223 protein-coding genes, 4 tRNA genes and 1 pseudogene (1 of these 228 cut by a window edge) are annotated in these 230,686 nt (G+C 31.5%); 134 read left to right on the top strand and 94 right to left on the bottom strand.

Annotated features, from left to right (window positions below; translation table 11 throughout):
• On the top strand, positions 1 to 122 hold the final stretch of the coding sequence (locus ACFQ1O_RS10620; protein ID WP_377715999.1) for a DUF6646 family protein. It extends 367 nt beyond the left edge of the window; only the last 122 of its 489 coding nucleotides appear in the window; the start codon falls outside the window, past its left edge; it ends in the stop codon at positions 120 to 122.
• A complete protein-coding gene (locus ACFQ1O_RS10615) occupies positions 119 to 994 on the top strand; it encodes a cupin-like domain-containing protein (RefSeq protein ID WP_377716247.1) in 876 nt (291 codons plus the stop codon). The genes ACFQ1O_RS10620 and ACFQ1O_RS10615 overlap by 4 nt, the downstream gene beginning before the upstream one ends.
• Here ACFQ1O_RS10615 and ACFQ1O_RS10610 read toward each other — a convergent pair.
• Positions 975 to 1,445 (bottom strand): regulatory protein RecX, encoded by a 471-nt coding sequence (locus ACFQ1O_RS10610; RefSeq protein ID WP_377715998.1) that lies wholly within the window; start codon positions 1,443 to 1,445, stop codon positions 975 to 977. The genes ACFQ1O_RS10615 and ACFQ1O_RS10610 overlap by 20 nt on opposite strands.
• A gap of 136 nt (positions 1,446 to 1,581) precedes the next feature.
• On the opposite strand from ACFQ1O_RS10610, the gene ACFQ1O_RS10605 reads away from it, so the two are divergent.
• Both ACFQ1O_RS10605 and ACFQ1O_RS10600 read left to right on the top strand, forming a co-directional pair.
• Positions 1,582 to 2,457, top strand: coding sequence for a hypothetical protein (locus tag ACFQ1O_RS10605; RefSeq protein WP_377715997.1), 876 nt, complete (start codon positions 1,582 to 1,584; stop codon positions 2,455 to 2,457).
• Between the two features lie 7 nt (positions 2,458 to 2,464).
• A complete protein-coding gene (locus ACFQ1O_RS10600; RefSeq protein WP_377715996.1) occupies positions 2,465 to 3,349 on the top strand; it encodes a hypothetical protein in 885 nt (294 codons plus the stop codon).
• A gap of 62 nt (positions 3,350 to 3,411) precedes the next feature.
• Here ACFQ1O_RS10600 and ACFQ1O_RS10595 read toward each other — a convergent pair whose 3' ends face one another.
• Positions 3,412 to 4,959, bottom strand: a complete 1,548-nt coding sequence (locus ACFQ1O_RS10595; RefSeq protein WP_377716246.1) for an Rne/Rng family ribonuclease — start codon at positions 4,957 to 4,959, stop codon at positions 3,412 to 3,414.
• Between the two features lie 272 nt (positions 4,960 to 5,231).
• Complete coding sequence (locus ACFQ1O_RS10590; RefSeq protein ID WP_377715995.1) at positions 5,232 to 5,522, bottom strand: HU family DNA-binding protein; 291 nt, start codon at positions 5,520 to 5,522, stop codon at positions 5,232 to 5,234.
• A 130-nt stretch (positions 5,523 to 5,652) separates the two neighbouring features.
• Here ACFQ1O_RS10590 and mutY point away from each other — a divergent pair, with 130 nt between their 5' ends.
• The 10 genes from mutY to ACFQ1O_RS10540 all read left to right on the top strand — a co-directional run bounded on the left by mutY (position 5,653) and on the right by ACFQ1O_RS10540 (position 14,159).
• Positions 5,653 to 6,699, top strand: a complete 1,047-nt coding sequence (gene mutY, locus ACFQ1O_RS10585) for an A/G-specific adenine glycosylase (RefSeq protein WP_377715994.1) — start codon at positions 5,653 to 5,655, stop codon at positions 6,697 to 6,699.
• 37 nt (positions 6,700 to 6,736) lie between these two features.
• Positions 6,737 to 7,210: a single-stranded DNA-binding protein gene (locus ACFQ1O_RS10580; protein WP_377715993.1), complete on the top strand. Its 474-nt coding sequence runs from the start codon at positions 6,737 to 6,739 to the stop codon at positions 7,208 to 7,210.
• A gap of 29 nt (positions 7,211 to 7,239) precedes the next feature.
• Positions 7,240 to 8,568 (top strand): gliding motility-associated protein GldE, encoded by a 1,329-nt coding sequence (gene gldE, locus ACFQ1O_RS10575; RefSeq protein WP_377715992.1) that lies wholly within the window; start codon positions 7,240 to 7,242, stop codon positions 8,566 to 8,568.
• Between the two features lie 79 nt (positions 8,569 to 8,647).
• Positions 8,648 to 9,004: a hypothetical protein gene (locus ACFQ1O_RS10570; protein ID WP_377715991.1), complete on the top strand. Its 357-nt coding sequence runs from the start codon at positions 8,648 to 8,650 to the stop codon at positions 9,002 to 9,004.
• A 39-nt stretch (positions 9,005 to 9,043) separates the two neighbouring features.
• Complete coding sequence (gene pheS / locus ACFQ1O_RS10565; RefSeq protein ID WP_377716245.1) at positions 9,044 to 10,063, top strand: phenylalanine--tRNA ligase subunit alpha; 1,020 nt, start codon at positions 9,044 to 9,046, stop codon at positions 10,061 to 10,063.
• Positions 10,064 to 10,092: 29 nt separating this feature from the next.
• Entirely contained in the window at positions 10,093 to 10,638 is a 546-nt protein-coding gene (gene gldD, locus ACFQ1O_RS10560) for a gliding motility lipoprotein GldD (RefSeq protein ID WP_449301292.1), read from the top strand.
• 92 nt (positions 10,639 to 10,730) lie between these two features.
• Positions 10,731 to 11,420: a zinc metallopeptidase gene (locus tag ACFQ1O_RS10555; RefSeq protein ID WP_377715989.1), complete on the top strand. Its 690-nt coding sequence runs from the start codon at positions 10,731 to 10,733 to the stop codon at positions 11,418 to 11,420.
• 63 nt (positions 11,421 to 11,483) lie between these two features.
• Positions 11,484 to 12,059: a HupE/UreJ family protein gene (locus tag ACFQ1O_RS10550; protein ID WP_377715988.1), complete on the top strand. Its 576-nt coding sequence runs from the start codon at positions 11,484 to 11,486 to the stop codon at positions 12,057 to 12,059.
• Positions 12,060 to 12,121: 62 nt separating this feature from the next.
• The gene (locus ACFQ1O_RS10545; protein WP_377715987.1) at positions 12,122 to 12,559 is read left to right on the top strand and encodes a deoxycytidylate deaminase; all 438 of its coding nucleotides are present in this window, start codon (positions 12,122 to 12,124) and stop codon (positions 12,557 to 12,559) included.
• Positions 12,560 to 12,569: 10 nt separating this feature from the next.
• Positions 12,570 to 14,159 carry a S41 family peptidase gene (locus ACFQ1O_RS10540; protein ID WP_377715986.1) on the top strand — a complete coding sequence of 530 codons (1,590 nt, stop codon included), beginning with the start codon at positions 12,570 to 12,572 and terminating at the stop codon, positions 14,157 to 14,159.
• An 8-nt stretch (positions 14,160 to 14,167) separates the two neighbouring features.
• Here the strand turns inward: ACFQ1O_RS10540 and ACFQ1O_RS10535 are convergent, their stop codons facing one another.
• The gene (locus ACFQ1O_RS10535) at positions 14,168 to 14,668 is read right to left on the bottom strand and encodes a DUF456 domain-containing protein (protein WP_377715985.1); all 501 of its coding nucleotides are present in this window, start codon (positions 14,666 to 14,668) and stop codon (positions 14,168 to 14,170) included.
• 145 nt (positions 14,669 to 14,813) lie between these two features.
• On the opposite strand from ACFQ1O_RS10535, the gene ACFQ1O_RS10530 reads away from it, so the two are divergent.
• The 4 genes from ACFQ1O_RS10530 to ACFQ1O_RS10515 all read left to right on the top strand — a co-directional run bounded on the left by ACFQ1O_RS10530 (position 14,814) and on the right by ACFQ1O_RS10515 (position 18,311).
• Positions 14,814 to 15,179: a BlaI/MecI/CopY family transcriptional regulator gene (locus tag ACFQ1O_RS10530; RefSeq protein WP_377715984.1), complete on the top strand. Its 366-nt coding sequence runs from the start codon at positions 14,814 to 14,816 to the stop codon at positions 15,177 to 15,179.
• Positions 15,180 to 15,187: 8 nt separating this feature from the next.
• Positions 15,188 to 16,960, top strand: a complete 1,773-nt coding sequence (locus tag ACFQ1O_RS10525) for a M56 family metallopeptidase (RefSeq protein ID WP_377715983.1) — start codon at positions 15,188 to 15,190, stop codon at positions 16,958 to 16,960.
• A 53-nt stretch (positions 16,961 to 17,013) separates the two neighbouring features.
• Positions 17,014 to 17,490, top strand: a complete 477-nt coding sequence (locus ACFQ1O_RS10520) for a hypothetical protein (RefSeq protein ID WP_377715982.1) — start codon at positions 17,014 to 17,016, stop codon at positions 17,488 to 17,490.
• Positions 17,491 to 17,780: 290 nt separating this feature from the next.
• Positions 17,781 to 18,311 carry a hypothetical protein gene (locus tag ACFQ1O_RS10515; RefSeq protein ID WP_377715981.1) on the top strand — a complete coding sequence of 177 codons (531 nt, stop codon included), beginning with the start codon at positions 17,781 to 17,783 and terminating at the stop codon, positions 18,309 to 18,311.
• Positions 18,312 to 18,328: 17 nt separating this feature from the next.
• Here the strand turns inward: ACFQ1O_RS10515 and ACFQ1O_RS10510 are convergent, their stop codons facing one another.
• From ACFQ1O_RS10510 to ACFQ1O_RS10470, 9 genes are all read right to left on the bottom strand, one after another.
• Positions 18,329 to 19,459 carry a murein hydrolase activator EnvC family protein gene (locus ACFQ1O_RS10510; protein ID WP_377715980.1) on the bottom strand — a complete coding sequence of 377 codons (1,131 nt, stop codon included), beginning with the start codon at positions 19,457 to 19,459 and terminating at the stop codon, positions 18,329 to 18,331.
• An 82-nt stretch (positions 19,460 to 19,541) separates the two neighbouring features.
• Complete coding sequence (locus tag ACFQ1O_RS10505) at positions 19,542 to 20,318, bottom strand: DUF4292 domain-containing protein (protein ID WP_377715979.1); 777 nt, start codon at positions 20,316 to 20,318, stop codon at positions 19,542 to 19,544.
• Complete coding sequence (locus ACFQ1O_RS10500) at positions 20,315 to 21,646, bottom strand: tetratricopeptide repeat protein (RefSeq protein WP_377715978.1); 1,332 nt, start codon at positions 21,644 to 21,646, stop codon at positions 20,315 to 20,317. Before ACFQ1O_RS10500 ends, ACFQ1O_RS10505 begins: the two co-directional genes overlap by 4 nt.
• Before the next feature lie 20 nt (positions 21,647 to 21,666).
• Positions 21,667 to 22,683, bottom strand: coding sequence for a sugar phosphate nucleotidyltransferase (locus ACFQ1O_RS10495; RefSeq protein WP_377715977.1), 1,017 nt, complete (start codon positions 22,681 to 22,683; stop codon positions 21,667 to 21,669).
• 44 nt (positions 22,684 to 22,727) lie between these two features.
• Positions 22,728 to 22,976, bottom strand: a complete 249-nt coding sequence (locus ACFQ1O_RS10490; RefSeq protein WP_377715976.1) for a hypothetical protein — start codon at positions 22,974 to 22,976, stop codon at positions 22,728 to 22,730.
• Positions 22,966 to 23,202, bottom strand: a complete 237-nt coding sequence (locus ACFQ1O_RS10485; RefSeq protein ID WP_377715975.1) for a hypothetical protein — start codon at positions 23,200 to 23,202, stop codon at positions 22,966 to 22,968. The genes ACFQ1O_RS10490 and ACFQ1O_RS10485 overlap by 11 nt, the downstream gene beginning before the upstream one ends.
• A gap of 7 nt (positions 23,203 to 23,209) precedes the next feature.
• Positions 23,210 to 23,644 carry a dUTP diphosphatase gene (dut, locus tag ACFQ1O_RS10480; protein ID WP_377715974.1) on the bottom strand — a complete coding sequence of 145 codons (435 nt, stop codon included), beginning with the start codon at positions 23,642 to 23,644 and terminating at the stop codon, positions 23,210 to 23,212.
• A 1-nt stretch (position 23,645) separates the two neighbouring features.
• Positions 23,646 to 25,073 carry an MATE family efflux transporter gene (locus ACFQ1O_RS10475; protein WP_377715973.1) on the bottom strand — a complete coding sequence of 476 codons (1,428 nt, stop codon included), beginning with the start codon at positions 25,071 to 25,073 and terminating at the stop codon, positions 23,646 to 23,648.
• Between the two features lie 68 nt (positions 25,074 to 25,141).
• The gene (locus ACFQ1O_RS10470; protein ID WP_377715972.1) at positions 25,142 to 25,930 is read right to left on the bottom strand and encodes a TerB family tellurite resistance protein; all 789 of its coding nucleotides are present in this window, start codon (positions 25,928 to 25,930) and stop codon (positions 25,142 to 25,144) included.
• A 150-nt stretch (positions 25,931 to 26,080) separates the two neighbouring features.
• Here ACFQ1O_RS10470 and ACFQ1O_RS10465 point away from each other — a divergent pair, with 150 nt between their 5' ends.
• Positions 26,081 to 26,491 (top strand): BrxA/BrxB family bacilliredoxin, encoded by a 411-nt coding sequence (locus tag ACFQ1O_RS10465; RefSeq protein ID WP_377715971.1) that lies wholly within the window; start codon positions 26,081 to 26,083, stop codon positions 26,489 to 26,491.
• A gap of 65 nt (positions 26,492 to 26,556) precedes the next feature.
• Positions 26,557 to 27,210, top strand: a complete 654-nt coding sequence (locus ACFQ1O_RS10460; RefSeq protein ID WP_377715970.1) for an HD domain-containing protein — start codon at positions 26,557 to 26,559, stop codon at positions 27,208 to 27,210.
• Positions 27,211 to 27,213: 3 nt separating this feature from the next.
• Here ACFQ1O_RS10460 and thiL read toward each other — a convergent pair whose 3' ends face one another.
• A complete protein-coding gene (gene thiL / locus ACFQ1O_RS10455; RefSeq protein ID WP_377715969.1) occupies positions 27,214 to 28,269 on the bottom strand; it encodes a thiamine-phosphate kinase in 1,056 nt (351 codons plus the stop codon).
• Between the two features lie 102 nt (positions 28,270 to 28,371).
• On the opposite strand from thiL, the gene ACFQ1O_RS10450 reads away from it, so the two are divergent.
• The 18 genes from ACFQ1O_RS10450 (at position 28,372) to ACFQ1O_RS10365 (ending at position 44,502) form a co-directional block, all read left to right on the top strand.
• Positions 28,372 to 29,811, top strand: a complete 1,440-nt coding sequence (locus tag ACFQ1O_RS10450) for a choice-of-anchor B family protein (RefSeq protein ID WP_377715968.1) — start codon at positions 28,372 to 28,374, stop codon at positions 29,809 to 29,811.
• Positions 29,812 to 29,817: 6 nt separating this feature from the next.
• On the top strand, positions 29,818 to 31,131 hold the full coding sequence (locus tag ACFQ1O_RS10445) for a hypothetical protein (protein ID WP_377715967.1): 1,314 nt from the start codon (positions 29,818 to 29,820) through the stop codon (positions 31,129 to 31,131).
• Positions 31,132 to 31,195: 64 nt separating this feature from the next.
• A complete protein-coding gene (locus tag ACFQ1O_RS10440) occupies positions 31,196 to 31,948 on the top strand; it encodes an MbnP family protein (RefSeq protein ID WP_377715966.1) in 753 nt (250 codons plus the stop codon).
• A 5-nt stretch (positions 31,949 to 31,953) separates the two neighbouring features.
• Positions 31,954 to 33,015, top strand: a complete 1,062-nt coding sequence (locus ACFQ1O_RS10435) for a cytochrome-c peroxidase (protein ID WP_377715965.1) — start codon at positions 31,954 to 31,956, stop codon at positions 33,013 to 33,015.
• Positions 33,016 to 33,120: 105 nt separating this feature from the next.
• Positions 33,121 to 33,450, top strand: coding sequence for a HesB/IscA family protein (locus ACFQ1O_RS10430; RefSeq protein ID WP_377715964.1), 330 nt, complete (start codon positions 33,121 to 33,123; stop codon positions 33,448 to 33,450).
• Between the two features lie 32 nt (positions 33,451 to 33,482).
• Complete coding sequence (locus ACFQ1O_RS10425; RefSeq protein ID WP_377715963.1) at positions 33,483 to 33,854, top strand: four helix bundle protein; 372 nt, start codon at positions 33,483 to 33,485, stop codon at positions 33,852 to 33,854.
• A gap of 27 nt (positions 33,855 to 33,881) precedes the next feature.
• Complete coding sequence (gene sufB / locus ACFQ1O_RS10420) at positions 33,882 to 35,330, top strand: Fe-S cluster assembly protein SufB (RefSeq protein ID WP_377715962.1); 1,449 nt, start codon at positions 33,882 to 33,884, stop codon at positions 35,328 to 35,330.
• A gap of 13 nt (positions 35,331 to 35,343) precedes the next feature.
• Positions 35,344 to 35,733, top strand: coding sequence for a hypothetical protein (locus tag ACFQ1O_RS10415; RefSeq protein WP_377715961.1), 390 nt, complete (start codon positions 35,344 to 35,346; stop codon positions 35,731 to 35,733).
• A 12-nt stretch (positions 35,734 to 35,745) separates the two neighbouring features.
• Positions 35,746 to 36,498 carry a Fe-S cluster assembly ATPase SufC gene (gene sufC, locus ACFQ1O_RS10410; protein ID WP_377715960.1) on the top strand — a complete coding sequence of 251 codons (753 nt, stop codon included), beginning with the start codon at positions 35,746 to 35,748 and terminating at the stop codon, positions 36,496 to 36,498.
• Positions 36,499 to 36,565: 67 nt separating this feature from the next.
• Entirely contained in the window at positions 36,566 to 37,879 is a 1,314-nt protein-coding gene (gene sufD, locus ACFQ1O_RS10405) for a Fe-S cluster assembly protein SufD (protein ID WP_377715959.1), read from the top strand.
• A 199-nt stretch (positions 37,880 to 38,078) separates the two neighbouring features.
• Complete coding sequence (locus ACFQ1O_RS10400; RefSeq protein ID WP_377715958.1) at positions 38,079 to 39,131, top strand: zinc metalloprotease; 1,053 nt, start codon at positions 38,079 to 38,081, stop codon at positions 39,129 to 39,131.
• Between the two features lie 102 nt (positions 39,132 to 39,233).
• Positions 39,234 to 40,457, top strand: a complete 1,224-nt coding sequence (locus tag ACFQ1O_RS10395; RefSeq protein ID WP_377715957.1) for an aminotransferase class V-fold PLP-dependent enzyme — start codon at positions 39,234 to 39,236, stop codon at positions 40,455 to 40,457.
• Positions 40,458 to 40,542: 85 nt separating this feature from the next.
• Positions 40,543 to 41,283 carry a DUF4377 domain-containing protein gene (locus ACFQ1O_RS10390; protein ID WP_377715956.1) on the top strand — a complete coding sequence of 247 codons (741 nt, stop codon included), beginning with the start codon at positions 40,543 to 40,545 and terminating at the stop codon, positions 41,281 to 41,283.
• Entirely contained in the window at positions 41,273 to 41,698 is a 426-nt protein-coding gene (locus tag ACFQ1O_RS10385; RefSeq protein WP_377715955.1) for a SufE family protein, read from the top strand. Before ACFQ1O_RS10390 ends, ACFQ1O_RS10385 begins: the two co-directional genes overlap by 11 nt.
• Positions 41,699 to 41,707: 9 nt before the next feature.
• Positions 41,708 to 42,040 carry an iron-sulfur cluster assembly protein gene (locus tag ACFQ1O_RS10380; protein ID WP_377715954.1) on the top strand — a complete coding sequence of 111 codons (333 nt, stop codon included), beginning with the start codon at positions 41,708 to 41,710 and terminating at the stop codon, positions 42,038 to 42,040.
• A 78-nt stretch (positions 42,041 to 42,118) separates the two neighbouring features.
• Positions 42,119 to 42,631 carry a DUF2480 family protein gene (locus tag ACFQ1O_RS10375; protein ID WP_377715953.1) on the top strand — a complete coding sequence of 171 codons (513 nt, stop codon included), beginning with the start codon at positions 42,119 to 42,121 and terminating at the stop codon, positions 42,629 to 42,631.
• Between the two features lie 92 nt (positions 42,632 to 42,723).
• Complete coding sequence (locus tag ACFQ1O_RS10370) at positions 42,724 to 43,629, top strand: DUF3078 domain-containing protein (RefSeq protein ID WP_377715952.1); 906 nt, start codon at positions 42,724 to 42,726, stop codon at positions 43,627 to 43,629.
• A gap of 90 nt (positions 43,630 to 43,719) precedes the next feature.
• Positions 43,720 to 44,502 carry an alpha/beta fold hydrolase gene (locus tag ACFQ1O_RS10365; protein WP_377715951.1) on the top strand — a complete coding sequence of 261 codons (783 nt, stop codon included), beginning with the start codon at positions 43,720 to 43,722 and terminating at the stop codon, positions 44,500 to 44,502.
• On the opposite strand, the gene ACFQ1O_RS10360 is transcribed toward ACFQ1O_RS10365, so the two are convergent.
• The 6 genes from ACFQ1O_RS10360 to ACFQ1O_RS10335 form a co-directional block, all read right to left on the bottom strand.
• Entirely contained in the window at positions 44,499 to 46,040 is a 1,542-nt protein-coding gene (locus ACFQ1O_RS10360) for a T9SS type A sorting domain-containing protein (RefSeq protein ID WP_377715950.1), read from the bottom strand. The genes ACFQ1O_RS10365 and ACFQ1O_RS10360 overlap by 4 nt on opposite strands.
• 197 nt (positions 46,041 to 46,237) lie before the next feature.
• On the bottom strand, positions 46,238 to 47,020 hold the full coding sequence (locus tag ACFQ1O_RS10355; protein WP_377715949.1) for an enoyl-CoA hydratase/isomerase family protein: 783 nt from the start codon (positions 47,018 to 47,020) through the stop codon (positions 46,238 to 46,240).
• 3 nt (positions 47,021 to 47,023) lie between these two features.
• Entirely contained in the window at positions 47,024 to 48,490 is a 1,467-nt protein-coding gene (locus tag ACFQ1O_RS10350) for a sensor histidine kinase (protein ID WP_377715948.1), read from the bottom strand.
• A 42-nt stretch (positions 48,491 to 48,532) separates the two neighbouring features.
• Complete coding sequence (locus ACFQ1O_RS10345; RefSeq protein ID WP_377715947.1) at positions 48,533 to 49,075, bottom strand: CopD family protein; 543 nt, start codon at positions 49,073 to 49,075, stop codon at positions 48,533 to 48,535.
• 5 nt (positions 49,076 to 49,080) lie between these two features.
• Positions 49,081 to 50,097 (bottom strand): ferrochelatase, encoded by a 1,017-nt coding sequence (gene hemH / locus ACFQ1O_RS10340; RefSeq protein ID WP_377715946.1) that lies wholly within the window; start codon positions 50,095 to 50,097, stop codon positions 49,081 to 49,083.
• Between the two features lies 1 nt (position 50,098).
• The gene (locus ACFQ1O_RS10335) at positions 50,099 to 51,004 is read right to left on the bottom strand and encodes a helix-turn-helix domain-containing protein (RefSeq protein ID WP_377715945.1); all 906 of its coding nucleotides are present in this window, start codon (positions 51,002 to 51,004) and stop codon (positions 50,099 to 50,101) included.
• Positions 51,005 to 51,196: 192 nt separating this feature from the next.
• Between ACFQ1O_RS10335 and hemA the strand changes: the two genes are divergently transcribed.
• The 3 genes from hemA to ACFQ1O_RS10320 all read left to right on the top strand — a co-directional run bounded on the left by hemA (position 51,197) and on the right by ACFQ1O_RS10320 (position 54,464).
• A complete protein-coding gene (hemA, locus tag ACFQ1O_RS10330; RefSeq protein WP_377715944.1) occupies positions 51,197 to 52,441 on the top strand; it encodes a glutamyl-tRNA reductase in 1,245 nt (414 codons plus the stop codon).
• 8 nt (positions 52,442 to 52,449) lie between these two features.
• The gene (gene hemC, locus ACFQ1O_RS10325; protein ID WP_377715943.1) at positions 52,450 to 53,367 is read left to right on the top strand and encodes a hydroxymethylbilane synthase; all 918 of its coding nucleotides are present in this window, start codon (positions 52,450 to 52,452) and stop codon (positions 53,365 to 53,367) included.
• A gap of 86 nt (positions 53,368 to 53,453) precedes the next feature.
• On the top strand, positions 53,454 to 54,464 hold the full coding sequence (locus ACFQ1O_RS10320) for a DUF559 domain-containing protein (RefSeq protein WP_377715942.1): 1,011 nt from the start codon (positions 53,454 to 53,456) through the stop codon (positions 54,462 to 54,464).
• On the opposite strand, the gene ACFQ1O_RS10315 is transcribed toward ACFQ1O_RS10320, so the two are convergent.
• Complete coding sequence (locus ACFQ1O_RS10315) at positions 54,461 to 55,753, bottom strand: aminopeptidase P family protein (protein WP_377715941.1); 1,293 nt, start codon at positions 55,751 to 55,753, stop codon at positions 54,461 to 54,463. The two genes, ACFQ1O_RS10320 and ACFQ1O_RS10315, sit on opposite strands and share 4 nt — an antisense overlap.
• A 227-nt stretch (positions 55,754 to 55,980) precedes the next feature.
• Between ACFQ1O_RS10315 and ACFQ1O_RS10310 the strand changes: the two genes are divergently transcribed.
• The 5 genes from ACFQ1O_RS10310 to ACFQ1O_RS10290 are packed head-to-tail and all read left to right on the top strand — an operon-like array spanning position 55,981 to position 61,439.
• Entirely contained in the window at positions 55,981 to 58,812 is a 2,832-nt protein-coding gene (locus ACFQ1O_RS10310; protein ID WP_377715940.1) for a glycosyl hydrolase, read from the top strand.
• A gap of 12 nt (positions 58,813 to 58,824) precedes the next feature.
• Positions 58,825 to 59,688 (top strand): hypothetical protein, encoded by an 864-nt coding sequence (locus tag ACFQ1O_RS10305; RefSeq protein WP_377715939.1) that lies wholly within the window; start codon positions 58,825 to 58,827, stop codon positions 59,686 to 59,688.
• Positions 59,689 to 59,743: 55 nt separating this feature from the next.
• A complete protein-coding gene (locus tag ACFQ1O_RS10300) occupies positions 59,744 to 60,250 on the top strand; it encodes a GNAT family N-acetyltransferase (protein WP_377715938.1) in 507 nt (168 codons plus the stop codon).
• Positions 60,250 to 60,909: a TIGR02117 family protein gene (locus tag ACFQ1O_RS10295; RefSeq protein ID WP_377715937.1), complete on the top strand. Its 660-nt coding sequence runs from the start codon at positions 60,250 to 60,252 to the stop codon at positions 60,907 to 60,909. Before ACFQ1O_RS10300 ends, ACFQ1O_RS10295 begins: the two co-directional genes overlap by 1 nt.
• Before the next feature lie 2 nt (positions 60,910 to 60,911).
• Positions 60,912 to 61,439 (top strand): hypothetical protein, encoded by a 528-nt coding sequence (locus tag ACFQ1O_RS10290; protein WP_377715936.1) that lies wholly within the window; start codon positions 60,912 to 60,914, stop codon positions 61,437 to 61,439.
• Between the two features lie 31 nt (positions 61,440 to 61,470).
• Here the strand turns inward: ACFQ1O_RS10290 and ACFQ1O_RS10285 are convergent, their stop codons facing one another.
• The 5 genes from ACFQ1O_RS10285 to ACFQ1O_RS10265 are packed head-to-tail and all read right to left on the bottom strand — an operon-like array spanning position 61,471 to position 64,531.
• Positions 61,471 to 61,881, bottom strand: a complete 411-nt coding sequence (locus tag ACFQ1O_RS10285; protein ID WP_377715935.1) for a VOC family protein — start codon at positions 61,879 to 61,881, stop codon at positions 61,471 to 61,473.
• A gap of 26 nt (positions 61,882 to 61,907) precedes the next feature.
• Positions 61,908 to 62,267: a SnoaL-like domain-containing protein gene (locus tag ACFQ1O_RS10280; protein WP_377715934.1), complete on the bottom strand. Its 360-nt coding sequence runs from the start codon at positions 62,265 to 62,267 to the stop codon at positions 61,908 to 61,910.
• Between the two features lie 34 nt (positions 62,268 to 62,301).
• Positions 62,302 to 62,682, bottom strand: a complete 381-nt coding sequence (locus tag ACFQ1O_RS10275) for a hypothetical protein (protein ID WP_377715933.1) — start codon at positions 62,680 to 62,682, stop codon at positions 62,302 to 62,304.
• 1 nt (position 62,683) lies between these two features.
• On the bottom strand, positions 62,684 to 63,640 hold the full coding sequence (locus ACFQ1O_RS10270; protein WP_377715932.1) for a succinylglutamate desuccinylase/aspartoacylase family protein: 957 nt from the start codon (positions 63,638 to 63,640) through the stop codon (positions 62,684 to 62,686).
• 9 nt (positions 63,641 to 63,649) lie between these two features.
• Positions 63,650 to 64,531 carry a RimK family alpha-L-glutamate ligase gene (locus ACFQ1O_RS10265; RefSeq protein WP_377715931.1) on the bottom strand — a complete coding sequence of 294 codons (882 nt, stop codon included), beginning with the start codon at positions 64,529 to 64,531 and terminating at the stop codon, positions 63,650 to 63,652.
• A 141-nt stretch (positions 64,532 to 64,672) separates the two neighbouring features.
• Here ACFQ1O_RS10265 and ACFQ1O_RS10260 point away from each other — a divergent pair, with 141 nt between their 5' ends.
• The 3 genes from ACFQ1O_RS10260 to ACFQ1O_RS10250 are packed head-to-tail and all read left to right on the top strand — an operon-like array spanning position 64,673 to position 68,144.
• Positions 64,673 to 65,350 carry a succinate dehydrogenase cytochrome b subunit gene (locus ACFQ1O_RS10260; protein ID WP_377715930.1) on the top strand — a complete coding sequence of 226 codons (678 nt, stop codon included), beginning with the start codon at positions 64,673 to 64,675 and terminating at the stop codon, positions 65,348 to 65,350.
• A 12-nt stretch (positions 65,351 to 65,362) separates the two neighbouring features.
• Positions 65,363 to 67,378 carry a fumarate reductase/succinate dehydrogenase flavoprotein subunit gene (locus ACFQ1O_RS10255; RefSeq protein ID WP_377715929.1) on the top strand — a complete coding sequence of 672 codons (2,016 nt, stop codon included), beginning with the start codon at positions 65,363 to 65,365 and terminating at the stop codon, positions 67,376 to 67,378.
• A 10-nt stretch (positions 67,379 to 67,388) separates the two neighbouring features.
• Positions 67,389 to 68,144 carry a succinate dehydrogenase/fumarate reductase iron-sulfur subunit gene (locus tag ACFQ1O_RS10250; protein ID WP_377715928.1) on the top strand — a complete coding sequence of 252 codons (756 nt, stop codon included), beginning with the start codon at positions 67,389 to 67,391 and terminating at the stop codon, positions 68,142 to 68,144.
• A gap of 51 nt (positions 68,145 to 68,195) precedes the next feature.
• On the opposite strand, the gene ACFQ1O_RS10245 is transcribed toward ACFQ1O_RS10250, so the two are convergent.
• From ACFQ1O_RS10245 to ACFQ1O_RS10230, 4 genes are all read right to left on the bottom strand, one after another.
• On the bottom strand, positions 68,196 to 68,567 hold the full coding sequence (locus ACFQ1O_RS10245) for a hypothetical protein (protein WP_377715927.1): 372 nt from the start codon (positions 68,565 to 68,567) through the stop codon (positions 68,196 to 68,198).
• Positions 68,568 to 68,666: 99 nt separating this feature from the next.
• Positions 68,667 to 69,506 carry a hypothetical protein gene (locus ACFQ1O_RS10240; protein WP_377715926.1) on the bottom strand — a complete coding sequence of 280 codons (840 nt, stop codon included), beginning with the start codon at positions 69,504 to 69,506 and terminating at the stop codon, positions 68,667 to 68,669.
• A gap of 10 nt (positions 69,507 to 69,516) precedes the next feature.
• A complete protein-coding gene (locus ACFQ1O_RS10235) occupies positions 69,517 to 70,278 on the bottom strand; it encodes a hypothetical protein (protein WP_377715925.1) in 762 nt (253 codons plus the stop codon).
• Between the two features lie 37 nt (positions 70,279 to 70,315).
• Positions 70,316 to 71,065: a hypothetical protein gene (locus ACFQ1O_RS10230; protein WP_377715924.1), complete on the bottom strand. Its 750-nt coding sequence runs from the start codon at positions 71,063 to 71,065 to the stop codon at positions 70,316 to 70,318.
• 553 nt (positions 71,066 to 71,618) lie between these two features.
• On the opposite strand from ACFQ1O_RS10230, the gene ACFQ1O_RS10225 reads away from it, so the two are divergent.
• The 3 genes from ACFQ1O_RS10225 (at position 71,619) to ACFQ1O_RS10215 (ending at position 74,438) form a co-directional block, all read left to right on the top strand.
• On the top strand, positions 71,619 to 72,746 hold the full coding sequence (locus ACFQ1O_RS10225) for an SPFH domain-containing protein (protein ID WP_377715923.1): 1,128 nt from the start codon (positions 71,619 to 71,621) through the stop codon (positions 72,744 to 72,746).
• Between the two features lie 75 nt (positions 72,747 to 72,821).
• Positions 72,822 to 73,925 (top strand): DNA helicase PriA, encoded by a 1,104-nt coding sequence (locus ACFQ1O_RS10220; protein WP_377715922.1) that lies wholly within the window; start codon positions 72,822 to 72,824, stop codon positions 73,923 to 73,925.
• A gap of 177 nt (positions 73,926 to 74,102) precedes the next feature.
• A complete protein-coding gene (locus tag ACFQ1O_RS10215; protein WP_377715921.1) occupies positions 74,103 to 74,438 on the top strand; it encodes a DUF5684 domain-containing protein in 336 nt (111 codons plus the stop codon).
• Positions 74,439 to 74,507: 69 nt separating this feature from the next.
• Here the strand turns inward: ACFQ1O_RS10215 and ACFQ1O_RS10210 are convergent, their stop codons facing one another.
• The 12 genes from ACFQ1O_RS10210 to ACFQ1O_RS10155 all read right to left on the bottom strand — a co-directional run bounded on the left by ACFQ1O_RS10210 (position 74,508) and on the right by ACFQ1O_RS10155 (position 84,523).
• The gene (locus tag ACFQ1O_RS10210; RefSeq protein ID WP_377716244.1) at positions 74,508 to 74,768 is read right to left on the bottom strand and encodes a TM2 domain-containing protein; all 261 of its coding nucleotides are present in this window, start codon (positions 74,766 to 74,768) and stop codon (positions 74,508 to 74,510) included.
• Positions 74,769 to 74,879: 111 nt separating this feature from the next.
• Positions 74,880 to 75,278: a VOC family protein gene (locus ACFQ1O_RS10205; protein WP_377715920.1), complete on the bottom strand. Its 399-nt coding sequence runs from the start codon at positions 75,276 to 75,278 to the stop codon at positions 74,880 to 74,882.
• A complete protein-coding gene (locus ACFQ1O_RS10200; protein WP_377715919.1) occupies positions 75,271 to 76,215 on the bottom strand; it encodes a 2-hydroxyacid dehydrogenase in 945 nt (314 codons plus the stop codon). Before ACFQ1O_RS10200 ends, ACFQ1O_RS10205 begins: the two co-directional genes overlap by 8 nt.
• Positions 76,216 to 76,243: 28 nt before the next feature.
• Entirely contained in the window at positions 76,244 to 78,784 is a 2,541-nt protein-coding gene (locus ACFQ1O_RS10195; RefSeq protein WP_377715918.1) for a FecR domain-containing protein, read from the bottom strand.
• Positions 78,785 to 78,795: 11 nt separating this feature from the next.
• Positions 78,796 to 79,704, bottom strand: coding sequence for a FecR family protein (locus ACFQ1O_RS10190; RefSeq protein WP_377715917.1), 909 nt, complete (start codon positions 79,702 to 79,704; stop codon positions 78,796 to 78,798).
• Between the two features lie 56 nt (positions 79,705 to 79,760).
• A complete protein-coding gene (locus ACFQ1O_RS10185) occupies positions 79,761 to 80,294 on the bottom strand; it encodes an RNA polymerase sigma factor (RefSeq protein WP_377715916.1) in 534 nt (177 codons plus the stop codon).
• 298 nt (positions 80,295 to 80,592) lie between these two features.
• Entirely contained in the window at positions 80,593 to 81,945 is a 1,353-nt protein-coding gene (mgtE, locus tag ACFQ1O_RS10180; protein ID WP_377715915.1) for a magnesium transporter, read from the bottom strand.
• A gap of 39 nt (positions 81,946 to 81,984) precedes the next feature.
• On the bottom strand, positions 81,985 to 82,764 hold the full coding sequence (rsmA, locus tag ACFQ1O_RS10175) for a 16S rRNA (adenine(1518)-N(6)/adenine(1519)-N(6))-dimethyltransferase RsmA (protein ID WP_377715914.1): 780 nt from the start codon (positions 82,762 to 82,764) through the stop codon (positions 81,985 to 81,987).
• Entirely contained in the window at positions 82,757 to 83,170 is a 414-nt protein-coding gene (locus ACFQ1O_RS10170; RefSeq protein WP_377715913.1) for a hypothetical protein, read from the bottom strand. The genes rsmA and ACFQ1O_RS10170 overlap by 8 nt, the downstream gene beginning before the upstream one ends.
• Positions 83,154 to 83,474 (bottom strand): DUF4286 family protein, encoded by a 321-nt coding sequence (locus ACFQ1O_RS10165; RefSeq protein WP_377715912.1) that lies wholly within the window; start codon positions 83,472 to 83,474, stop codon positions 83,154 to 83,156. The genes ACFQ1O_RS10170 and ACFQ1O_RS10165 overlap by 17 nt, the downstream gene beginning before the upstream one ends.
• Before the next feature lie 96 nt (positions 83,475 to 83,570).
• Positions 83,571 to 84,278 (bottom strand): type IX secretion system protein PorG, encoded by a 708-nt coding sequence (gene porG, locus ACFQ1O_RS10160; protein ID WP_377715911.1) that lies wholly within the window; start codon positions 84,276 to 84,278, stop codon positions 83,571 to 83,573.
• A gap of 165 nt (positions 84,279 to 84,443) precedes the next feature.
• Positions 84,444 to 84,523 (bottom strand) — tRNA-Leu (locus ACFQ1O_RS10155).
• 129 nt (positions 84,524 to 84,652) lie between these two features.
• Here ACFQ1O_RS10155 and ACFQ1O_RS10150 point away from each other — a divergent pair.
• The 6 genes from ACFQ1O_RS10150 to ACFQ1O_RS10125 all read left to right on the top strand — a co-directional run bounded on the left by ACFQ1O_RS10150 (position 84,653) and on the right by ACFQ1O_RS10125 (position 90,471).
• Positions 84,653 to 85,594 carry a ribose-phosphate pyrophosphokinase gene (locus tag ACFQ1O_RS10150; RefSeq protein WP_377715910.1) on the top strand — a complete coding sequence of 314 codons (942 nt, stop codon included), beginning with the start codon at positions 84,653 to 84,655 and terminating at the stop codon, positions 85,592 to 85,594.
• 72 nt (positions 85,595 to 85,666) lie between these two features.
• Positions 85,667 to 86,266, top strand: a complete 600-nt coding sequence (locus ACFQ1O_RS10145; protein ID WP_377715909.1) for a 50S ribosomal protein L25/general stress protein Ctc — start codon at positions 85,667 to 85,669, stop codon at positions 86,264 to 86,266.
• A gap of 87 nt (positions 86,267 to 86,353) precedes the next feature.
• The gene (pth, locus tag ACFQ1O_RS10140) at positions 86,354 to 86,986 is read left to right on the top strand and encodes an aminoacyl-tRNA hydrolase (protein ID WP_377715908.1); all 633 of its coding nucleotides are present in this window, start codon (positions 86,354 to 86,356) and stop codon (positions 86,984 to 86,986) included.
• Between the two features lie 54 nt (positions 86,987 to 87,040).
• Positions 87,041 to 87,973 (top strand): bifunctional riboflavin kinase/FAD synthetase, encoded by a 933-nt coding sequence (locus ACFQ1O_RS10135; RefSeq protein WP_377715907.1) that lies wholly within the window; start codon positions 87,041 to 87,043, stop codon positions 87,971 to 87,973.
• Complete coding sequence (locus ACFQ1O_RS10130) at positions 87,966 to 89,270, top strand: HTTM domain-containing protein (RefSeq protein WP_377715906.1); 1,305 nt, start codon at positions 87,966 to 87,968, stop codon at positions 89,268 to 89,270. Before ACFQ1O_RS10135 ends, ACFQ1O_RS10130 begins: the two co-directional genes overlap by 8 nt.
• A gap of 187 nt (positions 89,271 to 89,457) precedes the next feature.
• Positions 89,458 to 90,471, top strand: a complete 1,014-nt coding sequence (locus tag ACFQ1O_RS10125) for a DUF6588 family protein (RefSeq protein ID WP_377715905.1) — start codon at positions 89,458 to 89,460, stop codon at positions 90,469 to 90,471.
• Positions 90,472 to 90,718: 247 nt separating this feature from the next.
• Here the strand turns inward: ACFQ1O_RS10125 and ACFQ1O_RS10120 are convergent, their stop codons facing one another.
• The 4 genes from ACFQ1O_RS10120 to ACFQ1O_RS10105 form a co-directional block, all read right to left on the bottom strand.
• On the bottom strand, positions 90,719 to 91,312 hold the full coding sequence (locus ACFQ1O_RS10120; protein WP_377715904.1) for a hypothetical protein: 594 nt from the start codon (positions 91,310 to 91,312) through the stop codon (positions 90,719 to 90,721).
• 12 nt (positions 91,313 to 91,324) lie between these two features.
• Positions 91,325 to 91,630, bottom strand: a complete 306-nt coding sequence (locus tag ACFQ1O_RS10115) for a hypothetical protein (protein ID WP_377715903.1) — start codon at positions 91,628 to 91,630, stop codon at positions 91,325 to 91,327.
• Between the two features lie 329 nt (positions 91,631 to 91,959).
• The gene (locus tag ACFQ1O_RS10110) at positions 91,960 to 93,132 is read right to left on the bottom strand and encodes a hypothetical protein (protein ID WP_377715902.1); all 1,173 of its coding nucleotides are present in this window, start codon (positions 93,130 to 93,132) and stop codon (positions 91,960 to 91,962) included.
• A 266-nt stretch (positions 93,133 to 93,398) separates the two neighbouring features.
• Positions 93,399 to 93,480, bottom strand: a tRNA-Leu gene (locus tag ACFQ1O_RS10105).
• A gap of 265 nt (positions 93,481 to 93,745) precedes the next feature.
• On the opposite strand from ACFQ1O_RS10105, the gene ACFQ1O_RS10100 reads away from it, so the two are divergent.
• The 4 genes from ACFQ1O_RS10100 to ACFQ1O_RS10085 are packed head-to-tail and all read left to right on the top strand — an operon-like array spanning position 93,746 to position 99,361.
• Positions 93,746 to 95,134 carry a dipeptidase gene (locus tag ACFQ1O_RS10100; RefSeq protein ID WP_377715901.1) on the top strand — a complete coding sequence of 463 codons (1,389 nt, stop codon included), beginning with the start codon at positions 93,746 to 93,748 and terminating at the stop codon, positions 95,132 to 95,134.
• Position 95,135: 1 nt separating this feature from the next.
• Positions 95,136 to 96,479, top strand: a complete 1,344-nt coding sequence (locus ACFQ1O_RS10095) for a GNAT family N-acetyltransferase (RefSeq protein ID WP_377715900.1) — start codon at positions 95,136 to 95,138, stop codon at positions 96,477 to 96,479.
• Complete coding sequence (locus tag ACFQ1O_RS10090) at positions 96,479 to 97,798, top strand: MATE family efflux transporter (RefSeq protein ID WP_377715899.1); 1,320 nt, start codon at positions 96,479 to 96,481, stop codon at positions 97,796 to 97,798. Before ACFQ1O_RS10095 ends, ACFQ1O_RS10090 begins: the two co-directional genes overlap by 1 nt.
• A 21-nt stretch (positions 97,799 to 97,819) precedes the next feature.
• Positions 97,820 to 99,361 (top strand): glycine--tRNA ligase, encoded by a 1,542-nt coding sequence (locus tag ACFQ1O_RS10085; RefSeq protein WP_377715898.1) that lies wholly within the window; start codon positions 97,820 to 97,822, stop codon positions 99,359 to 99,361.
• Positions 99,362 to 99,440: 79 nt separating this feature from the next.
• On the opposite strand, the gene ACFQ1O_RS10080 is transcribed toward ACFQ1O_RS10085, so the two are convergent.
• The gene (locus tag ACFQ1O_RS10080) at positions 99,441 to 100,496 is read right to left on the bottom strand and encodes an endonuclease/exonuclease/phosphatase family protein (RefSeq protein ID WP_377715897.1); all 1,056 of its coding nucleotides are present in this window, start codon (positions 100,494 to 100,496) and stop codon (positions 99,441 to 99,443) included.
• A 183-nt stretch (positions 100,497 to 100,679) separates the two neighbouring features.
• Here ACFQ1O_RS10080 and ACFQ1O_RS10075 point away from each other — a divergent pair, with 183 nt between their 5' ends.
• A complete protein-coding gene (locus ACFQ1O_RS10075) occupies positions 100,680 to 103,424 on the top strand; it encodes a carboxypeptidase-like regulatory domain-containing protein (RefSeq protein WP_377715896.1) in 2,745 nt (914 codons plus the stop codon).
• Positions 103,425 to 103,484: 60 nt separating this feature from the next.
• On the top strand, positions 103,485 to 104,786 hold the full coding sequence (locus ACFQ1O_RS10070; protein WP_377715895.1) for a DUF5689 domain-containing protein: 1,302 nt from the start codon (positions 103,485 to 103,487) through the stop codon (positions 104,784 to 104,786).
• A 115-nt stretch (positions 104,787 to 104,901) separates the two neighbouring features.
• Here ACFQ1O_RS10070 and ACFQ1O_RS10065 read toward each other — a convergent pair.
• Positions 104,902 to 104,977 (bottom strand) — tRNA-Phe (locus ACFQ1O_RS10065).
• A 99-nt stretch (positions 104,978 to 105,076) separates the two neighbouring features.
• Here ACFQ1O_RS10065 and ACFQ1O_RS10060 point away from each other — a divergent pair.
• The 7 genes from ACFQ1O_RS10060 (at position 105,077) to ACFQ1O_RS10030 (ending at position 112,897) form a co-directional block, all read left to right on the top strand.
• Complete coding sequence (locus ACFQ1O_RS10060) at positions 105,077 to 105,805, top strand: type III pantothenate kinase (protein WP_377715894.1); 729 nt, start codon at positions 105,077 to 105,079, stop codon at positions 105,803 to 105,805.
• Positions 105,806 to 107,098 carry an outer membrane protein transport protein gene (locus ACFQ1O_RS10055; protein WP_377715893.1) on the top strand — a complete coding sequence of 431 codons (1,293 nt, stop codon included), beginning with the start codon at positions 105,806 to 105,808 and terminating at the stop codon, positions 107,096 to 107,098.
• Positions 107,099 to 107,119: 21 nt separating this feature from the next.
• Positions 107,120 to 108,496, top strand: a complete 1,377-nt coding sequence (locus ACFQ1O_RS10050; RefSeq protein WP_377715892.1) for a tetratricopeptide repeat protein — start codon at positions 107,120 to 107,122, stop codon at positions 108,494 to 108,496.
• Positions 108,496 to 109,053 (top strand): LPS export ABC transporter periplasmic protein LptC, encoded by a 558-nt coding sequence (lptC, locus tag ACFQ1O_RS10045; RefSeq protein ID WP_377715891.1) that lies wholly within the window; start codon positions 108,496 to 108,498, stop codon positions 109,051 to 109,053. Before ACFQ1O_RS10050 ends, lptC begins: the two co-directional genes overlap by 1 nt.
• An 81-nt stretch (positions 109,054 to 109,134) precedes the next feature.
• Positions 109,135 to 109,344, top strand: coding sequence for a hypothetical protein (locus ACFQ1O_RS10040; RefSeq protein WP_377715890.1), 210 nt, complete (start codon positions 109,135 to 109,137; stop codon positions 109,342 to 109,344).
• Positions 109,345 to 109,416: 72 nt separating this feature from the next.
• On the top strand, positions 109,417 to 110,703 hold the full coding sequence (locus ACFQ1O_RS10035) for a hemolysin family protein (RefSeq protein ID WP_377715889.1): 1,287 nt from the start codon (positions 109,417 to 109,419) through the stop codon (positions 110,701 to 110,703).
• Positions 110,704 to 110,857: 154 nt separating this feature from the next.
• On the top strand, positions 110,858 to 112,897 hold the full coding sequence (locus ACFQ1O_RS10030; RefSeq protein ID WP_377715888.1) for a peptidylprolyl isomerase: 2,040 nt from the start codon (positions 110,858 to 110,860) through the stop codon (positions 112,895 to 112,897).
• Positions 112,898 to 112,952: 55 nt separating this feature from the next.
• On the opposite strand, the gene ACFQ1O_RS10025 is transcribed toward ACFQ1O_RS10030, so the two are convergent.
• Positions 112,953 to 113,879, bottom strand: a complete 927-nt coding sequence (locus tag ACFQ1O_RS10025; protein WP_377715887.1) for a GYDIA family GHMP kinase — start codon at positions 113,877 to 113,879, stop codon at positions 112,953 to 112,955.
• 6 nt (positions 113,880 to 113,885) lie between these two features.
• Positions 113,886 to 115,208 (bottom strand): hydroxymethylglutaryl-CoA reductase, degradative, encoded by a 1,323-nt coding sequence (locus tag ACFQ1O_RS10020; protein WP_377715886.1) that lies wholly within the window; start codon positions 115,206 to 115,208, stop codon positions 113,886 to 113,888.
• A gap of 204 nt (positions 115,209 to 115,412) precedes the next feature.
• Between ACFQ1O_RS10020 and ACFQ1O_RS10015 the strand changes: the two genes are divergently transcribed.
• The 4 genes from ACFQ1O_RS10015 to ACFQ1O_RS10000 all read left to right on the top strand — a co-directional run bounded on the left by ACFQ1O_RS10015 (position 115,413) and on the right by ACFQ1O_RS10000 (position 121,875).
• Positions 115,413 to 117,581 carry a S9 family peptidase gene (locus tag ACFQ1O_RS10015; protein ID WP_377715885.1) on the top strand — a complete coding sequence of 723 codons (2,169 nt, stop codon included), beginning with the start codon at positions 115,413 to 115,415 and terminating at the stop codon, positions 117,579 to 117,581.
• 1 nt (position 117,582) lies between these two features.
• Complete coding sequence (locus ACFQ1O_RS10010) at positions 117,583 to 119,151, top strand: peptide MFS transporter (RefSeq protein WP_377715884.1); 1,569 nt, start codon at positions 117,583 to 117,585, stop codon at positions 119,149 to 119,151.
• A 78-nt stretch (positions 119,152 to 119,229) separates the two neighbouring features.
• Complete coding sequence (locus ACFQ1O_RS10005) at positions 119,230 to 121,347, top strand: peptide MFS transporter (protein WP_377715883.1); 2,118 nt, start codon at positions 119,230 to 119,232, stop codon at positions 121,345 to 121,347.
• 60 nt (positions 121,348 to 121,407) lie between these two features.
• Complete coding sequence (locus ACFQ1O_RS10000) at positions 121,408 to 121,875, top strand: thioredoxin family protein (RefSeq protein ID WP_377715882.1); 468 nt, start codon at positions 121,408 to 121,410, stop codon at positions 121,873 to 121,875.
• Positions 121,876 to 121,931: 56 nt separating this feature from the next.
• Here ACFQ1O_RS10000 and ACFQ1O_RS09995 read toward each other — a convergent pair whose 3' ends face one another.
• The 5 genes from ACFQ1O_RS09995 to surE form a co-directional block, all read right to left on the bottom strand.
• On the bottom strand, positions 121,932 to 123,935 hold the full coding sequence (locus tag ACFQ1O_RS09995; RefSeq protein ID WP_377715881.1) for a ComEC/Rec2 family competence protein: 2,004 nt from the start codon (positions 123,933 to 123,935) through the stop codon (positions 121,932 to 121,934).
• 43 nt (positions 123,936 to 123,978) lie between these two features.
• Entirely contained in the window at positions 123,979 to 124,755 is a 777-nt protein-coding gene (locus tag ACFQ1O_RS09990; RefSeq protein ID WP_377715880.1) for a C40 family peptidase, read from the bottom strand.
• The gene (gene lpxB, locus ACFQ1O_RS09985) at positions 124,748 to 125,869 is read right to left on the bottom strand and encodes a lipid-A-disaccharide synthase (RefSeq protein WP_377715879.1); all 1,122 of its coding nucleotides are present in this window, start codon (positions 125,867 to 125,869) and stop codon (positions 124,748 to 124,750) included. Before lpxB ends, ACFQ1O_RS09990 begins: the two co-directional genes overlap by 8 nt.
• A 77-nt stretch (positions 125,870 to 125,946) precedes the next feature.
• Positions 125,947 to 126,237: a hypothetical protein gene (locus ACFQ1O_RS09980; RefSeq protein ID WP_377715878.1), complete on the bottom strand. Its 291-nt coding sequence runs from the start codon at positions 126,235 to 126,237 to the stop codon at positions 125,947 to 125,949.
• A complete protein-coding gene (gene surE, locus ACFQ1O_RS09975) occupies positions 126,230 to 126,997 on the bottom strand; it encodes a 5'/3'-nucleotidase SurE (RefSeq protein ID WP_377715877.1) in 768 nt (255 codons plus the stop codon). Before surE ends, ACFQ1O_RS09980 begins: the two co-directional genes overlap by 8 nt.
• A 159-nt stretch (positions 126,998 to 127,156) precedes the next feature.
• Here surE and ACFQ1O_RS09970 point away from each other — a divergent pair, with 159 nt between their 5' ends.
• From ACFQ1O_RS09970 to ACFQ1O_RS09960, 3 genes are read left to right on the top strand one after another with little or no spacing between them, the layout of a single operon-like run.
• Entirely contained in the window at positions 127,157 to 129,295 is a 2,139-nt protein-coding gene (locus ACFQ1O_RS09970) for a carboxy terminal-processing peptidase (protein WP_377715876.1), read from the top strand.
• A 21-nt stretch (positions 129,296 to 129,316) separates the two neighbouring features.
• Positions 129,317 to 130,423 (top strand): ABC transporter permease, encoded by a 1,107-nt coding sequence (locus ACFQ1O_RS09965; RefSeq protein ID WP_377715875.1) that lies wholly within the window; start codon positions 129,317 to 129,319, stop codon positions 130,421 to 130,423.
• Between the two features lie 2 nt (positions 130,424 to 130,425).
• Positions 130,426 to 131,232: a DNA/RNA non-specific endonuclease gene (locus ACFQ1O_RS09960; protein WP_377715874.1), complete on the top strand. Its 807-nt coding sequence runs from the start codon at positions 130,426 to 130,428 to the stop codon at positions 131,230 to 131,232.
• 16 nt (positions 131,233 to 131,248) lie between these two features.
• On the opposite strand, the gene rodA is transcribed toward ACFQ1O_RS09960, so the two are convergent.
• From rodA to ACFQ1O_RS09925, 7 genes are all read right to left on the bottom strand, one after another.
• Complete coding sequence (rodA, locus tag ACFQ1O_RS09955) at positions 131,249 to 132,505, bottom strand: rod shape-determining protein RodA (protein WP_377715873.1); 1,257 nt, start codon at positions 132,503 to 132,505, stop codon at positions 131,249 to 131,251.
• On the bottom strand, positions 132,505 to 134,373 hold the full coding sequence (mrdA, locus tag ACFQ1O_RS09950) for a penicillin-binding protein 2 (protein WP_377715872.1): 1,869 nt from the start codon (positions 134,371 to 134,373) through the stop codon (positions 132,505 to 132,507). Before mrdA ends, rodA begins: the two co-directional genes overlap by 1 nt.
• Positions 134,370 to 134,885 carry a rod shape-determining protein MreD gene (locus tag ACFQ1O_RS09945; RefSeq protein ID WP_377715871.1) on the bottom strand — a complete coding sequence of 172 codons (516 nt, stop codon included), beginning with the start codon at positions 134,883 to 134,885 and terminating at the stop codon, positions 134,370 to 134,372. Before ACFQ1O_RS09945 ends, mrdA begins: the two co-directional genes overlap by 4 nt.
• Positions 134,878 to 135,687, bottom strand: a complete 810-nt coding sequence (gene mreC / locus ACFQ1O_RS09940; RefSeq protein WP_377715870.1) for a rod shape-determining protein MreC — start codon at positions 135,685 to 135,687, stop codon at positions 134,878 to 134,880. Before mreC ends, ACFQ1O_RS09945 begins: the two co-directional genes overlap by 8 nt.
• Positions 135,688 to 135,698: 11 nt before the next feature.
• The gene (locus ACFQ1O_RS09935) at positions 135,699 to 136,727 is read right to left on the bottom strand and encodes a rod shape-determining protein (protein ID WP_377715869.1); all 1,029 of its coding nucleotides are present in this window, start codon (positions 136,725 to 136,727) and stop codon (positions 135,699 to 135,701) included.
• Between the two features lie 144 nt (positions 136,728 to 136,871).
• The gene (gene purH, locus ACFQ1O_RS09930; protein WP_377715868.1) at positions 136,872 to 138,395 is read right to left on the bottom strand and encodes a bifunctional phosphoribosylaminoimidazolecarboxamide formyltransferase/IMP cyclohydrolase; all 1,524 of its coding nucleotides are present in this window, start codon (positions 138,393 to 138,395) and stop codon (positions 136,872 to 136,874) included.
• Between the two features lie 120 nt (positions 138,396 to 138,515).
• Positions 138,516 to 139,010, bottom strand: a complete 495-nt coding sequence (locus ACFQ1O_RS09925; protein ID WP_377715867.1) for a GAF domain-containing protein — start codon at positions 139,008 to 139,010, stop codon at positions 138,516 to 138,518.
• 86 nt (positions 139,011 to 139,096) lie between these two features.
• Between ACFQ1O_RS09925 and xrtF the strand changes: the two genes are divergently transcribed.
• The 6 genes from xrtF (at position 139,097) to ACFQ1O_RS09895 (ending at position 143,979) form a co-directional block, all read left to right on the top strand.
• Positions 139,097 to 139,633, top strand: coding sequence for an exosortase family protein XrtF (xrtF, locus tag ACFQ1O_RS09920; RefSeq protein ID WP_377715866.1), 537 nt, complete (start codon positions 139,097 to 139,099; stop codon positions 139,631 to 139,633).
• Entirely contained in the window at positions 139,623 to 140,057 is a 435-nt protein-coding gene (locus ACFQ1O_RS09915) for an exosortase F system-associated membrane protein (RefSeq protein WP_377715865.1), read from the top strand. The genes xrtF and ACFQ1O_RS09915 overlap by 11 nt, the downstream gene beginning before the upstream one ends.
• 34 nt (positions 140,058 to 140,091) lie before the next feature.
• Positions 140,092 to 140,505 (top strand): HYC_CC_PP family protein, encoded by a 414-nt coding sequence (locus tag ACFQ1O_RS09910; RefSeq protein ID WP_377715864.1) that lies wholly within the window; start codon positions 140,092 to 140,094, stop codon positions 140,503 to 140,505.
• Between the two features lie 89 nt (positions 140,506 to 140,594).
• Positions 140,595 to 142,838, top strand: a complete 2,244-nt coding sequence (locus ACFQ1O_RS09905) for a TonB-dependent receptor (protein ID WP_377715863.1) — start codon at positions 140,595 to 140,597, stop codon at positions 142,836 to 142,838.
• 27 nt (positions 142,839 to 142,865) lie between these two features.
• Entirely contained in the window at positions 142,866 to 143,309 is a 444-nt protein-coding gene (locus ACFQ1O_RS09900) for a heavy-metal-associated domain-containing protein (RefSeq protein WP_377715862.1), read from the top strand.
• A 133-nt stretch (positions 143,310 to 143,442) separates the two neighbouring features.
• Positions 143,443 to 143,979, top strand: coding sequence for a hypothetical protein (locus tag ACFQ1O_RS09895; RefSeq protein ID WP_377715861.1), 537 nt, complete (start codon positions 143,443 to 143,445; stop codon positions 143,977 to 143,979).
• A 36-nt stretch (positions 143,980 to 144,015) separates the two neighbouring features.
• On the opposite strand, the gene ACFQ1O_RS09890 is transcribed toward ACFQ1O_RS09895, so the two are convergent.
• From ACFQ1O_RS09890 to miaB, 10 genes are all read right to left on the bottom strand, one after another.
• A complete protein-coding gene (locus ACFQ1O_RS09890; protein ID WP_377715860.1) occupies positions 144,016 to 144,747 on the bottom strand; it encodes a LytR/AlgR family response regulator transcription factor in 732 nt (243 codons plus the stop codon).
• Positions 144,748 to 144,751: 4 nt separating this feature from the next.
• Positions 144,752 to 145,816, bottom strand: a complete 1,065-nt coding sequence (locus ACFQ1O_RS09885; RefSeq protein ID WP_377715859.1) for a sensor histidine kinase — start codon at positions 145,814 to 145,816, stop codon at positions 144,752 to 144,754.
• Between the two features lie 329 nt (positions 145,817 to 146,145).
• Positions 146,146 to 147,780 (bottom strand): chaperonin GroEL, encoded by a 1,635-nt coding sequence (gene groL, locus ACFQ1O_RS09880; protein WP_377715858.1) that lies wholly within the window; start codon positions 147,778 to 147,780, stop codon positions 146,146 to 146,148.
• A 15-nt stretch (positions 147,781 to 147,795) separates the two neighbouring features.
• Complete coding sequence (locus tag ACFQ1O_RS09875; RefSeq protein WP_377715857.1) at positions 147,796 to 148,071, bottom strand: co-chaperone GroES; 276 nt, start codon at positions 148,069 to 148,071, stop codon at positions 147,796 to 147,798.
• Between the two features lie 139 nt (positions 148,072 to 148,210).
• The gene (gene secG / locus ACFQ1O_RS09870) at positions 148,211 to 148,579 is read right to left on the bottom strand and encodes a preprotein translocase subunit SecG (protein WP_377715856.1); all 369 of its coding nucleotides are present in this window, start codon (positions 148,577 to 148,579) and stop codon (positions 148,211 to 148,213) included.
• Between the two features lie 18 nt (positions 148,580 to 148,597).
• Positions 148,598 to 149,431: a hypothetical protein gene (locus ACFQ1O_RS09865; protein ID WP_377715855.1), complete on the bottom strand. Its 834-nt coding sequence runs from the start codon at positions 149,429 to 149,431 to the stop codon at positions 148,598 to 148,600.
• 1 nt (position 149,432) lies between these two features.
• Positions 149,433 to 149,930, bottom strand: a complete 498-nt coding sequence (gene lptE, locus ACFQ1O_RS09860; RefSeq protein WP_377715854.1) for an LPS assembly lipoprotein LptE — start codon at positions 149,928 to 149,930, stop codon at positions 149,433 to 149,435.
• Positions 149,931 to 149,996: 66 nt separating this feature from the next.
• Complete coding sequence (locus ACFQ1O_RS09855) at positions 149,997 to 150,950, bottom strand: hypothetical protein (RefSeq protein ID WP_377715853.1); 954 nt, start codon at positions 150,948 to 150,950, stop codon at positions 149,997 to 149,999.
• A gap of 94 nt (positions 150,951 to 151,044) precedes the next feature.
• Positions 151,045 to 152,310 carry a sigma-54 interaction domain-containing protein gene (locus tag ACFQ1O_RS09850; protein ID WP_377715852.1) on the bottom strand — a complete coding sequence of 422 codons (1,266 nt, stop codon included), beginning with the start codon at positions 152,308 to 152,310 and terminating at the stop codon, positions 151,045 to 151,047.
• A 3-nt stretch (positions 152,311 to 152,313) separates the two neighbouring features.
• Positions 152,314 to 153,765, bottom strand: a complete 1,452-nt coding sequence (miaB, locus tag ACFQ1O_RS09845) for a tRNA (N6-isopentenyl adenosine(37)-C2)-methylthiotransferase MiaB (RefSeq protein ID WP_377715851.1) — start codon at positions 153,763 to 153,765, stop codon at positions 152,314 to 152,316.
• A gap of 122 nt (positions 153,766 to 153,887) precedes the next feature.
• Between miaB and ACFQ1O_RS09840 the strand changes: the two genes are divergently transcribed.
• From ACFQ1O_RS09840 to ACFQ1O_RS09805, 8 genes are all read left to right on the top strand, one after another.
• Entirely contained in the window at positions 153,888 to 154,670 is a 783-nt protein-coding gene (locus ACFQ1O_RS09840; RefSeq protein WP_377715850.1) for a hypothetical protein, read from the top strand.
• Positions 154,671 to 154,787: 117 nt separating this feature from the next.
• Positions 154,788 to 157,286, top strand: coding sequence for a type I DNA topoisomerase (topA, locus tag ACFQ1O_RS09835; RefSeq protein ID WP_377715849.1), 2,499 nt, complete (start codon positions 154,788 to 154,790; stop codon positions 157,284 to 157,286).
• Positions 157,283 to 158,449, top strand: coding sequence for a formimidoylglutamase (locus ACFQ1O_RS09830; RefSeq protein ID WP_377715848.1), 1,167 nt, complete (start codon positions 157,283 to 157,285; stop codon positions 158,447 to 158,449). Before topA ends, ACFQ1O_RS09830 begins: the two co-directional genes overlap by 4 nt.
• A gap of 167 nt (positions 158,450 to 158,616) precedes the next feature.
• Positions 158,617 to 159,990: a T9SS ring complex lipoprotein PorK/GldK gene (porK, locus tag ACFQ1O_RS09825; RefSeq protein ID WP_377715847.1), complete on the top strand. Its 1,374-nt coding sequence runs from the start codon at positions 158,617 to 158,619 to the stop codon at positions 159,988 to 159,990.
• Between the two features lie 80 nt (positions 159,991 to 160,070).
• Positions 160,071 to 160,706 carry a type IX secretion system motor protein PorL/GldL gene (porL, locus tag ACFQ1O_RS09820; RefSeq protein ID WP_377715846.1) on the top strand — a complete coding sequence of 212 codons (636 nt, stop codon included), beginning with the start codon at positions 160,071 to 160,073 and terminating at the stop codon, positions 160,704 to 160,706.
• Between the two features lie 64 nt (positions 160,707 to 160,770).
• Positions 160,771 to 162,327: a type IX secretion system motor protein PorM/GldM gene (porM, locus tag ACFQ1O_RS09815; protein WP_377715845.1), complete on the top strand. Its 1,557-nt coding sequence runs from the start codon at positions 160,771 to 160,773 to the stop codon at positions 162,325 to 162,327.
• Between the two features lie 90 nt (positions 162,328 to 162,417).
• On the top strand, positions 162,418 to 163,308 hold the full coding sequence (gene porN / locus ACFQ1O_RS09810) for a type IX secretion system ring subunit PorN/GldN (protein WP_377715844.1): 891 nt from the start codon (positions 162,418 to 162,420) through the stop codon (positions 163,306 to 163,308).
• 63 nt (positions 163,309 to 163,371) lie between these two features.
• On the top strand, positions 163,372 to 164,424 hold the full coding sequence (locus ACFQ1O_RS09805; protein ID WP_377715843.1) for an NAD(P)/FAD-dependent oxidoreductase: 1,053 nt from the start codon (positions 163,372 to 163,374) through the stop codon (positions 164,422 to 164,424).
• Here the strand turns inward: ACFQ1O_RS09805 and ACFQ1O_RS09800 are convergent.
• A complete protein-coding gene (locus ACFQ1O_RS09800) occupies positions 164,402 to 164,794 on the bottom strand; it encodes a DUF983 domain-containing protein (protein ID WP_377715842.1) in 393 nt (130 codons plus the stop codon). The genes ACFQ1O_RS09805 and ACFQ1O_RS09800 overlap by 23 nt on opposite strands.
• Positions 164,795 to 164,857: 63 nt before the next feature.
• Here ACFQ1O_RS09800 and ACFQ1O_RS09795 point away from each other — a divergent pair, with 63 nt between their 5' ends.
• From ACFQ1O_RS09795 to ACFQ1O_RS09785, 3 genes are all read left to right on the top strand, one after another.
• Positions 164,858 to 166,771 (top strand): ABC-F family ATP-binding cassette domain-containing protein, encoded by a 1,914-nt coding sequence (locus ACFQ1O_RS09795; RefSeq protein WP_377715841.1) that lies wholly within the window; start codon positions 164,858 to 164,860, stop codon positions 166,769 to 166,771.
• Positions 166,772 to 166,830: 59 nt separating this feature from the next.
• A tRNA-Met gene (locus ACFQ1O_RS09790) sits at positions 166,831 to 166,903 on the top strand.
• A gap of 159 nt (positions 166,904 to 167,062) precedes the next feature.
• Positions 167,063 to 168,256 carry a site-specific integrase gene (locus ACFQ1O_RS09785; RefSeq protein ID WP_377715840.1) on the top strand — a complete coding sequence of 398 codons (1,194 nt, stop codon included), beginning with the start codon at positions 167,063 to 167,065 and terminating at the stop codon, positions 168,254 to 168,256.
• Positions 168,257 to 168,480: 224 nt separating this feature from the next.
• On the opposite strand, the gene ACFQ1O_RS09780 is transcribed toward ACFQ1O_RS09785, so the two are convergent.
• Both ACFQ1O_RS09780 and ACFQ1O_RS09775 read right to left on the bottom strand, forming a co-directional pair.
• On the bottom strand, positions 168,481 to 168,705 hold the full coding sequence (locus ACFQ1O_RS09780; protein WP_377715839.1) for a hypothetical protein: 225 nt from the start codon (positions 168,703 to 168,705) through the stop codon (positions 168,481 to 168,483).
• 91 nt (positions 168,706 to 168,796) lie between these two features.
• Complete coding sequence (locus ACFQ1O_RS09775; protein ID WP_377715838.1) at positions 168,797 to 169,348, bottom strand: helix-turn-helix domain-containing protein; 552 nt, start codon at positions 169,346 to 169,348, stop codon at positions 168,797 to 168,799.
• Positions 169,349 to 169,485: 137 nt separating this feature from the next.
• On the opposite strand from ACFQ1O_RS09775, the gene ACFQ1O_RS09770 reads away from it, so the two are divergent.
• The 4 genes and pseudogenes from ACFQ1O_RS09770 (at position 169,486) to ACFQ1O_RS09755 (ending at position 175,659) form a co-directional block, all read left to right on the top strand.
• Positions 169,486 to 170,337, top strand: a complete 852-nt coding sequence (locus tag ACFQ1O_RS09770; protein ID WP_377715837.1) for an FRG domain-containing protein — start codon at positions 169,486 to 169,488, stop codon at positions 170,335 to 170,337.
• Positions 170,338 to 170,355: 18 nt separating this feature from the next.
• A pseudogene (locus ACFQ1O_RS09765) lies at positions 170,356 to 170,607 on the top strand (tyrosine-type recombinase/integrase); the annotation flags it as partial.
• Between the two features lie 99 nt (positions 170,608 to 170,706).
• Positions 170,707 to 173,100 carry a toxin-antitoxin system YwqK family antitoxin gene (locus ACFQ1O_RS09760; RefSeq protein ID WP_377715836.1) on the top strand — a complete coding sequence of 798 codons (2,394 nt, stop codon included), beginning with the start codon at positions 170,707 to 170,709 and terminating at the stop codon, positions 173,098 to 173,100.
• 15 nt (positions 173,101 to 173,115) lie between these two features.
• Complete coding sequence (locus tag ACFQ1O_RS09755) at positions 173,116 to 175,659, top strand: DEAD/DEAH box helicase family protein (RefSeq protein ID WP_377715835.1); 2,544 nt, start codon at positions 173,116 to 173,118, stop codon at positions 175,657 to 175,659.
• A gap of 462 nt (positions 175,660 to 176,121) precedes the next feature.
• Here the strand turns inward: ACFQ1O_RS09755 and ACFQ1O_RS09750 are convergent, their stop codons facing one another.
• A complete protein-coding gene (locus ACFQ1O_RS09750) occupies positions 176,122 to 177,000 on the bottom strand; it encodes a type II toxin-antitoxin system death-on-curing family toxin (protein WP_377715834.1) in 879 nt (292 codons plus the stop codon).
• Positions 177,001 to 177,186: 186 nt separating this feature from the next.
• Between ACFQ1O_RS09750 and ACFQ1O_RS09745 the strand changes: the two genes are divergently transcribed.
• Both ACFQ1O_RS09745 and ACFQ1O_RS09740 read left to right on the top strand, forming a co-directional pair.
• Positions 177,187 to 178,056 carry an AAA family ATPase gene (locus ACFQ1O_RS09745; RefSeq protein WP_377715833.1) on the top strand — a complete coding sequence of 290 codons (870 nt, stop codon included), beginning with the start codon at positions 177,187 to 177,189 and terminating at the stop codon, positions 178,054 to 178,056.
• Positions 178,031 to 179,050, top strand: a complete 1,020-nt coding sequence (locus ACFQ1O_RS09740) for a DUF3871 family protein (protein WP_377715832.1) — start codon at positions 178,031 to 178,033, stop codon at positions 179,048 to 179,050. The genes ACFQ1O_RS09745 and ACFQ1O_RS09740 overlap by 26 nt, the downstream gene beginning before the upstream one ends.
• A 31-nt stretch (positions 179,051 to 179,081) precedes the next feature.
• Here the strand turns inward: ACFQ1O_RS09740 and ACFQ1O_RS09735 are convergent, their stop codons facing one another.
• Together ACFQ1O_RS09735 and ACFQ1O_RS09730 are read right to left on the bottom strand one after the other, a co-directional pair.
• On the bottom strand, positions 179,082 to 180,467 hold the full coding sequence (locus tag ACFQ1O_RS09735) for a hypothetical protein (RefSeq protein ID WP_377715831.1): 1,386 nt from the start codon (positions 180,465 to 180,467) through the stop codon (positions 179,082 to 179,084).
• Complete coding sequence (locus ACFQ1O_RS09730) at positions 180,467 to 181,486, bottom strand: hypothetical protein (protein ID WP_377715830.1); 1,020 nt, start codon at positions 181,484 to 181,486, stop codon at positions 180,467 to 180,469. Before ACFQ1O_RS09730 ends, ACFQ1O_RS09735 begins: the two co-directional genes overlap by 1 nt.
• 252 nt (positions 181,487 to 181,738) lie before the next feature.
• Here ACFQ1O_RS09730 and ACFQ1O_RS09725 point away from each other — a divergent pair, with 252 nt between their 5' ends.
• Positions 181,739 to 182,107, top strand: a complete 369-nt coding sequence (locus tag ACFQ1O_RS09725) for a hypothetical protein (protein ID WP_377715829.1) — start codon at positions 181,739 to 181,741, stop codon at positions 182,105 to 182,107.
• Positions 182,108 to 182,386: 279 nt separating this feature from the next.
• Here ACFQ1O_RS09725 and ACFQ1O_RS09720 read toward each other — a convergent pair whose 3' ends face one another.
• Complete coding sequence (locus tag ACFQ1O_RS09720) at positions 182,387 to 182,623, bottom strand: helix-turn-helix domain-containing protein (RefSeq protein WP_377715828.1); 237 nt, start codon at positions 182,621 to 182,623, stop codon at positions 182,387 to 182,389.
• 80 nt (positions 182,624 to 182,703) lie between these two features.
• Between ACFQ1O_RS09720 and ACFQ1O_RS09715 the strand changes: the two genes are divergently transcribed.
• From ACFQ1O_RS09715 to ACFQ1O_RS09700, 4 genes are all read left to right on the top strand, one after another.
• Positions 182,704 to 183,012: a hypothetical protein gene (locus ACFQ1O_RS09715; RefSeq protein ID WP_377715827.1), complete on the top strand. Its 309-nt coding sequence runs from the start codon at positions 182,704 to 182,706 to the stop codon at positions 183,010 to 183,012.
• A gap of 7 nt (positions 183,013 to 183,019) precedes the next feature.
• Positions 183,020 to 183,451 carry a hypothetical protein gene (locus ACFQ1O_RS09710; RefSeq protein WP_377715826.1) on the top strand — a complete coding sequence of 144 codons (432 nt, stop codon included), beginning with the start codon at positions 183,020 to 183,022 and terminating at the stop codon, positions 183,449 to 183,451.
• Positions 183,452 to 183,934: 483 nt separating this feature from the next.
• Positions 183,935 to 184,381: a JAB domain-containing protein gene (locus ACFQ1O_RS09705; RefSeq protein WP_377715825.1), complete on the top strand. Its 447-nt coding sequence runs from the start codon at positions 183,935 to 183,937 to the stop codon at positions 184,379 to 184,381.
• Positions 184,382 to 184,418: 37 nt separating this feature from the next.
• Positions 184,419 to 184,985, top strand: coding sequence for an SHOCT domain-containing protein (locus ACFQ1O_RS09700; protein ID WP_377715824.1), 567 nt, complete (start codon positions 184,419 to 184,421; stop codon positions 184,983 to 184,985).
• Positions 184,986 to 185,057: 72 nt separating this feature from the next.
• Here the strand turns inward: ACFQ1O_RS09700 and ACFQ1O_RS09695 are convergent, their stop codons facing one another.
• On the bottom strand, positions 185,058 to 186,707 hold the full coding sequence (locus tag ACFQ1O_RS09695; protein WP_377715823.1) for a recombinase family protein: 1,650 nt from the start codon (positions 186,705 to 186,707) through the stop codon (positions 185,058 to 185,060).
• A 92-nt stretch (positions 186,708 to 186,799) separates the two neighbouring features.
• Between ACFQ1O_RS09695 and ACFQ1O_RS09690 the strand changes: the two genes are divergently transcribed.
• Positions 186,800 to 187,006, top strand: coding sequence for a hypothetical protein (locus ACFQ1O_RS09690; protein ID WP_377715822.1), 207 nt, complete (start codon positions 186,800 to 186,802; stop codon positions 187,004 to 187,006).
• Positions 187,007 to 187,136: 130 nt separating this feature from the next.
• On the opposite strand, the gene ACFQ1O_RS09685 is transcribed toward ACFQ1O_RS09690, so the two are convergent.
• Entirely contained in the window at positions 187,137 to 187,781 is a 645-nt protein-coding gene (locus ACFQ1O_RS09685) for a recombinase family protein (protein ID WP_377715821.1), read from the bottom strand.
• A 316-nt stretch (positions 187,782 to 188,097) separates the two neighbouring features.
• Here ACFQ1O_RS09685 and ACFQ1O_RS09680 point away from each other — a divergent pair, with 316 nt between their 5' ends.
• Positions 188,098 to 188,982, top strand: coding sequence for a DNA cytosine methyltransferase (locus ACFQ1O_RS09680; protein ID WP_377715820.1), 885 nt, complete (start codon positions 188,098 to 188,100; stop codon positions 188,980 to 188,982).
• A gap of 462 nt (positions 188,983 to 189,444) precedes the next feature.
• Entirely contained in the window at positions 189,445 to 192,090 is a 2,646-nt protein-coding gene (locus ACFQ1O_RS09675) for a hypothetical protein (RefSeq protein WP_377715819.1), read from the top strand.
• 577 nt (positions 192,091 to 192,667) lie between these two features.
• On the opposite strand, the gene ACFQ1O_RS09670 is transcribed toward ACFQ1O_RS09675, so the two are convergent.
• Positions 192,668 to 193,126 carry a hypothetical protein gene (locus ACFQ1O_RS09670; RefSeq protein ID WP_377715818.1) on the bottom strand — a complete coding sequence of 153 codons (459 nt, stop codon included), beginning with the start codon at positions 193,124 to 193,126 and terminating at the stop codon, positions 192,668 to 192,670.
• Between the two features lie 2 nt (positions 193,127 to 193,128).
• Positions 193,129 to 193,344, bottom strand: a complete 216-nt coding sequence (locus ACFQ1O_RS09665; RefSeq protein WP_377715817.1) for a hypothetical protein — start codon at positions 193,342 to 193,344, stop codon at positions 193,129 to 193,131.
• Between the two features lie 96 nt (positions 193,345 to 193,440).
• Between ACFQ1O_RS09665 and ACFQ1O_RS09660 the strand changes: the two genes are divergently transcribed.
• Positions 193,441 to 193,692, top strand: a complete 252-nt coding sequence (locus ACFQ1O_RS09660) for a helix-turn-helix domain-containing protein (protein WP_377715816.1) — start codon at positions 193,441 to 193,443, stop codon at positions 193,690 to 193,692.
• 117 nt (positions 193,693 to 193,809) lie between these two features.
• Here ACFQ1O_RS09660 and ACFQ1O_RS09655 read toward each other — a convergent pair whose 3' ends face one another.
• Positions 193,810 to 194,088 carry a hypothetical protein gene (locus ACFQ1O_RS09655; RefSeq protein ID WP_377715815.1) on the bottom strand — a complete coding sequence of 93 codons (279 nt, stop codon included), beginning with the start codon at positions 194,086 to 194,088 and terminating at the stop codon, positions 193,810 to 193,812.
• 217 nt (positions 194,089 to 194,305) lie between these two features.
• On the opposite strand from ACFQ1O_RS09655, the gene ACFQ1O_RS09650 reads away from it, so the two are divergent.
• The 16 genes from ACFQ1O_RS09650 (at position 194,306) to ACFQ1O_RS09575 (ending at position 214,157) form a co-directional block, all read left to right on the top strand.
• Positions 194,306 to 194,617: a DUF6660 family protein gene (locus ACFQ1O_RS09650; protein ID WP_377715814.1), complete on the top strand. Its 312-nt coding sequence runs from the start codon at positions 194,306 to 194,308 to the stop codon at positions 194,615 to 194,617.
• Positions 194,618 to 194,733: 116 nt separating this feature from the next.
• Entirely contained in the window at positions 194,734 to 199,068 is a 4,335-nt protein-coding gene (locus tag ACFQ1O_RS09645; protein ID WP_377715813.1) for a CusA/CzcA family heavy metal efflux RND transporter, read from the top strand.
• 4 nt (positions 199,069 to 199,072) lie between these two features.
• Positions 199,073 to 200,278, top strand: a complete 1,206-nt coding sequence (locus ACFQ1O_RS09640) for an efflux RND transporter periplasmic adaptor subunit (RefSeq protein ID WP_377715812.1) — start codon at positions 199,073 to 199,075, stop codon at positions 200,276 to 200,278.
• Positions 200,279 to 200,280: 2 nt separating this feature from the next.
• Complete coding sequence (locus tag ACFQ1O_RS09635) at positions 200,281 to 200,694, top strand: Fur family transcriptional regulator (RefSeq protein WP_377715811.1); 414 nt, start codon at positions 200,281 to 200,283, stop codon at positions 200,692 to 200,694.
• 270 nt (positions 200,695 to 200,964) lie between these two features.
• Positions 200,965 to 202,155 carry a di-heme oxidoredictase family protein gene (locus ACFQ1O_RS09630; RefSeq protein ID WP_377715810.1) on the top strand — a complete coding sequence of 397 codons (1,191 nt, stop codon included), beginning with the start codon at positions 200,965 to 200,967 and terminating at the stop codon, positions 202,153 to 202,155.
• 2 nt (positions 202,156 to 202,157) lie between these two features.
• Positions 202,158 to 202,592, top strand: coding sequence for a QcrA and Rieske domain-containing protein (locus ACFQ1O_RS09625; RefSeq protein ID WP_377715809.1), 435 nt, complete (start codon positions 202,158 to 202,160; stop codon positions 202,590 to 202,592).
• The gene (locus ACFQ1O_RS09620) at positions 202,589 to 203,812 is read left to right on the top strand and encodes a hypothetical protein (RefSeq protein ID WP_377715807.1); all 1,224 of its coding nucleotides are present in this window, start codon (positions 202,589 to 202,591) and stop codon (positions 203,810 to 203,812) included. The genes ACFQ1O_RS09625 and ACFQ1O_RS09620 overlap by 4 nt, the downstream gene beginning before the upstream one ends.
• A 120-nt stretch (positions 203,813 to 203,932) precedes the next feature.
• Positions 203,933 to 204,295: a DUF3703 domain-containing protein gene (locus ACFQ1O_RS09615; protein ID WP_377715806.1), complete on the top strand. Its 363-nt coding sequence runs from the start codon at positions 203,933 to 203,935 to the stop codon at positions 204,293 to 204,295.
• Positions 204,292 to 206,256, top strand: coding sequence for a heavy metal translocating P-type ATPase (locus ACFQ1O_RS09610; protein ID WP_377715805.1), 1,965 nt, complete (start codon positions 204,292 to 204,294; stop codon positions 206,254 to 206,256). The genes ACFQ1O_RS09615 and ACFQ1O_RS09610 overlap by 4 nt, the downstream gene beginning before the upstream one ends.
• Complete coding sequence (locus ACFQ1O_RS09605) at positions 206,210 to 206,479, top strand: hypothetical protein (RefSeq protein WP_377715804.1); 270 nt, start codon at positions 206,210 to 206,212, stop codon at positions 206,477 to 206,479. The genes ACFQ1O_RS09610 and ACFQ1O_RS09605 overlap by 47 nt, the downstream gene beginning before the upstream one ends.
• 332 nt (positions 206,480 to 206,811) lie before the next feature.
• Positions 206,812 to 209,595 carry a sensor histidine kinase gene (locus ACFQ1O_RS09600; RefSeq protein ID WP_377715803.1) on the top strand — a complete coding sequence of 928 codons (2,784 nt, stop codon included), beginning with the start codon at positions 206,812 to 206,814 and terminating at the stop codon, positions 209,593 to 209,595.
• Positions 209,596 to 209,603: 8 nt separating this feature from the next.
• Positions 209,604 to 210,341, top strand: a complete 738-nt coding sequence (locus ACFQ1O_RS09595; RefSeq protein WP_377715801.1) for a LytR/AlgR family response regulator transcription factor — start codon at positions 209,604 to 209,606, stop codon at positions 210,339 to 210,341.
• Positions 210,342 to 210,480: 139 nt separating this feature from the next.
• The gene (locus tag ACFQ1O_RS09590; RefSeq protein ID WP_377715799.1) at positions 210,481 to 211,536 is read left to right on the top strand and encodes a leucine-rich repeat domain-containing protein; all 1,056 of its coding nucleotides are present in this window, start codon (positions 210,481 to 210,483) and stop codon (positions 211,534 to 211,536) included.
• A gap of 71 nt (positions 211,537 to 211,607) precedes the next feature.
• Positions 211,608 to 212,003, top strand: a complete 396-nt coding sequence (locus ACFQ1O_RS09585) for a hypothetical protein (protein WP_377715797.1) — start codon at positions 211,608 to 211,610, stop codon at positions 212,001 to 212,003.
• 114 nt (positions 212,004 to 212,117) lie between these two features.
• Entirely contained in the window at positions 212,118 to 212,600 is a 483-nt protein-coding gene (locus tag ACFQ1O_RS09580) for a DinB family protein (RefSeq protein ID WP_377715795.1), read from the top strand.
• Positions 212,601 to 212,660: 60 nt separating this feature from the next.
• Positions 212,661 to 214,157: a T9SS type A sorting domain-containing protein gene (locus tag ACFQ1O_RS09575; RefSeq protein ID WP_377715793.1), complete on the top strand. Its 1,497-nt coding sequence runs from the start codon at positions 212,661 to 212,663 to the stop codon at positions 214,155 to 214,157.
• 185 nt (positions 214,158 to 214,342) lie between these two features.
• On the opposite strand, the gene ACFQ1O_RS09570 is transcribed toward ACFQ1O_RS09575, so the two are convergent.
• The 7 genes from ACFQ1O_RS09570 to ACFQ1O_RS09540 form a co-directional block, all read right to left on the bottom strand.
• A complete protein-coding gene (locus ACFQ1O_RS09570; RefSeq protein WP_377715791.1) occupies positions 214,343 to 214,534 on the bottom strand; it encodes a cold-shock protein in 192 nt (63 codons plus the stop codon).
• 92 nt (positions 214,535 to 214,626) lie between these two features.
• The gene (locus ACFQ1O_RS09565; protein ID WP_377715789.1) at positions 214,627 to 214,815 is read right to left on the bottom strand and encodes a hypothetical protein; all 189 of its coding nucleotides are present in this window, start codon (positions 214,813 to 214,815) and stop codon (positions 214,627 to 214,629) included.
• Between the two features lie 50 nt (positions 214,816 to 214,865).
• Complete coding sequence (locus ACFQ1O_RS09560; RefSeq protein WP_377715787.1) at positions 214,866 to 215,060, bottom strand: cold-shock protein; 195 nt, start codon at positions 215,058 to 215,060, stop codon at positions 214,866 to 214,868.
• Between the two features lie 358 nt (positions 215,061 to 215,418).
• Positions 215,419 to 216,132, bottom strand: a complete 714-nt coding sequence (locus ACFQ1O_RS09555) for a hypothetical protein (RefSeq protein WP_377715785.1) — start codon at positions 216,130 to 216,132, stop codon at positions 215,419 to 215,421.
• A gap of 238 nt (positions 216,133 to 216,370) precedes the next feature.
• On the bottom strand, positions 216,371 to 217,030 hold the full coding sequence (locus ACFQ1O_RS09550; RefSeq protein WP_377715783.1) for an aspartate kinase: 660 nt from the start codon (positions 217,028 to 217,030) through the stop codon (positions 216,371 to 216,373).
• Between the two features lie 43 nt (positions 217,031 to 217,073).
• The gene (locus tag ACFQ1O_RS09545; protein ID WP_377715781.1) at positions 217,074 to 217,433 is read right to left on the bottom strand and encodes a YraN family protein; all 360 of its coding nucleotides are present in this window, start codon (positions 217,431 to 217,433) and stop codon (positions 217,074 to 217,076) included.
• A 3-nt stretch (positions 217,434 to 217,436) separates the two neighbouring features.
• On the bottom strand, positions 217,437 to 218,336 hold the full coding sequence (locus ACFQ1O_RS09540) for a S66 peptidase family protein (RefSeq protein WP_377715779.1): 900 nt from the start codon (positions 218,334 to 218,336) through the stop codon (positions 217,437 to 217,439).
• An 83-nt stretch (positions 218,337 to 218,419) separates the two neighbouring features.
• Between ACFQ1O_RS09540 and metG the strand changes: the two genes are divergently transcribed.
• On the top strand, positions 218,420 to 220,477 hold the full coding sequence (gene metG / locus ACFQ1O_RS09535; protein WP_377715777.1) for a methionine--tRNA ligase: 2,058 nt from the start codon (positions 218,420 to 218,422) through the stop codon (positions 220,475 to 220,477).
• Between the two features lie 46 nt (positions 220,478 to 220,523).
• Here metG and ACFQ1O_RS09530 read toward each other — a convergent pair whose 3' ends face one another.
• Positions 220,524 to 222,299, bottom strand: coding sequence for a tetratricopeptide repeat protein (locus tag ACFQ1O_RS09530; protein WP_377715775.1), 1,776 nt, complete (start codon positions 222,297 to 222,299; stop codon positions 220,524 to 220,526).
• Positions 222,300 to 222,363: 64 nt separating this feature from the next.
• Positions 222,364 to 224,208 carry a T9SS type A sorting domain-containing protein gene (locus tag ACFQ1O_RS09525; RefSeq protein ID WP_377715773.1) on the bottom strand — a complete coding sequence of 615 codons (1,845 nt, stop codon included), beginning with the start codon at positions 224,206 to 224,208 and terminating at the stop codon, positions 222,364 to 222,366.
• 256 nt (positions 224,209 to 224,464) lie between these two features.
• Here ACFQ1O_RS09525 and ACFQ1O_RS09520 point away from each other — a divergent pair, with 256 nt between their 5' ends.
• On the top strand, positions 224,465 to 225,154 hold the full coding sequence (locus ACFQ1O_RS09520; protein WP_377715770.1) for a response regulator transcription factor: 690 nt from the start codon (positions 224,465 to 224,467) through the stop codon (positions 225,152 to 225,154).
• Positions 225,147 to 226,208, top strand: coding sequence for a sensor histidine kinase (locus ACFQ1O_RS09515; protein WP_377715768.1), 1,062 nt, complete (start codon positions 225,147 to 225,149; stop codon positions 226,206 to 226,208). The genes ACFQ1O_RS09520 and ACFQ1O_RS09515 overlap by 8 nt, the downstream gene beginning before the upstream one ends.
• Here the strand turns inward: ACFQ1O_RS09515 and ACFQ1O_RS09510 are convergent.
• Entirely contained in the window at positions 226,127 to 227,281 is a 1,155-nt protein-coding gene (locus ACFQ1O_RS09510; RefSeq protein ID WP_377715766.1) for a glycosyltransferase, read from the bottom strand. The two genes, ACFQ1O_RS09515 and ACFQ1O_RS09510, sit on opposite strands and share 82 nt — an antisense overlap.
• A gap of 116 nt (positions 227,282 to 227,397) precedes the next feature.
• On the opposite strand from ACFQ1O_RS09510, the gene trmB reads away from it, so the two are divergent.
• The 5 genes from trmB to ACFQ1O_RS09485 all read left to right on the top strand — a co-directional run bounded on the left by trmB (position 227,398) and on the right by ACFQ1O_RS09485 (position 230,544).
• Positions 227,398 to 228,072 (top strand): tRNA (guanosine(46)-N7)-methyltransferase TrmB, encoded by a 675-nt coding sequence (gene trmB / locus ACFQ1O_RS09505; protein WP_377715764.1) that lies wholly within the window; start codon positions 227,398 to 227,400, stop codon positions 228,070 to 228,072.
• Positions 228,072 to 228,695, top strand: a complete 624-nt coding sequence (locus ACFQ1O_RS09500) for a LysE family translocator (protein ID WP_377715762.1) — start codon at positions 228,072 to 228,074, stop codon at positions 228,693 to 228,695. Before trmB ends, ACFQ1O_RS09500 begins: the two co-directional genes overlap by 1 nt.
• Entirely contained in the window at positions 228,695 to 229,027 is a 333-nt protein-coding gene (locus ACFQ1O_RS09495) for an MGMT family protein (RefSeq protein WP_377715760.1), read from the top strand. The genes ACFQ1O_RS09500 and ACFQ1O_RS09495 overlap by 1 nt, the downstream gene beginning before the upstream one ends.
• A 144-nt stretch (positions 229,028 to 229,171) precedes the next feature.
• Positions 229,172 to 230,299 carry an Mrp/NBP35 family ATP-binding protein gene (locus ACFQ1O_RS09490; RefSeq protein WP_377715758.1) on the top strand — a complete coding sequence of 376 codons (1,128 nt, stop codon included), beginning with the start codon at positions 229,172 to 229,174 and terminating at the stop codon, positions 230,297 to 230,299.
• A gap of 5 nt (positions 230,300 to 230,304) precedes the next feature.
• Positions 230,305 to 230,544: a NifU family protein gene (locus ACFQ1O_RS09485; RefSeq protein WP_377715756.1), complete on the top strand. Its 240-nt coding sequence runs from the start codon at positions 230,305 to 230,307 to the stop codon at positions 230,542 to 230,544.
• The last annotated feature ends 142 nt before the right edge of the window (positions 230,545 to 230,686 follow it).

The raw sequence follows: 230,686 nt of genomic DNA, 5'->3' as shown, positions 1-230,686 counted from the left end.
GTGGTTTTGGAGTGTATTCAGAGCTTATGGTGCCATTAGCAACCTACGAATCTGATCCAGTAGGATTTGATAAATTAAACAATCAGCTAATGATTGCCTTGGGAGCATCATTTAACTTATAAAGTTATTGCAATTAGAGGAGGTACATAGAGTTTCGTCTATTTCAAAAAAGGTTTTTTTACAAGAATATGTAAAAAAACAGAGGCCTGTAGTAGTAGAGAAGTTTACTGAAGATTGGCCTGCATATTTAAAATGGAATTTTGATTACATTAAAAAAATTGCAGGAGATAAAATAGTTCCTTTATATGATAATAGACCAGTAAATTATAAAGAAGGTTTTAATGAACCTCACACACAGATGAAAATGTCTGATTATATAGATTTACTGCTTAGTAAGCCGACTAATTATAGAATTTTCCTCTACAATTTATTAAAAGAAGTACCTGTATTGCAGGCAGATTTTAAGTTTCCTAAGTTAGGAATGAACTTGTTTAAATCAATGCCAATGCTGTTTTTTGGAGGAACCAATTCATATACCTTTATGCATTTTGATATTGATTTAGCCAATATTTTACATTTTCATTTTCAGGGTAAAAAGAAGTGCATCATTTTTCCTCCAGACCAAACTAAATACCTATATAAAATACCTTATTCGTTAATATCTAGAGAAGATATAAATTTCGATGACCCAGATTATCAAAAGTGGCCAGCTTTAAAGAAAGCTAAAGGTTTTACAGCAGAATTAAATCATGGTGATATGCTGTATATGCCAGAAGGGTATTGGCATTATATGAAATATATCACGCCTGGTTTTTCTATGAGTTTACGTTCATTGGCTAGAAATCCTAAAAATGTATCGAAAGCTATTTATAATATTTTTTTTATGAGATATTACGATAATTTTATGCGCAAGTTAAAAGGAGAAGATTGGTTAAATACAAAGCTTGAAAAGGCAATTAGATATACTCATAAAATTAATCAAATAGATTATTAATAACTTCGTAAATTAAGTGGTTTTCCCAACCTCTGTATTGAAGATAATTGAATATTTTCTTTTGTTGTTCTTGTTTTGTTTTTTGCTGTAAAGCTTCAATTTTCTTTTCACTAATTAAGTATATTTTTTTTATATAATCTTCTTCAGATATTTCTTTAAGAGCAGTTCTTATATTGTATTCAGAAATTTTTCTAAACTTTAATTCTCTTTTTATTCGGATTTTACCCCAATGTTTATGATTGAACTTACCTCTAGCAAAGCTTTTAGCAAACCGCTCTTCGTTTAAATAATTATGTTTTATTAGGTGATAAATAATTTCGTCTATAGCTATAGCTATCATACCTAGGCTTTTAAGTTTGTCTGTCACTTCTTTGTGGCAACGTTCTTGGTAAGCACAGTAATATTCTAGTTTTTTTTTAGCTTCAGATACGGTGTAAGTTTTATTATTCAAAAAAGAAAAAAATGTTAAATTTTTTATATTAATGTTATGTTTTCATTAAGGGTCTAAAGTGTTGATAAGTACACGGTTAGATGTCTAAAAAAATTGTATATTTGAACCGGTTTTACTAATTAATTATCCCAAAAGTATGAAAAAAATAGCTTTGTTGCTACTGCTTTTCTGTGGTTTAATGTCAGCTCAAGTAGGTATTAACACCACTAATCCAAGTAACGCATCAGTCTTACATTTAGAATCTTTAAATGGTTCAGGAACTCATGGTGGTTTTATGCCCCCAAAAGTAACTTTAGCTCAGCGAGCAACAATTCCGGTAACAGCTGCAGATGATGGCATGATGATTTTCCTATCAGATGGCACAACTCGTTGTGTTCAAATTTACAGAGCTTCAAGTTCTGCGTGGGTAGACATGTATTGCATGCCTATTGTAGGAGCATCAATTATTTATTATCAAGATTTTGAAGCCACACCAGCAACTCCAACATTAACTTATACAGGTGGTTCAGGTTCTATGTCTTCAGGTAACGGAATTTTTCCTAGTGCACCAATGTATTCTGAAGGTGCACAGGGTTATCAAGTTAGTAATTCTAACTCTACGTTGTCTTTTGATCCAATAGATTCATCTACATATTCAAACATTGATTTATCATTTGATTTGGCTTCATTTGCTGGTACGTCTGGAAATGGTGCAGATGGTACAGATGTGGTTGAGGTACTGGTAAGTACAGATAATACTACTTGGTCATCAGAAGTAACGATTAATGGTAACAATAATGCTAAGTGGAGTTTTGCAGGATCTGCAGTAGCCTCAGGGGTATACGATGGTGACAATACACCTACAAATTATGCTCCAACAATGGGAGGTAATTTAACTGGGCCAAATGCCTATTCAAAAGTTACATTGTCAAATTTACCAGCGGTAGCTACGTTATATATACAAGTAAGGATGCATAATAATTCTACTAATGAAATTTGGGTTATAGATAATGTAGTTTTAAACTTAAACTAAAATAGGTATGATAAAATATGTATTCATTTTCATGATAGTTAATTTATCATTTTCTCAAGTTGGTATAGGAACAACTACACCTAGTTCGGCAGCAGTATTACATATTGAAACGGCTAATTATATAACTACTAAAGTAGGTGGTTTTATAATGCCCGTAGTAACAGAGGCAGAACAAACTAGTATTCCGGTAACAGCTGCAGATGATGGTTTAATGGTTTTTGTTAGCGATCCAAGTACCGGAAAATGGTGTTGGGATATTTACGATGGAGATCAAGCAGTTTGGAGGAGTATTAATTGTGCTCCTGTGCCAGTATGTAATACGCAAATTTATTTAGAAGATTTCTCAGGATATACTTTAAATACGGGAAGAGATAGAAGGACCAATTCTGGAGATTACCCAGGGGGAGTTACTTGGACTGTTGATGATTCTGCAGCAGATTTTTTAGGGCAAGATAATGACTATGCGTATACCAATGCTACAGGGCAGTTTGAATTAAATAATACAGACGGGCCAGTTTCATTTATTACTCAGGCGGTTACAATTTCTGGATATGCAACAGTGTGTTTTTCTGTAGATATAGATGCTTCTGGTAACTTAGAATACGATCATTCAGATCATTCTACAGACGATACAAATAATCAAAATGATTATGTGAATATAGAATATTCGATAGATGGAGGAGCTTGGCAACTTGTGGCTAATTATGGGGGTAACGGAACAGTAAATCATACATTGGTTGCACCAGCAGTTGCAGATGGTACTTTTCCTACTGGTCAAGTTTCGGTGTCTGGTTTAAGTGGTACAACTTTGGCAATTCGCATTACATCAAATACTTGGGCAAGCGATGAAAAGTTCTTTTATGATAATATATTAATAGAAGGGGGTAATTAATTACTCACAGATTTTTGTAAAAAAGAATAAAAAAAATCCTGTTCGATACGAACAGGATTTTTTTATTTTAATTTATTTCCTTTGTTATCATAAAAATGATACTCAAGATAAGTGTAAGCATCTCTAGGTAATATTTTGATCCATTTTTTATGTTCAAAAAACCATTTTGAACGTATAGATGGAATGCCTTTAGTTAAAAAGGCTGCAATAAAGGGATGTGCGTTTAATGTAACGCTTTTATGACCTTTATTTAATAATTTGTTTAGCTCAGCTGTCATTTTGTTTACTAGAACAATAGGAGCTTCTATTTTATCTCCATTATTTCCGTTAGGATTTGCCTCTAGTGTGTCAATATTTCTTTCTGGCCTCACACGTTGTCTAGTAATTTGTACTAAACCAAATTTACTTGGAGGTAATATTTTGTGTTTAGCTTTATCGTCTGCCATTTCATCTTTTAAGTGTTGAAATAGTGCCTTTCTGTTATCGGCATTAGACATATCAATAAAGTCAACTACAATAATACCGCCCATATCTCTCAAGCGTAGTTGTCTAGCTACCTCTGTAGCTGCAATTAGATTAACCTCAAGAGCTGTTCCTTCTTGACTTTTAGCTTTATTAGAACGGTTACCACTATTAACATCTATTACATGCATAGCTTCTGTGTGTTCTATAACTAAATAGGCTCCTTTGCTTGTAGAAACCGTCTCGCCAAAAGAAGTTTTAATTTGTCTTTCTATGCCAAATTTCTCAAAAATTGGAGTCTGAGATTTGTATAGTTTAACAATAGATTCTTTTTTAGGTGCAATACGTTGCACCGTTTCTTTAATTTGGCCATAAAGTAATTTATCATCAACATGTATAGCTGTAAATGAATCATTAAAAAGGTCTCTTAAAATAGAAGAGGCTCTATTCATTTCGCTTAAAACAGTAGATGGTAATTCTGCTTTATGTAATTTTTTACACATTGCTGTCCACTTGGACAACAAGTCTTGTAAGTCTTTGTCCAGTTCGGCTACTTTTTTGCCTTCTGCCACAGTACGAACGATAATACCAAACCCTTTAGGTTTGATGCTTTGAATCAATTTCTTTAGTCTGCCTTTCTCATTTCTATCGCTAATTTTTTGCGACACCGAAACACGGTCAGAAAAAGGAACTAGTACGATGTATCGTCCAGCTATAGATAGCTCAGAACTCAATCGAGGTCCTTTTGTAGAAATAGGTTCTTTTACAATTTGTACAAGAATAGATTGATTAGATTTTAGTGCATCATTAACAGCACCATCTTTGTCAATCGGTTCTTCAAATGGGAAGTTTTTTAGATCAAAATCTTTTAGTTTACCTGTGCTTACACGTTTAACGAATTTTAATAAAGAAGGAATATTTGGACCTAAGTCATGGTAATGCAAAAAAGCATCTTTTTCATAGCCAACGTTAACGAAAGCTGCGTTTAACCCAGGTACAGTTTTTCTAATTTTTGCTAGAAAAATATCACCAACCGTAAACTGATTGGCGCTGTTTTCTTCTTTATGTAATTCTATTAGTTTTCCATCTTTTAATAAGGCAAAATCAACTTTTGAGGAACTGGATCTAATTATTAATTCTTTGTTCACTCTGTTGTATTTTGTATCCACTACGTTTATAACGCAATAGATGGATTACACAATTTTTTTACAGGTATAATTATCTGTAGGGCAATTTGTTTTAGCCCAATTTCAAGGAACGTTTTAAATAGAAAAAGTAGTTTATGAAAACTACTTTTTCTTGTGACGGTTAGCTCTTCTACGCTTCTTACGCTTATGAGTAGCTACCTTATGTCTTTTTCTTTTTTTACCACTTGGCATAATAAAAGTTTTTTTAGTTAATAATTCGTTTTAGTGTTGTATTACTTTACTTGTACATTGGTTTTTACACCTTCTACAAATGTCTTAGCAGGTTTAAATGCTGGAATGTTGTGAGCAGGTATTTTAATAGTAGTGTTTTTTGAAATGTTTCTACCAGTTTTTTCAGCTCTCGTTTTAATGATAAAACTACCAAATCCTCTTAAATATACATTGTCTCCACTTTCTAGAGAAGTCTTAACTTCCTCCATAAAAGATTCAACAGTTGCTTGTACATCTCCTTTTTCAATCCCTAGCTTTTCTGATATTTTAGCTACGATATCTGCTTTTGTCATTATGTAATTATTTAAATAGTATGTTCAAATTTTTCGGGTTGCAAATATAATAATTAAAATTCCAAATAGAAATGCTAATTGATTAAATTTTAACTAGATAAAAAATTATATTCGCCAAATATACAAGAATATGAATGAAATAGCTAAAAAACTCATTTCGTGGTACTTAGTAAACAAACGCGATATGCCTTGGAGGAATACTACCGATCCGTATAAAATTTGGTTGTCAGAAATTATGTTACAACAGACAAGAGTTGCACAAGGTATGCCTTATTATTTGTCTTTTATTAATGCGTTTCCTACTGTACATGATTTAGCAAAAGCTAATGAAGATGAAGTGCTAAAATTATGGCAAGGCCTTGGGTATTATTCTAGAGCTAGAAACTTACATGCTACAGCAAAATTTGTTAGTAGAGAATTAAACGGATTGTTTCCAAATAATTATAATGGCTTACTCAGCTTAAAAGGTGTTGGAGATTATACAGCCAGTGCTATAGCTTCAATTTGTTTTGGAGAACCTAAAGCAGTTTTAGATGGAAATGTATTTAGAGTCTTGTCTAGAGTTTTTAATATAGATACACCAATAAATGAGTCAATTGGTAAAAAAGAGTTTGCGTTGTTAGCTTCAGAGCTTTTAGATAAAGATAATCCAGCAACTTATAATCAAGCTATCATGGAATTTGGAGCTATACATTGTAAGCCACAAAGCCCATTATGTAATAATTGCATATTAATAGATAGTTGTCAAGCTTATAAGAGTAATAGGGTAAAAGAATTGCCAGTTAAATTAAAAAAAATAAAAATTAAAAAAGTTTATTATAACTACATTGTACCTATAAGTCATAATAACGATACTGTTTTAGTAAAAAGACCCCCAAAAGGAATTTGGGCTAATTTATTTGAATTTCCATTAATAGAATCACCTAAAGAAATTACTCTAAGTCAATTGGTTTTATCAGATAAGTTAAAGCAGTTAGGATTAGAAAGTAATACTCCCGTTTTATATAACGAAAATTCTATTGTACATAAGTTATCTCATAGGCATATATATACCAAGTTTTGGATAATTGATGTTGATGAAATATCTAATAATAAAGTGTCTTTTACTGAAATAGAAAAGTACCCAGTACCAGTTTTAATTGCTAATTTTATTAAAGACTTCTGTAAGAACAATTAAAAAAGTCTTATTTTTGATAAGAGATAGAACTAATATTATGAGCGGAACATTAAATAAAGTAATGCTAATTGGGCATTTAGGTGATGATGTAAAAATGCATTATTTTGAAGGTGGAGGATGTTTAGGTAGGTTTCCCATTGCTACAAACGAAAGCTATACCAATAGGCAAACAGGAGAGAGAGTAACAAATACAGAGTGGCATAATGTAGTAGTTAGAAACAAAGGAGCTGAGGTTTGCGAGAAGTATTTAAAAAAAGGTGATAAAATATATGTAGAGGGACGTTTAAAGACTAGGCAGTGGCAAGCCGAAGATGGAAACACTCGTTATTCAACAGAAATTCATGTTCAGGATTTCACTTTTTTGACTCCTAAAAATGAACATCCAGGAGGTTATCAGGGACAGCAACAGTCTCAACCTGCACAGTCAGATCAACAGCATAGACAATCTAATCAAGCTATACCACAACAACCAATTGGGCAGCAACAAGACGGCGATGATTTACCTTTCTAAAAAGAACGTTTAACTAATTTGATATATAATTGGACCCCGATTCCCAATATTTTGTAATAGGATTTTTATTTATAGCTTCGAGTACCTTAATTGGTTTTGTAGGCTTATTGTTTTTATTGGTATGTTCGGCATTAATTTCGGGTGCAGAAGTAGCTTTTTTTTCGTTAACTCAAATACAATTAGAAGACGAGTCTAACCAATTTAGAAACAGGCAATCTGTAGTTAAACTACTAGCCAACCCTAAAAAGTTACTGGCGACAATTTTGGTTGCTAATAATTTTATCAATATAGCTATAGTACTTTTGTTTGCTAATTTGTTTAATCCTTTTTTTGAGAGCATAAATGTTAAGTTTGATATTTTAGGATGGTTTGTTATAAAACTCGCTACCGTATTAAAAGTAGGTGTAGCTACATTTTTAATTTTATTATTCGGAGAAATTCTTCCTAAAGTATACGCTAGTAGAAATAACGAAAAGTTTTCTGGTTTTATGGCTAAACCTTTGTTAGTTATGACTAGGTTTTTTAGGATTTTTAGTTATCCTATGCAAACAACATCAACATTCTTAGAAAAAAGATTAGCTAAAACAAAGTCTAATATTAGTGTAAATGAATTGTCACAAGCTTTAGAGCTTACTTGTGAAAAAGATACAACTGTAGAAGAACAGAAGATGTTAGAAGGTATAGTCTCTTTTGGTAATACAGACACAAGTCAAGTTATGTGTCCTCGAATTGATATTTTTGCATTAGACATACAAGATTCGTTTACAAATATCATTAAACAAATTACTAAAGCTGGTTTTTCGAGAATACCAGTATATACAGAATCTTTAGATAAAATAGAAGGGGTACTTTATGTTAAAGATTTGCTATCGCACATAGATAAAAACAACTTTAAGTGGCAAAATTTAATTCGCGAACCTTTTTTTGTTCCAGAAAACAAGAAACTAGACGACTTACTGAATGAGTTTCAAGAAAAAAAAGTGCATTTAGCTATTGTGGTAGACGAATATGGCGGAACTTCTGGTGTAGTTTCTTTAGAAGATATTATTGAAGAAATTGTTGGGGATATCAGTGATGAGTTTGACGATGATCATTTAGTTTATTCGCAAATAGATGATAATAATTACGTGTTTGAAGGAAAAACATCATTAAAAGATTTGTATAAAGTTACCAATGTAGATACTGATTTGTTTGAAGAGCACAAAGGCGAGGCCGAGACCATTGCTGGATTTGTATTAGAAATATCTGGAAGCTTTCCTAAAAAAAATGAAAAGATCACCTTTCATGATTATCAGTTTACTGTAGAGTTGTTAGATAAAAAACGAATTAAACAATTAAAGCTAACATTACCAGAGTAATATTAATACTTCATGTTAGTACATTGGCTGCAATTAAAAATCTCCGTACTTTTACACTTTTAAAATTTTGAAGAAGAAAATGGCTAGAGATGAGCAATTAAAAGAACGTTGGAATGAAGTAGTAAACATACTTTCTAATCGTTTTGCAGAAGGAGATGTGTTAGATTTAGATAGTATTATCTATTTAATTGGAGTACAAGAATTAGGACAATTACATAGAAAGTTTAAAAAAGACGAAAAAGTAAACCTAATGCATATAGCAATATGTAGGTTGTTAGAACCGTATGGTTATTATGAGTTCGATTTTATAGATGACGATGGGTGGCCACATTATAATACCTTAGAAGCTTTACCAAATTTAAAAGCTGGAGAGCAAACTATTTTAATGAAAGAGGCTATTGTAAGCTATTTTTTAGAAAAAGAATTGATAGCATAATTTTAAGTTGTAAATTTGCCCCTCGCAAACTAGAGCATGATGATAGATAAGATTAAAGAACTTATTGGAGAAGCAGAAAATTTTAAAGCCCAAACCAAAGAAGAGGTCGAGGCCTATAGAATTAAGTACTTAGGAAAAAAAGGTTTAGTAAAAGACTTTTTTGCTGAATTTAAAAATGTGGCCGATGATCAAAAGAAGGAATTCGGTAATATGGTTAATCAGTTAAAAAATACCGTTTCTGATAAAGTTACTGCCTTAAAAGAAGAGTTTGAGAGCCAAGAAGAAGCAAAAGGTGGTTATGGAGATTTATCTAGACCATCTGAGCCAATAGAACTAGGTTCTAGACATCCAATTTCTTTAGTAAAGAATCAAATCATAGATATTTTTTCTAATATAGGGTTTAATGTTTCAGAAGGACCAGAAATAGAAGATGATTGGCATAACTTTTCTGCATTAAACTTGCCAGAGTACCATCCAGCAAGAGATATGCAGGATACGTTTTTTATTCAAACCAATCCAGATGTATTGTTAAGAACACACACAAGCTCTGTTCAGGTGCGTTATATGGAAGATAATAAACCACCAATTAGAACTATTTCTCCTGGTAGAGTATTTAGAAATGAAGCAATATCATCACGTTCTCACTGTATATTTCATCAGGTAGAAGGTTTGTATATAGATAAAGATGTGTCGTTTGCAGATTTAAAACAAACGCTATTGTATTTCACAAAAGAGATGTTTGGTAAATCTAAAATAAGATTACGCCCGTCTTATTTCCCTTTTACAGAGCCAAGTGCAGAGGTAGATATTTATTGGGGATTAAAAACAGAGACAGATTATAGAATAACTAAAGGTACAGGTTGGTTAGAAATTATGGGTTGTGGAATGGTAGATCCTAATGTTTTAACTAATTGTGGTATCGATCCAAAAGAATATTCAGGTTTTGCTTTTGGTATGGGAATCGAGCGAATAGCAATGTTACTACATCAAATTAGTGATATTAGATTGTTTTACGAGAATGATGCTCGTTTCCTTGAGCAATTTAAATCGGCTTTTTAAGTTTATATACTATCAAAAATATATTTTACATATTGGTTTTATTGTTAGGTTTTGTGTCTTGTAATGAAGATGTATTACCTAAACCAAAAGGGTATTTAAGCTTAGAATACCCAAAACCCATGTACGCCGAAATGAAATCTACCTGCCCATATACTTTCGAGAAAAACATACATGCAGAGATTGAAGCTCCTAAATGGAAGAGTTATTGTGGCCTAAATCTTAATTACCCTAAGTTAAAGGGTAAAATACACATTACCTATTCTCCAATAAATAACAACCTTAAGATGTTGTTGAGAGATGCTCAAAATTTAACTCAAGAGCACACGGTAAAAGCAGATGGTATAGTTACTATTCCATATGAGAATAAAAAACAAAGAGCTTACGGAATGGTATATGATGTTGAAGGCGATGCTGCTTCTGCTTTGCAATTTTATGTAACAGATAGTGTAAATCATTTTCTTTCAGGTTCAATTCATTTTCATGCCAAACCAAATTACGATTCTATTTTGCCAGCTTCAGATTATTTAAAAAAGGATGTTAAAATATTGATGGAAAGTCTTAAATGGAAAGAGTAGTTACTGACATATTTACAGATATATTTTAACCTCGCTTATTTGGCGAGGTTTTTGTTTTTTAATATTGTAACTTTATAAAAAGATTTAAAATTATGATGGGATATTATATAATCGCTGGTGTTTTAGCTTTAGTTAGTATGCTAGTGAGTTCTAGATTAAAAAGTAAATTTAAAAAATATTCTCAGCTGCATTTACGCAACGGAATGAGTGGGGCCGAAATAGCCGAAAAAATGTTAGCAGATCATGGTATTTATGACGTAAAAGTTATATCTACTCCTGGAATGCTAACAGATCATTATAACCCAGCAAATAAAACTGTTAATTTAAGCGAGGGTGTATATAACCAACGCAATGCAGCTGCGGCAGCGGTTGCTGCTCATGAAGTAGGTCATGCTGTGCAACACGCCACTGCTTATTCTTGGTTAACAATGAGATCTAAAATTGTACCAATAGTACAAGTGGCCTCTGGTTTATCTCAATGGGTAATAATGGGAGGCTTTATGCTTTCTTTAAGTTCTCCAATGGGTAAAATGGTAATGTTAGCTGGTATTATTTTATTTGGTATTATGGCAGCATTTAGTGTTATCACTTTACCAGTAGAGTACGATGCTAGTAACAGAGCCTTAGCTTGGTTAGAAAACAAACACATGGTAACCCGAGAAGAGCATGCTGGAGCAAAAGACGCATTAAAATGGGCAGCTAGAACTTATTTAGTAGCTGCAATAGGAGCCTTAGCTACTTTAATGTACTTTATCATGCGATTTGCAGGTAGCGACGATTAAACTTTAATATGATATTAACTAATAGGCGACCAAGTTTGGTCGCTTTTTTTGTAGTTTTGAGTTATGGAACAATTTAAATTATTTTTAGAATTAGGTCTAACTCATGTATTAGATATAAATGGGTACGATCATGTATTGTTTTTAATGGTATTGGCAGCTCCTTATTTATTTTCAAATTGGAAAAAAATTTTACTGCTAGTAACAGTTTTTACAGTTGGACATACCTTATCATTAATTTTAGCGGCTTTTGAAGTAGTAAGCGTAAAAAGTAGTTTAGTTGAGTTTTTAATACCCGTTACTATTGGCGTTGCTGCTGTTTATAATATAATAACGGCCGGTAAAAATCAAACGAATGACAAAGTAGGAGTGTTGTTTTTTACTACTTTGTTTTTTGGTGTGATTCATGGTTTAGGGTTTTCTAATTATTTCAGGATGATAATTGGTAGATCAGAAGAAAAAATAGTACCCCTTTTAGAGTTTGCTCTAGGTATAGAAATTGCTCAAGTTTTAATTGTAGTTGCTATGTTAATATTAGCTACTTTATTCCAAACTTTTTTAAGAGTTACAAGAAAAGATTGGGTGCTGGTCGTTTCTTCTATAGTAATAGGTTTAATTATTCCGATGTTGTTAGAGCGCTAAACTTTAACAAATACTTGTTATACAATTTAGTCTGAATTTAGTAGTTTGGTAGCATATATATTATGATAGATAAAAAACAAGAACGTTACGATAAGGCATATTTGCGTATGGCTAAGGAATGGGGAAAGCTTTCCCATTGTAATCGAAAACAAGTTGGCGCAATTATTGTGAAAGATAGAATGATTATTTCTGACGGATACAATGGTACGCCAACCGGATTCGAAAATTATTGCGAAGATGAAGAAGGTTATACCAAGTGGTATGTGTTGCATGCAGAGGCAAATGCGATATTAAAAGTAGCATCGTCTACTCAATCTTGCGTAGGAGCAACCCTGTATATTACCTTATCACCTTGTAAAGAATGTAGTAAGTTGGTTCATCAGGCTGGAATTAAAAGAGTTGTATATCTAGAAGAGTATAAAGACGATTCTGGTATTCGTTTTTTAGAAAAAGCAGGGGTAGTTGTAGAACATTTAGCAGAGATTAAAGAATTGGTTTAAAATAGAAAGTATGGGTTATCAAAAGAAATATTTACCATTAATAATTGGAGTTACCTTAGCAATAGGCTTCTGGTTTGGTGGTTTGTTTCGTTTTGGTAACAACACTCCTTTGTTGGCTTCTGCTAAAAAGCAGAAGTTAAACAGGCTAATTGATTATATAGATTATGAGTACGTAGATGAGGTTGATACAGATAGCATTGTAGATGTAACAGTAAATAAAATTTTAGAGAATTTAGATCCACATTCAGTATACATTCCAGAAAAAAACTTAGCGGCTGTAACAGAGTCTATGAATGGTGAGTTTGTAGGTATTGGTGTTAGTTTTTATTTAAAAAAAGATACCATTTCTGTCATTAAGGCTATACAAGATGGACCAAGTGAAAAAGTAGGAATTAAAGGGGGTGATAAAATATTATTAGCCAATAATGATACCTTGTACGGGAAAAAGTTTTCTAGTGAAGATGTGGTAAAAAAGCTAAAAGGGGAATTGAATTCTGTTGTTGATTTGACTATTTACAGACCTGTTACCGATAGTGTTTTTAAAGTAAGGGTTGAAAGAGATAAAGTACCTATAAAGAGTGTTCCTGTTGCTTATATGTTAGAAGATAGATTAGGCTATATCAAAATCAATCGCTTTGCAGAAACTACTTATAAGGAATTTAAAGAAGAGTTAACGAAGCTACAAAAACAAAACCTTACGCATTTAGTTTTAGATTTAAGAGGGAACCCTGGAGGTTTTTTAGATAGAGCTAACCAAATAATAGACGAATTTTTAGAAGATGATAAACTAATTATGTTTACCAAAAACAAAAAAGGGAACATAGAAAAGTTTTTTGCAACATCTAAAGGTAGTTTTGAAAAAGGGCATGTATATGTGTTAATAGACGAAGATGCAGCTTCAGCAAGTGAAATTGTAGCTGGAGCTTTGCAAGATAATGATAAAGGAACCATTGTTGGTAGGCGTTCTTTTGGAAAAGGACTAGTACAACGTGAAATGCAATTAGGAGATGGAAGTGCAATTCGCTTAACAGTTTCAAGGTATTATACGCCTACGGGTAGGTCTATACAAAAGCCTTATAAAAACCAAAAAGAAGGAGATTATTACGATGATTATGCTGCAAGGTATACCTCTGGAGAATTAACAGACTCAACTAAAATAGAAGTAGCCGATTCATTAAAATTTACTACGCCAAGAGGAAAAGTAGTTTACGGTGGCGGAGGTATTATTCCTGATGTATTTGTACCGATTAAATCCAATGAAGAATACAATAAAGTAGCATTTGGAGTAAAAACCAATATGTTAGATAACTTTGTATTTGATGTTTTAGAGAATAACAGAAAACACTATCATACTTTTTCAAGAATTAGTTTTATTAATGACTTCGAAGTATCAGATAAACTATTACAAGAGTTTAAAGATTATTTACGAATTAAAACCAGAGGTGAGTTAACCGTTACAACTTCTGAACATGATGCTTATATAAAGAGAAGTATTAAAGCAGCTATAGCTGAGCAAATGTTTGATTTAGTTCTTTCTTATCAGATTAAAGATGAAGATGATACTATGATTAACAAGGTTAAAGAGTTGTTAGAAAAATAGACTTGTATTTAAAATATACCACTTCCGTTACTTAGTAAAATCCAAAGAAACATTCCAAAGTAAACCGAAGCTACTATAAACTTAATAAAAGTAGAGGTAAGAAAACCTATAAAAGACCCAAAAGCCGCTTTAAAGGCTCTACTGGAGTCTTTAGAATCGTATAATAATTCTCCAGCTAAGGCTCCTAAAAATGGTCCTATAATAATACCAAAGGGAGGAAAAAAGATAAGACCAACTATTAAACCTATGGTTGTACCAAAAATACCGTATTTAGACCCTCCAAAATGTTTAGTGCCCATAGCAGGAATTATATAGTCTAAAATATAAATACCAATAGCTATAGCCAAGGTAATGCCCAATACCCAATAATTAATTTCAATTCTTTCTGTTAAGTATAGCACTAATAATCCGAACCAACTAGTTAAAGGCCCCGGAAGCACAGGTAAAAAACTACCTACTATACCACCAATCATTAATAAAATACCGATAAGTACTAAAATAATATCCATATAGCTTTTTTTGATAAGACGTTTAAATGTTAAAAAAGTTACATTTTTAAACTAAAAACTTAGTTCAACTAAATTTTTAGTTTATATTTGTTTTAACTAAAAATTTAGTTGAACAAAATAAGTTTACTCAAAATCGAATTGAATTATGAAACAGTTAACCAAGGCGGAAGAAGAAATAATGCAGTATTTATGGCAATTAGAGTTAGCTTCTGTAAAAGAGCTAATAGGTTTGTTTCCAGAGCCAAAGCCTGCATACAATACAGTTTCTACCATTATTAGAATATTAGAAACAAAAGGTTTTGTAGATCATCAACAAAAAGGGAAAGGATACTTGTATTACCCAACAATAACAAAAGAAACTTATAGTAAACAAACTACCCATAGGTTAGTAGAAGGATATTTTCAGGGCTCTTTTAAAAGTATGGTTTCTTTTTTTACTAAGAGTAATGATATTTCTGTAAATGATTTAGAGGCTATTTTAAAAGAAATTCAATCAAAGAAGGGTAAATAAAATAAATTATGGAAACTTATATTATACAAATCATATTGTTTCAGCTAGTTTTCTGGTTGTTTTATGAGGCTTTTTTAAGAAGAGAAACCTTTTTTAATGCTAATAGATCGTATTTGTTAGTAAGCTCAGTTTTGTCACTATTATTACCATTTGTTAAGTTGTCGTTTTTTGCAAATACTGTTCCTGCTTTACAAAAAGCATTAGTAATTCAGTTGCCTGAAATATTAATTGGAGAGCAAGAGCCTGTTAACAGAACTAGAAATATTACTAATGGAGTAGTTCAACTAGTTCCAGAATCATCATCATTATTTTCAATAGAGGTGCTTTGGTATATAGGTATTGGTATTTGCGCATTGTTGTTGTTATATAAAGTATCTAGAATTTATTACTATAAGTATACAAATCCGAACCAATGGAAAGGCAATTACTTGGTGGTATGGATACAGAATTCTAATGAAGCTTTTTCTTTTTTCAATCAAATATTTTTAGGAGATCAGATAGAAAAATCAGAGCAAGAAAGCATTTTGAAACACGAAAAGGTTCACGCTAATGAGTGGCATAGTTTAGACTTATTGTGGTTTGAATTATTAAGAATCATCTTTTGGTTTAATCCGTTAATATATATCTATCAGAAAAGAATTACCGAAGTGCATGAGTTTATAGCAGACAGGAATGCATCTCAAAATCAAAAACACTATTATGAAGATTTGTTAGCCCAAACTTTTGGGGTTACTCAGTTTTCATTAGTCAATCAATTTTATTCATCATCATTAATCAAAAAACGAATTATTATGTTAACCAAACAAAAATCAAAATCAATTAAGCTAGTTAGATACTTTGGGGTTTTACCAATAGTGTTGAGTATGCTTTTTTATGTGTCTTGTTCAGAAGTAGATACAAAAAGCAGTTTAACTAATCAAAAAAAACAAGAGTTTACAGAGAATACTGTTATAAGAGATGTTATAAAAATAATAGAAGATGCTATACCGAATAATATTACCGAAAAAGAAAAGCTGTCACCAGAACAATACAAGGAATTAATTTTTAAGTTGAAAAAATATTATGCAAATAATAAGGCTCAATTAGAGACTATCGATGCAAAAAAATACTTTAATATGAGCATGTTTCTAATATCATCAATTAAGAAAAATAGTCAGGGAGAATTGCATCAAGAAGACCAAGATTTCATGAATTTTGTTATGGCAGAAATGTGTGTGTCTAGTTTATTAGATAATATAGACTCTAAGTATGATGATGATAAAAAGATAAGTTTTGCAACCATGCTTAGACAAGAAAAACTATTGAGTCGTTTAAAAGAATTAAACTATGAATTGCCAAATGAAGAGGAATGGGTAGCTAAATATAAAGAAGCAAAAGCTAAAGAAGAATTAATGAGTGAAGATGTAGATTATGCTACCAATGTAGATGTTCCTTTTGCGGTTTTAGAGAAGTCGCCTGTTTATCCGGGTTGTGATGAAAATGGGACTAGAGAAGAATTAAAAAAATGTTTTTCTCAAAAAATAACAGAATTCGTAGCTAAAGAATTTAATACAAAAATAGGGGAGCAAAATCAATTAACCGGTTTATTAAGAATTGCTGTTGCGTTTAAAATAGATAAAGAAGGTAATATAGTAGAAGTTAGGGCTAGAGCTCCGCATGAAGATTTAGTAGTAGAAGCTAAACGTGTTATAAATTCTTTACCGAAAATGAAACCTGGTATACATAAAGGCAAAGCAGTTACGGTACCGTATGCGTTACCAATAAAGTTTAAAATTAACTAAAGCTATATATTGTTTTTAGAATCAAAATCATCATTAATTAAAAATCGAATATTATGTTATCAAAAGAAAAATCAAAATTAGGTAAGTACTTTACAACCGCTCAATTATCTTTAATAGTATTGTTGTTCATATCTAGCATTTTTATAGTTTCAGCACAAGAAAAGAAAGATGTAGATGTTCCGTTTGCAATTATAGAGAACTCACCTGTTTATCCTGGTTGCAATGAAAATGGATCCAAGAAAGAAATAAAAGATTGTTTATCTCAAAAAATATCAGAATTTGTTGCTCAAAATTTTAATACAAAATTAGCTAAGGAGGAAAGCTTAAAAGGATTGCAAAAAATATGGGTCGCTTTTAAAATAGATAAAGAGGGTAATATTCTTGAAGTTAAAGCACGAGCTCCGCATGAAAGTCTAGCAGTAGAAGCAAGGCGTGTAATGAGTTTGTTGCCTCAAATGAAATCTGGCAAGCACAAAGGAAAATTGGTTACAGTACCTTATTCTTTACCAATTCAATTCATGGTTAAGTAAATAAAAAGTTTTTTATTTATTATAAGTGCTATTTTACAGCTGAATGACAAAATTCGGCTGTAAAATAACAGATAGTTTATACTTGTTAGGTACTTACAATAAAGTAATACAATATTATAAAACTAAGATTTGAAGGAAAAGATAAGCGATTAGATAAAATTGTTGAAGAAAGAATAAGTTATTTCGAAAGAGAAAAATTCATTTAGATGATGAAACTCAATTGAGTAAGTAGTTAGAAGAATACTGTAGATCGATGAGAAATTCGTATTTTTAGGGTCTAAATGACTGATTTGAAGAAACTAAGTTGTATTCTATTATTATTACTATTGTTTTCGTGTAATTACTTCGAAAACAAAAAGATTCATGTGTCTGATGAAGATCATGATTTGGTTCAAGAAAAGCTTAAAAACCTAGATAAAACGAAAGTAGATAAATATCCTATTTTTTCTGAATGCGAAAGTTTAGAAGGAGATGTTTTAGCAGAAAAAGAATGTTTTATTACGACTTTAAGTAAGCATATATCCTCTAATGTGTTTACTAACGAAATAGTACTCGATAAACCTTTAAATGAAGAGTTTCAGGTTTTTGTAGAAGTAAACAAACTAGGAGAATTAAGTGTTTTAGAAACTACTGCCAGTGATAGTTTAAAAATGTTGATGCCTTCAATAGATCAAACAATAAAAGAAAGTTTGTTAAGCTTGCCCAAAATACGACCAGCCATGAAGCAACTACCGGGTGTAGATAAAAATATTCCAGGTGATGAGGTTCCGGTAAGCATTCAGTTTCTTATACCAATTAAAGTAGTTACAGTTTTAGAATAGTTACAGTTTTAGAATAGTTACATTTTATAAATCCAATGTGTTGGATTTTGATTAGCACTATCTTTAAACAAATAAAATTTTAAAATTGTTTTGTTTTCAGAGTTGGTAGCAATTTTACCAACAGGGTCTTTAGTCTGAACAATATCTCCCTTTTTAACGTATATTTCTTTAAGGTTATGGTAAACAGTTATATAATTACCATGCCTAATATAAACGGCTTTATTTGCCCCTTTTACTTTCTGAATAACAAAGACTTCTCCGTTAAAAACAGCTCTTGCGTCACTATCTTTAGAAGTGGTTATTTCTATACCTTTACTAGTGGTGTAAACTCCTTTAACGGCACTGTGTCTTTGTTTTCCAGGTTTTTTTGTTAATACACCTCTTTTAGTTGGCCAAGGTAACTTTCCTTTATTGTTACTAAAGTTCTTAGCTAATGCTTTGGCTTCGGCAGTTAAGGTAAATGTTTTGATACTTTTTTTGGTTCCAGATTTTTTATTCGCTTTTGCAATAGCATCACGAATCATTTTTTCTATCTGAGCTTCAATTCGATCACTTTCTTTTTGTTTTTTAGCTATACTTTTTCGGTATTTAGCTTCATCTTTTTTAAGATCTTTTACTAATAGTTGTTGCTGATTTTTTTCTTTTTGTAAAGCTACTTGAGCAGTTCTGTTTTCAGCTATTAGAGCTTCTTTGTTTTGTTTTTGTATTTGTAACGTAGCGTTTAATGCATGCAGCTGTTCTGTTTTAGAAACAATAGAGTCGGCTTGTTTTTTTTGGAAACTCTTGTATTGTTTCATATAATTATAGCGCTTATATGCTTGTAAAAAATTCTCAGATGAAAGTAAGAACATTAGCTTACTTTGTTTAGATTTACTTTTATAAGAGCGTACTACCATATCGGCATAATTCTTTTTTAGTAAATCCAATTCAGTCTCTAAATTTTCAATGTTTTTTTTATTACTATTAATTTCTCTTGTAAGTAAATTAGCTTGTTGATTGGTTATTTGAATTAAGTTTCTGCGAACTCTAATTTTTAAATTCACATCATCTATTTTACTCAATAAAGAAGCAGATTCAGCCTTATTGTTTTTAATTAGGTGGTTGATTTCTCTTATTTCTTTTAGTAAATTCTGACGTTTACTTTCCAACTGTTTTTGCTTGGCAGATTGGCCTAAGGCTAAACTACAGAAAAGTAAGAATGTTAGCAGGATGCGATATGTAAAACGGGTATTATTCAAAAATAATTTCTTTGTATGATACTGGTATTTTAAATGGAAATCTTAATTCTTGATTCAAAGATACATTTCTGTATTCAATACTAACTTTTGTTTCAGAAGTTTTTTCAACTACAACTACACTTAAATTTAATGGGAGTACTTGTTTAGAAATTTCTTGGTATTTATTGTAATCGATATTTAAGACTCTAAAGTCTTTAGGTTGGGCAATTTCTTGAGCTTTTACTTTAAAATGATTAGGGTTTAAAGTAATAAATTGTTCAAATAATTCTTCTTGTTGCTTAGGTTGTAACAGGTAACCATCTTCTAAAACCTCAGAAATATGTGTTTTAGTATCTAACGGGTATAGTACTTCACCAATTAAAATAGCTTGAAGCTGGTTAAATGTTAAATTGGTGCCTAACCAGTTGCTAATAAACCTAAAGTCACCATCGAAGAAAGTTTTGTCTTGTTTGTTGTAAAACCGAACTCTGTTTGGGGTAATGTAAATTTTGGCTCCAGATATGCCAAACTTTTTAATGCTGGCCCATATTTTTTTGTCTTTCTCAACTCTAATATCAACAGTAATATTCTCATCTTGCTTAGCCGTTCTAAAGTTGGTTTTTAAACTAGCTTTTAAAGTATTAAAGTTGGTTGGATTGGCATTATATGCCCTGATAATCTTTTTAGTACTAAGTGCTTTTACAGTACCATTATCGGTTAATCCTTTTGTGGTTTTACATCCCACCAATAAAAGTCCGATAAGAATACTTATAGAAATGAATCTAATCATGATTTAGGGTTTGCTTTTTTAGCTTTTTGTAAATACTTCTGCTCATTTTTTAAGTCGTTTAAACTTTTATAAGCTTTAGCCATCTGGCTGTAAAAATTGCTTTCTAAAGAAGGATTATCTATAATATAATCTATTCCTAATTCTAAAGATTCTAACGCATTTTTAGCTTTGTTTATTGCTTGATAAGCTTTAGCTTGTTGTAAATACAAAACAGCTTGAGCTGGATATAGTTCTAGAGCTTTTTCGCTCGTTTTCAATGCGTCTAAATATTTATTTCCTTTAAGTAAGATATCTGTTAACAACTTTAAATCTTGAAAATTGTTTGAGTTGGCTTGTTCAGACGAAGCTATTAAATGAGTAGCTTTTTCATTGTTATTTTCTTGATATATACTGGCTAATTGGGTAATTAAAGTTTGATGAGGAAAAACTTTGATTACTTTTTCTAGTTCTGGAATATATTCTGGTTTTTTTTTAGCGTATTGAAAAAAATCGTTTGCCACCTTAAACTTTTCTTGTTGTTGCAGGCTATTACTATTACTTACTCTATGTAATGCGTTAATAGCTTCTGGGATATTATTCTTGCTTAAGTAAAACTTATAAAGAGATAAATACGGATAATCTGAATTTGGAAAAGTTTCTTGGTAGCGTTTAGCAGTTTCAAAACCTTTATCGTTTTGTTTTAACTTACTATAAACTATAATTAAGTTGGTGTAATCAGTCTCTCTAGCTGATTTAGAATCGATTTTATTGCTTAAGTAGTTAGCGTATTCTTTATATTTCCTACTAAACGTATAAGCCTGGTGCCTTAATTTATGATGCTCTTTATTAGCTCCAGAAGTCGCTTCTAAAGTATTTAAAACCTTTAATGCATTGTCATACTTTCTAGTTTTTATATAATGCTTTATAAGCATGTCTTGATACTTAGGTTTTAATTGAACTAGTTTCAATAAAACTTCTTCAACTTTATCTGACTTACTTTGGGCAAAATAGAGTAGGTATTGTTCCTCTAGAATCCACTGATTGTTTGGTTTTAAAGAATTGGCTTTTTCTAGTGATTTTTCTGCCAAGGCATATTGATCTATTTCATAGTAGTTTTTGCCTAATTCAAAATGTACAGATGCATTATTAGGATTTATGCTATTACAGTTAACAAGAAGTTCAATTGCTTTATCGTAGTTTTCAATTCCTCTTTGTTTTAAAGCTTCAAAATAGCTTTCTTGAAATTCATCAGATACATTACCTAAATCATCCATTGGTTTTTCTTGAGCATAAATTATGCTTCCAAATAGGAAAACAATAAAGTGAAAAATGTATCTGATTCTTTTCATTAAATGTTAATGTTCAACAATTATTCCATTATCGTATAATCTCCAATACTAATTTTAGTGAATTCACCATTGTATTGTACGTGATTACCGATCATAGCTTCATCTAATATAGCATTTTTAATAGTAGAGTTAGTTTGTATTAAGGAATTTTTAATAGTTACGTTTTCTAAAACAGTGTTGTTTCCTATTGATACATTTGGTCCTACTGTACAGTTTTTTAACACAACATTTTCACCAATGTTACATGGTTCTATAATGGTTGAATTTTTATTAGTATAGCTATCTGCAATCAACTTTTCACCATCTGTAGTTAAAAAACCTAGCATTTTAGTATTGGTATCTATGGCAACATTTTTATTTCCACAGTCCATCCATTCGTCAACAGTTCCAGTTACAAATGTTTTTCCTTTAGCCATCATTCCTTTAATACCATCGTTTATTTGATATTCGCCACCATTAATAATGTTGTTATCTAAAACATGTTGTAGTTCATCTTTTAAAACAGCAACATCTTTAAAGTAATAAATACCAATAACAGCTTGATTAGAAACAAAGGTTTGAGGTTTTTCTACTAATTCAGTAATATGCTTATTTTCATCTAATTTAACTACTCCATAGGCTTCCGGTCTTTCTACTTCTTTAGTCCAAATAACGGCATCAGCTTCCTTGTCTAAATTAAAAGTGGCTCTAATTAAAGTATCTGCATAAGCAATAACAGCTGGGCCAGATAAAGATTCTTTGGCACACATAATAGCATGACCAGTTCCTAAGGGTTGATCTTGACGATAGATAGTTCCTTTAGCTCCTAAACTAGTAGCTAAATCCTTTAAACTTTTTACTACGTCATCTCCAAAAAAAGCAGGGTCACCTAATATAAAAGCTATTTCATCTATTGGCTCGGCTAGTACTTTAGCAATATCGCTTACTAACCTATGTACGATTGGTTTACCAGCAATAGGAATTAGTGGTTTAGGTACTGTTAAACTATGAGGTCTTAAACGAGAGCCTCTTCCGGCCATTGGGACTATTATTTTCATATTCATTTCCCGAGTAGTCGGGGATTTATTTTTTAGATTAAACTTTATTTTTCTTGACTAAAAAGTTTTTTTAGTAAATATCCTGCTAATATTATACCTCCTACTGCTTTTACTGCAGACCAAACTTCATTAGAATTATTGTCAGAGTTATATTTATCATATTGTTCTTTAGTTATAGAACCATTATTGTAAAGGAAAGCCATATACTCATTTTTTTCTTGTATAGAAGCAGTTCCACTATCAATTTTATTTTTTAGTTGATAAATTCTATTGTAGTCTATATTATTTCCCATTTTTCTTATTTAGTTTCTTAATTAAGACAGGAAGTAATTCGTCAAATTGTCTTTTAATTTCATTTATAACTACTTGTTGTTCATTGTCTTTTGCTTTTAGTTTTTCAAGCTCTACTTTTAAAACGTTTATTTCATCTTTAAGTTTACTTTTGACAAGAAAAAAAGCAATAATACCTGTTATTAAAGAAGAAACTATAGTTATAACTATTTGAATATCAACTTTCATACCAAAACTATTTCACACCTGTGCTACCAAATCCACCTTCTCCTCTAACGGTTTCAGAAAGTTCTGTTACTTCTTTCCATTCAGCACGTTCATGTTTTGCTATAATTAGTTGTGCAATGCGCTCCCCATTTTCAATGGTAAAGTTCTCATTAGAAAGATTTACTAATATGACACCTATTTCGCCTCTATAATCAGCGTCTACAGTACCTGGGGCATTTAATACAGTAATTCCTTTTTTAGCAGCTAAACCACTTCTAGGTCTTACTTGAGCTTCATAGCCTATTGGTAGTTCTATAAATAATCCTGTTTTTACAATAGTTCTGTCTAAAGGTTTTAGAGTAATAGGTTCTGTTATATGAGCGCGCAGGTCCATACCAGCAGAAGCTAGAGTTTCGTAGTGGGGTAATGCGTGCTTTGATTTATTAATAATTTTTATTTCCATTTTATTTCTTTTTCAAGATTTGTTTTAGCTCATTTCTCTCTAAGAAAAAAACAAGGCCTAAAAATAAGCATAAAAACAACGTTCCTATATATAAATTGCTATCAAATTGGTAAAAAGATAAGGCTGACAATACTATAGAACCAATAAGGTATATGCTAATGCGTTTAGTGTCGTATGGAACAGGGTAATGTTTTTTTCCTAAATAGTAGGATAGAATCATCATTGAGCCGTATGCAATTAAAGTGGCATATGCACAAACCATGAAGCCATAAACAGGGACAAAAGCGAAATTGAGAATTATGGTAATGATAGCCCCTAAAATAGATAAGTACATTCCATATCTTGTTTTATCGGTTAATTTGTACCAAATAGATAAGTTATTATAAATACCTAAAAACAAGTTGGCGATAATTATTACCGGAACAATTTTTAAAGCAAATAAGTAACTTTCATTTTTAATAATGATGTCTTTTATCAAATCAATATATGCAACAATTCCTAATAAGCCTATAGCCCCTACGATAGTAAAATATTTAAGGATACGAGCGTAGTTTTCTTTAGCGTTCACTGCTTTGGCTTGGTTAAAGAAAAAAGGTTCAGCACCCATTTTAAAAGCGGTGATGAATAGTGTCATAAACACAGCGATTTTATAACATGCACTGTAAGCTCCGTTAATGTGTGGATCTAACTTGTCTAAAAACAGTTTGTCTAAATTTTCATTAATAACAAATGCAATACCGGCAATCATAATTGGCCAACCATATGACAAAAGCGACTTTAAAATAGTTTTGTCTAATTGCCATTTTACTTTCATGTAATAGGGAAGCATACATATAAAAATAATAGTACTTGCAATTAAATTTGCAGTAAAAATATATTGAACCTCATTACTAAAATTGAATATTGATCTGAGTGTTTCCGATTGGAATCCTTTTGCTAAAAATAAAATATTTAACCCAACAATGATAAATACATTTAAGAGCTTAATAATTGCAAAACGTATCGGTCTTCCTGTTACTCTCATGTATGCAAAAGGTAATACCACAAGTGTTTCTAAAAGAATTATACTAACTAATATATAATAAGATAGTAAATTAATATCCATTAAATTGGCTAGAGATGTTGCAAAAGAAAAAAGTAATATTCCAAAAACAAGAGTGCTAATAGTTAAAGTGATAAATGAGGTAGCTAGTACTTTTTCTTGGTCTTTGTGCTGACTAAAAAACCTAAAAAAGGCAGTTTCCATTCCGTAAGTAAATAGTACATTAAAAAAAGCAGCATAAACATAAAACACCGTGTTTTCTGAAAATTGCTCGTTTTTAAAAACACCTGTATATAACCTAGTTAAAAGAAAATTGATTAATCTAGGGAGTACAATGGCTAAACCATAAATAAAAGTGTCTTTAAAAAAACGTTTTAGTACGCTCAATTCGAAGTTTTTTAGAAGTATAAAAGTAAGTTATTGGTACGGTCTAGCAAAATAAATTATACGGAACTCTAAAAGCCTCTTTCTGTTTGTAGTTGCTCGTAAGCAGTTTTTATTTGTTTAAATTTTTCTTCGGCTGCTTTTACATGAGTTTCACCTAAGTGCTGAATTTTATCTGGATGATACTTTTTGGCCATTTTCCTGTACGCTTTTTTTATTTCATCATCAGTAGCAGATTTGTCGATGTTTAATAATTTATAAGCATTATCAGAGTTAAATGTGTTGTTGTAATTAGCTTCCTGGTAACCTGTTCGCTGGTTGTAGCCAGAAAACATTGCCTGAGCAGCCTCAAAATCTGGTCTACTTATGTATAAATAAGCAGCCATTTTTCTAATTTCATTTACTTCATTGGGGCTTACATATCCATCAGAGGCAGCAATTCCAAAAAGATAATGTAGTAATTGTAAACGTGAAGGATGGTCCATGTGCTTTTGTATTTGCATACAAACCCGTCTTGTAGATACCGTATCGTTTTTTATAATTTCATTAAAGATAGAAAAGGCATTATTGGCTTTTTCTTTACCAAATAAGCTCACAAAATGCATGCGAACATAGTCTAATTCACGTTGGTCTATTTTTCCGTCTGCTTTAATTACTAAGGCAGAAAGAATTAGAAGACTCACTTCAAAGTCGCCAGGTTTGGTCTCTTTATTTCTTTGGCGTTGTTCTTTTTCGTATAATTTAGTATCTGCACTGTGCATGCCATCTACCAAGCTACCAAATAAAAAACCTAACATACCACCAATAGGGCCACCAACTGTCCAGCCTAAACCAGCGCCAACAAACTTTACAAAACTCATATTATTTTTTAGAAATGGGGTGTAAATCAATCAAATATAGGTTAAATATGTAGCAAAAGGGCTTTGATTTTACATTTATTTATGAAAAAGGAGTTAGTTTTTGTTTATTTTTGCGTCAATATTAAGTGTTAAATAAAATTTTATTAGAATATGTATCCACCAGAATTAGTACAGCCTATGAAAGATGAATTGACATCTTTTGGGTTTGAAGAAATACAAACGGCTGAGGCTGTTAAAGCAGCATTAGAAAAAGAAGGTACTACTTTAGTAGTGGTGAATTCTGTTTGTGGTTGTGCAGCTAGAAATGCAAGACCAGGAGCAAAAATGTCTTTAGAAAATGCTAAAAAGCCAACAAACTTAATTACTGTTTTTGCAGGCGTAGACAAAGAAGCGGTTAATGAAGCTAGAGCTCATATGGTTCCTTTTCCACCATCATCACCAAGCATGGCGTTGTTTAAAGATGGAGAATTGGTGCATATGTTAGAGCGTCATCATATTGAAGGTAGACCAGCTGAGATGATTGCAGAGAATTTAATGGACGCCTACAATGAGTTTTGTTAGTTTTAATTAAAAGTATTTAACTTAAGGCCATCGACTTATAGTTGATGGCTTTTTTATTTAACCATATGAATAAAGATTTAATAATAAACAATACAATTGTTTTTGTAAAAGATACTTTAAAAGGAGCAGAAAGTGGGCATGATTGGTTTCATATAGATAGGGTTTATAAAAATGCTCTGTTAATTTCTAAAAGTGAAAATGTTGATTTATTTGTTGTTGCTTTAGGAGCTTTACTTCATGATATAGCTGATAGTAAATTTTATGGAGGAGATGAAACAATTGGACCAAAACTAGCAAAAGAGTTTTTGGAGTTAGAAAAAGTAGATGAAAAAATAATCCAGCATGTTATAGCTATTATTGAAAATATTTCTTTTAAAGGAGGTAAAGAGCAAAAAACATTTAGCTCTAAAGAATTAGATGTAGTGCAAGATGCCGATAGGTTAGATGCAATAGGAGCTATTGGAATTGCAAGAGCATTTAATTACGGAGGGTTTAAGAACAACCTGCTATATGATCCAGATTTGCCTCCTCAAATGTATATGAATAAAGCGGAATATAAAAAGGGTAGTGGAACCACTATTAATCATTTTTATGAAAAGTTATTGTTGTTAAAAGACTTGATGAACACAGTAACCGGAAAAAAAATAGCTCAAAAACGCCATGAGTTTATGGAGGTGTTCTTAAGCCAGTTTTTTGCAGAGTGGGAAGGAGAAAAGTAATTATTATTCTCCTTCGTTATTTTTTAAAGCATTCCAGCCCTGTGCTTTTAATTCAACTTTTTCATTTCCTCTAGTAATTAAATGCATGCCCTCTGAAGCATTAGTCATATGGCCAATCACAGTTAAGTTAGGGTTGGCCTTAATTTTAGGGTAATCGTCTTGAGAAATAGTAAATAATAATTCGTAATCCTCTCCACCGCTTAGAGCAATAGTCGTGCTATCTATATTAAATTCTTCGCAAACACTAATAAGCTGAGGGTCTAATGGAATTTTTTCTTCAAATAAGTTACAGCCGACTTCAGATTGTTTGCATAAATGCATAATTTCTGAAGAAAGACCATCACTAATATCTATCATAGACGTTGGTTGAACTTCTAAATCTGCTAGTAGTTTCGGAATATCTTTTCTAGCTTCAGGTTTTAACTGGCGTTCTATTAAATAGTTATATTGATCTAAATCTGGTTGATTGTTAGGATTGGCTTTAAAAACTTGCTTTTCACGTTCTAAAACTTGTAAGCCCATATAGGCTGCGCCAATATCTCCAGTAACAACTAGTAAATCATTTACTTTAGCCCCATTTCTATAACAAATTTTATCTTCTTCTGCTTCACCAATAGCAGTAACACTTATTAGCAATCCTTTGTTAGAAGAAGTTGTATCACCACCAATAACATCAATATTGTAAATTTTAGCTGCTAAATAAATTCCTTCGTAAAGTTCTTCTAAAGCTTCCAATGGAAAACGATTAGAAACTGCAATAGAAACGGTTACTTGAGATGCAGTAGCATTCATTGCGTAAATATCAGATAAGTTTACCATGATGGCTTTGTAACCTAAATGCTTAAGAGGCATATAGGACAAATCAAAGTGTATACCTTCAACCAATAAATCAGTAGATATTAATACTTTTTTGTTAAAGTCTAACACCGCAGCGTCATCACCAATACCTTTTACAGTTGTTGAGTGTTTAATATCAAAGTTTTTGGTTAAGTGTTCTATAAGTCCAAACTCTCCTAGATTACCAAGAGAAGTCTTAGGTTGATTTTTGTCTTCTATCATGGTGCAAAAATAAGGTTTTGACCTTAAATACAAGTTATTAGTAATCTATAAAGTAAAATTATTTGATTATATTTGGGAGATTCAACCCCAAAACGCCATAAAATGAAAAAAATATTACTTTTATTTATTCTTTTTACACCTATTTTATTGATTTCTCAAACCCCTTGTGCTTCTAATGTAGCTGGAGGATTTCCTTGTAGTGATTATGATCTAATGGACCATTTTGACAAAGCAACCTTAAGCAGTCGTAACGGAAGTGATATTTGGGGATGGACCGACCCACTAGACAATAAAGAATATGCATTAACCACATTTGAAGATAAAACATGTTTTTTAGATGTAACCGATCCGGTAAACCCAATTTATCTAGGTTTTTTAAATACCAATGCAGGCTCAAATTACTGGAGAGATGTTAAAGTGTATCAAAATCACGCATTTATTGTTGCAGATATTGTTGGTGCTCACGGAATGCAAGTTTTTGACTTAACCAGATTGCGTTCAGTAGCAAGCCCACCAGAAAACTTTACGGCAGATGCAGTTCTTACCACTGGTTTTGGAGGTTCTACTATTGGAAGTTGTCATAATATTGTAATTAATGAAAGCAAAGCTATAGCTTATTTAGTAGGATGTAGATCTGCCAATGGAGGCGGACCAATAATGATAGATATATCTAACCCAACAAGCCCTGTAGCAGTTGGTCAATATACAGCAGATGGTTATACTCACGATGCACAAGTAGTTACTTATGATGGTCCTGATACGGATTATACAGGAAAAGAAATATTCATAGGAAGTAATGAAAGTAAAGTTGTAGTTGTAGATGTTACAAACCCTGCTGCTCCTACAAAAATTTCGGAAGTTACTTATAGTAACACAGCATATACTCATCAAGGTTGGTTTAATAAAAATAAAAGTTATTTTCTGGTAGGAGATGAGGAAGATGAACAAAACTTTGGAAACAATTCAAGAACAATTATTTTTGATTTTACAGATTTAGATAACCTGTCTTATCATTCAGAGTTTCTAAGTACAAGCCCTGCTATTGATCATAATTTATACGTTAAAGATGATTTGGTTTTTCAAGCAAATTACAGAGCTGGATTAAGAGTTTTGAATATTGCTGATATTAATAATATTGTTGAAGTAGGATATTTTGATACTTATCCAGCAAATGACAGTCCAAGTTTTAATGGTGCTTGGAGTATATATCCGTATTTTGCAAGTGGTAATATTATAATTAGTGATATTGATAGAGGCTTTTTTGTAGTTAGAAAATCGGGAACATTAAGTGTGTCAGATCAAGTTTTTGATGAGTCAGGAATTACTATTTACCCTAACCCTGCAATAAATGAATTAAAAATTGCATCTAACAAAAATAACATTGAACATCTAATGTTATACAGTCTACTTGGTCAAAAAATAATAGATAAAAAACACAGCCCTATAAACGAACTAGTATTAGATGTTAGTAATCTATCTGAAGGATTTTATTTTGTGAAAATTAACAATTCTTATACACAAAAGATATTTGTGAAAAAATAAATTCATATGAGAAAGCTAACATTAAGTTTGCTGTTGTTGGTGTTAATTTCTTGCTCTAAAGATGATAACTCAAACGCCAATGTTGGAGGAACTATTGATAAGATTTCTGTAATAGGTGGTTCTAAAAACGAAAGCGCTCAATCAGTAATTAGTACACAAGATGGAGGGTATGCTATTTTAGGTTATACCCAGAGTATGGATGGTGATATAGTAGGAAAAGACAATGAGAGTTTTGACTATTGGTTACTCAAGTATGACTCTAATGGAAATTTAGAATGGCAAAAAACCTACGGAGGAACAGCAGAAGATAGAGGAGCTGGATTAGTTCAAACTGCTGATGGCGGATTTGCATTATTCGGTTACAGTAAAAGCTCTGACGGTGATACTACAGAAAATGCCGGAGGTAGGGATTTTTGGGTGATAAAGGTTAATTCTACTGGATCTGTTATTTGGCAAAAATCGCACGGTTTTATTGGTTCAGATTATGGAAATAAGATAATAAGCACATCAGACAATGGTTTGCTACTGGTTGGAGTTTTAGATGTTACCTCTTCTAATGGAGCAGGTAACGATAGAGCTATACAACATGCAGGAGGTGATTATTGGGCAATAAAATTAGATGCTAATGGTAATAAATTATGGCGTCATTATTACGGAGGTAATTTGGCAGATACACCCAATTCTGTTGTAGAATCCCAAGATGGAGGTTTTATAATTGTTGGAACAGCAGATAGTGCAGATGTTGATATTACAAATAACAAAGGCACTTATGATATTTGGATTGTAAAAATTAATGCTTCTGGTACTTTATTATGGGAAAAAAGTTTTGGAGGTGCTGAGATAGATAGCGGTTATGATATTGTAAAAACATCTGATAATAATTTTGTTATAGTAGGAGACACGAGAAGTTCAGATCAAGATATATCATCCAATAATGGTGCGGCAGACGCTTGGGTGTTAAAAATTAATAGTACTGGAGAGTTGTTGTGGCAAAAAACGATTGGAGGAACAAGTTTTGATGTGGCTAGGTCTATATGCAAAGCCCAAGAAGGAGGCTTTTTTATAGCAGGAAGCTCTAGGAGTGCAGATGGAGATATAACAACAAATAAAGGCCAGAACGATGGACTCATAATGAAAATGTCTAGTGATGGGAATTTAGAATGGCAAAAAACAATAGGAGGAAGTAATATCGATTTCTTCTACAGTGTAGCACAATTGAGTAATAGTAATGTTATTGTTGTTGGCAACAGCACAAGCTCAGATGGAGATATCCAAGCTAATCAAGGGTTTACAGACGCTTTAATTGTAACGATAAAATAAAAATCTCGCCCCAAGCATGAGATTGAACTATGTTTAACTAAAATACCACTTAAGTGGATTAATAATGAAAAAAGTAATTTACCTACTATGTTTATCAGTATTCTTATTTTCATGTTCTGATGATGACGATACAAAAAAAGAAGTTAGTTTAACAATGAATTTCACCCATAACTGGGAAGGCACAACTATAAGTAGTTTAGGAACATCATTAGATTATACAAACGCAAATGGAGAGAATTTAAGTATAGAGCGATTGCGATATCTAATTTCTAATGTAACATTGAGAAGAGAGGGTTCTTCAGATATAGTTTTAAATGGTTATAACTTAGTGGATGTTGGAGAGGGTACGGGGTTGTCTTATAATCCATCTACAACGATTTCTCCAGGAACATATAATTTATCTTTTACTTTTGGTTTTAATAATGAAGATAACCAAAGCGGAATTTACGCAGATTTAAACACTGCAAATTTCAATGTTCCAGATATGATGGGAGGAGGATATCATTATATGCAAATGGATGGTAAGTTTATGAATTCTTCTAATGATGAAACAGGTTATAATTTTCATGCAATTAGAGCTGTAGATAATCCGGGAATGAACCCAACATTTCCACAAGATACATTCTTTACGGTTAATTTAGGAACAGTTGTTTTAACAGATGATTCTACAGTAGAAGTCCAAGCAAATATTGCCGAATGGTTTAAGAATCCAAATACATGGAATTTAAATACTTTGCATCAAATGCTTATGCCAAATTCTAATGCGCAAATTATGATGTACCAGAATGGTCAAGATGTATTTTCGTTAGCACAGTAACAACAATGAAGAACAATTCAATATATAGTTTCATAGTTGTATTGTTTTTACTTTCTTGTGGTAAAGATGATGGCGCTAGGTATAGTCCTACTCCAGCACCATTAGATATTCCTGCGCTTTTTGGTGAAAAAATTATTTCTCCAATAATACCAGTTAATAATCCTCAAACTCTTCAAGGAATAGCTTTGGGGAAAAAACTTTTTTTTGACACAAAACTATCTTCAGACAATTCGGTTTCTTGTGCTACTTGTCATTTGCCAAGTGCATCTTTTTCAGATAACTCACAATTTAGTACTGGTGTCAACGGTGCTTTAGGAACCAGAAATTCTATGCCTTTATTTAATATGGCCTGGAATTATGATGAACGATTTTTTTGGGATGGAAGAATTTTTAGCTTAGAACATCAAGCACAAGAACCTATTACTAATACTGTAGAAATGAATAGTGCTTGGGAAGATGTAATTAATAAGTTGTCTTTAGATTCAGAATATCCAACATTATTTCAACAAGCATTCCCTAATGAAGTAATTAATCAAGAAACCATAACAAAGGCTTTGGCTCAGTTTGAAAGAACTTTAATCTCTGCTAATACGAAATTTGACAGATATTTATTGGGAGAAGAAACACTAACTACTTCAGAATTAAATGGTTTTAATGTGTTTATGGATGAAGCTAAAGGAGATTGTTTTCATTGTCATGGTAGCGACCAAAATCCTTTATGGACAGACAATGCTTTTCATAATAACGGTCTAGATGCTACATTTACAGATTTAGGTTTAGCAACTTTTACAGGTGACCCTAATGACAATGGAAAGTTTAAGACACCTTCTTTACGTAATTTAGTTTTTACAGCTCCGTACATGCATGATGGTCGTTTTGCTACCATAGAGGAGGTAATTAATCACTATAGCGAAGGACTTCAGAACTCACCAACAATAGATCCGTTAATGAAAAAAGTTGATGAAGGAGGAGTACAGTTATCAGCTCAAGATAAAGCAGATTTGAAGGCTTTTTTATTAACACTTACCGATACAGAGTTTATCAATAACCCTAATTTTCAACAATAAATTTTAAATCTTTATTAAATTTTAAAGTTATCCTGTTAGGTAGGCTTGCAAAAACCTACATATATTGTATCTTTGCACACTATTTAGGATTAATCTAATTAAAGAATGATAAAAGTTTCAGAATCAGCAAGAAAGAAAGTCGTTTCCTTAATGGAGGAAGATGGTTTTGATGCCACTACAGATTTTGTAAGGGTAGGGGTTAAAAGCGGAGGATGCTCTGGTTTGTCATACGATCTTACTTTTGATAAAGAAGAAAAGGAAAACGATAAAATGTTTCAAGATAATGGTATAAAAGTAATTGTAGATAAAAAGAGCTTTTTATACTTGGTGGGAACTACCTTGGAATATTCTGGAGGATTAAACGGAAAAGGATTTGTGTTTAATAATCCTAATGCTAATAGAACTTGTGGTTGCGGTGAAAGTTTTTCACTATAGTTAAAAAGTTACAAGTTCGAATGTAAAATGTTATGGGTAAATTTAGTTCTTTTGAAGAAATTATTGCTTGGCAAAAGGCTAGAGAATTAAATTTAGACATTTATAGTTTTACAAATAAGAACAACTCTTTTTCTAAAGATTTTGGATTAAGAGATCAAATAAGAAGAGCGAGTATTTCGATTTCATCTAATATTGCTGAAGGATTTGAAAGACAGACCTCTAAAGAATTTATAAGATTTTTGTATATAGCTAAGGCTTCGGCAGGAGAGGTTCGTTCTCAACTATATTTAGCCGTAGATTTAAGTTATATTACAAAAGAAGAGTTTGAAAAGTTGAATTTAAAAGTAAGTGATATAGCTAAGCTAATTAGTGGTTTGATTAAATATTTAGAATCAACATTATAACATTTAACTTTTAAACATTTGTCAGAAATGAGTAAGTATACAGAAGACGATTTAAGAGAAGAATTAAAAACCAAAGAATATGAGTATGGATTCTATACAGACATAGAATCCGAAACTTTTCCTGTTGGTTTAAATGAAGATGTTATTAGAGCTCTTTCTAAAAAGAAAGAAGAGCCTGAATGGATGACGGAATGGCGTTTAGAGGCGTTTAAAGTTTGGTCTGAAATGGAAGAACCAGAATGGGCAAATGTTCAGTATGAAAAACCAGATTTTCAAGCAATATCGTATTATTCTGCGCCAAAATCTGCAGCTAAGTATGAAAGTTTAGATGAAGTAGATCCAGAATTATTAGCTACGTTTGAAAAGTTAGGAATTTCTTTAGATGAGCAAAAGAAGTTAGCTGGAGTTGCTATGGATGTTGTAGTAGACTCTGTTTCTGTTGCTACTACTTTTAAAGAAACTTTAGCAGAAAAAGGAATTATTTTCTGTTCTATTTCTGAAGCTATTAAAGAGCACCCAGAATTAGTACGTAAGCATTTAGGTACCGTTGTCCCTACTACAGATAATTTTTATGCGGCATTAAATTCAGCCGTATTTAGTGATGGATCTTTCTGTTATATACCTAAAGGAGTTAGGTGTCCTATGGAACTATCTACTTATTTTAGAATCAATCAAGCAGGTACGGGCCAGTTCGAGAGAACTTTAGTAGTAGCAGATGAAGGTTCTTATGTAAGTTATTTAGAAGGTTGTACAGCACCTCAAAGAGATGAGAACCAATTACACGCGGCTGTAGTTGAATTAATTGCTTTGGATGATGCTGAAATTAAATATTCAACCGTTCAGAATTGGTTCCCAGGAAATGAAGAGGGTAAAGGAGGGGTTTTTAATTTTGTAACTAAGAGAGGTATTTGCGAAAAGAACGCAAAAATTTCTTGGACTCAAGTTGAGACAGGTTCAGCAGTAACATGGAAGTACCCTTCTTGTATACTAAAAGGAAATAACTCTGTAGGAGAATTTTATTCAATAGCGGTTACTAATAATTATCAGCAAGCAGATACAGGTACAAAAATGATACACTTAGGGAAGAATACTAAGAGTACTATTATTTCTAAAGGTATATCGGCTGGTAAATCACAGAATTCATATAGAGGATTGGTTCAGATAGGTTCTCGAGCAGAGAATGCCCGTAACTTCTCTCAGTGTGATAGTTTATTAATGGGTAATGAGTGTGGCGCGCACACTTTCCCCTATATAGAAGCTAAAAATAAGTCTGCTCAGATAGAGCATGAAGCAACTACTAGTAAAATTGGAGAAGATCAAATTTTCTATTGCAACCAAAGAGGTATAGATACAGAAAAAGCTATTGCGTTAATTGTAAATGGTTTTAGCAAAGAAGTACTAAACAAACTTCCAATGGAGTTTGCAGTGGAAGCTCAGAAATTATTAGAAATTAGTTTAGAAGGTTCGGTAGGTTAAAATTTATTTAAAAATGAAACAAGTTCTAGTTATTTTAATTGCCCTTATTGGGTTTGTTTCTTGTAAAAAAGAAGCAAAAGTAGAAACACAAGAAATCAACGCTGAAGCTAAAATAGAAAAACCTACTCCAATATACACAGGAGATTTTTTAGCAGTAGATGGAAGTGCAATAATTACGATGGGTAATGAAACTTACAAAGTAATTATGAACGACGCTTGTAAAGAATTAATAGAGAAAAGTAAAACTTTTCAAAAAGAACCGTTCGATTTTGTAAAGATATCTGTAAAAGGAGATATAGCAGATAATCCTAATGAGAATGAATGGAAAAAAACATTAACTATTACATCAATAGAAAATGTTTCAAAATCAACAACAGAAGAAAATATTACCATAGTTAAATAATTATAGAAGAAAATGCTTAGTATAAAAAACTTACATGCACAGGTAGAGGATAAAGAAATTCTAAAAGGAATTAATTTAGAAGTTAAAGCAGGAGAGGTTCATGCTATCATGGGGCCAAATGGAGCAGGAAAAAGTACGCTTTCTTCTGTAATTGCTGGTAAAGAAGAGTATGAAGTAACAGCTGGAGAAATTGAATTAGAAGGAGAAGATATTTCTGAATTAGAGGCAGACGAAAGAGCTCATAAAGGAGTTTTTATGTCTTTCCAATATCCAGTAGAGATTCCAGGAGTTTCTGTAACCAACTTCATAAAAACAGCAATTAACGAATCTCGTAAAGCTCAAGGTAAAGAGGAGATGCCTGCTAAGGATATGCTTAAAAAGATCCGTGAAAAGTCTGAATTATTAGAAATAGATAGAAAATTTTTATCACGTTCTTTAAACGAAGGTTTTTCTGGAGGAGAAAAGAAGCGTAATGAGATCTTTCAAATGGCAATGCTAGAGCCTAAGTTAGCTATTTTAGATGAGACCGATTCTGGTTTAGATATCGATGCTTTACGTATTGTAGCTAACGGAGTTAATAAGTTAAAAGCAAAAGATAATGCTGTAGTTGTTATTACACACTACCAACGTTTGTTAGATTACATAGTTCCAGATTATGTACATGTTTTACACGATGGTAAAATTGTAAAAACAGGAGATGCTTCTTTAGCATTAAAGTTAGAAGAACAAGGTTACGATTGGATTAAGCAAGAGGTTGAAGGTTAAAATGTATAAAGTTTTAAAGAAGAACATTTAAACATTCAAGCATTTTTAACTTTATAACTGAAGAACAATGGAATTAAAAGAAAAAATATTATCGTCTTATGTTGCTTTTGAAAATGGAGTAAACATAAATTCCGATATACACGATATAAGAACCAAAGCTTTAAAAGAGTTTGAAGACTTAGGTTTTCCTACTAAAAAATTAGAAGCTTGGAAATACACTTCGTTAAATTCAATTTTAAAAGAAGACTATAGCATCTTTCCTAATAAGGATGCGGTTGTTGAATTTGCAGATGTAAAGAAGTATTTTATTCATGATATAGATGCATATAAAATTGTATTTATAGACGGTAAATACAGCTCATTTTTATCAGATACTACTCATGATGGTATAGATGTTTGTTTGTTGTCTTCGGCTTTAACTAAAAACAAGCATAAAGCCGTAATAGAAAATTACTTTAACAAAGCAGCTAAGCAAGATAATATGACGGCTTTGAATACTGCTTTTGCAAGCGAAGGAGCTTATATTTATATACCAAAAAATACAGAGGTAGATAAACCAATACAAATTATTAATTTCGCAACGGGTAGCGAATCAGCAACTTTTTTGCAACCAAGAAATTTAGTTGTGGCAGAACAGAACGCTCATGTTCAGATTATTGAGCGCCACCAATCATTGTCAGACAACCCTGTTTTAACCAATTCTGTTACAGAAATATTTACAGCTAAGCATGCTCATGTAGATTATTATAAAATACAGAACGATAATGTAAATGCTTCCTTAGTAGATAATACATATGTAGATCAGCAAGGAGAAAGTGTTTGTTCTGTACATACTTTTTCATTTGGAGGAAAGATTACAAGAAACAACTTAAACTTTTTTCAAAATGGAGAGCATGTAGATTCAATTTTAAAAGGGGTAACTATACTAGAGGGTAAGCAACATGTAGATCATCATACATTAGTACATCATATAGAGCCTAATTGCGAAAGTCATCAAGATTATAAAGGTATTTATGATGAACGTTCGGTGGGGGTATTTAATGGTAAGGTTGTGGTTGAGAAAGAAGCTCAAAAAACAAATGCATACCAACAAAACAACAATGTGTTGGTAAGCGATAAAGCAACCATTAATGCAAAACCTCAATTAGAAATATTTGCAGATGATGTTCGTTGTACACACGGTTGTACTATTGGTCAGTTAGATGATCAGGCATTGTTTTATATGCAACAAAGAGGAATCCCTAAAAAAGAAGCTAAGGCTTTATTAATGTATGCATTTGCTAATACTGTTTTAGAAAGTGTAAAAATACCTGAGGTAAAAGCTAGAATTAATAAATTAATAGCTCAAAAGTTAAATGTTAATTTAGGATTTGATTTGTAATTAACAATTTTAATGAATAATAAAAATCCTCAGTCAGTTTTGATTGAGGATTTTTTATTTTAATAAAAAAATAGTACTTTAGAACCTCGCGAAAAATATCCCTCAAAATTTACTCATAATAATAGTTTTTAAAAAAGAGCTATTAATCGGTTATTTAGAAGACAAACCGATATTTATTAACAACCTAATAATAATTTTTATGAGAAAGTTATGCCTTACAGCTTTTGTAGCTGCAGCATTATTATGGTCTTGTGAGACCGACAAAGATCTTCAGCAACCAGAAGAAACTCAAAAAGTAGATTTAACGGTGTCAGCCGATGAATTAGAACGTCAAGCTATCAATATAGGTGGACGTCAGTGTCATTCTATGCATGTATTAGAAAGACAATTAAAAGAAAATCCAGGATTGTTACAAAGAATGGAAGCTATAGAGGCTAGAGCTAGAATAAATGCTAAACCAGGTAATGGAAACGGTAACGGCAATGGTAATGGTAATGGAAATGGAGGCGGAGACGGCGGATCTGATAATTTAGGAGTGATTAATATTCCTGTTTATGTTCATGTTATTTATAACAATTCACAAGAAAATATAAGCGATGCACAAGTTAATTCTCAAATAGCTGTTTTGAACGATGATTTTAGGGCTAGTAACTCAGACGTAAACCAGGTACCAAATGAATTTGCTGGTCTGGTAGCAGATAGTGAAATTCAATTTACTTTAGCAGGAATAACGAGAAAAGCATCTTCAAGAACTTCATGGGGTACCAACGATGCCATGAAAAGTTCAGCAAACGGAGGTGTAGATGTAATTACTCCAGAAACTCATTTAAATATTTGGGTTTGTAATATAGGTGGAGGTATATTAGGTTATGCACAGTTCCCTGGAGGAAGTGCTAGTACAGACGGTGTAGTAGTTTCTCCACAATATTTTGGTAAACAAGGTTATGTATCTGCTCCTTTTGATAAAGGAAGAACTACAACCCATGAAGTAGGTCATTATTTAAATTTACGTCATATTTGGGGAGATGGAAGATGCAAAAGAGATGATTTTGTAGCAGATACTCCGTCTTCTGACGGTCCGAATTATGGATGTCCATCATATCCAACAGTTAATTGTCGATCTAATGATATGACAATGAATTACATGGATTATGTAGACGATGCCTGTATGTATATGTTTTCTGAAGGTCAAAAAGCAAGAATGAGAGACCTTTTTGGAGCTGGTGGAGCAAGAGAAAGTATGCTTAACTAGTAAATAATTATTTAATTTAAGATAAAGCCTTATCAGAATTAACTTGATAAGGCTTTATTGTGTGAAATAATCAATAACTTTGTGCTTTTAAAGTAATTACTTATGTCATTAACAAAAGACATCCAAGATATTAGAGCAGATTTTCCTATACTCAATCAAGAAGTAAACGGAAAACCATTAGTGTATTTAGATAATGGAGCATCTTCTCAGAAGCCTAAAGCGGTTATAGATGCTATCACTAAATATTATACAGAGATTAATGCAAATATTCACCGAGGTGTCCACACCTTGAGTCAAAAGGCAACCGATGCTTATGAAGAAGCTAGAAAAAAGTTGCAACTGCATTTTAATGCCAAGCATTTAGAAGAAATTATCTTCACAAAAGGAACTACAGATGGTATTAATTTGGTAGCTAACGGATTTACTTCTTTAGTAAAAGAAGGAGATGAGATAATCGTTTCAGCTATGGAACATCATTCTAATATTGTTCCTTGGCAAATGCTTTGCGAAAGAACTGGTGCGGTTTTAAAAGTTATTCCAATGAATCAGCATGGCGAGTTGATAATGGAAGACTATGATAAGTTGTTAAGTGAAAAAACAAAACTAGTAGCTGTTAATCATATATCGAATGCTTTAGGAACCATTAATCCTATAAAAGAAATTATTGATAAAGCGCATCAATATGAAGCGGTTGTTTTAATTGATGGTGCTCAAGCTACACCACACGTAAAGCCAGATGTACAGGAGTTAAATTGCGATTTTTATGTATGTTCCGCCCATAAAATGTGTGGACCTACTGGAGTGGGTATTTTATATGGTAAAGAAGAATGGTTAAATATTATTCCACCTTATCAAGGAGGTGGAGAAATGATAAAAGAGGTAAGTTTTGAAAAAACTACTTATGCTTGTTTGCCACATAAGTTTGAAGCAGGAACCCCTAATATTGCTGGAGGAATCGTTTTTGGTATAGCTTTAGATTACTTAAATTCTGTAGGTTTCGATTATATACAACAGCAAGAAGAAGAGTTGTTAAATTATGCTACTCAAGAACTAAATAAAATAGAAGGTTTGCAGTTTGTTGGTACAGCAAGAGAGAAAACATCTGTTATTTCTTTTAATATACAAGGATGTCATCCTTATGATGTAGGAACAATTGTAGATAAGTTAGGAGTAGCGGTAAGAACCGGACATCATTGTGCACAACCAATCATGAGCTTTTTTAATATACCGGGCACTATAAGAGCTTCTTTTATGTTCTATAACACTAAAGAAGATGTAGATAGATTAGTAGAGGCATTACAAAAAGCTAGAACCATGCTTTTATAAGTAGTATTTATGGTTTAATATTTAAGTTGTATATTTTGGCATAGAATTAGTATTGTATAAACTATAACCAATAAAATTTTTGATTATGAAAAAAGTAGTATTCATTTTAACTCTATTTAGTTTTATGCTAATGGCTTGTAAAGAAACCAAAACAGTAATTTTAAAATCTAACTTAGTAGATTGCCAAGGAGAAGGAACGCAGAAATGCATGCAATATAAAATTAAGGGAGAAGATAATTGGCAATTGTTTTACGGAGAAATAGAAGGGTTTACTTATGAAGAAGGTTATAATTATGAATTAGAAGTGGATATAGAAAAAATAGATAATCCACCAGCTGATGGTTCTAACTTAAAGTACACTTTAAGAAAGGTCTTGAAAAAGGAGAGAGATACTCAAATGGCTTTAAATATTACTGAAAACATTAAAAAACTCAATAATAATGAGCAAACAGATATCATGCCTTTAGTGGTTTATGATTCTAGTACTAGAGGTTTTTATATGAATTTAACAGTTTATAATGGCGGTTATATAACTTATACAAAACAACGAAATGTTAGACCTCTAAGGTATGATGTATCTAAAGAAGATATTGCAGATTTAAAGAAAATCATTTCAACTATAGATTTAAAGGAAATATCATTATTAGAATCTCCAACAAATAAAAGACGTTTCGATGGAGCTCCCCATACACATGTAAAGGTGTATCAAGGTAAAGAAGAATTTAAATCTTCTACATTCGATGGTGGACATCCTCCTGTAGAATTAGAAGCATTAGTAAACAAAATGTTATCTTTGCAGCCTAAAAAGCAAAAAAATGACGATTAAGGATATTCAGGAAGAGTTGATAGATGAGTTTTCAATGTTTGATGATTGGATGCAACGCTATGAATATATGATTGAGTTAGGTAAATCTTTACCATTAATTAATGATGAATACAAGGTAGATGCCAATTTAATTAAAGGATGTCAATCTAAAGTTTGGTTGCATGCTAAATTAAACGACAATAAAGTAGAGTATACTGCAGATAGCGATGCTATAATAACTAAAGGAATTGTATCTGTGTTAATAAGAACTTTTACCAATCAAACACCAGAAGCAATTATAGCTGCAGATACGGATTTTATCGATGAAATTGGTTTAAAAGAGCATTTGTCTCCAACTAGAGCAAATGGTTTAGTGAGTATGGTAAAACAAATAAAAATGTATGCTATTGCTTTTAAAGCGCAATTAGCAAAATAATAAAAAAATATGTCTGAAGAAGCTGTAGAAATTGATGTTAATGAATTAGGAGAAAAGATAGTTAGGGTTATTAAAACTATTTATGATCCTGAAATACCAGTAGATATATACGAATTAGGATTGATTTACGATGTTATGGTAAGTACTGATTATGATGTAAAAGTACTAATGACTTTAACAACGCCTAACTGTCCTGTTGCAGAAACTTTGCCTAAAGAAGTAGAAGATAAAATAAAAACTTTGGATGAGGTTAATGATTGCGAAGTTGAGATTACCTTTGAGCCAGAGTGGAATAAAGATTTAATGAGTGAGGAAGCTAAACTAGAGTTAGGAATGCTATAAATAATTAAATACTACACACTGAGCTTGTCGAAGTGTTATAAACTTATTAGGCTTCAGTAAAACGAAGCCTTTTTTAATATGGAAGAACCAATAAGAAATAGAGTAGCAGAAAACACCAATTTAATTACATTTAATTTAGAAGATTATTATGTAGAGGGTAATAGAGTAGTAATTGATATAGCTCAGTGGTTAGATCAAGGCTTTATTTTAAGGGAAAAAAACTTTAGAGAAAGTTTAGATAATCATAACTGGGAACAATACAAAAACAGCTATGCAGCTATTTATTGCAGCACAGACGCTATTGTTCCAGCATGGGCGTATATGCTTGTTGTCGTTAAAATTAAACCGTTTGTCGAAAAAATTGTAAAAGGTAGCTTAGAGGATTTAGAAACTAGTCTTTATGAAAGTGTTTTACATCAGCTAGATTTGTCTCAGTATAAAAATAAAATGGTAATTATAAAAGGCTGTTCATCTAAGCCAGTTCCAGAAAGCGCTTACTTAACCCTTACATCTTTATTTATGCCAATTGCTAAATCTGTAATGTACGGAGAAGCTTGCTCTTCTGTTCCATTATACAAACAGAAAAAATAACGCAACCATCAGATTATCAGTTATTTGTGAATTTTGTTAAAAAGATATGGATGGTTATATTTGCCGCCGAAATAAATTAAAACTTTCAAATTATGAAAAAGGTAGTATTAGCATTAGCGTTTGCAATGGCTACATTCGTAGGTTTCGCTCAAGAGAAAGCTGCTAAAGATTCAGTAACAGAAGGATGGAAAAGAGCAGGAAATGTTCTTATTACATTTAATCAGTCAGCATTTAACAAAGAATGGACTGGCGGAGGAGTTGGTAATACAGCAGCTAATATTTTAGTTAATTATGATATTAACTATAAAAAAGGCGATTGGATTTGGGATAATAAGATTATTGCAGATTATGGTGTAAATAAAAACAAGGGAGCTGAACGTTTTACTAAAAATAACGACCGTTTAGAATTCAATTCTACTGCAGGTAAAAAAGCTTCAAATAATTGGTATTATTCTGCTTATTTCAACTTAAGAACTCAAATGGATGCTGGTTCAGTTTCATTTGTTAATGATAATAATACTCCTCTAGATACATCAGATGATTTTAATCAGGATATAACAACATCACATTTTTTCTCTCCTGCGTATTTTCAGGCAGGACCAGGTATGTTATGGAAAAAATCAGATAACTTATTTGTAAATATTTCACCAGCAGCAGCAAAAATGATTATGGTGCATAAACATTTTACTGAATTTGGAGATGCTTTTGGTGTAGAAAAAGGAGATGCTATTCGTTTTGAATTAGGAGCAGCTGTTAGAGGTTATGCTAAGTTTGACATCATGAAAAACATTTCTGTAGAAAATATTTTAGCTTTATATACTAACTATTTAGAAGATCCACAGAATGTAGATATAGATTATACAATGAACTTAGCGATGCAAGTAAATAAGTATATTTCTGCTAACTTAGTTTTTCAAGCTATCTATGATGATAATGCACAACCAAAAGGTTTCCAGATTAGAGAAGCATTTGGTTTAGGATTTAACTACGCTTTCTAGTAATTAGAGATAATAATATATTAAAAAGCAAGTCTTATAAAGGCTTGCTTTTTTTATTTTTGCAAAAGATTAAATAGAGGCGTCTAAAAAATGCAACAATTAATATATAAAGGAACTACTGTAAGTTATACAGATGAGGGAAAAGGAAATACCATAGTACTGTTACATGGTTTTTTAGAAAATAGTACTATGTGGGATGCTATAAAGCCTAGTTTGTTAAAGCGAAATAGAGTAGTATGTATTGATCTATTGGGCCATGGAAAAACAGAATGTTTGGGCTATGTGCATGAAATGGATGTAATGGCCGATGTAGTTGCAGAGGTCTTACAATATTTAAAAATTAGACGGTCTATTTTTGTAGGCCATTCTATGGGAGGGTATGTTTCCCTTGCTTTTGCAGAAATGTATCCGGATAATGTAAAAGGTTTATGTTTGCTAAATTCTACTACAAGAGCAGATAGTAAAGAGAGAATTGAGTTGCGTAGTAGAGCTATAGAAGCAGTTAAAACCAATTATAAGAACTTGGTAAGAATGTCTATAAGCAATTTGTTTAGGCCTAAGAATAGAAAAGTTTTTCAAGCAGAAATTAAAGCAGTAAAAAAAGAAGCATTAAAAACTCCTTTACAAGGCTATATAGCAGCTCAGGAAGGCATGAAGCTTCGTTTTGATAGAGAAGCATTACTACACTTTTCTCCTTATCCTAAGATGATGATTTTAGGTAAGAAAGATCCTGTTTTAAATTATGAAGATTTATTAGATCAGTTAGAGGGTACAGAAGTCTTAAAAGTAGAACTTCCTGATGGCCATATGAGTCATATAGAAAACCAACAGGAAGTTATAGATGCTTTACAAGAGTTTGTAAAGGTTTGTTAATTTTTAAAGAATTTGTTAGTAGTTAATAGAGAGTTATTATTGTAAATTTTAATAACATAAAATCCTTTTTTTAAACGATTCACATTGATGTTGTGTTCCTTAGTTTCAATAATTAGTACACCGTTTACATCGTAAATTTTAGAGGAAGTGAACTCTTCTTCAGATTCAATTTTTAATGTTGATATTACTGGATTAGGAAAAACCTTTATGTTTTTTTCTGAATTTCTTTGCGGCCCTAACTCCTCGTGTGGATCAGTAGAATTTTTCTCCATATACAGCACATAAGTTGTTTTGGTTGTAGAGCAACCAGTTAAATTATTTGTTACTGTAACTGTATATGGGTAATTACCAGCTGCATTTTTATAAATATATATTTGGTTAGCAGTACTTATAACATTGCTATTAGTGCTTGTTCCTTCGTACCACTTATAGCTAAAATTATTATTTGGTAATCCATGAACTTTTCTTGTAGTAGAATATCCTGGTGTAGCAATTAAATTTGCTCCAAAGTGAAAACTAGGTCCTCCATGAACAATAATTCTTTGTTGCTTTTCAAACCACGAATTACTAGGTCCTGAATTCATAGCTAATTTTATATGGTATTCTGTAGTTGTACCTTCAGGTGATGTAAATCCGTATGGATAAATTTGAGACAAGTTAATAAGATTATAAGGTAAACCTTGATACCATTTTGTAAACCATTTAGAAGTTGTTCCATTTGAGTTTTTTTGGTGTATTTGTATAAAGTAGGCTAAATTTTCATGAGTATCGATTGTTTTACTAGCATCTAAAATTACCTCATCACCACTGCATATTGTAATGCCTACATGATCGTTAGAATCATAACCGTTTAATACCATTGATAGGTAACTAGGGCCTAATTGTCCTTCAAAATGCACATCATCTACATAAACATGTCCTTGTTTTGTTGTAGCGTTAGATGTGTTAATATTTAAGTATGGAATGAATAAGAGTTTAGTATAATTTTGAGTAGGTGTAAAATTATTAACTGTTATTTGTTGCCAGTTACCATTTGTGCTAGTTCGGTTTACAACAATATCTCCGTTAGTAATTACATTATTGATGTTGTTAGATATATTGGTGTTCATGTTGTGAGTAGCATTGCTATTAGAAAAATTAGCAGTAGCATCATTGGTAGCTATTACATAGAAATGATCAAAATAGCCACTAGTTTTTAATTTAAATTGTAGGTTATAGCTAGCCCCAGCTTGCATAGGGTAATACATAAAGAAAGACTCTCCAGTTCTTTTCCAATTAGATCCACCAAAATTTTCTACTCTATGCCAAGCATGTGCAAATCTATTACCACTCGTGGTGTATACATTATTAAAACCATTAGGTTGTGAATCTGGTGTTCCTTTATGTGCATACCAACTATTCCCTAAATGTTGTTTTGTAAAGGCTTCATGAGGTTGAGCTCCATTTACATTTTCAAAGCTACCATTAGTTGGCTGGTAATTACTTGCCAGTAAGAGGTTGCAGATAAATAATAATTTGATAAAAATTAATTTTTTCATAATTGATTAGTTTGTAATATTTATCATCAAAATTATGTAGTACTAATCAATGTTTAATTTATGACTTTCTGAAAAGCTTATTATTATTTCTGAAAAGTATGTTTTTGTTAATGAAAGTATTTATTAGTTGATATTTGAGAATAAAAAACTCCTTAGTAAATAGACTAAGGAGTTTTTAAAAAGTATATTAATATATATTATTTACCTGGAAAATCAGCCTTTCTCTTTTCTAAAAATGCAGTGGTTCCTTCTTTAAAATCTTCTGTTCCAAAGCAAATACCAAATTGAGTAATTTCTGTTTGGTATCCGTTAACACCATCTTTAAAGTTGTCGTTTACAGCTTTTATGGCATGAGCAATAGCTACAGACGAATTGCGCATGATTTTATTGGCAATTTTATGAGCCAATGGTAATAATTCTTCCTGAGGAACTACATGGTTTACTAATCCAGACTGTTTAGCTTCTTCTGCTCCAATCATACCAGCTGTCATAACCATTTCCATAGCTTTTCCTTTACCAACTAACTGTGGTAAACGCTGTGTACCACCATAACCAGGAATAACTCCTAAAGAAACTTCTGGTAATCCCATTTTAGCATTATCGCTAGCCAATCTAAAATGAGTAGACATAGCCAATTCTAATCCACCACCTAGAGCAAAACCGTTTACTGCAGCTATTACAGGAGTAGATAAATTCTCTACAAAATCGAATAAAGTTTTTTGTCCGTTTCTAGCTAACTCAGTTCCCTGCTCAACAGAAAAATCAGCAAATTCAGAAATATCTGCACCAGCAACAAAAGCCTTTTCTCCAGATCCTGTAATAATAATTACTTTGGTATTTGCATCTTTATTTAAAGAATCAAAAGCGCTATGTAATTCGGCTATAGTAGCCTTGTTTAATGCATTTAATTTTTTTGGGCGATTAATAGTAATGGTTCCTATTCCGTTTTCTTGACTTATTAAAATGTTTTCGTAGTTCATTTTTTATGTTTTTGGTAGTGTTACCGTAAATATGGTTCCTTTGTTTTCTTGAGAGGTAAAGGTAATATTTCCTTTGTAAGTTTCTATAATATTTTTAACCATTGCTAAACCTAATCCCATCCCACTGGTTTTAGTGGTAAATTTAGGTTCGAAAATTTTATACTTGTTAGATTCTTTTATTCCTACTCCATTGTCAGAAACATTAATAATTACATTACTTTTATCATCCTTTACACTTACAACAATATTAGGAATCCTTTCTGATGATTTTGCTTGAATAGCATTTTTAACCAAATTAGTAATAACTCTTATTAGTTGGGTTCTATCAAATGTGGTAATAATTTCTTCTCTTTCTGCATTAAAAACAATATGGTCATCATTAAAAATATCTAGTGCTAATCTAACAATTTCAACTACATTCAAAGTTTCATTTTTCTGAGCGGGCATTTTAGCAAAATTAGAAAAAGCTGAAGCTATAGAACTCATGGTATCTATTTGCTGTATAAGAGTTTTAGAATATTCATCAACCTTAGTGTAAACATCTGGATCATTGGGGTCGAATTTTCGTTGAAAACTCTGTACGCTTAAGCGCATGGGAGTTAGTGGGTTTTTAATTTCATGAGCAACTTGTTTGGCCATTTCTCTCCAAGCTTGTTCACGTTCGCTAGTAGCTAATTTTACAGCACTTTCTTCTAGTTCATCAATCATACTGTTGTATGATTGAACTAAAGTATTTATTTCTTCACTAACATTTTCGATTTCAATTTTAGTATTTCTCTTATCTAAGCGGGTTTGGTTAATACGCTCGCTAATGGTTTTTAATGAACGTGTTATGTACTTAGATAAGAAATAAGCTAAGGCAATAGCTATAATTAATACAAACAGGTAAACCAAACTCAACCATTTTAAATATTCATTTAGATCAGAAGTAATTATTTCATCATCCTGAACATACGGTAAACTTAAAATAGCTAATGGTTTAAACTGAGGATCTGTTATATAACTGTAAGAAGATTGAATTGTTTTGTCGCCTTCAATGGTTTTATCAACAAATCTTTTATCAACCGATTTCTTTAATTCATCTAAAATATGCTGAGGAAGTCTTTCGGGTGATAAATCGGTTCCCTCACCTAAAGACGAAGCGCTTGAGGCAATTAGAAAGTCACCTTCAAAATTATAGAGTTTTATCTCGAGATTATGAACATCGGCTAACTCATAAATAAAATTATGCCATTTAAATATCTTAGGAATATTTTTGGTTATAATAGGATAGTTGGTTCTGTTTTTTAACTCATAGCCTATTTGATCTTTAACCGTATGTTCTTTTCTCAATAATCTTTCATCATGATATTCTTGAGCTTCTCCGTGGTATTGGTATACTGCGGTAATAACCATTAATACTGAGGCTAACAGCACTAAAAATATCATAGATAAAAAGATTCGAAGTCGTAAAGAGAGGTTTTTGAGCATTGTTATTAAAATTACTTTTTAAAGATAGCAATAATCACACCACTAATTCTTTTCTCTGTAACGTTTGTAAATTTTAAAGAGAATCATTAAAATAACTGCTAACGAAATAATGCCAATTACCCCAAAAATCCAATTAAGTTGATGTCTTAAAATAACTAAAAACACTACAGAGAAAAGGATAATTGTGGCACCTTCATTAAACAAGCGCATAAAGTTTGAGCTATGCTTTATTTCTCCTCTTTGTAGTTGTTTATATATCTGGTGACATTTAAGCTGATAAATATAAAGCAATAGAACAAATCCTAGTTTAATATGCATCCAAGGAGCTTGCAACAAACCTTGATTTAAATATAGTAAAGTAGGAGCCAAAATAAGTGTAAGAATTGCAGATGGCCAAGTAATAATAGTCCATAATCGTTTTGCCATTAGTGCCAATTGTTTACCTAGAATTTCTTTTTCAGGGGATGGCTTTTGAGATGCTTCTATTTGATAAACAAATAACCGAACGATGTAAAACAAACCAGCAAACCAAGTAATTACAAAAATTAAATGTAGTGCTTTTATATAGGGATAATATTCGTGCATGAGTATTAATTTTTAGACCAATCGTTTATCCAGTTTGCTATTAACTCAGCCCAATCATTTCTATCGTTCAAGCAAGCGACCGTTGTAAACTCTTTACCTCCAACTTCTTTAAATAACTCTTTTCCTTCCATTGCAATCTCTTCTAATGTCTCTAAACAATCAGAAACAAAGGCAGGAGTAACAATAGCCATTTTCTTAGTTCCTTCTAAGCCAAGTCGTTCTATAGTTCTATCTGTATATGGTTGTAACCACGGATCGAAACCTAAACGTGATTGGAAGGAAGTACTATAAGTTCCTTCCTCTAATTGTAGTTTCTTAGCTACCTGTTTGGTTGTTTCATAACATTGATGTCTATAACAAAACTGATGTGCCTCAGATGGTGTATTACAACAACTACCATCTATTTTACAATGAGATTTAGTAATATCTTGTTTTTTAATATGCCTTTCCGGCACTCCATGGTATGAGAATAATAAATGCTCATAATCTAAATCTTTTATCTCTTCATTAATGGAATTTGATAAAATATTGATGTAAGCTTCTTTGTTATAAAAAGCGGGTAAAGAACTAATTTTTAAATCAGGAAAATATTCTTTTTGCAATTCGTCTGCTAAAACCGTAATTGTCTCAGTAGTAGCCATTGCAAATTGAGGGTATAATGGTATAATCAAAACATCATCTACTCCTTTAGATATTAAGTCTTCTAGGCCTTTTTTAATGGTCATACTTCCATAACGCATTGCTAAACCAACAGGTAGATTGGTATGAGACTGCACTTTGTCTTGCAATCTTTCTGATAATACAATTAAGGGAGAGCCCTCTTTCCACCATATTTTTGAATAAGCTTCTGCCGATTTTTTAGGACGTGTATTTAATATGATTCCTCTAACAATAAAGCTACGTAACCAATATGGTACGTCTATTACTCTAGGATCCATTAAAAACTCGTCTAAATATCTTTTTACATCTTTAGGATCTGTACTATCTGGAGATCCTAAGTTTACTAATAAAACGCCTTTCATTTTACTCAGCATTATTTACAGATTGAACATATTTTTTTGGGGTAATACCAAACTTCTTTTTAAAAGCCGCTATAAAATGACTTGAAGTGCTATACCCTACTTGTAAACCTACTTCGTTTACATTATAAGTATTGGTTTCTAATAAACGCCTAGCTTCTTCCATTTTATAATGAAATAGGAAATTAAAAACGGTATCTCCATATATTTGTTTAAAACCTTCTTTTAGTTTTTTAAGAGGTAAACCTATTTCAGAAGACAATTCTTGTAAAGTAGGTGGTTCTGCCATTCTATCAATTATAATATCCTTAGCTTTTCTAATTTTGGCTACATAATGTTCGTCTATTAAAAACGGACACTTTTCATTTTCAGAATCTTCATTCTTGTTAAAATACAAACTTAGTAATTCGTATATTTTTCCTTTTACGTACAATGTCTTGATAGAACTATGAATTTCAAAATTCAATATCTGATTTAAAACAATGGCCATTTGTGGGGTTGTATCGCCGTCTCCATAATATTTTTTAGACTTATTGTCTTCACTTAAAAAAGGAATATAACTAGATTCTTTAGAAAATAGAGAGTGGAACTTTTCTATCGATATAAAGAAAGAAACCAGCCAAGATTTAGATCGTAACTCTAAGTTAATCGGTAGTTTTAATTCTGTATTGTATAATAAGATATTTTTACTGTCTAATACATCAAAAGAATAGCTGTTGTTATTGTAATTAAAACGAGAACTACCCTTTAAACAAAAGTGAAACTGAATGTATTTATTGTCGACATCACGTTCGTATACTTGGGTTGTATTAGTCTCATTTTTAAACAATAACACAAAAAAGCCTTTTTCGATGTTAATTTCGTTTATAGGCCCACTAGCGATGTTTTTTTCTTCTTGATTTGTAATCATAATCTATTAGTTTATTTAGAACGACTCTAAACAAACAAGGTCTAAACACCTTATTTCACTGCTAAATTAAACTTTTATACTGTTTTACTATCATAATTATATCGAAAAACTTAAAAACGACATTTATCGAACCTCTAGCGTTGTTTTTTTTAAATGTGTCATCCTATTTTTGCTGCGTACTTTAATAAGTATATGCAAAATAGACCTCAAAATACAAGAAACACTTTTTACGCAATTGGGCTTAGTTATAAAAAAGCAGATGCCGAAATGCGTGGTCGTTTTAGTTTAGATAATATTCAGAAAGAATTATTATTAGAAAAGGCAAAACAAGAAGGGGTTTCGAATTTACTTATTACATCTACTTGTAATAGAACGGAGTTATATGGTTTTGCTCAACACCCTTTTCAGTTAATTAAACATTTGTGTGATATTACTTCTGGAACTGTAGAAGAATTCCAAAAGGTTGCTTACATATATAAAAGCAATGAAGCAATATCTCATATGTTTAAAATGGGTACAGGTTTAGATAGTCAGATTTTAGGAGACTTTGAAATTATAAGTCAATTAAAAGCTAGTTTCAATTTATCTAAGAAGCACCAAATGGTTGATGCATTTACTGAGCGATTAGTAAATGCGGTTATACAAGCTAGTAAAAAGATTAAAAATGAAACGGAAATTAGTTCTGGTGCAACTTCAGTGTCTTTTGCTTCTGTTCAATATATTCTTAATAATGTAACTGAAGTTTCTGATAAGAACATTTTATTGTTTGGAACTGGAAAGATAGGAAGAAATACTTGTGAAAATCTAGTTAAGCATATAGATAATAAACACGTTTCATTAATTAACAGAACTAAAGATAAAGCTGAAAAGATAGCTGGAAAGTTTGATGTTACTGTTAAAGATTATGCCAATCTACAAGCTGAAATTTCACAGTCAGATATTGTGATAGTTGCTACTGGAGCTCAGCAGCCTACTATAGATAAGGAAGTGTTAGCAGGAACTAATAAAGAATTGTTGTTGTTAGATCTTTCTATTCCTAAAAATATTTCTGATGATGTTTTAGACTTGCCGAATGTTAGATTGGTACACCTAGACGATTTATCTAAGATGACAGATGAGACTCTAGAGAAGCGTAAAGCTTACATTCCTAAGGCTCAAGAAATTATTGAAGAGATAAAATCTGAATTTTTAGCTTGGCTAGAAACAAGAAAGTTTGCTCCAGCAATTAAGGCTTTAAAGTCTAAATTACAAGAAATAAAATCGGAAGAAATAGATTTTCAAAGAAGAAAAAACAATCAGTTTGATCAAGATCAAGCAGAAGTTCTTTCCGACAGAATTATACAAAAAATCACTAAGCATTTTGCTAATCATTTAAAAGACGATAGCACATCTACAGACGAAAGTATTGCGGTGATTTCTAAAGTTTTTCAATTATAAACATCTCTATGGATAGAGTGATAAAAATCGGAACTCGCGATAGTCAATTAGCACTATGGCAAGCTACCACTGTACAGAATAAATTAGAAGATTTAGGTTATAAAACCGAATTAGTTCCTGTAAAATCTACAGGCGATTTAGTTTTAGATAAGCCTTTATATGAGTTAGGAATAACAGGTGTTTTTACCAAAACATTAGATGTAGCAATGATCAACAAAGATGTTGATATTGCTGTACATTCAATGAAAGATGTTCCTACTATTTTACCAAAAGGAATTAGGCAAACAGCTGTTTTAGAAAGAGCCAACACCTCAGATATTTTAGTACACAAAGGTCTTGGGTTTTTAGAGTTAGAAGGAACTATTGCAACAGGAAGTTTACGCAGGCAAGCGCAATGGTTAAATCGTTACCCAAAACATAACGTGGTAGATTTAAGAGGCAATGTAAATTCTCGTTTACAAAAGTTAGAAAATAACGATTGGAATGGAGCAATTTTTGCCAAAGCAGGTTTAGAAAGAATCAATATTCTTCCAGAAAACTATATTGATTTAAGTTGGATGATTCCTGCTCCAGCTCAAGGAGCTATGTTGGTGGTTACTATGGAAGATGATAGCTTTTGTACAGAAGCTGTTGCAAAGTTAAACCACAAAGAAACTGAAATTTGCACAACTGTAGAAAGAGAATTTTTAAGAATATTAGAAGGTGGTTGTACGGCTCCTATAGGGGCTTTAGCAACGGTTGAAAATAATGAATTGACTTTTAATGGAGTGTTGTTTTCTTTAGATGGAAAAGAAAAGAAAGAGATTGAAATAAAAAATGTACCACTAGCTAAGGTTAAAGATTTAGGTAAAGAATTAGCTAGGCAAATATTAGCTGACGGAGGTGCAGAATTAATGCAAGAGATAAAAGCTGAAATCAACAAATAGTGAAATAAGTTCTTAGTCAGTTCCCTCTCCTTGGGGGAGAGGGCTAGGGTGAGGGGAAAGCACAATCAGGTATATTGTGAAAATAAATGAAAAACCAAATTAAAAAAGCTAGAGAGTTACGTCAACAACAAACCAAAGCCGAATGTAAACTTTGGCAGATTTTACGTAATAGAAAAGTTTTTGATTTAAAGTTTCGTCGCCAACATCCAATTAAAAGTTTTATTGTAGACTTCTGTTGCTTATCTCATCAGTTAATTATTGAACTGGACGGAGAGACTCATAATAATTCATTTCGGCAGAATTACGATTATAAAAGAACTAAAATATTAGAAAAACTTGGTTATGTAATCTTAAGATTTGATAATAAATTAGTGTTCGAGAATCCTGATATAATAATTTCTTGTATAAAAAAACATATAGAAGAACCCCTCACACCAACCCTCTCCCATGGGAGAGGGAGCAGAGTTATTGTTTCTACTAAAATATTAACTCAAGAGCAAAAAAGACTATTAAAGAATATTAGCTTAATAGAATACGATGCTATTTCTATTGAAAGAGTTCAGTTTAATCCAATTACTAAACCAGTCAAGAATGCAATTATAACCAGTAAAAACTCTGCTCAAGTTATAATCGATAATAATATTGTTATTGAAAATGTATTTTGTGTAGGAGAGAAAACGAAACAAATTCTTCTAGATAGTAACTATTCAGTTATTAGAGTTTCAAAAAATGCACTGGAGTTGGCTAATTATTTGGTAAATAATTTTGAAGGGGAAGAATTTATTTTCTTTTGTGGAAATAAAAGAAGGGAAGAACTACCTAGTTTGTTATCTAAGAATAATATTTCTTTTAAAGAGGTCATTGTTTATGAAACTAAGCTTCAAGCTAAGAAGATTAACGAAACATTTAATGGAGTGTTGTTTTTTAGTCCTAGTGGAGTGGAAAGTTTTACACTAGAAAATGATTTAAAAAACATAACTGCTTTCTGTATTGGGAATACAACTGCTCAAGAAGCAAAAGAGCATACCGACTCAATTTTAATTGCAAAAGAAACTACTATTGAATCGGTATTAGAAATTGTTAATGCTTTTTTTTAAGAATTCATTAGATCTTCTATTTCATCAGCCTCAATAGGGATATTTCTCATTAGGTTAAATGGATCTCCTTTTTCTTGTATAACCACATCGTCTTCTAAACGAATCCCAAAACCTTCGTCTGGAATGTAAATACCTGGTTCAACTGTAAACACCATACTAGCTTGCATAGGCTCAGTTAATATTCCATAATCATGAGTGTCTAATCCCATATGATGAGAAGTCCCATGCATAAAATACTTTTTGTAAGCTGGCCAATCTGGATTTTCATTTTGCACATCTGCTTTATCAATTAATCCTAAGCCTAATAATTCAGAAGTCATTAATTTACCAACCTCAACATGATAATCTGCCCAAATTGTTCCAGGAACTAGCATTTTGGTCGCTTCATTCTTTACTCTATTTACAGCATTATAAACCGCTTTTTGTCTGTCTGTGAATTTTCCAGAAACAGGAATTGTTCTAGACATATCACTAGAGTAATTAGCGTATTCAGCTCCTACATCTAATAGAATTAAATCACCAGCTTTACATTGTTGATTGTTCTCTATATAATGCAAAACATTAGCATTGTTTCCAGAAGCAACAATTGGAGTATAGGCAAAACCTTTAGAACGGTTGTTTAAAAATTCATGCATAAACTCTGCTTCAATATTGTATTCCCAAACACCAGGTTGAACAAACCCTAAGATTCTTCTAAAACCTTTTTCGGTAATGTCACAGGCTTTCTGGATTAAATCCAATTCAATTTGATCTTTAACAGAACGCAAGCGTTGTAAAATAGGATTGCTTTTTGCTACTGAATGGGCAGGATATTTCTCTTTTAACCATTTAGTAAAACGATCTTCTCTAGTTTCGGTTTCTACATTAGCTCTGTAATGCTCATTAGTGTTGATATAAACAGTATCGCACTGAGTCATTATTTCAAACAAAACCTTCTCCAAATCTTGTAACCAATAAACGGTTTTTACTCCGCTAGTTTCAAAAGCTTTTTCTTTGGTTAGTTTTTCTCCTTCCCAAACAGCAATGTGCTCATTGGTTTCTTTTAAGAATAACATTTCTTTATGCTTGTCATGAGGAGCATCTGGAAATATTACTAAAATACTTTCTTCTTGATCTACACCACTTAAAAAGAAAATATCTCTATGTTGTTCAAAAGGTAATGTGCTATCTGCACTTACAGGGTATATATCGTTAGAGTTGAAAATTGCTAGACTGCTTGGTTTCATTTGAGCAGCAAAATTCTTTCTGTTTTTTATAAAAAGTTCGCGGTTGATTAAATCGTATTTCATTGTTTCTAATTTGAATTAAAAATGAAATGTCCCCTTGAGCGCAGTCGAAAGGTTTTTTGTTTTACGAGATCGGTAAAAAGTTCTCGTTTGCGCTCGAACAGACAAAACTAAATTATTAAATAATTATAGTATCTCATTGAGATTCCAAATTTAAGGAATCTGAATTAATAATAGATTGCTAATTATTAGCTATTTTTATGCTTATTCTAACTTAATTAAAAGAATTCATGCGTTTATTTCAGCTTGTATTTATAATACCTTTTTTAACATTGGCACAGCAGCCATCTACTCCTGTTGAATCTGTAAATAAAAACCTTAAAATAAAGACTCAAAAGCAAAAAGAGTCAGAGGTTAAAAACATACCTTTTAAAAATATAGGACCTACTATAATGAGCGGTAGGGTAGTTGATGTTGATGTAAATCCTGCCAATCCAAATGAGTTTTATGTGGGTTACGCCTCAGGTGGTTTATGGTATACGAATAGTAACGGAACCAAATTTGAACCAATTCTTGATACAACACAAACACAGAATATTGGTGATATTGCTGTAGATTGGAAAAATGGAACAATATGGGTAGGAACAGGAGAAAACAATTCGTCTAGATCTTCTTACGCAGGAATCGGGATATTAAAGTCTGTAGACAAGGGTAAAAGTTGGACTAATGTGGGTTTAAGAGATTCCCATCATATAGGCAGAATAGTAATTAACCCAAATAATCCAGATGAAGCAACAGTTGGTGTTTTAGGGCATTTATACTCTTCAAATTCCGAAAGAGGAATTTATAAAACTACAGATGGGGGAAAAACTTGGAAACAAACTTTATTTATATCAGATAAGGTAGGAATAATTGATTTAGTTGTAAGCCCTACTAATTTCAATATTCAATACGCTTCTTCTTGGGAAAGAGATAGAAAGGCTTGGAATTTTGTAGGAAGTGGCAAAGGTTCTTCTATCTATAAAAGTTTAGATGGAGGTAATACTTGGAATAAAATTGAAGAAGTCTCTGGTTTTCCTACAGGAGAAGGAGTTGGAAGAATTGGCTTAGCGGTTTTTAATGATGATATACTTTATGCAATTCATGACAGTCAATTTAGAAGAGAAAAGGCAACCGATAAAAAAGATACTGGATTGACTAAAGATTCATTTAAAACAATGACAGTAGATGAGGTTTTAAGTCTTACCGATAAAAAATTAAATGCTTTTTTAAAGAAGAATGGATTTCAAGAAAAATATCGAGCAGAAAACGTAAAGCAGTTGTTAAGATCGAAAACAATAGAACCAAAAGATATAGCACATTACCTAGAGGATGCTAATTCGTTGTTATTTGATACTCCAGTTATTGGTGCTGAAGTGTATAAAAGTATAGATGGAGGAAAGACCTGGAAGAAAACACATGAAGGATATTTAGATGATCTTTTCTATTCTTATGGATATTATTTTGGAGAGATACGAGTAAACCCAACTAATCAAGACAAAATATATGTTTGTGGAGTTCCTATTCTTAGGTCTGATGATGGAGGAAAGAATTTTATTTCTATCAATCAAGAAAATGTTCATGCAGATCATCAAGCCTTATGGGTAAATCCAAATTTATCGGGTCATTTAATAGATGGTAATGATGGAGGTTTAAATATTTCTTACGATGATGGTGAAACATGGTATAAATGCAACACACCAAGTGTAGGACAATTTTACACAGTCAATGTAGATAACGAAGAGCCATATAATGTATATGGTGGACTTCAAGATAACGGAGTTTGGGTAGGGCCAAATACTCACAAAGAAGATAAATCTTGGCATCAATACGGTAAATATCCTTACGAGTCTTTAATGGGGGGCGATGGAATGCAAATTATGATTGATAACAGAAATTCTAATATCGTATATACGGGTTACCAATTTGGTAATTATTATAGAATTAATAGAGAATCTGGAAAGCGCAAATATATACAGCCTAAGCACGAGTTAGGAGAAAGACCTTACCGTTTTAATTGGCAAACACCTATTTTATTATCAGAACACAATCAAGATATTTTGTATTTAGGAGGTAATAAATTAATGCGTTCTATGAATCAAGGAAATGATTGGAAAGCAATTTCTAATGATTTAACTAATGGTGGTAAAAAAGGAAATGTAGCCTACGGAACTATAACCGCTGTTGCAGAATCTCCATTTGAATTTGGCTTGTTGTATACGGGGAGTGATGATGGTTTAATTCATGTTTCTAAAGATGGAGGAGCTAGTTGGACAACTATCTCAAATACTTTACCTAAAGATTTATGGGTGTCAAGAGTAGTGGCTTCTCAACATAAAAAAGAACGAGTTTATGTGACTTTAAATGGATATCGTTGGGATGATTTTACCAGTTATATTTATGTATCGGATGATTATGGTATAACTTGGAAACGCATTAATAATGGCATTCCAGATTCACCAGTTAATGTAATAAGAGAAGATCAGTTTGATGAGAATATTTTATATGTTGGTACAGATAACGGATTGTATATGAGTTTTAACAAAGGAGCCAATTGGGAAGCTTTTGTAAATGGTATACCAGCTGTTGCTGTTCATGATTTAGTTATTCAAAAACCTACAAACGATTTAGTAGTTGGAACTCATGGTAGAAGTATTTATAAAACTAATTTAAATGTATTCAAAGATTTCAAAACAGTAAAGAACAAAGATTTACATTTATATGAGTTAAATGATATTTCTCATTCTAATTCTTGGGGTTCTAGTTGGAGTAAATGGATGCCATTAAATGAGCCTAAAGAAGATATAGCTTTTTACTCTAAGCAAGAAGGAGATGTTTCTTTATTAGTGAAATCTGAATCTGGAAAAGTATTAAAAGAAGTTCAGTTAAAAGCTGATAAAGGATTTAATGTAATTGAATATGATTTAAGTATTACTGAAAAAGGAAAAAAGACCTTAGAAAAAGAATTAGATATAGAAATTGATAAAAAGAAAAATGAAAAATTCTACTTGCCAAAAGGGGAGTTTGAAATAGAAATAAAAAATAAAACCAATAGTTCTAGCGTTAAGTTAATTGTAGAATAAAACCCAATATTTATGAAGATGAGAAGTTTTTTATTAGCACTAATGTGTTGTAGTTTGTTTTGGTCTTGTAAAGATGATGATGCACAGCCTGTAAATGAACCACAATTAATTATTAAGTTTAAGTTCGACCCGACACAAGAACGTTTAGGTAACTTAGGTACTCCGGTTGGCATTCCTGAAGGAAATGCTGCTCAATCACCCAATTTTAATGTAATGAGTGCTCACTATATAGAGTTAGCTCCAACAGCTACTACTGCTTTAGGAGACGGACAAATTATTTATAAAGGATTAGAAACTACAGCTGGAGGAGCTAATGCAGTAGATTTTCAGCAAGCTAAAATTGTAACAGAAAACGAAACTTTTTTAAGTATTCCTTTAAACTCTGTTCAAGCTGGAACTTATGAGTGGGCTCGTATATCTCTTACTTATCAAAACTATAATATTGGTTTTTTATTTAACGGAACAGATTATACAGGTACTTTAGCAAGTTTTGTAGGGTTTAATAATTATATAACTAATTATGATGTTGATACTCAAAATGTAATAGTAAATGATAATAAATTACAAGGTTATTGGGCTTTTGAAACTTTAGGGAATGTGTCTGAAGGGCAAGCGCCTGATGGTGCTACAACTGTTCCTAATCCGATAGCTAATACATCACCTGTTCCTCCTGGTTCTTGTGTAGTAACTGGTGAGTTTGAAAATGGATTTACCATTACAGGAGAAGAAACTCAAAATGTTGTTATAACGATGTCGTTGTCTACTAATAATAGCTTTGAGTGGACAGAAGTTACTGCAGATGGTAAGTTTGAACCTAGTATAGGTGAACAAGTTGTAGATATGGGATTTAGAGGGCTAAAACCAATTGTTGAATGATTTAAATTTATCCCCTCTCCTTGAGAAAATGGCTAGGGTGAGAGGTTGAAAATGTATGGTTAAAGATTTTAATTTTGAATCTGAACGATTGATAACATCTCAATTACTAAAGGACGATGAAGCTGTATTGTTTGAAATGTATTCAGATAAAGAAGCTATGAGGTTTAGAGGTAGTGGAGCTATGAATACCATAAAAGATGCTACTCATATGGTAGAGAATCAGCTTAGTTTTAATAATGGCACTTCAAAGTTGAGATTAGGGATAAAGAACAAATCTCAGAATACACTATTAGGAACATTACTTTTGGTTTATAATAATGAAAATCCAAATGAGTATGAAGTAGGTCTTTCTTTTGGTAAGAAATACTGGGGAAAAGGATACGCCATAGAAACGCTAAAGATGGTTGAAGGTGAATTGAAAACGCATCATAGTAGTTGCAGCATTAGAGCTTGGTGTATGAAAGATAATACAGCTTCTATTAAACTTTTTAAAAAGGCTGACTATATTGAGCAACAGCAAAGTGAGTATCCAAAGAGTTTGCTGTTTATAAAAGCATTGTAATGATTGTAAAGTTGGTAAAACATATTTTTAAATTCATAAAAAGAATCCTATTACTATTCTTTGGCTTTATAGTTTTATATCTAGTAATAGCTTGGATTTGTTCTAATATTAGTACAAATCCAACAAGTTCTTTAGAAACCGATTTTTATGAAATATATGTTGGAACAAACGGAGTGCATTCGGATATTATTCTTCCCATTGAGCTGTTAGATGATTCTTTTAAATCTTTAGATTATAAAACCAATCCTAAATATTTAGCGTTTGGTTGGGGAGATAAAGGGTTTTATTTAAACACTCCTACTTGGGGAGATCTTACTTTTTCTACTGCTGTTAATGCGGTGTTTTTAAAAAGCTCAACAGCTATGCATGTAACCGAATATAATGATATTGATAAGAATTGGAAAAAAGTAGCAATAGATAGTTTTCAATTGTTATCGCTGTTAAATTTTATTCAGAATTCATTTCAGTTTAATTCAAATAATAGCACTATTAAGATCACCAGTTATTCTTACGGAAATAACGATACGTTTTATGAAGCTACAGGAGGCTATTCTTGTCTAAGAACATGTAATACTTGGACTAATGAAGCTATGAAAAAAGCAGAGGTTAAAACCGCTATTTGGACACCTTTTGATTGGGGTGTATTAAAACACTTATAGACATGATTAAAAAAATACTATTTACATTTTTATTATTTCTAAGTATTAACCTTAATGCCCAAGAAAAAAAAGTTAATTTCCCTAATGATTATTTAGGGGTTTATAAAGGAAAGTTATCTATTACATCGGTTCGTGGAGCTCAAGAAATAGATATGGAGTTTCATTTATTAAAAACTGATGATGAAAAAAAATACCATTACATCATTGGATATATTTTTGATGGCAACCGTCAAGAACGCAAGTATACTTTAATAGAGAAAGATAAGGAAAAAGGCAATTATGTAGTAGATGAAAATAATGGAATTATTCTAAACGCTCAACTATTTGATAGCTCCTTATATTTTATGTTTGAGGTTAATGGCACCATTCTAACCACTACCGAGCACTTTTATAAAGACTCGATGGACTTTATAATAACAGCTACCAATAAAGAAAAGGCATCAAGGACAATTGCAGATGGTGAAGAAGCTACAGAAGTATTATCATACCCGATATCAACCTTGCAAAAGGCACATTTAATAAAACAATAATAAAAAAAACCTCTCCTATGAGAGGTCTTTGTTAATGCTCAGAACTAACCATCCACTGCACGCCAAATTTATCGGTAAGCATACCAAATTTTCCTCCCCAAAATACAGGGCCAAATGGCATGGTAGAGTTGCCACCTTCTAGAAGGTTATTGAAAACTTTTTCTGCTTCTTCTTCATCAAGAACATTCAAACTCATATGAGCATTATTTCCTTGAACAAAACCTGGGTGAACACTATCTGATAGTAAAATGTTGTTGTCTTCTCCAAAAGCTAATGTTGCATGCATAATTTTATCTTTCCAAGTGTCTTCTATTTTAAAAGAACCAGGAGGAGCATCTGTAAATCGCATCATCATTTTTATTTCTCCACCTAATACATCTGCATAAAAATGTAAAGCTTCTTCGCAATTTCCATCAAAGTTTAAATACGGATTTAATTTCATAATTGGTTATTTTTTTAGATTATTAATTACATATCATAGAAAAATTGTTCTTTCACAATTTTTCCTTCTTTTACTTCATAAACGCATAACTCTTTAATTTGAGTTCTACCGATATCTTTAAAAGTAATGTCGTTTTCCATACTAACAACAAAGTAGTTTCCAGTAACTATAGGATCTGACACATAAGCTGAATGAATGTCTGCAACATTCTTCTCCCAAGCTATGGTTTTCTTTCGGATGTTCTCCATTCCTTCAGTAATCGGAGCTCCAGATTTTACGTCTTCTATACTTATAATATCAGAGTGATATAATTCTTCTTGTGCTTGTGGATGTTTCTCTTGTCGGCACAATTCAACTAATCTATTAGCTATTTCTTGTGTGGTCATTTTTATGTTGTTATAGTTATAATATTGTCAAAGGTTATTTTTTAAATATTTCATTGAATTCATTTTCATCAATTATATTTAAATTCAGTAAAGCCATGGAGTAATACGGTTCATATTTTTTGATATCAGTTTTGGTTTTTAATTTTTCTAGCAAAGGAAGCAATCTTTCATCTCCCCTGAAATTAGGAAGTCTTTTTAATCCAGACATTACTACTCCAGAATCTGTATCATTCATAATAGCATATTCAAGTACTTCGAAAACTTCAGGGTTTCCAGTGTTACCAAGTATTATTATATCACTCATTCTATCATCAGAATTTTTAGATTTAAACTTTTCTAGCTTTAGATAAGTTGTTTTTTCTGAAGTATCTTTTTGTTTTTTAACTCCGAAAATTTTCTTTAAGATGTTTATCATATTACGATAGGTTTTCTTTTCCAATATGAAATAAAGCATCTCCTTGGTTTACCAAAGGATGATTGTTAATACAAAAAACATATCCATCAAAAGGTGCTTTAATAACAGTACTTCTGTTTCCATAAGCGTCGGTAATATATCCTAAAACCTGATCTTTTTCTATAGAGTCACCATTATAAATGTTGGAGGTGAAAATCCCTCCTTTTCTAGCTCTGATCCATTTTCTGTAACAAAGAGTAACGGTGTTGTTCTTTGAAGAATTAATATTAGGTTGATCAATCATGTCATATTCAGCCAAAATTTTTAAGCTACCATTAATACCTTCGTTTATAGCAAGTTCATCAAAGCGCATGCTTTCTCCTCCTTCAAACACAATAATAGGCTTGTTTTGTTTGTTTGCGGTAGCTCTAAACGATTTGGCTATGAGTTTAGATTCAAACTGTATAGGTGCATTGAACAGTTGAGCTAATTTCTCACTAGTTTCACATTCAGGCGTATAACGTATTTGCGGGTAATTGCTCCTCATAGCTCCTCCGGTATGAAAATCTATTCCAAAATCTATATGAGGTAAAATTTCATTAGTATGGTAATAGGCAATTCTTCCAGCTAAAGAACCCAATTTAGATCCGGGAAAACTTCTATTTACATCTTTTCCATCTGGTAATTCTCTTGAGAAGTGAATAAAACCATAAACATTTAATAAAGGAATAACAATAACACATCCTTTCTTAAGCTTAGTAAAGTATTCGTTTACAAGCATTCTTTTACAGGTTTCAACACCATTAATTTCATCTCCATGTAAGCCTCCTTGTAATAGAACTGTTGGGCCATCATTCTTTCCGTTAAACACATATATAGGTATTTTTATAGGGGTTCCTGTAGGTAAAGAACCAATGGGTAGTTTTATAATCTTATTTTCTCCTGGAAGAATTTCGGTATTGTATATGGTTTTGGTCATTTTTATTGGTTAACCTTGTACTTTCTTTTCAATCAATTTAATAATTTCCCCAGCTATATTCACCTTAGTGGCTTTTTCAATACCTTCTAAACCCGCTGATGAATTGGCTTCAATAACTAAAGGACCGTCATTAGATCGAATCAAATCTATTCCAGCAACATCTAGTCCTAAGCATTGGGCGGTTTTTACAGCAATTTCGTGTTCTTTTTCGGTTAGTTTTATAACAGAAGTTGATCCACCTCTATGAACATTACTTCTAAAATCATTATCGCCACAACTTCTTTTTATACTAGCTACAACTTTATCTCCTACTACATATGCTCGAATATCTTCTCCCTTAGATTCTTTTATAAACTCTTGAATTAAAATAGGTTTGTTCAAGCTTTGCATAGTTTCTATAATAGATATAGCCGATTTTTTACTTTCTGCTAACATAACTCCCAAGCCATGAGTACCTTCGAGGAATTTAATAATATATTGATTTCCTGTCAATAAATCCAGTTGGTCTTTTAAAGTATTGTTGTTTTTAGAATATAAAGTTTTAGGAATAGGTATGTTATTTTTAACCATATGTTGCATGGTAAACAATTTGTTTCTGGAGCGTAAAATGCCTGTAGAATTAGCAATATTGTAAACACCATTTTTTTCAAATTGGTTTACAATTGAAACGCCCTGTTCGGTAAAAGAAGCTCCAATTCTAGGTATAATTGCATCTGCACGACCAGTTATATCTTCACGGTTAAAAAATATTTTAGGTTTTTCTTTGTCAAAGAAAATAGAGCATTGTGTGTGATCAACAATTCTAATATAATGACCTCTTCTAGAGGCTTCGTTAAACAATCGTTGGGTAGAGTAAAGTCTCCCACTCACAGAAAGTAAGTATATTTTCACAAGTTGGTATTTAATAAGGTTAAATATAAATACTATTTATTTTAAATACATTCTAAATAAGTGATAAAAGCTCTTTAATTTTTTGTTAAGTAGCCTATTAAAATTAAATTTGCTAGAATTTTTAACTAACTCTAAAAAACAATGAGCGGATTATTAAAATCTTCTATTGGAAGAAAGTTTGCCATGGCGCTTTCTGCATTCTTCCTGATGTTTTTCTTATTGCAACACTTTGCAATTAATTTAACATCTATATTTCCAGACAACGGAGCAACTTTTAACGAATTATCTCATTTCATGGGAACCAACCCATTGGTTCAATATGTAATGCAACCAATATTAATTTTTGGTGTTGTATTTCACTTTGTTATGGGGTTTGTTTTAGAATTAAAAAATAAAGCAGCTCAAAATGTAAAGTATGCTAAAAACAATGGGGCAGCTAACTCGTCTTGGATGAGTAGAAATATGATCTGGTCTGGTTTAGCAATCTTAGCTTTTATTGTATTGCACTTTATAGATTTTTGGTTTCCAGAAATCAACACAAAGTTTATTCAAGGAGACTGGTCCGGAATGCACAATGGTGAGTACAGATACTTCCATGAGTTACAACACAAGTTTGTAAGCCCAATAAGGGTTGGTGCTTATGTTGGTGCTTTTGTGTTTTTAGCAATGCATTTATTACACGGATTTAATTCAGCTTTTCAATCTATGGGAGCGAATAATAAATATACAAACGGTTTAAAAACCTTTGGAAAATTATATGCAATTTTAATTCCGTTAGGATTTATTGTTATTGCATTATTTCATCATTTAAATCATTAATACGCAATTAGTATGGCAATTTTAGATTCAAAAGTACCTAAAGGTCCATTAAAAGATAAGTGGACTACTTACAAAGACAAAATTGATTTAGTAAACCCTGCTAACAAGCGTTTAATTGATGTTATTGTTGTAGGAACTGGTTTAGCAGGTGGTTCTGCTTCTGCTACTTTAGCAGAGTTAGGATACAATGTTAAAGCGTTTGCTTATCAAGATTCACCTCGTAGAGCACACTCTATTGCGGCTCAAGGGGGTATTAATGCAGCTAAGAATTACCAAGGAGATGGAGATTCTGCTTACCGTTTGTTTTACGATACGGTAAAAGGAGGAGATTACCGTTCTCGAGAAGCTAACGTACACCGTTTAGCTGAGGTGTCTGCAAATATTATTGACCAGTGTGTGGCACAAGGAGTTCCTTTTGCTCGTGACTATGGTGGGTTATTAGACAACCGTTCGTTTGGTGGGGTATTAGTATCTCGTACATTCTACGCTAAAGGTCAGACAGGTCAACAATTATTATTAGGAGCTTATTCTGCAATGAACCGTCAGATTGCTCGTGGAAAGATTGAAATGTTCAATCGTCACGAAATGTTAGATGTAGTTATTGTTGATGGAAAAGCTCGTGGAATTATTGCTCGTAACTTAGTTACAGGAGAAATAGAAAGACATTCTGCTCATGCAGTTGTTATTGCTTCTGGAGGATATGGAAATGTTTATTTCTTATCTACCAATGCTATGGGATCTAATGCAACAGCAGCATGGAAAATACATAAAAAGGGAGCATACTTTGCAAACCCTTGTTATACACAAATTCACCCAACATGTATTCCACGTTCTGGAGATTATCAGTCTAAATTAACATTAATGTCTGAGTCTTTACGTAATGATGGACGTATTTGGGTTCCTAAGAATATGGATGATGTAATGGCAATTAGAGAAGGTCGTAAAAAACCTACCGATCTGTCTGAAGATGAAAGAGATTATTACTTAGAAAGAAGATATCCAGCATTTGGTAACTTAGTACCTCGTGATGTTGCTTCGCGTGCAGCTAAAGAACGTTGTGATGCAGGTTACGGAGTTAACGCAACTGGAGAAGCGGTTTATTTAGATTTTAAATCGGCTATAGAGCGTTACGGAAAAGAGCAAGCTAAATTAAAAGGTATTTCGAACCCATCTGATCAAAAAATATACGATTTAGGACAAGCTATTGTGGAAGCAAAATACGGTAACTTATTCCAGATGTATGAAAAAATTGTAGATGAGAACCCTTATAAAACTCCAATGATGATTTATCCTGCAACTCACTATACAATGGGAGGTATTTGGGTAGATTATAACTTAATGACGACTATAGAAGGTTGTTATGCAATTGGAGAGGCTAACTTCTCAGATCACGGAGCGAACCGTTTAGGAGCTTCTGCTTTAATGCAAGGTTTAGCAGATGGTTACTTTGTATTGCCATATACAATAGGTGATTATTTATCTAACGATATTAGAACAGGTAAAATACCAACTGATACTGTAGAATTTGATGAAGCTGAAAAAGCAGTTAAAGAAAGAATAGAATTCTTTATTAATAACAATGGTACTAAGTCTGTAGATTACTTCCATAAACGTTTAGGGAAAGTAATGTGGGATAAAGTAGGTATGGCTCGTAACGAAAAAGGTTTAAAAGAAGCAATGGCTGAAATTAAAGCCATTCGTGAGGAGTTCTGGAAAGAAGTAAAAGTTCCAGGGAATGCTAACGAAATGAACCCAGAATTAGAAAAAGCAGGTAGAGTAGCAGATTTCCTAGAATTAGGAGAGTTATTTGCAAAAGATGCTTTAAATAGAACGGAATCTTGTGGAGGTCACTTTAGAGAAGAGTCTGTTGAATTAGATGGTCCACAAAAAGGAGAAGCTTTACGTGACGATGCTAATTTTGCTTACGTAGCTGCTTGGGAATATAAAGGAGAACCTGCAGATGCGGTTTTACATAAAGAACAATTAGAGTTTAACGATATTGAACTAAAACAACGTTCATACAAATAAGAAAAGAGATATGAGTAACATGAATCTTACGTTAAAAATTTGGAGACAAAAAGGGCCTCAAGACAAAGGCCAGATTGTTGAATATAAAGTTACCGATATTTCAGAGCATATGTCTTTCTTAGAAATGATGGACGTGTTAAATGAACAATTAATTAATGCAGGCGATGAGCCGGTAGCTTTCGATCATGATTGTCGTGAAGGTATCTGTGGTATGTGTTCTATGTATATTAATGGAGAAGCACATGGTCCAGATAGAGGAGTTACTACTTGTCAATTACATATGCGTATGTTTAACGATGGCGATACAATTTATATTGAGCCATTTAGAGCAAAAGCATTCCCTGTAATTAAGGATTTAGTTGTTGATAGAAGTTCTTTTGAAAGAATTCAGCAAGCAGGTGGATTTATCTCTGTAAACACTTCTGGTAATACTCAGGATGCAAATGCGTTACCTATTGCTAAAGAAGCTGCAGATAAAGCTATGGATGCAGCAACTTGTATTGGTTGTGGTGCTTGTGTAGCAACTTGTAAAAATTCTTCTGCAATGTTATTTGTTGGAGCTAAAGTATCTCAATATGCTTTATTACCACAAGGACAAGTAGAAGCTACAGAACGTGTATTAAATATGGTTAACCAAATGGATGAAGAAGGATTTGGTAACTGTACTAACACAGGAGCATGTGAGGTAGAATGTCCTAAAGGAATTTCTTTAGAGAACATTGCTCGTATGAATTCTGAGTTCTTAAAAGCTAGTTTTAAAGGATAAGAAGAATCTTAAGTATATATTAGAAAGCCCAAACATTTGTTTGGGCTTTTTTTATCTTGTTAGTTTAATTATTATAGTAGATTTTAGAATGCCATTAGTTGTTTTTAAATCAAATATTTGAATTTTACTTCCATATTTAGCTAGGCTAATGGCTTTTTTATAAGCAGAGTTAGATTTACTTCCATTTACTTGAATTGTTGTTTGCCCAGGTATTTTTACCTTATAACTCTTTAAATCGCCGTGATTTTTACTAATAAAAACTCTAATCTCCATCATAGAGGATTTTGATCTTTCAATGGTGCAATTAGCGCAACCAGCATCATTTACTAAAATAAAATTATCGTTAGGGGTGTTGCTTTCTTGTGCAAATAAAATGGTTGTAGTTAGTAGAAATAAGACTACGGTTTTTAATAAAATTTTCATAATTATAAATAGGTTAAAGATTTGGTAGTACTAAATATAAGAAAATGGCTTAAGTATGTTTTTACTTAAGCCATTTAATTTTTTTTTTAGGTTTTATGTTTAATCGTAGTAATGTGCAATGATTTGTAAATCGTCATTACCAGTTCCTAAATGCATCTTTACGGCACCAGTCCCACCAGTGTCGCCTACCGCTAATTGAGCAGCAAAAAAGGCTACATAAGTTCCAGGATTTAATTTAACATAATCTGATGATGTATTGTGGTAATTAGCATACTCTCCGTTTTTAGAATTACTGTTATTATAAAATTGACCATTAATACCTAGCATTCCTCCCCATTCATTGCAAATTGTTCCTCCTGAATTTACATCAACACACCAAGGTCCGTCGTTAATATTATTCCCATCTACATCTATAATAACAGGAGCCATTGTGGCAGCATCTCTAAAGAAAATTCCTGTTTGAATAATCCTTGCATGTTCATCGTCAATTCTACCACTTGCACTTGCTGTTTTGTATACCTGCCATGATACAGAGTAGTTAACTTCTATAATTGCTGGTTTGGTTAGGGTAAATGATGATCCGGCAATTCCTGCAAGTGGAACACCAGCAACAGTATAACCAAACCCACCTCCAGTCTGATTAACTAGGTTATCTGGTGTGGGAGCATCCATTAGGTAATTTTCAGAATCGAATAAAATTTCAACATTTCTGGAAGAGCTAGCCAAAGTTAAATCTCCATCAGCATCTACATAGACTCTAGTAGAGGAACCATAGCCTAAATTATTAACGTTGTTAATTGTATTTAACCCTTCAACTTTTATTCCTTCAGTTGAGCCAGCAACATGTAATTCTTGTTGGGGATTAGTAGTATTTATTCCAACTTGAGCAAATATTGTTCCACTAAGAAGTAAACTTGCTATATATATAATTTTTTTCATCTATTTTACTTTAGTTATAAACACGCATTTTTAAATAATCTGTAGCTCCGCCAAATCCTACACTTGTATATGAAGTAGCTGAGTCGTTAACGATTCCAAAGAAGTGAATTGAATGTGTTCCAGGTGGTAAAGTTGCATATCCCTGACTATTCATGTAAGGGTATCCTAAAGATCCTCCCCAGTTTGATGCATAAAATTGAGCTTTTTGTCCAAATTGTTTAGATTTTTCTATGACATCTAGTCCATCATTATTAATATCAAAACAAAAGAAAGTTTCAATAGTTCTTGCTTCATTATCTGTTATATATGATAAAGCAGGGATGGTCATATCTACATCAGTAATTACAATGGTAACTCCATATTTAACCTCCACAACTGCTGTCTGAGGGACTGTGAACGTAACTGAATGAATAAAGCCTTCAACGCTTGTTTCTCCTGTAGAGTTATTATTAATAACTACACCACTATCAAAAGGTAAAGAGTGTGGATTATCTGGTATAAAATTAGGTATGTCTAATAAAAAGTTAAGAGGTTCTCCTCCTGTTCCATTAGGAGGTGTAAGGGTTAAATCACCGTTACCATCAACAAAAACTGGAGCTAATTTAATTCCATCATTGTTAATGTTATTTGAACTATTTAGACTTTCTATCCTTATTGTAGAGTTAGTTCCTGCAATATGTAATTCTGTGTCTGGGTTAGTTGTTCCTATTCCTACTTGGGATAAAATAAGGGTAGGAAATAGTATAAAAAGAAGTTGAGTAATTTTTTTCATAGAGTAATTAAATTGGGTTATTATTACTTTTTTTGGTTTAATGTAGCCTGAATAATAAAGAATCATTTCCAACTGCAAATTTTACATGAGTTGATTTAGAGTTGGTTCCGGGGCCTCCAGCTTTAACTCCGCCTGATACTTCTCCGTAGAAGCTTACATTATAGGTGCCAGCAGCTGGTAAGTTTATGTAAGCAGTGCATACATTGTAAAGAGGTCCTACTACACCAGCAGTTGATTGGTTGGTATAACATTTAGCTGCAGGACCATATTTTCTGGTGCTAACACCATCCACTTGAAAGTATGTGGTTATTCTTCTAGCTAGGTAATCAGTAATTGGATTCATAGCACTATCTAGATAGGTTTTAAAACTTAAATTGTATTTAACTTCGAGTATAGATTGTCTGTTAACTGAAACCGTATAAGTGAATAATTTTTCTACCTGAATACCATCAACATCATTTGCGTCGAGAGTAACTTCACTTGTTGGTAATACGGAATGATCTAAAGCATCAGAATGTTCGCTATTGTACAAAGGAACGAATTCTAAGGTGAATTCACCGTTTGCATTAACATATAGCGGAAAAGTGTCATTGGTTAAATTAGTGTCTCCATTTACGTCACCACCATTAAATGTATTATTTACACCATTTAGACTTTCTACTCTCATACTGCCAGTACTAGAAGATAAATGAAGTTTTTGTTGCGGGCTAGTTGTTCCTATCCCAACACCTTGTTGAGAGTAAACATACGAAGAGATACATAGTAAAATTATTAGGATCTTTTTCATAACTACTTTTTTTGGCAAAACAGTAATTGATAAAAACATAAAAAAACAACTAAAAAAACACTTAAAATGTAATTATATTAAAGTTGAGTTGAGTAAACATTAATATAAATAGCTTTTTTTTGATTAATTTATAATTACAGATGCAATCTATATAAAGTTAATAGACTAATGAAAAAAAGTAGATTATCTGTTACAGATATTAGTTAAACTGAAAGTAGCAAAGAAAAGGATTACAAAAATAAAACACTTGTAACTAGTGGTTTAGAAGAGTATTGTTAGAAAATAAAGATTTTAATTATTTAGACATAGTTTATTGTAGTTTTTCTGTTGTAACAAAAAATTGAAGAAGATTACTTATCTTGTAATACTATTTGTAGTTGATTTTTTTTAGCAGATAGAAAATGGAATATTTTTTCCTTATAAGAATTACAAAATTCAAGCTTAGTTTTTGCTAAGGTTTCATTTTTTTAATGAATTAGAAGAAGAAAAGAAATATTTTATAAGCAAAAAGTTAGCTCCAAATAGTATAATTAATCAATTTAAAATTTATTAAATGGGAATTTTTGACGAAATAAAAAAGAAGTTAAGTCACGAATTTATTGATATAATAGAGTGGCTAGATAATACCAATGATACTATTGTTCATCGATTTGAGCGATACCAAAATGAAATAAAGAACGGAGCTCAATTAGTGGTTCGAGAAGGACAAATGGCTGTTTTTATTAATGAAGGACAATTAGCTGATGTTTTTAGCCCCGGAACCTATACATTAAACACTCAAAACTTACCAATATTAGCTACTTTAAAAGGATGGAAGTACGGTTTCAATAGTCCGTTTAAAGCAGAGGTGTATTTTGTGAATACACGTTTATTTACCGATGAAAAATGGGGGACTAAAAACCCAGTTACGTTAAATGATGATCGTTTCGGATTTGTTGAGGTAAGAGCTTTTGGTACATATGCATTTAAAATAGAAGATGCAGGAATGTTTATTAAAGATGTAGTTGGTACAGATAGTCATTTTACCAATTATGAAATTAATGAGCATCTTAAGAGTTTAATTTCTACTCGTTTTACAGATACAATAGGTGAGGCTAACTTGCCAATCGAATTATATGCAGCTAACACTAATGAGCTATCTGACACTTGCTTAGAGGTAATGAAGCCTGAGTTTAGTTCTGTTGGTATTTCTTTAGAAAAGTTCTTTATAGAAAATGTTTCTATGCCAGAAGAGCTGAAGAAAGAGATTTTTGAATACAGTAGACTAAATAAGTTAGATTTAGATAAGTTAACCAAGTTTAAGGCAGCAAAAGCTATAGAAGTAGCAGCTGCTAATGAATCTGGTGCTGCAGGTGCTGGAATGGGAATGGGAATGGGATTTGCTATGGCTCAACAAATGGGCGGTATGTTTAATCAGCAAACTCAGACTACCACTCAAGCAGCAGGTAACGGAGCTATGCCACCACCATTACCTACTCAAACACAATATTTTTATGCAGTAAATGGGCAACAAGCAGGACCTGTTACTTATGAGGCTTTAAGTGGTTTGTTTGCGGCTAAAACAATAGCTGCTGATACACTTGTTTGGAAACAAGGAATGGCTAATTGGTCTGCTTTGAGTTCAGTTCCAGAATTGCAATCGTTGTTAGGATCTGTTCCGCCACCATTACCAAATAATTAATAAATAGAAATATCTATAATAGCTCAACCCAGTTTTCTTTTTGTAAAGCTGGGGGAGAGTGAATTGCTATTATAAATGAATCAAGAAACACCAAAACGCTCCGAACATAAAAAATCTTGTGTGAATTGTGGGGCAGAATTATTATACAAGCCTGGGTCTTCTGAAGTAAAATGTGACTATTGTGGGCATGAAGAAGCAATAGAAGAAGCTGTTTCAGAGTTCGAAGAGTTAGAATTATTCCCATACCTAGAACAAATGGGAGCGCAATCGCATACTGAGAAAATCAGTATGCTGCACTGTAAAACCTGTGGCGCAAATCAGCATATAGAAGAGAATTACAAGTCGCTTCATTGTGTATATTGCAGCCAACCACTGGTGGTAGAAGATACGTATCATGAAGATTGGATTTTACCAGGAGCAGTATTGCCTTTTCAATTAGATCATAAAAAATCTCATGAAGTTTTTAGGAATTGGGTTAAAGGATTGTGGTTTGCTCCTAACAAACTACAAAGAGCAGCTTTAGATCCTCAAAAAACTAAAGGCTTATATGTTCCTTATTGGACTTTTGACGCTCAGTTGTATGCAGATTATACTGGCCAACGTGGAGATTATTATTACGTTACCGAAACCTATAATACAACCGTTAATGGTAAAAATGTTACTAGAACTAGACAGGTTAGAAAAACTAGATGGACACCTGCTGCAGGATCTGTAAGCGGATTTGTAGATGATACTTTAATTAGTGCTTCTAAACAGCGAAGTAATTCAATACCTAACAAAGTAGCTAATTGGAATTTAGATGCATTAGAAACATTTAATTCTAAATACTTAGCAGGATTTGTAACCGAAAAGTATACCTTGCCTTTAAAAGACGGACATTTAAAATCTAAACAGGAAGCAGAGAAAATTGCTACGGGTTGGGCTTGCCAAGATATAGGAGGAGATACCCAAAGAGTTAGTAGTTTAGATATGAAATTGTCTGAGGAAACTTTTAAGCATATCCTATTGCCGGTGTATATATCGTCTTATGTTTACAACAATAAAAAATATCAATTCTATGTAAACGGGCAAACAGGGGTAGTATCAGGTAAAAGACCCTACTCTTTCTGGAAGATTTTCTTTTTAATCTTGTTTGTACTTGCAGTAATTGCTTTATTGGTATTTTTTGGGAATCAATAACAATTAGTTTTTTGTTGAAAACTATAAAGGTAATTTCATAGTTTATAAAAGTTAAAAATATATTTTAGCTATAACTAACTATTTAAATTTATTATTATGTTCTTATCCTCAATAGGTGTTTTTCAAATGTTAATTGTAATAATGGTTTTGTCCCTAGCTCTAATTTATATAATAGGGATGTGGAAAGTATTTGAAAAGGCTCAAAAACCTGGATGGGTTGCAATTATACCGATATATAATATTATTGTTCTTTTAGAAATTGCAAAAAAACCAACATGGTGGCTACTACTTTATTTTTTAAGTATAATACCTTTAATAGGGGTTTTAATTTCAGTAACAGTTAATATTATGGTTGGTGTAGGAGTTGCTAAAAACTTTGGAAAATCTGAAGGATTTGGTGTTGGATTAGGACTTTTAGGTTTTGTTTTTTATCCAATTCTTGGTTTTGGAGATGCAAAGTATTTAGATAATAAAACAGATGAAATAAACGAGATTGGAGCTATTCAAGAGTAATACTCGTTAATTATCTTAATAAAAAAAGGAGCTATAACAGCTCCTTTTTTTATTAGCTTGGTTTTTATGTTAAAACCAAGGTTTTTTACCAACTTGGTATGTTTGAATGAATTCCTCGTCGGACTTTGTTAAATAGATAATTCCTTCAATAAAGCCAACTAAAGAGAACATTCCGCAAGTGACGATAGTGGCAACTATAGAAATTATACCTTCTTTGGTGTAACCTAAAACGAATTTATGAATACCAAAACCTCCAAATAGAATTCCTAAAACTCCAGCAAGAACTTTTTTATTTTCTTGATTCAAAGCTTCGTTAGCACCTTTAGCCATATCGTTTACTGTTTCTTTTACTTCTTCTTCGAAATTTGTTTTTTCGTCGCTCATTATTATGATTAATTAGTTTGAAGGCTGAAAATACTATTTTTTTCTGGTTTAAAGAAATTATTGAAAAGCACTATCTATAGGTTCCCATAATTCTATTTTATTTCCGTCGGGATCTAAAATCCATCCGAATTTACCATAGTCGTATTCTTCTATTTCTCCAACAATAGTTACGCCTTCTTCTTTTAAAGCTTCCAATAGCTCTACTAAGTTATGAACCCTAAAGTTCATCATAAATTCTTTTTTACTAGGTTCAAAATACTTGGTGTCTTTTTTAAAAGGGCTCCATTGTGTAGATGCATCTTTACCTTCTTTATCTTTCCACCAAAAAGTACAACCATAGTCATCTGTATTTAATCCCAAATGGTTTTTATACCAGTTTTTTGCAGCAGTAGGATCTTCAGACTTGAAAAAAATACCTCCGATACCTGTTACTCTTTTAATATCTTTTTTACTCATGAGATATAAATTTAGCTTTTATTTTATCGACTATAGTTTGTGCTAGTTTTTCTTTACTTTCTTTTGTCCAACCTGCAACATGAGGTGATAATAGCACGTTGTTGGCATTTAAAAGATATTCAAATTCTTTTGGAATTTCGTTAGTAAACAAACTTTCAAATGATAATTTTTCGTATTCCAAAACATCTAATCCAGCTCCAAGTATTTTGCCTGATTGTAGAGCGTTAACTAGATCTTTAGTAATCACACTTTTTCCTCTGGCAGTATTGATTAACCAAAAAGGTTTTTTAAAATCGTTAATAAAATGACTGTTAACCATTTTATTGGTTTCTGGAGTCCAAGGTGTGTGTAGACTTACAACATCTGCTTTTTCTTGAAATTCTTGTAGAGAAACTTGAGTAGCATTATCATCAGCAACATTCTCTTTTATATCGTAGCACAAGACATTGCAATCAAAACCTTTGAGTTTTTTAGCAAAAGCTTTTCCCATATTTCCATAACCAATAATCCCCACTGTTTTTCCTTCTAATTCTGTTCCTCTATGTTCTTCTCGTAACCATTGTCCTTCTTGAATAGTTTTATGGGCAACATTAAGTTTATTAAATAAGCTTAAAAGCATACCTAGAGCATGTTCTCCAACAGCATTTCTGTTTCCTTCTGGTGCAGAAAATAAGGATATTCCTTTTTCTAAGGCATAATCGCAATCAATACTTTCAAGTCCGGCACCAACCCGAGCAATAAATTGTAAGTTAACAGCTTTATCTAAAAAATCTTTGTCAATAGCAAATCTACTTCTAATTACAATACCATTATAATTGGCAATTATGTTCTCTATGGTTTTTTTATTTGAGGAATAATCTTCAATATTTTCAAAACCTAAAGCATTTAACTGTTCAATAAGTAAATCGTGGTTTTTGTCAAGATGTAATATTTTCAAAATATGATAGAATTAATGACTAACAAAGCTACCAAAATATTCTGAACATTAAGTTAGGTGTAATACTAGTTGCTGTAATATCTGTGATATTAATTTCATTATTGTTACTGGTGTTGTAACTAATATCCTTGTTAATGATGTTCTTTCTGTTGTATAGATTTAGTACAGAAAGTCCTAATCGATATTTTATTTTTTTGTTTTGATGGGGCTTAAAATCATATACTGCAGATAAATCTAGTCTATGATAAATAGGTAGGTTTTCGTCATTTAAGTTATTAAAACTGTACGAAGTATTTCCATTGTTATCTGTACTAGAGCGAATATGAGTAAAAGGTTTACCATTGTGCCATAACCAACCTAGCGATACTTCAAAATTTTTCCACTTGTAAAAATGAGACCATTTAATGGTATGGTCTATATTCACATTACTAGGAAAAGGTTTACCATTGTTTAAATCTGGGAAGGTGTATTTGGCGCTATTAAAAGAATACGACAACCAAGTGTTATATTTTTTAAGTTGCTTTTTAACAAAAAAGTCGATTCCTTGTATGCTAGAGCTACCTTCTTTATAATCGATAAGAATGGGGTTGTTTAAATCTAGATTTAAAGTGTTTAAGCCTTTGGTTTTTTTAAAATAAGCCTCTAGGTCTAAAACCCATTTGTTTTTAGAATAATTAGCACCAATAGTATATTGGTAGCTATTTAAAATAGATAATCTGTCTGAATTAGATAAGGCCCAGATGTGATTTTCTAAGGAAAGATTACTTATAACCGATTCTTGAATTTGATTTATAAACTGACTCTTGTATTCTAAAGAGGCATTGATGCTAAATTCGTTGGTAACGAACTTTTGAAAAATGGCTCTAGGCTCAACTAAAAGTTCATCAGATATGCTATATTTATTAGCCCTTAAACCTACAGAGAACAAATGATTTTTGGGTTTGCTTATTTGGTAGCCTAAATAAAAGCTATTGGCCTTAGTTTGGTTTTTGGCTCCATCAATAAAGCTGGTAAAGCCAAGGTCTGTGTCTGTAAAAAGGTAGTTTACCTTTTTGTTAGTAAATTGATAACCTAGGTTCAGTTCTTTTTCTCTGTTTATTTCATATTTTATATTGTAATTAATTCCAAAATCTTTTATGGTGTTATTTTTTGTTTTTTTGATAACTCCGTTGCTAGAAGTGTCAGAAAAAGAATAATCTAAATTATAATTTGAAACATAAGCATCTATCTGGTGACTTAAGTTTGGTAACCATTCTTTTTCCCATTCAATGTTGTAACCGTTGTTTTGAGTGTCTAATTCATCGATATATAAATTAGTCTTATTTTTATTAAATGCAGAAAAGTTTAAATGATTTTTGTTGTGTAAGGCATTTATTTTTATCAGGTCTTTCTTGGAGGGCTTCCAAGCCATATTAAAGGTGTAATCTTGAAACCAGAAAATGTTTTTAGATTCACTAAAATCTAAAGTATTATCAACTATTTTGGTGTTTTGAAAAACCCTTTCTGCTAGTTTTTTATAAGTAAAAGTTTCTAGTAAGTTAGAGTAAGACCTTCTTCCAGAAACCTGAAATGATAATTTATTTTTAACTACAGGAACATCTACATAAGCGTCTGCATGCAGCATATTAAAACCTGCACCACCACTTAGCTTTTTTGCAGGAATGTAGTTACTTTTCATTTCTATAACACTAGATATGCGTTCTCCATATTTAACGTCTGTACCTTTATTTATAAAGTTTACTTTATCTATTATATATGGGTTAAAAGCCGAAATCATTCCAAATAAGTGAGCATTATTATAAGTTTTAATGTTATTCCATAAAACTAAATTCTGATCTGCATTTCCACCTCTAACATGTATACTATTAGCAGTTTCATTTAAGTTTGTAACGCCTGGCATTAAGTGAATACTTTCTAAAACATCTGGCTCTATTAATCCGGGTAATATTTTTAATTTATCTCTGTGAATGGTAGTTTGCTTTACGTTTTTAGAAATACCGCTAGTTAAGTAGTCTGCTATAACAACTTGATCTAATAATTCTTTTTTTTCTGTTAAATTAATAGTGTTGCAGTTAGGGTAAATATGGCTAGAAGCCTTAATTTTTGTTTTTTTAACTCCAAAAGATGTAATGATTATGGTTTCATTAAATGGGATATTATCGATTTTAAAATTGCCATTTTCGTCGCTACTATAGTATGATTTTCCAATTTTTAGAGTAGCATTCCCAATTTTTTCATTATTGCTTAATAGTTGTCCGCAAATACTAATATTGTCCTGTTTTTTAAAATCAGAAATAACAATATAATTGTCTTTTAATAATTCAAATTTTAGGGATGTTTGCGCAGACAATGTTTGAAGTAATGATTCAAGCGGAATAATTTTGTCTAATAAAATAGATGCTTTTTTGTCTTGAATTATTTTGTCTTGATAAGAAAAACGAGCATTGTAAAAAGACTCTATAGCTGGTAAAACAACAGACAGGTCTTCTTCTTCAAAAACAGTTTGTTCTTGAGTATAACAATTGTTGAAAAATAGTAAAGCGAAAAACCAAAAAAGGAGTTGCTTCATAAAGAGACTGTTTATTCTTCTATTATTACTCTATTACCTTGTATAGAATAATTCAAATTTACAGACTTTAAAACAGTTTCTAGTGCAATTGCTTGATTATTATTAGGAAAAGAACCAGTATATAAAACTGCTGAGTTGAAATGATTGTAAATTATTTTAATTTCAAATTGTCTTTCTAAAGCAGCAAATACATATTTAATAGGTAGACTTTTAAAGCTGGTTTCATTTTTAGTCCAAGTAGCCGTGTTAGCATCATCTGTAAGAGTTAATGCTTCGTGGTTTTCAATATGTCTATAGCCATTGTGAGGCGTTAATATTGTATTTTGGTTATTGGTAATATCTTCTACTTGTACTTTTCCTTCGTAACAAATTACTTCAAATAAATCGTTATCAGACTTTACATTGAATTCGGTTCCTAGTACACTAACATTTCCTAAATGGGTGTTAACAGTAAATGTTTTTCCTTTGGCTACATCAAAAAAAGCTTCTCCATCTAAAGTTAAATTTCTATTGGTATCCCAATTAGATTTATGAAAGCTTAAAGTAGATTTAGCATTAAGAATAACTTTTGAACCATCTGGTAAATTAATAGCTAGTTGTTCTCCATATCCAGTTTCGTAGTTTGTTGGGGCAAAAAAGAAATTGTAACCAACTAAACCAATTATAAAAATGGCAGCTACACTAGCTACATAACGTAACCATTTAAAAGTTTTGACTTGAGGGCTTCTGTTAGCTCTCTTGTGTTTTAGTTGAGAAAAAGAGGAGTCTAAATTGTATTCGGGTGCTTGAAATTGTTTAGAACCTTCAGCAATTTTAACATACATGTCATAATGCTCAGAAGCTTTAAAAGCTTCTAATTCTGCTGCAGATAGCTCATTGTTAAGCCACTTTGCTAAGAATATGTCGTCTTGCTGTTGCATTACTTTATTGTTTCTTACGTTATTAAAACGCTTTAATTTTTAAATACCCTACCCCTTTATCGAATGTTTTCAATTTCTTTTCTTAGTTTCACTAAAGCTTTAGAAATAAGCTTCTCAATTGCTTTTACAGAAACTCCCGAAAGTTCTGCAATTTCTTTATAGGTTTTTTGTTCTATTCTGTTTAATAAATATACCTCTCGTTGTCTGTCTGGTAAAGAGGCGATGGCTTTTTCTAATTTTTCTTGAAACTCTTTTTGTTGTAACAAGTATTCTGGAGATTCATTTGTTTGATCTTTTTGAATACTTATAACTTCTTTTTGATGTTTTAATTTTACAGTTTTATGTCTGAGTACACTAGTACTCATGTTGATAGCTATTCTAAATAAATAACTCTTAGCAGAGTCTTTAGTTACTTTACTGCAATTATCCCAAACTTTTATAAAAGCATCTTGTACAAGGTCATCAACTTCATTTAAATCTCCAAATTTATAATATAAATAATTGCGTAAAAGAGTAGCGTTCTTATTAAAGAACTGCTGAAAGTTTCTTTCTTGACATATATTATTGTCTGGTTGATTTGTATCTGACATATGGGCTGGTTTGCTAAAATTAGCAAAAGAGCCTAAAGCTAATGATATTTTATTGATTTCAAAAAAAATAAAAAAAGGGGTAGGGTTTTTTCTTCTTTGCTCGTTATATATGTATACAAGCAATTATAGTTTTTTGTTTGAATAAAAATTAAGTTTTAAGTTGGTTTTAGGTTAAAAGAGGTTGGTTGTATTTTATTAATTGACCTCTTTTCTATTTACTAACAACATTTGAATTTGCAACCCAAATTACCCATTTATAAAAACCGTTTTATTTTACCCGAATAAGACGGTTTTACTTTTATATACCTAAAATCATTTTAGCTATCCAGAAATAAATTAAGATTCCAAAAATATCATTACTTGTTGTAATAAAAGGACCAGTTGCTATTGCAGGGTCGATACCTCTTTTGTTTAAAAATAAAGGGATAAAAGTCCCCACTAATCCAGCAACAATTATAACAGCAACAAGAGAGACAGATATGGCAAATGCCTTAGAAGGGTCTCCTTCGTAGCCCCAAACAAAAGCAAATAAAAATAAAGCTAAGATAATGCCGTTTAATGTAGCCAATAGCATTTCTTTTATAAGTCTGTTATTGATACTCCCTTTTACATCATTATTGGCCAAACCTTGAACAATAATAGCACTAGATTGTACACCTACATTACCAGCCATAGCAGCAATTAAAGGAGTGAAAAAGAATAAAACAGCATAGTTTTTAAAAAAATCTTTAAAACCTTCCATAATTAGAAAAGCCCCAACTCCACCAATAAGTCCTAAAAAGAGCCATGGTAAACGTGCTTTGGTTAACTCAAAAATACTATCACTAGCTTCTACATCTTGTGTAATACCTGCTGCTAGTTGGTAGTCTTTGTCGGCCTCTTCTCTAATAACATCTACAACATCATCTATGGTAATTTGACCCATTAGACGTCCCATTTCATCAATAACAGGAACTACAATAAGGTCGTATTTTTGCATAATTTTAGCCACTTCTTCATCGTCTTCTTCAACTTTTACAGAGGTTATTTTTGGGTTGAAAATTTCTGATATAGGAGTTTTTGTTGACGTTGTTAATAGGCTTTTTAAAGAAAGTCGTCCTTTTAAAATACCATCATCGTTTACAACATATATTGTATGTACTTTTTCAAAGGCTTCTGCTTGCTTACGCATTTCTTTTACACAGTGCAAAACTGTCCAACTATCTCGAACAGCAATTAGCTCTTTACGCATTAAACCACCTGCAGTATCTTCGTTGTAACGTAATAGGTCTACAATGTCTTTGGCCTTTTCAACATCTTCTAGTTGTGCAATTACCTCTTCTTTCTGCGCTTCAGGTAATTCTGCAATAATATCTGCTGCATCATCGGTCTCTAACTCATCAATTTCTTCGGCAATTTCTTTAGAAGAAAGTGATCTTAAAACTTTTTCTCTAACATCTTCATCTAACTCGGCAATAATTTCAGAAGTAATATCACTATCAAGCAGTCTAATAATATAGATAGATTGCTCAAAATTTAACTCGTCTAAAATTTCAGCAATATCAGCGTGATGAAGCTCTCCTAATAATTTAGAGATGCTCGCGTTGTCACCTTCATCAACAAAATTTTTGACATTGGCTATGAATTCTGATGTAATTTCGAATTGTTGCATAGCACAAAGATACTTTTTTAAAAGAATTTAAAAAGTAGATTATATATTCTGAGCTATTAATTGTGTTAAGCTAATAAAATCTGCTACGGGAAGTTGTTCTGGTCTTTTAGTGAAAATTTCCTTGTTTCTAATTTCATCAGGTAAATTGAAACTTTTTAAGCTATTTCTCATGGTTTTTCTCCTTTGTTGAAAAGCCGTTTTTACGACTCTAAAGAATAACTTTTCATCGCAAGGTAATTGATAATTCTCTTTGCGCGTCATTCTCATGACACCACTTTTTACTTTTGGTGGTGGGGTAAAAACATTTTCTGATACGGTAAATAGGTATTCGGTATCATAAAAAGCTTGTACTAAAACAGAAACAATACCATAAGTTTTATTGCCGTGTGTTGCGCAAGCTCTTTCTGCAACTTCTTTTTGAAACATTCCTGAAAATTCAGGAACTTGATCTTTCATTTCTAAAGTTTTAAATAAAATTTGACTAGAAATGTTATATGGAAAGTTGCCAATTATAGCAAATTGTTCGTTTTTAAAAACATCTTTCCAGTTGTGTTTTAAAAAATCTTTTTCAAATATTTTATCAGAAAGTTTTAAATAGTGTGCTTGTAGGTATTCTACAGATTCGGTATCTATTTCTACCACATATGTGGTAAGGTCTTTTTTCTCTAATAAGTACTTGGTGAGCACTCCCATACCGGGTCCAATTTCTAAAACCTTACTGTAGCCATTATTGGTTAAAGAGTCTGCTATACTTTTAGCTATAGATTCATCATTTAAAAAATGTTGGCCTAAATGTTTTTTTGCACGTACCTTATCCATTAATTCTCTCTTCTAAAATTGCTTCAATTTCTTTTCGGTCTTTTTTTAAGAACCAAGATAACTCTAACGGATATTCTTTTCCGTTTTTAAAAACTAATTCAGGTTCACTCCCTCCAGAAGCTTTTTTGAAATTGGCTACTTCTGAGAACTCAATTGTTTTTCGTTTGTATTTAAAACCTGTGTCATGAAAAACAAATACTGGAGCTTTTGCAGTTAATTGCATAAATAAAAATAACAAAGCAAATAAGCTTAGTATAATATTTACAACAATAAATACCCATGTAGGTATAACTACATTTAACATCATCATGCCAAAATTAAAAGCTAAAAAAGCAGTAATCATGGCAGCAAACATTGCAGATGTTTTAATTACATATAGGTAAGTAGCTTTATAGGTCTTCTGCATGGAATTCATCTATTACAAATAATTCTGTTCTAAATGCTAATGATTTATCTCCAAATCTTTTTCTTCCGTCTTCACGTAATTTAGGAGCATCTAATTCGTAGTAAGCATTTAAATTAGCTCTACTTTCTGCAGTGTATTGAATGGCATAAGTAGTTCCGTTACCTTCATCGGCTAAAACCTGAGTTAGTTTTGCACTAACAAATCTTCCAGTAGCTAAAACTTCTTTAATGTGTGGTTTAATCCATTGTAACCAATCTAATCTGATACTGTCGTCTACATTTACAGTAACATTGTATATAAACATAATGCTTAATTTTTTAGCAAAGGTAGGTTATTTTAATACAAAACCCTTTTAGAAATACTAAAAGGGTTTTGTATAATTAGTTGAAATTGTAAATATTTATTTATCATCAGGGCAATGACATGGTTTTTCCCCAAAGGTATAGGTAAGAGTAAAACCTGTAAAAACATACCAATCGTTGTTTTTGGTGTTTCCAAACTTTAAAGATTCGTATTCTTTTTTATCTCGAACAGGGTTGCTTCCGTCTAAATCGTCTGTAAATGTATAGCGCGCACCTACTTCAAAACCAATAATAAATTTTCTAGATATAGTTGCTTTTATTCCAACTATTGCAGGTATGGCAAAGGTGCTATGCGAGTTATACTTTTGCATTTCTTTACCTCCATTTAAGAATAAGGCATCGTAATGAAAAAACGACAAACCAGAATAGGCGTAGGGAGTTATGTTAGAAAGAAAGTAAGGACGATCGTTTAAATCGAACGTCCAGAAATTATATTCAATTCCTGCAGATACTTCTCTGATTGCATTTTTAAAAGAATAATCTCTTTCTTTTTTATAATCTTCGCTTGAGTTTTCATCTTCTCCATGAATATTAGCATATTTAAGAGAGGCTCTAAAAGAATAACGAGGGCTTTTATTCCATTTGTATATAGCTCCTATAGCAAAATCGTTTGGGTTTACAGGAAATGTTGGACCAACGTCTGCAATAGTGTTAGATCCTCCTAAAAAAAGACCGATTTCGTGTTTTTGAGCAACTAATAAATGGCTTGATAGTAATAAAGCTGTAACAATAATTAGGTTTTTCATCTTGTATGTTTTTTGGGTGAAACATTGTTGTATTAATAGAACAATGCACTTATAATTTACCCTATAGTATTTAGGGTTATTATGTATAAGAGAAACGAACTTTTGTATAATGTGATCGATCTTGAGGAAATAAAAAACCTTGCCATCATAGATAACAAGGTTTAGTACCTGAGGTGGGAATCGAACCCACACTCCTAAGAACGCGAGTTTGAGTCGCGCGCGTCTACCAATTCCGCCACTCAGGCATTAGTAAAGAGGAATGCAAATTTAATAATTTTAGAAACATAAAACTTTCTATCATCGAATAAATTTCTAAATTTGCGCCATTAAAAAACACAACACAACATAAATAACTACTAAACAACAACTTATCAATGGCAATTCCTGTATTAGAACCAAAAATATTTGCTTGTTCACAAAGTAAAGTATTAGCAGAACAAATAGCTAAAGCATTTGGTGCCGACTTAGGTAATGTAATAAGATCTACATATAGCGATGGAGAGTTTCAACCATCATTTGAAGAATCTGTAAGAGGAAGACGTGTATTCTTAATAGGTTCTACGCATCCATCATCAGAAAATTTAATGGAAATGCTAATGATGTTAGATGCTGCTAAGAGAGCATCTGCTAGACATATTACAGCAGTTTTACCTTATTATGGTTGGGCTAGACAAGATAGAAAAGACAAGCCTAGAGTGCCTATTACAGCTAAATTAGTAGCTAGTTTATTAGAAACTGCTGGCGCTACTCGTATTATTACAATGGATTTACATGCTGATCAAATTCAAGCTTTCTTTGAGAAGCCAGTTGATCACTTATTCGCGTCAACTATTTTCTTGCCACATTTAAAAGAATTGAATTTAGACAACTTAACAATTGCTTCTCCAGATATGGGAGGTTCTAAAAGAGCATATGCTTACTCTAAAGCTTTAGAAAGCGACGTTGTTATTTGTTATAAGCAAAGAGAAAAAGCTAATGTAATTTCTCATATGGAATTAATTGGTGATGTTACTGGTAAAAACGTTGTATTAGTAGATGATATGGTTGATACAGCAGGAACTTTAACAAAAGCAGCAGACATGATGATGGAAAGAGGAGCGTTAAGTGTTCGTGCAATATGTACACATGCTATCTTATCAGGTAATGCTTATGAACGATTAGAGAACTCTAAATTAGAGCAATTAATTGTAACAGATTCTATACCGTTAAAGCAAGAGAGTTCAAAAATTAAGGTAGTAGGATGTGCAGAGTTATTTGCCGATGTAATGAAGAGTGTGCACGAAAACAAATCTATTAGCGAAAAGTTTTTAATGTAAACTTTTGTAGCTAAGCTAAATATAGTACATTTGCATCCCTTTTTAAGGGGATTAACAATAAATAAAAGAAAAATGAAATCAATTACAATCAACGGATCTCAAAGAGAAAGCGTAGGTAAAGTAGCAACTAAAGCCTTACGTAATGCTGGTCAGGTTCCTTGCGTAGTATACGGAGGAGATAAACCAGTACATTTTGCAGCAGCAGAGCTTGCATTTTCTAAATTAGTTTACACTCCTAATGCACATACTGCGGTAATTGCATTAGATAACGGAACTACTATCAACGCTATTTTGCAAGATATCCAGTTTCACCCTGTAACAGACAAAATTTTACACATCGATTTTTATCAGTTATTTGATGATAAAGAAGTAACTATGGATATTCCAGTAAGAGTAGTTGGAAATGCTCCAGGTGTTATGGCCGGTGGTGTGTTACGTTTAAACCAACGTAAATTAAAAGTAAGAGCTTTACCAGCTAACTTACCTGATTTTATTGATGCTGATATTTCTGAATTAGAAATTGGAAATAAATTATACATCACTAAATTAGCTAACGATTCTTATAAGTTTTTACAACCTGAAAACACAGTTGTTGCTCAAGTAAGAATTTCTCGTGCGGCAATGAAAGCAGCTCAAGAAGCAGCAAAAGAAGCAGCTCAAGCAGACAAATAGTAACAACTATTAGTTATAAAATAGAAAAGCATTCAACTTTAGTTGGATGCTTTTTTTATTTTTGCATAGCACAAAAAGCATTTTAATATGTTTTCGTTTTTAAAGAAACTTTTTGGATTATCTCCCTCGTTTGAAATTGCAGAAATAGATCCCATGAAAAAATTTTTAATTGTTGGTTTAGGAAATATTGGTAGCGATTATGATGAAACCAGACACAACATAGGTTTTAAAATATTAGATTATTTAGCTAAAGAAGAAAACCTAACCTTCGAGTCGCAAAAATTAGGAGCCGTAACTACTTACAAATTAAAAGGTAGAACGTTTTTATTGCTAAAGCCATCAACCTATATGAATTTGAGTGGTAAAGCAATAAAATATTGGTTAACCAAAGAAAAGATACCCGTAGAGAATTTATTGGTGATTACAGACGATTTGAATCTTCCTTTTGGGTCACTAAGAGTAAAGACAAAAGGTAGTGATGGCGGTCATAACGGATTAAAAGATACTCAAAACGTATTACAAACCACCAAGTATAATCGGTTTAGATTTGGTATTAGTGCAGAATTTGCAAAGGGTAGACAAGTAGATTATGTGTTAGGTAAATGGACAGATGAAGAAAATGCAAAGCTGCCTGAAAGGTTAGGTAAATCTATAGAGATTATTAAATCTTTTGGCTTAAGCGGAATATCTAATACCATGAACGCTTTTAATGGTAAATAAATATTAAGCTTCTTTGTTTTTTAGTATTTTTATCTTTCAAATTTTAACCTAAAATTGAATACTTTTTACTCCATTTCAGAATTCAAATCAAAAAAGCCAACGGTTTTAACTATTGGTACTTTTGATGGGATGCATATAGGTCATCAGAAAATTTTAGATAAGGTCTTTAAAGTAGCTGCAGATAAGAAGCTAGCATCATTAGTGCTTACTTTTTTTCCGCATCCTAGAATGGTGCTACAAAAAGAATCTGATATAAAACTCATACACACTATAGACGAGCGCAAAGCTATTTTAGAAGAGTCTGGTTTAGAGAGTTTAATTATACATCCTTTTTCTAAAGAGTTTTCTAGGTTAACTGCTACGGAGTTTGTGCGCGATATTTTAGTTAAAAAACTCAATATAAAGCACATTATTATTGGGTACGATCATAGATTTGGAAGAAATAGAACGGCTAATATTGAAGACTTAAAAGACTTTGGTGAGTTGTATGGTTTTACAGTAGAAGAAATTTCGGTTCAAGATATAAATGAAGTAGCAGTTAGTTCTACCAAAATTAGAAAAGCAATTAATGAAGGAGATTTAATGACTGCAAATAAATATTTAGGTAGTCAATTTGAGTTAAACGGGGTTATTACCAGGGGAAAAGGAATAGGTAAGACTATAAACTTTCCTACAGCAAACATTCAAATAAAAGAAGATTATAAAATTATTCCCAAAAACGGTGTGTATATAGCTAGAGCACTTATAAATGGTAAAGAGTTAAGGGGTATGATGAATATTGGGAGTAATCCTACTGTTAATGGAGAAACCAATAGTATAGAAATTCATTTGTTTGATTTTAACGAAGATGTTTATAATAAAGAAATATCAGTAAAAGTTCTGAAAAGAATACGAGATGAACAAAAATTCGATTCAATTGCATTTTTGCAAAATCAACTAGTCAAAGATCAACAAGAAGCGATTAATTATTTTAATAAAAATGAATAAGTTTTTATTTAAACAAATAGACAATTCGGCATTAGTTGTTTTCAGAATCTTTTTTGGACTACTAATTTTTTTAGAGTCAGTAGGAGCCATATTTACGGGGTGGATTAAAAGAACATTAATAGATCCTGAGTTTACCTTTTCTATGATAGGGTTTGAATGGTTGCAGCCATTACCTGGTTATGGTATGTATGCTTATTATATCATTATGGGGATTTTTGGTTTGGGGGTTATGCTAGGTTATAAATATAGAGTTAGTATTGTGGCCTTTACTGTAATGTGGACGCTTACCTATCTAATGCAAAAGGCATCGTATAATAATCATTATTATCTATTGATATTAATTTCTGTATTTATGTGTTTAGTTCCAGCTCATAAATACGCTTCTTTAGATGTTAAGATTAATCCAGAAATTAAAAGTATAAAAATGCCAAATTGGTGTAGGTGGGTGTTTATTATACAAATGGCTATTGTTTATACTTATGGTTCTCTTAATAAAGTTTATGCAGATTGGTTAGATACTTCTGTTATAGAAATTTTTATGCTGGCTAAAAAGCACTATTACATTGTAGGTGAGGTGTTGCAAGAAAAATGGGTTCATTATTTTTTGGCTTATGGAGGTATATTGTATGATGGTTTGGTTATACCCTTACTGTTGTATAAACCAACAAGAAAATTAGCTCTTATTTGCTCTATTTTCTTTCATATTTTTAATGCAATAGTTTTTCAAGTGGGTATTTTTCCTTTTTTATCACTAGCTTTTATATTGTTTTTCTATGACCCAAAAGTAATTCATAAGTTGTTTTTGAAAAGTAAAAAGTACTACGAAGATTATTCTATAACTGTTCCAGCTTATAGTACTCTGTTTAAAGCAGTATTTGTTGGTTATTTTTTAATACAAGTAGGTTTGCCTTTAAGGCATTGGTTTATTAAGGGAGATGTATTGAAAACTGAAGAAGGACACAGATTGAGTTGGAGAATGATGCTTAGAACAAAATCTGGTGTGGTAAATTATAAAGTTGTAGATAAAAGTACAGGTCAGTCTACCATTATAAATCATTATAAAATGGTAAGCCCTAAACAGCGAAATATGTTGGCAACTAAGCCAGATGTTATGTGGCAGTTTATACAGCGTTTAAAAAAGCAATATAAAAACGAAGGAAAAGAAGTTGAAATTTACATTGTTAATAGCAAAGTAAGTGTTAATGGAAAACCTTATGAGTCTTTTATTAATCCTGATATTGATATGGCAAAAGTTTCTTGGAATACTTTTGTGCACTCACCATGGATATTAGATTAATTTATTAATCGTCACTACAAAAAAAGCACAATAATAAGATATATCTTTTTATAGAAGGAATTGTGTTAAGATCAACTTAATTTTCTATATTACTTAAGGAAAAAGAATTATTTAAATAGATATCTAAAATTATTGGTCAGAATAATACTGATGTATTAAATTGTATTTAACAAAATAAAAAAATGATATGAAGAAAATATTTGCAACATTAATAGTATCCTGTTTTCTTACTAATGTTCTTGCTCAAGAAAATATTGATGATTTATTAGCGGCAGGGATAAATGATGCGAAAAGATTTAGTACAGATTATTTAGCGCCTGCAACAGACGGTATAGCGCTAGGTGTGAATAATGGTTGGTTTAATCATGGTAAGTCGTTGAAAAAATATGGATTTGAATTTTCAATCATAGGAAATGCTAATTTTATAAAAAGCGATAAGAAAACGTTTGAGTTGAATGTTAATGATTATGAAAACATAAGATTTCCAGATAATAGCACAAAGAAAATGGTAGCTACTTCTTTAGGGCATAATGATCCAGATGTGACTGTAATTGTAACCTACGACGATCCTATTTTTGGTAATCAAGAAGTAGAATTAACCTTGCCTACTGGTATAGGGGCTGCTAATATTAATATAATCCCTACGGCTTTTGTTCAAGCAGGTTTCTCTCCGTTTAAGGGAACAGTAATTAAGGGACGTTTTTTCCCTAAAATAGACACAGAAGATGCTAAAATAGGACTCTATGGTTTCGGAATACAGCAAGAATTTACCAAATGGTTACCAGCCAATAAAGTTATTCCTGTTTCAATTTCGGGCTTAATTGCATATACACATTTAGATGGTAGTTATGATTTTACAGATGAAAATATTGTAGAAGGTAGTAACCAACGAATCGATAAGAATATAAACACCATGGTTTATCAATTAATTGTTTCAACCAAATTAAAAATTTTAAATTTTTATGCAGGTCTTGGGTATATAGATGGAAAGTCTAAAACAGATTTGTTGGGTAGATATAGAGTTTCTAATGGAGTGTTGTTTTCTGATGAGATTGTTGATCCTTTTTCTGTAAACCATAAAATATCAATGGTTAAAGGAACGATCGGAACCAATTTAAAGTTGGGTGTTTTTATGCTTAATTTAGATTATACTTTAGCAGAATTTAATAGCCTTTCTTTTGGAACCAGTCTGGTTTTTTAATTGAAAAAGCACTTTGTGTATAAAATAATAAGACAACTTTGTCGCTATGTTGGACGAAGTTGTCTTATTTGTACGGGCGGCGAGACTCGAACTCTTAAAAGCCAGTTCTTGAAAAAAACAAATTCTGATTATCAACTATTTACGAATCGAATATAGTAAATATTTTAAATAATCCGGTACGTATTCGGAACGCTCCAATCTCTTGAAATGTATGTTATTACTGATGTTATTAAAGAAAGTTGAGTTTTTATATTTTTTCAGCAAGTTCTTTAGGTAGTAATTTGGTTAAAATAATTTTCGAATCTTTTTCAAGAACTAAAAACTTCCAATTAGTTTCTCCGTTAACTGAAATGCCGTAAACATCCTTTTCAGAATAAATTTCAAAAAACTCGGTTTTTTCATTGTATTTAACATTCTCTGAACCAAAATTTTGTTCAAACGATAGTTTTGTTAAATTGATTCTCATTGTTTTTTCATCTTCAGTTTCTTCTTCTTCGCTTTTCATTCTAAAATTCATTTGATTTGAATATGTAAGCAGCGAATAGTATTTGTTTTCTATTTTTTTAGAGTCATTAATTGTCAAAATTTTTGGGTTTTTAATTTCAATAACTACAGCCGGATTATTGAATGTTTGTTCCATTAATTGTAGCATTTGTGATTTAGGTACAATTTCAAAAAATTCAGGTGTTATGTATTCGAATGATTTTTCAAAATCCATATTTATAAGAGAATTTAAGTATTCGGTAAATTCAGACTTAATGTTCTTTTTATACTTTTGAGCAATTCCATTAGTACAAATTATTAGAAACAGAATTGTGAGTAATGTTCGTTTAATGTTCATTGTTTTAATTTTTTATGTTCTTATCATTATATCGCCATCTTTTATCTGAAGGAAATTATCTCCACCTTTTCTTTTTTTGCCTTTTCGATATTTCAGTCCGCCAACTTCGAAATCTAATTTAACTTTAGGTTTCAGAATTATAGAAACCCAGCCATCTTTAGCTATAAATCTACCCAAAATTGGTGCATGTCCTTTTTTGAAGTAGTTAATGGATTCAATATTTTCACTATTCAATATTTCTGTTGTAAATTCTTTTACTAAATCACTTTTAACAATGTCTAATCGATAAAAATATTTCATATTAACAGTAATCAGCATTGAGTAAGGATTCTGATTTTCAGTTCTTCCGTTTATATGCTTTAAATCTTTTCGGTTAAATTTAATTGTATCATTTAGGATTTTTTGTTTTAAGCTGTCTATAAATGGCTTGATATTTTCACCAACTTTCCTATCTGAAAGAATTTTTGTTTCATTAGATTGAGCAAATAAAAATGTTCCTGAAATTAATGTTTAAAGTAAAAATGTCGATTTCATATTTTATTTTTTTTCAAAGTTAAAGGAGAAATCAATATCTAAAAACCTATAATGAGTGAAACAAACTTTTTAATTAGTTAACTTATGTTTTTCAAGTCGTAAGGCGTGGATATTTAGCTTATGTTACCTATTTTTTTATGATAATATGTAGTTGCTGTAATTCTAGCTAAAGAAGCTAAAAAGTTGATTGATAGTATTTTAATGGGGCCTTGTTCTGTGTAAACCATTTTAATGTATCTATCAAAGTTATTGGGGGTATTATGTTTCATAGCTTCACCTGCATGATAAAATTTTGATCTATAACTATAGCTGTCCTTTAGTAAATTATCATAATTGATTCCTGTGTGTTCTTCCAAATGTAATAAGAAATCTGGTTTACTACGGTTTTCATGAATAAAGTAATTCAAAGGGTCTAATCTTTTATCTATTGGTTCAAAGGCTTCTTTTTCTTCTTGGAGCAATCCCATTCTATGATATCTATTATCAAGTTTTATTGAGTTAAATAGTGCATTTTCTTTAATGAATTTTCGAAATCGAATTCCTGAATAGTGGTGATTAAGTTTGTCAAATAAAACATCTCGGAATTCTTGTTCTAGTTCAGCGTCATCTGCAACTTGCTTTATTCTCTTTTTTATTTCTGACCATCCTTTTTTTACGTCTTTTACTCTAATAGCCTTGTCTGCATTAGTTTCTATACTTGATACTATTAGAGAATAGCTAAGATTGTGATCTAACCTCTTAGTGTTTTGTGCAAGTTGAAATAGTCGACTTGATCTGATTACAGTCTCATAATCAGCGTAATCTAATTTGTCGATTATATCAAATAGTTGACTTACATTTTGTAATATACTTTCTACGCTTTTTTCATTTAGCTTGTGTATTGCTCCTGGACCTGAATGTTGTAAAGGAAGTTCAGCAGAAATTCTTTCAATAGAATTAATATTGTAATAATTTCTGTAGAGTCTAACATCCCTTTCTGAACCAAAAGATATTAATGCACTTAAAACAAGGCTAAAAGATTCAGAAGTTAATTCAACGTTTTTGCTTCTGTATACCCATTCAGGTATTTTTATCTCACTAACGTTTGTGTAAGTATTGTTGTCAATAAATATTTGTTCGCTTCGTGTGATTATACATTCACCAACATTATATTCTCTGAATATTTTAAAATCAGTAAGTAAATAAAACTTACTACCAATGCTTTTTGGACTATTATCTTTATTTAATACCTGATCTTTTTTACGAAAAAAACGTATTGCATTCTCAAATTCAATGTAGTTAAGCATATTTTAATAATTACAAATAGCATATGAATAAAAACAATTCTTTTTTATCCTGCTTGTACTGAATATACAAATTTAGCAAAACCTCTTACAAATTTAATACTTAAAAACGCTAGAGATTCTAGGGGGTAAAAACTATTTAGGAGAAATTATAAAGTATTGGTTGTCAAAAAAATGTATTTTGTGTGGTTTTTTGTTTTGGTACGTTTTCGGTACGCATTTTAAGCAGAAAACCCCTCGAAAACTAGTGTTTTCAAGGGTTTCAAGAGTACGGGCGGCGAGACTCGAACTCGCACACCTCGCGGCACTAGATCCTAAGTCTAGCGTGTCTACCAATTCCACCACGCCCGCATTAAGGACTGCAAATATACATCTTATATCTAATTTTCAAATAGAATTTCGAAAAAAATAATAGAACAGTTTTTAGTATTTTTGGGAGATTAAAATTTCATACTATTTCTTATTTGAGTTTGCGAAAAAAGAAATTAGTATATTTTTATTCAAGACAAAAAATAAAATTAAAGCATAGCCTAGTTACGGTTTCATTTTATTTTTTGTCTTGAATAAAAAGATGAAATTTAATCGAGTAAATTCAAATAAGAAATAGTATTACAACATGAACGATATCAAAAATTATATAGAAGAAAACAAAGACCGCTTTTTAAATGAGTTAATAGACTTGTTAAAAATACCATCAATTAGTGCAGATTCTGCTTATGCTGGAGATGTGGCTAAAACTGCAGAAGCTGTAAAAGTAAGTTTAGAAAAAGCAGGTTGTGATACTGTTGAAATTTGTGAAACAGAAGGATATCCTATTGTTTATGGAGAGAAAATTATAAATGAGAGTTTACCAACTATTTTAGTGTATGGACACTATGATGTACAACCAGCAGATCCTTTAGAATTGTGGACTAGCGGCCCTTTTGATCCAATTATTAAAAAAACAGATTTACACCCAGAAGGGGCAATTTTTGCTCGTGGTGCTTGCGATGATAAAGGACAAATGTATATGCATGTAAAAGCATTAGAGTATCTAACATCTACTAATCAACTACCATGTAACGTAAAGTTCATGATAGAGGGAGAAGAAGAAGTAGGTTCTGTAAACTTAGGTCCTTTTGTTAAGAATAATAGAGAAAAATTAAAAAACGATGTAATTCTTATTTCAGATACGGGAATGATTTCTAATTCGCAGCCATCTATTACTACTGGGTTAAGAGGGTTGAGTTATGTAGAGGTAGAAGTAACAGGTCCTAACAGAGATTTGCATTCTGGTTTATACGGAGGAGCAGTTGCTAACCCAATAAATGTGTTAACTAAAATGATAGCTTCTTTACACGACGAAAATAATCATATAACCATTCCTGGTTTTTATGATAAAGTAGAAGAGTTGTCTAGAGAAGAAAGAGACGAAATGGCTAAGGCACCATTTTCTTTAGAAGAGTATAAAAAAGCTTTAGATATAGATGCTGTTTATGGAGAAGAAGGATATACTACTAATGAGCGCAATTCTATCAGGCCTACTTTGGATGTTAATGGTATTTGGGGAGGTTATATTGGTGAAGGAGCAAAAACAGTTATTGCTTCTAAAGCTTATGCCAAAATATCGATGCGTTTAGTGCCTAATCAAGATTGGAAAGAAATTACAGACTTGTTTGTAAAACATTTTGAAGGCATTGCACCAGCAGGTGTTACTGTAAAAGTAACTCCACATCATGGTGGACAAGGGTATGTAACACCAACAGATAATATAGGTTATCAGGCGGCAAGCAAAGCATACGAAGATACATTTGGTGTGAAGCCTATTCCACAACGTGGAGGAGGATCGATTCCTATCGTGGCCTTGTTTGAAGAGGAATTAAAGAGTAAAACCATCTTAATGGGATTCGGGTTAGATTCTGATGCTATACACTCACCTAATGAACATTTTGGAGTGTTTAACTACCTAAAGGGAATTGAAACTATCCCGTTATTTTATAAGTACTTTACAGAGTTAAGTAAATAAGATGATTAAACAATCGCATATAATAGAAAGGATGGATGATAAGTCCATCCTTTTAGATATAACCTATGTTGAAAAAAATAAGAAATTACCTGTGGTAGTTTTTTGTCATGGGTATAAAGGTTATAAAGACTGGGGTAGTTGGAATTTAATGGCTGAAACCTTGGCTAATAATGAGTTGTTTGTGCTAAAGTTTAACTTATCTCATAATGGAGGAACTATTGAAAACCCGATAGATTTTCCAGACTTAGAGGCTTTTGGTGAAAATAATTTTAGTAAAGAATTACAAGATTTAGATGATGTGTTAACTTGGATTACTGATAAATTTAATAAGTATTCATCAATTATAAATCAAGATAACTTATGCCTGGTTGGTCACTCAAGAGGAGGAGGAATTGTTACTATAAAAGCTTCTGAAGACAGAAGAGTGGCTAAACTAATTACGCTGGCAGGAGTTTCAGATTTTAAGGCTCGTTTTCCTCAAGGGGAGCAGTTGGCTTATTGGAAACAAGAAGGAGTAGCCTACATAGAAAACAGTAGAACTAAACAACAAATGCCTCATTATTATCAATTTTACGAAGATTTTGTGGCGAATGAAGAAAGATTAACTATATCTAGAGCAGCTAAAGAGCTTGATATTCCTCATTTAATTGTTCATGGAACTAAAGATGAAACAGTTACTTTTTTAGAAGCCGAGAGATTGCATGAGTGGAGTAAACAAAGTGAGTTGTTGGCTATTGAAGATGCAAATCATACTTTTGGAGCTAGTCATCCATGGGATTCAAATCAACTGCCTGAAGATTTAAAAATAGCAACAGAAGAAATTATAAACTTTGTTCAGCAAAAAGAGATAATTAAAGCTACTAATAACGATGTAGATGAATTATTAACAGTTACTCAAGCCTGTGCAAAACATATGATTGAGAATGGTATTTATCAATGGAATGAATTGTATCCGTCTAAAGAAGCTTTTGAAAATGATGTGGATTTGCATCAGTTATGGGTAATTAAGGATGGAAAGAGAGTTATTGGATCTATAGTTATAACAGAAGTAGAAGATGAGGAATATCATGATATTGAATGGTTAACAGAGTCAGGTAATACAGTTTATATACATAGGCTATCTATTCATCCGTCTTATCAGGGTCAAGGTTTAGCCCAGCGATTAATGTCTTTTGCAGAGAGTTATGCTAAGCAGAAGAAATATAATTCTGTTAGACTAGATGCCTTTAGTCAAAATAAAAGGAATAATACTTTTTATCAAAAGAGAGGATACCAGCAATTAGGCGATATTTATTTTCCTAAGCAAAGTGAGCACCCCTTTCACTGTTACGAATTAGTTTTTTAATGAAAATAGATTTAAGTTTTAATGCTATCAATAAGCTGGCGGTACCTGCATTAATTGCTGGAATTGCAGAGCCAATAATTTCTGCCACAGATTTAGCAATTATAGGTAATTTGCCAGAACATAGTGTAGAGGCAGCTTCTGCTGTTGGTATTGTAGTTTTCTTTCTTAATTTCTTAATCTGGACTTTAGGGCAAAGTAGAAGTGCTATATCATCTATAATTTCTCAATATTTGGGTGCTGGTAAGTTAGATGAGGTTAAAAACTTACCTATGCAAGCTATGTTAATTGTGTTTGTAATCAGTGTCGTTATTTTGGGGATTACTTATCCGTTTGCTAGAGATATTTTTAGTTGGTATAAAGCAAAAGGGCTGGTTTTAGATTATTGTGTTGATTATTACCAGATCAGAGCTTTAGGTTTTCCGTTAATATTAATCACCTTTGCTATTATAGGTACATTTAGAGGGCTACAAAATACCTATTACCCTATGTTAGTTGCTCTTACAGGATTGGTTTTAAATATTGGATTGGATTTTTTGTTGGTATTTGGAGTAGAAGGTTTTGTAGAACCAATGGGGCTACCAGGTGCTGCTTGGGCCAGTGTAGTATCTCAGGTAGTAATGGTGGTAATGGCTTTTTATCTATTATATACTAAAACAGATATTCTGTTTAGGCTACAATTTCCGTTTAATAAAGAGATTAAAAATTTGTTGATAATGATCTTTAATCTATTTGTTAGAACCTTAGCATTGAATATAGCAATCAATCTAGCCATGCGTTATGCAACTGGATATGGAGAAACTTATAGCAATGCTTATTCTATTGCTATTAATTTGTGGTTTATTTGTGCATTTGTAATAGATGGTTATGCTAGTGCAGGTAATATGTTAGCAGGTAGGTTATTGGGTGCTAACGATTATGTAAACTTAAATTTATTAAGGAAAAAGTTAACTAAATATGGATTAACAGTAGGTATATTACTCTTTTTGGTTTTAGGTGTGTTGTATTTACCAATTGGTAGGTTGTACTCTAACAATCCCGAAGTGAGATCTGTGTTTTATAATTCTTTTTGGTTAACAATAGCAATGCAGCCATTATGTGCTATAGCTTTTATATATGATGGTATGTATAAAGGAATGGGAAGGATGAAAAAGTTGCGAAACTTATTACTTATTTCAACATTCTTGGGCTTTATTCCGGTGCTGTATTTTTCAGATTATTTAGGGTTGAAACTGCATGGCATATGGTTGGCATTTGTGGTTTGGATTTTTATAAGAGGACTAATCTTAAAAATAGATTTTAAAAAGGTATACGTTAATTAATAGGTTTTATATTTTTGCAGAATGGCAAAGCAAGAAGATCATTTTAAAAAGGTTATAGCTCACGCAAAGGAGTATGGATATATATTTCAATCAAGTGAGATTTACGACGGTTTAAGTGCCGTTTACGATTATGCTCAAAATGGAGCAGAATTAAAAAAGAATATTCGTGAATATTGGTGGAAATCAATGGTGCAATTGCATGGAAATATAGTTGGGATTGATGCAGCTATTTTTATGCATCCAACAACTTGGAAGGCTTCAGGCCATGTAGATGCTTTTAATGATCCATTAATAGATAACAAAGATTCTAAGAAGAGATATAGAGCAGATGTTTTAGTTGAAGACCATGCAGAGAAGTTAGAAACAAAAGCTCAAAAAGAAATTAAGAAAGCTGCTAAACGTTTTGGAGATGATTTTGATCAAAAACAGTTCGAAGAAACGAATCCAAAAGTTTTAAAATATAGAGCAGAAAAACAAGCTATTCTAGATAAACTAGGGCTGTTGTTAAGTGAAGAAAGATTAGCTGAGGTAAAAGAGTTTATTGAAGAGTTAGGAATTGCTTGTCCTATTTCTGGATCTAAGAATTGGACAGATGTTCGTCAGTTCAATTTAATGTTTGGTACTAAGCTAGGAGCTTCTGCAGACTCGGCAATGGATTTATACTTGCGTCCAGAAACTGCTCAAGGTATTTTTGTGAACTTTTCTAATGTTCAGAAAACAGGTAGAATGAAAATTCCTTTTGGTATAGCTCAAACCGGTAAGGCTTTTAGAAACGAGATTGTTGCAAGACAATTTATTTTTAGAATGCGAGAGTTTGAACAAATGGAGATGCAATTTTTTGTAAAGCCAGGAACTCAAATGGAATGGTATGATAAGTGGAAAGAAACACGTTTAAACTGGCATTTGTCTTTAGGGTTTGGAGAGGAAAACTATCGTTTTCACGATCATGAAAAGCTAGCGCATTACGCAGATGCTGCAGCTGATATTGAGTTTAACTTCTCGTTTGGTTTTAAAGAATTAGAAGGAATTCACTCTAGAACAGATTTCGATTTAAAAGCTCATGAAGAACATTCAGGTAAAAAGCTTCAGTACTTCGATCATGAAGAAAATGAAAGCTATGTACCATATGTAGTAGAAACATCTATTGGTTTAGATAGAATGTTTTTAGCAGTATTCTCTAAGGCATTACAAGAAGAAGAATTAGAAAATAATACAACCAGAACCGTGTTGCGTTTACCGGCAGTTTTAGCGCCAGTTAAAGCAGCAATTTTTCCATTAGTTAAAAAAGATGGTTTGCCAGAAATGGCTAGAAAAATTGTAGAAGATTTAAAGTGGGATTTTAATGTAATTTATGATGAAAAAGATGCAGTGGGTAGAAGGTATAGACGTCAAGATGCTGCAGGAACACCATTTTGTATTACAGTAGATCACGATTCTTTAGAAGATAATACAGTAACTATTCGTCATAGAGATACAATGGAACAAAAACGTGTTAAAATAGAAGAGTTAAAAGCTATTATTGATAACGAGGTAAATATGAGAAACTGGTTGACTAAAATGTAGCCTAACATTTATCTAAACAATATTTATAAAAAAATGCCGCTATTATAGCGGCATTTTTTTATTGTGATTTTATATTTTTTTACTGAACCTCTTTAATTAAATAAGTATAAACCGGAAAGTGATCTCCATAACCGCCTGTCCAAGTAGCTCCAACAAAACTTCTAAAAGGATAACCTTTATAACGACCTTTTTTATTGGTCATATAAGCAGGGTTGTATATTCCAGTTTTGTAAATTTTAAAAGAAGAATAATCCTTATCTAAGAAAGGTTTGGTGAACATAATTTGGTCAAAAATATTTAAGGCATCTCTATAAGCTAAAGTTCCCATTCCTTTTTTAGCCATTCCCATCATTGGGTTGTAAATTCCTTTTAAACCAACCTCTTCTTTCTTTTGTTTTGCCTTTAAAACTTTTTTTACACTTGCGTTAAAAGGATCATCATTTAAATCTCCCATAATCACAATTTTAGCATATGGATCTATCGTTTGTAAGGAGTCAACAATTTTTTTAGTCAACTGAGCAGCTTTCACTCTTTTAGGTCTACTTCTTGCTTCACCCCCTCTTCTAGACGGCCAGTGGTTAACAATAAAGTGCATCATTTCACCTTCTAATTTACCACTTACTAACAATTGGTCTCTGGTAAAAATACGTTCCTTATTGTCATTATATAGTAGTAATTCATGCTTGCTATAGTTTATAGGCTTAAATAAATTAGTTTGATATAAAAAACCTACATCAATACTTCTTGCGTCTGGAGAATCAAAATGTATGATATCGTATTTTTTATCTTTTAATTGTTTATCATTAATTAAATCTTCTAACACTGCTTTGTTTTCAACTTCGCAAACACCAATTACTGCAGGAGTGTTAGGGTTTAGTTTTTCATCAACACCAATTTCAGAAATAACACGTGCCATATTGTGTATTTTTTTCCAATACACTTTGCCACGTTCTTTTTCGCTCATTTCCATAATAGGACTTTTTTCGTCCAATTTATTAGGGTCATTAATGGTGTCGAATAAGTTTTCTAAGTTGTAAAATGCAACTGTGTTGATTTTGTAACGCTTTTTTTGTGAAAAACCACTAACACAAATTAAAGCTACTAAAAAAGTAAGTAAAAGTTTTTTTGTATTCATAATTGTAATTTAAGGCTATACCTATAAAATCGCTAGGTTTTATAGTAAAGCTGTATTAAATAATTGTAAAATCCACTCCAAATTCTGCGCCAAAAGTAGTTATTTATTATAAATAATGTAGTTTTGCAGACTGGAAATAATAATTTCTTAACTTAAAACTATTTATTAATCAGTTATTTACTTATGAAAAAAACAGTTTTGACATTATTATTCGGACTGTTCAGTATTGTATTTATGCACGCACAACAAACAGTGGTAAAAGGTGTGATCATAGATTCAGAAACTACTGAGCCAGTATCCGATGTGTCAGTGTCTATTCAAGGCACAACCTTGACGAAAAAAACAGATGATCAAGGTCAATTTAATTTCTCCGAAGGATTACCTTTAGGAGATCAAATGCTTATTGTAAGCAAGAACGGGTTTTTCCCAAAAAGATTCGCAATAATTATTGAAGAAGGCAAAGTCTTAGACATGGCTACAGTAGTTATTAAAGAAGATGCAGGTGAAATTAATGATTTCACAATTTCTTTATCAGATGATGAGCTTAATGATGATGATGCTGTAGCATCTAATACATCTGGAGTACTTCAAGCGTCTAGGGATGTGTTTGCTAGGGCAGCAGCTTTTGATTTTAGTGGGACATTTTTTAGGGTTCGAGGATTAGATTCTGAGAACGGACAAATGATGTTAAATGGAATCAGAATGAACAAAGCATTTAATGGTAGGCCTCAATGGAGTAATTGGGGAGGTATTAACGATGTAATGCGTAATCAAGATTTTACTAATGGTTCTAAAGCAAATGAATATAGCTTTGGAGGTATTTTAGGAACTACCAACATTAACACAAGAGCTTCATCTTATCGAAAAGGAGCACGTGTTTCTTATGCTTCATCTAACAGAAGTTATAGAAATAGAGTAATGGCTACTTATGCTTCTGGAGTTAGAGAAGATGGATGGTCTTTTGCTTTATCTGCAGGTAGAAGATGGGGAGAAGAAGGGTACATGGACGGTACAGTTTATGATGCTAATTCTGTTTTTGCTTCTGTTGAAAAGAAGATTAATGATAAGCATAGTATTAACTTTACCTCAATATATACACCAAATAGAAGAGGTAAGTCAGCCCCAATGACTCAAGAAGTTTTCGAGTTAAAAGGAAGACAGTATAACTCTTATTGGGGATATCAAGATGGGGAAATTAGAAACTCTAGAATTAGAGAAATCGAAGAGCCTATATTGATGTTAAATCACTATTGGAATATAAGTGATAAGACTACTCTAAACACCAATATAGCTCATCAATTTGGTCATATTGGTAATAGTCGTTTAGACTTTAATGGGGCAAATCCAGATCCAACTTATTATAGAAACTTACCTAGTTATGCGTTGGCTTTTGACCAATCAACTACCTCTTTAGCTAATGCTTATTTGTTAGAGCAAGAGTTTTTAAGTGATGGGCAAATAGATTGGAATCAGATGTATGCTGATAATGCAAGTGCAAATTCACAAAATTTTTCTGATGTATATTTATTATATGAAGATAGAAATGATGACAAGCAATGGTCCTTCAATACTATATTGAATACTGAATTGGCTGAAAATATTTCTTTAAACGCATCTTTAAACTACTCAACTTTAAAATCTCATAATTATGCCAAGGCATTAGATTTATTAGGAGGTACAGGGTATTTAGATATTGATTATTTTGATAACTTCGATAATAATACGCAGACACCTTCAAGAGTTATCCAAGAAGGAGATACATTTAGATATAATTATAACATAATGTCTAGTACCTATGATGCTTTTGCTCAGGCACAATTTAAGTATAGTAAAATAGATTTTTATGTTGGAGGTCAGTTCGGTCAGACCTCTCATCAAAGAGAAGGGCTTTATGAAAACGGTGCTTTTGTAGGAAACTCTTTAGGTAAAGGTGATAAGTTGGAGTTTGATAAGTTTGGAGGAAAAGCAGGGTTTACGTATAAGATTTCTGGAAAACATTTAATTGATGTAAATGGTGTGTATTCACAAGATGCGCCTACTATCAGAAATTCTTTTTCTAACTCTAGGCAAAATAACGATATTGTAAATAATTTATCAGAAGTAAAAACCACGTCTTTTGATGCAAGTTATATATTTAGGTCTTCAATGTTAAAAACTCGTTTAACAGGATATTATTCTACAATAGAAGACGCTACTGAAGTTGCTTTTTACTATGCTGATGGGTTGTCAATTCAAAATTTCTCTGATGCACAGGCTTTTGTTCAGGAAGCTTTAACAGGGGTAGATAAAAGAAATATGGGGGTTGAGTTTGGAGCAGAAGCACAAGTAACCCCAACTATTAAGTTAAAAGGTGCTTTGGCTGTTGGGCAATCAATCTATAATAATAATCCTAACCTTTATTTAAGTTCAGATGATTTTAACGGTACACAAGATTTAGGGAAAGCATATTTAAAAGACTATAATATAGCTGGTGGGCCTCAAAGAGCTGGAAGCATTGGTTTTGAGTATAGAGACCCTAAATATTGGTGGTTTGGAGCTACGGCTAACTTTTTCTCACATGCATATTTAGACGTTGCTGCTATTACAAGAACCGCTAATTTTGGTTTAGATCAAGATGGAATCCAAATTTCTGATTATGATGAAAACATAGCGAGAGAGTTATTGCAACAAGAACAGTTTGATGATTACATGTTAGTGAATTTAGTTGGAGGTAAATCATGGAAGATAAATGACAAGTATATAGGGTTCTTTGCTAGTATCAATAATGTTTTTGGAGAGACATATAAAACAGGTGGTTACGAACAGAGTAGAAGTGCAAATTATACTAATTTACTTGAAGATACTCAGCGTTCTAAACGTTTATTCGGTCCAAAATATTGGTTTGGTAGAGGAACAACTTACTTCATGAATCTATATCTTAGATTTTAACAAATAACAACGCAACCGATACAGTTTTTTTGTATCTTATAATAGACAAAATAAATTAAAATGAAAACAATAAAATATTTAAAAATAATAACCGCTTTAATTGCAGCTATAGCTTTTACAGCTTGCGTGCAAGACGATGATTTTAATACACCAGTTATTACTGAGGTTGATCCTGGTTTAACCGCAAACACTACGTTTGCAATTGTATCACAAATGTATACAGGGTCTATAGTGACTTTTCCTGAAGATTCAGATTTAATTTTAGAGGGTTACGTGGTGTCTTCAGATCAATCAGGTAATATCTATAAGAATGTGTATGTTCAAGATGCACCAGAAAATCCAACTTTAGGATTTAGAATTGATATTGACATGACGGATACTTACTTAAAGTATGATTTAGGTAGAAAAGTTTATATTAAACTAGCTGGTTTAGCTTTGTCTGATTCTAATGGAGTGATGGCAATTGGTAAAGCGAGTGGTGTTGATTTAGAAAGAATTCCCGAGTTAGAAGCTCCAAATAGCATTATTCGTTCTACAGAAGTGGCTACTATTGTGCCTAAGTTAACAACTATTGCTGATGTGCAAGCTGGTTTAGTTTCTAACAGTGTTTTAATTCAGTTAGACGATGTTCAGGTACCTGTTTCAGAAGTAGGGAATGCATATGCTAACCCAGATAATACTTTTTCTGTTAATAGAAATATAATCAGTTGTGCAGATAACTCAACAATTATATTGAGAAATAGTGGTTTTGCCGATTTTAAAAATCAGTTAATGCCTCAGTTAAAAGGATCATTAGTTGCAGTACTTGCTCAGTATAATTCAGACAAGCAATTATTTATTAGAGATGTTGAAGATTTTAATTTTTCAGAGAATAGATGTGATCCGTTGTTTTTTGAAGACTTTGCAAATTTAGATGCTTGGGAAAACATCAGTGTTATTGGTTCTCAAAACTGGTATATAGATACTTTTAATGCTTCTGATCCTGTAGCTCGTATGTCTGGATTTAGCGGTGGTCCTCAAGATAACGAAGATTGGTTAATATCTCCAGCAATAGATTTGTCTAGTGCAACTACGCCAATATTGTCTTTTGAAAACCTTAAGCGTTATAGTGGTTTAGATTTAGAGGTTTATTATTCTGTAGATTACGATGAAATGGGAGATCCAAGTACAGCTACATGGACGGCTTTAAATCCAACTTTAGATACTAATACTGGAAGTTGGTCGTCTTGGACTCAATCAGGAGATTTAGACTTGTCTGCTGCTGTTGGAGGTAATGTATATGTGGCATTTAAATATGTTTCAACTACATCTGGTGGGGCTGCTACATGGCAAGTTGATGCTGTTCAAATTGTAGAGCAATAATATATTTTAAACTAATATAAGAAAGAGATAAACTTCTGTTTATCTCTTTTTTTTATGTTTCATTGTAGAAAGTAAAGATCAAAAAAAAGCCTTAAACAATTGTTTAAGGCTTTTCTGGTGGTGCCTCCAGGAATCGAACCAGGGACACAAGGATTTTCAGTCCTTTGCTCTACCAACTGAGCTAAGGCACCAGTGCTATTGCGGGTGCAAATATAAGACTGTTTTTTACTTAAGCAAAACATTTTTTTCTTTTTTTTCTTCCGTATCTTTAGCTTTTTAAAAAAATACAGATGCATTTAATTATAGATGTTGGTAATACAAGAGCTAAACTAGCTGTTTATGAAAACAATAGCTTAAAAAAGAGATGGGTTGTAGAGAAGAAGAATCTTTTGAATAAAAGTTTAAAAATTCTTAAAAATGATCCAGATATAAGTCATGCTATTATATCTTCAGTAGCTCATTTAGATGAAAAGGGATTAAATGAGATAGATAAAAAAGCCAAATTATTAGTGTTAAATAAGGATGTAGCAATACCTTTTAAGAATTTATATGCCACTCCTAAAACTTTAGGAGTAGATAGAATTGCACTAATTGCAGCAGCAGCTCATCAGTATCCAGGTAAAAACATATTAGTTGTAGACGCTGGAACTTGCGTTACTTTTGATTTTTTAAATAGTAATAACGAATACCTAGGAGGGGCAATTTCACCAGGTTTAACAATTCGTTATGAGGCATTACACAAATTAACTGCTAAATTGCCGCTTTTAAAACCAGAACAGATAGAAGATTTTATTGGAGATTCTACAGCTACAAGTATGCATTCAGGAGTTGTAAATGGTTTGGTACAAGAAATAGATGGCGTTATAACTCAATATAAAAACCGATATAAAGAATTAACGGTAATTTTAACAGGTGGCGACACGAATTTCTTGGCTAAAAGTTTAAAAAGTAGCATATTTGCCAATTCGAATTTTTTACTGGAAGGTTTGAACGTAATTTTAGAAATCAATAAAGATTAAATGATTAAAAATCTTGTAATAGTTTTTGCAACTATGTTTTCATTACAAATGGTTGCACAACAAGGAACTTCTTCGCCTTATTCATTTTATGGATTAGGAGAATTGAAGTTTAGAGGTACAGTAGAAAATAGAGCCATGGGTGGTATAAGTGTATTTTCAGATAGTATACATTTAAATCTACAAAACCCGGCTGGTTTAGGTAAATTAAGATTGACTACTTTTTCTGTAGGAGGGAATCAAAATTTTAATATGCTAAAAACAAATACAGAAGAAGCAAATAGTGCTTCTACTAGTTTAGATTACCTAGCAGTTGGTTTGCCAATGAAAAACATGGCCGTTAGTTTTGGGTTAATGCCGTATAGTTCTGTTGGGTATAAAACAGGGTTTACCAATCCGTTTACAGCAGAAGCAGGATCTAAGCGTTTTGAAGGTTCGGGTGGAGTAAGTAAAGTGTTTTTAGCTGCAGGATATAATATTACTAAAAGTTTATCTGTAGGAGCAGATATCAATTATAATTTTGGTAAGATAGAGCAAGAAGCATTTGAAATTATAGAAGCAGATATAGATCCTTATGACGCAAGAGAGTATAATAAGTCTCGTCTATCTGGTTTGTCTTTAAAATTTGGAATGGCATATCAAAAGATGTTAAATGATAAGTTGCAATTAATGACTGGTGTAACCTATAGTCCAGAAATGTCATTAAAATCTGAAAACCAACAATTGTTGTCTTCGGTTACTTGGAGTCCTTCAACAGGGTTGCCATCTTACAGAGATACAGAAGTAGTTGATTTGGGTAATGATGCAGAAACAACATACAAATTACCTTCTATATTTAGTGCAGGAGTAGCTATTAGTCAACCCAAAAAATGGATGCTAGGGATAGATATTGCACAAATTGGTTCTAATGATTTTCCAGCAACTAGATTTAGAGTTCCTGTAACTATAAGTAGTAATGTAAATGCTAGTTATACAAATGGTTCAAAATATGCCATAGGAGGGTTTTACATACCAAAATACAATTCTTTAACAAGCTACTGGAAAAGAGTTGTGTATAGAGCAGGAGCACGTTTTGAAAAAACTGGTTTAGTTGTTAAAGGAAAAGATATCGAAGAGTTTGGCATGTCTTTTGGTGTAGGATTACCAGTTGGTAAAATGTTCTCTAATGCCAACCTGATGATAGAATATGGTAGTAGAGGAACTAAAGACAAAGATATAGTAAGAGAAAATTTTATAAATGTTGGAGTGAGTTTGTCGTTTAACGATAAATGGTTCCAAAGAAGAAAAATAGATTAACAAGCCTTAAAACTGAAATTTATGAAGACCAAAATTAACTTATTTTTAGCGTTGTTTTGTTTAGCGTTTGCAGTAAGCGCTCAACAGAACGAAGAGTGTATGGAAAAACTTTCTATATTTACAGAAGCTGCTAAAGTGAAAAATTATGATGCGGCAATGGAGCCATGGATGTTTGTTAGAAAAACATGTCCGAAGCTAAATAACGCTATATATGTATACGGAGAAAAAATCTTAAAAAACAAGATTAAAAAGTCTACTGGTGCAGACAAAACTGCAGCAATAAAAGACCTAATGTCTTTGTATAAGGAAAGTATGGCTAACATGCCTAAAAAATTCCCTGTGGGGAAAACAAAAGCTAAAATGGGACAATTAATGTTCGATGAAGGTTTTGGTACACCAATAGAACAATTTAATGTTTTTGATGAAGCATATGAAAAAGATGCGAAAACATTTCAGAATCCAAAATCATTATACACTTATTTTAAGCTAGCTGTTGGATTATATGATAATAAAACGAAAGACTTTCAGTATTTAATTGATATGTATACTAAGGTTACTGATAAGGTTGAAGATGAAAGAAAAAACTTTTCTAGTAAGAAAGATGCTTTATTAGTAAAAGAAGAAGCGGGTACTATTACTAAAAAAGAAACTAGAAAGTTAAATAGTTATTCGTCTTTTGTAAGTGCTTACGATCAAATATCAGGAGGTATTGATAAAGAGATTGGTACTAGAGCTGAATGTGATAACTTGGTTCCTTTGTTTGAGAAGAATTATGAAGCTAACAAAACCAATTCAACTTGGTTGCGTAATGCGGCAAGCAGATTAGCAGGGAAAGATTGTTCTGATGCTCCAATATTTGCTAAGTTAGTTGCTTCTTTTCATGAGTTAGAGCCATCTGCTAAATCAGCATTATATTTAGGTATCTTAAATCAGAAGAAAGGTAAAACAGCAGATGCTGATAAGTACTATAATGAAGCTGCAGATTTATCTACAGATAACTACGACAAAGCTAAAATATACTACAGCAGGTTAGCAGTTATGTATAGTAAAAAAGGAGCTAAAGGAAAAGCAAGAGCTTATGCTAACAAAGCATTGGCAAAGAGTCCATCTATGGGAAGAGCTTATACTTTAATTGCAAAGATGTACGCAAGCTCGGCTAACAGTTGTGGTTCTACAACTTTTGAGAAAAGAGCAGTATATTGGTTGGCTGCTAATACAGCTGATAAAGCTGGTAGAGTAGATGCCTCGTTAAAGTCATATGCTTCTAAATTAGCAGCAAATTACAGAGCAAAAGCACCTAGCAAGCAAGATATATTTACCAATAGTAAGTACAAGCCAGGAGATAAAGTAACTTTTGGTTGCTGGATAGGTAGTTCGGTTACTGTTCCTAGTTTATAATGAATAGCTATACAAATATATTTATAAGGACTGTTACGATATTGATCGTGGCAGTCTTTTTTTATGCTTGTCAAGATAATTATGATGATATTAAGCGAATGCAACGAGCTACGTTAGCACCTGCTGGAATTGCAGAAAATATCAATTTAAAGCATACCGATTCGGGTAAGTTGCGAGCTCATTTAATAAGTGCCAAAATGTTAGATTTTAGCAATAAGGAGTTTGCGTATAATTCTTTTCCAGAAGGATTGGTGGTATATTTGTATGAGAATGGAAATAAAACTACTGTAAAAGCCGACCAAGCGGTTGTGTATAATAAAACACAATTAATAGATTTAAGAGGTAATGTTCAGGTGTTTACTCATGATGGTAAAAAGTTACTGGCAGATCAGTTGTATTACGACCAAAAAACCGAGTGGCTGTTTACCAATCAACCCTACAAGTATGAGGCAGAAGATGGAGGGTATAACATAGGCAAAGGAGGGTTTGATGCTAATGCAGATTTTACTGTTTTTAGCTCGTTTGATAATGACGGAGAGCAATACATCAAAAAATAACCAATTAATAATTTTAGAGAATATCATTAAAAAGTAAAATAGAATAGAAGTTTGTTCTTTTTGCTAAATAAAATAAATTGAATGAATAAATTGGGAAACATATTTCAGGTATTATATATTATTTTTGCAGCCATATTTTTATATCAAGTTGTGAATTTATGGGGCTCAGATAGGCAAATGGCGCTGATATTTTTATTTGCAGCTGCTATGGCTATATTTAAGTTTTTCTTTAATAGAAAATATCGCAAGCGTTTTGATGAGTATTATAAAAACAAGAATAAAAACAAATAATTTAAATGTTTAAATATTTCATAAAGGCCTTGTAAGTTGTATTCTTACAAGGTTTTTGTATTTTTACCTAATATGCTGATAGAGTTACTTATTATTATTTCTATGTTGTTGCTATCTGGTTTTTTTTCAGGTATGGAAATGGCGTATGTTTCGTCTAATAAAATACACATAGAGTTAGAAAAGAAAAAAGAGGGGTTTTTAGCTAAGGTTTTGGCTAAGATAACTGAAAAGCCGTCTAAGTTTATTGCCACTATGTTAGTGGGAAATAACATAGCTCTTGTAATCTATGGTTTGTTTATGGGAGATTTGATAATGAACTGGTTATTAAATCTACAGTTTTCTAGCGAACTTTTGCAATACTTCGTAATGAATTTTAGTTTGTTAATTCAAACAGTTATATCTACAATAGTTATATTAATTACTGCAGAGTTCTTGCCAAAGGTGTTTTTTCAAATTTATGCCAATTCTCTGCTTAAGTTTTTTGCATTACCAGCATATTTGTTTTACCTGTTGTTTCACTTTGTCTCATTGTTTGTAATGTGGATATCAGATTTTGTTTTAAAGACATTTTTTAAAACAGATGGAGATCAAGTACAACTGTCTTTCTCTAAAGTAGAATTAGGAAATTATATTTCTGAACAGATGGAGAGTGTAGCAGAAACAGATGAGGTGGACGCAGAAATTCAGCTTTTTCAAAACGCCCTTGAGTTTGCCGAAGTAAAGTCTCGAGAAGTAATGGTGCCCAGAACAGAAATTGTTGCGGTAGAACTGCATGAGAGTATTAAGAATGTAAAACAGTTGTTTGTAGAAACTGGGTATTCTAAGGTTTTGGTGTATAAAGATACTATAGATGATATTATTGGCTATGTGCATTCGTTTGATATGTTTAAAAAACCTCGAACGGTAAAATCAATATTGTTGCCAGTAGAGTTTGTTCCTGAAACCATGTTGGTGAGTGATGTGTTAGATGTGTTAATTAAAAGAAGAAAAAGCATTTCTATTGTATTAGATGAATATGGAGGTACATCTGGTATGATGACAGTAGAAGATATTGTAGAAGAGTTGTTTGGAGAAATAGAAGATGAACATGATACAATCGATTTGGTAGAAGAAAAACATGAAAACGACACCTATACTTTCTCGGCTAGGCAAGAAGTAGATTACGTTAATGAAACATATAAGTTAGATTTGCCAAAGGCAGAACAGTACGAAACCCTTGGGGGATTAATTGTGTTTTATACAGAGGAAATCCCTTCTCAAGACGAAGAAGTTTATGTGGGAGTCTATAAGTTTACAATCTTAGAAGTATCTAATACAAAAATAGACTTAATTAAATTGCAAAAAGTAATAGAAGACTAGTGGTTTAAGGAGGTTTTGTATTGAAAAAACACATTTGCTTTTTAAACTACTTGTCGCTTAAGTTTCTGTGCTATTAATATTTCGTTATTTCCCTTTTATTTTCGCTTAGAAAATGGTATTTTCGCTCACTAAATTTTTTAAAATAACTTGAAGAATGGCAATCTTAGGAAGAATTAGAGAGAAGTCTTTTTTATTAATTATACTTATCGCATTAGGTCTTGTTTTGTTTTTAATAGACCCAGGTAAGATTATGGATTTTGTTAATAATGGCGGCGGAAAGCAGTTTGTTGCTAAGGTTGGCGATGAAGTGGTTTATGTAGAAGATTTTGATAGGCAAGTAAAAGCTCAAGGAGGTTCTCAAAACCAAATGCAAGCTGTTAATAGAGTTTATGATCAACAGATTGAAAATATCCTTAAAAAAGCTGAATTCGACAAATTAGGTATTCGTGTTGAAAAAGATCAAATGTGGGACTTAATCAAAAGTCAATTTACTTACAACCCAGAATTTAAAGCAGAAGATGGTACTTTAGATGAAGGAAAAATAAAAGAGTTGATAGAACAGAGAGTTGCAGAAAACCCTGCAGCTTGGAAAGCAACAGAAGAGAATATTGCTATATCTGGTCAGACTCAATTATATACTGCAATGTTAAAAGCTGCTTCTTTACCAACAGAAAAGGCTGGAGAGTTGGCTTATAAAATGGAGAATGATTTAATTGATATGAAATATGTGTACTTGCCATACACTTCTATTGCAGATAGTACAATTACCATTTCTAAAGACAAAATTCAGTCGTATATCAATGCTCACAAAGATGAGTTTAAGCAAGAAGCAAACAGATCAATTCAGTTTGTTTATTTTGAAGAGAAACCTTCTAAAGAAGATGAAGATGCTGCTAAAGCCAAGATGTTGAAGAATATGGAGGCCTTAAAAGCAGCTACAGGAGAGAAAATGATTGCTTTGGTTGAAGAAAATTCTGAAACTAAGTACGATAGCATATATAAGTTAGTAAGTGCTTTAGATCAGCCAATTCAAACAGAAGTAGATTCTATGCAAATAGGAGATGTTTTTGGACCATATGTAATGGGAGATTTTACTAAGGTGGCTAAATTAACTGGAGTTAAGATGGATCCTTCTGTAAAAGCTAGTCATATTTTAATTGCTTATGAAGGAGCTACAAGAGCAAACCCAGAAGTAAAAAGAACTAAAGAAGAAGCTAAAGCTGAAGCGAATAGATTATTAGCTGAAGTTAAAGGGTCTGATAAAGAATTTGCAGAATTTGCTAAAGAGAACTCAGACGGGCCGTCTAAAACTAAAGGAGGAGATTTAGGGTGGTTTAATGAAGGACAAATGGTAAAAGAATTTAACGATTATGTTTTCAACAACGATAAAGGTTCTATTGGTTTAGTAGAAACAGATTTTGGTTTTCATATCATTAAAGTTGTAGATACTAAAGAAGAGAAAAAGTATCAATTAGCAACTATTGCAACTAAAGTTGAAGCTTCGCAAAAAACTTTAGAAAATTTATATAACGATGCCACTGCTTTTGAAGTAGCGGTTGGTTCAGGTGACTTTACTAAAGTTGCTGAAGATAAAAAATACCAGTTACGTCCAGTTAATAAAGTGGTTGAGTTAGCTGATAATTTGCCAGGCTTACAAGGTTCTCAGAGACAAATTGTAAAATGGATGTTTGATGAAGATACTAAAGTTGGAGATGTTAGACGTTTTGATGTTAAAGGTAGTTTTGTGGTAGTTCAATTAACAGAAAAGCAAGCTGAAGGATTAATGAGTACAGATGAAGCATCTGCAACAGTATTGCCAATTTTACGTAAAGAGGTGAAAGCTAAGCAGCTTAAAGACAAAATAACATCTACTGTTTTAGAAGATATTGCTAAAAATAATAATACGAATGTTAAAACGGCGAATGCATTAAGTTTATCTAATCCTACAATTCCAGGGGCAGGTAGAGAGCCATTAGTTGTTGGAACTGCTTTTGCTTTAGAATCTGGTCAAACTTCTGGTTTAATAGAAGGTGAAAAAGGTATTTATAAAGTAGAGGTTACTAAGCGTACAGAAGCACCTAAGCTAGATTCATATAAAATGTACGCTAAAATTACTCCAGCAAATGTTTCTGGCGTAATGAAAGCTTTAAAGAAAAAAGTAGAGATTGAAGATAATAGATCTAGATATTACTAAAATGTATTATTGTTATAACTTAAAAAAACCTCTTGATGAAATTCAAGAGGTTTTTTTATAATATTATGTCTTTGTAATTGAATATGGTGGAGTATCCTTTTTGCCTAAAATAATTTAGATCTTCGTTTTTAGTAGTACTTACTAAAACAAAATCTCCTCCCCAAGCTCCTAAGCTTTTTATAATGCCATTATTGTAATCATTAAATAAGAGTTCTTTACAGGTTCTTTGCTGTAGCAATAGACTCATTATAAGCTCATGATTGTTAAGTAACTCATTAAATTCTTGAATGGAAGAAGAGCTAATTACTTTTTCAGTAATCTCATTTATTTGTTGAGATGCTTTGATTTTTTCTTCAGTACTTAAAGTTCTGTAATGAGATATAGCTTCCTTGCTGTTTTGTTTTTGATTAAGATATATAAAATACAGTTTGTCTTTGAAATTAGGGTTAAAACTAACACTATTTACACTAGGTTTTTTAGTGTTTGACAATTGGTAAGTAATTGCCGAATTAGCATTTGCACAAGCTACGTCATAACCACTCCCTCCAAAAGCCTTCCAAAGCAGCTGGTATGGGTTTACTTTTGCCCATTTAGCTATATTGGTTATTAAAGTAGATGAGCTTCCTAATCCAAACTGTCTGTTAAAAGTTAATCTAGTAGTTACTAAAAAGCCTTGCTTAGTATTTAAAAAATGGGAGTTTAATTCTTTAGCGGTTTGTAATATTTTCAATAAAGTGTTAGAAATGTCATTTCGAGGCTTCATAAAACCAGAAGAAATTTCACTAAATTGAATCACATCCTCAAACCAAACATTTCTACTTTCATTGTAGCTTCTCCAAATAATTTTAGGGTTATCTATTTTGGTAACACTAAGATATTGCCCTTTTTGAGTGGGTAAAGCCAATGAATTAACTCCGTCTAGAACAACATATTCTCCAGTAAGTAAAAATTTTCCGTGACTGTAATATACTTTAGTGTTCAAAATGAATTAATTTATGTTTTTTAATTCATTATACTTATTAACTACGTCACTATGACTAACTGTTTTGTTTTCAAAGTGCTTTGCAATTGTTGCCTTTTCTTGTGTAGAAGCGCCTAGCTGGTTTAAAATATTCATTAAGTGCATTTTCATATGTCCTTTTTGAATACCAGTAGTTGTTAATGATCGTAAGGCTCCAAAATTTTGAGCTAAACCAGCAACAGCAACTATTTGCATTAGTTCTTTAGCGTTAGGTTTTTCTAGCATCTCTAATGCTAATTTAACTAAAGGGTGTAAGTTGGTTAGCCCTCCAACTGTACCTAAAGCTAATGGAATTTCTATCCAAAACTTAAAAATACCATTTTCAACAGAGGCATGTGTTAAACTAGAATATTGTCCGTTTCGTGCAGCATAGGCATGAACTCCTGCTTCTACAGCTCTAAAGTCGTTTCCTGTAGCTAGAATAACAGCGTCTATTCCATTCATAATTCCCTTATTATGCGTAACAGCTCTGTAGGGTTCTATTTCAGCTATTTCAACCGCTTTCACAAACTTATCAGCAAAGATTTCTGGAGATATTCCTTTGTCTTCATTTAATTGTTCAACCGGACAAGAAACTTCTGCTCTAACCAAACATTCCGGAACATAGTTAGATAAAATACTCATTACAATGGTAATATCTTTTTCTTCTTCGGAGAATTCAAGATAATTAAGAGCTTCTGATTTAAAGGTTTTTGCAAATTGCTCTAAGCAAGAATTGATAAAATTTGCTCCCATTGCATCTAAGGTTTCAAAGGAGCAATGAAGTTGATAATAATTATCAAGCTTATCGGTTTTATCTTTCAATTCTATATCTAAAATGCCACCACCTCTTTTTTCCATATTTTGAGTGATAGATTTAGAATCAGAAAACAGTTTTGATTTTATTGAATCAAAGTAATTTTTTAATTTGATTTTGTCACCTTCATACATAAAATGAACATGGCCAACTTTAACGGTGTTAATCACTTTGGCTTTAAAACCACCTCTGTCAAACCAAAATTTTGCAGCTTTACTAGCAGCAGCAACTACAGAGCTTTCTTCAATAGCCATAGGTATTGTGTGTAACTTTCCATTAATTAAAAAGTTGGGTGCTACACCTAATGGTAAGTAATAGTTGGTAATTGTGTTTTCAATAAACTCATCGTGAAGCTGTTGAAGCTTACTGTCGTCATTCCAATAATTTTCAATTAATTTTTTGGCATTAGGATTGTTTTTAAAAAATGTATCAACAATCCAATTTACTTTATCTTCCTTAGAAAGTTTTGAAAATCCTTTTATTGGTTTGGTCATAATATTTAACTAAAAATAGGCTGTAAAGATAGTTAAATGAAGTTGAACTCGAAATTAGAAGACGATTAAGAATAAGAACTTAAAATGCCTATGTAATATTAATTTTTAGCTCTAAACTTTTCAACTTCTTTAACTTTTAAACTCAGCTAGTTTTAGTATATTGTCGACTTTAAAATTTTATAAGACATTAAAGTCTTCATTAACATGAAAAAATCCAATACAATTTTAGCTGTTTTATGTTTGTTTATAACATGGTCTTCAACAGCTCAGGATAAGCAATTTACATTAGAAGAAATTTGGGGAGGAGCCTTTAGAACTAACTATATGGATGCACTCCATTCTATGAAAGACGGAGAACATTACAGTGTTTTAAATTACGACAGAGTTACGCAGAGTACATCTGTAGACAAGTATAGTTATACAACTTTGTCTAAGGTTTCAACAATAGTAGATTCTAAAGACATAGACAATATTCCGTTTTTTAGGTCTTATACTTTTAGTAATGATGAAACTAAGTTGTTGCTTATTACAGAATCTGTACCTGTTTATCGTCATTCACAATTAGGAACCTATTATGTATACGATACAAAAACAAAAAAAGCCACTTTGGTTTCTAATCAAAAAATACAAGAGCCTACTTTTTCTAACGACGGAAGCAAAGTAGCCTATGTATATAACAATAACATTTTTTACAAAAATTTAGAAACAGGCAAAGAAGTTCAAGTAACTTTTGATGGTAAGAAAAATGAAACTATTAATGGAGTTACAGATTGGGTTTATGAAGAAGAATTTGCTTTTGTAAGAGCTTTCGAATGGAATAAATCAGGAACTAAAATTGCGTACTTGCGTTTTGACGAGAGAGAAGTTCCAGAGTTTTCTATGGATGTGTATGGAAATCAATTGTACCAAACACAACAAGTTTTTAAATATCCCAAAGCAGGAGAAGAAAATTCAATAGTTACTTTACATATGTATGATGTTGATAAAGCAAAAAGTACTCATGTTTCTGTAAACAACTATGAATACATTCCTAGAATAAAATGGACAAATGATGCTAATATATTGAGTGTTCAGAAAACGAATAGACATCAGAATAAATTAGAATTGTTGTTTGTAAATGCTACAGATTTTTCTATCAAAACTGTTTTAACAGATACAGACGAGGCTTATGTAGACGTAACAGATAATTTAACTTTCTTAAACGATAATAGTTTTATCTGGACAAGCGAAAAAGATGGGTATAATCATATTTATCACTACAGTAAAACAGGAAAATTATTGAATCAAGTTACTAAAGGAAATTGGGAAGTAACTAATTATTACGGATTCAACGAAAAGAAAGGAATGATTTATTATCAGTCTGTAGAGAACGGATCTATAAATAGAGACGTGTATGCTGTTAATATTAATGGGAAAGGTAAAAAGCGTTTGTCTTCTAAAACAGGAACTAACAACGCTACTTTTAGTGCAAGTTTTGCATATTATATCAATACTTTTTCAAATAGTACTACTCCATACGAGTTTACTTTAAACTCAGCGAAAACGGGGAAAGTAATTAAGGAAATTAAAAATAATCAGGCCTTAGCTGATAAATTAAAGGAATATGATTATGCTTCAAAAGAATTTTCTACCATAAAAATAAATGGGAATGATTTAAACATGTGGACAATTAAGCCTAAGAGTTTCGATGCATCTAAAAAATACCCAGTGTTAATGTATCAATATTCAGGGCCAGGTAGTCAACAAGTAGCAAATCGATGGAATTCTTCTAACGATTATTGGTACTACATGTTAGCAGAGCAAGGTTATATTGTTGTTTGTATTGATGGAAGAGGAACAGGCTATAAAGGAAGAGACTTTAAAAAAGTAACCCAGAAAGAATTAGGGAAGTACGAAGTAGAAGATCAAATTTCTGCAGCTAAAGAATTAGCGAAAAGAAATTATGTAGATGCAGATAGAATAGGTATCTGGGGTTGGAGTTATGGTGGATTCATGTCTTCTAATTGTTTATTAAAAGGGAACGATGTTTTTAAAATGGCAATTGCAGTAGCACCAGTTACTTCATGGCGTTTTTACGATACTATTTATACAGAGCGTTACATGACAACTCCACAGGAAAACGCAAGTGGATATGATGATAATTCTCCAATTAATCATGTAGATAAGTTAAAAGGGAGCTATTTATTAGTTCATGGTATGGCAGACGATAATGTACACGTGCAAAATGCTATGCGTATGGCAGAAGCCTTAATACAAGCTAATAAGCAATTTGATTATATGGTGTATCCAGATAAGAACCATGGTATTTATGGAGGTAATACACGTTTACATCTATATACTATGATGACTAACTTTATAAAAAATAACTTATAATATGGATTTTTCATTAGGATTGATAATTTTCGGATGGATCTTTTGTTTAATATGGATACCATTCGTTATAAAAACGAATAGTAAAATACATCCTAGAGCACTTTTCGTTTGTTTTTTCGCAGAAATGTGGGAGCGTTTTTCGTATTATGGAATGAGAGCTCTACTTACACTTTACATGGTGAAGATTGTTTTTCAACAAATTTCAAGTGGTGAAGCAGATGTAAAATCTCTTGCGATTTATGGAACTTATACTGCGTCTATTTATCTCGGACCTATTATTGGGGGTATGATGGCTGATAAGTTCTTAGGTTTTAGAAAGTCAATTTTACTAGGAGGTGTATTAATAAGTTTAGGACATATAGTGTTAGCTGCTCAAGGTTTGATTGATGAGACTAATGAGTTTTTCTTTTTTATAGCATTATCTTTTATTGTTGTAGGTACGGGTTATTTTAAACCAAATATATCAAGTTTCTTAGGAAAGTTTTATGAACAAGATGACCCAAGAAAGGATCCAGCGTATAATATTTTCTATATGGGTATCAATGTTGGAGCTTTTTTATCGGCATTAACTTGTGGTTATTTAGGAGAGTCAATTGGATGGCACTGGGGATTCGGACTAGCAGGAATAGGGATGTTTGTAGGGTTGTTTGTATTTTGGAGAAACCTAAAACATTTTGGAGATAAAGGATTAGTTCCAGATGAGAAATATGACACTACAAGTTTTTTTGCAGGTTTAAGTCTTAATAAGCTGATTATTCTTTTAAGTTTTGTTATAGTCCCTCTTTGGGCTATATTATTTAGTTACGACGATGTTTTTAAATTTGGACTTACAGGAATTACTATTGCTGTGTTAGGATACTTAATTTATTTAAGTACTAAATATGAAAATGGTTCTCGATTATTGGTAGTTCTTATATTATTTATTTTTCATGCCATGTTTTGGGCATTATTTGAACAAGCTGGAGGAACACTTACTTTAATTACTGATAGATTTGTAGATAGAACAATAGGTGGTTCAGAAATTCCAGCATCACAGTTTCAAGCATTAAATGCACTTTTTATTATTGTTTTTGCGCCGGTTTTTGCTTGGTTGTGGATGAAGTTGAATAAGCTTAAAGCAGAGCCTAGTACACCTTTAAAGTTTGTTTACTCTCTAGTATTGTTAGCTATAGGGTTTTTAATTATTGTATTTGGAGCTAAATCAGCTATTGCTTCAGGAGAAAAAATAGTAGTGTGGGCAATAATTTTCATGTATTTATTCCATACTTTAGGTGAGTTGTGCTTATCTCCAGTAGGGTTGTCAATGATTACGAAACTTTCACCTCCTCATATAGTAGGTTTTACGATGGGAGCTTGGTTCTTATCATATTCAGTGGGTAATAAAATGGCCACTGAGATTGGAAAATTAATTAGTGTAGGTGAATTAGAAGCAAACGCTTCAATGGCAGAGCAAATAAGTCCTTATGTTGATGTTTACCTTCAATGGGGAGTATATGTAGTATTAGGTTGTGCAGCTGTATTGTTATGCTTAGTTCCATTACTGAAAAAATTAATGAAAGGAATAAATTAAAATATAAATAATTAAAACCTCATTAGTGCAATAGTGCTAATGGGTTTTTTAATAAACTCCAATTAATATAATTTAATAATGAATACAGATATTCAAAATCTATTTAAAGACAAAGTGCTAGGGCATCCAGCAGGTTTGTTTGTTTTGTTTTTTACAGAAATGTGGGAGCGTTTCTCTTTCTACGGAATGAGAGTTTTATTGGTTAACTTTTTAACAATGGCTTTAGTGGGCTACAATCCTGGATGGGAGTGGAGTGTAGAGAATGCTGGAGCACTTTTTGGTACCTATGCCATGTTATTATATATAACTCCGATTATCGGGGGTATTATAGCTGATAAAATTACAGGCTATCGCTGGGCAGTTATTGTTGGTTCGTTAATCATGACTTTGGGGCATGTTTCTATGGCTTTTGAAACACAAGCATCTCTTTATATAGGTTTAGCATTATTAGTTATTGGTACTGGATTTTTTAAGCCAACAATGACGTCTATTATATCTGAAATGTATAAAGAGAACCCTGAGAAAAAGGATGGTGCTTATACTATTTATTATATGGGTGTAAATGCTGGAGCTTTCTTTGGTATGATGTTATGTGGTTACCTAGCCGAGAAGATTGGTTGGGCATGGGGATTCGGTCTTGCAGGTGTGTTCATGTTATTAGGAACTATCCAGTTCTGGTTAGCTGGTAGCTTATTTGGTTCTATTGGAGCAAAACCAACTAAAGTTCATGAAGTTGAGTTACCACAAAATATAAATGAAGAGCATTCTGAAGCTAGAGTAAGTGATAGTGATGATGAAAAGCCAAATCCATTAACAACTTTAGATAAAATATTAATAGCGATTTCTTCTATTATAGGTTTAGGATATGCATTTAATGATCCGCTTTCTAAAATAGGTGGTATAGATATGTTCTCTGCTTTAGCAACAGAATCTATGGAAGGTCAGTATGTTGCAGTATTATTTGCATTAGCAATATTCTTGTATTTAATAATTAGTAGAATAAGTAGATATACTAAAATAGTAAGAGACAGAATGATTGCTTTTATCATTTTCGCATTCTTTACCGTATTCTTTTGGTTGTCTTTTGAACAAGGAGCATCATCATTAGTAATATTTGCTAGAGATAATGTAGATAGACTTTTAAGTGGTAACTCAGCAATTGCTTTTAATGTAATTAATACCTTATTAACGGTTATTCCGTTGTTAATTATTACATATGTGTTGTATATATTATGGAAGAAGACGTATAGTAAAATACCAATGTCTAACGTAACATTAGTAGTTTGTTTTGCTTTAATGTGGGGTATTGTAGGTTGGATGTTAAATAGAGATTTTAATACTGTAGCTTATGATGTAACTTATCAAGCTATTGAAAGTCCTGTTTTAAACGAAGATGGTAGTCAGAAGAAAGATGAAAAAGGTATTTTACAATTTAGTTATAAACCTATTTCTGAAGCTATGACAGTAGCTTCTACAGATAAAGTTGTTAATAAAGTTACTTCTGTAGCAGAACCAGCTGAGTTTAAAGTAGGAGATAAAGTTCAAATAATAACAAAAGATAATGAAGGTTCTGCATTTGGTTATTTAGATGCTGAACGTTTAGTTTATGCTAGAGACAATGCTAAAAACTTAGGAAGAGATAATGGTGTAATTAATGCTACAGTATCTAAGGTAAAAGAGAACGAAGTAGAGATAACGGTTTCTTGGTTTAGTATACTAAACTCATTCTTTATTATTGCTTTTGCATCGTTCTTTTCTAAATGGTGGGAATCTAAATACAATCCATCTGCAGCTAGTAAATATGCTTTAGGTTTAATTATTATGGCTGTTGGTTTTGGGTTGTTGGCATTTGGTTCTTACGGAATTCAAGAAGGAGTTAAGGTAAGTATGCTTTGGCTAATATTAGCTTATCTATTCCATACTTTAGGGGAGTTATGCTTATCGCCAGTTGGTCTTTCTTATGTATCTAAATTAGTTCCAGCTAGAATGATAGCTTTAATGTTTGGTATGTGGTATTTAGCCATTGCTATAGGTAATAAATTAGCAGCTGTAGTTGGTGGTCAGATAGAGAATATTACTAAAGAGTATAGTTTGTCTACATTCTTCTTAATATTTACGATCGTTCCATTTGTTGCGGGTATTTTGGTATGGGCGTTAAACCCAGTGTTAAAGAAATTAATGCATGGGGTACGATAAAATTCGTATCTTGTAATGGTGGCAAGCTTTTTGCGACTGTTTTTTAAAATAAATTAGATAATGAAGAAAGTATTGATTTTATGTTTGCTTTTTATTGGACTAACATCTGTAGCCCAAGAAGCAAAATGGTACGATAATTTTGATGAAGCTGCTAAAGTTTCTAAACAGACGAATAAGCCAATTCTAGCCAATTTTACTGGTAGTGATTGGTGTGGTTGGTGTATCCGTTTAGATAAAGAAGTTTTTAGTAAAAAAGAGTTTCAAAAGTGGGCTAATGAAAATGTAGTACTGTTAACAGTAGATTTTCCTAGAAGGAAAAAATTAGATCCAGAAACTGCTGCATTGAATAAGTCTTTAGAGCAAGCCTTTGGAATTAGAGGTTTTCCTACCATTTGGTTATTTGGAATTACTGATTTAGCAAATCCTAAAAAAGATATTATACCTTATGGTAAAACAGGATATGTAAGAGGTGGTGCTACTAAGTGGATAGAGAGCATATCTCCATTCTTGCCAAAGAATCAATCTTAAAGTATAAGCCAAATTATTGGTAAGATTAAGTTGTAGTTTATTTATTTATTGGTTATTTAACGAATTACAACCCATCCCTTTTCATTCGTAGAGTGGAAAGGGATTTTTTGTTTTTTACAAGTTGATCTCCATCTAGTAACATAACTTTTGTAATTGTTGTTGTCAGCTATTACTAAGTTTGGTTTTAAACTATTGATTAATCTGTCCAAATTAATTTTAGGAGATTGAGTTAGTATTACAATGTTAGGTTTATAGGAAGTCTTGTAAATTCCCTTAGAATCTATTAAAAGGATTTTCTTTTGGTTGACTAGATATATGTTTTTAATACTATCTTTTTTATGTTCAGTAATAAATTCTCCAATTATATAATTGTTAATGTTATTTCGTGTGTTTTCAGAAGAAGAAGCATAGTTTAATGATTGACCATTTCTCATTCCAATTAAAGTGTTTTTATATTGATTGAAAACGATTAATTCATTCTTTTTCTGGTGTTTATATTTATTAAATAGTAAAGCCGACTGAAAAATAATGATACTAGTCAATACAAGAGCTAACTTTTTTACAGAAAAGCGATTCCAAAGAATAACAAACGATATAATGAGTATATAAGAGCTGATTAAATTTAAACTGTTAAAAGATATCTGTTCAAAAATAAACTGTTCTTTTTGAGCTATGTAAGCAACAAACTCCTGAAGTAAATCAATTAAATACTCATAAAAAGGTACAAGTTGATTCAAAATGTTAAAGTAAGCAGTTATAATAATAACAAACCCAAAAACAAGTAGTATTCCTAAAATAGGTATAATAATTAAGTTGGATAACATGAAAAGCCCAGGGAATTGATGAAAATAGTAAAGGCTTAGAGGTACTATGCCAATTTGAGCAGCCAATGAAACGCTAAAAATATCGTATAATTTCTTTAAAACGAGGTTTTTGGGTTTCCAAATTTTATCAAATAAAGGCTTGATACTTATAATAGCAAATACTGCTGTATAGCTTAATTGAAAGCCTACGTCAAACAAATAATTTGGATTACAAAGTAATAAGATAAAAGCCGAGATACATAAAGTATTGTAAGTGTTGGTTCTGCGTTTAAAATGAATAGCAATACTTAATAAAGAAAACATGGTAACTGCACGCACAACCGAAGCAGATAAGCCAGCAATAAATGCATAAAACCATAAAAGAGTAATAATTATAAAAGGGATGCATTTCTTGAGTTTAGGCAACTTCTGTAATGGTTTTAATAACCAATTTAATAAAAGCATAATAATACCTATATGCAATCCAGATATGGCTAAAATATGAATAGCTCCTGCTTGAGTAAAATTTTGATATACATCTTCGTTTATATCTTGTCTCTGACCCAATAAAAGAGCATTAATAATACTTAAGTTGTTTGGGTTTTTAATATGAGGCTGAAGGTGTTTATTGATTCGATTTCTAATGTTATTGGTATAACCATAAATAGTAGGCTTTGATAGATAATTTTTACTGTTATGTGCTGATAAAAATAGTTGATGCCTGATGTTTTTTTTAGCCATATAGGCTTTAAAATTGAATTGATGAGGATTTTTAGTTTGACTAAATTGAGTAAGTGCGGTATAGCTTAAAAAGCAAGAATCAATGCCTGCTTCTAATGAATCAGCTATATTAACTAAAATAGTTCCTGTAGCTTTTTTCCGATTTAAATAAATAATTTTTCCTAGATAGCGCTGATGATATTTACTGGGTTTGAGTTTTTTATAAAGTTGAATATTAATTAAGTTAGGCTTATCTGCCACTGCATATTTATTATAATAGTTTTTTTGATTACTATGAGTCTGAATGTGTGTGCTTATACATCCAATAAGAAGAAATAAGATATAGGTTAATAAACCAAAAAATGGCTTTTGAATGGATTTGTTTAATGTGTAGAAAAACTGAAAACAAAACAGTATTAAAAGCAAGCTAAATACTTGAAAAAGAAGTCTGCTAGAAGGACAAAAATAGTAACCTATTAGTATGCCTAAAATAAGGCAAATAGTTATTTTAATAATTAGAAAATTAAGCAACTTCATAGTATAAGTTACTCAAAAAGCAAATATCACTAAATTAGGTTAACTATTTATTTGGTATAATTAATACTGTGCCTAACTTTAAATTGGTAGATGATAAATTGTTTCTTTTCATAATTGCATTTACAGAAGTATTGTGTTTTCTGGCAATGCTATAGAGGGTGTCTCCTTTTTGTACTTTGTGTTTTAAACCATTACTGTTGGCAATTACTGTTGGTTTGGTATTAACGGTTTCTTTAAAATCAGTTAATACTCTTTTGGCTTTAGTATAAGCATTAGACCAATATCCTTCCTTTAAAGAAGAAATCATTACACCTCTAGAAGAAGATGAATGTATAAATTTTACATCTCTACCCTTAACACTAATAACAAGACCAACATGGTTAATTTGATTTTTTCGTCCTGTCTTAAAAAATAATAAATCTCCTTTCTGTATGTTTTTGGTTTTAATATTTTTTCCGAAGTTAGACTGAGCTATTGAAGTTCTAGGCAGATGAATGTTTACAGATTTGAAAGATGTAAACATCAGTCCAGAACAATCCATTCCCGATTTACTAGTGCCACCATATTTATATCGAGTTCCTTTAAAACTCAAGGCTTTACTAACAATTTTATCAGCTTTTTTCGAAGTACTTACAGAGTTAGTTGAATTGCTATTGGGTTTTTCTGTGTTGCTTTTTGGTATAGAGCTATTTATTGGTTTTTTAGTAGTATATGTTTTAGGCTTACTAGATGGAGATTTAGAAGTTACTACTCTAGATTTAGACTTACAAGAAATCAATAAAACAGTTAAAACAAATATCAGTATATAATGTTTACGCATTCTTGTTAGATTGATTAATAATTAATTCAGCCGTTTTGTTACTAGCACCACTACCACCCAAAGCATTTTCTAGATCATAATAGTCGTTAAATAATTGATAACGGTGTTTTGTGTTTAATATTCTTTTCAACTCCTTTTTTAATTGTTTAGAGTTAAATTCTCCTTGTATTAATTCGGTAACAGCTTCTTTGTTTAATATTAAGTTAACCAAAGATATATAATCTAATTTTATAATTCTTTTGGCTATTTGATAGGATATTTCACTTCCTTTATAACAAACTACCTGAGGCACTTTAAATAAAGCTGTTTCTAAAGTGGCAGTTCCAGAGGTAACTAAAGCAGCGGTAGATAAACTTAATAAGTCATAGGTTTTATTTGAAATAAAACTGATGTTTTCATTATTGATGAATTGCTGATAAAAGCTATAATCTTGACTTGGTGCTCCAGCAATGACAAACTGATAATCTGGAAAATCGGCAACTATAGATAACATAACCTTTAGCATTTTTTTTATTTCCTGTTTTCTACTTCCAGGTAATAAAGCGATAATAGGTTTATCGTTTAACCGATGTTTTTTTCTAAACTCAAAGTCATCAACCTGCTTTCTGTTAGCAATAGCGTCTAATAATGGGTGACCTACAAAGTGAACCGGGAAATTGTGTTTTTCCTCGTAAAACTCTTTTTCAAAAGGTAAAATAACATATAATTGATCTACATCTCTTTTAATATCTTTAATTCTACCTTCTTTCCAAGCCCAAATTTGAGGAGAAATATAATAATGCGTTTCATAGCCTAAAGGCTTTGCCCATTTCATAATTCTGAAATTAAAACCAGGATAATCTACAAATATGATTTTATCGGGATTGTACTCTTCAATGTCTTTTTTGCAAAAAGCAATGTTTTTGGTAATAGTTCTTAAATTCATTACAACTTCAACAAACCCCATAAATGCTAATTCACGATAGTGTTTCACTAAAGTGCCACCTACTTGTTGCATCAAATCTCCTCCCCAAAACCTAAATTCGGCATAAACATCTTTTTGTAAGATGGCTTTCATTAGATTGGATGCATGTAAATCTCCAGAGGCCTCGCCAGCTATAATGTAGTACTTCATTTATTAGTTGTATAAAAGAATCTAGTTCAAATCTACATATTTTTAGATGAGCTAGTAGTATTTGTTTGGCAGCTTTTTTATAAAAAATAAAGACTATAGGTAATAAAAGCTATAAGTAAAGTTGCTAAAACAACACCTCTAGCTTTATATTCTAGATCTTTTCTTAGCAAGAAAAAAAATAATAATAAATTAGGAATAGCGCCTAATGCCAATAACATCCATAATTTTTCATCATTCTGAAAACTGATAAATGTTTCGCTAAAACCACCATGTTTAACTTTAGATATAATAAAAGTACATAACGAAGCTCCAATAACTGTAGATAAAAGCCCCATAACAAAACCAATAAAAACTTTTTGTTTAATCATTAAAATTCCAGGTGTTCAAATTTTGTATAAAATGATGAGCAGTTAAATCAAACTGAACGGGTACAACACTAGCATATCCGTTTTGTAAAGCATAAATATCGGTATCTTCTCCCTTATCTTGGTTTACAAATTTACCAGTTAGCCAATAATATTCTTTTCCTTGTGGGTTAGTCCTTTTGTCAAATTCTTCAACCCAGTTGGCTTTGGCCTGTCTACAAACCTTGATCCCTTTAATGTTGTTTTTAGGAAAATTAACATTAAGTACTGTTCCTTGTGGTAACCCGTTATCTAATACATTTTTTGTAATAGATCTAATGTGTTTTTTTAGAGGTTCAAAATTAGCATTCCAACTATGATCTAATAAAGAAAATCCTATAGAGGGGATACCTTCTATACCTGCCTCTATAGCAGCACTCATGGTTCCAGAGTAAATTACATTTATAGAAGAGTTAGACCCGTGATTAATTCCTGAAACACATAAGTCAGGTTTTCTGTTTAAAATTTCATTCACGGCAAGTTTAACACAATCGGCAGGTGTACCAGAACAACTGTATTCTATTTGTGGTCCTTCGTCTAATATTAAAGATTCAATATGCAAGGTTGAGTCAAGAGTAATGGCATGCCCCATGCCACTTTGCGGACTATCTGGTGCCACAACAAACACATCTCCAAATTCAATCATTACACTAATTAAATTTCTTAAACCAGGAGCTGTAATTCCATCATCGTTAGTAACTAAAATTAAGGGTCTTTTTTTCATTGTAAATCTTTAGACAAAAGTAAGGGCTAAAGTACGAAAAACAGATTTAAAATAGTATTTTGCTCACTTTAAGAAAAAATTAATAAAAGTGTTATTGTTTGGCATGTTTTTTTCACTAATTTAGAAGAATACATAATAATGATGTTAATTGAACGGATTATGAAAAAGAACTTAAAATTTTTAGTATTACTGTTTTTGGTAGCAGTAACCTCATGTAGTTTTACAACTAAAACATTTGATAACCCAGATAAGGATAAGTTGTTAATTGATTTGATTACTTATGTTTTAGATAGAGGACATTATAATCCTAAAGACATGGACGATACCTTTTCTGAAAATGTATTCAATGATTTTTTAGAAAGTATAGATCCTCTTAAACGCTATTTTTATAAAAAAGATATAGAGGAATTTGCTAAGTATAAAACGAAAATAGACGATCAAATTAAAAACAAAGAAATTACTTTTTTTAATTTAGTATATGATAGGCTACAACAAAGAATGGAAGAGGCAGAACAAATGTCTTTAAAGCTACTCGATACACCATTTGATTACAGTAAGAAAGAAGACATAAGTGTTGATTATGAAAAATTACCGTATGCTGAAAGCAAAAAACAAATGAAAGATCGTTGGAGGAAACAATTAAAATATTCAACTATAAACGATTATGATAATGAAATAGAGGCAGATGCTAAAAAGAAAGAAGATGAAGAAGGGTATAAGGGAAAAACAAAATCAGAATTAGAAGCTATAGCAAGAAAAGATACAAAAGAGTTCTTGATTGATTTTTTTGACATAATGGATGATTTAGAACGTAAAGATTGGTTTGCAAATTACATCAATGCCATTGTAGAGGAGTTTGATCCTCATACATTTTATTTCGCTCCGCAAGATAAAGAAAGGTTTGATCAGAATATGTCTGGTAAGCTAGAAGGTATTGGAGCGCGTCTGCAAAAGAAAAGAGATGAAGTAAAAATTGTTGAGTTAATTTCTGGGGGGCCAGCTTGGCGTGGTCAAGATCTTGAAGTAGGAGATGTGATTGTTAAAGTAGCTCAAGAAGGAGAAAAAGAATCTACTGCAATAGGAGGAATGCGTTTAGATGATGCAGTAAAATTAATTAAAGGGCCTAAAGGAACAAAAGTAACTTTAACAGTAAAAAAAGTAGACGGTTCTTTTGAAGATATTGTAATTAAGAGAGATGTTGTAGAGCTTGAAGAGACTTATGCAAAATCTTCGTTGGTTAAGAAAGATAACAGAACGTTCGGATTTATTAACTTACCTAAGTTTTATGTAGACTTTAAAGATTATTCAGATAGTAGAAATGCCGCTTCAGATGTAAAGAAAGAAATCATTCGTCTTAAAAATGAAGGAATGGAAGGACTGGTTATTGATTTAAGAAATAACGGAGGAGGATCTTTACAAACTGTTGTAGATATGGCAGGCTTGTTTATAAAAGAAGGCCCAATTGTTCAAGTGAAATCTACAGGTAAAAGAAAAGATGTGTTGTCTGATACTGATGAGAGTATTTTATGGGATGGACCATTAGTTATTTTAGTAAATGAGTTATCAGCTTCAGCTTCAGAAATTTTAGCAGCTGCATTGCAAGACTATAAAAGAGCTATTATTATTGGTAGTGATCAAACTTTTGGAAAAGGAACAGTACAAAACGTTTATGATTTAAATCAGTTTATGAGAAGTAGTTCTTTTGGAGACGTAGGAGCATTAAAAGTTACTACTCAAAAATTTTACAGAATAAACGGAGGTTCTACTCAGTTAGAAGGAGTAAAGAGCGATGTAGTAGTTGTAGATCGTTATAGTTTTATTGATATAGGAGAAAAAGATCAGGAAAACCCATTACCATGGGATAAAATAGATCCAGCAAGTTATACAGCCTGGGATGGTTTTATCAACTATGAAGAAACAATTAAGAGTAGTAAAGCTAGAATGGCTAACAATAATCAATTAAAATTAATTGAGGAACAAGCAAAGTGGATTAAAAAACAGTCTGATGAAAAACAATTGTCATTAAATTATGATGATTATCTTATTAGAAAAAAAGTAGCCAAAGAACAAGGCAAAAAATATGAGGCTTTAGATAAATATGTAAATAGTCTAAGTTTTTCTTCATTACCTTATGAAAAAGAGTTGATAAAAAAAGATTCTATATTAGGTGAAAAAAGGTCTAGATGGCATAAAAATTTGTCTAAAGATGTTTATGTAGAAGAGGCTATAAATGTTTTAGAAGATTTACAAATAAGTAATATTAAGAAAAAGAACAAAGTTGCTGTCTTAAAGGATTAAAAAAGAAGTAACTATTAGTTAATGAGAATACAAAAAAACTCTTTAAGTGGTTTAGCGCTCCAAAAATTTAAAAGGAATTTTTGGGGCGTTTTGAGTTTGTGTTTTATTGTAATTTGTGGGTGCATTGCCATTTTTGCATATGCTTTGGCTCCAGATAACTCTGAGAATGCAAACCAAATGCACTTATCAATTCATTCAAAGTCTCCAGGTTTTACTGTTCAGATGCTAACAATTCCACAAAAACAAGAAGAGCAATCTTTTTTTAGTCAACTTTTTTTGGGTGCTAAAAATCTCTCAACAGAAATTCCGATTAAAAACTATAAGGTAGAAGCTAATTCTTTGGTAGTACAACCTTATTCTGAATTAAAGACTAATGGCTTAGTAAAAACTTTTTCTTTAGATAAATTTCCAAATACAGAAAATATAGAAAGCGTTGTAGAAAAATACATTACAACCAAAACATTTACTTTAGGAACAGATAAATATGGTAGAGACTTATTAAGTAGAGTTTTGGTTGGGGCTAGAATATCTTTTTTTATTGGTTTTGTAGCAGTGTTTATTTCATTGATAATCGGAATTTTTATGGGGGCTATAGCTGGTTATTATGGAGGAAAGATAGATGCAATAATTATGTGGTTTATAAATATAGCATGGTCAATACCTACGTTATTACTAGTAATAGCAATAACATTAGCATTAGGTAAGGGGTATTGGCAGGTTTTTGTAGCTGTAGGTTTAACTATGTGGGTAGAAGTAGCTAGGGTAGTGAGAGGCCAAGTTATGGGTGTTAAAGAGCAACAGTATGTAACTGCTGCTAGGGCTTTAGGTTTTACCGATTTTAGAATTATTTTCAAACATATATTGCCCAATGTCATTGCTCCTTTAATTGTTATTTCTGCAGCAAATTTTGCGGCAGCAATATTAATAGAGAGTGGCTTGAGTTTTTTAGGTATAGGGGCTCAACCTCCTATGCCTAGCTGGGGAGCTATGATAAAAGATCATTATTCATATATAATTTTAGGTAAGCCATATCTAGCACTAGTGCCTGGTATAGCTATTATGAGTTTGGTAATGGCTTTTATGTTAGTAGGCAATGCATTAAGAGATGCACTAGATGTTAAAAGTTAATAATGAATAGTAAGACAAAATACACAATAATTGCGGTGGTTGTTTTGATCGCTATTCAATTTGTAAGATGGTATGTAGAAGAGGGCCTAGAGACTAAAGTAATAACAGGAGATTCTACTGTAGTAGCTTCTAATCAAATTTATTTGCCAACTAGTACAACTGGAAATATTATTTATCATAATAATTATTCACTTTCTTATCATGAAAAGTTCGAGCAAGCTGAATGGGTTGCTTATGAGTTAAAAAGAGATCACTTGTCTAACAAGAAGTTTAAACGTCCTTTATTTTATCAAGATGAGAGTATTAAGACTAAATCTGCGCATTGGGCTAATTTTAAAAATTCAGGTTATGATAAAGGGCATTTGTGCCCAGCTGGTGATAGGAAATTTACAAAACAAGCTCACGACGAAACATTTTTAACCTCTAACATTTCTCCTCAAGAGCATCAATTTAATTCAGGAATTTGGAATAGACTTGAACAAAAAGTTCGCTATTGGGCAAAAAAATACAATGGGGTTTTCGTAATTACTGGAGGAGTATTAACAGATAATTTAAATACTATTGGCAATGAAAAAGTAGCTGTTCCTAAATACTTTTATAAAGTTTTATTAGATAATAATAATGGAAAAATAAAAATGCTGGCATTTTTGGTTCCGCATCAAAATTCTAATAAGCCTTTATATGAGTTTGTGGTTTCTGTAGATAGAGTTGAACAGCTTACCGGAATTGATTTTTTCCCTCAGATAGAGGATGAAGTTGAAGAAAAATTAGAGTCTTTGGATAGTTATAAGGGCTGGAGTTTTAGGTAGTGTTAGCTTAGCTTGCTTACCATTCATTAATTCTGTTGGCATCTAATTTAATAAATATAAAAAGTAGTATTGTAAACCCCCATAGACCAGAACCTCCATAACTAAAGAATGGAAGTGGTATTCCTACTGTTGGAAAAACACCTATAACCATACCTATGTTTACTAAAAAATGAATAAAGAAAATGGCAGCTACACTATAGCCATAAATTCTACTAAATTTAGATTTTTGTTTTTCAGCACGACTTAAAATACGCAATATTAAGGTTATAAATAAACCAATAACAAAAGCACTTCCTAAAAAACCCCACTCTTCACCAACAGTACTAAAAATATAATCTGTGTGTTGCTCTGGTACAAACCCACCTTTAGTTTGAGTTCCGTTTAACCAACCTTTTCCTTTCCAGCCACCAGATCCTATTGCAATTTCTGACTGATTAGTATTATAGCCAATACCTTTATTGTCTACTTCTTTTCCTAAAACGATATTAAAACGGTCTCTGTGTCTTTGTTCAAAGACATTGTTGAATATGTAATTTACAGAGTATGAGAGTCCTATACAAGCAATAAGACTGAAAATATAAAGCCACTTTTTAGGTTTCTTTTTTCTGTTTTTTAAGAATAAAACTCCGATAATTCCTAAACTTATCAGAGATACTATTAAAGGTGAAAGAACTAAAGTAAGTACAAATAAAAATGCTGCTATAAAACCTAGTAAAAGATAAATAGGAGATAGCCCTTCTCTGTATAAGACGAATAAAAAAGCTGCATATACTAGTGCGCTTCCAGGGTCTGGCTGAGGTACTATAATTAAAGCTGGTAAAAATACAATTAGAAATGCTTTTAGTTGATGATCTAAGAGTTTTATATTGGTTTGTATATCACTTAAAAATTTTGCTAGCGCAAGTGCTGTAGCTGCTTTTGCAAATTCACTTGGTTGGATACTAAATCCTCCAAAAGAATACCACGAAGTAGCTCCAGAGATTGTTTTTCCGAAAATGAATAAACCAACTAAGGAGAGTAAAGAAACTATATAAATAATACTAGCAAATCGTTCGTAAAACTTTGCTTCTAGAGCCATTATAAGAACAATTAGTCCAATACTTAATCCAATAAATATTTGTTGCCTTCCATGAGGTAAATCTAACATAGGGATACTAGGGTCATTGTTATACGCAGCAGAGTAAATACTCATCCACCCAATACCTACTAGCATAAAGTAAAGTAAAATCATGAGCCAGTCAATCCTAACCAGTATGTTGTCTTTTTGTCTCATTATTTGTTTATAGTGAATTCTTCACCGCTAATATATTTATCGTATTCTTCCTGTAAACTACCATTTAACATTTTAGTTTCTAAGTCATTTCTGCTTATAGAACCTCGTAAGTATTTTTCGATCATTAAACTTGCCATAGGAGCGGCCCATCTACCTCCCCAATAACCGTGTTCAACAAAAACTGCCATTGCTATTTTTGGATTATCTTTTGGAGCAAAAGCAACAAAAATGGAATGATCTGTTAATTGTTTTCTTTCACCATTAATTTTTCCATATACTTCGGCCGTTCCAGTTTTTCCACATATTTCAATTCCTTTTATTCTAGAGTAATAACCGGTACCTCCAGGTTGTTCGTACACATTAAACATACCCTGAATAACTGGTTCGAAGTTTTCTTTACTAATAGTAGTAATTTTTTTAGAAGTAAATTTTTTAGGTATTGTGTCGTTCGCTATATTTTTTATAATGTGAGGGGTGTAATAATATCCTCTATTAGCTATAGCAGCAGTCATATTAGCCAATTGAATTGGTGTAGTAAGAATTTCTCCTTGACCAATGGCGTTTGAAATTGTATAAGTTGTAAACCATTTGTTCTTTCCGTACCATTTATTGTAAAAAGTAGTGTCAGGAACATTTCCTTTGCTTCCTATAGATAAATCGTAACCAAGATAATTACCCAACCCAAAACTTTTAACATGATCACTCCAGTGTTTTATTCCATTAGTTGCGTTTCCGTATTTATCAATTGTTTTCTTATAAGTGTTACCAAAGTAAGCATTGCAAGAGGCAAATATACCTTTGTTTAAATCGTTGCTAGCCCCATAGCTACAATGACATCCCATATTTCTTGTTCTACTGTATTTGAATCCGTGTCTACAAGTAAAGCGGGTTTGAGGAGTAATAACCCCTTCTTCTAAGCCAATTAAAGCATTTAAAAGTTTAAAAGGAGATCCAGGAGGATAGGTGGCTTGTAAGCCTCTATCGAATAAAGGTCTTGCTATAGTGTCTAAATAAAATTTGGTGAAATTTTTAGAACGCTGTCTACCTACCATTAAAGCAGGGTTATAACTGGGTGCAGATACCAAAGCTAAAATCTCACCGGTATTAGGTTCTATGGCTACAATTCCACCTCTTTTGTTATTCATTAGACGTTCGCCGTATTCTTGTAAAACTGCATCAATGGTAATGTTAATATCTTTACCGTTTATAGGTAAAGTGTCTAGTCTACCACCTTGATATGCGCCAATATCTCTATTAAATCGATCTTTTTGTATATACCTAACACCTTTAATCCCTCTTAGTTGTTCTTCGTATGATTTTTCTATACCAGTTTTCCCTTCTAGGTCACCTGGTTGGTAATAAGGATTTTCTTTAACTTTTTTGGGATTAACTTCGGCAATATACCCTAATACATTAGCTCCAATTGTTGTTTGATAATGTCTGGCTGATCTTTTTTGTATATAAAAACCTTTGAACTTTCTAATTTTTTCTTGAAGTCTTGCATGCTCTATTTTTGACAATTGACTGACAATTGGTGATGGCAGCCTAGGAGAGTACACTTTAGCTTTGTGTAATTGCTTGTTTAACTTTTCAGGTGTAATGTTTAATAATTCACAAAGTTCTAGTGTGTCAAAAGGTTTTACATTTCTTGGGATGGCCATAAAGTCATAAGAACGCTGGTTTGCAACTAATAATTTTCCATTTCGATCATATATATGTCCTCTTTCTGGATAATTGTATTCCTTCTTGTAGGCATTGCTTTCAGATTGTTGTTTGAAGCTGTCATCTATTATTTGCAAATAAAAAAGCCTGCCTAAGAATAATAAGCCAGTTATAAGAACCAATAAGTATAGGAGTGCTTTCCTCATTTCTTTTTTTTACTACTAAATAAAGCTAATAACAAGATACTTAATAATAAGGTATATATGCTAGAAAATAAAGTGTGTTTTAAGCTATATAGTATAAAAGAAAAGTTAAAAGTTTCTAAAAGAAACATAATTAGATGATGAATTATGATTAGAATAGAAAAATAAGATAATCTTGACCCAAACTCTGTGTTAGCAAATTTAATGGTGTGAAACTCGTAACTGGTACCAAAAGCAAATTTTAAAATACTAGGTCTAATAAAAGCTATCGAAGTACATGCAACTGTATGGACTCCTCCTGAAGAAGAAAAAATATCTAAGGTAAGACCAAGGAGAAAACTAAAAAACAAAAAAATATTTTTGTTTGTGTCTACTGGATATAATAAAATAAACAATATGTAAACATAAGGTATGTATTCTTCATTTCCTCCTATTCCCATATTATTAAACAGTAATACTTGTGATAATATGAGTAGAATAAATTGTCCGATTCTAATAAGAAATTCTTTATTCATTTTCACTTTGATTTAAGAGTTTTTGAATTTCTTTTTTAGAATTATTTTTAATCACATAAACATATCCAATATTAGTCATGTCATTAAAGAGTTGAACATCTATATCATAATGGTTTTTTGATTGTTGTAAACTGGCTTTTGCAACAGTTCCTATGTGTATACCTTCTGGAAATATAGAATAATTTCCAGTTACAATTGTATCTCCTTTTTGTACTTTGCTGACTGTACTAATATCTTCAAGTTGTACAGTGTTGGTTTCTTTTCCGTCCCAAAATAGAGAGCCTAAATGTTTGGTTTTTGCTAATTGCGCACTAATTCTAGATTTTGGGTGTAGTACAGAGAGAATGGTGCTAAAGTTTTCATTTACATTAACGGTTATACCTATTATACCATCCATAGTAATTACACCCATATCTGGCTCAATACCATGTTTTTTACCCTTGTTAATCAGTAATAAGTTTCTCTTTTTATTATAACTGTTTTCTATTACTTTGGCTGGAATAAGATTGTAGGGTTGTTTTTCTGGAGCAGCCTGTGTGTTAGAAATTTTGTAGTTGCTTAACTCTTTTCTTAATCTGGCATTTTCATCTAATAAGCGTTCATTGTACTCTTTTAGATTAAAGTATTCATTAAACTGATTGGCAGACTCATACACTCCACCAGTTATATCGTTAGCAGCATGAATAAATTTGCTTTTATGATACCTGTGAGATTGTATGGTTAAAGACAAACCAATTGTGACTAGCAGCAAAAAAAACAAACCGTGTTTGTTTCGCAGTAAAAAAGTGATTATCTGCTGCATTGTTTGTTAAATTACTTGATCAATACACTTTTGTAGCGATTTAGGTCTTTTAGGGTAATACCCGTACCTCTAACAACTGCTCTTAAAGGGTCTTCGGCAATATAAACGGGTAAATCAGTTTTCTTAGAAAGACGTTTGTCTAAACCTCTTAACATAGAACCACCACCAGCTAAATAGATACCAGTATTATAAATATCTGCAGCCAATTCAGGTGGTGTTTGTGATAAGGTTTCCATAACAGCATCTTCAATGCGTAAGATTGATTTATCAAGAGCTTTAGCAATTTCTCTGTAAGATATTTGAACTTGTTTTGGTTTACCAGTTAATAAGTCTCTACCTTGAACAGACATGTCCTCTGGAGGTGTATCTAGATCTTCTGTTGCTGAACCTATCTGAATTTTAATTTTTTCTGCAGTCCTATCTCCAACATATAAGTTATGCTGAGTACGCATATAGTAGACTATGTCATTAGTAAATACGTCTCCCGCTACTTTTACAGACTTATCGCAAACAATACCACCAAGGGCAATAACGGCAATTTCTGTTGTACCACCTCCTATGTCTACAATCATATTTCCTTTTGGCTGCATAATATCTACACCAATACCAATTGCTGCAGCCATAGGCTCGTGAATTAAGTAAACTTCTTTACCATTAACACGTTCGGCAGATTCTTTTACTGCTCTCATTTCCACTTCTGTAATACCAGAAGGAATACAAATAACCAAACGTAATGAAGGAGTGAATAACTTTTTCTTAAGAGTAGGAATGTTCTTGATGAACATGGTTAGCATCTTTTCTGAAGCATCAAAATCTGCAATTACTCCATCTTTTAAAGGACGAATGGTTTTAATGTTTTCGTGGGTTTTACCTTGCATCATATTGGCTTCTTGACCCACAGCAATAATTTTTCCAGATATTCGGTCTCTAGCAACAATAGATGGAGCATCTACTACTACTTTTCCGTTGTGAATAATTAAGGTGTTTGCAGTACCTAAATCGATGGCTATCTCTTCGGTAAGAAAGTCAAAAAATCCCATAAATGATTAGAGTATTTTAAAAGGGTAAAACGTGTAAAAACTATAATTAACCAAAGGTAATAAAATAACTCTAAGTTTTGACAAAAAAGTAGCCTCAAAAAAATATTTTTTTGAGGCTATATAATGTAGTTGAATTCGTTCTTTTTAGTGTTTAAAATGACGCGTTCCAGTAAATACCATTGCTATGTCATTTTCATTACAATAGTCAATACTTAATTGATCTTTAATTGAACCTCCTGGTTGAATAACAGCTTTAATACCAGCTTTGTCTGCAATTTCTACACAATCTGGGAAAGGGAAGAAAGCATCACTAGCCATAACAGCTCCGTTTAAATCAAAATTAAATTTATGAGCTTTTTCAATGGCCTGACATAAAGCATCTACTCTAGAAGTTTGTCCTGTACCACTTGCACATAATTGCTTGTCTTTTACTAAAACGATAGTGTTAGATTTGGTGTGCTTACAGATTTTAGAGGCAAATAATAAATCGTCTATTTGTTTGTCTGTAGCAACTGCATTAGTTTTATTTTCTAATTGAGATTTAGCATCTGTAACATTGTCTTTGTCTTGAACTAATACTCCATTTAAACAAGTTCTAACGTTTGTAGTTGGTAATTCAATATCTTTCTGAACTAGTAATATCCTATTTTTTTTACCCTTTAAAGTTTCTAAAGCATCAGTATCAAAAGAAGGAGCAATGACTACTTCACAGAATAATTCGTGAATTTTTTCTGCAGTTTCTTTATCGATAGTTGTGTTGGCTATTAAAATACCACCAAATGCAGAAGTAGGATCGCCTGCTAAAGCATCAGAGTATGCTTGACTTATTGTTTCTCTTTGTGCAAACCCACAAGCGTTGTTATGTTTTAAGATAGCAAAAGTAGGTGCTTCTCCTTTAAATTCGTTTATTAAATTAACAGCAGCATCAACATCTAATAAGTTGTTGTACGACAACTCTTTTCCGTGTAACTTATCAAACATAGCATCAAAATCTCCAAAGAAGAATCCTTTCTGATGAGGGTTCTCTCCGTATCGTAATACTTTACCTTGTTGTTCACTAGCCTTGTAAACTACTTCTTCTTCGTTAAAATAATTAAAGATAGCTGTATCGTAATGAGAAGATATATTAAAAGCTTTAGCTGCTAACTTCTTTCTATCTGCTATAGTAGTTTCTCCGTTATTTTCTGATATTAGGTTTAAGAAGTCGTCGTATTGTTCCATAGAAGAAACAATAACGGTGTCTTTAAAGTTCTTTGCAGCGGCACGAATTAAAGAAATACCTCCAATATCTATTTTCTCAATAATATCTTGTTCAGAAGCTCCAGAAGCAACTGTTTTTTCGAAAGGATATAAATCAACAATTACTAAATCTAACTGAGGGATGTTATACTCTTCCATTTCAGCAACATCACTAGAATTATCTTGACGGTTTAATATTCCTCCAAAAACTTTAGGGTGTAATGTTTTAACTCTACCTCCTAAAATAGAAGGATAAGAGGTAGCTTCTTCTACAGGCACTACAGAAATACCCAATTCATTTATAAATTTTTCTGTACCTCCTGTAGAATAAATAGTTACACCTAGCTCATCTAATTTTTGAACGATTGGCGCTAAACCATCTTTGTGAAAAACCGATATTAATGCCGATTTAATTGCTTTTGTGTTCATTGTTGTTGTGTTGTTTTTAAGAAAGGTGCAAAAATACAGCTAAACAATGAAATAACAATAAGTTAATAGATATTTTAATTAATAATTCCCTCTCCGGAAGGAGAGGGGTAAGATAATGTATTATTCTTCTAATAAAAGAGAGTCTATTTCAATGCCGTCCAGTAAGTTAGCTACTTCTTTACAAGCAAATTCTAGAAAACGCTCATCATCTTCATTAAAAGGATTAATTGTTTTAGAATCAATATCTATTTGTCCAATGTTTTTTCCATTAATAAATATAGGTACAACAATTTCAGCTTTTACAGTAATACTACAAGCTATGTAGTTATCTTGAGCTTTTACGTCTGGCACAACAAAATTATCATTACTTTCGGCTACTTGCCCACAAATTCCTTTTCCAAATGGAATTGTTAAATGATCTGTAGGTTCTCCAACATAAGCACTTAAATGAAGTGTTTTCTTTTCATGATTAGCAAAATAAAAACCAACCCAATCGTAAGCGTCTAAGTGGTCTTGTAATAATTGACAAACACCTTTTAAACGGTCAAAAACAGATAAAGTGATATCTCTAGTTATGGTAGAAACTAATGGTTTTAAATTTTCAAACTGATTCATAGCTATTACTTTTTAATAAAAACTTGGTCGACAAAAATAATAGAAACAAACAGAATACTATTTTAAATTCGTTAATTTGTGATGATATGAATAAAATAATTCAAGAAAATAGAGGAGTAATACGGTTTATCGCTGTTTTTGTATCGAGCTATGTGGTATTCTCTTTATTCTATTCGTTTTATTTAAAAGAGCAAGTTGGTTTAGACTCTTTCTCTGGTTTTATTACAGATCAGTCTATAGTAATTTTGAATTCTATAGGTTATGAAACTTATGGAGAATCTGTAGAAAAAGAGAAGATAATTAAACTTATTGTTAGGGGTAAATTCACTTCATTCATAACAGAAGGTTGCAATGCTATGAGCATAATGATTTTGTTTGTTTCATTTGTTTTGTCTTTTGCAAAACGATTAAAGTCAACTATTTTGTTTTTGCTAGCAGGATTGGTATTTATCTATGTGGTAAACCTGTTAAGAATAGTGTTTTTAACTGCTATATTGTATCATTATCCTAGTTATACTCATGTGCTTCATGGAGTTGTATTTCCAGGTATAATTTATGGTGCGGTTTTTTTATTGTGGGTTTATTGGGTTAGATATGTAAAGAAAACACAAGATGCAGTTTAGAAAAAAAAACATACTAGCTATAGCAATATTGCTTTTAATTCTAGTTTCTATTAGACTTTTTGAAAAGAAGTTGTTTTACGACCCTTTTTTACAATTCTTTAAGTTAGATTACTTAAGTCAAGATCCCCCAAAGTATAGTTTTACTAAATTAATATTTAGTACTATATTTCGCTATATCATTAACTCAACTGTATCTATTTTCATATTAACTTTATTATTTGGTAGAAAAGTATTAAGATTTAGTGTGCTGTTTTTTGTTGTAATTTCACTTATATTGTTAACGGCTTATATTTTAATTCTTTTTGATTTAGATAGAGATTGGTACTTGAGTTTCTTTTATGTGCGTAGGTTTTTAATTCAGCCATTATTTTTATTATTACTAGTTCCTGCGTTCTATTATCAAGAGTTTTTGAAGAAAGATTAACATAAGTTAAAATTTTATGTTATATATTTGCTGTATGCCTTTTAAGAAGCAAATAGCAATTTTCCTATCGATCCTTTATTTATCTATAAGTGGAGGTTTTGCTGTAAACCTTCATTATTGTGGAGGTGAACTAGAAAGTGTGTCTACATTGTTAACAGATATCGTCTGTGAAGAAGAAGCTGTTGAGGATAAATGTTGTAGCGAAGAGAAAGATATACCTAATGATTGTTGTGATGATGAACAAATAGATTTTAATGAGGTAGATGATGATACCACATTGAATACATCTGTGGAGTTTTTTGTAGTAAACGCAATTCTTCCAAATTTTGAAACTCATCAATTTTATGAATCAGAACAATTAAAGAAAACAGCATTACCATATTATACTTTTCAAAGTAATGCTCCCCCTTTATATAAACTTCATTGTTCCCTCGTTTTTTACGCCTAATTAGTTGATTTATTATTAGAGTTAAATGTTCGTTGAATTAGCTGAAGCGATCATGATTAATTTATAATATCAATTAATTAAAATATTTAATGCAAAAAATAATAGTATACTTGGCATTGCTTTTGCCTCTAGCAATGTTATCTCAAGAGTATGTAACTGGTAAGGTGGTAGAAGGTGAAGAAGGAAATCTTATACCAGTTTTTGGAGCCAATGTATATTGGCAAGGCACATCTGTAGGAACTGTTACCGATATAGATGGAAAATTTAAAATAGCATTGAATTCTGAAAGTGGAATCTTAGTAGTGAGTTACGTAGGTTATAAAACTAGAAGAATTAAAATAGATAAATCACAAAACATTGAAATAAATTTTGAACCCTCAGACGAGTTAGAGGAAGTGATAGTAACTGCAGAAAAGAAAGCTACAGAAGTATCGTTCTTAAACCCTAAAAATGTTGTTAAGATAAACGAAAAAGAGTTGTTAAAAGCAGCTTGTTGTAACCTGTCAGAAAGTTTTGAAACCAACCCATCTGTAGATGTTAACTTTTCTGATGCAGTAACAGGTACCAAGCAAATTAAAATGTTGGGTTTAACAAATCCGTATATATTAATTACTCAAGAGAATATTCCGAGTGTTAGAGGAGCTTCACAAGCTTATGGGCTTACATTTACGCCAGGTACCTGGTTAGAGAGTATTCAAATAACCAAAGGAGCAGGTAGTGTGGTGAATGGTTTTGAAAGTATAGCTGGTCAAATTAATACCGAGCTTAAGAAACCATTGACAGATGATCAATTTTTCTTAAACACATATGCTTCTATTGATGGGAGACTAGAGTTAAATACTCATTTTAATCAGAAGTTAAATGATAAATGGAGTACAGGTTTATACGCTCATATTAATAATAGAAGTTGGAGAAAAGATCAAAATGATGATGGCTTTATGGATGCTCCTTTAATGAATCAAGTAAACTTAATGAATCGTTGGCAGTATGCTAATGAAGAAACAGGTTGGGTTAGCTTTTTTGATTTACGTTATATGAATGACAGTAAAGTGGCTGGACAGATAAATTTTGATCCAGAAACAGACAAAAAAAGCACTACGATATGGGGTAGTGAAATAAAAACTAAACGTTTAGATGTGTCTAATAAAACAGGATACGTTTTTAAAGATCAACCCTATAAAAGTTTTGGGTTTCAAAATTCATTTAGTTTACATGATCAAGATTCTTATTTTGGTTTAAGAGATTATTATATTACTCATAAAAGTTGGTATAGTAATTTTGTTTATAATTCAATATTATATAATACTAAGCATAAATTTAAAACTGGATTGAGCTTTACCTATGATAATTATGATGAATTAGTAAGTACAAATAGTTTTGGCAGATACGAGAGATCTCTGGGTAGTTTTTTTGAGTACACTTTTGATAATGGAGACAATTTTAGTCTGGTAGCTGGTGTAAGGGCAGATACTCATAATTTGTTAGGAGAATTTATTACGCCAAGATTACATATGCGTTATAATCCTTGGGAGAAAGCTGTAATAAGGGCTTCTGCAGGAAGAGGGAAACGCAGTGCTAATATTTTTGCTGAAAATCAGCAGTATTTTGCTTCGTCTAGAAATTTTTCAATAATTGATACAGATGGAGAAATTTACGGATTGAATCCAGAAATAGCTTGGAATTTTGGTGGGAGTTTTCTGCAAGGATTTAGGCTGTTTGATAGAGCAGGACGTATATCTTTAGATTATTATATTACAGATTTTAAGAATCAAGCAGTAGTAGATGTAGATCACAGTCCGCAGGAGGTTCGTTTTTATAATTTAGACGGAAAATCAATAGCGAAAAGCTTTCAGGCAGATTTAGATTACAGATTATTAGGAACAGTAGATTTTAGATTGTCGTATAAATATTACGATGTAAATGTAGACTATGAAAATGGAAGCCTTAGTAAACCTTTATTAGCTAAGCATAGAGTATTTTCTAATTTGTCTTATGAGAGCTGTCCGATTAAAGGAAAAGGGAAGCAATGGAAGTTTGATGTAACTTGGAATTGGATTGGTAAACAGCGCTTACCACAAACTCAGGTTAATCCAGTTGAGTATCAATTACCTACAGAGAGTAATCCGTTTAGTCAAGTCAATGCTCAAGTCACCAAGGTTTTTTCTAAGCATTTTGAAGTGTATTTAGGAGCAGAAAATTTATTGGGATATAAACAAGATAACCCAATAAATGCTGCAATTGACCCGTTTGGAGCTTATTTTGATAGTACAATGATATATGCGCCAATTCAAGGAGCTAGAGTGTATACAGGAATTCGTTTAAAAGTAAATTAAGAAATTTAAAACAATAGAAATATAAAAATGAAAAAGTTAATTATTTTATTATTAGTATTAGTAGCAGGTTTAGGTTTTGCTCAAGAAAAATCTAAAAAAAGAAAGTTAGAAATTGCTGTAGCTGGTAATTGTGATATGTGTAAAAAGCGTATTGAGAAAGCCGCATTTTCTGTTAAAGGAGTAAAAATGGCAAATTGGGATGTAGAATCGAAAAAGTTAACAGTTTTGGTTAATGAGTTTAAAACCGATTCTAAAGGTGTTCAGAAGGTAATCGCTAGTATTGGTCATGATACCGAATTAGTAAGAGCAAAAGATGAAACCTATGAAGCTTTACACGGTTGCTGTAAGTACGAAAGAGATAGAAATTGTAAACCAGGTTGTGCTAAAGAATGTTGTAATAAGAAACAAGAAAAATCTTGTGTAAGCTCAAGTAAAGAATGTCAAACTAAATGTTCTTCAAAAAAGAGCTAGACAATAAAAAATGATAAATAAGAGAGCGAGTTACAACTCGCTCTTTTTTGTTTGATGTTTGATATTCAGAGTTTTAGTGTAAGTTTTTGTGGTTGGTTCGACTAAAATATTTATAACCAATAAATATTTTACTATGAAAAAAATAGCTTTTTTTACACTAATAGCATTCTTGTTATTTACATCTTGCTCTACTGGTGATGATGTGTTAAATATTGATGATAACTTAAGATCTGTAGAGGTAGATAGCGAACCCAAAATAATTGTTTTTGGGATGTATTATCCGAGATGTGAAACAAACTTATGTGTTGAAGTATATCAATTTAACGGGAAAACTTTGTTAGAAGATGTTACTAATGATAAACCAAGTAGTAATGAATTTTTTAAAGGAATATTTAAACATCAAGTTACTTTGCCAAATATACGTTTAGATTTATTGAGGCTTTATAATGAGCTGCCATTACCTACATTAAATTCTATTACTGGACATACAATTGGTTTTCCGGGTAGTCATGATCAACCTATTTATTATTTAGAGTATAACGAAGATGGTAATAGACAGTTCTGGACAATAGACTCTGACTTAGATAATCTTCCGAAAGAATTACATTCGTATGTAAGGCTATTAGGAGGTTTGATTGATATTGTTCATCAAGCTGATACGACTTTTTAAAATACAGGATAAAAATTAAAGGATGATCTAATTAGATCATCCTTTTTTTGTTGGTCGTTGTATTAAATTGCTTTTAACATGTTTAGATAAAAAATCATCTTTGTAGGTTTTTCCAAGAGGTAATTCTTCTTCGCCTATTAGTATTGTATCTACGTTAACAGCTTTAATTGAATTGACGTTTATGATATAAGATTTGCTTGTTCTTGCAAAAATGTGTTTAGGAAGTTCGTTGTATATAGTTTTTATATTGATGGCAGTAATTATTCTTTCGTTCTCAGTATATATAATTACATAATCTTTTAAACCTTTAATATATTTTATGTCTTCATAAAATACTTTTACATACTTTCTGTCGGCTTTAATATAGATATAGTCATTGCTAATTTCTTCAACATTAGAAGGAGGTTTTTGGTAAAGGTCGTTCACTTTGTTAATAGCTTTCATAAATCTATTTGGGCCAATAGGTTTTACTAAATAATCAACCACGTTAAGTTCAAAGGCTTCAAGAGCAAATTGCGGATAAGCGGTGGTTAAAATAACTAAAGCATCTATATTGGTGGTTTTTAAAAAGTCTAAACCGCTTAATTTAGGCATTTCAATATCTAGAAAAATCAAATCAACCGGATTGTTTTGAATAAATTCATTTGCACTTATGGCATCATTAAAAGTACCAACTAGATTTAGTTGTTCATAATCATCTACATATAGCTCAATACCTTCAACAGCTAGTGGTTCATCATCAACTATAATACAATTTAGTTTTTTCATGATATTATTTTTGTAGGGTTTCTAATTCTAAAGTTAAAGAAAATTTATGATTATCTTCTTTAATTATTAATTCATGTGTGTTTTGGTATAGTAAATCTAACCTTCTTTTTACATTATTTAAGCCAATCCCGCTATTTTTATTGACAGCAAGAATATCTGCTTTGTTGTTTGTTACCTTAAAAATAATTTTACTCCCTTCAATTGTAAATTCTATATTTATATAAGGTTTGCTAGTAAGACCACTGTATTTTATGGCATTTTCTATAAATGGCATAAAAATAAAAGGAGCGATATTAATTCCGGTAGTTATGCCTTTTATGTTAAGGGTTATTTGACTGTCTTTTTTTCGTAGGTTTTCTAATTTTAAAAAATTCTGAAGGTATTCTATTTCATCACTTAATGATACTTTATTTTTTGCGCAATCATATAGTTGGTAGCGAAGTAAATCTGATAACAGTAATATTGACTCAGATGTACTGCTTAGGTTTTTTTTAGATTGTACATAAATGTTATTTAGTGAATTAAATAAAAAATGTGGGTTTATCTGATTTTTTAAATATTGCAGTTCATTTTCTAAACTATCTTGTTTAATAGCATTTAATTTTCGTTGCTCAATAAAATATTGTTTAAAAAATTTAACTCCAACGGCGGTTCCAATTATACCAAACATTCTAGATGCATATGAAATAATCCAGCTAAATAAAGATAATGTAACTAGTGTTACTTCACCAGTTGTTTCGTCTATTTCTTCATAAATGGTTTCTTCATACCCAAGATAATAATTGATCGTTAAGTATATAATAATTGAAAGGGTAGTTAGAAGAGTATATTTAACAACTTTACCTTTAACAAGGTATTTAGAAAAAAGAAAATAGATGTTGAAATAAACTATTACTAATTCTAAGAGTAATATTTTTATTGTACAAAACACACATGATGTACTTCCTAACTCTAAAAAAGAATTAATATCTGATGAAAATATAATTAGCCAAAATAAGATATGATATAACCATCTATACTTAGGGTTAAGTATAAAGCTAAAGACTGCATCTAAGTTTTTTTCCTGCATTTCTTTTTTATTTCTTGCTGTCAACCAAATATAATGATTTGGAAATTAAACAAATCCGATTTATTGGTGGTAAAAGTGGTTAAAAATAGGTAAAAACACATTTATCTGTATGTTTTGTATTCGCATTTTATAAGTTGGTATAATTACGTCTGTATGGAGAGCGAAGTGCCTTTATATTTGTTTTAAAATTAAGAAACGTTTTAAACGTGTAGTGATTTTTAATATTGGGTTTGGGAGTGCAATGCACTCCCTTTTTTGTGCATTAAAAGCAAATAAAAAGCCATTAGCTTAAAAACTAATGGCTTTTTGTTTGATTAAATACGAGTTAATTACATCATGCCTGGCATTCCACCACCCATAGGAGGCATACCAGCAGCAGGAGTATCTTCTTTAATCTCCACTAAAGCACATTCAGTAGTTAAGATCATACCAGAGACAGAAGCAGCATTTTCTAAAGCCACTCTAGTTACTTTTTTAGGATCTATAATACCAGCCTTTAGCATATCTACATACTCATCTGTTTTAGCATTATAACCAAAGTCTTTTTTACCTTCAATTACTTTTGCACAAATAACAGATCCTTCTTTTCCAGCATTTTCGGCAATAGTACGTAATGGAGCTTCTATAGCTCGTGAAATAATATTAATACCAGTTTCTTCGTCAGCGTTTTCGGCTTTTACTTTGTCAAGAACTTTCTGAGCTCTCACTAAAGCAACTCCACCACCTGCAACAATACCTTCTTCTACAGCTGCACGAGTAGCGTGAAGTGCATCATCAACTCGATCTTTCTTCTCTTTCATCTCAACTTCAGAAGCAGCTCCAACATATAATACAGCAACCCCACCAGCTAATTTTGCTAAACGCTCTTGTAGCTTTTCTTTATCATAATCTGATGTAGTAGTTTCAATCTGTGCTTTAATTTGGTTTACTCTCGCCTTGATGTTATCTTCATCTCCAGAGCCATTAACAATAGTAGTATTGTCTTTGTCTATAGTTACGGTTTCAGCAGTTCCTAACATCGATAAATCTGCATTTTCTAAAGAGAAACCTCTTTCTTCAGAAATAACAGTACCGTTCGTTAAAATAGCGATGTCCTCTAACATAGCTTTTCTTCTGTCTCCAAACCCAGGAGCCTTAACAGCAGCAATTTTTAATCCACCTCTTAATTTATTAACGACTAAAGTAGCCAATGCTTGACCGTCTACATCTTCAGCAATAATTAACAATGGTCTTCCAGACTGAGCTACGGGCTCTAAAATTGGAAGAATTTCTTGTAGGTTAGATATTTTTTTGTCGAATAATAAGATGTAAGGATTGTCTAAATCGGCAATCATCTTATCTGCATCGGTAACAAAATAAGGAGATAAATATCCTCTGTCAAACTGCATTCCTTCTACTACATCTACATAAGTATCTGTACCTTTAGCTTCTTCTACAGTTATAACACCTTCTTTACCAACTTTTCCGAAAGCTTGAGCAATTAATTCACCAATAGTTTCGTCGTTATTAGCAGAAATAGAGGCTACTTGTTTTATTTTATCTGAAGAAGACCCTACTTCTTTTGATTGTTTAGTTAAATCTGTTACAATTGCTTCAACAGCTTTGTCAATTCCTCTTTTTAAATCCATTGGATTGGCTCCAGCTGCAACATTTTTTAATCCCTCTTTAACAATTGCTTGAGCTAAAACAGTTGCGGTAGTTGTACCATCTCCAGCTAAATCGTTAGTCTTAGAAGCTACTTCTTTTACCATTTGAGCTCCCATGTTTTCTAGCTCATCTGCTAATTCAATTTCTTTAGCCACAGAAACACCATCTTTGGTTACTGTTGGGCCACCAAACGATTTAGAAATAGTAACATTTCTTCCTTTAGGACCTAAGGTTACTTTTACTGCATTAGCTAATGCATCTACACCACGTTTTAATCCGTCACGTGCTTCTATATCAAATTTTATATCTTTTGCCATGTTATTTTGTTTTTTTTAGATAATTGCTAAAATGTCACTTTCGCGCATTATTAAGTAATCGTTTCCTTCTAACTTTAATTCAGAACCTGAATATTTCCCGTAAAGAACTGTGTCTCCAACTTGAACGGTTAAAGGCTCATCTTTTTTACCTGTGCCTATAGCTACAACAGTTCCTTTTTGAGGTTTTTCTTTAGCGGTATCTGGAATAATAATACCAGAAGCGGTAGTTGTTTCAGCTGCAGCAGGTTCTACTAGAACTCTATCTGCTAATGGTTTAATGTTTAATCCCATTGTATGTTGATTTTTTATTTTTATAATTACGTTTATATATCAGTCAGAAATTGTACCAATGCATTAAGACTGACAAACTTTCAGAAACTAAAAATGCCAACTGTAGAGTTGGCATTTTAATGTTATTTATAAGGAGAAATTAATTATCTCCATCTTTTTTCTCGTCAGTCGTTGTTGGTGTTGTTGAAACTGGAGTTGCATCATCATTTGTGGTAGATACTGGTGCTTCTATTTGCTGGTCGTTAGCTCCTTCTAGTGCTTTAGACCCAGCATTACCGCTTCCAAAAACAGTTACGTTAGATAATAATATTAAAACAATTAATAAAATAGCTAACCACCAAGTAGATTTGTCTAAGAAATCAGTTGTTTGCTGTACGCCTCCCATTTGTTGTGAGCCGCCTCCTCCAAAAGAAGAAGATAAACCACCACCTTTTGGGTTTTGTACCATAATAACTACCATTAATAAAAAGGCAACAATTACTATAAGTGCTAAAAATATATTAAACATAACTGATTGTATTTTGTGTTATTGATTTTCTAATTTTTTAATTTCCCTAATTCGGTCTGCAAAGAAACTACTTTTTTCTGGATATTTCAAACTTAAAATACGATAAGCTTGCTTGGCTTTTTTATAGTTTTTTTGTTCTAAATATACTTTAGCTAATGTTTCGGTCATTAATTCGTCTGAATTAAAGTTGTTTTCTTTAGCTAAATTAGTTAATGAGACCGTTTTTTTAACAGGAGAAATTTTAGGGTTTGTGGCTATAAATTTATCTATTAAATCAAATTTAGAAGCTTCTTTTTTGTCCGAAACATCTGCGTTAACCTCGCTTTTAACTTCTTTTCGTTCTATGGGTTTTACTTGAGCTAACTGTAACCATTCTTGAAAAGAATGTGTTTCGCTAGGGTTAAATTCTAAAGGCTTGCCAATTCCTAGTTTTTCTGAAGCAACAGCTATTTTATTTTCTTCGATTTTTTCTTCAAATAAATCAGGTTCTGTAACTGCTTTGTCATAAGGTGCAGTAGCAGATTCAAAGCTGCTTATTTCAACAGGATTCACCACTTCAATATTTTTTATAGATTCCTGTTGTTCTTGTAGAGATTTAGAAATATTATTTTGATTGAAGTTTTCTGAGGTGATGTAATCAAATAAAATACTCCTATCTGTTGTATATGCTGCTGTTTTTTTTAATTCTTGATTGTAAAAGTAACTATCTTGGTTTTTTAGTCCTCCTAAATGTATTGCCCTTGCCGCTTGAAAGTAAGGATATTGATTTAGTATTTCTTTTAGCTGAATAGTTTGAGCTTCATTGATGCCTTGCGGTTGTTGCAATATGTTAGTAAAATCTTGAATATTCATTTTACCATTTAGCTAGTGATTCGTTAAAAATATCTTGAGTAATACGTTCAAATATATCATCTAGGGCGGTTTCTAAAACACTACCTGTAAGTTGTTGAGTGGCTCCGTAGTCATGATAGAAAGAAAAAGATTTTTCAAAATCGTCCTCTTCTTTATTTTTATTAAAAAAACGAACATTTATAGTAATGGTCAGCCTGTTTTGTGCGGCCGTTTGCTGAGCAGTTGCGGTCATAGGAGCAATAGTATAATTACTGATCTCCCCTTCATAAACTAAATCACCATTGGTGTTGGTAAGTTCTAAATTAGTTTGGTTTTGAATTAAATCTTGCAACGCTAAAGTAAAACGTCTGTCTATGCCAGGTTCTATAATTGGAGCATTGTTTTGGAAAAAATTTACCTGAAAGGAGTTGGCATTGATATCGCCAATTCCTGTAAAAGAATAGATTCCACAACCCTGAGTAATTATTGTAACAAGTAAAATAAGAATAAGTTTTCTCATAATTACAAAAGTAAAAAGATTGCCGAGTAAGTAGCAATCTTTTGTAAATATTTATGATTTAAAGCTTTATTCTGGAATTGTATCTCCTTGGTAGTAGTATTTTGCACTAATATATTGTTCCCCTTCTGGAATGCCTGTATAGTAACCTTGAGAATATCTGTTTTTTGGTAAGTTGTAATTGTTGAATTCAAATTCGTAAGCGGTTTCTTCTGGTCCATCTACATCCCATCTAATATGTGTTGTATTGTTTTTAGAGATAATAACTGGGTAGGGATGTCCGTTGTTGAAAGATGAGTTGAGAAATCCTATAACGTATTTAATGTTAGATGTTTCAGAGTATAAAGGATTGTTGTTGGTATCGTATGTTCTTTTATCGTATTCATTCGAAGAAATAAGGTTGTTGCCATCATGTCTATAAGAGCTAAATTGGCTGTATTCACAATATTCTTCTAAATCATTTCCTAAATATTGTCCAGTAGTTAAATTGTTTAATTCTGTATCGTAATAATCGCAACGATTGAAAATACCATCCAAATTATCATCTTGGTAAGTGCTATATATCCTCATAGATGTTTCAATTTGATCTCCGTTTTGATCTGTGAAAGATTCTACTTCTGGAGTAAAGTATCCTTCTCCAGAGTGGTAATAATTTTCATTTTGTAAATAAGTATATTCTAATTGACCAATTTTAGATATTCTGTTTTCATTATCGTAAAGTATGTCTACACTTTCGATTTCGTTATCGTTTAAATCGTTTTTAGAGATAGTAATAACCCTATCAGATGCATCATATTCATAGTTAAAAGTGTAGTCGGTATAAGTTGAATGATATTGACTTAATAAACCTTTGTTGTTGAATCTGTATTTTTGGTTGATAGCACCGTCATAGTTTATGGTATGGTATTCTTTGATGGTTGTTGGGTTAATAGTTTGGCTGTCTCCAGGGCAATCATCATCAGAGCATGAGAATACAGAAAATAAAAGGATATTTAAAGAAAAAATTAGTATTATGCGTTTCATTTACGATTCATTTAATGAATGAAAGGTATTATAAAATACATTAACTAATACTATTTATTCGTTTAGAAGTAAATAATTTAGCTGACAGGAAAAATCATAGGTCAAATTGTTTGATTTTTCTGTATAATGTGCGTTCTGAAATACCTAATTCTTTGGCGGCAAGTTTTCTTTTTCCTTGATTGCGTTCTAAAGCTTTTTTAATTAACTCAAGTTCTTTTTCGTGTAAGGATAAAGTTTCTTCTTCTGTTATATCTTCAATATAATTGTTGTATTCTACAGGTTCTTTTTCTGTGTGGTATGAAGTAGTTGCTTCTTGTGGTATTTGTAATACTTCTACAGTTTCATCAGTTTGTTTAGGGAGGGTGTCCTCGTCGGGCTTGTATATTTTCTGAATTAATTCTTGATTCTCGTTTTGAACTTGTTGCGTATTTCCGTTACGCATTAATTCCATTGTAAGCTTTTTTAAGTCGTTTAAATCTGCTTTCATATCAAACAAGACTTTGTATAAAATTTCTCGTTCGTTACTAAAATCAGATTCAGATTTATTTTCATTGATAACCGAAGGTAAATTATTACCAACATTAGGTAGGTAGCTTTGTAATGTACTAGCAGAGATGTTTCTGTTTTGTTCTAGTACAGAAATTTGTTCAGCAATATTTCTTAACTGGCGAATGTTACCATTCCAACGGTATTTTAATAATACTTGTATGGCAGATTCGTCAAGTCTAATGGTAGGCATTTTGTATTTGAGAGCAAAATCTGATGCAAATTTTCTAAATAGTAAGTGTATATCGTCTTTGCGGTCTCGTAAAGCAGGTAATAAAATTTCTACAGTACTCAATCGGTAATATAAGTCTTCTCTAAATTTACCTTTTTTGATAGCTTCAAACATATTTACGTTTGTAGCAGCAACAATGCGAACGTTGGTTTTCTGTACTTTAGATGAACCAACTTTTATAAATTCTCCATTTTCTAAAACACGCAATAAACGTACTTGAGTTGTTAGGGGTAATTCTCCTACTTCATCTAAAAAAATAGTTCCACCATCGGCAACTTCAAAATAACCATTACGGGTTTGTGTTGCACCTGTAAAGGCACCTTTCTCATGTCCAAACAATTCACTGTCTATGGTTCCTTCTGGTATAGCACCGCAGTTAACAGCAATATATTTACCGTGTTTTCTGTGTGATAAAGAATGAATAATTTTTGGCACACTTTCCTTCCCAACACCGCTTTCTCCAGTAACCAAAACAGAAATATCTGTAGGAGCAACTTGAATAGCTTTTTCTAGAGAACGATTAAGTTTAGGGTCGTTACCTATAATTCCAAAACGTTGTTTTATTGCTTGAACTGATTCCATTTTCTAATTATTGTCTGAATAGTCAACTGCTTCACCTATAAATGTAGCTGTTGTGCAGTCTAGTATTTTTACATTTACAAAATCGCCAGGTTTGTAATTTTCGGTTTTAGGAAAAACAACCATGTTGTTTTGTGTGTTTCTTCCAGCCCAATGTTTGTCAGACTTCTTAGAAGTTTTTTCAATTAAAACCTCTTGTGTTTTACCTACGTGCATTTTTAAGCGTTCGTAACCAACTTCTCGCTGAAGATCAATAACTTCTTGAAGTCTACGTTTTTTTACATCTAAGGGTACATCATCTTCAAACTTCCTAGCAGCTAAGGTTCCTGGTCTTTCAGAGTATGCAAACATAAAGCCATAATCATATTTAACATATCTAATCAAGTCTAAAGTATATTGATGGTCTTCTTCAGTTTCAGTAGGGAAGCCGGTAATCATGTCTTGCGATAAAGAAACTTCAGGAATGATTTTATAAATATTATCAACTAACTCCATGTATTCTTCACGAGTATGTTGACGGTTCATTTTCTTTAAAATTCTATTACTACCACTCTGAACAGGTAAGTGAATATATTTACAGATGTTTCTATGTTTGGCCATAGTGTGTATTACATCTAAACTCATGTCTTGAGGGTTAGATGTAGAGAAACGAATACGTAGTTTAGGGAATTTGGTTGCTGTCATATCTAACAACTTAGCAAAATCTACAGCTGTAGCTTTTTGTATTTCAGAAGCTTTACTAAAATCTTTTTTTAGTCCGCCACCGTACCATAAATAGCTATCTACATTCTGACCTAAAAGAGTAACTTCTTTAAACCCTTTTTCTACTAAATCGTTAATCTCAGATAATATAGATTGTGGGTCTCTACTACGTTCTCTTCCTCTGGTAAAAGGAACTACACAGAATGTGCACATGTTGTCGCACCCACGAGTTATAGATACAAAAGCAGATATTCCATCAGAGTTCAAACGAACAGGAGAAATATCTCCATAAGTTTCTTCTTTAGAGAGAATTACATTTATGGCATCTCTGCCTTCGTCAACTTCGTTTATTAGATTAGGAAGATCTTTATAGGCATCGGGTCCAACAACTAAGTCGACAATTTTTTCTTCTTCTAAGAATTTTTCTTTTAAACGCTCAGCCATACAACCTAAAACTCCAACTTTCATTTTAGGGTTCAACTTTCGTTTTACTTTGTTATATTTTTGCAAACGAGCTCTTACGGTTTGTTCGGCTTTATCACGAATAGAACAAGTGTTTACCAAAACCAAATCGGCATCTTCTAGGTTTTGAGTGCTATTAAAGCCTTCTTTTTCGAGTATAGAAGCTACAATTTCACTGTCAGAAAAATTCATTTGACATCCATAACTCTCAATAAATACTTTACGGGTATTTCCTTCTTTGTAAGTTGTGGCTAGTTTTTGGCCTTGCTTATTTTCGTCTATAATCTTCTCCATTCTGTAATAATCTGTCTTTTTCAGTTTGCAAAGATAGTGCTAAATTAGAAAACTGTCAATATGACAGTTTAAATAATTGTTGTCTAATTGTATATTTGATGCTTAAACTAACAGCAATAACTATGAATGAGATAGAATTAGAAAGGAAATTGAATAAACCATTTAATAAAACATTTGGTGGTGTTTTAGAAGAAAGTATAGAGCTTTTTAAAAAAGTATGGCTCCAGGGTTTGTTAAGTGCTTTAATAGGAGGTTTGGTAATGATGCCTATTGTTTTTTTGATGTATATCCCTATGATTGTGATAATGGTTCCTTTGGGTTTAGTGGCAGAAAGTGGTCAGTTTTCGGAAGAAACTTCAATTGGTGTTGCAATAGTACTGAGTGTATTGATGTTTGTTTTCATGATTTGCATGATGGGAGTTATGTTGGGAGTTCAATTTTCATTTAGAGCAGCTTTTTATAGAATTTGCAAAACCAAAGATTTTACTAATAGTAGTGAATCGGACGATTATTTCTTTTTTTTAAAGAAGAAAAACTTTAAAAAGCTATTTGTGCTAGGTCTTTATACAATGTTAATTATAGTAGTAGGTCTCTTTCTGTTTATTATACCAGCAATTATTTTGGCTGTGCCTTTAATGTATTTACCAGTGGTTTTTTCTTTTAATCAAGAGCTTAGTGCAAGAGATTTGCTTAAAATGTCTTTTAAAATTGGAATGAAATATTGGTGGTTAACTATGGGTATTTCAATAGTTGCTTATTTCTTAGCTATGTTTGTGGGGCTTTTAGCTTGTGGAATAGGTATTTATGTAACAATGAGTTTTATATACATACCATTATATATAATGTACAAAGAAGCGATAGGTTTTTCTGATGAAAACTCGATAGATGAAATAGGGAGAGAATAGTAGAAAAATTAGCTTTTTTTGAGGCCTGTTTTTTTGACTATTTTTAGTTGAGAAACAGGCTTTTTTTAATTATTTGTTTTTTTGATATACTTTTGCAAAATATAAAAAGTGTAATTGATGGCGAAAAATTTAGTTATAGTAGAGTCACCTGCTAAGGCAAAAACTATTGAAAAATTTCTAGGAAAAGATTTTAAAGTAGAATCTAGTTATGGGCATATTGCAGACTTGCCTGCAAAAGAGTTGGGGGTAGATGTTGAAGGTAGTTTTGATCCTAAATATGTCGTGTCATCAGATAAAAAAGCTGTTGTTAAAAAATTAAAAGATTTAGCTAAAAAAGCGGAGACTATATGGTTAGCTTCCGATGAAGATCGAGAGGGAGAGGCAATAGCATGGCATTTAGCAGAAACATTAAAGCTAGATAAAAGCAAAACCAAACGTATCGTTTTTAATTCAATTACCAAAAACGCTATTACTAAAGCTATAGAAAACCCAAGAGATATAGATTATAATTTAGTTAATGCTCAGCAGGCGAGAAGAGTATTAGATAGATTGGTAGGGTATGAGTTATCTCCTGTGCTTTGGAGAAAAGTTAAAAGAGGTTTGTCTGCTGGTAGAGTGCAATCTGTTTCGGTTCGTTTAATTGTAGAGAGAGAAAGAGATATTCAAGAATTTAAAACTCAGGCATCTTATAAAATTACAGCTGAATTTGCTACAACAGAAGGAAAAAGCTTTAAAGCGAAATTACCTAAAGAATTTAAAACCAAAGAAGAGGCTTTAGCTTTTTTAGAAAAAAATAAATTAGCAGATTTTAGTATAGCAGACTTAACTAAAAAGCCAGCTAAAAAATCTCCAGCTGCTCCGTTTACAACATCAACATTGCAACAAGAGGCTTCTAGAAAATTATATTTTTCAGTTTCTAGAACAATGCAAGTTGCTCAGCGTTTGTATGAGCAAGGTTTGATAACTTATATGAGAACAGATAGTGTGAATTTATCTGGAGAAGCTGTTAATGCAGCGCAAAAAGAAATAGAGAGTTATTACGGAAGTGAATATTCTCAGCCACGTAATTATGCTACTAAAAATAAAGGTGCTCAAGAAGCTCACGAAGCAATTCGTCCTACGGATATGAGTAGGCACTCGGCTGATTTAGAAAGAGACCAATCTCGTTTGTATGATTTAATCTGGAAAAGAACATTAGCGTCTCAGATGAGTGATGCTCAATTAGAAAAAACCAATGTTAAAATATCTGCTAATACCCATAAGGAGCAATTTGTAGCTAATGGAGAGATGATTAAGTTTGATGGTTTCTTAAAGGTGTATTTAGAAGGAACAGATAATGAAGAAGAAGAGCAAGATGGTATGTTGCCTGTAATGAAACAGGGTGATTTGGTTCAGAAAAAGTTTATTACAGCTACTGAACGTTTTACAAGACCTCCATACCGATATACAGAGGCTTCTTTAGTTAAGAAGTTAGAAGAACTGGGTATTGGTCGTCCGTCAACTTATGCGCCTACTATTTCTACGATTCAGAATAGAAATTATGTAGAAAAAGGGCAGGTAGAAGGTGTAGAAAGAAATTACAATCAGTTAATGTTGGTGGGGAATGATATTACAGATAAATCACTAACAGAAAAAGTAGGTTCAGATAAAGGAAAATTGGTTCCTACAGATATTGGAATGATTGTAAATGACTTTTTAGTAAATAACTTTGAAAATATTTTAGATTATAATTTCACAGCTAAAGTAGAGGAGACGTTTGATTTAATAGCATCTGGTGGAGAAGATTGGAAGAAAATGATGCAAGACTTTTATAAGGAATTCCATCCTCATGTATTAGAAGTACAAGAAAATGCGGCTAGAGAAAGTGGAGAGCGTATTTTAGGAGTGCATCCAGAAACTGGAAGGCAGGTTAGTGTTCGTTTGGGTCGTTACGGAGCAATGGTTCAGATAGGTACGGCAGAAGAAGAAGAAAAACCACTGTTTGCAAGTCTTACAGAAGATCAGAGTTTAGGTTCTATAACCTTTGAAGAGGCGTTAGATTTATTTAAGTTACCTAAAAGTTTAGGGGTATATGAAGGAGAAGATGTGGTTGTTAGTAATGGGCGATTTGGTCCATATGTTAAGTTTGGAGCAAAGTACATTTCTTTAGATAAAGGAGAAAATGCTATGGATGTCGATTTAGATCGAGCCATAGAATTAATTGAATTAAAAAAGAAAGCAGATGCCCCAATTCATAATTACGAGGGTCATGATGTAACCAAAGGTGTAGGTCGATTTGGACCGTTTATCAAATGGAATGGTATTTTTATTAATGTAAATAAGAAATACGATTACGACAATTTAACGAAAGCTGATATTGAAGAGTTGATAAAGGTTAAAAAGCAGAAGGAGATAGATAAACTTGTAGTTAATTGGGAAGACGAAGGTATAAGAATTGAAAAAGCTCGTTGGGGTAGACATAATATTATAAAAGGTAAAATTAAAGTTGAGCTGGCAAAAACAGTTGATGTTTCAGAAATTACATTAGAGAAAGCCCAAGCTTTAATTGAAGAGAAAATGCCAAAGAAAAAAGCTGCAAAAAAGAAAACTACCAAGAAAAAGACCACTAAAAAATGATAGTTGATTTTCTAACACCCGTATCAAAACAAGTTGTTGCTCATGCTTTATTGCAGAACGATCAATCAATAGGGAGGCAAATATCCTTTTATAAAGAGAAAGATGTTTTTCCTACTATTGAAAAAGGAAACTTGGTTTTATTTGGGGTGATAGAAAATAGAAACGATATTAATTATTTAGGTGAGAGCTTGAGTTTTGATGGTATTCGTAATGCTTTTTGTGAGCTGTTTCCGGGTAATTGGCAAGGAAAAATTGTAGATATAGGTAATGTTTCGCCAGGAGCTACTGTAGATGATACTTATTTTGCAGTAAAAAAGTTGGTTTCAGAAATTATTAAAATTGGAGCAATTCCAGTGGTTATAGGTGGGTCTAATGATTTAACCTATGCACTATATAGAGCTTATGATGATTTAGATCAGATGGTGAATCTGGTTTGTGTAGATGCTAAATTTGATTTGAGAGATGTTTCAGATGGGATTAAGAATAATAACTATATGAATAGTATTATTGTTAATGAGCCCAACAATCTTTTAAACTATTCAAATATAGGTTTTCAAACATATTACAATTCCCAAGAAGAAATAGACTTAATTAAAAAACTGTATTTTGATGCGTACCGTTTAGGAGATGTTTGCGCAAATATTAATTTAGTAGAACCCTTAACTAGAGATGCAGACATAGTTAGTTTTGATATAACATCCATACAAGCTTCAGAATTATCACAAGGGAAAGGGTATAAGTCTCCTAATGGTTTTTCGGGTAAAGAAGCATGTGCTATTGCTCGATATGCGGGTTTAAGTAATAAGGTTACTTCATTTGGTTTGTTTGAGTTGAATAATAATTTATCTGATTCAGGTGAAATGTTATTGGCTCAAATTTTATGGTATTACATAGAAGGTGTTAATTGTAGAATAATAGAGCCTTCGTTTTCTTCAGATAGTCATTTTAAAAAATATATTGTTCCTTCTCCAGATATGGACTTAGTATTCTTCGAAAGTTTAGTTAGCAGGAGATGGTGGGTTCAATTACCAGAAAATGAGCTAGAAAACAATAAATATAAAAGAGCTACGTTAATATCTTGCACACAAGAAGATTATTTAGTAGCTTGTGACCATCAAATCCCTGATAGAATTTATAAGGCGTTCAGGAAAAGCTTAATTTAACAATTGTTTAAGGAAAAATCCGATTAACGGCTATTTTCATAGTTGAATCACTATTTTTTTGACTCTAGTTTAAAGGATTTTTTAAATAAAAAGTTGTTTTTTTAAAAATATATAGATATGTTTACGCCTTTGAAATTAATAAGATATTAATATAAGACACTGTTTCTATGAAGAAATTTGTATTTATTGCAATGGTTTTTGCACTTCTTGCCAGCTGTGGAAAGAAGAAGTCTAACGGACAACTAGTTGGTGCAAAAGGCCAAAAATGGCACCCAGAACAACCTTTCGGAATGACATTAGTTCCAGGTGGTTCATTTGTAATGGGTAAGTCTGATGAAGATAGACCAGCAGTTCAAGATGCCCCAACCAAAACAGTTACTGTACGTTCATTCTATATGGATGAAACAGAAATTACTAATAGCGAGTATAGACAATTCGTTTTTTGGGTTCGAGATTCAATCGTAAGAACTCGATTAGCAATTTTAGCTGATGAATTAGGTGAGACAGATGTTGAGTCTGATGGAATTGGAAAATATGCATTTAAAGATGCTGATACGGCTAACCTTAGCGTATATGATAAGTATATGTTAGATAACTACTATAGTTTAATGGATGGTTATGAAGGTAGAAAGCTTAATAATGATGTAGAGATAGTGTTGAGTACAGACGAGTATCCAGATGAGTATTATGCTGAGGTTATGGATACAATGTATTTACCTATTGAAGAATCTTATAATGGAGTTCGTTCTTGGGATGTTAAGAAGTTTGTTTACCGTTATAAGTGGTTAGATATAGAAGAGGCTGCTAAAGCAAAAAACAAAGGGAAGCGTAGAAAAGATTTTATTCGTACAGATACTGTAGAAGTATATCCAGATACAACGGCTTGGATTAGAGATTTCTCATACTCTTATAACGAACCAATGCACAACGATTATTTTTGGCATGACGCTTATGGTAATTATCCAGTAGTTGGAATATCTTGGGAGCAAGCTAAAGCATTTTGTGATTGGAGAACTTTATTTAGAAACTCTTTCATTAAGAAAGGAAGAGCGCATGTTAACCGTTTTAGATTACCATCTGAGGCAGAATGGGAATATGCAGCAAGAGGAGGTCTTCAAGGAGCTACATATCCATGGGGAGGGCCTTATGCTAAGAATGACAGAGGTTGTTTTATGGCTAATTTCAAACCGTTAAGAGGAGATTATGCAGCAGATCAAGCTTTGTATACAGTAGAGGCTACTGCTTATCAGCCAAATGATTATAATTTATTTAACATGGCAGGTAACGTATCTGAATGGACAGCTTCATCTTACGATGCTAAATCATACGAGTTTATGTCTACTATGAATCCAAGTGTGAACGATAAATCAAACATGCGTAAAGTAATTCGTGGTGGGTCATGGAAAGATGTTGCTTATTTCTTGCAAGTAAGTACTCGTGATTACGAATATGCAGATTCTGCTCGTAGTTATTTAGGATTTAGAACTGTACAAGATTATATGGGTACAGATGTAACTCAGTCTAAAAACTCAGCTAGATAATTTGATAATTCAATTGTAGCAATACAATTTATTATATACCAACTTTAAATTTTTATTAACTTAACAAAAAACTATTTATTATGGCACAATCAAAAGGATACAAAAAGTTTATGGCACTTGCTTACGGTTTAGGAGCAGCAGTTGTAATTTTAGGAGCACTTTTTAAATTAATGCACTGGCCAGGAGCAAGCGCAATGTTAATCATCGGATTAGGAGCAGAGGCAGCAATTTTCGCATTATCAGCATTTGAACCAGTTCACGAAGATTTAGACTGGTCTTTAGTTTACCCAGAATTAGCTGGAGGAGAGTCTAAAGGAGGAAAGAAGAAAGAAGTTAAAGGTGATGCTCAATCTATGTTATCTCAGAAATTAGATAACATGTTAAAAGAAGCTAAGTTAGATGCTAACTTAATGTCTTCTTTAAGTACTTCTATCCAAAACTTTAAAGGAGCGGCAGATAACATTCAACCTGCTGTTGATTCTATCGCTGCAACTAAGAAATATTCTGAGCAGTTATCATTAGCTGCTGGACAAATGGAGTCTTTAAACTCTTTATATAAAGTTCAAATGGAATCTGCTTCTCGTCAGGCTGAAGCTAATAAAGCAGCAGCAGATAATGCTGAGAATTTACAAGCTCAAATGGCTTCATTAACTTCTAACTTATCTTCGTTAAACGGAGTATATGGTGGAATGTTATCTGCTATGGGAGGAAAATAATTAGTTTTTAATAAAACTATTTTACAATCAAATTTTTTATTAATTAAGAAAAACTAATTAGAATATGGCAGGTGGAAATTTATCACCAAGGCAGAAGATGATTAATCTTATGTACTTGGTATTAATCGCGATGTTAGCACTGAACATGTCAAAAGAAGTATTGTCAGCGTTCGGTATTATGAACAATAAGTTCGTAGAAAATAATAAAAACTCAGATGCTAAAAATGCTGAAGTTCACGGAGAATTAAAGAGATTAGCAGGAGAGCAACCAGACAAATATGTACCTTTAAAAGGTTTGGCAGATAATGTGTCAAAAGAGTCTAAGAAATTAGTTTCTTTTATTGACGGTTTAAAAGCTGATATCTTAAAGCCTTATGAGGCAGATAGAGATGAGAAAACAGGAGAGTTGCCTTACCAGAGTATGGATAAAGGAGACAAAGTAGACGAAGCATGGTTTGCTGGTGATAACATGTCTCCAAAAGGAAAAGAAATTGTTAAAGCTTTTGATGATTATAGAAAATCTATGATGTCTATTGTTGGAGCTAAAAATCCTTCAATTAAGAAAATTTTAGAATCTAAATTTAATACTGATAAAGTTAAAGCAAATGATGGAGCTACTAAATCTTGGTTAGATTATAACTTCAAAGGTTTTCCAGCAATTGCTTCTGTAGCTAAATTATCAGCTTACCAATCAGATGTTAAAAACTTAGAGTATGATATATTATCAGTTTTATTAACTGGTAAGCAAAAATCTGAGTTATCTATGGATAAGTATAACGCTTTCGTTATACCAGAAAAAACTGCTTTCTTTAACGGAGAAAACTTCAAAGGAAGAATTGTTTTAGGTCGTTATGATGATTCTACTAAGCCTAATAAAGTAATTTTAAATGGTCAAGAAATTGACAAGAAGAACTTTAAAGATGGTGGAGTTGTTTTAGATTTTCCAGCTGGTGCTGTAGGTGAAAGAGAGTTAAAAGGAGAATTTGTTTTCTTAGAAGACGGAAAAGAAGTTAAAGTAGGTATAGAAAGTGCATATGCTGTAGTACCTAAGCCTAACTCAGCAACAATCTCTGCAGATAAAATGAACGTAGTTTATCGTGGAATTCCTAACCCAATGACTATATCTTTTGCAGGAATTTCTGACAATAAAGTAAGTGCAGCTGCACCTGGTTTAAGAAAATCTGGGAAAGGATATATAATGACACCTTCTAAAGGTAGAGAGGTTACAATTAATGTAACTGGTACTTTACCTGATGGATCTAAGGTTTCAGATAGAAAGAAATTTAGAATTAAAGATATTCCACGTCCTCAAGCAGCTGTATCAGGTGCTGTAGGTACTGTAAAGAAATCTAAGAATTCATTAAAGAATTCATCTATTTCTGCAGTATTAGAAGGATTTGCTTTCGATTTAAAATTACAGGTTACTACTTTTAAATTTAAAGTACCTGGACAAGCTACAATTACTTGTAATGGTAGTAGATTGAATGATAGAGCAAAATCAGCTTTAATGAGAGCTAAAAGAGGTGAGTCTATTCAAATATTTGACATGAAAACAAAAGTAGTTGGAAGTCCAGTTAAGACTAAGCCAGCTTCTCCATGTATTGTTGAGTTGACAAACTAGAATACTTATATAATAACAATTTAGGGATGTTATACCCTAAATTGTTATTATTTACATCATATTAGATGTAAAACCCTTAAACTTGAGAAAATGAATTTGAGAAATTTTTTATTAACAGCTACATTTGTTATAGCTTCACAAGGTGTATTTGCACAGTTTAATATTTTAAACGCAAAAGCACCAGAAGAAATTGGTGTTAAAACCGAAGCCCAAGAAAAATACGATAACAATACTCCTTTAGAATATGGTTATGTAGACGATAGGGATATTTTATGGTCTAAAATGACTTGGGAAAAAATAGTATTAGATGAGCGTATAAACTTTCCTTTATACTACCCTGTAGATACCATGAACATTGGTAAGGAAAGAAGAAGTTTATTTGATGTGTTAGTAAAAAACATTAAAAATGGAAACATAAAAGATATCTATGCAGATTCTTATTTTACTACAAAGCAAACTTGGGATCAAGTTGCAGAGGGTATGATGAAAATTGATACAGCAGATTTAGGATACGAGCAATTCAATGCTGGTGAACCAATATCTCCAGAATATATAGATACTACTGCTATCACTTCTTATCACGTTAAAGAATATAAAATAAAAGGTCTTTGGTATTTTGACAAGCGTCAAGGTGAGTTAAAATACAGAATAATGGCTTTATGTCCGGTAATTCCTGATGTTTATTTTATCGATTCTGATGATGGAGATTTAATTGATGCTTTCTGGGTGTTCTATCCGGATGTGCGTGAAGTTTTAAATGAAGCAAAGTCTTTTAATAACAAGAATACAGCAATGCCTATTTCTTTCGATCATATTATGAATTCAAGACGTTTTGGAGCTTATATGTATAAAGAAGAAAACGTTTATCAAGATAGAAAGATTGATGAGTACATTCCTAATGATGCTTTAATGCAATTATTAGAGTCTGATAGAATCAAAACTAAGATCAGAGATTTTGAATTAGATCAATGGCAATACTAAGCCTCTCAAATTTATAACAATATTAAAACTCTCACTTTTGTGAGAGTTTTTTATTTTTACCATATGTTAGATTATATTATAGTAGGGTTCGGACTAGCAGGCATGTCTTTTGCAGAGCAGTTACGTAAACAAAATAAATCCTTTATTATTATAGATAAAGGCTATGAAACATCATCTATAGTTGCTGGTGGTATGTATAACCCTGTTATTTTAAAGAGATTTACTTTAAGCTGGAAGGCTAAAGAACAGCTAGATTATGCAATTCCTTTTTATAAAGAAGTAGAATTGTTATTAGGTAATAGGTTTTTAAAACCATTTTCGGTAAGACGTTTATTTAATTCTATTGATGATCAGAACAATTGGATTGTTGCTTCAGATAAGCCTAACTTATCAGAATTTATGAATCCTTGTTTTATAGATAATAAAAACGAATATATAGATGCTCATCACAAGTATGGAGAAGTACTGTACGCTGGACGCTTGTTAGTGGCAAATTTGTTAAAAGACTATCAGCAATATTTAACTGGTAGTGACCAGTACTTGTTAGAAGATTTTAATTTTAATGAGCTAAGTCACTTTGAAGATCATATATCGTATAAAAGTTTAAAAGCCAAGTCAATCATTTTTGCTGAAGGTTTTGGCTTAAAGAACAATCCTTATTTTAATAGGTTGCCTTTAGTCGGTAATAAAGGAGAAACACTGGTTATTCATTCGCCTAATCTTAAATTAAATCATATTGTTAAATCAGGAGTTTTTTTAATTCCATTAGGTGATGATAATTATTTTGTAGGAGCAACCTATAATAGAAATGATAAAGATTGGAAAACTACTGAGGTAGGAAAAGAAGAACTATTATTAAAGTTATCTTCAATTATTAAATGCAATTATCAAGTTGTTAGTCAAGATGCAGGAATAAGGCCAACTGTAGGTGATAGGAGACCTTTGTTGGGGAGACATCCAAAATATTCAAATTATTACGTTTTAAATGGTATGGGTACAAGAGGAGTTATGGTAGCACCCCTTATGAGTAAGCACTTATATGAATTTATAGAGAACGATAGTTTATTAGACGAAGAAATAAATATTAATAGGTTTAAGAAGTGGAATCGTTCCTAGCGTCATTATTGTACTTAATAAACATGTTTATCCACAAGTTTCTAGATAATCTAGTTATTACAGGTAAAAAGACAATAAGGGTAATTGTAATGGATATGAAAGACATTAAAATATCCGCATTAAATACATATTTACTAATAATATATGCTGCAACAGCAAATGCTATTCCTACAGCATAACTCACATACATAGCTCCGTAAAAAAAAGACGGTTCTATTTGGTATTTAAGTTGACAATTTGAGCATTTTTCATGCATGTCTAATGCCCTCAAAAAAAGAAAAGGATTCTTAACTTTATACATGCTTTGATCGTGACATCTAGGACATGATCCTGTTATAATGCTATAAATTTTTGAGCCTTTACCAAGCATTTTTATTTAGATTTTTATTCAAGAACAAATTTAAGCATCTTTGTAATAATTAAAGCTACACAAATGTTAAACATACATAATTTATCAGTTTCATTTCAAGGAGAATTTTTATTCGAAGAAATTGCTTTTCGTTTAGGAGGTGGAGATAGAGTTGGACTAATTGGTAAAAATGGTGCAGGTAAATCTACATTATTAAAAATTATAGCAGGCGACCAAGAATATGACACGGGTCAATTAGCATTAGAAAAAGATATTCAAATTGGATTTTTAAGACAGGATATAGATTTCGTAGCCGGAAGAACTGTTTTAGAAGAAAGTTACCAAGCGTTTCAGTTAATTAAAAAATTAGAATTTGAGATAGAAGAAGTTAATAACGAGTTAAGCGTTAGAGATGATTATGAGAGTAAAGAGTATGCAGCGTTAATTGATAAAACTACAGAGTTACAACAACAGTATGAAATCCACGGTGGATATAATTATCAAGGAGAAACAGAAAAAATTCTTCAGGGACTAGGTTTTCAAAGAGAGGATTTTAATAAGCTTACAGATACTTTTTCAGGTGGATGGAGAATGCGAATAGAATTAGCCAAATTATTGCTTCAGAAAAATGATATATTGCTGTTAGATGAGCCTACAAACCATTTAGATATAGAATCTATTATTTGGTTAGAAAACTTTTTAAAAAACTATCAAGGAGCGGTGGTAATTGTATCTCACGATAAAATGTTTCTTGACAATGTTACTAATAGAACAATAGAGATTTCTTTAGGTAGGATTTACGACTATAATAAACCTTATTCTAAATATTTGATTTTAAGAGAAGAGATAAGAGAACAACAAATTGCAGCTCAAAAAAATCAACAAAAGCATATAGAGCATACAGAAAAACTCATTGAAAAATTTAGAGCCAAAGCTAATAAGGCTACTATGGCTCAATCTCTTATCAAAAAGTTAGATAAGTTAGATAGAATAGAGGTAGATCAGGAAGATAATAGCGTTATGAGCTTAAATTTTCCTATTTCTATTGTTCCTGGTAAAATTGTTGTAGAAGCATCTGGTGTTTCTAAAAATTATGGCAATAAGAAAGTATTAAGTAATGTTGATTTAGTAATTGAGAGAGACTCTAAAACAGCTTTTGTAGGACAAAATGGTCAGGGTAAGTCAACTTTAGCAAAGATGATTGTTAATGAAATTCCTTTTGAAGGTAACCTAAAGTTAGGTCATAATGTTCAAATAGGATATTTTGCTCAAAATCAAGCAGAATATTTAGACGGTAATAAAACGGTTGAAGATACCATGGTAGATGCAGCCAATGAATCTAATAGAACAAAAGTAAGAGATATTTTAGGTGCATTTTTGTTTAGAGGAGAAGAAGTAGATAAAAAGGTAAAGGTTTTGTCTGGGGGAGAGCGTAATCGATTAGCTTTAGCTAAATTACTATTGCAGCCTTTAAATGTATTGGTAATGGATGAGCCAACAAACCATTTAGATATTAAATCAAAAAATGTACTTAAAGAAGCATTACAAAAGTTTGAAGGCACTTTAATACTAGTGTCTCATGATAGAGATTTTTTACAAGGATTAACTAATAAAGTATACGAGTTTAAAGATCATAAAATAAAGGAGTATTTAGGAGATATAGATTATTATTTAGAATCTAGAAAGGTTGAAAACTTAAGAGAGGTAGAGAAACGTACTATAGTAAAAGAAGAATTGAGCAATAAATCAGAAAAGAAGCAATCTTATGAAGACCAAAAGAAACTAAAAAGTTTAAATAATAAGTTGAGTAAGGTAGAAGCTAAGATAAATGCTTTAGAAAAAGAGATAAAAAATATAGATGTAGAGTTAGAAATTAATTATGAAGCTACAATCGCCGAAGAAAATTTTTTCGATAAGTATCAGCATAAAAAAGATGATTTAGAGCAACTTATGGAAGAATGGGAAGCTGTACAGGAAGAAATAGATAATTTTTCTTAAAAAATTAGTGTAAAAAGCTTGTGAGTTTATAAATCGGTTGTATATTTGCAGTCCAATAGCGCGGGATAGAGCAGTAGGCAGCTCGTCGGGCTCATAACCCGAAGGTCGCAGGTTCGAGTCCTGCTCCCGCTACTAAGTAAGAGTAATCAGAAATGATTACTCTTTTTTTGTGCGTTAAATTCAGCTAATACAACCTTTCCATTCAATCACTTTGTTTTTCCTTTTTACTATTAAAAGGTCTCCTAATTGGTACCCCAATTTTCTCATCGGGTACCCCAAAACCAATTTTATATGAATCCAAGAAAACTAAACATTCTATTCTTATTGGATAGGAGTAAACTAAATAAACAGGGTAAGTGTCCAATTAAGTGTAGACTAACTTATCTAGGAAAGAGAAAAACATTCTCTACAGGACAATTTATTGAACCTAATAAATGGTTTAGTAAGCAGCAAAAAGCTAAACCACCCAATAAGGAAAATAACTTTATTAATACCCAACTGAGTCTGATAAAACAAGAAATTAATCAGGCTTTTTTGTTTCTGCAGGTTAACCAAAATCAGTTTGATGTGGATGACATCTACTTGCAATACAAAGGGAAGAATGTAAAAGCTAATAAAACGCTTTTAGAGGTGTTTCAGCTTCATAATGATAATATGCTAAGGTTAGTGGGTAAAGAGTATACAAATTCTACTTATAATAAGTTTGTAGAGGCTAAAAAGCACACAAAAAACTTTATTAGACATCAGTATAACAAAAGTGATTATTTACTTAATAATTTGAAGTTAAAGTTTCTAAATGACTTTGATTTCTATTTAAAATCTGAAAAGAATCATAAGCAGATTACTATTAACAAATCAATACAAAGAGTAAGGAAGATAATAAAACTAGCGTTAGCTGAAGGTTATTTAACTAAAGACCCATTTATACTGTACAGACCAAAGAAGTATAAGGTAAAAGTAGTTTATCTAGATACAAAAGAATTAAAGAAACTTGAAGAGTATAGCTTTACTCAAGTTAGATTGCAACAAGTAAAAGATATGTTTGTATTCTGCTGTTATACAGGACTAGCATATGCAGAAATGACAGCTTTGTCTAAAGACCATATAGTTGATGAGTTTGACGGAAATAAGTGGGTGAAAATGTATAGGAAGAAAACTAATTCTTATGTGTCAGTCCCGCTACTACCAATAGCATTAGGGGTTTTATACAAGTATGATTTAGAATTACCTAGAATATCCAATCAAAAGTTTAATTCTTATTTAAAAGAGATAGCAAATATAGTAGGAATAGAAAAGAAACTTACTCATCATGTAGCTAGAAAGACTTTTGCCACAACGGTATTACTTTATAATGGTGTGCCAATGGAAGTTGTATCTGAATTGCTAGGACATTCCAAGATGAATGTTACACAAAAACACTATGGAAAGATTGTTCAGAAAAAAATTAGTAATGAGATAAATAAACTAAAAACTGGGCTTGTATAATTGTATTTCTCTCTCAAAATAAACTTTTTCTTTCTCTTCAGGGTGATCTTTTACATTACAATAGTACACATTGTATGCATACAGTCTTACAACTAGAGCTTTTTTTGGGTCTTTTCTAGAACAGACTATATCACCAGGTTTATATATGTTATTAATAATATACATTTATTGTAGTATTAATTAAAAGAACAGTTTTTTACAACTGTTCTCTAGGATTATCTTATTTACAAACAAGCTTCTTGATTTTTATTTAGTATCTGAATTATTTCAGATCTATCCTTATCTAACTTAGTTTTTAATCTAGATATTAGGTCTATTTCTCTCCCAGTTTCAAATTTAACATCGTAATTAGTTAATTTAGGATAAGTTTTCTTGAGAGCCTCAGATTGTTTATACCAATTTTCTTTAACTTTAAAAACTTCATGTTTTTTTTCTTCATCAATTCCCATAATTCTATGTTTTTAATTAATACTTAATTGTATTATGGTAAAGGTGGGGATTAATAATGAAAAGGTTATTTCATAATTCAGTATAAATGTTTCATATGTTACAGGTTTTTATTTTATTGTTGGTTTTGTATAGTGAAAGTGTTTTACCTGTGTGTTTTTTAAATTGATAAGAAAGATGAGCAAGGCTATTATAATGAAGTTTGTACGCTATTTCAGTAAAGTTTAAATCATTATACTTAATGAGTTCCTTAACTCGTTCAATTTTGTTACAAATAATAAATTGTTGAATAGTTTGACCAGTTGATCTTGAAAAGACATTAGATAAGTAAGTGTAGTTTAAACCAAGTTTATTACTAATATGATCTGAATAATTTATTTTAAGGACATCATCTTTGCGATAAATTAAGTTAATAATTAAAGATTTTATTTTATTTATTAATATATCATTCTTGTTGTCAATGACTATTAATCCTACTTTGGTTAGTTTAGAAATCAGTTTTATTTTTTGATAATCACTGATGTTTCCAATAATATTAACACTGCCAAGTTCAATATTTACATAATTGATATTGAGTTTCTTTAACTCTTTTATTACGAAATATTTACATCTTAAACTTACCATATGTTTAATGTATAAAATCATGTTTATAAAGGTAGTCAATTTAAGCTCTTTCTTGATAGTTTTAATGTAATAATGTGAAAAAGAAGATTTATTTATTGGTTCTATGAGTATTTGAGTTTTTATGTGCTATCTTGTTGGTAATCAAAAGGCTTTTAGGAATGAAGTGGATTATAAATAAAAATAATTGCTATGCAGAATGTCAAATAAATAATTGGTTAGAAATAATAGAAAATATAGAGAATATATTCGTAGATCATCAGGAATTTATTTACAGAGGACATCAAGATTCAGATTGGATGCTTGAATCAACTTTTGATAGATATTATAGGTTGACATTAGAAAACTTAGATGAAAATTTACTACCAGAATATGATTATGAAGAATATTTACAAGTTCATTTAGAAAACTTTAAGGTAAATAGTATTGGTAGAAGAATTAACTCTACTAGAAAATTAAATGATTTTGAATGGTGGGCACTTGGTCAGCATTATGGACTGGTTACTCCTTTGTTAGATTGGAGTAAGTCACCTTATATAGCATTATACTTTGCTTTAAATCACCCATTACCTCCATCTTCTAACAAAAGAACTTTGTGGGTGTTTAATCCAATTGGTTTTCAAAAAGCTTATGAACAACAAAATATTAAAGTATCTAAGATAAAAGTGGTAGATAGTCCTGTGGATGAGAATGTACGATTGTTATCACAAAAAGGAAAATTTACATTTACGCCAAATGGTTTGTCTATAGAAAATTACATAAAAATGAATGTTAATCTAAGTGGATTAAAACCAATCCTATTTAGGATAGATATTCCAGAAAAAGTAAGAGAAATATTTTTATTGCATTTAAACTCAATGAATATTAATCATTCTACAATTTATCCTGATTTAAAAGGAGCTTCTGGTTATAGTAATAGTCAATTAGAAATCTCTTTAAATAAGAAGAAATGGCAAAATAGTAAAGGGTTTAAGAAAAGGTCATTTACTTTAGATTATTTGCAGCATGATTAAGTTCTTAGCAGGTAATATTTATTGCCCAGAATATCAAATCAAAAATTTAATTCCTACATAAAAGAAATTGCTGAAATAGTTAATATAGGGAAAAACCTAACTCATCATATAGCAAGAAAAACATTTGCTACTACGGTATTATTATATAATAATGTTCCTATGGAAATTGTAAGTGAGCTGTTAGGACATAGTAAATTAGATACTACACAGAAACATTATGCTAAAGTAGTAAAGAAAAAAATAAGTAATGTGATTAAGAAAATCTTCTAAGTCTCATTAAATATGATGAAAAATATATACCCAAATAAGGTGATCAATAATCTTATTTCATATGATTATATTTGTTTTAAAGTTAAATTTTACGATTTTATGAAATATATAATGCGTGTTGTTGTTTTATTTTTTGTTTTTATTACGAATGCTCAGAATATTACATTAAATGATTTGCAAATAGTTTGTAATAAAAAAAGCTCTGAACTTGTAAATCAATATTTGATGAATAAAGGATGGGAATATTATGATTCTGAAAAGGGAGATACTTATAAGTATAACACTATAACTTGGGCTTATGAGAAATCAAGTTATGATGACAAAGCTACAGGATGGTTTTATTTATATACTTATGAAGGAGAACCGAATAAAGTAAGTTATAATGTGTTTAACATCAATTCATATAATAAGATTAAGAAAAGTTTGTCTTCTTATGGGTATAAGTTAAAAGATGATAAAATAGAAAATGATAAAATCATTTCTACTTATGAAAACTCAAAGTTTAGAATAGAAGTGACAACTAGTAAAAGAAAGGATAATGATATTTATGATAGAAGTTTTACATCATATAGCTTTATGTTAATTAAAAAATCTGGTATTTATGACCCAGACAATGGAATTAAAACTATTTATTGGAAAGGAACTAATAAAATTAAAGCAATATATGATCTTAAAAATGGTGAGTTAAATGGTGACTATAAAAACTTTTATGAGAGTGGTAATCTTAAAATGACAGGAGCTTACCAAAATGGAAATAGAAATGGAGCTTTTAAATTTTATTATGACAATGGAAATACTAAAGAAGAAGCTCATTATATAAATGATAAGGGTAATGGTCTTTTTAAACAGTATTATGAAAATGGAGATTTAGAAGTTGAATACTATCTTAAGCAAGGAAAACTAAATGGTAAATTAACAAGATATGAGAATAATCAGAAAAAATTTACTAAACAATTTCTTAATGATGATTTAGAAGGTGATTATGAAGAATATATATATAATAAAGAAGGAATTCTTTCTGTAATACTTAGGGGGAGATATATAAAAGATAAAAGAGAGGGGAAATGGAATTATTATAGTTTAGATAAAGATAAAAAAGAAACTGTAATTATCAGTAAAAATTATAAAGGAGATATATTAGATGGTAATTTTCAAACTGTAAGAGGAGATAGTTTAATTTTTGGTACATATAAAAATGATAAGCTAAATGGAAAGTATTTAATTTATCGAGATTATTTAAAAATGTTAGTAGGTGGTGTAATTAGAACAGATACAACTAATAGTAATCTTAAATTAGAAACAAAAGGTCAATACTTTAACGGAAAGGAAAATGGGAAATGGGAGTATTTTGGATTAAATAATAATTTAATAAAAACTGGTAGTTTTATAAATGGGGATAAGGATGGTAAATGGAGACATTATTATGCTAATTATGTAGATAAGTTAACTAGTAAACCATTAAAATATTCTGGAGAGTTATATTTAGAAGAAAACTATATGAATGATGTGTTACATGGTAAATCTATTAGGTATTCTACTATTGATAGAATAGAATATGATTGTGAGGATAAAGATGAAGAAAAATGTTACGAATTAAAGTATAAGAAAGTATATGTTGAAGAGAATTACAATCAAGGATTTTTAGAAGGAAAGTATTTAGAGAAGGATTCCACAGGGTTTGTAAAAAAGACTGGTTCTTTTAAAGGAGGGAAAATGAATGGAGAATGGACTAGTAGAAAAAAAATAAAAGACTACATATATGTAGTTAAGGGACACTATTCATATGGTTATAAAGAAGGAAGTTTTACTTATTACTTTGATGATGATATATCTACAAAATTTTTAGAAGAGGAATATTACAATAACAAATTAGATGGAGATTCTAAGGCTTTTTTAGATGGGAAGGTTAATTTAATTAAAAAATACTCCAAAGGTTCTTTAAAAAAGCTACGTTACTTTGATAATGATAATTTGATAGAAGAGTTTGAGGTTGATTCTAATTACTCACTTTACAAGAAAATCAAAAAAATAGAATATCAAGATAACTATGTAATAAGTAAAACATATAATTATTATGGTAATAATGATGATTTTGATAAGGATTTTTCAGATAAATTATTTAATAAGTCTTTAAAAAAAGGTACCACTTATACAGATGGCTATTATGTAAAAAAAGACAAAATGAATAGAAAAATAGAGTCTGGAGTATTGAAAAAGAATATTAGAGAAAGTAAATGGGTGTTTAATTTTTATGACTCAAATTTGAGGAAAGAAGTTGAGTATATAGAGGGTGAAATATATTCAGAGAAATATTATACTTTAAACTCAAGTGAACCATATTCAGGGATGTTTAAATTTATGGATTTAGAGAATAATCATATTCATGAAATTAAAATTAAAGATGGATTAAGAAACGGAATTACCATCATTAAGGATAACCAAGGAAATAAAATAAAAAAGTTAAAGTTTAAGGAAGGTCTTTTAAGAGAGTAAAGTAAAGAAATGTCTATGGAGCTACCAAACATTCATTTTCAAGATTACCCAATAGAGTTTAAAGAAATAAACCCAGAAGATTACCCTCAATTAGAAGTAGAGAATTATAGGAGTAAACATATTGTTTCACCTGATGAAAATGGATATATCCATACAGTAATTCAACCGCTACTTCAACTAGATTATAAGAATACAGTAGTTATTAATGCAGCAGTAGGTCAAGGAAAATCTTATGCAATCATTCAAACTATAAAAAGATATTATGAGGCTGAAGATGATTATTTGATAGTTGTAGCCTCACCTTTTGTTAGTTTGGTAACTCAATATTGTAATGATATACGAGATGCAGGAGTTCCTGAAGAACAAATATATAATTATGGTGATTTAGGTAGAAGACCAGAAATATCATACCTAAATAAAGCTGTACAAGTAGTTACTGTAAATACTTTATTAGGGAATCCTGGGGAAGATGCATTTAAAAATTCCAATGCTAAGAGACAATACATAAATGATTTAATAAATCATTGTAAACAACAAGATAAAAAAGTTGTCTTTGTATATGATGAAATTCATGATTCATATCATAATTTTAAAGAAGAGTACATTTTTAATTTGTGGAAATGGAGAGATGTTATTCTAAAGAATTTTATACTAAGTGCAAGCTATAATGAAGCTTCAAAAGTTGTTATAGAATACTTAGCTGAGTTAACAGATAAGAGAATTAAAATAATTGAATCTAAAAGGATAGTAAATGAAGAGAAACAAAGTGACCTTTATTTGCACTTTAATTCAGCTCAACAGTATAAGTATAATAATGATCACATAGTTAGGGTAGTTAGTAATTTAATAAATAAGGGGAAAGAAATAGATATCTTATGTTACTCTAAAACTTTAGCTAGTGATTTAATTAAATCTAAGGATGGTGAAATTAGAAGATTGCTACTTGAAAAGTATGGTGAAATTAATAATTGTACTTCTGAACTAGTATCTAATCAAAGGACTGAAAATAGTGAGCCTCAAAATAGATATGATAACTCTAAATGTAATATAGGTACAAATTTCAAGACTGGAGTAAGTATAAAAAAAGAGAATCATGCTTTTATAATTATTATGCCTCCTAGAGGTACAAGACTATGGTTTAAAAATAAGTCAGGGATTTTTTCAGGAGGAATTAATTCTGTTATACAAGCCTTAGCAAGGCAAAGAGTTAAAGGGGAAATACACATAATTCTTCCAAACCCAGATAAGTTTGATTTTACATCTTTAAATGCTTCTACTATGTCTGATATACAGAAAGAATCATTTGAAAAGAATTATAAGAAATATCAAAGTTATAAAACAGTAGATAAACTTGTAGAGTACTTACCTCTTAGTTCACAAGATATTTTGATTAGGAATTTTTATGAGAAGGAATTGAAAAGAAATGTATTGGAAGAGATAGAATATTTAAGTGAACAAGATAGGGGTGAGTTTGTTAGTTTAAAATATCCAACTTATAAGATATTCAAGCTAGAAAAAGGAGAAGAGTATTTAGCAAATGTATATCCTTATTTGGGAGAGGATATTTCAGCATATACTACTTATGCAGCATTTACAAATCAATTTATTAATTGTAAACTTAAAGGTATTACCAATAAGCCTATAGTGTATATTATTGAAGGTAAAGAACAGGAATCTTTACATAAATTCTTTGAGTTATACTTAGGGGTTCAATATAATGATGCTGTATTAGAGTGGTCAAATCATAGAAGAGCTTATTTAGATTTTAAGAATCAGTTATTTAACAACTATACTATTGGTTATTATAATGAAGAGGATGGTTCTTTTAAACAAATTAAAAGGAATGCTTCTAAAGTTATAGAAAGAAACATTTTAAGGTTTGTTCATTCTAAAATAGTAAAGGAGATTACAGATCCTTCTCAGATGGTCAATGAATATTTAAACAACATAGGTGAATATACCAGAGGGGGGTACTTTTTAGAATGTATTGCTCATGCTAAAGACATAAATATAGATGAGGTTGATTTTAGTGATATAGATAAAAAACGTATTAAAGCATATCAATTATTAGGCTATTTTAGGGAGAAAATCATATCTTCTATATCACATTACAACTTTAGGAGGAAAGAGTATTTCTATGTGCCTTTAACTCCTCTTGAAGGCTTTTTAAGTACTACTGAATATTCTATGTTACTAGAAATAATTTCTTTGTTAAGAGAGTCTGATGAATTAATAGCTAATGATGTTTTTGAGTTTAGTGATAGGATTGCTAGGGGTAAATCTGTTAGCTCTAAAATAACATCATTTTATAAAATTTTAATTGAAGATTTTTTAATATTAGATTCTAGTGTGTCTAGTATTGAAATTGGAGGTTTAGAAAAGAGAAAAAGGGTTAAGAAGGTTAATGGTATAAATTTAATACCAAATAAAGCTAATAGTTTAGATTTAGTATCTCCAGAGAAACACTACTATCCAATTGAAAAAATAGAAAGTTGGGCTATTCAGAATTATGGAAGCCTAGAAGAATATAACAACATTATTAATTCAGAATTAAATTAGAGCTAAAACTAATTCTTGCGTACACTTTTGTATTTCACTATATATACTCTCCACAAAAGTGTACGCAAGGAAGTTAAATCTATTGTCTAAAAGTTCTACTATCCCCCTAAGGTAAATAATATATGGGTATATTTTGTTTGTAGCTGAAGTGCTAGATTTACAAAAGATGAATATTGATTATTTCTTTGAAGCTATACTATTGTTCTAGTCTGAACCTCAGATTTTATCAAACCTATTTTAATCAGAAGTTTTGAATTACTTGTTTTAGAACCTAAATTCAAATGTTTTGATTTCGCGAATGGCACAAAAGTTTTCTTCCTCTTTGAGAATACTCCTTCCCTTTCAAAAAGCTACTACTTTTTTTATGATAAAATCAAGTAAATTAAGGATGGAGGTGTCTTTAAATTAGAATTAGGTACTATTGAGCTAAATCTAGAAATATGTCACAAATTTTTATTGTAATTAAGTCTTAGATAGTCTATAAATTAACTCTTTATAAGTTTTAATTTCTGAATCTAACAATGCTTCCTCTGTGTAAAAAAATGTGTGGTCAATTCCATCAGCTTTTGTTAGTTGAAATTCTCTTCTTATTTTTCCTAAAGTAACTAAATTTACACTTACTAAATTACCTTTTAAATTATATCTTCTCTTGTTTACTTTTTTTAAAGAGTAAGTAAAACCTAAAACAGACTTTTCTTTTTCCTTATAAATTTCTAGCTTATCGCCTTTTTGCTCAAGCTTTATGTTTTTGCTATTTAGTAGTTTTTTTAATTCGGAGATTTTAATTTCACCTTTTAAGGTAGTTTGTTTAGGTTTTGAATTCCTTTTTATCCAAAAAGCCATATATGATACTACTGTATCTGAGTCCCATTTTTCTTTTGACTTTCTCTCTTTTTTAGGTCTAATAAAATTATACTTCTTTTTATATTTCAAGCTAAATTGTTCTACTTTAGAATCAGCTATAGATACCAAAAACTCATAAAGTTCATTTGAGTTTAACTTAGGAGAAAGAACATAGCCATTAACATATAAATGTTTTATTAGACATAATAATCCTGCCCTTTTGTTTCCGTTATGAAAGGAGTGGTTTTTTATGATTCCATAAGTCAATGTTGCACAGTTAGAAAAACAATTTGAGTATTTATAAAAATCTCCAAAACCTGTAGTTTGTCTTCCTATAGCACTTTCTAACATCCCAATATTCTTTATTCCTCTAGGTTCTACAGGGTCCATCTTCTCAAGTAAATGAGTGTTTTTAGATAGTAACTCGTGTAGGTCTATTAGGCATTCCGTCTTTAGAGTGTTTATAACACCATTTTCAGTATTAATACTATTGGTCATTAGTGAGTAATTAAAAAAGGTTATAGCACAAATCTAGGGTTTATAGATAAACAAATTGAAATAAAAGAGAGTAATTTATCAACTGTTTTTGTTGAAAAAACCTACTTGTCGACAGGTAATGAGAATCAACCCTAAGAGTATAAATGTAATTTATACAAAAACTAAATCAATTTAAATATAAAAATTATGCAATTAAGAACATCAGAAAGGAAGAAAGCTAAAATTAAATTAGCTCTTCAAGGAAGTGCAGGAAGTGGTAAGACTTATTCAAGCTTATTACTAGCACAAGGTTTAACTAATAAGAACTTATCAAAGGTAGCTATCATAGATACAGAGAATGGTAGTGCAGATTTATATGCTCACTTAGGAGAGTATAATGTACTAACATTACAACCGCCTTTTACACCAGAAAAATATGTGCAAGCTATTGAGGTATGTGAAAAGGCAGGAATGGAAGTAATAATATTAGACAGTATCTCTCATTGTTGGGATGAACTATTAGATTTTCATTCTAAGTTACCTGGTAATAGTTTTACCAATTGGAACAAAGTTACTCCTAGACAAAAAGAGTTTGTAAATAAGATACTTCAGTCAGATGCACACATCATAGCTACTATGAGGACAAAGCAGGACTATGTACTTAATCAAAAGAATGGAAAGTACATACCAGAGAAAGTATCACTTAAGGCAGTACAACGTGATGGTGTAGATTATGAATTTACTATTGTGTTTGACTTGGATATGAAGCATTTTGCTGTAGCATCCAAAGACAGAACTAACATATTTTCAGGGAAACCAGAGTTCATTATAAATAGTGCTACTGGAAGAAAGATACTTGAATGGTGTAATTCTGGAACTAATTTACAGGAGGCTAGAGAGAAAATAAAAGCTTGTAAAGATATAGAAGAACTGAGGAAGCTATACACTCAATATAGTAATTGGAGAGAGTTGTTAGAGTATGATTTCAAGCTCCAGAAAGACACTATAAACTCTAAAGAAGTATTGTTAAACCCTAAAGCATTTAGTACAAATGGAACTACAAATCATACAGCCTAAACAGACCTTACAATTACAGCCAGTAAATAAACCTCTAGAAGTAGAAACTATAATGAATAATATAATACCTTCTTATGAGATAAAACCATTTATTGAAGCTAATACAAAAGAAGTAACATTAGAACATTTACGGAATGATTGTATAATACCTGTTTTTAGTAAGGACAATGAAAAGACAATTGCACATCAAGAGTTCATTGAAGTAGTTCTAGACTGTGTAAAAAAGGTATTTCCTCATCATATTATATCTGCTCCAGAAATGAGGATATCTCACCAAATTAAAGGTAGGATTCCTTCTGCTATTCATAAGAATGTAAAGGAACTACTAGATCATGAAAAGACTATTTACTATGAGAGAATGGCTTTTATTATAAGGGTTCCAAGTATCATTGAAAATATAAATGGTAATGATGTAGCTTTAACTATAGGAGGAGTAAGAGCATATAATCAGGAGAACTTATATAATAGGAAGTCTTATGAGAAGTTTAAATTATTTATAGGTTTCCAGAATATGGTGTGCTGTAATTTATGTGTTTCTAGTGATGGATTTGTAGATGATTTAAGAGTAAGTAATACTAATGAACTAGCAGTAAAAGTTACAGAAGTTCTTCAGAGCTACAATGCTATTAAGCATCTAGCAGTAATGAGGGAATTGTCTCAATCTGTTTTAACTGAACAACAATTTGCACAACTTATAGGTAAGGCTAGATTATATCATTACTTACCAAAAGAAGAAAAGACTCAAATACCATATCTAATGCTTAATGATGGGCAAATTTCTACAGTAGCTAAAGATTTTTATCAAGATAAGAGCTTTTGTAGAGATGAGAGTGGAAATATCAATTTATGGAATGTATATAACCTATTCACAGGGGCTAACAAGAGTTCCTACATTGATACTTTCCTAGATAGAAATGCTAATGCTTTTGAATTTACTCAAGGCTTAGCTAAGGCAATTAATGATGGTAATAACTATCATTGGTTTTTGAGTTGAGTGTGACACCCTACTTTATGTAGGGTGTTTTTTAAATATAGTCAGATGTGTACGCTAATACTACTAAAAATATTATCAAAGTTAACACCCATATACTATTGTATAATCCCAATCTTTTTATTAGAAATTTCTTTTCTTCTTTGAATTCACTGTCTCCATCTAGAATTTTTTCAACATCATCTTCAACTAGTAAATCTAGAGCTCTTTTTTTGGTATCATTATATTTTGAATTAATCCTTTTATAATCCAAATAAGTGAGCCAATTTGAAAAGATTAAGAATAGAGCAGATATTACTAAGAGACCAATTCCCATTATTGTTGTTTCTTTATTTAGTATAGCACTAACTACTGGTTTAGTATAAATTTTCAAAACAAAGACTGTCAAGTAGAATGAGATGAATACAAAAATTGACTTCTGAAAATTTCCAATAAACACCTCTAAAGATTTATTTACTTTTTCTATTATGTGTTCAATTTGGTTATGAGCCTTTGTTCTTACATCAATATATCTAGATATGTTTTCTTTTATATAGGTATTGTTTGCAGATAAAATAGAGAGGAAAACTTGTTCTCCAATGTTTAAAGTATTTTCTTTTAAATAAACAGTTAACACGTTTCTAGACAACCCTAATTTATCCTCTGTTTTGTTTATTTCTGAATAAACCCATTTAAATATTTTAGAGTATTCATCATTTAAATCTAATTGTAAGAAATCTAATTCATATGCAAAGGTTTTGTGTCCAGTTATTTTTAATAAGACATTATTACCATTTATTTCAGATGAATCAAATAAATAAATAAGGTTAAAAATAAAATTTAGACGTTTTAAAATATCTAGTAAGTAATCATTAGATTTTGATACTTTAAAGTCAAAGTCATTTGGAGTATACTTGTATTTAGAATAATTGTTAAAATTACAAAGTGTACTCAACTCTATAGTTTGTTTTTTGTAATCAAGTTCTTTTGTATTTAATCCTATAAAAGAGGTGGAATCTACATTAAGCGTATCTGAGTTTTTAAATACTAGTCCATTTTTATACTCATTAAAAATATCTAATATTTGTTCTAGAGTTTGAGATTTTAAAAAGTTGAAAAATTGTTCTTCATTAAATATAATAACCTTTTTTCCCTTTTTGAAAATAGAAAGAGTAATATTAGCAGAATTAATGTCTTCATCAATATTGATTTTTTCATAATTATTACTACCTATACTATAAGATGCTTCATCTATTAAAAAACTCCATTCGTAATTATTACTTTTAAGATATTTATTGAAAGTAGAATATGTTTCATCAGTGAAAACTTGAAAATTTTCGGCAATATCTGAAGTGAAACTACATTCATATAGAACAAAATTATCAGAAATGTTTAATGAATCTTTATTCTTGAATATGTTTAAAAAATTTGTTATATCCATTATTCTTTAAATCCTAGATCTTTCAGTTTATCATATCCTTCAGAGGAAAGAATACGAACATACTTATTACCTCCTTCTTCTATAGGTTTTAAAACATTTTTTAGATTATCAACATGATCATCTAAACTTAAAAAAAGATTACTTCGCAACCTTAATTTAGTCTTAATTTTCTTGGTTATTTTCTTTTTTGAAATTTTAAATTGAGTGTCAAACCCTTTAGATTCAGGTAACTCTTTTATACGAGTAATTAGTTTTTCTTTTGGGAAGTCAGAATTTAAAGGTGTGTAATTTTCAAATACGTTAGTGATTACATCAGAATAATTTAACACATCATTACTTCTATAAAAACCAATAAGAGTATTTCTAATTAATAGATAATCTGTGTAAAACTTATTTTTATATTTTGTTAATGCTTTATCTAGTTCATTAAGAGATTTTTCTGTGTTTTCATCATCTGTATTTAGTTGTTCTAGTTCAAGAAAATCATCCCACCAATATCTACTTGAGTTTTTATCATGTACATAATTATATGTTATGTTAAAATTCTCATCTAAATAAATCATAATAGCTTTGAAAACCTTTTTCTTTGTGTTTAATCCGCGTATTAAGTCAAAGTTAATCTCACTTAATACTTCATCATGTTCAACTTTACAAATTATCACTTTGTGAGTGCCTTCTGAAAAGAAAGATAAGTGTAGTAAGCTTCCTTTTTGAATTTCAATATTCAGTCTAGCTATTCGTTCTTGAGATTTTTTTTCTTTTTCTAATAATCTTTTTGAATTTTCAATAATTAACTCATCTACATTTTCTTCATTTTTAATTATAGGTACAAGTGTGCTCTTTACTTGAGTATTACCTTTCTTGAATTCATACAATCTTTTGTTTGGATTTGTATGTATATCTTCAATTAAAGAATCAACGTATTTGTTTAGATTTTCTGATGTTTCATCAATAGTGATTGGTGTAACAGTATTTGTCTTAACATCTAAATGGTGTAGAGATATATTGTTTATTGTCATTAGCTCATCTTTTAACCAAATTTACCTATAATTTTTTATAAAAAAAATCTTCCAGATTAAAATAGTATTCACGTACTCCCCCCAAAAAACAACCCTCACTTATTTTGGCGGAGGAAAACTCCCCCACGCTACTTTACATTTAGAAATGAAAATTCAGGGATAAATTTAAACTCAAGGTGATAGTTGATGTTTTTATTATCAGGGATTGATTTTTAAATGTAGAGCTATTCAACAACTCAAAACTCAAAGACAATGGTAAGAATTATCAACTATAAAGAAAGACAAACTGATGACAAGACATTTTATGTTTTAGAGGTTCAAGGAGGAATCCAAGTGGTAAAAAGCAAAACTACTAATCAGTTTTATGCAACAGCTAAGAAAGCTTATATAGCAACTACATTTGATGAAGAAACTTGTAAAGCTCTTATAGGTACAGAAATGGAAGGATGTATTATTAAACAACCTTGTGAACCATTTGAGTATACAGTAAGAGAAACAGGAGAGGTAATAACCTTAACTGAAAGATATGTGTATTCAGAAGTAGATACAAGTACTAAAGAAGATGAAGCTATTCAAAAGCTATTATCTGGTACACCTGCATTTGAAGAAGTTGGAATTTAGTTTAGATTGAGCACCTTGTTATAAATACAATAATAGGGTGCTTTTTTACTTGCTGAGGTTCATACTAGATCTATAGAGAGTATTTGAGAGAGTGTGTTAAGATAATACTTTAGACTACCTCACTGTAGTATTTGTTTTTTTTGAACAGTATTATATAATAGCCAAATCTTATAAAAATTGAGAATTAAAAAGGCTGTAAGAGTGTGTTTTTAGTATAATACTATTGTATTAGTAGGAGTGTCAGGGATTTTATTAAAGCTTAGACTATATAGCTAAATTTTAATTTTCTTTAGGAATAATATCTGTTATTTGTGATAAAGGAACTTCTAAAGCTTCAGCTATTCTGTTAAGTGTGTAAATGGTTGGATTAGTTCTTCCAGATTCAATTCTAGAGATGTTAGTTGTATCAATACTTCCTTCAATCCTGCCAACTAAATCTACTTGAGAATAACCTCTAGAAACTCTAATGTTCTTTACATTTTTCCCTACTAGTTTTAATAATTCTGATTTATCCATACTTGACTTTTATGACAAGTCAATAAATGGCTTATATTTGTTTAGTTTAATGCCATTAATGGCAAGTTATAGGAAATGGCATGAAATTTAATGAAGATGAACAAAGAGGATTAGTACAATTAATTCTAGCAATAGTAGGGTTATCTATAATGTGGTTAGTCTGCTATTTTACAACTTTATTATGGGTGATTTTAGGGATAGTTGCTCTTCTGTTGCTATACTATGGTTATAAGGATTCTTTAGAAAAAGGATTATTATTAAATTATTTTATTGTATTAGCAACAATAGCATTTTTTATAATTAGCTCAGTAAATGGTGTAAATCCTTCAGTGATTATATTGGTTCTAGTATTGGTAAGTATAATATTATATCAGATGAAACGTAAGTAATTTGATTATGAAAGCAAATAACATAAAAGAAAAGTTCTATTTTAAATTGAATAATAATATTAGTGAATATTCTAATCTTATATCTAACTATTCTATTAGTCCTAATAATCATTTTGAGGTAAAATATGATTTATATATTTCAGAACTCAAAGATTTTAGTAGTTTATTTAACCTGCCATTTTTTAGGAAACCTCTTTTACTTTTTTATTTAGATAAACTTTGTTCGGTATTCTATAAATTTCAAGGAAATCAACTTGAATATTTGGATAAGATTTTAAAAGAGTTTATCCCTAATGAATTATATATAACTAGAGTTAAGAGTGAATCAATTGTCTATAGACTTGAAGAAGACTTAATAATTCATGTAAGGTATAAAGATGATGATACTACAGGTTTGTGCATGAAAAATAAACAATTCCATGAAGATGGTTTGAAGTAGTATAAGTAAATAAACCTATTTCTAAAATTAAATAAGATGAGTAACTATAGAATTTCCTTTTGAATTAGGTAAAGACAATGAAGATTGGGAGTTAGATTTAAAAATACTCCCAAATAGAGTACCAAATTATGATAGCTATTTATATGTATGAGAAGAAGTAAAGTTATTTCTGAATAATGTTACATATAATCTTGAATTGGTATACAACCTAGATGTATTAGAAGCTGTTATTTTTCAGTTTAAAACGAATACTTCAGAATATAAAAGATTAAATAATGAACTAACTAAAGTAACTTCTGATCCTATTGTTTAGGTTAGAGGTAATTGGGAGTTCAACCATTTTAGTCTAGGTACTATCTATATGTATAGCAGTAACATCAGATGAGAACATTATATATTGTAATCTAATAGATACAATTTGCATACTTCCGTACTTTCTTCTCTAATATGGTAGTACTTTTTAGTAACCAATAAATAAATCAAATGAACAATATAATTTCTGAAATAGAACTAACCTATAAGCCTAATTTTGGTGAAGGGAGTAGAGTAAGGATAAGTAATAGCCAAGATGCTTATAAGGTAATTATAGCTAGTTGGAATATGAACACAATTGAACTTCGAGAGGAGTTTAAAGTTTTATTGTTAAATAGAGCAAGTGAGGTTTTAGGTGTTCATACTCTAGCTAAGGGAGGAATGTCAGCTTGTTATGTAGATATTAAATTATTATTAGCTGTAGCTATAAAATCAGCAGCTTCAAGTATTATATTAGTGCATAATCACCCTAATGGTAATTTAAAACCAAGTGAAGCAGATAAAATAATTTGTAAAAAAATTAAAAAAGCTTCTGAATACCTAGATGTTAAGTTGCTTGATAATCTGATTATAGTAAAAGGTGAATATTATAGTTTTGCTGATAGAAATGTATTATAGTACATTTGTTTAAATCTTAATATATAGAGTGATGAAGGTGACTGTAAAATTATATTTAATAATTACTTTAATTGTTTTATCTATTTCATCATCATATGGTCAAAATGATTTTGCAACAGTAAATATTTATAGACCTAAAATGATGTATGGCTCAGGTGCAAGGCATCATTTTATTATAAATGGTGAAAAAGTTTGTACTTTGAAAAGTGGTGGGCATTTAGAATATAAAGTGTTTAATTCTGATAGTTTAACAATTGGGGTGTATGCTGTAGCATTAGGAACAAGGGGTAAATTAACAAAATATCATGTAAATGTAGAAAAGGGTAATGAATACTATTTTAAAGTGAGACCTAAATTTAATAGTGTTTTAATGGAAGAAATTGAAGAACCAGTTTTAGAGAAAAAGTTAGATTATAGACTTGTAGAAAAGCATACAGATAAGGCAGAAAGTCTGACTATAAATATTGAGTCAAAAAATGCAGAGTCAAATAGTAAAGAATCAAATGCAGATAAATTAAGGGAACTGAAGAAATTACTAGATGATGGCATAATAACTCAAGAAGACTTTGATAAGAAAAAAGAAGAGTTGTTAAGAGAGTATTGATTTCTTAATAAAAGGAAAAAGGCACACTTTTAGGTATCTTAAGTTTTAATTAATGGTGTAATTCCTTTAATATCATAGGAGTATAGGGATTTCAGATAGTCCTGCTCCCGCTACTAAACAAGACTCATCGTCCAAATCAGACGATGAGTTTTTTGTTTTAGAACTGTTATCCCTTGTTATTACTGGGATTGAAGCAAAAACTAAGTTTACTTTTTTAGTTCGATATTGCCATTTTTTCGAGTCGATGACTAATCCTTCTGGAAACACCAATTTTTGAACCTTATGTTTTGTAGACAAACTCCCTGAACTATAGTATTTGCTGATGTTTTTCACGGTTTCTGTACATTTTTCAATCTTTTTATTCAAGTTCGATATTTTTTTTGATGCTTTCTCAATTTGAATATTTATTTCATCTAATTGACCTTCTAATTGTACTTTTTTATTTTGATATATATCATTGGTGATTAAATCATCTAGAAACTTATCTGTTAAACTATCTATCCTTGTTTTAATTTCTTTTTTACGTTTTGTTAATAGTTTATCGTCACTCTTATTTATTTCTTCTAAGCTATTGATAGTATATTCTGTTTGCTTCTTAAAAGCGTTAATGAACTTATCAGATAACTCGTATCTCTTTAAGAAATCAATAAACAAATTATTCACGCCTGGTTTACCCTTAACTCCTGACATTGCTTTTAGGTCTTTGCTTTTACATTTTTTGTTCAGACATTTATAATAATCATAAATCTTCTTTGCTTTATATCCGCTTAATTTAGAACCGCAGGACCCACAATATAGATGCGACTGAAGTGGACGCCCCTCGTGGTATTTAGATACCTTGTAACCATCTCTTTTGCCATTGTTAGCATTATTTATCTTTTCAAAGTTTTTGCGACTTACTATAGGTTCCCAGTTACCTTTAATAGGAGTTCCTTCTAAAAATTTATGCGTGCTAACTCCACAATAAAAAGGATTGCGCCACATAGCACTCATTTTTTGTTTGGTTATGTTTAACCCTAATGACTCAAGATATTTACGAATCTTAAAGTCTGGTTCTCCTTCAAGTTTTAATAACCAAGCTTTTTTCAAAAGCTCTCCCTCATTTGTTATGACGATTTCTTGTTTAGCTTTTAAGTACTTTTCGTTTGTAACTCTACTACCATGAATTTGATAACCTAAAGGAGCTTTTCCTAACCAATTACCTTTTTTGATAAAGGTTATCATACCTGGGATAGTTCGTTCAAGTTTAACTAGGTTTTCACGTTTACTGTCTATTAATTTTTCGTAAATAATTAATCTATCTGCTTCATTTACTGTTGTTAATCCTGAACTGGTTTCAATTAGATGTACTCCTAAATTTTCAATTAGATTACTAGCTATTCCGACTGCATTCCCGCCTGTACGTGAGAATCGTGCTATAAATCTTATTGCAATGCCAAATGGTTTGTTTTTAGCAGACTTTATTTTTTCTATTAATTTAGTGAACTCTTTTCTAGTAAAGTCTCCAGAGGCACTCTCGTAAGTTCCTCCCATAGTATGGGTAATATTATACCCATTTTTTTTAGCAAATTCAATAATGTCCTCTTTTTGGTTGTCTAAACTATTATTGTTGAATTGTTCTTTTGAAGAAACTCTAGTGTAACACCATATATCATTATTTGTTTTAGAGTTTTCTAACTTATTGTCTGTTTTGATGTATTTTTTAAAACTATCTAAATTCATTTTTTTGTTTTTAATTGTTATTATTCATTTCGTAAGCAATTAGGCTTAACTTTACTAGGCTGTCGATAATCTCTTCAGCTTCTGCGTCACTGATGGTTTTATCACCAGTAAGTTCTCTGAGTTGGGAAATTGTTATTCGTTTAATACCCAACAACTCTGAATCCATAGAATCCATAAACATCCAGCATCCATATCCTCATGTTTTTAGTAGAATGCGAGGATTATTCTTTTTAGGGCATAGCAAGCCCCTCTTTAGTTTAACTAAAGAGCATAGAGAAATTAGGTTAAGTGTTTCTTAACTTAATTTTAATATGTTAAAATGTGGTTTTTGAAGTTGGAGGGAAAGAACTTACCACTCCAGATAGATATCTATGTACAAGTATTGGCGGATTTTTTTAGAATAACAAATTTAAACTCGTTTTTTTTGTTTTATGCCGCATTTTTTAACTCTAAAGCTATCATTTTTCTGATTTTTGCAACTGTACCCAAACTAACATCATATAATTTTACGCACTCACGAACGCTAAATCCTTTTTTTAATCCATCTATTACTTTTGAATATTTAGATAAGAATTTTTCTTTGGATTCTGTAGTTCCTTTATGTCTGCCACAATGCACCCCTCTTTCACGAGCCTGAGCCATGCCTGAGCGAATTCTAGCAATCGTGGTACGTCTCTCATTCTTAGCAAACAATGATAACATATGTAGCATCATTTCCGTTTGCATATTCATTTCTCCATTTTCATTTAATGTTTCTGAATTCAAGTCGTGTAGATAGATACTAATGTTTAATTGATGTAATTCTTCAACTAGTTTTAAAGTCTCAAGTGTATTACGTCCTAAACGTGAAACTTCAGTAACCAATACTTTTTGGAATTTACCTGCGCGGGCTTCATTTAATAATTGTTGTACTCCTAAACGCTCTTCATTCTTTTTAGCTCCAGATATTTTTTCGGTGATAACTGAAACGACTTTATAATCAAACTTATTAGCTATGTTTTTCATATCTACTATTTGACGTTGGTAATCTTGTTCTAAAGTTGATGTTCTTCCAAAAATTGCTACTGGTACCATAATTCTAAAATTTAAGTTATTACCGTTATAAAAAAAGGTTAGGCTGAAATTGAGGTCATTTTGCTAGTGTTTCGACTTATTTTCCATCTCTTCCACCGTTACGGAGAATCGTACACCTTTTTTTGTAACACTTTTCAAGGATACAAGGAAAAATAGTCCTGTACCAGTGTTTTTCCATATTCCCGATGAACTACGGAAAAATTATTTTTTAATGTAAGTCCCATCATTACTGGGTTGAATCCGTAATTAGGGCAAAGTCCTAATACGGATCAAGGACTTTCGTCCTTGACCCGAATATTTATTTAGAAAGAACTAAATGAATATTAACAATGGAATTAATGTACTCTCACTATTTGACGGTATAAGTGTAGCTCAACTAGCGTTTACACAGCTAGAAATTAAAATCAATAACTACTTCGCTTCAGAAATAGATAACAACCCAATCAAAGTAACCCAACATCATTTCCCAGGGACAATCCAGTTGGGTGACGTTTGTGAAGTAGATGGAACCAAATTACCCGAAATAGATTTACTGATATTTGGTAGCCCTTGTCAGGACCTTTCCTCAATGAAGAAAGATAGAACTGGTTTAACTGGCGAAAAGTCAGGATTGTTTTTTGAAGCGTTACGTATATTAAAAGAAGTGAATCCAAAGTATTTCCTGATGGAAAACGTCGGGTCCATGTCAAAGTATGACCGTAAAGTTATCAGCGATTTATTAGGTGTTAAACCAATTCATATTAACTCTAATCTATTAACGGGTCAGAATCGAAATCGTATATACTGGACCAACATACCTAATCTTACGAAGCCAAATGATTCTAAGATTCAATTAAAAAATATTATTGAAGATGGTTATGTGGATAGAAAGAAGTCCAATGCAATCTTAACCAAGAATGTACCTTACACTAAGAATGGTTTAATACGTTATCTGAAGAAAAGCCTCGGCGGCGTTGTATTTACCGATTCTGAATTTGCAACATTAACTAAGAAACAAAAGTTAGCTTATATAGAGCCGTTGAATGATGAACAGGTAAGGAAGCTTTATAGACCTTTCACTTCAGTAGAACTAGAACGTTTGCAATCATTGCCTGATGGTTATGTAAGTGAAGTGTTGAAGAAGACGCCAACCCATCACGCTATTGGTAATAGTTTCACAACTAATGTCATTCAACATATATTGAGCCATGCTGAATTTTAAAAAGCTGTTTGAATCGATTAATTATTCTTTTTTATGGTAGCGTGATGAAGCTAGTTTTATTATATATAGAACAGGTTAATCACGTGGGCATAGAATTCGGTAAAAACAGCTTAAATAGAGGTTTTTGGGCGATTTTAGTAAAATATCTAGTACGCAAAAAAGCTAAAAAAAACGTACTAAAAATATTTGAAAAAATATCGCTCAAATGGCTGGATAGACTTGACCTTGTCATTTTATTTCGTTATATTCTTTATAAAGAAAGAATTTAAAATTGCTTCCTACGTGAGCGGGAGCATCACCTCAATAATTAAAAATATAAATTGTGTAATGCTCTTGAAGAGCTAAAAAGGTTTGTGATGAAAATGTTGAGGTGCATTAAGATTCACGGACCTTTTTTGTTTGGCAAACTTTAAAGGTTAATAAAAATGTTACTAGTTAACATAAGCCCTGACAATTCTTTGATTGCAGAACACAAAATTTTTAACATTCGATAGTCAATTTATATCGGGTGCAGCATTAGATATTCTTACTGATGCAACAGCAAACAAGTACATTATAAAAGGAAGTACTGGAATCGGCGGAACTACTGCCATACTAAATTACCAAAAAGGTAATTACATAATTATCAGTCCTAATATAGGGATGATAAAAGGAAAAGAAGAAAAATCAAACGAAGGCGAATTCGAAAGTGATAAACAACTATTCATTTTTAGTGACACCAAAGACACTTGGGCGGATGCATTAAAATACTTTGAAGATTCTGATAAGCAAAACTTAATTATAAACACAACACCAGACCAGATTCTTTCGGTATATGATTCTGCTGTTTATATGAAGTTGATTAATATACCAATCTTCATTGACGAGGTTCATGCCTATTCACAAGATGCTTCATATAGAGATAGTATGGGCGCATTTATGGAATTGGTATATAATGAGTGGAAAGCAACATTTACGTTATCTACAGCAACACCAGTATATCAAGGTTGGGACATTCCAGTAGGAAAAGAGATTAAATACTTCAACGTTTCACGTGCGAATCAACAGCCTAAATACTTAGATATTAGCTATAATAAAAAAGATGTTCATCAATTCGTTTATGACCAGTATGAAAAAGATAAACTAGTTATAATCTTTACCAATAACAAGAATCTACACACATCATTTAAAGACCTTAGAGTAGCCAATCTGGTTGGAGAAACATTAAAACTAAAGTTAGCACCTAATAATCGAGGAATATTATTAGATGAACTTAATTACGATGAGACAGATGTGTTAATGTTGTCCAGTTCATATTTCGCGGGGTTTGATATTGAACAAGAATGTAGCATACTGATTGTAAGTGACCAGAAGAATGATGCTCATAAGATAAACGTGAATAACATAGTACAATGTTATGGTAGATGTAGAACAAAAGTTCATCAGGCTTTATTTGTGAATCTTTGTAGAAAAAATGCTGAGTACCCATTATACCCTAGTCAACTTAATGCAGCTTACAAAGCTTATAAAAGAAAAGTTGAGGCTTATCAGGTCGTAAGAGATACACCAGAACTAAAGTATGACGCAATTAGCAATGGTTATATCACTAGTGCTGGTTATATCAATCGTATGAAGTCAATACAAGAGTTATTGATAAAGATTAATGATTACCACTTGTATAATCACAAGGTGTTGAAACAGTCTTTAGAGGCTTATGGATTTGTTATTGGTGAGTATATCAATGAATCTGAAAAGATATATAAAGAGATAGGTACAACCTTTAGTGAACAAATGCAAAACTTAATTAATCGTGGCTCGGACCAGTTATTAAAAGACTACTATAACATCAAATATAAGCTGCGTAATAAAGAGGATGGTACCTTTAGTCCAAAACTGGGATTAATGTATTTAACGGCTCACTTATTAGCTGCTACAGGAGCTAATAGGGTGATGAATAAATTGAATAATAAACGTGTGTATGTAGGTGAGTTTTATAAATCGGTAAATGCATTTCTATGTATTAATGGTAACACTAAATACCATGTTAGGCAGTTATCTAGTTATGAAAGAAATGCTTCTAAAAATTACTATGATGATGCGATAAGTGAACTATTAAAAACTAAATCATCATTAACTGATGATTGGCAAATGCTTTATACAATTCATAAGATAGGTAATAACAAATTTCCTGATACTGTTGCGCGCGGGTTATTAATACAACAAACATTTCACAACCAAGAAATATATCTGAAGTATAAAGATACGGGTAGTAATAAATCGAAAAATGCTCGAAATGCAATTATCAAGCTTTTGAAGTCTGAAGAAATTGAACTAACCAAAAACGAAAAAGATAGGTTAAAAAAGTCTATTCAATCAAACTATAAAAGAATATTGGAGGGTAAACCCATTGGTAAATACAATACACGAGAATCTTTAAAGAAGTTAATGAAAGAAGCTATTATCTTTTGTTTAACTAAAGGTAAATGTGGTAAAGCTAAACGAGTAGGTTTTAGAGAGTACAGTCCGTTAACGGCGCTTCCTAATGCACTTAGAACCATTATACCAATTAAGTATGTAGAAGTTGATTTAACGAGTGCAAACCCTCAGTTTATAGATACAATATTAGAAACAAACAAAGCAAAAGAAGTTTACAGAAACTTAATGAAAAAACGTAAAATATCTAGGTATGAAGCTAAATGGGTTTTTAATTCTACAATCAATAATCATAGACTTTCAAAAGCTAGAGCTATTGAAGTTTATTGTGATGCTGGTTACTCTAAAAACAAAGCTAAACAATTAGCTGAATTAACTGCTGGAGTTGAAAGAGGTAGCTTCTTTAAGCTGATGACTGAAGCAGAAGCAGAGTTAATTGCTGCTTATAATTCTATTATTGATGGTAATGGAATGCGCTTCCATGATGCAATAGTATTTAAGGCTTCTGATATTATTGATAAAAAGATTGTATTACCAACAAGTGTATTAGTAGCAAAGACCGATGAAGAAGGGTTTACAGAGCTTATAAAAGATAAAAACGATTTACGAAAGGTTCAGTTTCACGTAGGTTATTACAATGTCCCTGGTGTAGATTACGAAGGTTATTTAACAACAAAATCAGTAGTTGTAGCATAGTGCAATTAGTTTAAATGAGGGTTTAGAATCGACGAAGTCGATCTAAACACCTCAATTTAAACACACAATTATATAAAACACTCTAATTCTTTAAATAATCGGCGGTTTACTTGTGTAGCATAGCAACTATAATTGTAAACAGGGTACGGTTCTTTATAGCTCAGGTACGGTTTACCCCATTAATTTAATTGTTGTTGGTCAATATAATCTTTAAAGGATGAAGCCATTGAGCCATCTTTAAACGTGATGGGATATTTTACCGTTTTGGTTTGGTCAATAGCTAAAAGTAGTTGTCTGTAGTTTATTGTAAGTTTCATAGTTTCTTGTCTTTATTAATAAATATCACAAGAATTTATCAAGGACGTTTTAAACGCTCAAAGCAAAAAACTAGGCTGGCATAAATTTAGATATTAAGGTGCGGTAAAAATGAGTCAATGGCTTATGCATATAAGACGGGTAACAAGCAACATCAAATAGAATTGTTCATCACATAGGCAGGATATTTAATACCCCTCCCTATGTTGTTTATGGTTTACAAAAACCCTTGCCGCCGCAAGGATATAACCCCAGTTTGAAACTACTTTATATTATACTGCGTCTTTATTTCATCTAATGATTTCTTAGCCCAGTTTTTCTCCTTAACTGCATAGTCAAATAAGCTTTTCATTGCTCCTTCTTGAGTTCTGGTTTTCTCAAACTTGCTAACAAACTTTTCGATAATATATGAACTGGTTAACGGGTCTCCAGTGATAATATTCTTTTGGTAGGCATAAGTCATTAATGCTTTTTTTCGGTCTCTAATTTTGATATCATTATTGTGCTTTAAGTTAATTTCCCACCATTGAACATTAAACTCATATTGTTCCATAGTTAAGCGTATTATATCCTTTTCCAGTGGGGTAAATTCAACGTTATTAGCGTTCATGTATTCTTTTACTTCTGGAGTTAAATAAAGTCCGTAATCGGTCTTATTTGAGCTATTCTGAGCGCATGAGGTTAAACAAATAATTAGAATAAGGTAGATAATGTTTTTCATGACTAGTATTCTTTTTTAATTGATTTAATAACTGATATGATTAGAAATATAATTGGGTAAACAACGATATAAATTGCTGACTGAAATAACCAACCTATTATTGACCAAAACGATAGTTCAGTATAACCAGTGTAAGTATAGTTATGAACGGTTTTAGCACGCGCCAACTTATCTAATACCTGAGTGTATTCGTTAACTGAGTAGTTGTTTAATTTCATTGTTTTAGCCTTTGGTTATGGCCAAATATAATAAAACAAATAAGACCGTTCAAATATGTTCTGCTGTTTTTTGGCCAAATAGAGCAAATTTGTTCTATGGCTAAACAAGCAAAATATAATCCAGATACTGAAATTATTATACAGTTAGGGGAAAGAATCAAGACTCTAAGACTTGAAAATAAAATGACCCAAATGGATATTGCAGTATTAGTGAATATAGACCCTTCTGCTGTTAGACGTTATGAAAAAGGTAGGGTTGAAATGGGTTTTACTACTCTTATGAAGTTTGCTGAAGCTTTAGGTGTAACAGTTAATGAGTTACTTTATCCAAAAGAAGAAAAGTTATAAGTGTGGATTATGAATCGCGCAGCGATCATAATCACTTGTACAACACGTTATATTATACACCTTTTAAAATAGGCGTTTTAGAAAAGTCATCGCCGCCGCAAAGAATTACCACCAGTATTAACTAGCAATCTTATCATCAACCAATAACTGGTTAATAGATTCAAGTATATTATTTAAAGCATCTCTATTGGTTAAATTATCATTTATACAGAAATTATCGATAGCTTCTTTAAGTTCTAGAGTAGTATTTAATTTAATTGCTACTGGTGTATTATTGATGAGGTTAGCTTGTTTAAATAATTCAATAGTTTGATTACCTAGAGAGCGTTTTAGGTCAATGGTATTAGCTATTAGAATCTCGGATATGAGATGTTGTATTTGAGTTTTAATCTTCATATTGGGTTAGTCTATAAATAAAACGGATAAAACAGTTTTAACCCTACCGATGTCTTAAATAAATTGTAAGGGGTAGATGTTCGATATAGTAACTGATAAGGTTATAGTCTATACCCATTTATTGGTGTTTAGAGTTAACTTTTTAACTAAGATATTTTCTGTAATATTGATTTTATTTGCAATCACATTGCATTAAAAAAATTATATCTTTGCATCGATGAAAGTTTTGACATTTTTATTATCTATTTATATCTTAGCGCTCAATTTAGTGCCTTGTGAAGACATTGATACTGATTGTAATAAGGCTGAAACAGAGATTTCAAAAGATATAGATAGCAGTCACCAACATATAGATAATGATTTATGTTCTCCTTTTTGTAGCTGTCAATGTTGTCACATTCATGCAATATCTTTCATGGCTAATAACTTTATGGTTGTTAAAATAGATGTTTTTACAGAAGTATTTTATCACTTTAAAGGTCTGGAAAAAGATTTTAATTCTGCTATACTTCAACCGCCCCAGATTTAATTCAGTTTTTTAAAGGATAACTATGCCTTTTTTTGACCTTTTATGGTCTTTTTCATTCGATTTGCTAACGATTTAAGCATTTATCGAAAAAGTATAACTGAATTAATATATTTTCTATGATTAATAAAATCATTGATTTTTCAATCAATAATAAATTCATTATTGGTTTGCTAACGCTTACCATAATTGGAGCAGGCATTTGGAGTATGACTAAAGTTCCCATAGATGCCGTTCCAGATATTACCAACAATCAAGTACAGGTAATAACACAATCTCCAAATTTAGGAACAGAAGATATTGAGCAAATAATAACCTATCCTGTTGAGGTAGCAATGAGTAATTTGCCTAATGTAGAAGAAATCCGCTCAATTTCACGTTTTGGTCTGTCAGTAGTAACCATTGTATTTGATGATGATATAGGCACATATCTACCGAGACAATTGGTGGCAGAGAAACTCAACGAAGTAAAAGAACAGATTCCAGAAGGTTTTGGAGAACCTTCAATGGGGCCTATTTCTACGGGATTAGGGGAAATATACCAATACACATTAAAAATAAAACCTGAATATCAAGATAAATATTCCATTTCTGAATTACGTACAATGCAAGATTGGATTGTACAACGACAAATGGCTATGGTTCCTGGTGTTGTTGAGGTAAATGCTGTTGGTGGTAAAATAAAACAATATGAAGTCGCAGTAGACCCTAATGAGCTAAAATCAATTGGGATTTCTATTACAGATGTACTTGAAGCTCTTGAAGCAAATAACCAAAATACTGGAGGTGCGTACATCGAAAAAAACCATCAGGCTAATTTTATACGAGGAGAAGGATTGGCAAGAAGTTTAGAAGATATTAAAAAAATTACGGTAAAAACTATAAACAATGTACCTATAACAATTGCTGATATAGCTACTGTAAAATTCGGTTCGGCCATACGATATGGTGCATTAACGCAAGATGGTGAAGGCGAGGTTGTAGGCGGTTTGGTGATGATGCTTAAAGGAGCAAATTCTAATGATGTGATTGCAAACGTAAAAGACAGAATGGTTCAAATACAAAAATCATTGCCTGAAGGTGTTGTTATTGAACCACTTTTAGACCGAAGCAAGTTAATAGGTAAAACAACCTCTACTGTATCTACCAATCTTATTGAAGGTGCATTAATTGTTATTTTTGTACTTATTTTCTTGTTAGGTAATTGGAGAGGTGGCTTAATTGTAGCTTCAACTATTCCATTATCCCTGTTATTTGCATTTATACTAATGAATGTATTTGATGTATGGGCAAACCTAATGAGTTTGGGAGCTATAGATTTTGGTATTATTGTAGATGGAGCAGTAATTATAGTAGAATCTACGGTATTTCTCATTGCTTCACAGGTACTTAAAAAGAAAAAAATAACAGTCAAGGAACGCGATGAAGTAGCAGCATCAGCTTCTAAAAAAATGATGAACGCAGCTTTTTTCGGTCAACTTATTATTCTTATTGTTTTTCTTCCAATTTTAGCTTTACAAGGTATAGAAGGCAAAATGTTCAAGCCTATGGCACTAACCTTCATTTTCGCTATGTTAGGAGCTATGGTATTATGTCTTACTTATGTTCCAATGATGTCTGCTTTGATTTTAAGACCTCCAAAAAATAATAAATTATCTTATGGTGATAAATTTGTGTATTGGGTTGAAAACAAGTACAAACCTTTATTGGAAAGAGCACTTCTAAAAGGTAAATTAATTATCGGAATCGCAGTTGCACTATTTGCCGTAACAGTTTTTATGTTTACCCGAATGGGAGGTGAGTTCATCCCACAGCTCGATGAAGGGGACATTGCATTTCACGCAATTTTAAAACCTGGGAGTTCACTTACTGAAACTATAGAAACTACTACAAAGATTGAGCAAATTGTAAAGGCAAAATTCCCAGAAGTTGAAAAAATAGTTAGTCGTATTGGTGTGGCTGAAATACCAACTGACCCAATGCCTATGGACATTGCTGATGTATTTGTAATACTTAAACCAAAAGATAAATGGACCACAGTAGAAACAAAAGATGAGCTTATTGAAGCAATGAAAGATGCGGTTGAGATTGTTCCAGGTGTAAATTATGAATTTACCCAACCTATAGAAATGCGTTTTAACGAATTATTGGAAGGTATACGTGAAGATATTGCCATAAAGTTATATGGTGAAGATATTGAGGTGTTGTCTCAAAAAGCAGAAGAAATATCTAAAATTATTGCAGGAACAGAAGGTATTGGTGATATGAAAGCGGAGGCTACAACGGGACTACCACAAATGACTATTAATTACAATAGGGATAAATTAGCACAATACGGACTTCAAATAAATGCACTAAATCAAACTGTACAATCTGCATTTGCTGGCGGTACAGCAGGAGTTATTTTTGAAGGAGAAAAGCGGTTTGATTTGGTAGTTCGTTTAAATCAACAAAACCGTAAGGATATATCAGATATTCAAAATCTATTTGTCAATTTGCCTTCAGGTGTGCAAATTCCACTTCGAGAAGTTGCTGATATATCTTATAAAGCAGGACCTATGCAAATAAGTAGGGATAATACTAACAGAAGAACTTATGTTGGTATAAATGTAAGAGGACGAGATGTGAAATCGTTGGTAGGTGAAATTAAAGAAAAATTAGATACACAATTAGAATTACCATCAGGCTATTTTGTTCGATACGGTGGTGCTTTTGAAAATCTGGAACGTGCTACCAGCCGTCTGCTAACCGTTGTACCAATTGCCTTATTGCTCATTTTTATACTTATATACTTTGCTCTAAAATCATTATCGCAAACCTTAATGATTTATATTGCTATACCTATGGCTACCATTGGTGGTATAATAGCGCTATGGTTACGAGATATGCCTTTTAGTATTTCAGCAGGTGTTGGTTTCATTGTATTGTTTGGTGTTGCTGTGTTAAATGGTTTGGTTATGATAAGCGGGTTAAATGAATTAAAAGAAGAAGGTATAACCAATTTAAAGGATAGAATTTTAGAAGGTACAAAACGAAGAATACGACCAATTATGCTTACAGCATTTACAGATGTATTAGGCTTTTTACCAATGGCAGTTTCAGCATCAGCGGGTGCAGAAGTTCAACGCCCATTGGCAACCGTTGTTATTGGTGGATTATTAACTTCAACATTACTCACCTTATTTGTGTTACCTATTTTATATCATTGGGTTGAGAATAAATCCTTTAGCTTTAAACCAAACAAAAAAATAGCTAATGCAACCGCAGTATTGGTTTTAATGTTTGGTTTTTCAACACAAAGTAACGCACAACAAGCCATAGATACCTTACCTAAAATAACATTAAACGAAGCTGTTGCTTTATCTAAAAAGAACTATCCATTGTTAAAACAAAAACAATTGGAAATTACTAAACAGAAAAACCTTAAATCTACCGCATTCGATTTTGGTTCTACTCAAATCTTTACAGGAGGTGAAGAAATTAATAATAGAACGGGAATTTATACAACGGTTGGTATAGGACAATCAGATATAGACTTGTTTGGAATTGGAGCAAAGCGAAAATTGCAACAACAACGTATTCAATTGTCACAAAAAGCATTACAATTATCTGAATTGGATATAGAATTGGAAGTAAAAAAAGCGTGGGCAAATTGTTATCAGTCTATGAGAAACTATCAATTATACAAAGAGCTCGATTCAATTTACGGAAAATTTGAGCAAGCAGTAACGCTTAACTTCGAAGTAGAAGCTATTTCAAAATTGGAATTTTCCGCAGCTAAAAACCAAGTATTTCAGATTCAGAATAAAAAAGCACAGGCATACAGAGATTACCTCATAGCTATTCAGCAGTTGAATCTTTGGTTGTTTGAGAACGAAATTTATACAGTGAACGATAAATTGGAAAACATTGCAACTACAGAAATAAATAATTTATTAGTAAATGAGCATCCAATGATTACTGTTTCGGAAAATCAACTTAATGTTACTGAAGCAGAATTGAGAGCGGCTAAAGCAGATAATTTACCAAAACTAAACCTTCAAGGAGGTTTACAAAAAGTAAATGGTAATTCAGGCTTTTATACTTATCAAGCAGGGATTTCTATTCCATTCCTATCAGGTTCAAATAGGGCTCGAGTAAAATCAGCAAAAATTGATAATGAAATAGCTAACAGTAATTTGTTGTTCAAAAAACAAGAGTTACAATCTCAATATACTCAAGCAAAAGAAAATTTTTTAAAATGGAAAACCTCTTGGAGTTTTTACGAAACACAAGTTTTACCATTAACCAAAGACCAAAAATCGGGAGCATTGTTAGCGTATAAGGAGGGTGAAATAGATTATATCACCTTTACACAATTGGTAAAAGAAGCCGTAAAGTCAGAACTGGAAGCTCAAAACTCTTTAATTAACTATTTAAAAAGTGCATTTCAATTACAATATTTTAATCAATAAAAAAATGAAAACAATATTATATAAATACATCACCGTTTTTTTCGTAATACTTTTTATGATGTCTTGCGGTAATATAGAAAATCATAATGAACACGATGGGCATTCACACGAAAAAGAAGAACAAACAATTGAAAATGAAGACCATCACGAAGAACAGGAGGCAATACTAAATGAACAACAGTTCAAAACCTTAAAAATGAAGATAGACTCCTTGGGTTTACGCAATATGAGTGCTTATGTGGAAGCGAATGGTTCATTAGAAGTGCCACCTCAAAACGAAGCTGCTGTTACGTCTGTAATAGGCGCAAACGTAATGTCTATAAAAGTTATTGAAGGCGATAAGGTTAAAAAAGGTCAGGTAATAGCCTATCTGTCCCACCCAAACATCATTTCCTTGCAAAGCGATTACCTAAACGCTTATAGCAATAGTGAACTATTAAAGAAAAATCACGAACGTCAAAAGAAATTATATGATGCAGGTGTAGGTTCCGGTGCTAATTTTCAAAAGGCAGAAGCAGAATTTAAAAGTTCAAAGGCATTAGTAAATGGTTTGGCAGCTCAATTGAAAATTCTAAATATCAATACAGCATCAGTTCGTAACGGTACTATTGCACAACAAGCTCCATTACGTAGTCCAATAGAGGGTTATATTCAGAAAGTTGAGGTAAAAACAGGACAATATGTAGAACCTCAAACTGAACTATTCGAGATTGTCAATACCCATCACGTTCATGCAGACTTTATGGTGTTTGAAAAAGATGTACATAAAATAAAACAAGGGCAAAAGATAACCTTTAGTGTTCAATCTATACCAAATTCAGAGCTGTCGGCTGAAATATACTCGGTAAGCAAAACCTTTGAAGATAATCCTAAAGCGGTTCACGTTCACGCTGAAATTGAAAATAAGTCAGGAAACCTCATTCCTGGTATGTATATTCAAGGAAAAATACAAATTGAAAACATTTTAACAAAAGCATTACCCGAGAGTGCTATTATAAAAGAAGGCAATAAATTTTTTGTTTTTATAGCAGAAAAGGAAGGAGAAAATTGGGTATTCAAACCTTTAGAAGTAATGACTGGAGAAAAAGATGGAGATTGGATAGCAGTCACTTTTTCAGAAGAGTTACCTGTTAATACCAAGTTTGCTTATAATAATGCCTATTACCTAATTGCAGAAATGAAAAAAGGAGAAGCAGAACACTCACATTAATTATGGAAACAATAGAAAAAGTATTAAATTCAAAAAACATACGCGTTACAGCAATGCGTATGTTAATTTATAAGTTTCTTGCAGAAAAAGAAATCGCGGTAACATTAAGTGATATTGAAAATGCGTTTGAAAAAGCAGATAGAACTACGCTTTACAGAACGATAAGAACTTTTGAAGAAAATGGTGTTGTACACCAAATAGACGATGGTACAGGTATTGCCAAATATGCCTTATGCGAAAAAGATTGTAATTGTGAGATTGAAACTGACTTGCATTTACATTTTCATTGTAATATTTGTGATGAAACCATTTGCTTAACAGACCATAAAATACCGCAAATAAAAGTACCTAATGGCTTTGTTTCGGAAAATGTAAACTTGGTTGTAAAAGGTATATGCGATAAATGTAGTGGATAATGTCATGTTTACTGTAGTAGTTTGATGATAATTAAATTTTAAGGACAAGTACTTTCTTGGTTTGGTTAAAAACATCTTTTTAAAAAGATATAGATATTTTGTGCTAGCATACATTCATAAATCGAAAATCATAGTGTCAAACATTTCTTAAGTTAACAGAGTCATATTTATAATGTTTTTATTGCGATAAATTATTTTTTTAGATAAAGCTAAAAATATTTTTATGTAAGACTAAATAAATATATTTTTGCTTACAAAATGAACAAGATTATGAAAACCAAAATTTTACTTTTTAACGTAATTTGTACAATTACAATCGCGTCCTGTGACAATTTTGAACCAATGCTTCCTAATTCTGAAGACGTATTAGACGGAGAAATGGAAGGATTAACACTTGCACAGCAAGCTGAATTCTTAAGAGGTGATGAAGCATTTGCCGAGGTATTTACGTCATCAACTGGTCTGGGGCCTATATTTAATACTAATAGCTGTATTAGTTGCCATGCGGGAGATGGAAAAGGGCACCCCTTCACTACGCTCACACGCTTTGGACAGTCAGACAATTCAGGTAATCAATTTCTAAACATGGGAGGGCCTCAACTTCAGAATAGGTCATTACCAGGATATGAACCTGAAAGCATCCCAAATGGGGCAACCTTTTCAAAATTTACCCCTCCTGCCGTAACGGGACTTGGTTTTTTGCAATTTGTAACCGATGAAGACATTTTGGCACTGGCAGACCCTAATGATACTAATGATGATGGTATTTCAGGAGTTCCTCATTGGATTCCTCTTAAGGATTTTGTCATCCCAGCCCCTAATGCAATTTCTCAAAATGGAATGTATATTCATCGTTTTGGAAAAAAGGCTGCGGCTTATGATTTATTAGACCAAACAGTTGGTGCATATAATGAAGATATGGGTATAACATCCACTTTTAATCCTATAGACACCTATAGTGGTTTATCAATAGACCCAGAAGTTTCTGATGCTACAATTCGTGATGTGGTAGCCTATTTACAAACGCTTAAAGCACCTGTACCCAGAAATCAGAACGACCCAAATGTTATTAATGGAAAAACGCTTTTTAATCAAATACAATGCGCATCTTGTCACACTCCAACCTTAACTACAGGCTATTCTCCTATAGAAGCACTTTCATTTAAAGAATTTAATCCTTACACAGACCTTTTATTACACGATATGGGTAGTGACTTGGATGATGGTTATACTGAAGGTAATGCACTAACATCAGAATGGAGAACTCCACCGCTTTGGGGGCTCGGTTTATCGGAATCCACGCAAGGTGGACAATACTTTTTGTTACATGATGGAAGAGCCAGAAGCATTTCAGAAGCTATCTTATTACACGGAGGAGAAGCAGAGAACAGTAAAAATCAGTTCTTGAATCTTTCTGAAACTGAAAAAGATGATTTAATCAAATTTCTAGAATCACTGTAAGCATGGAACGAAAGGAGTTTATCAAAACTTGCGGATTTGCTTGTTTAGGGACTACAATTTTTCCACCACTACTGCAAGGGTGTGTGTCTACCAAAAGTATTTCTGCCATAATTGAAGGAGAGAATTTGCTTGTACCGCAATCAAGTTTTGAAAAAGACGGAAAAATGTTGGAATATCTTGTGGTAAATAATTCGAAACTGCAATACCCTATCTATGTTTTTCGGTTTTCTGAAAACCATTTTACCGCTTTATATATGCAATGCACCCATCAAGGGAATGAAGTTACAGCCTATGGTGAAAAATTAGTTTGCTCTGCACATGGGAGTGAGTTTGATAATAAAGGCAATGTAACCAACGGACCAGCATCAAGTCCATTACGTAAATTTCAATTAGAGTTAGACAATCAAAATATTTTAATCTCACTTAAAAAAGTATGAAACATATAATTATAGCAATATTATCTTTAATATCAACCATATCATTTGCACAAGTAGATTCTACGCTATTTAAAAGGCAACAAATAGACAGTACAAAGCAACAACTTAATATGGATGCGGTCTATAATAGACCATTTTTAAGTTTAGGGAAACTCCCCGTTTCTATAGGTGGATATGCAGAAGTAAATTGGCAACATATAGGTACCGATGGTGTGTCTGAAGGACATCAATTCCAAATGCGAAGAATGACTTTATTTGTAGCTTCTTCTATTTCAAAGAAAATTAAGTTTTTAAGTGAAATAGAATTTGAAGAAGGAGGTAAGGAGATAGCTATTGAATTTGCTTCTTTGGATGTTGAATTTCATCCGTTATTCAATTTAAGAGGAGGTATTATTATGAACCCTATTGGAGCATTTAATCAGAATCATGATGGCCCTAAATGGGAATTCACAGACCGCCCAATTTCTGCTACTCAAATGTTACCAGCGACATGGAGTAATACAGGTTTTGGATTCTTTGGAAAGACTTATAAAAATAGCTGGATGTTTGGTTATGAACTTTATCTTTCAGGAGGTTTTGATGATACTATTATTGATAATGAACAGAGCAAAACATTTTTGCCCTCATCTAAAGATAATGCAGAACGGTTTGAGGAATCAGCAAGCGGAACTCCCTTGACAACTGCTAAAATAGCTATTAGAAATAATAAATTAGGAGAAATTGGTCTATCCTATATGGGGGGCATCTATAACACCTTTCAAGATGATGGTATTGTATTGGATGAAAAACGTAGATTAAATGTCTTTGCCATAGATTATAACACAACTCTAACAAAAACCAATACATTTATTACAGGCGAATGGGCTTGGGTTAATGTAGATGTTCCTGAAACCTATACACAACAATATGGCGACAAGCAATATGGAGGGTTTCTGGATATAGTTCAGCCAGTTTTGAAACAAAATATGTTTGGTTGGGACAATGCAACTTTAAATCTGGCTTGCCGATTTGAATATGTGGATTGGAATGTAGGAAGATTTAACGAAACTGGTGGTAATATAGGAGATGAGCTTTGGAGTATTATGCCAGCAATTAGTTTCAGGCCAACGCAACAAACCGTATTTAGGTTAAATTACAGGATTCAAAGACAAACTGATATTTTGAACAATGAACCAGCTAAATTAGGTGGTTTTAGTTTTGGAATATCTTCATATTTTTAATCCATTTTCTGTTTTTTTAGTGTAGTATAAATTTTCAGGCATCATTGTGGAGTATAGTAGACAACAATGCACTTCCATTGCATGATTTTAAAAACTAATTTTATAACAAAATTTAAAATCATGAAATTCAATACCACAATACCAGAAAATTTAAAACTTGCTTTTGAAATTGAATTAAAAAAGTATAGACAACATCTTAAATTGGGTAATCACAAAGATGCATGGTATCATTTAGAAAGAAGTCATATTATAGGGCAATCTTATCCAATAGAACACACATATTCTCATTGGTTAATGCTAAAGTTTGGATTTCGTCAAAATGATATTAAAGAAGTTTTTGGACAGATAATTCGTTTACTTGTTGGTGGTTGGAAATCTTTTATTGACCATGTACCTTTAGGAAATACCGGAGGAGCAGATGTACCACCTCTTCAAAAAATGCCTATACCAAAAGATATTCAAAACTTATTGGAAGCGCAATGAAAAAAAAGAAAGTCAATTTAGGAGATTTAAGAACAGATTCTAAAGAGCTAAATAGCCACGATGACGGTCATAATCATGGTAATTCATCAAATAACTTCAAAGCTTATATTCCTGCAATCATAAGTTCTACTATGCTTATCACTGGTATAGCATTAGATTATTTTGATGCTACTTTTTTTAAGGGTTTGATGCGAATAATTTGGTATACTATAGCGTATTTTCCAGTAGGTTTTCCAGTAGTAAAGGAAGGTTGGAATAGTATTAAAAAAGGAGATGTTTTTACAGAGTTCTTTTTAATGTCCATTGCCACTATTGGAGCATTTATAATAGGTGAATACCCAGAAGGAGTTGCTGTGATGTTATTCTATGCAGTTGGTGAATTATTTCAAAATGCCGCAGTAAATAAAGCAAAAGGTAACATTAAAGCTTTATTAGATGTAAGACCTAAAGAAGCCAATGTATTTCGTGATAATGATTATATAAGTGTGTCACCTGAAAATGTTGAAATAGGAGAAAAAATCCAAATACGTGTAGGTGAAAAAATCCCGTTAGATGGCATATTATTATCCAAAAAAGCATTGTTAAACACAGCTGCTTTAACTGGTGAGAGTAAACCCGATTCTATCTTAAAAGATGCAAAAGTATATGCAGGAAGTATCAATTTAGAAAGTGTTATTGAAGTTGAAGTAACTAAAAAGTTTGAAGACAGTTCCATTGCCAGAATATTAGACTTGGTTCAAAATGCTACTGCTCGTAAATCTAAAACAGAATTATTTATTAGACAGTTTGCTCGCATATATACACCAATTGTCGTGTTTTTAGCTATTGGAGTTACTTTCCTACCTTACTTTTTTGTAGAGGATTATATATTTAGAGACTGGTTGTATAGAGCATTGATTTTCTTGGTGGTTTCTTGCCCTTGTGCGTTGGTAATTTCTATTCCTTTGGGTTATTTCGGTGGATTGGGAGCAGCTTCAAAAAATGGTGTTCTGTTTAAGGGGGCTTCCTTTTTAGATGCTATGACCAAGATAAATACATTGGTAATGGATAAAACAGGAACAGTTACCAAAGGTGTTTTCAAAATTAAGGAAATCAAGTCTACTGGTTGGGAAGAATCCGAATTTATGAAATACCTAATGGCTCTAGAAGAACAATCCACGCATCCTATTGCAAAAGCTATTATGGAGTATAAAGAAAATGAAGATGACTATGAAGCAAAAGACGTTTCTGAAATTGCAGGAAAAGGATTAAAAGGTATTGTAAACGGTAAAACGGTTTTAGTAGGTAATAAAGCCTTAATGGCTGTGAATAATATTGATGTTCCAGCTGAAACAAAATTTATTGTAGAATCTATAGTGTTAGTTGCAATCGAGAATCAATTTGCAGGCTATGTAGTCATAGCAGATGAACTAAAGGAAGACGCAAAAGAAACAATTACCAATTTACATAAAGTAGGTATTAAAAATATTATGATGCTTTCTGGTGACAAGGATTCCATTACCCAGCAAGTTGCAAAAGAGTTAAATGTTGAAAACGCTAAAGGTGGTTTACTGCCAGAAGATAAATTAAACGAAGTTGAATCTTTAAAGAAAAACCCTGAAAATAAAGTAGCTTTTATAGGTGATGGCATTAACGATGCACCTGTTTTAGCAGCAAGTAATGTTGGTATTGCAATGGGTGGTTTGGGTAGTGATGTAGCAATAGAAACAGCAGACATTATCATCCAAACAGACCAACCTTCAAAAGTGGTTAGAGCCATAAAAATAAGCCGTTCTACTCGCAAAATTGTGTGGCAGAACATTATTTTAGCTTTTGGTGTTAAAGTAATTGTGCTTATTTTGGGAGCAGGTGGTCTAGCAACAATGTGGGAAGCTGTGTTTGCAGATGTAGGAGTAGCATTATTGGCAATATTGAATGCTGTTAGGTTACAGAGAATGGAATGGAACTATAACAGCAAGTAATGGGGCTGTAACATATAATGGTATTTGGAGTATTACAAATAGTAGTAGTTTAAGTAGTGTAGACTTCAATATTAACTTTAACTTAACTAATGAGTTTGAAGACCTTAATGATGATTGGGATTTCATTACTAATACTGTTACTAAAATAGAATTAATTGATGTTAGTGGTGGTAATGGAAGTACAGATTATTTAACATTTGAGAAGAATAGATATATATTGTAACAACAAATCCGCAACTTAAAGACTTTATGCTACAAATTATAATTGTAGAAATCTATTATTGCTAAAAAATCATCGATGTAATTTTTCGATATTTCAATTTTATCCGCTACTAGTAATAAAAAGACTTCACAAAAATCTGAAGCCTTGTATGGCTTTAGAGGTACAACATAGGTATAATAAAAAGAAAGAATTCTACATTTTCATTTCTCTGAATTGAGTTCTAAAGTCTTTTTTTGTAAAAAAACTTATAGGTTTAATATATAAATATGGTTTATAAATATTTTACGTTCTTTGAATAAAGAAATTTACTTTCGTCTATAAAACCAAAGATCTTGAAACAAATATCTATAATTTTTCTACTGCTCATTATTAACTATAGTTTTTCTCAAAATCAAAACTATATTAATTTTAGTTTAAAGGATGGTTTGGCAAGTAATGAGATATATGACATATATCAAGATGATATTAACGGTTATTTGTGGTTTTCAAGCGATCGAGGTTTATCACAATATAATGGCTATGAATTTAAAAATTATGGAAAGAATCAAGGAGTACCAGGTAATGTGATTTTTGATTTTTTTCCACAAACAAATAATCAAATTTGGTGCTGGACTAAACATACCAATAAGTTATTCTATTTTCAGAAGGGGAGTGATAAGTTTATTGAATATAAGCATAATTATTTATTGGAGGAAGTTATTACATCTCCTTATCAGATAATAAAAAGCATTTATTTAGATGAAGAAGGTAATTTACACTTGGCAGGGCAAAAAATTGTTGGAAACATAATAATATCCAATGAAGGTAAGCTAATAAAAAAGCCTAAAATACTACCTAAAAAAAATGAAAAACTTTATGTAACTATAGATAAAGATAATAAGTATAGTTATATAGATAATACAGGAAATTTTAATTACAACCTTGATCAGGGGTTTATTGATAATATTTCATTTAGTAAGAATGTATTTGTAATGCTTTATAATAATAAAGTGGCTATAATTAATAAGCATAAAAAAGATATAGAGCTTACTAAATTTAAAAATAAGCCGATAACTATTGATAAAGTTGGGAATGATAAAATAGCAATAAACTTTATTGAAGGAGGAGTTTCTATTTATGATTTGGAAGGGAATATTAAAAAAAGTTTTTTACAGAAAAAGACATGTACAAGCTTTTTTATAGATCATGAAGGAGGATATTGGTTTAGTACGTTAAAATCTGGAGTATTTTATGTAGCTAGTCCAGAAATAGATTGTATAAGTATTGGGAGTGAAGAAGTACAATCTATGATAAAACTGAATAATGATGATTTAGTTTTAGGCTTTGCTAGTGGAAACGTTATAAGAAGAAGTAAAAGTGGAAAAAATAAAAAAATTTATGAATCTAGGCTTCCAACCCCTTCTTTAGTTGAATACGATAGAGCTAATGATGATTTGTATTTTATATCAGATAATAAATTATTCAGAAATATAAGTAATACAAATGTTAAAACATATGCTCTAGGCTTGTCAAAACCTGAAAAAGGAGTGATTCTTTTGTCTTCAATAGGGAAAGTTATTAAGGTGAAAAATGATACTGTTCAAGAAGTTAAACTCCCATATAGATGTTTAGATGCTTCAATGTATAATGATCAAATGTTTGTTGGAACACCAAAAGGGTTGTTTAAAATATTTAACGATACTGTTCAAAAAATTAATCATGAAGCTTTAGATTGTAGAATTCAAGATTTAGAAGTTGATAGAGAAAAAGATAAATTATTTATAGCTACTATAGGTAATGGAGTTGTGATATATTCTAACGGAAATTTTGAATCAATAACAAATAAAGATGGTTTATTAAGTAATAATATAGAAGAAATTCATTTTGAAAATGATGAAAATATTTGGATAATAACAGATAAAGGAATCAATAGAATATTATTATTAAATAATCATAGATCTATAGAAGGTGTTTCTTTTAAGAATATAGGTTATAATAATAAGATTACTGATTTAGAAGTAATAGGAGATAGTTTATTCTTGGGGACAAGTAAAGGGCTCCTAAAAATGCACAAGAATATTTTAAACAAGCATTATATTAATAATCCTAGATTAAAAATTAAAGAAGTGTTAATTAATGATTCTATAATTTTAAATCAATCTAATGTAGAACTACTACACAATCAAAATAGAATTACTTTTAATTTAGAAGGCGTATCTTTTAAAGATGATTTAATCTATAAATACAGATTACTTGGTTTAAATGATAAGTGGTATTATTCTAAAAATAGAGAAATTACATTTGCATCCTTACCTCCAGGGAATTATATTTTCAATGCTTCTTGCCTAAACCAAAAAGAATTACATAAAACTATATCATATGAGTTTCAAATAAGTAAACCGTATTGGAAAGAATGGTGGTTTTACTCAGTAGCAACAATAATTGTATTGTTTTTAATAACTTTATTTTTCTATTTAAAACTACAGACTGAAAAATCTAAAACTCAAAATGTTATTATTGAGCAAAAACTTTTACGCTCGCAAATGACACCACATTTTATTTTTAATTCACTTTCTGTATTACAGGGAATGATTTTAAATAAAGAAGAGAAAAAGTCTGTTTTATACATATCTAAATTTTCTAAACTGCTACGAATTATTTTAGAGAATTCTAGAGATAAAATGGTTTTGTTATCTGAAGAGCTTTTAGCAATAGAAAACTATTTAACACTTCAAAACTTAGAGAGTAATATGTATTCTTATACTATTTCTACAGACAATACGGTAAATACATCGTTGTTTAAAATACCTCCTATGCTAATTCAACCTTTTGTTGAGAATGCCATTGAGCATGCTTTTGCAAATCAACAAAAAGATAGATCTGTAGATATTAGACTTACCTATTCAAATAAAAACTTAATTTGTACTGTTACAGATAATGGCATTGGGATTGAGTCTTTGAAATATAATAAAAATAGATATAAAAAATCACTATCTACGGCTATAACTTCAGAACGATTGCAAATGCTTTCTAAGGATTTTAAAATGAAGGGTTCTGTTAGTCTTGAAGATAGAAAAAAATACAACGAGCAAGGAACAATTGCTACTTTAGTAGTACCTTACATCATAATAAATTGATAAGTTAAGTGAAAACACTAATAATAGAAGATAAAGAATATGTAAGAAAAGGCTTGGTTAGTATGTTACAATCATTAGAGACCACAATAGATGTGATAGGAGAATGTGAGTCTGTAAAAGATGCTGTTATTGTTACTCATGCTTGTAAACCAGAATTAGTTTTTTTGGATATCAATCTTATTGATGGTTCTGGATTTGATTTTTTAGATCAAACTGAAAATTTATCATTTAAGATAATTTTTATTACTGCCTATGAGGAGTATGCACTCAAAGCTTTAAAGATTGGAGCTATAGATTATATTTTAAAACCTGTTGATGTAGAGGAGTTACAAATAGCATTAGAAAAAGTAGCTAAACTATCATTAACAGAACAAAGGCAACAATTAAAAGTAGCAAAACAAGTTTGGAGTAATGATGAGTCTAAGCTAATTTTATCATTGCATGACAGTTTTCAAGTTATAGATTTAAATAAACTCTTGTTTTGTGAATCTGACAAAGGTTATACTACCTTTTATTGCACCAATAATAAAAAATATGTGGTTTCAAAGACTATTAAAGAGTTTGAAGAGCGTCTTCTCAAAAACAATTTTATACGTCCGCATCAATCTTTTATAGTTAATCTAGATTATATAAATAAATATGACAAGTCGGGTATTATTCATTTAAAAAATGGTGGAAAAATTCCGGTTTCTTCCAGAAAAAGAGAACAGTTTTTAAATGTATTTTTAACTTGGAATAATAGTTAATTATTTTATTTCTACTCGAATATTTATTGGAATTCAGCGCTTATTCGTTCTGAGATAGCAGAAATTAACTAGTTATTTCGGTTTTTATATATGCTATATATTTTTACTGTTAAAAATTATAACATATATATAAATAAGCATGAAACAAATATTATTCATTTTATTAGCTTTAAGTTTATCATTGATAAGCTATTCGCAAACATTTACAGTAGATTATATAACTTATCAAGTAACTTCTACAACCAATAATACCGTTAAAACTACTGGTTATGACACAGCTGGCGGAACTGTAGTTAATATCCCAAATACGGTAACAGACAATGGTATAACTTATACTGTTACTGCTATTGGAAACATAGCTTTTTACGACAAACAATTAACAAGTATTACTATACCAAATAGTGTAGTTTCCATTATAAATTATGCTTTTGCACAAAATCAATTAACAAATGTTACCATCCCTAATAGTGTTACAAGCATAAGTGATGGAGCTTTTAACGATAATCAACTAACAACTATTATTATACCCAATAGTGTTACTAGTATAGGTGGAGCAGCTTTTAGCGATAATCAACTAACAACTGTTGCTATACCTAATAGTGTTACTAGTATAGGGTATTCAGCTTTTTACAATAATCAATTAACAAGTGTTACTATACCCAATAGTATTATAACTATAGGTAATTATACTTTTGCGCAAAATCAATTAACCAATATTACAATCCCTAATAGTGTTACCAGTATAGGAAATGCAGCTTTTATTAGCAATCCTTTAACTAATGTTGTTTCAGAAAGTATAACACCACCGAATATAACAACAGGTGGTGGTTTTGACACCTTTGGAAACAGAAGTAATATAGATCTTCACATTCCGCTAGGTACTATGGGTGCCTATGTTACAGATGCCGGTGCGTTATGGACAGGCTTTAATACCGTAACAGAAGATGCTTCTTTAAGTGTTAACAATTTTGAATTAGCTGATGAAATTACTATTGTTTCAACAACAAATGAACTTAAAATAAACCATCCTAATTCTATTATTTTACAAGGGTATACTGTATATAATTTAGCAGGAGTAAGAATCTTAAATGGAAGTAAGAATACTATTTCAAAAAACTTTTTGGCATCGGGAGTTTACATACTAAACGCCTCCTTTGATAAAGGAACTATTCGTAAAAAGTTTTTAGTGAGATAATTGTGTATTGTTAATAACAATACCTATTTAATAAATGCATAAAATATTATTATCAAGTAATTCTTCTTTCAATGGAAAAAACAATCAAGATTAAAAGCGATTATAAATCGCTAAATGATTTGCAAAAAAAGTTAGTGCAATCTTCTACTCTAGAGTGTTCTAAAGAATATGATGTTTGGGAGCAAAGAGTAGATGTTAACGGTCAGATGGCAGAATGTATAGTTCTAAGAAAAAGCAATATGCATGCTATAAAAATGTTTTTTGTAAATGAAAATACTATAAAAATAAATCATATTATCCCAAACAAAATAATGAATGTTTACTTCGGTAAAAGTGTTAAAATTAGAAGAAATATTATTGAAGTTCTTACAGAAATGATAAAACAGAAATTATTAGCAACTTCTCAAGAAAATGCTTTTAATGAATTAACAATGATAGTTAACAAGGCAGTTGCAAAAGCCTATTAAAATGTAACAACAGTAATGTTCCTTTTATTAAAATAAGAATAATAAGGAAGTATAACATTCTACTTTAGAAAAGTGATTGAGGAAATTTTTAGAAAAAAATAAACTATCATCATAATGAAAATAATCGTGCTTAAAGATCAAATTCATCTGGCAAAAGAAAAAACTGAGAAGTTAATAGTAGATATTCCATTTGAAAAGTGGAATGAAACTCCAGAAATTATAAAGTCAAATATAAACTGGCAAATAGGTCATATTATTTTAGCAAATTATTTACATGGAGTAGCATCAATTTCAGGGGCAGATAGTGAGTTTTCTAAAAAAGTAAAAGATTATATTAAATTTTACGGACCCAAATCTAATCCTTGTGATTTTCAAAGCGAAAAACCTTCAGCAAAAGAGTTATTAGACGCTTTTCAATTTACATGCTCTGCCACATTTAGAAATTTGAAAAGCATAGATACGATTGATTTAGACAAAATTACAGAAGTGCCAAACCCTTCTGCAAAGACTAAATATCAAGCATTAAAACTACTCTCTCAACACCAAAGTTGGCATAATGGGCAAATAGCAATATTAAAACGAATACTAAATATATAACTTATATAATAGCTAGAATCTTAACGGCTAAAAGAAAGATGAGTTAAAAAGATATATGTGATGAAACTTTTTATTTTTAAAATAATAGTGATAATTCCTTTGTTAAGTTCAGCCCAATGGACACAAGCTGGGAATGATATAAACGGAGAGCATCTTGGAGATGAATCTGGGTATGCAGTAAGTTTAAGTTCTAACGGATCAATTTTAGCAATTGGTGCTCCAGAAAATGATGGAAACGGAAATGCTTCCGGGCATGTAAGGGTGTTTCAAAACACTAGTGGAAATTGGGTTCAAATAGGCCAAGATATAAATGGAGCTAATCCTGGTGATAGATTTGGTTATTCAGTTTGCCTAAGTGGTAATGGAGAAATTTTAGCAGTTGGGACACCTTATAATGATGATAATGGAAGTAACGCTGGTATAGTAAGATTGTTTAAAAAAGTTGGTAGTAATTGGTTATTAATAAATACTTTTTATGGAGACTCTCAAGGTGATTTTTTTGGTTATGCTGTTTCGTTAAGTAAAAATGGAAATATATTAGTCATTGGAGCTCCAAGAGCTGGAACTTCTAGCGTTAGTGATGGAGAAGGACATATTAAACTATATGAAAAAGTTAATGGTAACTGGATATATAGATACACCATAGAAGGTAATCAAGAGCAAGAGTATTTTGGAAGCGCTTTAAGTTTAAGTGAAGATGGTTCTGTTTTAGCAATAGGGGCACATAGATGGCCATCGTTATCCTCTAGTAGAGGCGCTGTAAGAGTTTATAAAAGGCTTAATAACACAAATTCTTGGTTATCATTAGGAGCTAGTATAGAAGGAGTAAATTTAGGAGATGAGTTTGGTTATTCAATAAGTTTAAATAGTTTGGGGTCTATTTTGGCAATTGGAGTACGACGCAATGATGCGAATGGAACCAATTCAGGATTAGTTAAAACGTATGAATTAAATGCTAGTGAGACTGCATGGGTTCAATTAGGTAATGATATTATTGGAAATAGTGGAGATTATTTAGGAAGCTCTATTAGTATAAATAGTAATGGTGATTTATTAGCAGCAGGAGCATCTGAAGCTAATTCGGCAGCAGGACTGGTTAGAGTGTACAGGAATATTAGTGGCTCATGGTCACAATTAGGGAACGATATTGTAGGTGAAAATATTCAAGATTTTTCCGCAAGCTTAGGAGCTATTGATTTAGATTCAGACGGTATAACGTTGGCAGTAGGAGCATTTGGAAATGATGGTAATGGTAGTAATTCTGGTCATGTTAGAATTTTTACTAATCCCATATTGAGTATTACTGATTATAATTATAAAAAGACTATAATTTTGCATCCCAACCCTATCAATTATTTATCAATATTGGAGTTAGGAAGGAAGTATAATAAGGTGGGTTTAGAGTTTCTTAATATTTCAGGGAAATTGATAAAAAAGGAAAATTATGTCAATGTTTCTAAAGTTGAACTTAAAACAGAAAACTTAACCAAGGGGGTGTATTTTCTTAAAGTAAAATTACCTAAAGAGGAAGCTACAATTAGAATGATTAAAAAGTGATTGCTCTCATAATCCTGAGGCCACAAGTTCGAGTCCTACTGCCCTGGCTAAACAAAAATCTTCTCAAGACATATAGAAAACTGTTTATAGCCTGCCAATGATTGGTTTAAAATTTTCAAATAGAAAAGCAGCCCTAAAGCTGCTTTTCTTGAACCAGTAACTTATTAAGTTACAACGAAATATTATTAAATTACTCTAACGTTTACTGCGTTTAATCCTTTTTTCCCTTGTGTTAGTTCAAATTCAACTTCATCATCTTCTACTACTTCATCGATTAATCCAGAAATGTGTACAAAATGTTCGGCTTTAGTTTCTTGTTCTGTAATGAACCCAAAACCTTTGGAATCATTAAAGAACTTAACTGTCCCTTTTTTCATAAATAAAAAATATAATTAATAATTACAACAAAGGTAGAGCTAATAAAATGGCTTGAACTATTATATTGATTTATTTAATGATATAAAGTAAATTATTTTTTTTCAGAGTCAAATAATTGAAGCTCTCTTTCAAAATACACAAGGTCTGTTCCTTTAGGTTGTCCTTTAACAATACAGTAGTATATATTATAGGCAAACAGTCTTACAACTAATGCTATTTTAGGGTTTACTTTAGTGCAAACAATATCACCAACTTTAAATATGTTATTAATAGTATACATAAGATTATAGATTTTATATCTAAGAATAGATTTAATACTCTTTAGATGGATTAAACCATTTTAATATTTATAGCGTTAAATCCTCGACTACCTTTTTTAGTCTCAAATTCAACAATATCACCTTTTTTAATGGTTATAGAATTTAAGTTAGAATGTTGAATGAAGTATTCGGTTTTAGTTCCTTCTTCAATAATGAATCCAAAACCTTTAGAATCACTAAAGAACTTAACAGTTCCTTTTTTCATAAAAATGAATTTGATTACAAGGTAGTCTTAAAATGCTATAAACAAGCATTATTTATGTTAATTTTTTTGAAATATTTAGATAAACCTAAGTTTTGTAAGAATAAATTTGTATCGTAGAAAGGTGTGTTTAAGATCAAATTGATAGTATGGTTACAAATTGTAATTGTAGAAATCTATATAGCTAAAAAATAATCAATGTAATTTTTCGATATTTCAATTTTATTAGCTACTAAGTAAGAGTGATCAGAAATGATAGCTCTTTTTTTATGCGTTAAATTTAGGAAATATAGCTATTCAGTTTAATCACTTCAATTAGTCTTTTGGAAATAAAAGGTGTCAATTAAAAAATATGTAATATTTATCTAACCTGTCTAATACTAAAATAAGTTTGACTAGAGTTTCCTAATAAGTTAATGTCTATGGCTGCGGGTACAAGCGAATTGTTATTCTGTGCTTGGAACTGAATGGTGTCACTTGTGGTTAAGTAAACTAAAGTACCAACTTTTCTAGTTGGTTGGGTGTATACATTTGTTCCTAGCGCTGTTAGTGTAGCCAAAACCCCCGTATCAAAAGCTATTACACTACTGTTTTTTACAATATTAAGTCTAAAATCATTAGAAATAGATGCACTTATTGGGTTGGTGGGTTCAATGGTTATTTGTACATGTATTTCATACCATCCGTCTTGTTTTGGAGTAAAGCTTTTAGATGCAGTAGAGTACTCGTTATTAGAATCAATTTCAACAGTATTAAAATCGATTACCTGAGAAGTTCCACTGGCTGTAACTAAATTTACTTGTTCATCTGAAGATTTAGAGCATTTAATAAATGTTTTAAAATAACTATTAATTAAATCTTTAATAGATAAAGATTGAACTTGATTAGAGCTTTGATCTTTTACTAAAATAATTTCGTTATTAGGGTTAATACCAGATACATTAGAGCTTGGTGTATTTACTATTTCTAAGTCGCCATTTATGTCTAATGTAGCAGTTGGAGATGTTGTGCCAATTCCTACTTGAGAATATAAATATAACGGACTTATTAGCAAAAGTGTTAGTAAAGTCTTCATAATTGATTTATTTAATTAAATCAATATACGATAAAAACATGTAAGAAAAAATAGACAATTAACCGATATGGATAAAAACTGCTTTTGTGTATACAAAAAAACATTTTTCATCTACAAAAGATATTAATTTCTTGTTGAAGTTGTGTTTGTTTTCTTGTAGTTAATTGATTTTCAGTTGTTTTTTAGCTTGTAAATGAGACTTGTTTAAGCTTCAATATAGAGAATGTACATGTTTTGTTTAAAGATTTCTCAAGTCTTTAACTACTTTAAAAGCCACATCTATTTGTTCGTCACTTACCAATATTGTGAATTCATTAGTGGTAGAGATTACTTCTTTAATAACCACACCTTCCCATGCTAAACGTTGAAAAATGAAATAATACAAACCAGAGGTGGTTACGTTCTCTTCTGGTAGCTTTACTGTAATTGCAGATAGCTCTTGAGATTTTTGAACAATTTTTTCACCCTCAAAAACATCTTCAACTAGTTTATTCATAGAGCTGCTAATAACAATATTTGTTTCGTTAACACCTCTAGAAGAAGTGTAGAAAACATCTTTTTTAGAGTTGATATGAGATAATAACTCTTCTTGCTTTTTTAAAATGGAATCTGAAATTAAAAAAGTATAATCCGTCAGAAATGAACGAACAGTAATTTCACCAATGTTTTTTAATACTTTGGTGATTTTATGGTTGGTTCTAAAATCTAAGTCAGATGATAATCTTTTAAGAGCCATTACTACAGCTCCTTGTTTAACTTCTTTTTCAAGTTCTTGCTCAATTTCTGGTAAAATAACTCTAGCCAAAGAAGTTAGATTGATAATACCTTGAGATAAAGCTGTTAATAAAAAAGGTTTGGTGCTGATGTAGTTTTCTACAATAGATGAGATTGTTTTCATAGAGGTAATTAGTTTTGGGGCTAATCAAATATAACAAAATGTTTTAAAAAAACAAAAATGCTTCTTTTGTGTGTCGAATATCAAACTTTGTGTCGGTTTTGTGAATGGAAATTATATCAAACCGTATGTTAACATCTATATCTTTTTGTTTAACGTATACATCTGTAGCGCTAACTAAAAGTTTAATTTTTTTATGGCTAACAAACTGTTCGGGTGTACCATATTCTAAAGAACTTCTTGTTTTGACTTCAATAATGGCTAAAACATCTTTTTTTTGAGCGATAATGTCTATTTCTGCTTTTTGATAACGCCAATTACGTGCTTTAATAATATAACCTTTTTTAATGAGGTAGTCTACAGCTAATTCTTCTCCAAATTTACCTAATTCATTATGACTAGCCATAATTTAATTAAAGTCTAAGGTTACAAACTCTTGGCTTACATTTAGGTGAGCAGTTTTTCCCATGATCAAAGATCTGTTATCTTTTAAATGACCAGCAGGAAAATCAAAACAAATCGGAAAATCATATTCCTTGGTATTGTCTACAATAATTTCAATTGCATTTTTTCCAAAAGGAATAGTGTTATCATGCATTTTAGTCATACCTCCAACAATGAGTCCTTTAAGATTTTTAAAACAGTTGTTACGCTTTAAATTCATCATCATTCTATCTATATGATAAAGATATTCATCTAAATCTTCTATAAATAAAATTTTTCCGTCAGTCTGAACTGCAGATTCAGAACCTAAAATACTATAAAGCATTGATAGATTACCTCCAATTAATTCTCCAGATGTTTGGCCAATTCTATTGTGTTTAGAAGTAACTATGTTATAGTTTAAAGGTTCACAAAAAAGACTTTTTTTGAAAGAATTCAATGCTTCATTAGTATTTCCTTCTACTGTAATAGGCATGATACTATGCAAGGATTGATACCCTAGATTGTGTACATGTGAGTGTAGTGCAGTAACATCAGAAAAACCAATAATCCATTTAGGATTTTTTTTAAAAATGCTAAAATCTAAAGCATCAATAATACGAACTGTTCCGTACCCTCCTCTTGCACACCAAATAGCTTTTACGGCATAATCGTCTAAGGCTTGTTGTAAATCTAACCTACGTTCTTCATCTGTACCTGCAAACTGATGATTGTCTAGCCCTATAGTTCTGCCTATAACGGCGTTTAGGCCCCATTGTTCTAAAAGATCGATTGCTGGTTGTAGCTCTTCTCTAGTTATTTTTCTGGCAGTAGCAATGATAGCTACTGTATCGCCTTGTTGTAAAGCTGGAGGTTGAATAGTCATATTGCTTATAAATCTTCTTCAGTAAAAATAATAAAACTCGTTGCTATTATGTATTTTTGCAGCTCAAAATTTTAGCAATTATTATGCAAGATCCAAAACGATATACACTTACAGCAGCATTGCCATATACAAACGGTCCTATTCATATAGGTCATTTAGCGGGTGTTTATGTGCCAGCAGATATTTATGCACGTTATTTACGTTTAATAGGAAAAGATGTAGTTTTTGTTTGTGGTAGTGATGAGCATGGAGTGCCAATTACTATCAAAGCCAAAAAAGAGGGAGTAACTCCTCAAGATGTAGTTGATAAGTACCATGCAATCATTAAAAAATCGTTTGAAGATTTTGGAATTTCGTTTGATAATTACTCTAGAACTTCTGCTGAAGTGCATCATGAAACTGCATCTGAGTTTTTTAAGACTTTGCATGATAAAGGTGAGTTTGTAGAAAAAGTTGAACAACAATTGTATGATGCAGATGCTAAACAGTTTTTAGCAGATAGATTTGTAATTGGAACTTGCCCTAAGTGTGGAAATGAAGAGAGTTATGGAGATCAGTGTGAAAAATGTGGTACTTCTCATAATGCTACAGATTTAATTAATCCGAAATCTGCTATTACTGGTGGTGTCCCTTCTTTAAAAGAAACAAAACACTGGTTTTTGCCTTTAGATAAACATGAGCCTTTTTTAAGACAATGGATTTTAGAAGATCACAAAAATGATTGGAAAACCAATGTTTATGGACAATGCAAGTCATGGATAGAAGATGGATTAAGACCAAGAGCTGTTACCCGAGATTTAGATTGGGGTATACCTGTACCAGTAGAAGGAGCAGATGGCAAAGTGTTATATGTTTGGTTTGATGCGCCTATTGGTTATATATCTGCTACTAAAGAATGGGCAGAAAATAATGGTAAAGACTGGAAACCTTATTGGAAAGAAAAAGATACTAAACTAGTACACTTTATAGGAAAAGATAATATTGTTTTTCATTGTATTATTTTTCCAGCAATGCTAAAAGCAGAAGGTAGTTATGTTTTACCAGATAATGTACCGTCTAACGAGTTTTTAAATTTAGAAGGAAATAAATTATCTACCTCTAAAAACTGGGCAGTTTGGTTGCATGAGTATTTAGAGGATTTTCCTGATAGGCAAGATGCATTGCGTTATACTTTAACAGCAACTGCTCCTGAGACTAAGGATAATGATTTTACTTGGAAGGATTTTCAAGCCAGAAATAAAGAGTTAGCAGATAACTATGGTAATTTTATTAACAGAGTTCTCGTATTAACTAATAAGTATTATTCTGGTGTTGTACCTACTCCAAATGAATATTTAGAAGCAGATATAGATGTTTTAGACGAGTTGAAAAAGTTTCCTGCAGATATAGCTTTTTCATTAGAGCGATACCGTTTTAGAGAGGCAAATTTAAAAATGATGAATTTGGCTCGTTTGGGTAATAAGTATTTAGCGGAACAAGAGCCTTGGAAGTTGGTGAAAACAGATGAAGAAAGGGTAAAAACTATTATGTATGTGTCGTTGCAAATAGCTACTGCTTTAGCAACTTTAAGTGAACCATTTATTCCTTTTGCTTCTAATACATTACAAGATTTGCTTCAGCAGCCAGAAACTAAATGGTATGATATTGAAGAGAAAACTGATTTAATTCCATCAGGCCATAAAATAAAAGAAGGGAAAGCGCCTATTTTATTCCCTCAAATAGAAGACGAAGAAATTCAAAAACAGCTAGATCGTTTAGAAGCTATAAAAGTAGCTAATGAAAAAGCAAATAAAGTAGTTGAACCTCAAAAAGATACTGCTACGTTTGATGATTTCACGAAGCTAGATTTACGTGTAGGAACTATTGTTGAGGCTGAAAAAATGCCTAAGGCAAAGAAATTGTTAGTTTTAAAAGTGGATACAGGGATCGATACTAGAACCATAGTTTCGGGTATAGCAGAAAGTTTTAAAGCAGAAGATATTATTGGAAAAAAAGTAACTGTTCTAGTGAATTTGGCTCCAAGAAAACTTAGAGGTGTAGAAAGCGAAGGAATGATTTTAATGAGTGAAAATGAAGATGGTAAATTAGTATTCGTGAATCCTGATGAAGAAGATGTTGCCAATGGTGCAACGATAGCTTAATAAAAGAAAAAAGGAGTCAGGTTTATGACTCCTTTTTTTATATAGTTTAGAGAGAATCACCTCTTAATTTTCGATACATTTTTTGAGCATCTACAAAATGAATACTATCAGCATGATTAAAAATTAGTGTCTCAAAGTATTGCTTAGCTTTTTTTTCATCCTGAAAATGATTTAAGTTTAACATGCCCAATCTATATAAAGCATTGTCTAAAAAAATACTTTCTTTTAAGTTATTAATAATAAACTCGTAGTTTTCTCTTGCTTTGTTGTAGTTGTTTGATTTTTCAAATAGCTTAGCTTGCAAGTAATAGGCGTCATCTTCTATAGGTTGTCCTTTGTAATGAGTTAAAAGTAAATCTAACTTATTTATAGCCTCTTGCTTTTTATTCTGAAATGCTAATAAATCAGCTTCAGCAAATTTATTTAAAGCCATAGGTAAATCATCTTTATTCCCGGTATGGTCACTAATTAATAAGTGCAGGTCTAATGCGTCGTTGGCTATTAATTGAGATGTAGATGTTTTTAAAACTTTTACCTGTTGTAAAGCCCAGTCAAAATCACCTTTAAAGTAGCTAGTCTTGGCTACTTTATAACGCGCTTCTTGAGATAATACATTGTTCTTTAAACTACGCTGTATTTTAGAGTAGTATATTAAAGCTTGATTAAACTTTCCTTCAGCAACTAAAATATCTGCTAATAACATATTATATCTTGCTTGGTTGAATTTGCCTAACCTTTGCTTTTTATGTTCTTGTAAAAAAGTGATTGCTTTTTTTTGTAAATTCATTTTAAAGGCTAATAAATAACAGTAGTCTAGTTGTAAATCTAAAGTTTGTGCATTTATACCATGCTCATTTAATAACTCATTGTACTTAACTACAATCGAGTCATATGTATTACTCTGATTGGTTTCTATTTCTAGTAAATACTTTTGAACTTTTAAGGCAGTGGTTTTTTCTAAAGGTTGATTTGCTATAAAGTTAAAAATGGTTTTAGCTTCTGTATATTTATGATGGTGTTTAGCCGTTAGAGCTAAATCAAAAATTCTGGTTAAATCTGGTTGTTCAGCCCTTTTGAATATTGCCTTTTCTTGCACAAAAGCTTTGTGGTATTCTTGTTGTTGAACATATAACCAACTTAATTGTTCATTCCATAATGCATTCGGATTACTATGTAGTTTCTTTAAGAGAGCTCTTTTAAGTAAAATGTTATTTTCGTTTTTAGCATCACTATTAACAAATTGTGCTATGTAACGCTGTATTGTTGGTTGTAATTGCTTATTTGTTTCTAAGGTGTTTAAATAACTGTTAAACATGAGTTCAATTTCATTTAATTGGCCATAAATACTGGCTAGCTGAAAGTTTAAGTTCATGTTTGGGTTAGTAGCCATAGCGACTAAGTAAGTTTCTTTTGCTTCTTTTAACAAGCTGTGTTTTTCAAAAGCTCTTCCTATGCTATAAGCACTATTGGGATTTTCTGTAATTTGCTCTATAGCTTTTTGATAATTTTTCTTAGCAAGAACACTATCTTTTTGTAGTTCGTAATTATAACCGAGTTCAACTAATAATTGAGGTCTGTTTTTATTGATAGCCTTAGATAATAAATTTTTAGCTTGATCTAATTTTTCTAATTCTTGATAACATTTTACAGTACTAACTAAGTAGTCAGCTCTATGTGGTTGTTTTTTTAAAAGCTTTTCATATTCAACTAATGCTTTTTCATATTCACCATCGTCAAAAAAAGTTTTAGCAAGTGTAAGGTTTTGTGAAAACCCTACATTTATTATTAATGAGACAATTATGATTAAAAACTTCTTATGCATATACCAAAAATAACAAAAGCGTTCTGATTATCAGAACGCTTTTAAAATAAAGATATTAAATAGCTTATTTAACGATTAAACGCTTAGTAGCTACTTTATTATTTTGCTCAACTTTAACTACATAAACACCAGAATGTAAAGTGCTAATGTTTAATTGTTGACTAGTTGTTTGAGTTATCACTTGTTTACCTAATAAGTCATAAACAGTAACATTCTTGATGTCGTTAGAATTAGTAACAATATTGATGAAACCAAACTCAGAAGGATTAGGGTAAATTTTAAATCCTTCTATAACATTGTTAGCTATAGAAAGTACCGGATTGTTAGCAGCTCCAGGAGTTCCCTTGTCTGGTCCAGCTCCAATATCTGTAGCTGAATTACCCCAGTTGGCTCCATTGTCATTATCTGTACTGTTAAAAGCATTAGGGTCTAATTCCATAGCTACACCTGTTGTGTCTGGAAAGGTTGCATCAGTATAAGCTACGGCATCAATTATAGTAGTTGCTGGACATTCTAATTGAACTTCGTCACTACCATTTGCTAAATTAAATCCACTATACTGATAATTAACTGTAACACCACCATTTGTTCCAAAGTTTGAATTGATTCCAAAAACCGCATATCCCATAGCAGGTACTACAACAGAAGAAGAAATAGTATGGCTTTCAGTATCAGCGTCAGAAATTATCCAACCTTGCATATCAATCGGAGCTGCGGTAGTATTATAAACTTCAAAATATTCTCCGTTGGCATCTGTTACAGCATTAGGGTTTTTCATAATTTCGGTAATAATAACTGAACCTACTGGGCTACAAGAGGCAGCCACACATACTGGGCTAGTTATATTTCTATTAATATTACAACTACTATTAGAAGCATCTCCAGTTATATTTACAGAAAAATCGGTTCCTTCGTTAGCATTAGTGATGGTTATATTTCCGCTAGCTACACTAGAAGGATTGTCTCCACCAATAATTCCTGTTCCCCCAGTATTAATTGTATACGTTGAGGTTCCACCTCCAGTAAAAGCAATAGTTGTAGTGTAAGTATCTACGCCAGCTGTTTCTGTATCACAAGTAGTAGTAATAGCTCCTAGTTGTAAATCACAAGGATAAGCTACAGAAAAAGATACTGATTTAGTTACAGCAGGAACTATAGGGGTGTGAGTATTGTCAACTAAAGTCATTTCAACTACGTAAGAGCTACCATCAACTACAGCTATAGATTCAGTATTAGTATCATATTTCATTGGTTGAGCTACAGCTCCGCCTCCATTAGTATTTATAGTCCAATGTATATGTCCGTCACCAGTACCACCAGCACCAGGTAAAGCATCTACCATGAAATTTACAACATTAATATTAACGTCAACAGAAGTAGTTCCCGCGGTAAATACGGCTCCATCTGTTGGTGCAGTGATAGTTAAATCAGGGTCTGTACCTGTTGCTTCAAGAATAATATTCTGAAAACGAATTCCTCTTCCAGTAGTAGCTTGAGTAGAGAATCTAATTTTAACTTGATTACTTACACTTGCTAAATTTATGGTGTGAGTTGTGTATGTGGTAGTCGTTACTGGACTTGTGTCTGTTTCAGTATAAGTGGCACCATTATCATAAGAAATTTCAGTGTAAGCAGAATTATGGGTTCCAGAACCAAATGATCTAATGTTAAACCTTAGTTGAGCAGAACTATATGAAGATAAATCGTAAGTAGCAGATTCAATTACATCCGAAGGAGCTCCAGCATCTATCAAATAGTAAGATGTTCTGTCAATTTGATTGGTAGTTACATTATTTGTGTCTACCCATCCTGCTGGGAATGCACCACCTCCTGATAAGTTAAATATCTCTGTTTGTCCAAATGTTAAGACAGAAGATAATAATAAGAATAAAAAGTAAATTTTTTTCATAAAAATTTTAATTAAATGTTAGTAAAATCACTTTTGCAAAGTTAGGTAATTTTATGAAAATGCTAAAAATCAAAGATGTAAACCAACTAATCTTAACAATAGTATAACATTGCACATACTTGTTACCCAATGCAATGTTAGTTTTAAGTTAAGAGAGTGTAGGTGATTGTTATGTTAACGTTATAGTAGAGTACTTTTAATAGGGAAATAGTATTTTATTTTATCTTTGGGTTATATATATGACGAATAAATACTTATGGATACAAGCGCAATTAAAATATTATTAGTAGATGATGAACCAGATATATTAGAAATAGTTGGTTTTAATTTATCTGGAGAAGGATATCAGGTTTTTACTGCTAATAATGGAGTAGAGGGAGTTGCGATGGCAAAAGAACACAAGCCACATTTAATTATTTTAGATGTTATGATGCCGGAGATGGATGGTATAGAAGCTTGTGAACAGATTAGAAAAGTTCCTGAATTATCAAATACAGTAATCACATTTTTAACAGCAAGAGGAGAAGATTATTCTCAAATGGCTGGATTTGATGCTGGAGCAGATGATTATATAACAAAGCCTATTAGACCAAAAGTTTTGGTAAGTAAGGTAAAAGCATTGTTAAGAAGGTTAGGAGGTACTCAAGAAGCTGATAACTCTGTAAATATAGGTGGACTTGTTATTAATAGAGAGGAATATAAGGTCCTAAAAGGTGATGATGAAATTGTGTTACCAAGAAAAGAGTTTGAATTATTATCATTGTTAACTTCTAAACCTGGAAAAGTATTTAAAAGAGAAGATATTTTAAACAAGGTTTGGGGTAATGAAGTTGTTGTAGGGGGAAGAACTATAGATGTTCATATTAGAAAACTAAGAGAAAAAATTGGTGATGCATCTTTTAAAACTGTTAAAGGAGTAGGGTATAAGTTTGTAGTGAATGACTAATAAAATAAAAAAAACATATCGTTTTGCGTTGTATTCTTCTATGTATATAACGCTTTTTTTAACTCTTTTCATAGGAGTTTTTCTATATCAGACAGGTAAGTTTGACTTTTGGTTGGTGCTGATGTTTTTGTTGGTGTGTTATGGGTTTTGTTTTGTGGTTATTCAATTTAGAGTAGAGAGGTTTATTTACAAAAGAGTAAAGAAAATTTACGATGATGTTTCTTTGTTAGAGAGTACATCGTTTAAGAAGGAAGCTATTACTACAGATATGGCAACTCTTACTAAAGAAGTAGAGAAGTTTGCTAAAGATAAAAAGTTAGAAATAGAAACTCTAAGAATTAGAGAAACCTATAGAAAAGAATTTATAGGTAATATATCGCATGAATTAAAAACACCACTATTTACTGTTCAAGGGTATATATTAACTTTGTTAGATGGAGCTGGAGCAGATGAAAAAATAAGAGAAAAATATCTTAATAGAGCCAGTAAGGGGGTAGATAGGTTGATCTATATTGTTAATGACCTAGACATGATTACTAAATTAGAAGTAGGTGATTTGAATTTAAATTACACGTCTTTTAATATTATAGAAGTAGTTCAAAATGTATTCGATCTATTTGAAATGAAAGCAAGTAAAAAAAATGTTGCTTTAGTGTTAGATAGAGAATATGATAAAGAAGTTTTGGTTTATGCAGATAAAGAAAGAATTCAGCAAGTAATTACTAATTTAGTTGTAAATTCAATTAAATATGGTCAAGAAAACGGGACTACAGAAATTAGTGTTGAACCGTTAATAAAAAATAAAGTTATTGTTAGAGTTACAGATAACGGAGAGGGTATAAGTGAAGAACATTTACCAAGATTGTTTGAACGTTTTTATAGAGTTGATAAAAGCGGATCTAGACAAGAAGGAGGTTCAGGCCTAGGTTTGGCAATTGTTAAGCACATTGTAGAAGCTCATGATGAACGTATTTATGTTGAGAGTGAAGTAGGAGTAGGTTCTGAGTTTTCTTTTACCTTAGAGAGAACTTCTAGTTCTTTTACAGAAGAGTAAAAAGTTGTTTTTTTTTCGTCAAAAATGTTAAATAGCTTTTGATAATTGATGCTAGAGTTAAAGTTTTTTAATCCAGAATATAGTAATACCTTATTAAGCTTTTCTAAAGATAAATTTTCTTGTTTAGAATAAGGTGTTAAACCTAAATAATCCATTCGTTTAGCTAAATATTCTTGTTCAGATTGTCCCGGAGTTGGAATAAAAAAGGCTTTCTTTTCTAGTTTTGCTAAATCCATAATAGTTGTGTAACCAGATCTAGCTATTATAAGTTCACTTGCATTTATAGCGCTTTCAAGCTCATTGCTCGTCATGTAATTGTAAAATGTAATGTTGCCAAAATCAAATGAGTCTGGAGCAGAATCGACTTTCCCTCTAACAAATAATGTTTTTTTGTTTGTGGTCTTTAAAATATTAAATAGTTTTTTTTCTAAAATAGTCCTCTGTGGTTCTGGTCCCGATAGGAGAACCATTAAATCATATTTTTTTTCGATGCTCTTCTTCTCGAATCTGCTTAAAGGACCTATGTATTCTATGTTTAATTTATGATTTTCATTGAGGTGTCCCAGTTTTCCACTTAGGTTGTTGCATTGCTTTAAATCTGGAACCCAACAAGAATCATATTTTTTAATAAAGTAATGATGTATATTACTACTTAAGTTAGTGGTTTTTCCACTCAATACAGTTAGCTGATGAGTAATATATACACATGGAATTTTTTTAGAAAACAACCCAAACCTGTTATCAGATATAATTCCGTTAATACGATAATCTTTAATAATTCTCTTTAGAACTAAGTGTTCTTGTATTATGGCTAGCAATATTTTAGGAGAATTAAAAAACATTTTTTGTTTAAAATTCTTCCCTTTTTTAGCATATTTAATATCATAAGAAGGTAGTCTAATGGCTTTTGTATGTGGGAATTCTTTTTTAAGAAGACCTAAAGCGTCTCCATCTGAAGCAATAATAGGATTAAATCCATTCTCTATTAAGGCACGAATTATAGGTATGCATCTTGTGGCATGACCCAATCCCCAGTTTAAAGGAGCTACTAGTATGTTTTTTTTAACCTCCATATTAATTTAAAGTTAAATTTATGAAACTTTTGCTAGCTATTTCAATAAAACAAAATTAAGCTTGATATGTTTATAAAAGATTTATTTAATTTTACCAAAAAATTAAATTTTTAGATTTGGGAAGTAAAAATAAACTGAAGAGATTTAAGGAAAATGATACGTTTCCTAATGTAGTTCAACCCACTAGAGAACAGATAACTAATAATGATTTTCCTTATAAAGGAAAATGGAATTCAGAAGTTTTCAAAAATGATAATCCAATTGTTTTAGAATTAGGTTGCGGAAAAGGTGAATACTCAGTAGGTCTAGGTGAAAAATTTCCGAACAAGAATTTTATTGGTATAGATATAAAAGGAGCCCGTTTTTGGAGAGGTGCTAAAACTGCTCTTGAAAATGATATGAATAATATCTTTTTTATCAGAACGCAAATAGAGTTAATAGATTTGTTATTTGATGAAAATGAAGTGAGTGAAATTTGGATAACTTTCCCAGATCCACAGATAAAATATAAAAGAACTAAGCATCGTTTAACAAATGCTGAATTTCTAAAAAAGTATAAACATGTATTAAAAGCAGATGGGATAGTTCATTTAAAAACAGATAGTGAGTTTATGCATGGCTATACTTTAGGGCTGTTACATGGAGCTGGACACGAAGTTGTTTATGCAAATCACGATGTATATAAAAATGAAGGAGCCCCAGAAGAGGTGTTAGCAATTCAAACTTTTTATGAAAAGCAATATTTGGCTGTAGATAAACCAATAACGTATATTCAATTTAAGATTAAATAATGCAGCTTTCTGTTCTCTTTCTTTACTGTTTCTTATGGTCTTTTTTAGGAGTAATACCGCCTGGTATTATTAATGTTAATGCGGCTAAGATAAGCGTAGAGCAAGGAAGGAATAGGGCTTTTATTTTTACGACAGGAGCTTGTTTAGTAATTGCTGCACAGGCTGGTATAGCAGTTTTAATTGCCGAGTTTTTAAATTTAAGTGCCGATGAAATGTCGGTTATACAAAAAACAGGAATCGCTATATTCTTTTGTTTATCTATATATTTTTTTATTTCTGCTAAAGTAGAGTCAAAACCCAAAGAAATAGAGTTAACAACTAAAAGTAGTGTTTTTTTAAAAGGAGTTATTTTTTCTTTACTAAATGTTTTTCCAATACCCTTTTATAGTTTTGTTTGCAGTACATTAACCACTTCAGGTAATTTTTTCTTCTCTACGGCCGATGTTATAGTTTTTATTACTGCTATTGTTTTTGGTAGTTTGGCAGCAATTGTTTGTTATATTTTGCTATTTAAGCAGCAGTCTAATAACAATAGTAATTTTAGCAAAAAAGCCAACTATATATTAAGTGCAATAACATTTTTGTTAGCTGTTTATGCAATTGTTAAATTGAACTTTTTGTAATGAAATCTGATGATAATTTTTTTGAAAAAGTTTATAAGGTAACTCAATTAATACCATACGGAAAAGTAACTACCTATGGAGCTATAGCCAAATTTTTAGGAGCACCTAAAAGCGCTAGAATGGTAGGTTGGGCTCTAAATGGTTCTAAAGCTAAAAATGTACCAGCACATAGAGTTGTAAACAGAAAAGGGGTTCTTACAGGTAAGCAGCATTTTGAAGGAACAAACTTAATGCAACAGTTGCTAGAGAATGAAGGGATCGTAATTATAGACAATCAAATCCAAAACCTTTCAGAATGTTTTTGGGATCCACAAACAGAACTTATGTTATAATTGCTTTATTAGCTGTATATTTGCACAAAATTTTACCAATTATAGTTATACCGTGCCTGTTTTTAGGTAGTCAAGGTATGTTTTAAGAATATCATTTAGGATCAGTGTTTTAGCTGAAAATTTAAATGAAAAAATAATACAGTTTTGAAAATTACTAGAAAAGAAGTTTTACAGGCTTTACAGCAAATAACAGTTCCTGGAGAAGGAGCTAATATGGTTGATAGTGGAGCGGTTCAAAATGTAGTTACATTTGGAGAAGAGGTTGTGGTAGATATTAATATCTCCAACCCAACTATGCAAGCAAAAAAGAAGGTAGAAGCAGAAATTATAAAGGTTGTAAAAAACACTTTTTCTGATTCTGCTAAGGTTAAAGTAAACGTAAAAGTTGTAGCTGCAGATAAGCCAGAGATAAAAGGAAAGCAAATTCCCGGAATAAAAAATATCATTGCTATTTCTTCTGGTAAAGGAGGAGTAGGTAAATCTACAGTTACATCTAATGTAGCTATTAGTTTAGCAAAAATGGGATTTAATGTAGGTATTTTAGATGCAGATATTTATGGCCCATCTATACCTATTATGTTCGATGTTGAAAGAGAAAGACCTCTAGCAGAAAATGTAGATGGAAAGTCTAAAATGATTCCTGTTGAAAATTATGGGGTTAAGGTATTGTCAATAGGCTTTTTTACGAAACCTAATCAAGCTGTAATATGGAGAGGACCCATGGCTGCAAAAGCATTGAATCAGTTGATTTTTGATGCTGCTTGGGGAGAGTTAGACTTTCTGTTATTAGATTTACCTCCTGGAACTGGAGATATTCATTTATCTATAATGCAATCCTTACCAATTACTGGTGCTGTGGTAGTAAGTACTCCGCAAAATGTAGCTTTAGCAGATGCTAAAAAAGGAGTAGCTATGTTTCAACAAGACAGTATAAATGTTCCAGTTTTGGGAATTATAGAAAATATGGCGTACTTTACACCAGCAGAACTTCCTGATAATAAATATTATATTTTTGGAGAAGAAGGGGCTAAATATCTAGCACAAGATCTTGGTGTTCCGTTTTTAGGAGAATTGCCAATTGTTCAAAGTGTAAGAGAAGCAGGAGATATAGGTAGACCGGCAGCATTGCAAGAAGGAACGCCTGTAACTGCAGTATTAACAGAAATTACTAGAAATATTGTTGAAGAAACGGTAAAAAGAAATAAAAGTTTACCTCCTACTGAAGCAATTAAAATAACAACTATGGCAGGGTGTTCTGCTGTTAAAAAATAAATATTATGACTTCTCAAGAAATTAAATTAAATGTAGAAAAGGCATTAGAAGAGATTAGACCGTTTTTAAAATCTGATGGAGGAGATATTACATTAATAGATATTGAAGATGATAAAAAGGTTAAAGTTCGTTTAGAGGGAGCTTGTACATCTTGTTCGGTAAATCAAATGACTCTTAAATCTGGAGTAGAAATGACCATTAAAAAGCATGCACCTCAAATAGAAGAGGTTGTTAATGTAGAGTAATGATTATTAAAAATAAATAATAAAAAAACGCTAGTAATTTACTAGCGTTTTTTCTTCCCCAAACATGTCACACTACCTCTTTAACGAGAAGTGTGCTCTAAATTCTTTTTGTTGATTGTTTTCTATATAGATAATTTTGAAC

The sequence above is a fragment of the Pseudofulvibacter geojedonensis genome, assembly GCF_042675745.1.
In the GTDB taxonomy this organism is placed as follows: Bacteria; Bacteroidota; Bacteroidia; order Flavobacteriales; family Flavobacteriaceae; genus Pseudofulvibacter; species Pseudofulvibacter geojedonensis.
The sequence above is the reverse complement of the archived record's forward strand: the minus strand, read 5'-3'. Positions and strand labels throughout refer to the sequence as shown.

Excerpts from the sequence above, each read along its gene's own strand:
- ACFQ1O_RS10490 (WP_377715976.1), bottom strand. The coding sequence starts at position 22,976 with ATGGGAAATAATATAGACTACAATAGAATTTATCAACTAAAAAATAAA.
- ACFQ1O_RS10055 (WP_377715893.1), top strand. The coding sequence starts at position 105,806 with ATGATTAAAAATCTTGTAATAGTTTTTGCAACTATGTTTTCATTACAA.
- ACFQ1O_RS09900 (WP_377715862.1), top strand. The coding sequence starts at position 142,866 with ATGAAAAAGTTAATTATTTTATTATTAGTATTAGTAGCAGGTTTAGGT.
- ACFQ1O_RS10115 (WP_377715903.1), bottom strand. The coding sequence starts at position 91,630 with ATGCTGATTACTGTTAATATGAAATATTTTTATCGATTAGACATTGTT.
- ACFQ1O_RS10185 (WP_377715916.1), bottom strand. The coding sequence starts at position 80,294 with ATGTCAGATACAAATCAACCAGACAATAATATATGTCAAGAAAGAAAC.
- ACFQ1O_RS10120 (WP_377715904.1), bottom strand. The coding sequence starts at position 91,312 with ATGAACATTAAACGAACATTACTCACAATTCTGTTTCTAATAATTTGT.
- xrtF (WP_377715866.1), top strand. The coding sequence starts at position 139,097 with ATGAATAAAATAATTCAAGAAAATAGAGGAGTAATACGGTTTATCGCT.
- ACFQ1O_RS09670 (WP_377715818.1), bottom strand. The coding sequence starts at position 193,126 with ATGAAAAACATTATCTACCTTATTCTAATTATTTGTTTAACCTCATGC.
- ACFQ1O_RS10360 (WP_377715950.1), bottom strand. The coding sequence starts at position 46,040 with ATGAAAAAATTAATTTTTATCAAATTATTATTTATCTGCAACCTCTTA.
- ACFQ1O_RS10280 (WP_377715934.1), bottom strand. The coding sequence starts at position 62,267 with ATGACCACACAAGAAATAGCTAATAGATTAGTTGAATTGTGCCGACAA.
- ACFQ1O_RS10010 (WP_377715884.1), top strand. The coding sequence starts at position 117,583 with ATGGATTTTTCATTAGGATTGATAATTTTCGGATGGATCTTTTGTTTA.
- rodA (WP_377715873.1), bottom strand. The coding sequence starts at position 132,505 with ATGAGACAAAAAGACAACATACTGGTTAGGATTGACTGGCTCATGATT.
- ACFQ1O_RS09785 (WP_377715840.1), top strand. The coding sequence starts at position 167,063 with ATGAATCCAAGAAAACTAAACATTCTATTCTTATTGGATAGGAGTAAA.
- ACFQ1O_RS10370 (WP_377715952.1), top strand. The coding sequence starts at position 42,724 with ATGAAAAAGGTAGTATTAGCATTAGCGTTTGCAATGGCTACATTCGTA.
- ACFQ1O_RS10440 (WP_377715966.1), top strand. The coding sequence starts at position 31,196 with ATGAAAAAAGTAATTTACCTACTATGTTTATCAGTATTCTTATTTTCA.
- porM (WP_377715845.1), top strand. The coding sequence starts at position 160,771 with ATGGCAGGTGGAAATTTATCACCAAGGCAGAAGATGATTAATCTTATG.
- ACFQ1O_RS09720 (WP_377715828.1), bottom strand. The coding sequence starts at position 182,623 with ATGGATAAATCAGAATTATTAAAACTAGTAGGGAAAAATGTAAAGAAC.
- ACFQ1O_RS09645 (WP_377715813.1), top strand. The coding sequence starts at position 194,734 with ATGATTAATAAAATCATTGATTTTTCAATCAATAATAAATTCATTATT.
- ACFQ1O_RS10445 (WP_377715967.1), top strand. The coding sequence starts at position 29,818 with ATGAGAAAGCTAACATTAAGTTTGCTGTTGTTGGTGTTAATTTCTTGC.
- sufC (WP_377715960.1), top strand. The coding sequence starts at position 35,746 with ATGCTTAGTATAAAAAACTTACATGCACAGGTAGAGGATAAAGAAATT.
- ACFQ1O_RS10485 (WP_377715975.1), bottom strand. The coding sequence starts at position 23,202 with ATGAAAGTTGATATTCAAATAGTTATAACTATAGTTTCTTCTTTAATA.
- ACFQ1O_RS09630 (WP_377715810.1), top strand. The coding sequence starts at position 200,965 with ATGAAAACCAAAATTTTACTTTTTAACGTAATTTGTACAATTACAATC.
- ACFQ1O_RS09730 (WP_377715830.1), bottom strand. The coding sequence starts at position 181,486 with ATGACAATAAACAATATATCTCTACACCATTTAGATGTTAAGACAAAT.
- ACFQ1O_RS09625 (WP_377715809.1), top strand. The coding sequence starts at position 202,158 with ATGGAACGAAAGGAGTTTATCAAAACTTGCGGATTTGCTTGTTTAGGG.
- ACFQ1O_RS10260 (WP_377715930.1), top strand. The coding sequence starts at position 64,673 with ATGAGCGGATTATTAAAATCTTCTATTGGAAGAAAGTTTGCCATGGCG.
- porK (WP_377715847.1), top strand. The coding sequence starts at position 158,617 with ATGAAGAAATTTGTATTTATTGCAATGGTTTTTGCACTTCTTGCCAGC.
- ACFQ1O_RS10450 (WP_377715968.1), top strand. The coding sequence starts at position 28,372 with ATGAAAAAAATATTACTTTTATTTATTCTTTTTACACCTATTTTATTG.
- porG (WP_377715911.1), bottom strand. The coding sequence starts at position 84,278 with ATGAAAAACCTAATTATTGTTACAGCTTTATTACTATCAAGCCATTTA.
- purH (WP_377715868.1), bottom strand. The coding sequence starts at position 138,395 with ATGAACACAAAAGCAATTAAATCGGCATTAATATCGGTTTTTCACAAA.
- ACFQ1O_RS09665 (WP_377715817.1), bottom strand. The coding sequence starts at position 193,344 with ATGAAATTAAACAACTACTCAGTTAACGAATACACTCAGGTATTAGAT.
- ACFQ1O_RS10470 (WP_377715972.1), bottom strand. The coding sequence starts at position 25,930 with ATGAGTTTTGTAAAGTTTGTTGGCGCTGGTTTAGGCTGGACAGTTGGT.
- ACFQ1O_RS10005 (WP_377715883.1), top strand. The coding sequence starts at position 119,230 with ATGAATACAGATATTCAAAATCTATTTAAAGACAAAGTGCTAGGGCAT.
- ACFQ1O_RS10125 (WP_377715905.1), top strand. The coding sequence starts at position 89,458 with ATGAAGAAAATATTTGCAACATTAATAGTATCCTGTTTTCTTACTAAT.
- ACFQ1O_RS09565 (WP_377715789.1), bottom strand. The coding sequence starts at position 214,815 with ATGTATACTATTAATAACATATTTAAAGTTGGTGATATTGTTTGCACT.
- ACFQ1O_RS10395 (WP_377715957.1), top strand. The coding sequence starts at position 39,234 with ATGTCATTAACAAAAGACATCCAAGATATTAGAGCAGATTTTCCTATA.
- hemC (WP_377715943.1), top strand. The coding sequence starts at position 52,450 with ATGGATAGAGTGATAAAAATCGGAACTCGCGATAGTCAATTAGCACTA.
- ACFQ1O_RS10295 (WP_377715937.1), top strand. The coding sequence starts at position 60,250 with ATGATTGTAAAGTTGGTAAAACATATTTTTAAATTCATAAAAAGAATC.
- ACFQ1O_RS09750 (WP_377715834.1), bottom strand. The coding sequence starts at position 177,000 with ATGACCAATAGTATTAATACTGAAAATGGTGTTATAAACACTCTAAAG.
- ACFQ1O_RS10000 (WP_377715882.1), top strand. The coding sequence starts at position 121,408 with ATGAAGAAAGTATTGATTTTATGTTTGCTTTTTATTGGACTAACATCT.
- ACFQ1O_RS09995 (WP_377715881.1), bottom strand. The coding sequence starts at position 123,935 with ATGAAGTTGCTTAATTTTCTAATTATTAAAATAACTATTTGCCTTATT.
- ACFQ1O_RS09875 (WP_377715857.1), bottom strand. The coding sequence starts at position 148,071 with ATGGGATTAAACATTAAACCATTAGCAGATAGAGTTCTAGTAGAACCT.
- ACFQ1O_RS10290 (WP_377715936.1), top strand. The coding sequence starts at position 60,912 with ATGATTAAAAAAATACTATTTACATTTTTATTATTTCTAAGTATTAAC.
- ACFQ1O_RS10240 (WP_377715926.1), bottom strand. The coding sequence starts at position 69,506 with ATGAAAAAAATTATATATATAGCAAGTTTACTTCTTAGTGGAACAATA.
- ACFQ1O_RS09885 (WP_377715859.1), bottom strand. The coding sequence starts at position 145,816 with ATGCAGGAAAAAAACTTAGATGCAGTCTTTAGCTTTATACTTAACCCT.
- ACFQ1O_RS09855 (WP_377715853.1), bottom strand. The coding sequence starts at position 150,950 with ATGAAACGCATAATACTAATTTTTTCTTTAAATATCCTTTTATTTTCT.
- ACFQ1O_RS09690 (WP_377715822.1), top strand. The coding sequence starts at position 186,800 with ATGGTTTTATCACCAGTAAGTTCTCTGAGTTGGGAAATTGTTATTCGT.
- ACFQ1O_RS10525 (WP_377715983.1), top strand. The coding sequence starts at position 15,188 with ATGGAAACTTATATTATACAAATCATATTGTTTCAGCTAGTTTTCTGG.
- ACFQ1O_RS09905 (WP_377715863.1), top strand. The coding sequence starts at position 140,595 with ATGCAAAAAATAATAGTATACTTGGCATTGCTTTTGCCTCTAGCAATG.
- ACFQ1O_RS09575 (WP_377715793.1), top strand. The coding sequence starts at position 212,661 with ATGAAACTTTTTATTTTTAAAATAATAGTGATAATTCCTTTGTTAAGT.
- ACFQ1O_RS09705 (WP_377715825.1), top strand. The coding sequence starts at position 183,935 with ATGAACAATATAATTTCTGAAATAGAACTAACCTATAAGCCTAATTTT.
- ACFQ1O_RS10080 (WP_377715897.1), bottom strand. The coding sequence starts at position 100,496 with ATGAATACAAAAAAACTTTTACTTACTTTTTTAGTAGCTTTAATTTGT.
- ACFQ1O_RS09865 (WP_377715855.1), bottom strand. The coding sequence starts at position 149,431 with ATGAATATTCAAGATTTTACTAACATATTGCAACAACCGCAAGGCATC.
- mrdA (WP_377715872.1), bottom strand. The coding sequence starts at position 134,373 with ATGAGGAAAGCACTCCTATACTTATTGGTTCTTATAACTGGCTTATTA.
- ACFQ1O_RS09510 (WP_377715766.1), bottom strand. The coding sequence starts at position 227,281 with ATGGAGGTTAAAAAAAACATACTAGTAGCTCCTTTAAACTGGGGATTG.
- ACFQ1O_RS09555 (WP_377715785.1), bottom strand. The coding sequence starts at position 216,132 with ATGAAGACTTTACTAACACTTTTGCTAATAAGTCCGTTATATTTATAT.
- ACFQ1O_RS10250 (WP_377715928.1), top strand. The coding sequence starts at position 67,389 with ATGAGTAACATGAATCTTACGTTAAAAATTTGGAGACAAAAAGGGCCT.
- ACFQ1O_RS09965 (WP_377715875.1), top strand. The coding sequence starts at position 129,317 with ATGAGAATACAAAAAAACTCTTTAAGTGGTTTAGCGCTCCAAAAATTT.
- ACFQ1O_RS09960 (WP_377715874.1), top strand. The coding sequence starts at position 130,426 with ATGAATAGTAAGACAAAATACACAATAATTGCGGTGGTTGTTTTGATC.
- ACFQ1O_RS10590 (WP_377715995.1), bottom strand. The coding sequence starts at position 5,522 with ATGACAAAAGCAGATATCGTAGCTAAAATATCAGAAAAGCTAGGGATT.
- ACFQ1O_RS10390 (WP_377715956.1), top strand. The coding sequence starts at position 40,543 with ATGAAAAAAGTAGTATTCATTTTAACTCTATTTAGTTTTATGCTAATG.
- hemA (WP_377715944.1), top strand. The coding sequence starts at position 51,197 with ATGCAAAATAGACCTCAAAATACAAGAAACACTTTTTACGCAATTGGG.
- ACFQ1O_RS10300 (WP_377715938.1), top strand. The coding sequence starts at position 59,744 with ATGGTTAAAGATTTTAATTTTGAATCTGAACGATTGATAACATCTCAA.
- ACFQ1O_RS09725 (WP_377715829.1), top strand. The coding sequence starts at position 181,739 with ATGGTAAGAATTATCAACTATAAAGAAAGACAAACTGATGACAAGACA.
- ACFQ1O_RS09980 (WP_377715878.1), bottom strand. The coding sequence starts at position 126,237 with ATGATTAAACAAAAAGTTTTTATTGGTTTTGTTATGGGGCTTTTATCT.
- ACFQ1O_RS10020 (WP_377715886.1), bottom strand. The coding sequence starts at position 115,208 with ATGACCAAACCAATAAAAGGATTTTCAAAACTTTCTAAGGAAGATAAA.
- ACFQ1O_RS09605 (WP_377715804.1), top strand. The coding sequence starts at position 206,210 with ATGCTGTTAGGTTACAGAGAATGGAATGGAACTATAACAGCAAGTAAT.
- ACFQ1O_RS10150 (WP_377715910.1), top strand. The coding sequence starts at position 84,653 with ATGGCAATTCCTGTATTAGAACCAAAAATATTTGCTTGTTCACAAAGT.
- ACFQ1O_RS09530 (WP_377715775.1), bottom strand. The coding sequence starts at position 222,299 with ATGCATAAGAAGTTTTTAATCATAATTGTCTCATTAATAATAAATGTA.
- ACFQ1O_RS10110 (WP_377715902.1), bottom strand. The coding sequence starts at position 93,132 with ATGCTTAACTACATTGAATTTGAGAATGCAATACGTTTTTTTCGTAAA.
- ACFQ1O_RS09775 (WP_377715838.1), bottom strand. The coding sequence starts at position 169,348 with ATGATTTTATACATTAAACATATGGTAAGTTTAAGATGTAAATATTTC.
- mutY (WP_377715994.1), top strand. The coding sequence starts at position 5,653 with ATGAATGAAATAGCTAAAAAACTCATTTCGTGGTACTTAGTAAACAAA.
- ACFQ1O_RS09925 (WP_377715867.1), bottom strand. The coding sequence starts at position 139,010 with ATGAATCAGTTTGAAAATTTAAAACCATTAGTTTCTACCATAACTAGA.
- ACFQ1O_RS10415 (WP_377715961.1), top strand. The coding sequence starts at position 35,344 with ATGAAACAAGTTCTAGTTATTTTAATTGCCCTTATTGGGTTTGTTTCT.
- ACFQ1O_RS10550 (WP_377715988.1), top strand. The coding sequence starts at position 11,484 with ATGGAACAATTTAAATTATTTTTAGAATTAGGTCTAACTCATGTATTA.
- surE (WP_377715877.1), bottom strand. The coding sequence starts at position 126,997 with ATGAAAAAAAGACCCTTAATTTTAGTTACTAACGATGATGGAATTACA.
- ACFQ1O_RS09485 (WP_377715756.1), top strand. The coding sequence starts at position 230,305 with ATGACTTCTCAAGAAATTAAATTAAATGTAGAAAAGGCATTAGAAGAG.
- ACFQ1O_RS10015 (WP_377715885.1), top strand. The coding sequence starts at position 115,413 with ATGAAAAAATCCAATACAATTTTAGCTGTTTTATGTTTGTTTATAACA.
- ACFQ1O_RS09585 (WP_377715797.1), top strand. The coding sequence starts at position 211,608 with ATGGAAAAAACAATCAAGATTAAAAGCGATTATAAATCGCTAAATGAT.
- ACFQ1O_RS09945 (WP_377715871.1), bottom strand. The coding sequence starts at position 134,885 with ATGAATAAAGAATTTCTTATTAGAATCGGACAATTTATTCTACTCATA.
- ACFQ1O_RS10190 (WP_377715917.1), bottom strand. The coding sequence starts at position 79,704 with ATGCAACAGCAAGACGACATATTCTTAGCAAAGTGGCTTAACAATGAG.
- ACFQ1O_RS10070 (WP_377715895.1), top strand. The coding sequence starts at position 103,485 with ATGAAAACAATAAAATATTTAAAAATAATAACCGCTTTAATTGCAGCT.
- ACFQ1O_RS09520 (WP_377715770.1), top strand. The coding sequence starts at position 224,465 with ATGGATACAAGCGCAATTAAAATATTATTAGTAGATGATGAACCAGAT.
- metG (WP_377715777.1), top strand. The coding sequence starts at position 218,420 with ATGCAAGATCCAAAACGATATACACTTACAGCAGCATTGCCATATACA.
- lptC (WP_377715891.1), top strand. The coding sequence starts at position 108,496 with ATGAATAGCTATACAAATATATTTATAAGGACTGTTACGATATTGATC.
- thiL (WP_377715969.1), bottom strand. The coding sequence starts at position 28,269 with ATGATAGAAGACAAAAATCAACCTAAGACTTCTCTTGGTAATCTAGGA.
- ACFQ1O_RS09850 (WP_377715852.1), bottom strand. The coding sequence starts at position 152,310 with ATGGAATCAGTTCAAGCAATAAAACAACGTTTTGGAATTATAGGTAAC.
- ACFQ1O_RS09515 (WP_377715768.1), top strand. The coding sequence starts at position 225,147 with ATGACTAATAAAATAAAAAAAACATATCGTTTTGCGTTGTATTCTTCT.
- ACFQ1O_RS09540 (WP_377715779.1), bottom strand. The coding sequence starts at position 218,336 with ATGACTATTCAACCTCCAGCTTTACAACAAGGCGATACAGTAGCTATC.
- ACFQ1O_RS10430 (WP_377715964.1), top strand. The coding sequence starts at position 33,121 with ATGATAAAAGTTTCAGAATCAGCAAGAAAGAAAGTCGTTTCCTTAATG.
- ACFQ1O_RS10040 (WP_377715890.1), top strand. The coding sequence starts at position 109,135 with ATGAATAAATTGGGAAACATATTTCAGGTATTATATATTATTTTTGCA.
- ACFQ1O_RS09500 (WP_377715762.1), top strand. The coding sequence starts at position 228,072 with ATGCAGCTTTCTGTTCTCTTTCTTTACTGTTTCTTATGGTCTTTTTTA.
- ACFQ1O_RS10090 (WP_377715899.1), top strand. The coding sequence starts at position 96,479 with ATGAAAATAGATTTAAGTTTTAATGCTATCAATAAGCTGGCGGTACCT.
- lptE (WP_377715854.1), bottom strand. The coding sequence starts at position 149,930 with ATGAGAAAACTTATTCTTATTTTACTTGTTACAATAATTACTCAGGGT.
- ACFQ1O_RS09695 (WP_377715823.1), bottom strand. The coding sequence starts at position 186,707 with ATGAATTTAGATAGTTTTAAAAAATACATCAAAACAGACAATAAGTTA.
- ACFQ1O_RS10500 (WP_377715978.1), bottom strand. The coding sequence starts at position 21,646 with ATGAAAAGAATCAGATACATTTTTCACTTTATTGTTTTCCTATTTGGA.
- porL (WP_377715846.1), top strand. The coding sequence starts at position 160,071 with ATGGCACAATCAAAAGGATACAAAAAGTTTATGGCACTTGCTTACGGT.
- ACFQ1O_RS09570 (WP_377715791.1), bottom strand. The coding sequence starts at position 214,534 with ATGAAAAAAGGGACAGTTAAGTTCTTTAATGATTCCAAAGGTTTTGGG.
- ACFQ1O_RS10605 (WP_377715997.1), top strand. The coding sequence starts at position 1,582 with ATGAAAAAAATAGCTTTGTTGCTACTGCTTTTCTGTGGTTTAATGTCA.
- ACFQ1O_RS10035 (WP_377715889.1), top strand. The coding sequence starts at position 109,417 with ATGCTGATAGAGTTACTTATTATTATTTCTATGTTGTTGCTATCTGGT.
- ACFQ1O_RS09550 (WP_377715783.1), bottom strand. The coding sequence starts at position 217,030 with ATGAAAACAATCTCATCTATTGTAGAAAACTACATCAGCACCAAACCT.
- ACFQ1O_RS09770 (WP_377715837.1), top strand. The coding sequence starts at position 169,486 with ATGAAGTGGATTATAAATAAAAATAATTGCTATGCAGAATGTCAAATA.
- ACFQ1O_RS09805 (WP_377715843.1), top strand. The coding sequence starts at position 163,372 with ATGTTAGATTATATTATAGTAGGGTTCGGACTAGCAGGCATGTCTTTT.
- ACFQ1O_RS10220 (WP_377715922.1), top strand. The coding sequence starts at position 72,822 with ATGAATCAAGAAACACCAAAACGCTCCGAACATAAAAAATCTTGTGTG.
- ACFQ1O_RS10275 (WP_377715933.1), bottom strand. The coding sequence starts at position 62,682 with ATGATAAACATCTTAAAGAAAATTTTCGGAGTTAAAAAACAAAAAGAT.
- ACFQ1O_RS10495 (WP_377715977.1), bottom strand. The coding sequence starts at position 22,683 with ATGAAAATAATAGTCCCAATGGCCGGAAGAGGCTCTCGTTTAAGACCT.
- ACFQ1O_RS10145 (WP_377715909.1), top strand. The coding sequence starts at position 85,667 with ATGAAATCAATTACAATCAACGGATCTCAAAGAGAAAGCGTAGGTAAA.
- ACFQ1O_RS09655 (WP_377715815.1), bottom strand. The coding sequence starts at position 194,088 with ATGAAGATTAAAACTCAAATACAACATCTCATATCCGAGATTCTAATA.
- ACFQ1O_RS09560 (WP_377715787.1), bottom strand. The coding sequence starts at position 215,060 with ATGAAAAAAGGAACTGTTAAGTTCTTTAGTGATTCTAAAGGTTTTGGA.
- ACFQ1O_RS09910 (WP_377715864.1), top strand. The coding sequence starts at position 140,092 with ATGCCTTTTAAGAAGCAAATAGCAATTTTCCTATCGATCCTTTATTTA.
- hemH (WP_377715946.1), bottom strand. The coding sequence starts at position 50,097 with ATGAAAGGCGTTTTATTAGTAAACTTAGGATCTCCAGATAGTACAGAT.
- ACFQ1O_RS10600 (WP_377715996.1), top strand. The coding sequence starts at position 2,465 with ATGATAAAATATGTATTCATTTTCATGATAGTTAATTTATCATTTTCT.
- ACFQ1O_RS10225 (WP_377715923.1), top strand. The coding sequence starts at position 71,619 with ATGGGAATTTTTGACGAAATAAAAAAGAAGTTAAGTCACGAATTTATT.
- ACFQ1O_RS09545 (WP_377715781.1), bottom strand. The coding sequence starts at position 217,433 with ATGGCTAGTCATAATGAATTAGGTAAATTTGGAGAAGAATTAGCTGTA.
- ACFQ1O_RS09495 (WP_377715760.1), top strand. The coding sequence starts at position 228,695 with ATGAAATCTGATGATAATTTTTTTGAAAAAGTTTATAAGGTAACTCAA.
- secG (WP_377715856.1), bottom strand. The coding sequence starts at position 148,579 with ATGTTTAATATATTTTTAGCACTTATAGTAATTGTTGCCTTTTTATTA.
- ACFQ1O_RS10570 (WP_377715991.1), top strand. The coding sequence starts at position 8,648 with ATGGCTAGAGATGAGCAATTAAAAGAACGTTGGAATGAAGTAGTAAAC.
- ACFQ1O_RS10195 (WP_377715918.1), bottom strand. The coding sequence starts at position 78,784 with ATGAAGCAACTCCTTTTTTGGTTTTTCGCTTTACTATTTTTCAACAAT.
- ACFQ1O_RS09760 (WP_377715836.1), top strand. The coding sequence starts at position 170,707 with ATGAAATATATAATGCGTGTTGTTGTTTTATTTTTTGTTTTTATTACG.
- ACFQ1O_RS10505 (WP_377715979.1), bottom strand. The coding sequence starts at position 20,318 with ATGATTAGATTCATTTCTATAAGTATTCTTATCGGACTTTTATTGGTG.
- topA (WP_377715849.1), top strand. The coding sequence starts at position 154,788 with ATGGCGAAAAATTTAGTTATAGTAGAGTCACCTGCTAAGGCAAAAACT.
- lpxB (WP_377715879.1), bottom strand. The coding sequence starts at position 125,869 with ATGAAGTACTACATTATAGCTGGCGAGGCCTCTGGAGATTTACATGCA.
- ACFQ1O_RS10210 (WP_377716244.1), bottom strand. The coding sequence starts at position 74,768 with ATGGCTAAAGGTGCTAACGAAGCTTTGAATCAAGAAAATAAAAAAGTT.
- ACFQ1O_RS09800 (WP_377715842.1), bottom strand. The coding sequence starts at position 164,794 with ATGCTTGGTAAAGGCTCAAAAATTTATAGCATTATAACAGGATCATGT.
- ACFQ1O_RS09525 (WP_377715773.1), bottom strand. The coding sequence starts at position 224,208 with ATGAAAAAAATTTACTTTTTATTCTTATTATTATCTTCTGTCTTAACA.
- ACFQ1O_RS09620 (WP_377715807.1), top strand. The coding sequence starts at position 202,589 with ATGAAACATATAATTATAGCAATATTATCTTTAATATCAACCATATCA.
- ACFQ1O_RS09650 (WP_377715814.1), top strand. The coding sequence starts at position 194,306 with ATGAAAGTTTTGACATTTTTATTATCTATTTATATCTTAGCGCTCAAT.
- ACFQ1O_RS10540 (WP_377715986.1), top strand. The coding sequence starts at position 12,570 with ATGGGTTATCAAAAGAAATATTTACCATTAATAATTGGAGTTACCTTA.
- mgtE (WP_377715915.1), bottom strand. The coding sequence starts at position 81,945 with ATGCAACAATTCGAAATTACATCAGAATTCATAGCCAATGTCAAAAAT.
- ACFQ1O_RS10230 (WP_377715924.1), bottom strand. The coding sequence starts at position 71,065 with ATGAAAAAGATCCTAATAATTTTACTATGTATCTCTTCGTATGTTTAC.
- ACFQ1O_RS09660 (WP_377715816.1), top strand. The coding sequence starts at position 193,441 with ATGGCTAAACAAGCAAAATATAATCCAGATACTGAAATTATTATACAG.
- ACFQ1O_RS09990 (WP_377715880.1), bottom strand. The coding sequence starts at position 124,755 with ATGCGTAAACATTATATACTGATATTTGTTTTAACTGTTTTATTGATT.
- ACFQ1O_RS10530 (WP_377715984.1), top strand. The coding sequence starts at position 14,814 with ATGAAACAGTTAACCAAGGCGGAAGAAGAAATAATGCAGTATTTATGG.
- ACFQ1O_RS10245 (WP_377715927.1), bottom strand. The coding sequence starts at position 68,567 with ATGAAAATTTTATTAAAAACCGTAGTCTTATTTCTACTAACTACAACC.
- ACFQ1O_RS10205 (WP_377715920.1), bottom strand. The coding sequence starts at position 75,278 with ATGAGTAAAAAAGATATTAAAAGAGTAACAGGTATCGGAGGTATTTTT.
- groL (WP_377715858.1), bottom strand. The coding sequence starts at position 147,780 with ATGGCAAAAGATATAAAATTTGATATAGAAGCACGTGACGGATTAAAA.
- ACFQ1O_RS10060 (WP_377715894.1), top strand. The coding sequence starts at position 105,077 with ATGCATTTAATTATAGATGTTGGTAATACAAGAGCTAAACTAGCTGTT.
- ACFQ1O_RS10030 (WP_377715888.1), top strand. The coding sequence starts at position 110,858 with ATGGCAATCTTAGGAAGAATTAGAGAGAAGTCTTTTTTATTAATTATA.
- ACFQ1O_RS09890 (WP_377715860.1), bottom strand. The coding sequence starts at position 144,747 with ATGAAAAAACTAAATTGTATTATAGTTGATGATGAACCACTAGCTGTT.
- pheS (WP_377716245.1), top strand. The coding sequence starts at position 9,044 with ATGATAGATAAGATTAAAGAACTTATTGGAGAAGCAGAAAATTTTAAA.
- pth (WP_377715908.1), top strand. The coding sequence starts at position 86,354 with ATGTTTTCGTTTTTAAAGAAACTTTTTGGATTATCTCCCTCGTTTGAA.
- ACFQ1O_RS10320 (WP_377715942.1), top strand. The coding sequence starts at position 53,454 with ATGAAAAACCAAATTAAAAAAGCTAGAGAGTTACGTCAACAACAAACC.
- dut (WP_377715974.1), bottom strand. The coding sequence starts at position 23,644 with ATGGAAATAAAAATTATTAATAAATCAAAGCACGCATTACCCCACTAC.
- ACFQ1O_RS10075 (WP_377715896.1), top strand. The coding sequence starts at position 100,680 with ATGAAAAAAACAGTTTTGACATTATTATTCGGACTGTTCAGTATTGTA.
- ACFQ1O_RS10095 (WP_377715900.1), top strand. The coding sequence starts at position 95,136 with ATGATTAAACAATCGCATATAATAGAAAGGATGGATGATAAGTCCATC.
- ACFQ1O_RS10270 (WP_377715932.1), bottom strand. The coding sequence starts at position 63,640 with ATGACCAAAACCATATACAATACCGAAATTCTTCCAGGAGAAAATAAG.
- ACFQ1O_RS10355 (WP_377715949.1), bottom strand. The coding sequence starts at position 47,020 with ATGAACTACGAAAACATTTTAATAAGTCAAGAAAACGGAATAGGAACC.
- ACFQ1O_RS10285 (WP_377715935.1), bottom strand. The coding sequence starts at position 61,881 with ATGAAATTAAATCCGTATTTAAACTTTGATGGAAATTGCGAAGAAGCT.
- ACFQ1O_RS09745 (WP_377715833.1), top strand. The coding sequence starts at position 177,187 with ATGCAATTAAGAACATCAGAAAGGAAGAAAGCTAAAATTAAATTAGCT.
- ACFQ1O_RS09780 (WP_377715839.1), bottom strand. The coding sequence starts at position 168,705 with ATGGGAATTGATGAAGAAAAAAAACATGAAGTTTTTAAAGTTAAAGAA.
- sufB (WP_377715962.1), top strand. The coding sequence starts at position 33,882 with ATGAGTAAGTATACAGAAGACGATTTAAGAGAAGAATTAAAAACCAAA.
- ACFQ1O_RS10165 (WP_377715912.1), bottom strand. The coding sequence starts at position 83,474 with ATGTTTATATACAATGTTACTGTAAATGTAGACGACAGTATCAGATTA.
- ACFQ1O_RS10380 (WP_377715954.1), top strand. The coding sequence starts at position 41,708 with ATGTCTGAAGAAGCTGTAGAAATTGATGTTAATGAATTAGGAGAAAAG.
- ACFQ1O_RS09710 (WP_377715826.1), top strand. The coding sequence starts at position 183,020 with ATGAAAGCAAATAACATAAAAGAAAAGTTCTATTTTAAATTGAATAAT.
- ACFQ1O_RS10215 (WP_377715921.1), top strand. The coding sequence starts at position 74,103 with ATGTGGAAAGTATTTGAAAAGGCTCAAAAACCTGGATGGGTTGCAATT.
- ACFQ1O_RS10130 (WP_377715906.1), top strand. The coding sequence starts at position 87,966 with ATGAATAAGTTTTTATTTAAACAAATAGACAATTCGGCATTAGTTGTT.
- ACFQ1O_RS09795 (WP_377715841.1), top strand. The coding sequence starts at position 164,858 with ATGTTAAACATACATAATTTATCAGTTTCATTTCAAGGAGAATTTTTA.
- ACFQ1O_RS09640 (WP_377715812.1), top strand. The coding sequence starts at position 199,073 with ATGAAAACAATATTATATAAATACATCACCGTTTTTTTCGTAATACTT.
- porN (WP_377715844.1), top strand. The coding sequence starts at position 162,418 with ATGAATTTGAGAAATTTTTTATTAACAGCTACATTTGTTATAGCTTCA.
- ACFQ1O_RS10305 (WP_377715939.1), top strand. The coding sequence starts at position 58,825 with ATGAAGATGAGAAGTTTTTTATTAGCACTAATGTGTTGTAGTTTGTTT.
- ACFQ1O_RS10310 (WP_377715940.1), top strand. The coding sequence starts at position 55,981 with ATGCGTTTATTTCAGCTTGTATTTATAATACCTTTTTTAACATTGGCA.
- ACFQ1O_RS09615 (WP_377715806.1), top strand. The coding sequence starts at position 203,933 with ATGAAATTCAATACCACAATACCAGAAAATTTAAAACTTGCTTTTGAA.
- ACFQ1O_RS09685 (WP_377715821.1), bottom strand. The coding sequence starts at position 187,781 with ATGGTACCAGTAGCAATTTTTGGAAGAACATCAACTTTAGAACAAGAT.
- ACFQ1O_RS10100 (WP_377715901.1), top strand. The coding sequence starts at position 93,746 with ATGAACGATATCAAAAATTATATAGAAGAAAACAAAGACCGCTTTTTA.
- ACFQ1O_RS10545 (WP_377715987.1), top strand. The coding sequence starts at position 12,122 with ATGATAGATAAAAAACAAGAACGTTACGATAAGGCATATTTGCGTATG.
- ACFQ1O_RS09590 (WP_377715799.1), top strand. The coding sequence starts at position 210,481 with ATGAAACAAATATTATTCATTTTATTAGCTTTAAGTTTATCATTGATA.
- ACFQ1O_RS10555 (WP_377715989.1), top strand. The coding sequence starts at position 10,731 with ATGATGGGATATTATATAATCGCTGGTGTTTTAGCTTTAGTTAGTATG.
- ACFQ1O_RS10460 (WP_377715970.1), top strand. The coding sequence starts at position 26,557 with ATGAATAAAGATTTAATAATAAACAATACAATTGTTTTTGTAAAAGAT.
- mreC (WP_377715870.1), bottom strand. The coding sequence starts at position 135,687 with ATGCAGCAGATAATCACTTTTTTACTGCGAAACAAACACGGTTTGTTT.
- ACFQ1O_RS10400 (WP_377715958.1), top strand. The coding sequence starts at position 38,079 with ATGAGAAAGTTATGCCTTACAGCTTTTGTAGCTGCAGCATTATTATGG.
- ACFQ1O_RS09610 (WP_377715805.1), top strand. The coding sequence starts at position 204,292 with ATGAAAAAAAAGAAAGTCAATTTAGGAGATTTAAGAACAGATTCTAAA.
- ACFQ1O_RS10345 (WP_377715947.1), bottom strand. The coding sequence starts at position 49,075 with ATGCACGAATATTATCCCTATATAAAAGCACTACATTTAATTTTTGTA.
- ACFQ1O_RS09680 (WP_377715820.1), top strand. The coding sequence starts at position 188,098 with ATGAATATTAACAATGGAATTAATGTACTCTCACTATTTGACGGTATA.
- ACFQ1O_RS09580 (WP_377715795.1), top strand. The coding sequence starts at position 212,118 with ATGAAAATAATCGTGCTTAAAGATCAAATTCATCTGGCAAAAGAAAAA.
- ACFQ1O_RS10050 (WP_377715892.1), top strand. The coding sequence starts at position 107,120 with ATGAAGACCAAAATTAACTTATTTTTAGCGTTGTTTTGTTTAGCGTTT.
- ACFQ1O_RS09715 (WP_377715827.1), top strand. The coding sequence starts at position 182,704 with ATGAAATTTAATGAAGATGAACAAAGAGGATTAGTACAATTAATTCTA.
- ACFQ1O_RS09755 (WP_377715835.1), top strand. The coding sequence starts at position 173,116 with ATGGAGCTACCAAACATTCATTTTCAAGATTACCCAATAGAGTTTAAA.
- ACFQ1O_RS10085 (WP_377715898.1), top strand. The coding sequence starts at position 97,820 with ATGGCAAAGCAAGAAGATCATTTTAAAAAGGTTATAGCTCACGCAAAG.
- ACFQ1O_RS10170 (WP_377715913.1), bottom strand. The coding sequence starts at position 83,170 with ATGCAGAAGACCTATAAAGCTACTTACCTATATGTAATTAAAACATCT.
- rsmA (WP_377715914.1), bottom strand. The coding sequence starts at position 82,764 with ATGGATAAGGTACGTGCAAAAAAACATTTAGGCCAACATTTTTTAAAT.
- ACFQ1O_RS10315 (WP_377715941.1), bottom strand. The coding sequence starts at position 55,753 with ATGAAATACGATTTAATCAACCGCGAACTTTTTATAAAAAACAGAAAG.
- ACFQ1O_RS09740 (WP_377715832.1), top strand. The coding sequence starts at position 178,031 with ATGGAACTACAAATCATACAGCCTAAACAGACCTTACAATTACAGCCA.
- ACFQ1O_RS10425 (WP_377715963.1), top strand. The coding sequence starts at position 33,483 with ATGGGTAAATTTAGTTCTTTTGAAGAAATTATTGCTTGGCAAAAGGCT.
- ACFQ1O_RS10385 (WP_377715955.1), top strand. The coding sequence starts at position 41,273 with ATGACGATTAAGGATATTCAGGAAGAGTTGATAGATGAGTTTTCAATG.
- ACFQ1O_RS09830 (WP_377715848.1), top strand. The coding sequence starts at position 157,283 with ATGATAGTTGATTTTCTAACACCCGTATCAAAACAAGTTGTTGCTCAT.
- ACFQ1O_RS09970 (WP_377715876.1), top strand. The coding sequence starts at position 127,157 with ATGAAAAAGAACTTAAAATTTTTAGTATTACTGTTTTTGGTAGCAGTA.
- ACFQ1O_RS10375 (WP_377715953.1), top strand. The coding sequence starts at position 42,119 with ATGGAAGAACCAATAAGAAATAGAGTAGCAGAAAACACCAATTTAATT.
- ACFQ1O_RS10535 (WP_377715985.1), bottom strand. The coding sequence starts at position 14,668 with ATGGATATTATTTTAGTACTTATCGGTATTTTATTAATGATTGGTGGT.
- ACFQ1O_RS09735 (WP_377715831.1), bottom strand. The coding sequence starts at position 180,467 with ATGGATATAACAAATTTTTTAAACATATTCAAGAATAAAGATTCATTA.
- ACFQ1O_RS09840 (WP_377715850.1), top strand. The coding sequence starts at position 153,888 with ATGAATGAGATAGAATTAGAAAGGAAATTGAATAAACCATTTAATAAA.
- ACFQ1O_RS10350 (WP_377715948.1), bottom strand. The coding sequence starts at position 48,490 with ATGCTCAAAAACCTCTCTTTACGACTTCGAATCTTTTTATCTATGATA.
- ACFQ1O_RS10520 (WP_377715982.1), top strand. The coding sequence starts at position 17,014 with ATGTTATCAAAAGAAAAATCAAAATTAGGTAAGTACTTTACAACCGCT.
- ACFQ1O_RS10235 (WP_377715925.1), bottom strand. The coding sequence starts at position 70,278 with ATGAAAAAAATTACTCAACTTCTTTTTATACTATTTCCTACCCTTATT.
- ACFQ1O_RS10365 (WP_377715951.1), top strand. The coding sequence starts at position 43,720 with ATGCAACAATTAATATATAAAGGAACTACTGTAAGTTATACAGATGAG.
- ACFQ1O_RS10580 (WP_377715993.1), top strand. The coding sequence starts at position 6,737 with ATGAGCGGAACATTAAATAAAGTAATGCTAATTGGGCATTTAGGTGAT.
- ACFQ1O_RS10435 (WP_377715965.1), top strand. The coding sequence starts at position 31,954 with ATGAAGAACAATTCAATATATAGTTTCATAGTTGTATTGTTTTTACTT.
- ACFQ1O_RS10465 (WP_377715971.1), top strand. The coding sequence starts at position 26,081 with ATGTATCCACCAGAATTAGTACAGCCTATGAAAGATGAATTGACATCT.
- sufD (WP_377715959.1), top strand. The coding sequence starts at position 36,566 with ATGGAATTAAAAGAAAAAATATTATCGTCTTATGTTGCTTTTGAAAAT.
- ACFQ1O_RS09635 (WP_377715811.1), top strand. The coding sequence starts at position 200,281 with ATGGAAACAATAGAAAAAGTATTAAATTCAAAAAACATACGCGTTACA.
- ACFQ1O_RS09895 (WP_377715861.1), top strand. The coding sequence starts at position 143,443 with ATGAAAAAAATAGCTTTTTTTACACTAATAGCATTCTTGTTATTTACA.
- ACFQ1O_RS09935 (WP_377715869.1), bottom strand. The coding sequence starts at position 136,727 with ATGGGATTTTTTGACTTTCTTACCGAAGAGATAGCCATCGATTTAGGT.
- miaB (WP_377715851.1), bottom strand. The coding sequence starts at position 153,765 with ATGGAGAAGATTATAGACGAAAATAAGCAAGGCCAAAAACTAGCCACA.
- ACFQ1O_RS10335 (WP_377715945.1), bottom strand. The coding sequence starts at position 51,004 with ATGATTACAAATCAAGAAGAAAAAAACATCGCTAGTGGGCCTATAAAC.
- ACFQ1O_RS10255 (WP_377715929.1), top strand. The coding sequence starts at position 65,363 with ATGGCAATTTTAGATTCAAAAGTACCTAAAGGTCCATTAAAAGATAAG.
- ACFQ1O_RS09915 (WP_377715865.1), top strand. The coding sequence starts at position 139,623 with ATGCAGTTTAGAAAAAAAAACATACTAGCTATAGCAATATTGCTTTTA.